This is a genomic window from Stenotrophomonas sp. YJH_SMC_73 (genome assembly GCF_059370155.1).
Map to the genome: position 1 here is coordinate 281542 of NZ_JCAFTJ010000002.1, position 163844 is coordinate 445385.

The following is a 163844-nucleotide window of genomic DNA, read 5'->3' on the forward strand; positions in this document are numbered from 1 at the left end:
CACGCCGATCACCACCAGCAGGCCCAGCATCAGCAGCAGCCAGCCCAGGTGGCGGCTGCCGACCTGCTGCAGGCGCTCGCCGAGCGTGGCATTGGCTGCCTGTTCGCGCTGCTGCACCTCGTCCAGCGCCATGCCGACGCGGACGCCGCCGATGCGCTGGTTGCCGACCATGATCGGCATGGTGTTGTCGAGCACCTTGGGCGATTCCTGCACCACCAGCGCCTGCGCCACCGCGGCCTTGGGAGCGAGCGGGTCGGCCATCGGCTGGCCGAAGCCGGACACCTCGATCGAGCCGTCATGCACCAGCCGGCCACGGTCGTCGAACACCAGCACATAGCGCACGACCGGCTGCCGTGCGGTGCTGCGCACCAGCGCACCGACCTGGTCCAGGTCGCGGTAGTACAACGGGTTGGCCAGCGCGTCGGACAGCTCGCGCGCCATCGCTTCGCCGCGGCTGCGCACGCTGCGGTCGAACAGTTCATGGATGACGCCACCACTGAGGTTGCGCACCTCGCCCTGCATCGCCGCCTGCCGCCCCAGCAACACTGCCAGGATCGCCACCACCACGACCATCGCCCCGCCCATCGCGAGCAGGAACCGGGCCTGCATTCCCGAGCCGAGCCACTTCATTCCACTTCCATCCGCACGCGCGTCAATCCTTGTTTCAATTCATCCAGCCGCTGTTGCGCATGCGCATCGACGCGGTGGAAACCGGAAGTACCGAAAAACCGATGCAACGCCCCCTGCGCCTGCGGGTCACTGGCCGCCTGCAGCAGGACGTCCTGCAGCCGGTCACGCACCCGCGGGTCGAGGTCGGCGCGCACCATCTCCACCGCCCGCGGGTAGGGCCTGGTGCGCAGCAGCTCGCGGAAGTCGCGCCGGAATGCCGCCGGCATCCGTCGCTCGTCGTTCCAGTCCACGCTGCTCACCGCCCCCACGTCAACCACGCCCTTGTGCACGAACGTAGCGATGTTCAACTCGCTGCGCGCGAACACATACCCCACACTGTCCCGGCCCGGCATGTCCCATACGCCGGCCAGGATCTGCGGCGCCAGCCCCTCCTGCAGCAGCGTCATCACCGGCACCAGGTAGGCACTGGTGGACGCCGTGTTCTGCAACGCCAGGCGATGCCCACGCATATCCTGGATGCGCTGGACCGGACTGTCGCGGCGCACGAAGAACACGGTCTGGTACTCACGCACACCATTGCGCTCGGTCAGCAACAACGGCCGCGCGCCACTGCGCTGGCCGAGTGCCACCGCCGTACCCGACGTTTCCGTGACCCAGTCGACCCGCCCCCGCCGCAGATAGCTGGCCATCTGCTGCGGGTCGCGCGCCATCAGGATCCGCCCCTCCTTGATGCCGACGTCATGCATGCGTGCCACCACATAGTCCAGCAACGGCTGCAGCTGCTCGTAATGGGCCTTGGGATCATCGCTGATCCGGCCCAGCACCAGCACCGGGTCCGGTGCTGCATGCACCGTCCCGGCCAGCAGGATCATGACCAGGCTCAGCAGTCCCCTCTGCACTGCCCTTCGCAGACCCGACACAGGCTTCATCCCCCCTGGGTATCCGGACAGACTACCCGAAAAAATGAGAACGTCGTCAGCTGTCCTTGTTGCCCGCTTGTGCCAGTCGCGCCATGCGCTGGGTGTCGGCCAGGATGCCGCGCAACAGGCGCACTTCCTGCTCGCTCGGCTCGCTGCGCAGGAACAGGCGGCGCAGCTTGCGCATCGCTGATTCCGGTGCGCGGCCCTTGTGGAAATCGATCTCGTCCAAGGTGTCGCCGAGCTGGGCGAAGAAGCTCTCCATCTGCTCATGGCTGGCGGCCTGTTCGCGGAAACCCGGCTCGGCGTCGGCGGCCGGCTGCGCGCCCAGCAGCTGCATGCGCGTTTCATAGGCCAGCACCTGCACCGCGGCTGCCAGGTTGAGCGAGCTGAACGCCGGGTCGGATGGAATATGCACCGCCGCATGGCAGAGCTGCAGTTCCTCGTTGGTCAGCCCGGTGCGCTCGCGACCGAACACCAGCGCCACCTCGGCGCCCTCGCCCGCCTTGGCCACCGCACGGGCGGCGGCATCGGCCGGCAGGTACTCCTCCAGCTGGACGCGGCGGGCACGGGCGGTGCAGCCCAGCACCAGTCGGCAATCGGCCACGGCCTCGGCCAGGGTGGCCACCACCGGGGCGTCCCCCAGCACGTCTTCGGCACCGGCCGAGCGGCGGAAAGCCTCCTCGTCCAGCGGTTTTTCGGGGGCGACCAGCACCAGGCGGGCCAGGCCCATGGTCTTCAGGGCACGGGCGGCAGCGCCCATGTTGCCGGGGTGCTGGGTACCGACCAGGACGAATCGGAGGCGGGTGGCGGCGGGAAACTGGGACATGAACAGGGAAAAGGTCGAGCTGGACGATGACCAATGGTAAACTGTGCGGCCGGCCACTGCGCCGGACCCGCTCTTTTCCCCCGCCAGTCCATCTCTTCTGCCTTTCCGGGAGCCCACGCCATGCAGAAACCCGCCGTCACCGTCATGGTCAAGGCCGCCCGCCTCGCCGGCAACGTCCTGTTGCGCAACATCAACAAGCTCGAGGCACTGAACGTGGTGCAGAAGGGCCGGATGGACTACGCCAGCGAAGTGGATGCGGACGCGGAAAAGGTCATCGTCAAGGAACTCAAGCGCGCTTACCCGGACTACGGCATCTTCGGCGAAGAAGGTGGCGTACAGGGCGAGCGCCGCCAGATGTGGGTCATCGACCCGCTGGACGGCACCAGCAATTACCTGCGCGGCGTGCCGCACTACTGCGTGTCGATCGCCCTGGTCGAGAATGGCGAACCGACCGATGCGGTCATCTTCGACCCGCTGCGCAATGAACTGTTCACCGCAAGCCGTGGCGCTGGCGCCGTGCTGAACGACCGCCGCATCCGCGTGGCCGATCGCAAGGACCTGGAAGGCACGATGATCCACACCGGCTTCGCACCGCGCGAGCGCAGCCGTGCCAGCGCCCAGCTGAAGGCGGTTGACGCCCTGCTGGTGCACGGCGAGGACATCCGCCGCACCGGCTCGGCCGCACTGGACCTGGCCTACGTGGCCTGCGGCCGCGCCGACGCCTACTTCGAAGCCGGCGTGAAGGCGTGGGACATCGCCGCCGGCCTGCTGCTGGTCCGCGAGGCGGGTGGCAAGGTCTGCGACTTCAAGGGCGCGACCCTGGGCCGCATGGACAACCGTGGCCCGGAGACCCACCAGATCGTGGCCGGCAACCTGAAGGTGGCCGAGTCGCTGCAGAAGGTGCTGGTCAACACCGGCTATGCGGCGGAGTTCGACGCGAAGTTCTGAGGTTTCGCGTAATGCGGTTCATGGAGACGGCACCTGCGAGGGTGCCGTTTTCGTTTGCGCGCACGGAGAGTCGTTTCCGCGACCGCGGAGGGGTGTCACTTTCTTTGCGCGCAAAGAAAGTAACCAAAGAAACGCTCCGCCGGCCGCGAGCCGTCGCTACGCGACGGTTCCCTGCGCTTCTCGGAGAATCAGGGGACGGCGCCGAACTCGCTGCGCTCAGACACCGGCGCCTCTTCGCCCCTGATTCCCCTGCGATGCTCGGCTCGCTCAAGGCGGACTGGAAGGTCAAGATCAAGAACAACAGCATCCACGCGTCGCGAAGATGTACTGGGTGCAGCTGTGGCATTTGACCTTGGGTCCGCCTTGAGCGAGCCGCGCACCGCAGGTCCGGCGAGGGCGAAGAGGTGCGGGTGTCTGAGCGCAGCGAGTTCCCGCACCGTCCCTCGACGGGCCGAGGAGCGCAGGGTACCGGCGTGCGCAGCACGTCGGCTCGCGCCCCGGCGGCGTGTTTCTTTGGTTACTTTCTTTGCACGAGCAAAGAAAGTGACACCTCCCCGCAGGCGCGGAAACGATCCGCCGGGCACGATCCGGCATCAGCAATGCATCGCGCAAACAAAAACGCCCGGCGCGGGGCCAGGCGTTCCTGCACTACCGTGGAGCGGTGGCTTACGCCGCCGTCGACGCCCGCAGCGCGGCGATGCGCTCTTCCAGCGGCGGATGGCTCATGAACAGCTTCTTGGCCGTCGAACCGGAAATGCCGAAGGCGGCAATCTGGGTCGGCAGCGTGCTCTGGCCGTGGTTGAGCTGCAGGCGCTCCAGCGCGGCGATCATCTTCTGGCGGCCCGCCAGCGAGGCACCACCCGCATCGGCACGGAACTCGCGATGGCGCGAGAACCACATCGAGATCATCGTGGCGAACAGGCCGAACACCATCTCCAGCACGAACACGATGATGTAGTAGGCGAAGCCGCGGCCGCCGCCTTCGCGGTTGCCCGACAGCGCGCTGTCGATGATGCCGCCGACCACGCGGGCCAGCACGATCACGAAGGTGTTCAACACGCCCTGCAACAGTGCCATGGTGATCATGTCACCGTTGGCGACGTGGGCGATCTCGTGGCCCAGCACCGCTTCGGCCTCGTCTTCACTCATGTTGTGCAGCAGGCCGGTGGACACCGCCACCAGCGCGTTGTTGCGGTTGGCACCGGTGGCGAAGGCATTGATCTCCGGGCCGTCATAGACCGCCACCTCGGGCATGCCGATGCCGGCCGCCTTGGCCTGCCGCTCGACGGTGGCCAGCAGCCAGCGCTCAGTCTGGTTGCGCGGCTCGGTGATCACCACCGCACCGGTGGAGCGCTTGGCCATCCACTTGGACAGCAGCAGCGAGATGAAGGAGCCACCGAAGCCGAAGATCGCGGCCATGACCAGCAGGCCACTCATCTGGCTCGGATTGACCCCCAGCAACGACATCACGATGCTGGCGAGGATCAGGACCGCGAAGTTGGTCGCCAGGAACAGGGCAATGCGGGTAAACATGGGAAAATCCGGCTCGGAAGGGGTCGATACCAGTCAATTTGCGGTGTGGTCAGCTTGAATTCAAGCGCCAACCTGACCGACGATTCAGCCAGCATGACCTCCCCCATTTCCTGCGGCCGCTTCGCGCCCTCGCCGACCGGCCTGCTCCACCCCGGATCCCTGCTTGCCGCCTTCGGCAGCTGGCTGCTCGCCCGCCATCACGGCGGCCTGTGGCGGCTGCGCATTGAAGACGTCGATCCGCCGCGCACGGTGCCTGGCGCCGCGGAGGCACAACTGCAGGCGCTGGCCGCCTTCGGCCTCACCCATGACGGCCCGGTCCTGTGGCAGAGCGCGCGCGGGGAGGCCTACCAGGCCGCGCTCGACGTGCTGCTGGCCAGCGATCTGGCCTTTGTCTGCCACTGCAGCCGCAGCGAACTGGCCGCCAGCGGCGGCATCCACCACCGCTGCGTTGCGCGACAGCCACGACCGGACCCTGCCGTCCGCTTCCGCGTGCCACGCGGCAGCGTCGTGCACTTCGATGATGGCCTGCGCGGCCCGCAGCGACAGGACGTGCATGCCGAGGTTGGCGACTTCGTGCTGCGCCGTGCAGATGGCTGCTGGGCCTACCAGTTGGCCGTGGTGGTCGATGACGCCGAACAGGACGTGACCGAAGTGGTGCGCGGCGCCGACCTGCTCGATTCCACCGCGCGGCAGATCCTGCTGCAGCAGGCGCTGGGCCTGGCCGTGCCACGCTACTGGCACCTGCCGCTGCTGCTCGATGCACCGGGGCACAAACTGTCCAAGTCGCTGGCGTCGCTGCCGGTGGACAGCACGCGGCCGGTGCCGGTATTGCGCGCGCTCTGGCAGCTGCTGGGCCAGGCGCCTGCCGCACTGGACGGCGCCGATGACCGGGATGCGCTGCTGGAGGCTGCGCAACGGGCGTTCGACCCGGCGCGGCTGCCGCGGACCGACATCCTGTTGCCGGCCGGCGCACTTTCCGCGCCGATGTTGCAGAATCCCCCTTCCCCCACCTGATACCCGGACAGCACTCCATGACATCTCGCGTCGCACTGGTCACCGGCGGAACCGGCGGCATCGGTACCGCCATCTGCCAACGCCTGGCCGACCAGGGCCACCGGGTCGCCACCAACTACCGCGACGAGGCCAAGGCCCGCGCTTGGCAGCAGGCGATGACCGAGCGCGGCTACCACGTGGCGATCTTCCCGGGCGATGTCTCCGATCCGGACAGCGCCGAAGCACTCGTGCGCGCCGTCGAGGCCGAGCTGGGCCCGGTCGAGATCCTGGTCAACAACGCCGGCATCACCCGTGACACCACCTTCCACCGCATGCGCGCGGACCAGTGGCACGATGTGATCAACACCAATCTCAACTCGGTGTTCAACGTCACCCGGCCGGTCATCGAGGGCATGCGCCGCCGCGGCTGGGGCCGGGTCATCCAGATCAGCTCGATCAACGGCCTGAAGGGCCAGTACGGCCAGGCCAACTACGCTGCGGCCAAGGCCGGCATGCACGGCTTCACCATCTCGCTGGCCCGCGAGAACGCCGGCTTCGGCATCACTGTCAACACCATTTCGCCCGGCTACGTCGCCACCGACATGGTGATGGCGGTTCCGGAGGACGTGCGCGCCAAGATCATCGCCGACATCCCGACCGGACGCCTCGGCAAGCCGGAAGAAATCGCCTATGGCGTGTCCTTCCTGGTGGCCGAGGAAGCCTCGTGGATCACCGGCAGCAACCTGGACATCAACGGCGGCCACCACATGGGCTGGTGAGCCGCGCAGGGGGGCGCCGCGGCATGCACCGGCGGCCCCTGCCGATGGTCATGCTGCGCAGCACGCAAACCCTTGTTGCGCAACATGATCGCCCCTGAAAGCCAAGCCTGGCGGGGGCTGGAGCGGTTGCAACCGCTGCTGCACTGCGCCATGCTGCGCGTCTACTGTGACGAGTACCGCTTCATGGCTGCGACCCGCATCATCAAGAAGTATCCGAACCGCCGTCTCTACGACACCGAGATCTCCAGCTACATCACCATCGAGGACGTGCGCCAGCTGATCCTGGACGGTGAAGACTTCGAAGTCCGCGACGCCAAGAGCGGCGACGACCTCACTCGATCGGTCCTGCTGCAGATCATCGCCGACCAGGAACAGGACGGCGAACCGATGCTGTCCACCCAGCTGCTGAGCCAGCTGATCCGCTTCTACGGCGATTCCCTGCAGGGCTTCATGGGCAACTATCTGGAGCGCAGCATGCAGGTCTTCCTCGACCAGCAGCAGCAGTTCCGCCAGCAGATGGGCAACCTGCTGGGCCAGACCCCGTGGGCGATGATGAATCAGCTGACCGAGCGCAACCTGGAGTTGTGGCAGGAATTCCAGCGCAGCATGGGCAGCGGTTTCGGTGGCCCGCGCCCCGGCGGTACCGGAACGGGAACCGGCACCGGCAACAAGCCCGGCGAACCGGGCACCGGCACCGGCGGCAAGACCCGCCGCTGAACGGCAGCTACGGCTGATACGAAAACGGCGCGCCCCTGGCGCGCCGTTCTGTTTGGCATCGCGCCAACGATGCGTCAGCGTTTCGCCTTGCACCCCGTGCACACGCGCTCGATCTTGTAGCCCTTGGCCTTCAGCTTCTCGACCACGCCATCACTGCCCAGCAGGTGCAGCGTGCCGACCACCACCAGCGTACCGCCCTGCCCGGCCTGCAGGTACGGCTGCAGCTTCGGCACCCAGGCATCGTTGCGCCCGGTGTTGATGCGCTGGTACAGCTGCGGATACTGCTGGCGCATCTCCGCCGCCATCTTGGTCCACAGCAGGCGCTCGTCGCCGCGACGCCATGCATCATGCAGCAGCCGCGCCTGCTCATCGGCCTTGCCGGCCTGGTCCAGCGCTTCGGCCAGCATCTGCCGCTGCTCCTGCACCGTCATCCCGTCAAGCATGCCGATCTGGGTATCGATGTCCTCCAGGCCCGCCGTCTTGCGGCCGGTCTTCTGCGCACGCTCCATGAAGTGGCGGTCCAAGCCCAGCGCCGGGTCCAGGCCCAGTTTCTGCATCTGCCCGACCGAAATGCTCAGGCCGACAAACCAGGCCTTCATGCCCTGCATCTGCGCCAGCGGCAGCTGGTTCTGGGCAGCAAAGGCCTGCAGCTTCTGCCAGGTCGGCGCATCCAGATCACGCTTCAGCTCGCTGCCATCGGTGCGGGTCGCGGCCTGCACCATGCGGCTGGCCAGCTGCGGCGACTGCATGTCTTCCGGCGACAGCTCGAACACCACCCGCTGCGAGGCCTCGAACGCCTGCTCGACATCGGGCGACAGCGGGTAGTCCTGCGGCTTCAGCAGGTGGAACGACCCCAGCAGGTAGACGCGTGCATCGCCCGGGCCGGTGACTTTCCACAACAGCGGTACGGGCGGCTTGGCCGCCGCGGCGGTCGCGGCCGCAGCCGTGGTGCCCGGCGCATCGCGGGCAGTGGCCAGGGGTGCCATCGCGCACGCCGCCATCAGCAGCGCGGCACGGAACAGGTGTTTGATCGGCATGGTCAGCCTTCTCCTTCAGGCAGGTGGTACGCCTTCTCGCCCGCTTCCACGCGCAGGTCCAGCCGGTTTTCCGGTGGCGCCAGCGGACAGGTGGCGTAGGCGGTGAACGCGCACGGCGGGTTGTAGGCATGGTTGAAATCGATGCGCACGGTGCCGTCTGCGGCGGGCGCATCGGTATCCAGGTAGCGACCGGCCGGATAGCTGCCGCGGCCGCTGGTGCGGTCGGCGAAGATCAGGAACAGCGGCTGCCCGGGCGCACCGATCGCTTCCAGCCGCCAGCTGCGGCCATCGCGTTCGAACTCGACCGCGCCGGCATTGGGCATCTCGGTGGTCAGGCCGGTGATGTCGACGATCGGCAGGGTCTTGCCCGGCGGGTGCGCGATGAAGCGCGCCTGCACCTGCCAGTCCACGCCGCCCGGCCAGTACTGCAGGCCGGCAAAGTCACGCCGCGCAGGCGCATCGGCATGCTTGACCCGCAGCGCGTCCCGCGGCCCCCGGCGGATGATGCTGAGCTGGCCCTTGCCGCCATCGAAGGCCAGCAGCGTCGGTTGCGCGTCCTTGTCGGTATCAACGCGGATGCGGCCGCGCACCGGCAGGCCATCATGACTGACATCGACACCGGCTTCAGGCGTGAACCACCACTGCGTCCCTTCGCGACGCAGCAGGCCCAGCTTGTCCGGGCCAACCGTCAGGCGGATGCCGTTGGTAGCGCCGCTGCCAACGAAATGCGATTTGTTCTGCAGCCAGTGCAGGCCCACCAGCGCCGTCCAGCCATCGGGCCGGGTCAGGTCCTGGTAGCGCGCTACACGCCATTGCTGCTGCGCGGCCGCGTAGGCCGGATCTTCAGCGGCCGTCGGCACCGGCGGTGTTGCCGGGCTGCAGGCGGCCAACACCACGGCGGCCAGCAGGCCCGCCATTCCCCGATAACGCATCGATGCTCCCCTCAACGTCCGCGCAGGAACCAGCGGTCGATCTCCGCCAGCGAAAAACGGGCCCAGGTCGGTCGGCCGTGGTTGCACTGGCCGGACCGTTCGGTGATTTCCATGTCGCGCAGCAGCGCGTTCATTTCCGGCAGGGTCAAGCGCCGGTTGGCACGCACCGCGCCGTGGCAGGCCATGGTCGACAGCAGTTCGTCGCGTGCACTGGCCACGCGGCGGCTCTGGCCATGCTCGCGCAGGTCGGTCAGCACGTCGCGCAGCAGCCCTTCCGGTTCGGCATGCGCCAACAATGCCGGAATACTCCGCACGTGCAGCGAACCGGGGCCGGCACGGGTCACCTCGAAGCCGAGCACCGCCAAGGTTTCAGCTTCGCTCTCGGCGGTGTCGGCCTCGCGCTCGCCCACTGCCAGCGTGATCGGCACCAGCAACGGCTGCGACTGCAGGCCGATGCCATCGTGCGCGTTCTTCAGGCGCTCGTAGCCGATGCGTTCGTGGGCCGCATGCATGTCGACCACGATCAGGCCTTCGGCGTTCTCGGCCAGGATGTAGATGCCATGCAGCTGCGCGATCGCATAGCCCAGCGGCGGCACGCCTGCGTCGGCACTGGTGACCGGCAGTCCGTTCTCGGTCGGCATCGGCGGCAGCGCAGCACCGCGCTCGGCGCCGGCCGGTGCGGCATACAGCGCGGCATAGGCAGCCGGTGCATCGGCCACCTGCAGGCCCAGCGGCTGCTGCGGGCGCCATCCGGAGAATCCGCCACCACCACCTCCCGAGCCGGCACCCGGCGCGGGCCCACGCACCAGCCCGAATCCCGACGCGCCTGCGCTCGATGCCATCGGCATGGCCGTGGCATCCACCGGCTGCGCAGCACCGGCACCGATCTCCTGCGCCGACATGCCGGCGCGGGTATCGGCCAGCGCATCCTTCAGCGTGCGGTAGACGAAATCATGGACCAGCCGCGAATCACGGAAGCGCACTTCGTGCTTGGCAGGGTGCACGTTGACGTCGACGCGGGTCGGATCCAGTTCCAGGAACAGCACATAGGCCGGCTGGCGGCCGTGGTACAGCACATCGCCGTAGGCCATCTTCACTGCGTGGGCGACGCTGCGGTCACGCACCGAGCGACCGTTGACGTACAGGTACTGCTGGTCGGCGCTCGCGCGCGAATAATGCGGCTGCGCGATCCAGCCATGCAGGCGCAGTCCGGCACCGCTGTGGTCCACGCGCACGGCCTGGTTGGCGAAATCCTCGCCCAGCGTTTCGGCAAGGCGTGTATCGGAATACAGATCGCCCGGCTTGTAACGACGCGAGGCCTTGCCGTTGTGCGACACGCGCAGCTCGACATCCGGCCGTGCCAGCGCCAGCGAACGCAGCCACTCTTCGATATGGCCCAGTTCGGTGCGCTCGGCGCGCAGGAACTTGCGCCGCGCCGGCACGTTGTAGAACAGCTCGCGCACTTCCACCGTGGTGCCCGGCGCGTGCGCGCGCGGGGTCACCTCGCCGATCTTGCCGCCTTCGATCTGCAACGCCGAACCGTGCTCGTCATGCGCGCGGCGCGAGGCCAGGGTGAAGCGGCTGACCGAGGCGATCGAAGGCAGCGCTTCACCGCGGAACCCCAGCGTTGCCACCGATTCCAGATCGTCCAGGTCGGCGATCTTGCTGGTGGCGTGGCGCGATACCGCCAGCGGCAGCTGCTCCGGTGCGATGCCGCTGCCATTGTCACGGATGCGGATCAGGCGCACACCGCCCTCTTCCAGATCGATGTCGACACGGTTGGCGCCGGCATCGATCGCGTTCTCGACCAGTTCCTTGACCACCGACGCGGGCCGTTCGACCACTTCGCCAGCGGCGATCTGGTTGATGAGGATCTCCGGCAACGGCCGGATCGGGCGCGGACCGGGCGCGCTCATGGGAGGTGATGGGCAGCAGACTTCATGGGTCGATGATAGCGGAGCTGCCGAGGATAGAGTCGAGCCATGCTCGACTGCGGGCTACCGACAAGGCCCAGTCGAGCGCGGCTCGACTCTACGGAAAGCAGTAACCCGCCTTCGGCGGCTTACTTGCTGCCGCCGGCCATGGTGCCGGCCGCGTCGATCTCGGCCTGGGCGCGGGCCGCATACAACGTCCCCGGCGGCGGCTGGCGGCTGAAGAAGGTGTGCACGCCATCCAGCACGGCGCCAGCGATCTTGCGCTGGTACGCCGGGTCCATCAGGCGGCGCTCTTCATCCGGATTGGAGATGAACGCGGTTTCCACCAGCATCGCCGGCATGTCCGAGGTGCGCAGCACCGCGAAGTTGGCGCGCTCGATGTTCGGCTTGTGGTTGTTGCCGATCCGCTTCAGGCCGCCCAGCACGTGGCCGGCCGCGTCTTCGGACGCCTTCATGTAGCCGCTCTGCGCCAGGTCCAGCAGCACGTTGGCCAGGGTGCCTTCGGTCTGCTGCAGGCGCACGCCACCGACCAGGTCGGCCGCGTTTTCCTTGTCCGCCAGCCAGCGGGCGCGCTGCGAAGAGGCGCCCTTGGTCGACAGCACGTAGACCGATGAGCCCGTGGCCGAGCGGTTTTCGGCCGCGTCGGCATGGATCGAGATGAAGATGTCCGCCTTGTTCGCGCGCGCCTTCTGCGCACGCATCGGCAGCGGAATGAACACGTCGCTGTCGCGCGTCAGGTAGGCCTTCAGGCCTGGCGTGGCGTTGACCTGGCGGGCCAGCTCGCGCGCCACTGCCAGAGTGACATCCTTCTCGCGCTTGCCGGTCGGGCCGATCGCACCCGGGTCCTGGCCGCCGTGTCCGGGATCGATCGCCACCACCAGGTGGCGCATGCCGGCCTGCATGCGGATACGCGACGCATCGCTGGGCATGACAGGACGCGGCGGTTCCACCGGCGTCGGTGCCGGTGTAGGCACGGTGGCCGGCGGCGTGTTCACCACCGCTGCGGTGCGCTGGCCGGCGAGGATCGCGGCCGGCGAGGACGACGGCGTGCTGCTGGCGGTGACACCGGCCGCAGCAACCTGGGCCGGCGCGGTGGTTGGTGCCGGGGTCGGCGTGGCCGGTGCGGCGGCAGTGGCGCTGGCCTGCTGCTGTACCTGTGCGGTCAGCAGGGCCGTGGCACGCGCGGCATCGGTGCGCGACTGCGCGCTCTCGGCCGGAGTCGGTACAGGTGCAGCTCCCGCCGCGGGCGCCTGCGGCTGCACGGCTGGCGTCGCCGCCGGGCGGCTGCTGGCCACGGCCGGGCCATCGCCCGGCCATTCGATCACCAGCTTGGATTCATTGCCCTCGCGCTGCATCTGCGGGCGGAACGGCGCCACCGATTCGGCGAGGTCGAAAACGACGCGGAACGTGCCCGGGACCGGCTGTCCGGTACGCACCGCCGTGACCACGCCCTGCGCGGCCGGCATCTTCAGGTTGCGTATGGCGCTGGAGTCGGGGAAATCGACCACCAGGCGGTTCGGGCCGGCCAGCGACAGGGTCTTGTAGCCGCCACTGCCGACCAGCGAGATCTCGGCACGGGTGCCGGTAGCGCCGGTGTTCAGCAGGACCTGTCGGACTTCACCCGCCCACGCACTGACGCTCGCCAGACCCAGTCCGACGGCGGCACAGATGGCGATGAGACGGTTCCCCGGGCGCATGGCTCAGGATTCAATCACCGCGCTGAACGGAATGCAACACCTTTTTCCTTAATAATCCGTAACCTGCCGGTCTTTGTTCTCGTCAGCCGACAGAAATGGCCTGCAAGTCGCCCCCTTGCGGCAGCCGTTCCAGCCATTCATGTCCTACGTCGCTGGCCCCAGTGAGACGGACGCGTCGTCCCTGCCCCTCGATCTCCAGCGCCACCACCAGGTCGGTCGGCGGCAGCGCGCCGGCGCCCCGTTCCGGCCATTCGACCAGCCACAGCACCGCGCTGCCCTCGTCCAGGCCGAGGAAATCCAGCTCACCGGCCTGGCCGATGCGATACAGGTCCAGGTGCCACGCCTCACCGCCACTGGCCAGCGGATAGCGCTCGACCAGGGTGTAGGTGGGGCTGCGGATCGCGCCCTGCACGCCCAGCGCGCGCAGCAGCGCGCGGGCGGTGGTGGACTTGCCGGCACCCAGGTCGCCGCGCAGTTCGATCAGCGCCTGCGGCGGCCGGGTGGCCGCCAGCCACTGCCCGAGCAGTTCGGTGGCGTCGCTGTCGGCAAGGAAGAATTCGGTCATGGGGAGAGGTCCGGGTTGGCCAGTCGCCGCAGCGGCGCCAGCAGATCAGTAGGAAGCAGGCCGCGCGCGCCATCGGCGGCAGCTGCATCGCCCGCCAGCGCATGCAGCAGCGCGCCCGCGGCCGCGGCATCGAAGGCCGCAAGGCCCTGCGCGCGCAGGCTGGCGATGATGCCGGTGAGCAGGTCGCCCATGCCTCCCACGGCCATCCCTGGGTTACCGGCAGCGATCAACCGGGGCGTTTGCCCAGGCGCTGCCACGATGCTGCCAGCGCCCTTCAGCACCACCACGGCATGGAAGCGCTCGGCCAGCATGTGCGCACAGGTGTAGCGGTCGGCCTGGATTTCAGCCGTGCTGCAGCCGAGCAGGCGCGCGGCCTCGCCCGGGTGCGGTGTGAGAATGGCATCGGGCAACGCGCGCGGATCCTGCGCCAGCAGGTTCAGGGCATCGGCATCGACCACCAATGGCTTGTTGCTGGCCAGCACCCGCGCAAACAAGGCGCGTGCCCATTCGTCCTGGCCCAGACCGGGCCCGATCGCCACCACCTTCGCCTTGTCCAGCAGCACCGGCAGCACATCGCCATCTTCCAGTGCATGGGTCATGGCCTCGGGCAACCGGGCCAGCAGTGGACCGACGTGGTCGCGGCGGGTGCCCAGGCTCAACAGCCCCGCACCCGCGCGCAAGGCGGCTTCGGCCGCCATCGCGATGGCACCGCCGCTGCCATGGTTGCCGCCGACGCACAGCACGTGCCCGGATTCGCCCTTGTGGGTATTGGCGCGGCGCGGTGGCAACAGGGCCCGCAACCTCACCTGCGTCCAGTGCTCCGCAGCGGGTACCACGCCTTGCCAGGCCGCCGCGGGCAACGGCAGGGGCGCCAGGACCTTCTGCCCGCAATGATCCAGCGCATCGCCGGAATACAGCCCGCGATGCGCCACGATGAACTGCAGGGTCAGTGCAGCGCGCACTGCTACGCCCGGCACCGCCCCACGGTCGGCATCGACGCCACTGGGAACATCCAGCGCCAGCACCGGCGCAGTCTGCGCGTTGAGCGCGGTAATCAACGCCTGCGCCGTACCCTCCGGCGCGCGATCAAAGCCCAGCCCGAACAGGGCATCGACCCAGACGTCGGCCTCGGGCAGCATGCCGTCGAAATCGGTGATGGTGCCGCCGCCGGACCTGAATTCAGATGCTGCACGCTGTGCCAGCGCGGTCGAGGGCGGCCTGCCCGGCAGGGTGATCACTGTCACCTCGCGCCCGGCCTGCAGCGCGTGACGGGCCAGCACATGGCCATCGCCCCCATTGTTGCCAGCGCCGACCACCACGCCGATCCGCCGCGCCTGCGGCCAATGCTGCAGCAGGCACTGCCAGGCGGCCTGGCCGGCCTGCGCCATCAGGCCCCAGCCGCCGTCGGCGGCCAACGCCGAGGCCTGCGCATCAAGCGCACGCGCGGCAGCGGAATCGAACAGATCGGCAAGGTTGGCCATGCAGGGATTTTATACTGGTGCACATGTCCCCCGCCCCCACCCCTGTCGATCCGGTCCAGGCCGTGCAGCGCATCCGCGAACTGGCGCGTGCGCATGGCTTCCAGCGCTGCGGCATCGCTGGTATCGAACTGGGCGAGGATGAAGCGCACCTGGCCGACTGGCTGGGCCAGGGCCTGTACGGCACGATGGACTGGATGGCGCGCCACGGCACCTTGCGCGCGCGACCGGCCGAGCTGCTGCCCGGCACCGTGCGCGTGATTTCAGTGGGCATGGACTACAGCCACAAGGACGACACCGAAGCCTGGGCGACCCTGGCCGACCCGGGCCGCGCCTACGTGGCGCGCTACGCGCTGGGCCGCGACTATCACAAGCTGATGCGCAACCGCCTGCAGAAGCTGGCGACGCAGATCAACGATGAAGTAGCGCCACTGGGCTACCGCGTGTTCGTCGATTCCGCCCCCGTGCTGGAACGCGCACTGGCGCGCAACGCCGGCCTCGGCTGGATCGGCAAGCACACCTGCCTGATCGACCGCCATGGCGGTTCATGGTTCTTCATCGGCGAGATCTACATCGACATCCCGTTGCCGATCGACACGCCGGCCACGGCGCACTGCGGCACCTGCACGCGTTGCATCGATGTCTGCCCGACCCAGGCCATCACCGGCCCGCAGCGGCTGGACGCGCGGCGCTGCATTTCCTACCTGACCATCGAGCACGACGGCGCCATTCCCGAAGACATGCGTCCGTTGATCGGCAACCGCATCTACGGCTGCGACGACTGCCAGCTGGTCTGCCCCTGGAACAAGTTCGCCAAGCGCACCGACGAAGCCGATTTCCGCGCGCGCAACAACCTCGATACCGCGCGCCTGGACCAGCTGTTCGCCTGGGACGAGGCCGAGTTCCTGCGCCGCACCGAGGGCAGCCCGATCCGCCGCAGCGGGCACGAGCGCTGGCTGCGCAACATCGCCGTGGCACTGGGCAACGCACCGTCCTCGGCCGAAGCATTGGCCGCGTTGCAGACCCGCGTCGATGATCCCTCGCCGCTGGTGCGTGAACACGTGCAGTGGGCGCTGGGCCAGCACACGGCGCGCTGACGTGCGATCCTGAGCCCCCGCTCCACCCGCAGCACGCCGTTCCCATGCAGCCACGCAACAACGACATTTTCACCCCCAGCCAGCTCAACACCCTGGCCCGCGACCTGCTGGAAGGCAGTTTCCCGGCGATCTGGGTCGAGGCCGAACTGGGCAGCGTGGCGCGTCCTGCCTCCGGTCACCTGTATTTCACCCTGAAGGACGCGCGTGCGCAGCTGCGTGCCGCAATGTTCCGGATGAAGGCGCAGTACCTGAAGTTCGTGCCGCGCGAAGGCATGCGCGTGCTGGTGCGCGGCAAGGTGACCCTGTACGACGCCCGTGGCGAGTACCAGATGGTGCTGGACCACATGGAAGAGGCGGGCGAAGGCGCACTGCGCCGCGCCTTCGAGGAACTGAAGGCACGGCTGGAGGCCGAGGGCCTGTTCGACCCGGCGCGCAAACGGCCACTGCCGGCGCATGTACAACGTCTGGCAGTGATCACCTCGCCGACCGGCGCCGCCGTGCGCGATGTGCTGAGCGTGCTCGGCCGCCGTTTCCCGCTGCTGGAAGTCGACCTGCTGCCGACCCTGGTGCAGGGCAGCAGCGCCGCCGCGCAGATCACCCGCCTGCTGCAGGCGGCCGATGCCAGTGGTCGCTACGACGTGATCCTGCTGACCCGCGGCGGCGGTTCGCTGGAAGACCTGTGGGCCTTCAATGACGAAGCCCTGGCCCGTGCGATCGCCGCCAGCCACACCCCAGTGGTTTCGGCGGTCGGCCACGAAACCGACTTCAGCCTCAGCGACTTCGCCGCCGACCTGCGTGCGCCGACGCCTTCGGTGGCAGCTGAACTGCTGGTACCCGACCAGCGCGAACTGGCCCTGCGCCTGCGCCGCACGGCCGCGCGCATGGTGCAGCTGCAACGGCATGCGATGCAGCAGGCGATGCAGCGCGCCGACCGCGCCCTGCTGCGCCTGAACGCCCAGAGCCCGCAGGCGCGGCTGGACTTGTTGCGCCGACGCCAGCTGGATCTGGGCCGGCGCCTGCATGCGGCGTTCAACCAGCAGCAGGAGCGCCGCGCCGCGCGCCTGCGTCATGCGGCGGCAGTGCTGCGCGGGCACCATCCGCAGCGCCAGCTCCATGCGATGCAGCGCCGTCTGGCTGCCCTGCGCGGGCGGCCGCAGGCCGCGATGCAGCGCCTGCTGGAGCGCGATGCACTGCGACTGCGCGGACTGGCGCGTTCACTTGAAGCAGTCAGCCCGCTGGCGACCGTGGCGCGTGGCTACAGCATCCTGACCCGCAGCGATGACGGTACGCTGGTGCGGCACATCGACCAGGTGCAGCCTGGTGACGCCCTGCAGGCCCGCGTTGGCGACGGCGTGATCGACGTACAGGTCAAGTAAGGGGTGTTCGGCAGGGCTGCGCCCTGCACCTGCGGTAGTGCCGGCCGCTGGCCGGCAACCTCAACAGCAACAGCAACAGCAACAGCAAAAGCGGCTCTGGATTGCTGATGGTTTGGCGGGGCGGTGTGGCTGTGCAGGACACGCCGTAAACCCCGCTGCGCGGTCCGGCCCAGCCGCCGGCGGCTGTGCGTTCGGGCGCTTGCGAAGCAGTGCTTCGCAAGCAAAGCGCCCTCACCCTTGGGGGCTCGATGGCGCCAACGGTCCTGCACAGCCACACCGCCCCACCTCTGACAGATTCCGATGACTGTTGGTAGGTGTCGAGCTTGGTCGACACGGTAGATCCTGTCAGATATCGAATCAATTCGGGGTCAGATCCGTTTTCCTACGGAAAACGGATCTGACCCCAAGAGCATTTCCCACAGACCGCAGCAAACTGTCGAAGGCGGGGTGGGTCCGGTGGCGGGAGTGTCCGCGGCATGGATGCCGCGGCCAAGCCCCCATGGACGGGTTTACGGCGTCTCCCGCAACCGGACCCACCCCGCCTACCCTCAGGAAACCCGCTTCTGCTGTTGCAGGTGCCGGCCAGCGGCCGGCACTACCTACCGCGGGTGCAGGGCTGCAAGCCCTGCCGCCCCTCCCCCTACTTTGCCTGCTCGCAGAACTTCTGCCGGTACTCGAGCGCCTTCGGCATCAGCGCCTGCAGGTTCTGGATGCGGGTACCCGGGTTCGGGTGGGTGGAGGCGAACTCCGGCGGCGCCTGGCCGCCACTGGCCTGGCCCATGCGCTGCCACAGCGGCACCGCCTCGCGGGGATCGAAGCAGGCCGCTGCGGCCAGCATCAGCCCCACTTCATCGGCCTGCGTCTCGTGGCTGCGCGCATAGGGCAGCAGGTAGCCGTAGCCCATCGCCGACATCATCATCTGTTGCTGCTGCGCATCCATGCCGCTGGCGGCACCAGCCATCTGCCCGATCTGGGTCAGCTTCTGCTGCGCCATCCGCTGTGCACCATGGCGTAGAAGCGCATGGGCGATCTCATGGCCCATCACCACCGCCATCGCGTCATGCGTACGCGCCACCGGCACCAGGCCGGTGTAGACCGCCATCTTGCCACCCGGCAGGCAGAACGCATTGGCCTGCTCGGACGGGATCACATTCACTTCCCACTGGAAATCCCGCGCGAAATGCGCCGGCTGCACGCCGTGCTCCTGTGCCAGCGCGGTCTCCACCACGTCCACCTTGGCGATCAGGCGCTGGGCGATGTCGCGCACATCACGCGCGATCGGCGCATTCGGATCCATCGGCCGTTCCTGCGACAGGATCTGCTGGTAGGCCTGCAGCCCGAGCGCGGTCTCCTGGCGCGCATCCAGGCTGCTGTCGATCATCACCTTCTCGCCGGTATAGGGATCGACCGTGCGATTGGAGAACCAGTAGAACACCGCATAGCCCGCTGCCAGCAGCAGCACCCACCAGCGGATGTTGCCGAACAGGCCGCGCCGCTGCGGGCCTTGCGGCGAGCGGGAAAAGGGATCGTTGCGCATCGGTGTCTTCCAGCAGGCCCCGCCGGCCGGCGGGCACGGCGCAATCTTAGTGCGCGGACGCCAGCAGCGGGTGAAGCCCGATGCTCAGATGCCCCGCACCAGACGGAAGCCGATGCGCGCGTTGGTGGTGTCCGAGTCCTGCGATTGCCGCCAGGCCGCACGGGTCTGCTCGGGCGCATTGGCCCAGTTGCCGCCCCGGATCACCCGCGACCGGCAGCCCGGGTTGAACCAGGCGACACCATCGGACGGCGCACGCCGGTAGCTGGCATGCCAGCAGTCGGCCACCCACTCGCTGAGATTGCCAGCCATGTCGTGCAGGCCGAAGGCATTGGCCTGGAAACTGGCCACCGGCGCGGGCCCCCACCAGCCATCGCCATAGCCGACGAAGGCGTTGTGCCAGTGCCGCCCCGAGGGCGAGACATCCTTGCTGCCGGTGAAGTTGCCAGCGCCGGGCGGCGGCGTGCCGGCGTCGCCCCACGGATAACGGCCACTGCTGCCGGCACGCAGCGCGTACTCGAATTCGGCCTCGCTCGGCAGCCGGTAGCTGCGTCCTGTCTGCTCGGACAGCCACGCCGCGTAGTTTTCGGCATCACGCACGCTCACATGCATCACCGGCGAATTGCCCAGTGCGCGCGCGCCATCGTAATCGGAACGCCAGTCCACACCGCTGCGGCGGATGAAATTGCCGCTGCGCTCGTCATAGACCACCGAGTGGCCGCGCCGGGTCGCACGCGGCCGCGCATTGGTCGACTTCACATAGCGCTCGAAATCACTGACCGTGATCTCGGTGATCGCCATCGCAAACCCGCGGTCGAAGCGCACATAATGCGAGGGCCGCTCGGCATCGCTGGCACCGGGCTCGGCATCACCCGCGCCCATCTGGAAGCCACCATGCGGCACCACGATCATCTGCGGGCCGCGCCCGCCATCGCGCATGGCGTCGCTGAACACCTGCCCGGGACGGAAGCTGCCGTAATGGGTGGCCAGGTCGATGCGTTCGCGCAACTGGGCCACCACCGCATCCCCTGGCAAGGCGATGCGCAGGGCCTCGGCCAGCTTCTCGCGCGCCGGCTTCAGGCCCTGTGGCGTCGCCAGTTCGCGAAGGCCATCATCGCGCAGCTGCAGCAGTGCCGCCGCGCGTATCTGTTCGATACGTTCGAAGGCATCGGCAATGGCCGGTGATGAGTCACGGACCTTGCTGGCTTCGGCCAGCCAGGTGCCGGCGCTGGCAAAGTCACGCACCCGCGCCGCGTCCTCGGCACGGCGGATCAGGCCACTCTCGGCCGCCGCCAGGCCCTGCCGTGCCCGGCTGTTGTGTTCATCCAGGGCCAGCGCTTCACGGAAGTTGCCGATCGCGCCGTCACCGTCCTCACCGATCCGCCCCGAACGCAGGTCTTCCTCGCCGGCACGGTTGTAGGCCACCACGCGCTGGGCGAGCTCCACCCGTCCCTGCAGCGCGCGAACCTTCTCATCCTTCGGCGCCAGGGTCAGCAGCACCAGTGCCTGGCGGCTGGCCTCGGCCAGCGCCTCGCGCTGCTGCAGCGGCCGGACCAGCAGGGCATCGGCCTGCTGCTGAAGGCGCTGGCGGGCGCGCTGCAGGCCGTTGCGGGCCTGGCGGTCATCCGGGTCTTCTTCCTGCACCGCCAGCCACAGCGGAACCGCCGCGTCGGCGTCCTCGTACAGGCGCCCTTCGGCGAACGCCTTCTCGGCCGCGCGACGCAGCTGGGCCAGGCTGCGCCCCTGCCGATCGACCCGCGGTGGCGTCCACCGCTGCACATCCTCGGCGGCATCCTCACCGGCGATGGTGACGCTGCCCTGCGCCGCCTCCGGCGTCGCGTCCGCCTGCATGCCTTGCTGCGGCCGTGCGTCTTCGCCAGCAGCCGGTCCCGGCTCCGGTGTCGCCGAGGGCGACGGCGTGCAGCCGGCCAGGGCCAGGGCGGTGCACAGCACGGACGACAGCGGAAAACGCAAGCAGGATCTCCTTCGGCACGGATGCGGACCGACGTTAGGCTATTCTCCCCTGCCTGAGCAAACCCGAGTAGTAGGCCCTGACCCGTGGCAATCTGGATCACCACCCCCGCCGAGCTGGATCCGTACTTCCAGCAGCGTCCGGCCCGCATCGGCCTGGACACCGAATTCATCCGTGAACGCACCTTCTGGCCGCAGTTGGCCTTGGTGCAGATGGCGGTCGGGCAGGACATCCTGCTGATCGACCCCCTGATTCCCGGCATGACGGAGGCGCTGGCGCCGTGGCTGGCCGATGAATCGATCGTCAAGGTGATGCACAGCGCCAGCGAAGACCTGGTCGCCTTCAAGTGGGCCTGCGGCGTGTTGCCACGTCCGCTGTTCGACACCCAGATCGGCGCCTCGCTGGCCGGCATCGGTGGCGGTATGGGCTACCAGAAGCTGGTCGCGGAAATCACCGGCGTGGCGCTGGCCAAGGGCGAAACCCGTTCGGACTGGATGCGCCGCCCGTTGTCCGACTCGCAGCTGCAGTACGCCGCCGACGATGTCGAGCACCTGTTCGCGCTGCATGACGCCATCGATGCCAGGTTGCAGGCGCTGGGCCGCCAGCAGTGGCTGCACGACGACGGCGAGCGCCTGCTGGCCAGCGTCGCCAATGACGAAGACCGTTGGCCGCACCTGGCGATGCGCTCGGCGCAGTTCCTCGACACGGCCGCACAGCATCGGCTGCTGCGTCTGCTGCGCTGGCGCGATGTGCAGGCACGCAGCAGCGACCGCCCGCGCAGCTGGATCCTGGACAACGAACTGGCCGCCACGCTGGCACGCACGCCACCGGCCGATGCCGCCGCACTGGGCAAGCTGTTCGAACAGTTCCCGAAGGCACCGCGCAAGCTCGCGGGCGCTGTGTGGCAGGCGCTGGATACGCCGCTGGCCGATGAGGCCGAAGCACCGCTGGCGCTGCCGGCCAACGACAGCAACAAGCAGGCACTGAAGAAGCTGCAGGACGCGGTTGCCGAGCGCAGCCGCGAACTGGGCCTGCCGGATGGCGTATTGGCCTCACGCAAGCACCTGGAAAGCTATCTGGAACGCCGCCAGTGGCCGGCCGCACTGGCCGGCTGGCGCCAGCAGGAACTGGAATCGCAGCTCCAGGCGCTGCTGCCGGCACGCTGAAGCACCGGGCGCGGCGCCGGATTGCATTCCCGCCGCCGTCGAACGCAACAAGAAGGGCGACCCGGATCACCGGGCCGCCCTGCGCACTCCAGCAGTGCGAGGGTGGGACCGCCCACCCTCGCGGCAATGCCTTACCAGTTCATGTTCAACGAGACACCGACGGTGCGCGGTTCGTTGTAGACCGCGGCCATGTAGTTCTCGATCACACCCTTGAGGTTCTTCTCGTTGGTGATGTTGCGCGCGAACAGCGCCACTTCATAGGCACCGTAGTTGCCCGAGTAGCCGATCTTCAGGCCGCCCTCGAAATCACCCTTGGAGTTGAACTCCTTGCTGTCGTACAGCACGAAGCTGGTGTAGCCCTGCTTGTTCCAGTCGGTGGACACGAACATGGTGCCCGCGTCGCTGACCGGGAAGTCGTAGCGGGCGGCCAGGTTGACGTTGTACTTCGGCGCGTTCGGCAGCGGGTTGCCGTCGATCTGCGCGAAGGTATTGGCACCGACCTTGATGGTCGGGTCATTCACCGTGCACACCACCTTGCCGTTGAGGCCGCAGACCTGCGCGTAGACGCGCTTGTCCTTGATCTCGCTGTGCAGCAGGCTGACGCCGGCGCTCAGGGTCAGGTTCGGGATCGGGCGCAGCTCCATGTCCGCTTCGAAACCGTAGGCCTTGGCCTTGTCGGCATTGAACAGCACGCCGTTGCCGTCCGAATCGTTGCCGTTGAGCTGGATGTCATTGACGGTGTAGGTGAACGCGGTGGCGTTCAGGCGCAGGCGGTTGTCCCACAGGCTGCTCTTCACGCCGGCTTCCCAGGACAGGATGGTCTCGGAATCGGCGGTGGTGAAGTCGGCATTGAACACCGCCGAACGGCCCTGGATGGTCGGGCCGCGGAAGCCGCGTGCGACCTTCGCATAGACGCTCACGTCCGGCGTGATCTGGTACATCGCGCTCAGATCCCAGCTCGGGGTGGTGTCGGACATCTTGACGTCGGTGCGGCCCTTGTAGGTCACCACGCCGGCGGCGGTGTCAGCGGTCTTCAGCAGGCGGGTGTGCTTCTCGTCCTTGGTCTGGCGCAGGCCGGCCGTGACGGTGAACTTGTCGGTGAAGGCGTAGCTCAGCTGGCCGAAACCGGCCCACGAGGTGTTCTTGTTGCGCAGGCGCACCCAGTTGTTCGGGTTGCGGGCCGCACCCTGCAGGAACCACGCACGCTGGTAGAAGTCGGTGGTGTCGCTGCCGTTGAAGTAGAACGCACCGGCCTGCCACTGCAGGGCGCTGTCGTCATGGCTGGCCAGGCGGAATTCCTGGGTCCACTGGTCCAGATCACGGATGCGGCCCATCGACTGGCCGTAGCCGTTCGGCACGCCGTTCACCGGGAAGTTCACCGCCGCGCCGCCGTCGGTGTCGCCACGGCTGTAGCCGGAGGTGGTTTCGTAGGCGGTGATCGAGGTGAAGTCGATCGCGCCGAAGTCGTAACGCGCCTTCACCGAGCCACCGTAGGTCTTGTAGGCCTGCGGGTTGTTGTCGGCTTCGTCGTAGGCGACCTGGTCGCGCGGCACGTCGGTCTTGTTCGAGCCCTTGGTCAGCGCACCACGCAGGAACAGGGTCGAGGTGCCTTCGTAATCACGGGCGTGGGCCGAGGCCAGGATCGAGAACTGGTCGCTCGGGGTCAGCAGCAGCTGCGCGCGCACGTTGCGGTCATCGAAGCCGCCCATGGCGTTCTTCTTCGGGCTGACCGTGCCGTCAGCGCTCGGGCCCTTGTAGGTGTTGTCGACGTAGTCGTCGCGGTGCTGGTACAGCGCCGACACGCGGAACGAGGCGATGTCGTTGATCGGGCCGCCAAAGCCGCCGTCGATCGACACGCTGTTGTAGGTCGCATAGCTGGCGCTGACGCGGCCGGTGTAGTCCTGGGTCGGCTTCAGCGTGTCGAACTTGATGATGCCGGCGGTGGTGTTGCGGCCGAACAGCGAGCCCTGCGGGCCGCGCAGCACTTCCACCTGGTCCACGTCATAGACCGGGTTGGACTTCAGCACCACGTGCTCCAGCACCACGTCGTCCTGGATGATCGACACCGGCTGCGAGGCACCCAGGTAGAAGTCGATGTTGCCCAGGCCGCGGATATAGAAGCGCGGGAAGATGCGGCCGGTGGTGGTTTCCGCATACAGGCTCGGCACGCGGCCGGACAGCGCCAGCAGGGTGTCGTCGCCGCCGGCGGTGAAGTCGCGCATGCGCTCGCCCTGCACCACGCCCACCGAGACCGGCACTTCCTGCAGGTTCTGCTCGCGGTGCTCGGCGGTCACGGTGATCGTGTCCAGGCCCGTCGGGGTCGGCGCGCTGTCCTGCGCGGCGGCACCAAAGCTGCCGACCAGGGCCAGGCCGGCACAGGCCAGGGCCAGCGGATGGCGGCGGAAGGAAACGAAGGAAGACGACATACCCGACAGGCGGCGGGAATCGGAATGGGAGGGCATGGAATGCTCTGAGGAGGCGTCCGTGCGGCCTGCGCGAGCCGGGCGGCAAAAAGGAGGAGAACTGCGCAAGCCGCCATTATCCCCCAAATTGTTACGATTTCGTTGCGCGGCATCCGGGCCCGACAAACCGGACGGTTTCGGCACAGTGCACGCCTTCATGCCACGCCGTCCGGCACATCCCGGATCGGCTTGGCAAGGCGCAGCCAGTTGGATACACTGAAGCCCTGCCGTGGGGCCATAGCTCAGCTGGGAGAGCGCGTCGTTCGCAATGACGAGGTCAGGAGTTCGATCCTCCTTGGCTCCACCACTCATTAAGAAGACCCGCCGATCGTCGCGATCTGCGGGTTTTTTCTTGCATCGATCACGAGTCAGGCAGGTTCCTGATCCCCGTCCTTGCGGCGTGGACCACGCGAATGCGTATCACGCACCTGCTGATCGCGCTGCCCCGGCCGCTGCTTTGCCACGTCCTCCTGCGCCCTGTCCTGACGGCTTTCCTGTACGCCCTGTTTCGGATCGCCAGGGTCTTTGTCGCGCTCGCTCATCGAAGTCTCCTGTGCCGGCGAAGGCCGATCAGGACTTCACGCTAGAGGCTGCGCAGTGATCCGCAGGTCAGGCCCGCGCGAACAGCGTGTGCAGTTCCGCTTGCCGCCGCAGCTCACGGCTCTGCAGAATCCGGACCAACATGCCCAGCCAGTCCGCGATGTCACCTCCCGCCCAGCACGCCGCGCGTACGCTGCCAATGCGCCTCGATCCAGCGGACGGCAGCATCCAGCTCGGCCACCTGACGACGTTGATCTGCCCCACCCTTTCACTGGAGGAGGCGCGCATCGCCTTCGCCACGCTGATGCATGGCGAGCGCGATGCCGGCACCGGCTATCACTGGCTCAGCCTGCACCGGCTCAGTCTGGGCGGTGCGCCCGCCGGCATCAGCCTGTGCTTCCACGGGCAACAGCTCGACATGGTGACGATCGGCGTCGATCTGCCGGGTGCGACACTGGAAGACGGCTGGCCGACCCAGGTCGCGATCGATGCCGAAGTCGCTTTCATGCGTCGCACCTTGGCCACGGCTCTGGGGCGCAAACTGGCAGGTGGCCGCGCCCGATTCGAGTGGGGCGAGGCATGGGCCCGGTTCGACCCGAAAGGCTTCATGGCCAGCAGCGGTATCCGCTACACGCCGCGCTCATGACGCCGCTCAGGTACGGGTGATCGACACTCCACCTTCAACACGCATCGCGGTACCGGTAACGAAACTGCTTTCATCGCTGGCCAGGAACAGCGCCGCGTTGGCGATCTCCTCCGGCTCGGCCATGCGCTTGAGTGCGTGCAGCGAGCGCACGAAGTCGCGGGCATCGCCGGTGGGTGCGGCCTGCCGGCCCATCTCGGTATCGGTACCGCCAGGCAGCAGCACGTTGCTGCGTACGCCACGCGCGCCGTACTCGGCGGCGATCACCTGGCTCAGGCCGATCAGTCCGGCCTTGCTCGACGCGTAGGCGGCCATACCCGGGAAGCCCACGGTATGGCCGACAAAGGTACCGACAAACACCAGCGAGCCACCCCCGCGTGCCAGCAATGCCGGCAACTGCGCGCGTGCGGCATGGAAAGCGGCATCGAGATTGGTGGCCATCACCTCGCGCCACGCATCCGCCGGGAACTCTGCTGCCGGCACGCCGGGGCCGAGCATCCCGGCATTGTTGAGCGCGATGTCCAGGCCTCCGAATGACTGCTGGGCCAGATCGACCAACGCCTGTGCCGTGCCCGGCTCGGCCACGTCGGCGGCATGCACCACCACCTCGCCGCCGCCGGCACGGATCTGCTCGGCCAGTGCGTGCAGCGGTTGCGGCCGACGCGCATTGAGCACCAGCTTTGCCCCTTCGGCGGCGAAGCGCAGCGCACTGGCGCGGCCAATGCCGGCGCTGGCACCGGTGATGAGAGCGATCTTGTTGTTCAGGCGCATGAGAGTGGTACCGGTTGTGGAGTGGCCGCGATGCCGCGCCTCCGGCCCACCAACACTCCGTTTCCGGGCCTCGCGGCCAGGTGCAGGAAACGGAGTTTCCGCAGAACCGGCACGTGCCAGAATCCGCCCATGGACAGCACCGCCACCACCGCCCTCGACGCCCGCGTCGAACGGGTCTGCCGTCATCTGCAGGCCAGCCTCGACGAGCCCTCGCTGCAGGAGCTGGCCGACATCGCCGGCTGCAGCCCGACGCGCCTGCATCGCCTGTTCAAACAGGCCACCGGGCTGACCCCCAAGCAGTACGCTGCCGCGCTGCGCGCCGACCGCCTGCGCACCGGGCTGGAACAGCAGGAGCGCATCACCGATGCCTTCCACGATGCTGGCTTCGGTTCCAGCGGGCGCTTCTACGAGAACGCACCGAAGTTGCTGGGCATGACTCCCAAGCAATGGCGCGCAGGTGGTCGCGGCGAAGTCATCCACTTCGCGCTTGCCGAAAGCTCACTGGGCAGCGTGCTGGTGGCCAGCAGCGGGACCGGCGTGGTCGCGATCCTGCTCGGCGACGATCCGGAGGCGCTGCTGCAGTCACTGCAGCAACGCTTCCGCCAGGCCGAACTGGTCGGTGCCGACCACGGCTATGAGCAACTGGTGGCACAGGTGGTGGGCCTGGTCGAGGATCCCTCGCGAGGCGCCACACTGCCGCTGGATATCCGCGGCACCGCCTTCCAGCAGCGGGTATGGCAGGCACTGCAGCAGATTCCGCGCGGCCAGACCGCGTCGTATGCGGATATTGCCGCGCATATCGGTGCACCACGCTCGAGTCGTGCGGTGGCACGTGCCTGCGCGAGCAATCCATTAGCGGTAGCCGTGCCCTGCCACCGCGTGGTGCGCCGCGACGGTGACCTGTCCGGCTATGCCTGGGGCGTTGCGCGCAAGCGCGAACTGCTGCGCCGGGAAAAGGTCGCCAACGGCTGACGCCACCCGATAGCCGCCGACCTTGGTCGGCACACCCAGCTTCCGGTAGTGGCCGACCTTGGTCGGCACACCCACCAAGCACTCAATCCAGCTTCACCACCAGCTTGCCGAAGTTGCGCCCCTGCAACAGCCCGAAGAACGCCTCCGGCGCCTTCTCCAGACCTTCCACCACATCCTCGCGGTACTGGATGCGACCCTCGCGCAGCCAGTGCGGCATCTCGCGTTCGAAGTCCGGCCACAGGTGGTTGAAGTCGTGCACGATGAAACCACGCACGGTCAGGCGCTGGCGCAGGATCTGGCTGAACAGTGACGGCAGCCGATCCGGGCCAGGCTGCTCGACGCCCCGCTCGTTGTAGGTAGCGATGGTGCCGCAGACCGGAATGCGGGCGAAGTCGTTGAGCAGCGGCAGCACCGCATCCAGCACATGGCCGCCGACATTCTCGAAGTACACGTCGATGCCCGCAGGCACTGCCGCGCGCAGCTGGTCCGCAAAATCAGCCACGCGATGATCCAGCGCCACGTCCACGCCCAGCGTCTGCAGATAGGCACGCTTGGCCTCGCCACCGGCGATGGCGACCACGCGCGCGCCCTGCAGCTTGGCCAGCTGCGCCACGGTCGCGCCCACCGGCCCGGTCGCGGCGGCTACCACCAACGTCTCGCCCGGCTTCAGACGGGCGATTTCATGCAGGCTGGAATAGGCGGTGAAGCCGGGCATGCCATATACCCCCAGCGCCGTACTGAGCGGCAGCCCGGCCGGATCCAGACGACGCCCCAGCGCCTTGGCCGGCAGCACCGCGTGGGTCTGCCAGCCCCCCGGCGCCAGCACCAGCTCGCCTGCGGTTACGCCCTCGGCCTTGGATTGCAGCACCTCGGCCACAGTCTGGCCTTCCATCACCGCCCCTACCGCCACCGGCGCGGCATACGACGGGCCCTCGTCCATGCGTCCTCGCATGTACGGGTCCAACGAAAGGTAGCGGTTGCGCAGCAGCACTTCGCCATCGGCCAGGGCCGGCAGCGCAACCTGTTCCAGGCGGAAATTGGCTGCACTTGGCGCCCCCTGCGGACGCGAGGCAAGCACGATGCGGGACGCGGTGGAGCAATCGGACATGGCCAGGTCTCTGCTGTTGCCAGCATCGGGAAAGGACTGCCGACACTACGCTGCGGCGATCCCCGATGGCGGCCACGAAAACAGCGTTCCATTGCCCGGACCCGCGCGGGTCCGGCGCACCCCTTGCCCTTGCAGCTTTGGCGAACGCGGCGACCTGCTGATTTCCACCGCAGACGACAATCGATGGGGCACGCCCGCCCCACAACGGAGGATCAAGCACTTGCGAGCGCGCAGAGGGCAATGTGAAGAAATCTTGGCAAAACGCTTGCCGAAGGCAGCCGACCTCCGTAATATACGCGTCCTTGGCAGCGACCTCGCTGCAACGAAACATGTGGCCGAGTAGCTCAGTTGGTAGAGCAGGGGATTGAAAATCCCCGTGTCGGCGGTTCGATTCCGTCTTCGGCCACCACTTTCGAAGGCCTGCAGAAATGCGGGTCTTTTTTTTCCGGAAACCGCATTCACCGCGGTAGCCGCACAATTTGGCCGAGTAGCTCAGTTGGTAGAGCAGGGGATTGAAAATCCCCGTGTCGGCGGTTCGATTCCGTCTTCGGCCACCATCTTCAGAGACCTGCAGAAATGCAGGTCTTTTTTTTATTCGCGCTTCGCGCAAGCGGCGACCACCGTGGCCCGGTTGACGAAACATTTACACCGGCACGGGCCGCGGCACCTACGCTCCAGACTCCTGCCTGGAGCCTGCCGATGCATCTGCGCCCCGCCCTGCTCGCCTGCCTGCTGCTGGCCGCCTTCCCGGTGATCGCCACTGAACCGGTGCGCGCGGTCGAGCACCTGGACATTGATCGCTACGCGGGCCAATGGCACGAGATCGCGCATCTTCCAGTCTCGTTCCAGAAGCAGTGCGTAGGCGACATCACCGCCAACTATGGCCTGCGCCGCGACGGCCGCATCAGCGTCACCAATGCCTGCCGCAAGGGTGACGGCGAGCGCGTGGTCGCCGAAGGCGTGGCACGCCCGGTGGCCGGCCATCCCGGGCAACTGCAGGTGCGCTTCGTCCCCGACTGGCTGAGCTGGGCGCCCCTGGTCTGGGCCGACTACTGGGTGCTGGCGCTGGACCCGGACTATCAATGGGCCCTGGTCGGCGAACCCGGCCGCAAGTATCTGTGGATCCTCTCGCGCCTGCCGGAGATGGAGCGCGATCGGTTCGAACAGTTGAAAGCCAAGGCCGAGTCGATGGGGTACGACCTCGGGCCACTGCGCCTGATGGCCCCGCTGCGCGATCCCGCGGCCGACTGAACCGCTTCGCATCCGGCGCATCGTGCGCGCGCCATCCGGCGTTGTGCATGCCCGACCACCATCTTCACGCGCTACCCTCTGCGGACGGGTCGCCCCGGGCGATCCATAAAACCATACGCCGTAGTATGCTTACCCCAACGCACCCCCTCCAGAGGACTTGCGCCCATGCTCCACCGCTTCCGTACCGCCTTGATCGTCCTGTGCACCCTCGCCCTTGTTGCCTGCGGCAACGGCATCGTCAAGCGTGTTTCGGAACCGGCGGCCAGCCTGCAGCAGCTGACCGTGCGTGCCGACGGCAACTGGACCGTGGCCCTGCGCCTGCAGAACTTCAGCTCGATGCCGATGACCTTCGATGATGTCTCACTGGCGCTGACCGTCGGCGACAGCGATGCCGGCACCCTGCAGGTCAAGCCCGGCATCTCCATCGGCGGCACCTCCGCCGACGTCATCAATGTCGACCTCGTGCCCAGCTCGACCGCGCGCCTGGTGGTGGCCGACGCGCTGGCCAGCAACCGCACCCTGGCCTACGCCCTGAAGGGAACGGTGGCGGCCACGCCGCAGGAAAAGAAGCAGCGCAGCTTCGACATCAGCAGCCGCAGCACCCTCAACCAGGCCCCCGGCCTGCCCGGCGTGCTGCGCTGAACCCGCCTTTCGTCGCGGCGCCCGGCGCCGCTCCCCTCTGCCCCGATCAAATCGAGACGTACCGATGAGCAGCTACACCGCCCCGCTTTCCGACCTCCGTTTCGCCCTGCACGACGTGCTCAAGGTCGAACCCCTGTTCGCCCGCCTGGGCTTCAGCGACGCCACCGCCGACGTGGTCGATGCCGTTCTGGAGGAAGCCGGCCGCTTCAGCGCCACCGTGCTGGCCCCGCTCAACAGCGTCGGCGACGAGATCGGCTGCGTACTCGACCAGGCCACCGGTGAAGTGACCACCCCGCCCGGCTTCAAGCAGGCCTACGACCAGTTCGTCGATGGCGGCTGGACCGGCCTGACCGCCTCGCCGGAGCTGGGCGGCCAGGGCCTGCCGCACACCCTGGGGGTGCCGCTCAACGAAATGATCAACGCCGCCAACCTGGCGTGGGGCAACTTCCCGCTGCTCTCGCACGGCGCCATTGAAGCGCTGAAGCAGCACGGCGAGGCGTGGCAGCACGACGCCTTCCTCAAGCCGCTGATCGAAGGCCGCTGGACCGGCACGATGTGCCTGACCGAGCCGCACTGCGGCACCGACCTGGGCCTGCTCAAGACCAAGGCCGAGCCGAACGCCGACGGCAGCTACTCGATCACCGGCACCAAGATCTTCATCACCGCCGGCGAGCACGACCTGACCGAGAACATCGTGCACCTGGTGCTGGCCAAGCTGCCCGACGCCCCTCCGGGCGCCAAGGGCATCTCGCTGTTCGTCACCCCGAAGTTCAAGGTCGACCGCGATGGCAACGTCGGCGAGCGCAATGCACTGCGCTGTGGCTCGATCGAACACAAGATGGGCATCAAGGGGTCGGTCACCTGCGTGATGAACTTCGATGGTGCGCAGGGTTACCTGGTCGGCCAGCCGCACAAGGGCCTGCAGGCCATGTTCACCATGATGAACACCGCGCGCCTGGGTGTCGGCCTGCAGGGCATCGGCCTGTCCGAGCGCGCCTACCAGAACGCACTGAAGTACAGCCGTGAGCGCCTGCAGTCGCGCGCCCTGAGCGGCGCCAGGTTCCCGGACAAGCCGGCCGACCCGATCCTGGTCCACCCGGACGTGCGTCGCATGCTGCTGACCGTGAAGTCGCTGGTCGAAGGCAGCCGCCTGCTGGCACTGCACGCCGCCACCCTGATCGACATCGCCCACCACGCCGAGGATGCCGCCGAGCGCGAGCGCGCCGACACCCTGGTGAGCTTCCTGACCCCGATCTCCAAGGCCTGCCAGACCGAATGGGGCATCGAGAACACCTACAACGCCCTGCAGTGCTTCGGTGGCCACGGCTACATCCGCGAGCACGGCATGGAGCAGCTGGCCCGCGATGCACGCATCACCACGCTGTATGAAGGCACCACCGGCATCCAGGCGCTGGACCTGATCGGCCGCAAGACCGCATCCAGCCAGGGCGCCGGCCTGAAGCTGATGCTGGCCGAGATCGAAGCCTTCGCCAAGGAACACGAGGGCAACGAAGCGCTGGCCGAGTTCATCGGCCCGCTGCGCGCCAAGGCCGCCGAATGGGGCAAGCTGACGATGGACGTGCTGCAGCGCGCGGCCGCCAATCCCGACGAACTGGGCGCGGCCAGCTACGACTACCTGTTCTATTCGGGTTACGTGGTGCTGGCCTACTGGTGGGCCCGCAGCGTGGCCGCCGCCGATGCCAGCGCGCACGGCGCCGCCTTCGCCCAGGGCAAGCGCGAGACCGCACGGTTCTACTTCGCCCGCGTGCTGCCGCGCACCCTCAGCCACGCCGCCGCGATCCAGGCCGGCGCCGCGCCGCTGATGGCCATGGACGACGAGCGCTTCGGCGCCTGAGCCGGGCTTCGCCCGGCACCCGCGGTAGTGCCGGCCGCTGGCCGGCAACCGCAACAGCCGGCTTCCTGCGGGATGGCGAGGTGGGTCCAATTGCGGGGGACGGCGCACGCCACCGGACCCACCCCGCCTTCGACAGATTTCCGCTGCTGTAGATCCACGCCACGCGTGGATGAGAACCCCTGAAATCCTTCTGGAGAAGAGCCCCCTTTTGTTAAAGGGGGCGCGCCGACAGGCGCGGGGATTAGGAAGAATGCGCGGGCAACCCAGCGCGCCGACGGCGGGCTGGGTTGCTAAAGGGGGCGCACCGAAAGGTGCGGGGGATAGGAGGAATGCGCGGACCTGAATCATTGCGATTTGGGTTTCGCCCTCCGGGCGATACCCAAATCGCAATGATTCAGGTATAAGCTGTTCTCCCGATGGAGACAGACACTACACGCTTGGGTCTGATCGAAGCCGGAGCTCCGTTTTCTGCTCCGGGCGCCGAAGCATCGCCCAACGCCACGACGCTGCATCGCCCCGGTTCGGTCCGGCTGCTCTCGCTTGATGCCCACGGACGCGTACTGGACTGGATCACCTGGCAGGATGCGGCTTGCCTCTACGCCCGCGAGGCGGTGGCCTGGACGCTCGGCGACCCCTGCCTGCACATCCACGGCGGCACCAACCGTTTCAGCGGCCTGCAGAGCGGCATGGACCTGCACCCGATCATCGCCGCCCGCGGCCACGCCCGCTCCCGTGCGATCGACCCGACGCCGAACCTGACCAACCAGGCCCTTTTCGCCCGCGACGCCCAGCTGTGCATGTACTGCGGCCAGCAGTTCAGCCGCCCCACGCTCACCCGCGACCACGTCATGCCGCTGTCCAAGGGCGGCCTGGACTGCTGGGAAAACGTGGTCACCGCCTGCTTCCACTGCAATTCGCGCAAGAGCGACCGCACCCCGCAGCAGGCCGGCATGCCCCTGCTGGCAGTGCCCTACCGGCCCAGCTGGATCGAGCACCTGATCCTGTCCAACCGCAACATCCTGGCCGACCAGATGGCCTTCCTGAAGGCGCAATTGCCCAAGCGCTCGAAACTGAGCACCTGAACGCCTGAAAATGCAACCCTCACCGTCCTGTCACGGACGGCGGCGTTTGCTTGCCCCACCCCCGTTTGAGGGCGAAAATGGGCGTTCAGAAAAAGTGCGAACATGATGATCGACTCTGCCCGCTATCCCCGCCTCGCGCGCATCCAGACGCCGGATGACCTGCGCACGTTCGACGAATCCGAATTGAGGGCGGTTGCCGACGAACTGCGCGCCTACCTCATTGAATCGGTGGGCAAGAGTGGCGGCCACTTCGCCGCCGGCCTGGGCGTGATCGAGCTCACCGTGGCCCTGCACTACCTGTACCAGACACCGCACGACCAGCTGGTCTGGGACGTCGGCCATCAGACTTACCCGCACAAGATCCTGACCGGCCGCCGCGACGAGATCCACACCGTCAAGCAGAAGGACGGCATCGCGCCGTTCCCGAAGCGCGAGGAAAGCGAGTACGACACTTTTGGTGTCGGCCACTCCTCGACCTCGATCTCGGCCGCACTGGGCATGGCCATCGCCCGCCAGTCCGAAGGCGACGACCGCAAGATCGTGGCGGTGATCGGTGACGGCGCGATGACCGCCGGCATGGCGTTCGAAGCGCTGATGCACGCTGGCGGCATGGAGCCGGAGCCAAACCTGCTGGTGATCCTCAACGACAACAACATGTCGATCTCCGAGGCCGTGGGCGGCCTGACCAAGATGCTGGGCCGCGCCACCGGCAGCCGCACGCTCAACGCGCTGCGCGAAGGCGGCAAGAAGATTCTCGGTGACAAGAAGAACAATCCGGCACGCTTCGTGAAACGCTGGGAAGAACACTGGAAGGGCATGTTCGTGCCTTCCACGATGTTTGAGGAAATGGGCTTCCACTACACCGGCCCGATCGACGGCCACGACATGCCCGCCCTGCTGTCCACGCTGAAGACGCTGCGCGCCTCCAAGGGCCCGAAGCTGCTGCATGTGATGACCACCAAGGGCAAGGGTTACGAGCCGGCCGAGGGCGACCAGATCGGTTACCACGCCGTGGGCCCGTTCGATCCGGACAAGGGCCTGGTGGCCAAGGCCGGGGCCAAGAAGCCGACCTACACCGATGTATTCAGCGACTGGCTGTGCGATGCCGCCGCCGCCGAGCCGCGCCTGTACGGCATCACCCCGGCGATGCGCGAAGGCTCCGGCCTGGTGCGTTTCAGCAAGGAATACCCGCAGCGCTATTTCGACGTGGCGATTGCCGAACAGCATGCGGTCACCCTCGCCGCCGGCATGGCCACACAGGGTGGCAAGCCGGTGGTGGCGATCTACTCGACCTTCCTGCAGCGCGCGTACGACCAGCTGGTACATGACGTGGCCATCCAGGACCTGGACGTGCTGTTCGCGATTGACCGCGCCGGCGTGGTCGGCCCGGACGGTGCGACCCACGCCGGCAACCTCGACCTGAGCTTCCTGCGCTGCGTGCCGAACCTGGTGGTGATGGCACCGTCCCACGAAGCCGAGTGCCGGCAGATGCTCAGCACCGGCCTGCAGCACCCGGGCCCGGCCGCCGTGCGCTACCCGCGCGGCACCGGCACTGGCGTTGCAGCCGGCACCGACCTGTCGACCCTGCCGATCGGCAAGGGCGAACTGCGCCTGCAGGGCAGCCGCATTGCCCTGCTCGCCTTCGGCAGCACCGTGGCCGCCGCCGAGCAGGTCGGTCGCGAACTGGGCCTGAGCGTGGTCAACATGCGTTTCATCAAGCCGCTAGACCGCGAGCTGGTGCTGGCTGTCGCCGCCCAGCATGAGGGCCTGGTGACGATCGAAGACAACGTGGTGGCCGGTGGTGCCGGCTCCGGTGTTGGTGAACTGCTCAATGCCGAAGGCGTGCTGCGTCCGATCCTGCACCTGGGGCTGCCCGACAGCTACCAGCACCATGCCAGCCGCGAAGACCTGCTGGCCGAAGCCGGCATCGACGCCGCCGGCATCCGCGCTGCTGTGCTCAAGCGCTGGCCGCAGCTCGCCGCAGGTACCCCGCCGCTCAGCGCGGCAGGCTGAGGCCGATCACCACCCGGTAGATCCACACAGGGCGCAATGGGCGCGGACAGCGTCCGCACCCTCCAGGCTCGAAACCCGTAGATCCACGCCATGCGTGGATGATGGAATTCCGGGTGCCTGCCTTGGCAGGCACCCGCGCTCAGCCGTAACTGACCGCTTCGACGAATGCGCCGCTGGCTTCCACGCGCACGGCCGCACGCTGACCGGTGTCGACAAAGTGCAGGCGGGCCAGGGTCTCGGCGAAGTCGTAGGCGCGGGCGCCATCGCGGAACTCGATCGGCTCCGGCCGGTCCGGATGCAGCACGCGCCACTGGCGCTGTTCGCATTGCAGGCGGATCAACATGCAGCTCACTCCTTGAGACAGCGTATCGACGGCGGCGGGATGCCCATGCCGGTTATGGCACACGGCACCGCTGGAATTCAGGGCACGCAACGTGCCCTGATCGCAGACAATACGGCGTTCAAAATGTGAGCTGTATCAGATTATTCTGATTTTCATGGGCTGAACCCGTAAAGGTCAGTTCACCTGGAACTGCGCCCGGCAGCCATCACTCACCCAGATGCCGCGGCGATCCCAGCCCCAGCTCTGGCCTTCGATGCAGGCGCTGCGTGAGTCCTGGCGGATCAGCCGCACACCCCGGCGGATGCGCGCATCGCAGTACTCCTGCCGATGTCCATTGGAATGGCAGGTGACCACATCGCCGCCGCCCCATCCGTTGCCATTGCCATTGCCCCAGCCGCCACCATTGCCACCCCAGCCGCCACCGCGGCGGTATTCACCGACGAATTCGGCACGGCACCCCTGCGTGACCCAGACGCCGTTGCGCGACTGGCCCCAGGTCTCACCTTCCACACAGGGCGAACCGGACAACTGGCGGATCAACCGCGCGCGGCCGTCCAGGCGGCACTCATTGCTGCGATTCTTGACCGACTCGCAGCGCACGATGCCACTGCCATCGCGGCCACCATAGCGGTCGTCGTCATAGCCGTAGCCATAGCTCTGCGCCTGGGCGCCGCCGGCCGCCGCCAGCATCGGCAACAGGGTGCAGGCCAGGGTGCGCCAAGTGAGTGCCTTGCCCATCGAGATCTCCAGATGAATACGATGGCGCAAGCATCCGGGATTCACGGCCCGGCGCACAGAGGGGAGCGCAACGGCAGTTTTTCCCCATTCAAACAACGCAACCGGACCTGACTGCGTCACGGTTGCTGGCGTCACTCTCCGACGTGAAGCGCGTCTACCGTGTTGCCAAGCGCCTCGACCCGCACCGTGCTGCGCTGGCCGGTGCGGCGGTGATGCTCCAGGGCCAGCGCGGCGGCGGCGTCAAAGGCGTCGGCGCCACGTGCGTAGCGGGTGGCCTCGCGTGCCTGCGGGTGCAGTACGGACCAGCGCTGGGCAGTGCATTGGACGGTGATGACCATGGGGAGGCTCCTGCGGATAAAGGGTGCGGTGGCAGGCAGACGTGCCGCTCGCCGTTACACCATCAGGCTAGCGACCGCCTCCGGGATGGCCTATCAGATTTGTACGAAAATGCCGCGCCTTTGGGTCGGAACTTCGCCTCATCACATCCCTGAGTCCGTTTAGCTCGTTCATTCCGTGATCCTTGTCACGGAGTCAGCTGGGCTTCACACTACCATCATCAACAGGGGCCCCTTCCACATGCGCACCTTCTTCTCGCACCAGCGTTCGACGTTGCTGAAGTTCTATTTCGTGGCCAGCTATCTGATTCTGATCGAAGAGTTGGTCCGCGCCGCCGTGCATTGAGCGCTTGCTGACGGGCTATTTGCGACAGAAAATGTTGCTTTACGCACGGAGCTCGCGCATGAAGGTGCTTCTTCTGATTCCAGCGCTGCTGGTTCTGGCCGCATGCGCGAGCCCGGACAATGCAGCCCCGCGTGCCGACGGCAAGCCTTCGACAACCATGCCCAAGGTAGGCGGCGATCGCGACGCGCACGGCTGCATCGGCTCGGCCGGCTACCAGTGGTGCGAACACAGCCAGCGCTGCGAGCGGCCCTGGGAGCTGGCACAGGCACACGGCCTGGCCAACAGCGCCGAGGCCATCGACGCGTACTGCGCCACGCCCGCCAGCCCGGCGCGCAAGTGAGCACGACCCGTCATGGCTGAGCTGAGTCCCCTGCCCGACCTCGCCCGTGGCCGGTATCGCCACTTCAAGGGCGGCGAATACGAAGTGATCGACATCGTCCGCAGCAGCGAGACGCTGGAACCATTGGTGCTGTACCGCGCACTCTACGGCGAAGGTGGCCTGTGGGTACGCCCCTACCCGATGTTCGTCGAGCAGGTCCCAGGCAAACACGGCCCGCAGGCGCGTTTCGCACGCATCGACGATTGATCCGGCTCCCACCGGGCGGTGGCCGATGGTCGCGCCGGTGACGCGATCCGGCTGCGCTACAATCATACCGTCCAGTCGGTTTCTTCCCATCATGTCCCCGCCCACTCCCCGCTCGCGGCGCAAAGCGCCCGACAGCGTGCGCCAGTCATTGCTGCACGCCACCATCGCCGTGATTGGCCAGAACGGGCTGGCGGCACTGACCGTGCAGGATGTCGCGCGCGTGGCCGGGGTCAGCAAGGGCGCGTTGTTCCACCATTTCAGCAGCAAGCAGGCGCTGGTCGATGAAGCCATCGGCGCACTCATCGGCGAATTCGAGGCGCGTGTGCGCACGCTCCTGCAGGACGGCACGCCCGGCCACGGCTGCTTCAGCCGCGCCTATGTGCGGGCCAACTTCGAGCACCTGCTGCAGCAGGAACAGGACAACGACATCGGCCTGACCCTGGGCAACCTGATGGAGCCGGCCCTGCTGGCGCACTGGCGCGACTGGAAGCGCGCGATGCTGGCCGAGTTCCCCGGCGAAGCCGACGATCCGCGCCTGTACGCGGCACGCTGCGCGGCCGATGGCTATTGGGCCACCGCCTATGGTCGGCCGCTGGACGAAGCAGAGCGCCTCAATGCGCTGGCGATGGCCGAGCAGGCCCTCAAGCTGTGCGACCCGCAGTGACCCGGAGCCCGCGATGAACCCCTATATCTACCTGGCCGCCGCCATCGTGCTGGAAGTGATTGCCACGTCGCTGCTGAAGGCCTCGGACGGCATGAGCCGGCTGTGGCCGACACTGGGCGCGCTGGTCGGCTACGGGCTGTGCTTCTACCTGCTGTCGGTCACCATGAAGTCGGTGCCGACCGGCATCGCCTATGCGATCTGGTCCGGCGTCGGCATCGTGCTGATCTCGCTGATCGGCCTGGTGGTGTTCAAGCAGCGGCTGGATGCAGCTGCGCTGGCCGGCATCGCGCTGATCTGCGCCGGCGTGCTGGTGATCAACCTGTTCTCGCGCAGCAGCGCGCACTGAACACGCTGCTGCGCGACAGGTGCTAGCTGACCTTCTTCGCCACGCTCATGCCGATCAGGAACAGCACCACGGCAATGATGATGCCGGCCCAGAACAGGAACTTGGCGATGCCCACAGCGGCACCGGCGATGCCGCCGAAGCCCAGCACGCCGGCGATGATGCCGATGATGGCGAAAATGATGGCCCACTTGATCATGTCAGTCCTTACCCCGCAGGGAACGCAAACGGTGTGATCAGGCTAGGCCGCAGCCGATGCGGCAGTCGTGAAAAGGCCGCGTGTGCGGCGTGAATCAGCGCGGCCGGAAGCGCAGCAGCGCCACCGCGAAGGCCAGGAACACGCTTCCCACCAGCCGCTCGAACCAGCGCCGTGCGAATGGCTTTGCAAGCCAACGACGCAGGCCGTGGCCACCGGCGGCGTACATCACGTACCAGAACAGTTCGCAGGCCGCGAAGGTCGCCACCAGCACGCTGTACTGCACGGCCTGGCTACGCGACGGATCAACGAACTGCGGCAGGAACGCCGCGGCGAACAACAACAGCTTGGGGTTGCTCAAGCCAACCCACAGGCCGCCACGGAATACCGTCGCTGCGCCATGTACCGGCGCCAGTGTGACCTCGGCAGCATCGGCCACCGCGGGTGCCGGGCGGCAACTGTCACGCCACGCCTTGATGCCAAGCCAGGCCAGGTAGGCCACACCGAGATAACGCAGCACTTCGAACAGCATCGGCGAGGAGTGCAGCAACGCGCTCAGGCCCGCAGCGGATGCGGCCAGCACCAGCAGCATCGCCAGCAGGCAGCCGGCCATGGCCGGCACGCTGCCACGGAACCCCAGCCCGACGCTGCGCCCGAGGATGTGCAGCATGTTCGGCCCGGGCGTCCCGCACAGCACGAAGACCGTGGCCAGGAACCACCACCAGGTATGCAGGGCCATTGCCGGTTTCCACTTCAGAAGACGGCACCAGCATAGGGCACCCATGCAGGACGCGGCACATACAGCGGGCGGTGGATGCGACGGTTACAGATGCCGGCGCCCGTGCACGGCAGCGCCACTGCCATCTGTGCTGCAATGGCCGTCTCTGGCTTGGAGCAGTGCATGAAGACCCTTGGCCTGATCGGCGGCATGAGCTGGGAAAGCTCGGCGCAGTACTACCGGCTCATCAACGAGGCGGTGCGGCATCGCCTCGGTGGCGCGCATTCGGCGCAACTGCTGCTGTGGTCGGTGGATTTCGCCGGCATCAAGCAGCTGCAGCACGACGGCCAATGGGATCTGCTGGGCAACCACATGCTCGATGCTGCACGGCGGCTGCAGGCCGGTGGCGCCGAGCTGCTGGTGATCTGCACCAACACCATGCACACGCTGGCCGGCCGGATCGAAGCCGGATGCCCGCTGCCCCTGCTGCATATCGCCGACCCGACCGCCGCGGCGATCCTGCAGGCCGGCATCCGCAAGGTGGGACTGCTCGGCACCGCCTTCACCATGGAGCAGGCGTTCTACCGCGACCGGCTGCAGGACCGCTTCGGGCTGGAGGTACTGGTTCCGGAGGCCGATGATCGCCGCAGCGTGCACGACATCATCTACCAGGAGCTGATCTGCGGCGTGGTCAGCGAGCATTCGCGGCAGGCGTACGCCGGCGTGATCGCGCGCCTGGTTGCACGCGGCGCCGAAGCGATCATCCTCGGCTGTACCGAAATCATGCTGCTGGTCCGCGCCGAGGACAGCCCGGTGCCGCTGTTCGACACCACCACCCTGCACTCCCTGGCGGCGGTGGATGCGGCACTGGCCTGACCCTGCGCGCTGTCAGTCTTCGCCCTGCACTTCCAGTGCGGTGATCAACCAGTCGACCACGGCCTGCGAATCACACAGGAAGAAGATGGCATCGCCCGAACGCGCCTCAGTCAGCAGCCGATAGACGGTAATCGCCACTGCCGACTGGTTGGCGATGAACACCTCCGGGCTGCGCGGTCCCTCGCTGTGGCCGGCCACGGCATGCAGCGCCTTGCGCGCAGCCACGGTGGCGGGCGGGTCCGCGCTGCGGGCCAGTTCCGGCCCGCGCAGGCCCCACGCAATGAACACATGCTTGCCCTTGAACGTGGTGTCCAGGACACGCACCTGCCCGGCCTCTGCGCCAGCCGAGCGATGAATGACGGTACTGCTGATCAACGCAACCCCCTGTGGTCGTCGTGGTCCGCGCATCCTCCTCCACACGCCGGCTGCACGCCAGTGACGGCAGCCACAGGCTGGGCCGGCAAGCGTGGGAGAGATGTAAGAAGGTGTAAGCCGATGCGATCGGATGTGCCGCGATGATAAGGGATGTAAGGCTCTGCATGGGCCGGTGCACACTACTAAATCCCCACTGAGCCAACGCCGGAACGATCCGTTCCGATGGCCCCGGGCTGGTCCATTCTTGCGGCCCATTCCCCTGCCGAGGCCCCCCATGACCCATCGCCTGCTGCTGCCGATTGCCCTCCCCACCCTGGCCCTGCTGCTGGCCGCCACCACGGTGGCCGCCCAGGATTACGACAGCGATCCCATTGCGCCGCTGCGCTGCGAATCGCAGTTCAACAAGACCCAGCAGTGCCCGATCGAAGGCCGCATGCGCCTGGCCAGGCAGCTGTCGGTCACCCGCTGCGTAGAGGACCAGAACTGGGGCCAGAGCCGCCGCATGCTCTGGGTCACCGACGGCTGTCGCGCCGAGTTCGTGGCCGACGGACAGGGACGCGGCCGCTGGCCGGGGCGCGGCCGGGACCGTGACCGTGACCGCGATGACGATGGCGAGCGCCTGGTCTGCGAGTCCTACGAGCAGAAGGACAAGGAATGCCGCATCCGTGTGCGCCACGAGGTACGCCTGGTCAAGCAGAAGTCGGTGACACCGTGCGTCGAGGATCGCAACTGGGGCTGGGACCGCCGCGGCGTGTGGGTCAGCGACGGCTGCCGTGCCGAGTTCCGTGTGTATTGACTGCCGACCACACGCTGGCTGTGGCGGATGCGCAGACACGGCCGACGCGCTCGATAGACTGGGCGCACCCAGCCCAGGAGCCTTCGATGGTGCCGCCCGATCCCTCCTCGACGATGTTGCACATCCGCGAGGCAATGCCCGCCGACGTTTCCGCGTTGATCGCGCTCGACAGCGTTGCGGTCCACGATCCGCAACGCGCACGGCAGATCAGCGACTGGCAGGCCCGTGGTGGCATGCACCGGCCGAATGGGCCGGTCAGCTGGCCGGTTACCTGGTCATCCACCATCACTTCTTCGGCGAAGCCTTCGTCGAGATGCTGATGGTGGCGCGCGAACAACGCAGCCAGGGCGTCGGCGCCGCCCTGCTGCGCCATGCCATCGCGCTGCACGGCCACGGCAGGCTGTTCACTTCGACCAATGCTTCCAATACCGGCATGCAACGCCTGCTCGCCGCTTCGGGTTTCATCGACAGCGGCATCGTGCACGGATTGGACGAAGGCGATCCGGAGCTGCTCTACCGCTTTGCCGGCAGCTGATCGAGATACGTGGTCACCTTTGCATCCAGCAGGTCCATCAACAGCGGATCCATGCAGCGATAGTCGTCGGGGATATCCAGGCAATGCAGGCGCTTGTATTCCAGCAGGCGCGCATAGGCGGCCTGCAGGCGATGCTGGTGCTTGGCCTCCATCACGAAGATGACATCGGCCCAGCGGATATCCGCCGGGCCGATGGGGCGTCGTGCATGCGGACTGGTGCCGGCCGACAGCGCAGCGAAGCCGGGTCGCCGTCGCCACATGGCTTCGGCGGTCGGGCTGCGCAGCTGGTTGCGGCTGCAGACGAACAGCAGCTTGATCATTCCTGTTCCTGCAGTTGGCGGGCGCTGAGGACCGGATAGGTGAAGCCCAGCTGGCGTGCGCGCGCGAGCTTGGCATCGCGCGTATACAGCAGCTTCCAGTTCTTCTCGGGCTTGTAGCTGTAGGCGGTCGTGGCGCGGTCGCCACCACGGTTGCGAGCCTGGCTGCGACGCCAGGCACGGTTTCTTGCAGAATCCATGATGTGTTCTCGTGAGTACCGGGTTCAGCAGCCGCGGTAGTACGAGTGGCGCGCAGCATACACCGCACGCACAAAAAAGCCCACGCATCGCTGCGCGGGCTTCTTGATTCATCACAGTGGTCGGGACGGCCGGATTCGAACCGACGACCCTCTGCCCCCCAGGCAGATGCGCTACCAGGCTGCGCTACGCCCCGACTGATGCTGCGATGTGCCCGCCACTGCGGCGGGCCGTGAAGTATAGCGGATTACGATGGAAATGGGATCAGCGGCGCAGCAACTGCAGCACTTCTTCCAGCTCCATGCGCACCTGCTTGATGATCTGGTTGCTCAGCGCCGATTCCTCGCGGGCATCGGGGCCGTCCAGACGCAGGCGTGCACCACCGATCGTGTAGCCCTGTTCGTACAGCAGGCTGCGGATCTGCCGCACCATCAGCACGTCGTGGCGCTGGTAGTAGCGGCGGTTGCCTCGGCGCTTGGCCGGCTCAAGGCTGGGAAACTCGGTTTCCCAGTAGCGCAGGACATGCGGCTTGACGTCGCACAGCTCACTGACTTCACCAATGGTGAAGTAGCGCTTGGCCGGGATCGGCGGTAGTTCGCGGTTACTGCCCGGATCCAGCATAAGCTTCCACCCTCTCCTTGAGCTTCTGGCCCGGACGGAAGGTGACCACCGTACGGGCGGAAATCGGAATTTCCTCGCCGGTCTTGGGGTTGCGACCCGGGCGCTGGTTCTTGCGCCGCAGATCGAAATTACCGAAGCCCGACAGCTTCACCTGACGTCCCTGTTCCAATGCTTCACGCAGCACATCGAAAAACGCGTCGACGAATTCCTTGGCTTCCCGCTTGTTCAGACCGACTTCGTCGAACAGCTTTTCCGCCATCTCCGCCTTGGTCAATGCCATTGCCTGCTACCCCCGAGTGCTGCCCGCTCAGCCGCGGATCCGGGCGTGGTGTTCACGCTCGATGGCAGTGACCGCCTCGGCCACCACCGCATCCACGTCGCGGTCCGTCAGAGTGCGCGACTTGTCCTGCAAAATCAAGCCCATAGCGAGACTCTTGAATCCCGGCTCGACGCCCTGGCCGACGTAACGGTCGAACAGGTTCAGGTCGCGCAGCAGCGGGCCGGCGGCCTGGCGGACGGTGGCCGCCAGATCGGCCCAGGCCACCTGTTCAGGCACCAGGAATGCCAGGTCGCGACGCACCGCCGGGAAGCGCGACAGTTCGCCGGCGCGCGGCAGTCGGCGGGCGGTCAGCGGCTCCAGGTCCAGCTCGAAGGCGTAGACGTCGGCTTCGATATCCATCGCCCGGGTCAGGCGCGGGTGGATCTGGCCGATCCAGCCGATCGCCACGCCATCACGGAACACCTCGGCCGAACGCGCCGGGTGGCCGTAGGCGCGGACGGACGGGCGGAACTCCAGTTGCGCGCCACTGGCGGCCGCCAGCGATTCCAGGTCGCCCTTCAGGTCATGGAAGTCGACCTTGCGGGTCGGCAGGCCCCACTGCACCGCCTGCGCCTCACCGCAGACCGCAGCGGCCACGCGCGGGGTTTCCAGCGGTGCCGGCTGGCCGTCTCCGGCCTGCTGGGCGAACACGCGGCCGAGCTCGAACAGACGCACGCGGCCCAACTGGCGGGCGGCGTTGCGGCCCAACGTGGCGACCAGGCCCGGCAGCAGCGACGGGCGCATCACCGCCAGTTCGGCCGACAGCGGGTTGGCCAGCGGCACCAGGCCGTCGCGCAGCTGCCACTGGGTCAGCAGCGCGTCGTCGACGAAGGCGAAATTGACGGTTTCCTGCTGGTCACGGGCGATCAGCTGGCGGCGCACGCTCAGCGCGTCCAGCTGGGTCTCGCTCGGCATCGCCACGCGCGAGGCACCGCCCGGCAGCGTGGTCGGGATCTGCTCGTAACCGTGGATGCGGGCCAGCTCTTCGATCAGGTCTTCTTCGATGGCGATGTCGAAGCGGCGGCTCGGCGCGACCACCTGCCAGCCGTCGGCGGCGGCGACCACGTCCATGCCCAGCGCGCGCAGGATGCGCTCGACTTCCGCATCGTCGATGGTGATGCCGAGCACGCGGGTGATGCGGGCGCGGCGCAGCACGATGGTCGCTGGCTGCGGCAGATCGGCTTCACGCACGGCCTCGGTGACCGGTGCCGGGGTACCGCCGGCCAGGTCCAGCACCAGGCGGGTGGCGTACTCGATCGCGGTGCGCGGCAGCGCCGGATCGACGCCGCGCTCGAAGCGATGGCCGGCATCGGTGTGCAGGCCAAGCTTGCGGCCACGACCCATGATCGCGGCCGGCGCGAAGTGCGCGGCTTCCAGGAACACGGCGGTGGTCGCGTCGGTGACGCGGGTGTCGAAGCCGCCCATCAGGCCGGCCAGGCCGACCGCGCGGTCAGCGTCGGTGACCACCAGGAAGCTGTCGTCCAGCGCAGCATCGCGGCCGTCCAGCAGCTTCAGCGTCTCGCCCGCGCGCGAACGCCGCACGGCGATGCCGCCCTGCAGGGTGCCCAGGTCGTAGGCGTGCATCGGCTGGCCCAGCTCCAGCATCACATACTGGGTGATGTCGACCAGCAGCGAGACCGGACGCACGCCACTGCGGCGCAGGCGCTCGGCCATCCACAACGGGGTCTTGGCGGCGGCATTGACGCCTTCGATGACACGGCCCAGGTAACGCGGCGCTTCGGCGCCGGCGTCGAGCTGGATGCCCAGCTCACGGCTGCCGACTGCCGGAATGGCGTCGGCAGCGAAGTCCAGCACTTCACTGCGGGTGGCGGCGGCGACGTCGTAGGCGATGCCGCGCAGGCTGAAGCAGTCGGCGCGGTTCGGGGTCAGCTTGATCTCGATGCTGGCATCCGGCAGGCCCAGGTACTCGACCAGGGTCTGGCCGACCGGTGCGTCGTCGGGCAGTTCCAGCAGGCCGGAAGCATCGTTGTCCAGGCCCAGTTCCTTGGCCGAGCACAGCATGCCGTTGGACTCGACGCCACGCAGCTTGGCCGGCTTGATCTTCAGCTCGCCGATCTGCGCACCGACCATCGCCAGCGGCGCGACCAGGCCCGGGCGCGCGTTCGGGGCGCCGCACACGATCTGCAGCAGTTCGCCCTGCCCGGCATCAACCCTGCACACCTGCAGGCGATCCGCTTCCGGATGGCGCACCGCATCGACGATGCGTGCCACGACCACGTGGTCGAGGCCTTCGCCCAGCGCGGTCACGTCTTCCACTTCCAGGCCGATGGCGGTCAGCACTGCACTCAGTTCATCGCGCGAAGCGCCGGTCGGGACGTGGCTGCGCAGCCAGTTTTCGGAGAATTTCATGGTGTCATCCTGGTGGGCCCGGCGCATGCGCCTGGGCCTGCGAATTTGGGAGCAGCCGAGCATGGCTCGGCCCTACACGGTTGCGGCTTACGCGAACTGTTTCAGGAACCGCACGTCGTTCTCGAAGAACGCACGCAGGTCGTTGACGCCGTAGCGCAGCATTGCAAAGCGCTCCACGCCCATGCCGAAGGCGAAGCCGGTGTAGCGCTCCGGATCGATGCCGACGTTGCGCAGCACGTTCGGATGGACCATGCCGCAGCCCAGCACTTCCAGCCAGCGGGTGCTGCCATCGGGCTGCTGCCAGGCGATGTCCACTTCCGCGCCCGGCTCAACGAACGGGAAATAGCTGGGGCGGAAGCGCATTTCGAAATCGCGCTCGAAGAAGGCGCGCACGAACTCGGCCAGCGTGCCCTTCAGGTCGGCGAAGGTCGAATGCTCGTCCACCAGCAGACCTTCCACCTGATGGAACATCGGCGAATGGGTCTGGTCGCTGTCGCTGCGGTACACCTTGCCGGCGGCGATCATGCGCAGCGGCGGCGCGTGGTCACCCATGTAGCGCACCTGCACGCCGGAGGTGTGCGTGCGCAGCAGGCGGCCGTCGCCGAAGTAGAAGGTGTCGTGCATGGCGCGCGCCGGATGGTGCGGCGGGAAGTTCAGCGCCTCGAAGTTGTGCCAGTCGTCCTCGATCTCCGGCCCTTCCGACAGCTCGTAGCCCAGCCGGCCGAAGATGCCGGTGATGCGCTCCAGGGTGCGGGTGATCGGATGCAGGCCGGCGCGGTCGCCGTTGCGACCCGGCAGGGTGATGTCGATGGCTTCGGCGGCCAGGCGTGCATCCAGTGCCGCGTCTTCCAGTAGCGCCTTGCGCTCGCCGAGCGCGCGGGTCAGCGCGTCGCGGGCCTGGTTGATCGCTTCACCGGCGGCCTTGCGCTCGTCGGCCGGCAGGGCGCCGAGCTGCTTGAGCTGCGAGGTGATGCTGCCACTCTTGCCAAGCAGGGCCACGCGCAGCTGTTCCAGCACGTCGGGGCTCTGTGCGGCGGCCACATCGGCCAGCGCCTGGGTGGTGAGGGATTGGATGTCGCTCATGGGGGGCCGGAACTCCAGTCGATCTGCCATCGCGATGCGCGAAGGGCCGACCCCTGTCGCCACCGCCGTCCCCGCGCTGCCGCCATGGCCTCGCCGGGACCCAAAAAAGAATGGGGAAGGACTTGCGCCCTTCCCCATGCATTGCCTTGACCTGACACCGTTCCGAATGAACGGTTACGGCATCGGGAAGGACTTATGCCGCCAGCGCGCCCTTGGCCTTTTCGGCCAGCGCAGCAAAACCGGCTGCGTCGTGCACGGCGATGTCAGCCAGGACCTTGCGGTCCAGGGTGATGCCGGCCTTCAGCAGACCGTTCATGAAGCGGCTGTAGCTCAGGCCGTTGATGCGGGCAGCCGCATTGATACGGGTGATCCACAGCGAACGGAAGTTGCGCTTCTTCTGCTTACGGCCGATGTAGGCGTACTGCTGTGCCTTGATGACCGCCTGCTTGGCGACGCGGAAGACCTTGCGGCGGGCGTTGTAATAGCCCTTGGCGAGATCCAGAATCTTCTTGTGGCGGCGACGCGCCTGTACGCCACGCTTAACTCGTGCCATTTTTCAGTTCCTCAGAGGTAAGGGAGCATGCGGTCCAGACGGCCTGCGTCTTCTGCACGGACATGGCCCGTCTGACGCAGATTACGCTTACGCTTGGTCGCTTTCTTCGTGAGGATGTGGCTACGGTTGGCGTGGCCGCACTTGTACTTGCCCGAGGCGGTCTTGCGGAAACGCTTGGCCGCTGCCCGGTTGGTCTTGATCTTGGGCATTGCAATGTCCTTGATGGGATTTGACCCTGGTTTCTGACTGATCTGGCGGCGGCCTGGGCCGCTCTTTCCGTCCTGCCATGATCGGCGTACGACCCGTCCTGGGTGGGTCGAGCCGGGCATGATACAGGCAAAACCGCCCTGCCACCAGCCCCAGCACCTCTTGCGCCGGCATTTCAACCGGCATCCTGCAAAAGCAAAGGGACGCCAGTGGCGTCCCCTTACCCTGAACCATTCAGCCAGGCGCCCCGGAAGGCGGCCCGTCAGGCCTCAGGTCTTCTTCTTCGGCGCGATCATCATGACCATCTGACGCCCTTCCAGGCGCGGACGGGATTCAATGACGATGTCCTCGCCCAGATCGGTCTCGATCCGGTTGGCCATTTCGCGACCCAGTTCCTGGTGGCTCATTTCACGGCCACGGAAACGGATGTTGACCTTGATCTTGTCGCCTTCTTCAAGGAACCCGCGCATCTTGCGCAGCTTGATCTGGTAGTCGCCCTCGTCCGTGACCGGACGGAACTTCACTTCCTTGATCTCGACCTGCTTGGTCTTCTTCTTGGCCTCGCTGGCCTTCTTCTGCGCTTCGAACTTGAACTTGCCGAAGTCCATGATCTTGCAGACCGGCGGATCGGCCTGCGGCTGGATTTCGACCAGGTCCAGGCCTTCATCTTCGGCCATGGACAGCGCTTCGTCGCGCGACAACACGCCGATCATTTCTCCGTCACTGCCGATCACGCGGACGCGCGGCACACGGATTTCCTGATTCTTGCGGTTCTGTTTGTTGTCAGGGGTGCTGATATTACGTTCTCCCAAGGGTATCGAACCGGTCCGGGTGCCTGTGCCCCCGGACCGGACCTTTGCTTACGCGCCCTCGGCCTGGAGCCGCTCGATGAAGGCCTGCAGGCTCATGCTGCCCAGGTCTTCGCCAGAACGCGTACGCACCGCCACAGCCCCATTTTCCTTCTCGCGGTCACCAATGACCAGCAGGTAGGGCACGCGCTGCAACGTATGCTCGCGGATTTTATAGCCGATCTTCTCGTTACGCAAATCCGAGCTGACGCGGAAGCCTTGCTCCGCAAGGGTTTTGGTCACGCCCGAGACGTAGTCGGCCTGGGCGTCGGTGATGTTGGCCACCACCACCTGGGTCGGCGCCAGCCAGGCCGGGAACTGGCCGGCGTGGTGCTCGATCAGGATGCCCAGGAAGCGCTCCATCGAGCCGACGATGGCGCGGTGCAGCATGACCGGATGCTTCTTCTGGCTGTTCTCATCCACGTACTCGGCGCCCAGGCGGCCCGGCATCATGAAGTCGACCTGCATGGTGCCCAGCTGCCAGGTACGGCCGATGGCATCCTTCAGGTGGTACTCGATCTTCGGGCCGTAGAAGGCGCCCTCGCCCGGCAGCTCCTGCCATTCCACGCCACAGGCGGACAGCGCCGAACGCAGTGCGCCCTCGGCCTTGTCCCAGGTGGCGTCGTCGCCCAGGCGCGATTCCGGACGCAGCGCGATCTTGATCTGGATCTCGTCGAAGCCGAAGTGCTGGTAGACCGCCAGCGCCTGCTGGTGGAACGCGGTCACTTCCGATTCGATCTGGCTCTCGGTGCAGAACACGTGGCCGTCGTCCTGGGTGAAACCACGCACGCGCAGGATGCCGTGCAGCGCGCCGGACGGCTCGTTGCGGTGGCAGGAACCGAACTCACCGTAGCGGATCGGCAGGTCGCGGTAGCTGTGCAGGCCCTGGTTGAACACCTGGATGTGGCCCGGGCAGTTCATCGGCTTGACCGCGTAGGTGCGCTTCTCCGACTCGGTGAAGAACATGTTGTCCTGGTAGTTGTCCCAGTGGCCGGACTTCTTCCACAGGCTCACGTCCAGGATCTGCGGGCAGCGCACTTCGCCGTAGCCGCTGCTGCGGTAGACCTTGCGCATGTACTGCTCGACCACCTGCCACAACGCCCAGCCCTTCGGGTGCCAGAACACCAGGCCCGGCGCCTCTTCCTGCAGGTGGAACAGGTCCTGCTGCTTGCCGATGCGGCGGTGGTCGCGCATCTCGGCTTCCTCGATGCGCTTGATGTACGCCTCGAGCTGCTTCTTGTCGGCCCAGGCGGTGCCGTAGATGCGCTGCAGCTGTTCGTTCTGCGCATCGCCGCGCCAGTAGGCGCCGGAGATGCGGGTCAGCTTGAAGGCCTTCAGGAAGCGCGTGTTCGGCACGTGCGGGCCGCGGCACATGTCCACGTATTCCTGGTGGTAGTACATGCCCATCGCCTGGATGTCGTCGGACATGTCCTCGATCAGGCGCAGCTTGTAGTCCTCGCCACGGGCCTTGAAGATCTCGATCACTTCGGCGCGCGGCGTCATCTTCTTGATGACGTCGTAATCCTGGGCGATCAGCTCACCCATGCGCTTCTCGATCGCGGCCATGTCGTCCGGGGTGAACGGGCGCTCGGAATAGATGTCGTAATAGAAGCCCTCGGCGATCACCGGGCCGATCACCATCTTCACGTCCGGGTACAGCTGCTTGACGGCGTGGCCGACCAGATGGGCGCAGGAGTGGCGGATGATCTCCACGCCCTCCTCGTCCTTGGCGGTGATGATGCGCAGGCTGGCATCGTGGTCGATGACGTCACTGGCATCGACCAGCACGCCATCGACCGAGCCGGCGATGGTGGCCTTGGCCAGGCCGGCACCGATCGACTGGGCGACGTCCATGACGCTGACGGGGTTTTCGAACTCGCGGCGGCTGCCGTCGGGAAGGGTAATGTTGATCATCGCATTGGCTTCGTGCGGGGCCCGCTGGGCGGGCTGGAAAGCGTTCCCGGGCCATTGCCCGGGCAATAAAAAAGCGCCGCGAGGGCGCCTGGAACACAGGGCCTTCGGGGGCAGGTCAACAGTGGGCGGTGGTAGTGCTCATGTCGCACGCTCGGCCGGCGCTGGGCGCGGGCCACCTTGTTCCAGTCAGGGTTCTGCGACGATCTTAAACCAGCACACCGGAAAGCCCAAGGCCTACCGTACGGTCCGCTGAATGGTCCTCGCTGGCGGCGTGAAAACGCAATGATTACCATGTCCGCGCAGCCCGCCCCGTGCCAGCCTGCCCGCTTCCCCCCAGGACCTCGTGATGCGCCACCCGCTCCGACCGGCTCCCGCCGGCCCCGCCCGTGCCCCGCGTTCGCTGGCCCGCTGCCATGGCGGCCGCCCGCAATGATCACCGTCGGCCTTTCCACGCTGGGCTTCTGCAGCCTGGGCATGCTGGCAGCGATGTTCTCGGCACTGGCCTTCTATGCCGCCTCGCCGCACTGCCGCTGGCCCCGCCTGCGCCGCGCCGGCCGCCTCGGCCGCCAGATCGGCCTGGTCGCCGCGGCTGCCGCATTGTGGCTGTGGATGGCCGAACTCGGCTTTGCCGCTGGCCTGGTGGCGATGCTGTGCACCTGGATGCTGGCCGCGATGCTGCTGCCGGCACTGGCCGCCTGGCATCGCCCGGGCACGGAGTCGCCCTGATGTGGCCGCGCGCCTTCGCCGGCATCGTGGCCGGCTTCTTGCTGGCCGCCGCCGCGACCGGGCTGGTGACGTGGTTGCCGCCGGGCCCCTGGCAGAACGCGCTGGTGCCCAGCCTGGTCACGTTCATCCCGCTGTGGATGCTGGCTGCCCTGTGGGCGTTCAGCTTCCGCAGCGCGCTGCGCGCCTGGGTGACACTGGCCGGCAGCGCTGCGGCCGGCTTCGCCGTGCTGACGCTGCTGCGCCTGACCGGCGCGGTGCAATGAGACTCCCCCCATGAAGTTCAGCTCGCAGACCCTGCGTACGTTCACCACCCTGCACACCTGGGTCGGCCTGGTTGCCGGCTTCGGCCTGTTCGTGGCCTTCTACGCGGGTGCGCTGACCCTGTTCCACCACGACCTGCCGCTGTGGCAGACGCCCGGTGCAGCCATTGCGTTGCCGGCGGGCCTGGACGATGCGCAGTACCTGCTGGAAGACGTGCTGGCGGCACACCCGGAAGCCCGCCGCCACGTCGGCATGACGTTCCCCGGCGCCGAACATCCGCAACCCCTGGCCTACTGGCAGGCCGACGACGGCAGCTGGCGCTATGCCTGGCCGGGCCAGATCGCCGGCAGCCCGACGCCGCCACAGGCCGGGCTGGCCGAACTGGTCAACGAACTGCATTACAGCCTCGGACTGCCGGTGGCCGGCATCTACGTGATGGGCATCGTCAGCCTGCTGTATGGCATGGCGCTGCTGAGCGGCCTGGTGATCCACCTGCCGAAGCTGTTCGGCGACCTGTTCGCGCTGCGTCCGGGCCGCAACCTGAAGCAGCTGTGGCAGGACGCGCACAACGTGATCGGCGTGCTCAGCCTGCCCTTCCACCTGATGTTCGCGGTCACGGGCGCCCTGCTGTGCCTGGTGTTCGTGCAGATGGCCCTGCTCAATCCACTGATCTACGACGGCAAGGCCCTGCAGGCGGTACCGACTGCAATGGACACCGCGCCGGTGCGCGACGCCAGTGGCATCCCGGCACCGCCGGGCAGCCTGCGCCTGCTGCATGCGCGCGCGCTTGAAGTAGCCCGCGCACAGGGCGTGGCCAACTTCGAGCCGGCCTACCTGAAGCTGGCCAACGCCGGCGATGCCAACGCCACGATCGAGATCACGGGCGAATCCACCGGCACACTCGGGCCGCTCGGTTCGGTGGCCCTGGACGTGGCCACCGGCAACGTCCTGGCCTCCCAGCTGCCGGGCCAGCGCGATGCCAACCACGCCACGCTCAGCGCCGCCTATGCCCTGCACTTCGGCGAGTTCGGCAACGGCGTGGTGGTCTGGCTGTACTTCCTGCTCGGCCTCGGCGGTGCGTTCCTGTTCTACTCCGGCAACCTGTTGTGGATCGAGTCGCGGCGCAAGCGTCGCCAGCCGCAACAGCCGCGTGCCGGGGTGAACATGGCACGGGCCACGGTTGGCGTGTGCATCGGCCTGTGCGTGGCGATCTCGGTCGCTTTCATCACCGCGCTGGTGCTGGAGCGGTTGGCACCGTCGGCGGTCGACCATGGCATCCGCTGGGCCTGCTTCGGCAGCTGGGCAGCCTGTGCGCTGTGGGCTGCACTGCGCCGCCCCGCGCAGGCGGCGCGCGAGCTGCTGTGGGCCGCAGCGCTCAGCACTGCACTGGTGCCGGTCCTGCACGGCGCACTCAATGGTGACTGGCTGTGGCGCGCCGCCGCGCGTGGCCATTGGCCGCTGTTCTGGGTCGATGCCATCGCGCTGGCCATGGCCTTCGGCTTCGCTCGCCTGGCCGTCGCCAGCCAGCGCCGCGCCCGCAACGGCGACCCCAACAGCGTCTGGGCCAACTAAGCCTTCACCGGGCATGGCCCGGCGCTACCGCTGCGGGTGTTCTTCGCCCGAGTAACGACTCACTTCGATCAGGTTGCCATCCGGGTCGCGGAAGTACACCGATTCGATCGGTCCCAGCGCACCGGTACGTGTGGCCGGCCCCTCCTCCACCGCGATGGCCTGCGCCTGCAGGTGCGCCAGCACATCGACCATTGCCGTATGCGTGACCAGGCACAGATCGGCACTGCCCGGCGTGGGTCGCAGCGCATGCGGCTGCAGTGGCGCGCTGGCCGGATGCAGGTTGATCTTCTGCTGGCCGAACTGCAGCGCGGTACGGCCAGCGCCGAAGCGCACGACCTGCATGCCGAGCACGCGCTGGTAGAAGTCACAGCTGCGTTCGATGTCGGCGACGGTGAGGACCAGGTGGTCCAGGCGTTCGAGATGGATCATGCCCAAAGCGTAGCGCCGCCGGCGTCGTCGCAATGTGCGGTGTCGGGTCGATGGCGTTGCCGCCTGGCGCCGGGCATGGCCCGGCGCCACCAGTGACTCAATCGCCGATGCGCGCCTTCTGCCACGGGCCGAGCATCGCGTTGAGCAGGCTGGCCTGCTCGTCGTCGCCGGTCAGCTCCCACATGAACACCCCGGCCAGGCCCTGCTCGCGGGCGAACCGGGCACGCAGGCCGATCGAGCGCGGGTCTTCATAGCTGATGAAGATCTTCTGCACGGCGTTGTACAGCCACGGGCTCTGCGCCTGCGGCTGCCAGTGCTTCACCCAACCCGGCTGGTCGAGATAGCGCGCCTTGATCACCCGCCAGTCGCCGGCGTCGGCCGGTGCGCTGTAGGGCTGATACAGGCCATCCGGCGCATCGCCGGTGACCTTGAAGCCGCGCCCATAGAACGGCACGCCCAGCACCAGCTTGTCGGCCGGCACACCGTGCTCGCGGTAGTACTGCACCGCGCCGGCCACGTTGTTCCAGCGCCGCAGCTCCGGCGCCAGCGGATCGGCCGGCACTTCATGCAGGGGCGCATTGAAGGTCGACACCGATGAGAAGCCGGTGCCCATGTCATAGCTCATCAGGTTGATGAAATCGAACACCTTGGCCAGCGCCGGCAGGTCGTAGCTCGCCGCCGGATCATAGGGGCCATCGGTCTGCAGGCGACCGGCGGCCAGCGCGGCGCTCAACAGCATTGGCTGCCCCACCTTGCGCCCGTGCGCGTCGAGTGCCACGCGGAACGCCTGCGCGAGCCTGGTCAGGTTGGCGCGATCCTGCGGGCGATGCGCCAGCTCCTTCGGCCCGCCACTGACCGGGAACTCCCAGTCGATATCCACGCCATCGAAGCTGCCGGCATGGTGATCGAAGAACAGTGCCATGCATGAGTTCACCAGGCGCTTGCGGCTGGCCTCGGTCAACGCTGCATCGGAGAACCCACCCGCACCCCAGCCACCGATCGAAATCAGCGTGCGCAGGTGCGGATGCGCCTTTTTGAGCTCGGCCAGCGCGGCGAAGTTCTTCGGCGCTTCCGCGCCGACCGCGCAGCGGCCGTCATCGATGGTGGAGAACGCATAGAACAGATGGGTCAGGCGCTCGGCGGGAATGCTCGACACCGGATAGCGCTCGGCCGAGCCGCCGGGGTAGTAGGCACCGAAGATCGGCGGCGGCGCCGGCGCGGCGCGCGCAGCGATGGGCACGGCACCGGCAATCAGCACGGCAAGGACGGCCACGGTCTGGCGGAACATGGGATCTCCCGGTTCGAAGGCGCCGCCACGTTAGCAAACCGATGTGGCTGCGGGACGGTTGTCGCGGCATGTCGTCCCGTGGACAGGCGTGATCCGCGCAACCGTGACAGAACGATGGCCACGTGGCGGCGCTCACGCACTGCAGCAGGACATGCAGCGACCTGGATGAGCGGCACTGCATGACATCAAGGCAAAGAAAAAGCGGGCCGAAGCCCGCTTTTTCATTTGCGGAAGCGTGAGGACCGACGGTCCTCACCCACCGCACAATCAGCAGTACCGATTACTCGGCGCTGACGGCGTCGCCTTCTTCCACGGCCTTCATCGACAGGCGGATACGGCCCTGCTTGTCGACTTCCAGCACCTTGACCTTGACCACATCGCCTTCCTTCAGCACGTCGCCGACCTTCTCGACGCGATCGCTGGAGATCTGCGACACGTGGACCAGACCGTCCTTGCCCGGCAGGATCGTGACGAACGCACCGAAGTCCATGATCTTGGCGACCTTGCCTTCGTAGATGCGGCCCGGCTCGACGTCCGAGGTGATCTGCTCGATGCGGGCCTTGGCGGCCTGGGCAGCGATGGCATTGACCGAAGCGATGACGATGGTGCCGTCATCCTGGATGTCGATCTGGGTGCCGGTTTCCTTGGTGATGGCCTGGATGGTCGAGCCACCCTTGCCGATCACTTCGCGGATCTTGTCCGGGTGGATCTTGATGGTCAGCAGGCGCGGCGCGTAGTCCGACAGCTCTTCACGCGGAGCGGTCAGGCCGTGGGCCATTTCGCCCAGGATGTGCAGACGACCAGCCTTGGCCTGCTGCAGAGCCTGCTTCATGATCTCTTCGGTGATGCCTTCGATCTTGATGTCCATCTGCAGGGCGGAAATGCCCTCAGCGGTACCGGCCACCTTGAAGTCCATGTCGCCCAGGTGATCTTCGTCACCCAGGATGTCGGACAGGACGACGAAGCGCTCGCCTTCCTTGACCAGGCCCATGGCGATACCGGCCACCGGCGCCTTCACCGGCACGCCGGCGTCCATCAGGGCCAGCGACGAGCCGCAGACCGATGCCATCGACGAGGAACCGTTCGACTCGGTGATTTCCGAGACGACGCGGATGGTGTACGGGAAGGATTCCAGCGACGGCATGACAGCCAGCACGCCGCGCTTGGCCAGGCGACCGTGGCCGATTTCGCGGCGCTTCGGGCCCATCATGCGGCCGCACTCACCCACCGAGAACGGAGGGAAGTTGTAGTGGAACAGGAAGTTTTCCTTGTACTCACCGGCAACGGCGTCAATGACCTGGCCGTCACGGGCGGTGCCCAGGGTGATGGTCACGATGGCCTGGGTTTCGCCACGGGTGAACAGCGAGGAACCGTGGGTACGCGGCAGCACGCCGGTCTTCACCGTGATCGGGCGGACGGTGTCCAGCGCACGGCCGTCGATACGGACCTTGGTGTCCAGCACCGAGTCACGCATGGTGCGGTACTCCAGTTCACCGAATTCCTTCGACAGCTCGGCCGGGTTCCAGCCTTCAGCGGCCACGCGACCAGCCAGGGCTTCGAACACGTCCTTCTTGATCGCCGAGATGGCGTCGCGGCGCTGCAGCTTGTCACGCACCTGGAAGGCTTCGCCCAGGCGCGGGCCGATGGCTTCCTTCAGGGCGGAGATCAGCGCTTCGTTCTTGGCCGGGGCTTCCCAGGTCGACGGCTTGGTGCCGGCTTCGACGGTCAGCTCGTTGATCGCGTTGATGACCTTCTGCATTTCGCGGTGACCGAAGGTCACGGCGCCCAGCATCACTTCTTCGGACAGCAGCGCGGCTTCGGATTCAACCATCAGCACGGCGTTGGAGGTACCGGCGACGACCAGCTCCAGCTGCGAGTCAGCCAGTTCGCTGACGGTCGGGTTCAGGATGTACTCGCCGTTCTTGTAACCGACCTTGGCCGCACCGATCGGACCCATGAACGGGGTGCCAGCCAGGGCCAGGGCAGCCGAAGCACCGATCAGGGCCGGGATGTCACCGTCCACGTCCGGGTTCAGCGACATCACCGTGGCGATGATCTGCACTTCGTTCTTGTAGTCTTCCGGGAACAGCGGGCGGATCGGACGGTCGATCAGACGCGAGATCAGGGTTTCCTTCTCGGTCGCACGGCCTTCGCGCTTGAAGAAACCACCCGGGATACGGCCGCCGGCGTAGAACTTTTCCTGATAATCGACGGTCAGCGGGAAGAAGTCCTGGCCTTCGCGCGCGCTCTTGGCGGCGACGGCGGTGACCAGCAGTACGGTGTCGTCCATCTTGACGATGACGGCGCCGCTGGCCTGACGGGCGACTTCGCCGGTCTCAAGCGTGACGGTGTGCTTGCCGTACTGGAAGGTTTTGGTGATTTTTGCCACGGAGGGTGTCCTTGGGGATGCTGTCTGCGAATTTGGACCGTCGGCGACCCTTGCCGCCAGCGGGTGGCCGGATCGTTCCGGCCTGAATCGGGGATTGCGGTACTACAAAACAAAACCGCGGCGCATCGCTGCGCCGCGGGGGATTCGTTGCTTAGCGACGCAGGCCAAGCTTCTCGATCAGGGCCTTGTAGCGCTCGACGTCCTTCTTCTTCAGGTAGTCGAGCAGGCTGCGACGGCGGTTGACCATCTGCAGCAGGCCGCGGCGGCTGTGGTGGTCCTTCTTGTGGGTCTTGAAGTGGCCGGTCAGCAGTTCGATGCGGGCGGTCAGCAGTGCAACCTGGACTTCCGGGGAGCCGGTGTCAGCCGCGCTGCGCTTGTTGTCTTCAATGACCTTCTGGGTGTCGATCGACATTTCTTTTTTCTCTGTGATGCGTGGCCGGCAGGAACGCGCTTCGCGCACCGCCAGGCTCGCCGTGGACTACGAGGATGAAACCTGCGCGAGGCAGGTTGCCGGAAAACGGCCGCGAAATTGTAACGGCCGGGGGCGTCCGGGACAAGGACCGGGGCTGAACCGGCAGGCCCCGGTCAGAGGTTGAAACGGCGCTGCGGGGCCAGCAGGCCACTCTCGTCGACCTGGCCCAGGCCCTGGACAGCATCGTCCGGACCGAACACGGCCACCAGGCCGCGCGGCCAGGACAGGTCGCGCTGGCGCTGGCCCACGCAGAACCGGTGGGCCTGGTCGGCGTCCAGGTCGACCCTCGGGTATTCAGCAAGGCCGGCCGCCAGCGGCAGCAGCAACGCGTCCATGCCAGCCTCGTCACCGGCCTCGACCATCGCCCGCAGCTGGTCCAGGGTGACCATGGCAGGCTCGCGGAACGGCTCGACCCAGAGCCGGCGCAGCGCGCTGATGTGGGCGCCACAGCCCAGGCGTTCGCCGAGGTCGCGGGCCAGGCTGCGGATATAGGTGCCGGAACCACAGGTCACGCGCAGCCGCAGCCGTTCCGGCTGCTGCTCCAGCACCTCGATGGCGTGTACCTGCACCTCGCGTTCGGGCGCTTCGATGACGTCACCGCGGCGGGCCTTCACATACAGCGGTTCACCGCCCTGCTTCAGCGCCGAATAGATCGGGGCACGCTGGCGGATGGTGCCGGTCAGCGGCGCCAGCGCAGCCTGCAGGGCCTGGGCACTGATCGCCGGCACCGGGCGCTGCAGCAGTACCTGGCCTTCGGCATCGTCGGTATCGGTGGTCTGGCCGAGCACGATCTCGGCGTCGTAGGCCTTGGCCGAACCCAGCAGCAGGCCGGCGATCTTGGTCGCCTCGCCGAAACACAGCGGCAGCAGGCCGGTGGCCAGCGGGTCGAGGCTGCCGGTATGGCCGCCCTTCTCGGCGCGGAACAGGCGGCGCGCCACCTGCAGGGCGGCGTTGGAGCTCATGCCGGTCGACTTGTCGAGCAGCAGGATGCCATCCAGGCGACGGAACTGAATTCGGGTCATGACAGGAAAGTGTTGGGACGGGCCATGCTCGGCTGCCGCAGCGCGGCCTGCATCAGACATCGCGCAGCCGGAATGCAGCAACGCCGGGCATGCCCGGCGTCGCGCGGTTATTCTTCGTCGCTCTCGCGACGCTTCTCGGCGGCCAGCGTATCGGGCAGGTCGCGCAGGATGTTGTCGATGTGCTCACCACGGTCGACCGAGTCATCGTAGTGGAAATGCAGCTCCGGCACGTGGCGCAGCTTCATCGCGCGGGCCAGGTCCATGCGCAGGCGGTAGCCCAGTTCCTTCAGGCCGGCCACGGCTTCAGCCGAACGTTCCGGCATCAGCGCGGTGACGAACACCTTGGCATGGGCCATGTCGCGGGTGATTTCCACGTCGGACACGCTCACCGAGGGCAACCCGTGCTCGCGCACGGCGTTGTGCACCAGGGTGCCGAGTTCACGGCGCAGCTGGGCGGAGACACGGTCGGTTCGATGGAAAGTCTTGGGCACGAGGAGCTCTTGGTTCAGTTGTCGCCCGACCAACGGTCGGGCACTACCTTTGATTCGATTGTCGCCCGACCAACGGTCGGGCGCTACAGGTACATGGTGGGGCCCGACCGTTGGCCGGGCCACCTTGCAGCATTACAGGGTGCGCGGCACTTCGATACGTTCGAAGCACTCGATCTGGTCACCCGGCTTGACGTCGTTGTAGGCCTTCACCGCGATACCGCATTCGGTACCGTTGCGGACTTCCTCGACGTTCTCCTTGAAGCGACGCAGCGATTCCAGCTCGCCCTCGAAGATCACCACGCTGTCGCGCAGGACGCGGATCGGCTTGTTGCGCTTGACCACACCCTCGATGACCATGCAGCCGGCGACGGCACCCAGCTTCGAGCTGCGGAAGACGTCGCGGACCTCGGCGATACCGATGATCTCTTCGCGGATCTCCACGCCCAGCAGACCGGAGGCCACCTGCTTCACCTGGTCGATCACGTCATAGATGATCGAGAAGTAACGCAGGTCGACACCATTGGATTCGATGATGCGACGGGCCGAAGCGTCCGCACGCACGTTGAAGCCGATGACGGTGGCCTTCGAAGCGGCGGCCGAGTTGGCGTCCGACTCGGTGATGCCACCCACGCCGGAGTGGATCACGTTGATGCGGATGTCTTCGTTGGACAGCGCGACCAGTGCCTGGCTCAGCGCCTGCACCGAACCCTGCACGTCGGCCTTGATCACCAGGTTGAGGACCTGCTGGCCCTCGCCCTTGCCCAGGGTCGCCATGATGTCTTCCATGCGGCTGCCAGCGGTGGCCACCAGGCGCGATTCACGGCGCTTGGTCTCGCGCTGCTGGGCAACGTCCTTGGCCAGGCGCTCGTCCTCGACGACCACGAAGTCGTCACCAGCTTCCGGCACGCCGGACAGGCCCAGGACCTGCACCGGGATGGACGGGCCGGCGAACTCCGGCTGCTTGCCGGTTTCGTCGAACAGCGCACGCACGCGGCCGTACTGGATGCCGCACACCAGGTAGTCGCCCTTCTTCAGGCGGCCCTGCTGCACCAGCACCGTCGCGACCGGGCCGCGGCCCTTGTCCAGCGACGATTCGATCACCACGCCCGAGGCGCGGCCTTCATCGACCGCCTTCAGTTCCAGCAGTTCGGCCTGGATCGAGATGGCGTCCAGCAGGTCGTCGATGCCCAGGCCGGTCTTGGCCGAGATCTCCACCATCTGGGTGTCACCACCGAAGTCTTCGGCCACGACCTGCTCGGACAGCAGTTCGTTCTTGACCCGCATCGGATCCGCGTCGGACTTGTCGATCTTGTTGATCGCCACGATCAGCGGCACACCCGCCGAACGGGCGTGCTGGATCGCTTCCTTGGTCTGCGGCATGACGCCGTCATCGGCGGCCACGACCAGCACCACGATGTCGGTCAGCTTGGCGCCGCGCGCACGCATCGAGGTGAAGGCGGCGTGGCCCGGGGTGTCCAGGAAGCTGATCACGCCCTTCGGCGTATCGACGTGGTAAGCGCCGATGTGCTGGGTGATGCCACCCGCTTCGCCGGTGGCGACCTTGGTGCGGCGGATGTAATCCAGCAGCGAGGTCTTGCCGTGGTCGACGTGGCCCATGATGGTGACCACCGGCGGACGCTGGGTGGCTTCGCCCTGGTTTTCACCGGTCGAGGCCAGCAGTGCGTCTTCGGCGTCGTTGTCGTTGGCGCGGATCGCCTTGTGGCCGAGTTCTTCGGTCACCAGCGCGGCGGTGTCGTGGTCGATGGACTGGGTGATGGTCGCCATCACGCCCATCTTGAACAGCGCCTTGACCACCTCGCCGCCCTTCAGCGCCAGCTTCTGCGCCAGGTCGGCCACGGTGATGGTGTCGCCGATCGCCACTTCACGCACCACCGGTGCAGTCGGACGCTCGAAGGCGTGCGGGCCGGCATTGTTGCCACCGCGCGACATGTCGCGACGGCCACCGGCCTGGTTGCGCCCGCCCGGACGACCCCGGGTGTTGCTGTTGTTGCTGTTGCCACGACGCGCACGGTCGGCGGCCGACAGGTGCATCTGGCCAGCGAAACGGTCACCCGGGCCACGCTCGTTGCGCGGCGCGCTGCGGTTGTTGCGGTCGTCGTTGCGCGGCGGCGGCGGTGCACCACGCGGCGCAGCCGGGGCTGCGGCCGGGGTGCGCGGCGGGCGCGGCGCGGTTTCGTCGATCGGAGCACGCTTGGGCTTGCTGGCAGCCAGCGTCTCGGCCGCCTTGGCGGCAGCCGCAGCTTCCTCGGCAGCCTTCTTCTCGGCCTCGGCGCGTTCCTTGGCGGCGGCCTCTTCCTCACGGGCACGGACGATGGCTTCGTCGCGCAGACGATCCTTCTCGGCCAGGGCCTGCTGTTCGGCAAGGTTGCGGGCGCGCGACTCTTCCAGCTTGCGCAGGATGTCGGCGCGCTCTTCGTCCGGGGTCATGGCGCGAGCACCATCCTTGACGTAGGTACGCTTCTGGCGCACCTCGACATTCACGGTCGTCTTGCTGCGACCGGAATTGACCGTCACTTCCTGCTGCTTCCGGCGGTTGAGCGTGATCTTCTTCGCAGACTGATCGGTCTCTTCCGGGGCCTGCTCGGGCTTGCCGTGCGAACGACGAAGGAAGCCCAGGAGCTTCACCTTCTCGGAGCTGGTCACGACCTGGTCGGGACCGCTGAACTTCATGCCGGCACCGGCCAGCTGTTCCAGCAGTTTTTCGACCGGCGTGTTGACCAGTTCGGCAAGCTTGCGGATGGTGGTTTGCTGCGACATTCGGATCCTATGATCTTGTGGGCGCCCCCCCGCATGTGGAGGTGGCGCGGATTCTACGCCCTGAGCGGCTCAGGGCCCTGTTCATTGCCGGCTCATTCGCCGCGTTCCAGTCGGGCGATCTCCTCGGCACGGGCGGCCAGGATCAGCGCAGCGGCGCGCGCCTGATCCAGTCCTTCGATGCCGAAGTCCATGACCTCGTCGGCGGCCAGGTCGGACAGATCCTCGCTGGTACGCACGCCGTGGCCGGCCAGCGCGTACGCGGTGGCTTCGTCCATGCCCTTCAGGGACAGCAGGTCCTGCGCCGGCTGGCCGTCTTCAAGGCCTTCCTCGACTGCCAGGGCCTCATTGAGCAGCGCATCGCGGGCACGAGCGCGCAGCTCTTCGACGATGTCCTCGTCGAAACCTTCCACGGCCAGCAGTTCGCCGACCGGGACATATGCGATTTCCTCGACGGTGCCGAAGCCTTCGCTGACCAGGATGCCGGCGATTTCCTCGTCCACTTCCAGCTTGTCCATGAACAGCTGGCGGGCCGCAGCCTGCTCGGCTTCCGACTTGGCGGTGACCTGGTCCTGGGTCATCACGTTGAGCTGCCAGCCGGTCAGGCGGCTGGCCAGGCGCACGTTCTGGCCGCCCTTGCCGATCGCCTGGGCCAGGCGGTCTTCGGCAACGGCCAGGTCCATCGAGTGCTTGTCTTCATCGACGATGATCGACTGCACTTCGGCCGGCGCCATCGCGTTGATGACGAAGTTGGCCGGGTTGTCGTTCCACAGCACGATGTCCACGCGCTCGCCATTGAGCTCGTTGGACACGGCCTGCACGCGCGAACCGCGCATGCCGATGCAGGCGCCGATCGGATCGGTGCGCTGGTCGTGGGCCAGCACGGCGATCTTGGCGCGGTCGCCCGGGTCACGTGCACAGGCCTTGATTTCCACCAGGCCCTGGCCGACTTCCGGCACTTCCAGCTTGAACAGCTCGATCATGAATTCCGGGGCGGCACGGCTGATGAACAGCTGCGGGCCACGCGGCTCCGAGCGCACTTCGGCCAGGTAGCCGCGCACGCGGTCACCGGCGCGCAGCACGTCGCGCGGGATGCCCTTGTCCTTCGGGATGAAGCCTTCGGCGTTGCCGCCGAGGTCGACATAGATGTTGCCGCGCTCGGCGCGCTTGACCACGCCGGTGATCAGCTCACCCACGCGATCCTTCCACGCATCCACGACCTGCTGGCGCTCGGCTTCGCGCACGCGCTGGACGATGACCTGCTTGGCGGCCTGGGCAGCGATGCGGCCGAAATCCGGGTTCTCGATCTGCTCTTCGATGTAGTCGCCGACCTCGACGCCTTCGGCTTCATCGACGGCATCCATCAGGCGAATCTGGCGGTCCGGCGATTCCATGACCACGTCATCGGCCACCACTTCCCAGCGGCGGAAGGTTTCGTAGCTGCCGTCCTTGTGGTCGATGACCACGCGGGTCAGCACTTCCTCGTCGGGATAGCGCTTCTTCGCTGCCGAGGCCAGGGCGGCCTCGATGGCATCGAAGATCACTTCACGCGGCACGCCCTTCTCGTTGGCGACTGCGTCGACTACCAGCAACAGTTCCTTGCTCATTGGCTCACTCCGCGCGCGGCTTCTTTGCCGCCGGCTCGTTGGAAGAAGAATTCGTGTTCGGCTTCGGACGCTTCGGTGCCGGACCGGTCGGCTTGCTCGGGGCCAGCCCCAGCGCCACCCAGTCGGGCATGATCCGTGCCTTGTCGATGTTGTCGGCCGACACGACCACTTCGGCCTTGTCGACGATGAAAGTGATGGTCCCCGCCGCCTCGTCGGTCGCCTCGATACGACCCTGCAGGCGACGACGGTTGTCCTGCGGCAGCTTCAGCGTGACCTTGGCCGATTCGCCGAGGTGACGGCCGAACTGCTCCAGGCTGAACAGCGGACGGTCGACGCCCGGCGAGGACACTTCCAGCGTGTAATTGCCGCTGATCGGGTCCTCGACGTCCAGCTGCGCCGACACTTCGCGGCTGACCCGCTCGCAGTCGTCGACATTGATGATGCGCTCGGGCTGTTCAGCCAGCGGCACGTCGATGTAAAGGCGCAGGGTCGCACCGCCGGGGGCCGGCAGATACTCAACGCCCAGCAGCTCCAGGCCCAGCGACACAACGGTCGGGGCGAGCAGATTCGCGATGTCGGTTGCCTTGTCGCTCACAGCCTGCCTTGATCTCTATGGTTGGGTGCCGGCCTTGGCCGGCGTGGAAACGTGACGCCCCGGAAACGACAAAGGGCCCGTTGGGCCCCTTTTCCGGAAAGACTCCGGTGACTGGATTCCGGTTGCAACCTGCATTGCCTGCCGGTTGCGGCCCTCCTTCCGGGTCCGGACTCCCGCTGGGAGGCCGCCTTCAGGGGTACTGCTAGGCCGCTGATGATAGCGACTGCACCGCGCTGGTGCAAGGTGCGGACCCGGGTCAGATCCCTTTTCCCGTGGATAAGGGATCTGACCCCGATCACGCAGAAACAACGCAGACCCCAAAGAAAAACGCCCTCGAAGCAGGACTTCGAAGGCGATCTCTTTACTTGGTAGCGGGGGCAGGATTTGAACCTGCGACCTTCGGGTTATGAGCCCGACGAGCTGCCAGACTGCTCCACCCCGCATCAGAAGCGGAATCATGAGGCATTGCTGCGACAAATGCAAGCTTCCCCTCATTCATCGAACCGGTTGGCGCCGATCCGACGTTGGTAGCGGGGGCAGGATTTGAACCTGCGACCTTCGGGTTATGAGCCCGACGAGCTGCCAGACTGCTCCACCCCGCACCGGAAGTGTTTGAACTGCTGCCCTGCTCTTTCGAGGAGGGCTACCGCAACGATGTTCTGGCTGAACCGCTGCAGTGACAACTCAGGCTGCGCATATTACACGAATCGCGCAGCTTTGTGTCAACTTTTATGCAAGATGCGCAAATGCCTGCTGGCACCAGACCATGATCGGGTTCCAGGCCAGGCCCAGCGCGAGCAGCGCCAGGGCATTCACGCCCAGCACCACGCCCAGCACGCGGTCGTTGCTGCGCGGCATGGCCTCGCCCACCGGCTCATCGAAGTACATGACCTTGATGACGCGCAGGTAGTAGAAGCAGCCGACCACGGCGCACAGCACGCCGAGGATGGCCAGCCACAGCAGGCCGCCGTTGACGGCCGCGCCCAGCACCGCCAGCTTGGTCCAGAAGCCCAGGAACGGCGGGATGCCGGCCAGCGACGCCATGATGCACAGCACCAGGCCGGCCATCCACGGGTTGCGGGCGTTCAGGCCCTTGAAGTCCTCGATGTTCTCGGCTTCAAAGCCGGCACGCGACAGCGCGATGATCGCGCCGAAGGCGGCGGTGGACATGATCGCGTAAGCCAGTGCGTAGAACAGCGCGGCGGCGTAGCCCTGCGAACCGCCACCGGCGATGCCCATCAGCAGGAAGCCGATGTGCGAGACGGTGGAGAACGCCAGCATGCGCTTGAGGTTGCTCTGCGCGATGGCCATCAGGTTGCCGATGACCAGCGATACCGCGGCCAGGCCGGCAATCAGCAGCTGCAGTTCGGTCGACAGCGGGCCCACGCCCATTTCCAGCAGGCGGTAGGCCATGCCGAACGCGGCCAGCTTCGGCGCCGAGCTGATGAACAGTGCGATCGGTGCCGGGGCACCCTGGTACACGTCCGGCAGCCACATGTGGAACGGCGCGGCACCCAGCTTGAAGGCGACGCCGGCGATCATGAACACCGCACCGGTGATCAGCAGCACGCGCTCTTCCGAGTGCGGGATGGCCTCGCGGATCACATCCAGGTGCAGGCTGCCGGTGGCGCCGTAGATCAGCGACATGCCGTAGAGCAGCAGGCCCGAGGCCAGCGAACCCAGCACGATGTACTTCATCGCCGCTTCCGAGGCCAGGCCGCTTTCGCGGTTGCTGGCGACCAGGGCGTAGGAGCACAGCGCCAGCAGTTCCAGGCCCAGGTAGACCATCAGCAGGCTGCCGGCCGAGACCAGGATCATCATGCCGGCGGTGCCGAACAGGATCAGCACCGGGATCTCGCCCTGGAACAGGTCGCGATCACGCAGGTAGCGCCAGCCGTAGACCAGGGTCAGGCCGCTGAGCAGCACGATCCCGGTCTTCATCACGTCCGCGGCGGTATCGCGCACGAACATGCCATGGAAGACCTCCCCCTGCCCGCCCACGCCGGTGGCCAGCATGAACAGCACCACGGCCAGCGCAGCGAGCGAGAACAGGTGGGTGACGATCTTGTTCCGGTTGCTGACGAACAGGTCGAGGATCATCAGGGCGAAGGCGCTGCCGATCAGCACCAGCTCGGGAGCGAGCGGTGGCAGGTCAGCGGCGGTCAATGGCAGCAGCGGCGAGGTGGTCATCATCAAATCCTGGAATTACAGCAGCTTGCTGGATGCGATCTGCATCGCCAGCTTCGCGATCGAGGGCTCCATCAGGTCGGTCAGCGGCTTGGGGTAGATGCCCAGGGCCAGCACGCCGATGGCGAACACGCCCAGCACCAGCCATTCGCGGCCGTTGATGTCCTTCAGTTCGGCAACATGGCTGTTGGCCACATCACCGAAGAAGATGCGCTTGTACAGCCACAGGGTGTAGGCGGCGCCGATGATCAGGGTGGTGGCCGCGCCCAGGGCGATCCACGGATTACGCTGGAAGGCCGAGAGGATGACCATGAACTCGCCAACGAAACCGCTGGTACCCGGCAGGCCCGCGTTGGCCATGAAGAACAGCATCGCGAAGGTGGCGAACCACGGCATCACGTTGACCACGCCGCCGTAATCGGCGATGCGGCGGCTGTGCATGCGGTCGTACAGCACGCCGACGCAGGAGAACATCGCGCCGGACACGAAGCCGTGCGAGATCATCTGCACCATGGCGCCCTGCAGGCCCAGGCGCGCGGCGTCGGCGTTGCCGGCTTCGCGCACCAGCCACAGGGCGATGAAGGTGCCCAGGGTGACAAAGCCCATGTGCGCGATCGACGAATAGGCGATCAGCTTCTTCATGTCGTCCTGCACCAGGGCGACCAGGCCGACGTAGATCACCGCGATCAGCGACAGCGCGATCACCAGCCAGGCCCATTCCTGCGACGCGTCCGGGACGATCGGCAGGTTGAAGCGCAGGAAGCCGTAGCCACCGATCTTCAGGGCGATCGCGGCCAGGATCACCGAACCGGCGGTCGGCGCTTCCACGTGGGCGTCCGGCAGCCAGGTGTGGACCGGGAACATCGGCACCTTGACCGCGAAGGCGATCAGGAAGGCGAAGAAGATCCAGGTCTGCTCCTTGGCCGACAGCGGCAGCGCGTACAGGTCGGCCAGCTGGAAGCTGCCGCCCTTCATGTACAGGTAGATCAGCGCCACCAGCATCAGCACCGAGCCGAGGAAGGTGTACAGGAAGAACTTCAGCGCGGCGTAGATGCGGCGCGGACCGCCCCAGACACCGATGATCAGGAACATCGGGATCAGCATCGCTTCGAAGAACACGTAGAACAGCATCGCGTCCGTCGCGGCGAAGATGCCGACGGTGACACCTTCCAGGATCAGGAAGGCCGCCACGTACTGGTTCACGCGCTTGTCGATGGCGCTCCAGGCGCCGATCAGGGCAAGCACGCTGACCAGGGTGGTCAGCAGGATCAGCGCCACGGCAATGCCGTCCACGCCCAGGTTGTAGCCGATCTTGTACGCCGGGATCCAGGCATGGGTCTCGACGAACTGCAGACCATCGACGCCTGCGTTGTAGCCGCTCAGCAGCGAGAGGCTCGCCACGAAGGTCAGCACCGCTACGCCCAGCGACGCCCAGCGGGCGGTCTGCGCATCACGGATCGCAAGGATCAGGGCACCACCGATGATCGGCAGCCAGATGAGGACACTGAGTAGAGGCCAGTTCGACACGTCTTCTTATTCCGTACAGGTCATCAACGCAGGTAATGCATCAGCACGCCCAGCAGGGCAATCAGGCCGATGATCATCGCGAAGGCGTAGTGATAGAGGAAACCGGATTGGGTACGACGCAGCACGCCGGCTGCGACGTCCACAACACGTGCCGAGAGATTGACCACGCCGTCGACGATGTTGCTGTCGATCCAGCGCGAGACCCTGCCCAGCTTGACGCTGCCACCGGCAAAGCCATCGATCCACAGCTTGTCGAAGCCGTACTTGTTTTCAAGCACCGACACCAGCGGAGCAAAGGTCTTGCGGGCCTTGCCCGACAGGTCCGGCTTCCACAGGTAGAACAGTGCGGCCAGCAGGAAGCCCGCAACGGTCAGCATGAACGCCGGAGCCATCATGCCATGCAGCGCGAAGGCGACCGGGCCATGGAACTCCTCACCCAGGAAGCCGATGGTGTTCTTGGCCGGATCGTAGAAGTCGACGATGCCGGTGAAGAACGTGTGCGCCTGGCCCTTGATGGCATCGTGCGCGTGGTTGCCGGCCCAGTCGGTGCCGTACAGCATCGGGCCGATGCTGAAGAAACCGATGGCGATCGACGGGATGGCCAGCAGGATCAGCGGCAGGGTCACCACCCACGGGGTTTCGTGCGGCTCGTGCGGACCGTGGCCATGGCCGTGGTCGTCGTGGCCATCACCATGGTGTGCATCGCCGTGGTGGGCGTCGGCGGCGTGGTGATCGTCATGGCCGTGGCCGTGATCGTCATGCGCGTCGCGGAAACGCTCCTTGCCGTGGAAGGTCAGGAACAGCAGGCGGAAGCTGTAGAAGCTGGTGACGATCACGCCACCCAGCACCGCCCAGTAGCCATAGGTGGCCACCCAGCTGTTGGACAGGTGCGCGTGCAGCTCGGCCGCCTCGATGATGGTGTCCTTCGAGTAGAAGCCGGAGAAGAACGGCGTGCCGACCAGCGCCAGGGTACCGATCCACATGGTGATGAAGGTGATCGGCATGTACTTGCGCAGGCCGCCCATCTTGCGCATGTCCTGCTCGTGGTGCATCGCGATGATGACCGAGCCGGCGCCCAGGAACAGCAGGGCCTTGAAGAAGGCGTGGGTCATCAGGTGGAACACGGCAGCCGAATAGGCCGACACGCCCAGTGCAACCGTCATGTAGCCCAGCTGCGACAGGGTCGAGTACGCGACCACGCGCTTGATGTCGTTCTGCACGATGCCGATCAGGCCAGTGAAGAACGCGGTGGTGGCGCCGATGAACAGCACGAAGTTCAGCGCGGTCTGCGACAGCTCGAACAGCGGCGACATGCGGGTGACCATGAAGATACCGGCGGTCACCATCGTCGCGGCGTGGATCAGTGCCGAGATCGGGGTCGGGCCTTCCATCGAGTCCGGCAGCCACACGTGCAGCGGGACCTGGGCCGACTTGCCCATGGCACCGATGAACAGGCAGATGCAGATGACGGTGGCGATCGACCAGATCACCGGCTCGTTCAGCAGCTGCATGCCCAGCAGCGTGCCGTCCCAGATCTGCAGCTGGGCGCGCGGGTCGGCCAGCATGCCGGCCTGCGAGAACACCTGCGAGTAGTCCAGGGTGCCGAACACCCACAGCACGCCGGCGATGCCCAGCAGGAAGCCGAAGTCACCGACGCGATTGACCAGGAACGCCTTCATGTTGGCGAAGATCGCGGTCGGGCGCTTGAACCAGAAGCCGATCAGCAGGTACGACACCAGGCCCACCGCTTCCCAGCCGAAGAACAGCTGCAGGAAGTTGTTGCTCATCACCAGGGTGAGCATCGAGAAGGTGAACAGCGAGATGTAGCTGAAGAACCGCTGGTAGCCCGGATCGTCCTGCATGTAGCCGATCGTGTAGATGTGGACCAGCAGCGACACGAAGGTCACCACCACCATCATCATCGCGGTCAGCTTGTCGACCATGAAGCCGACGTGGGCCGAGTACTGGCCGACTTCGAAGAACGTGTAGATGTTCTGGTTGAACGGCTGCGCCCCACCCCACAGCAGCTGGTAGAGCGTATACATCGACAGGCCGCAGGCCACCGCGACGCCGAGGATGGTGATGGTCTGCGCGCCAAAGCGCTTGACCTGGCGACCGAACAGGCCGGCGATGATGCTGCCGAACAGCGGTGCGAGCACCACTGCGATCAACAGACTCTTGGAGAGAGTGATTTCCATCTGTGGATCAGCCCTTCAACGAATCGACTTCGCCGACATTGATCGTGCGGCGTGTACGGAACAGGGTCACCAGGATCGCCAGGCCGATGGCGGCTTCCGCGGCGGCGACGGTCAGGATGAAGAACACGAACAGCTGGCCGGACGGATCGCCCAGCTGACGCGAGAAGCCGACGAAGTTGATGTTCACCGACAGCAGCATCAGCTCGATCGACATCAGCAGGACGATGACGTTCTTCCGGTTGAGGAAGATACCGGCCAGGCTGATGGCGAACAGCACCGCGCCCAGCGCGAGGATATGGCCAAGGGTGATCACGGCTGGGTCTCCTCGCCGGCGACCGGCTTGCTGTTGCTGTGCACGACCGGTGCTTCGGCACCCATCTTGACCATGCGCAGGCGCTGGCCGGCCTTGACCATGGTCTGCTGGCCCGGGTTCTGGCTCTTCACGCCGGTACGGCGACGCAGGGTCAGCATCACGGCGGCAACCACGGCCACGGTCAGGATGACAGCGGCGAACTCGAACGGCAGCAGGTACTCGGTGAACAGCGTGCGTGCCAGCCAGGTGATGTTGGAGCTGTCGGCGGCGACCGCAGCGGCGTTGTCGGCCGGGAACGGCGTGACCGAACGCGCCTTGACCCCGATCAGGATCAGCATCTGCGCCAGCATCGCGACCGCGACAATCAGGCCGACCGGCAGGTAGCGCACCCAGCCCTCACGCAGCTTGGTGGGGTCGATGTCCAGCATCATCACCACGAACAGGAACAGCACCATCACCGCACCGACGTAGACCAGCACCAGCGCCACACCGAGGAACTCGGCGCCCACCAGCAGCCACACGCAGGCGATGGAGAAGAAGGTCAGCACCAGGCAGAGCACGGCGTGAACCGGGTTGCGCACGCTGATCACCGCACCGGCCGAAACCGTTGCCGCGATGGCGAACACCCAGAAAGCGATATTTACCCAATCCATCTCTCGACCTCAGCGGTAAGCGGCATCGGCGGCGCGACGCTCGGCGATCTCGTTTTCGAGACGGTCGCCCAGGGCCAGCAGCTGCGGCTTGGTAACGATGTTTTCGCCACGATTCTCGAAGTGGTACTCGAGGATGTGGGTTTCGACGATCGAGTCCACCGGGCAGCTTTCCTCACAGAAGCCACAGAAGATGCACTTGAACAGGTCGATGTCATAACGCGTGGTGCGGCGGGTGCCGTCCTCGCGCTTGGCCGAGTCGATGGTGATGGCCAGCGCCGGGCACACCGCTTCGCACAGCTTGCAGGCGATGCAGCGCTCTTCGCCGTTGGGATAACGGCGCAGCGCATGCAGGCCACGGAAGCGCGGCGACTGCGGGAACTTCTCCATCGGGTACATCATCGTGTACTTCGGCTTGAAGCTGTACTTCAGCGTCAGCCAGAGGCCCGCCAGCAGTTCGAGCAGCAGCAGGCTCTTGAAGTAATGGGTAATCCTGTTCATCACTTTAGACGCCCTTTTGAATCACGCCGAAGAACACCATGACGGCGGTAACCGCGATCCACAGAATGGCCAGCGGGATGAAGACCTTCCAGCCCAGGCGCATGATCTGGTCGTAGCGGAAGCGCGGGAAGCTGGCACGGAACCAGATGTAGGCACTGGCGAAGAAGAACACCTTGACGAACAGCCACGGCGCGCCCCCCTTCCAGATCCAGTCGACCAGCGGCGAGACATCGCCGAAGTTGACCCAGCCCTGGACCGGGCTCAGCCAGCCGCCGAGGAAGAAGATCGAGATCAGGAAGCTGATCAGGATCATGTTCGCGTATTCGGCCAGGAAGAACAGGGCGAAGGCACCGCCGGAGTATTCGACCATGTGGCCGGCGACGATTTCCGATTCGCCTTCCACCACGTCGAACGGCGCGCGGTTGGTTTCAGCCACGCCCGAGACCCAGTAGATGACGAACAGCGGGAACAGCGGCAGCAGGAACCAGTCGAAGAAGCCGGAACTGCCGGCCTGCGCCATCACGATGTTGCTCAGGTTCAGGCTGCCCGAGGCGATCATCACGCCGACCAGGGCGAAGCCCATGGCGATTTCATAGCTGATCATCTGCGCCGAGGCGCGCATCGCCCCCAGGAACGCATACTTCGAGTTGGATGCCCAACCGGCCAGGATGATGCCGTAGATGCCCAGCGAGGTCATCGCCAGCAGGTACAGCAGGCCGGCGTTGGCGTTGGACAGCACGATCTGCGAATCGAAGGGCACCACCGACCAGGCCGCGAAGGCCGGGGCCAGGGTGATCAGCGGGGCCAGCAGATAGATCGCCTTGTTGGCGCTGCTCGGCTGGACCACTTCCTTGAACAGCAGCTTGAAGACGTCGGCGAAGGCCTGGAAGATGCCCATGCCCACGTACATCGGGCCGTGGCGGACGTGCATCCAGCCGATCAGCTTGCGTTCCCAGACCACGTAGAAGGCCACCGAGATGATCACCGGAACGGCGATCACCAGGATCTTCAGGATGATCCAGATCAGCGCGCCGATGTCACCGAGGCCCAGCAGCCACTGGTGCAGCGGGTCGACCGCGTTCAACAGCAATTCGTTCATGCAGCCACCACCGATACGCGAGCGGCACCCAGCGGCGCGGTCGCGCCGTGGCCCGATTCAATCCAGACCGAACCCGCAGCGACGCGGGCGTCGACCACCACCGGCAGGGTGGCCTTGCCGGCATCGGTGCCGACCTTGGCCATCTGCCCTTCCTGCAGCTGCAGGCGAGCGGCATCTTCAGCGTTCAGCACGATGCGCGGGGCGTTGTTGAGCGGATGCGACTGCAGCGCCGGGGCGCGACGGACCACCGCATCGGTGCGGTAGATCGCGGCGGTCGAAGCCACTTCCAGGCCTTCGCCGGCAACCACCGGCTGCGCCGAAGCGGCAACGGTGACCGGTACCGGGGCCAGGCTGGCGCGCAGGCCGGCCAGGTCGGTGAAGTCGAAACCGGCCACGGCCAGCTCGCCGCCCAGGGCGCGCAGCACGCGCCAGCCTTCACGGGCCTCGCCCGGCAGCTTGCCGCCGGCACGGGCCGACTGCTCGCGACCATCAAGGTTGGTCAGGGTGGCGTCGATTTCCGGCAGCGCACCGATCGGCAGGATCACGTCGGCGACGTCGCGGGTCGAGGCACAGGCGAACTGGCTGAAAGCCACCACCTGGGCACCGGCCAGCGCCTTGCGCGCGGCAGGTGCATCGGCGAAGTCCAGGCCCGGCTCCAGGCCGTACACCACATAGGCCTGGCGCGGCTGCGCCAGCATCGCGGCGACGTCCTTGCCAGCCGGCAGCACACCGGCGCGGGTCAGGCCAACGGCGTTGGCGCCCTGCGGGATGCGGCACAGCTTGGCACCGGTGGCGGCGGCGAACTCACGCGCAGCAGCGCGGATCGCGGCAGCCTGCGGGTGGTTTTCGGCGATGCCACCGACGATCAGCACGGTGTTGTTGCCGCCCTGCACTGCCGATTGCAGCTCGGCGTTGGCCAGCGCGTCGACGAACTTCGACGGTGCGACGATCTGCTTGCCGGCGATGCTGAAGGCGAAGTCGAAGTCCACCGGGTTGACGACATGGATCTTCGCGCCCTTGGTGGTCTGCGCCTTGCGCAGGCGGGCGTGCAGCAGCGGCAGTTCGTGGCGGATGTTGCTGCCCAGAACGACGATGCGGTCAGCGCCTTCGATTTCGGCCAGCGGCAGGCCGAACACTTCGGCGGTTGCGGCGTCGGAGAAATCGCGGTTGTTGATGCGGTGGTCGATGTTGCCCGTGCCCAGGCCCTTGGCCAGGCGGGCCAGCAACGCGCCTTCCTCGTTGGAGGTGGACGGGTGCACCAGCACGCCCAGGTTGTCGCCCTGGTTGGCCTTGAGGATCTCGGCGGCCGCGGCCAGGCCTTCGGCCCAGCTCACTTCCTTCCATTCGCCATTGACCTTGCGCAGCGGCTTGACCGCACGGTCTTCGCTGTACAGGCCCTGGTGCGAGTAGCGGTCACGGTCGGACAGCCAGCACTCGTTCACCGCTTCGTTGTCGCGCGGCACGGTGCGCAGCACTTCACCGCGACGCACGTGCAGGAACAGGTTCGAACCCATCGCGTCGTGGTAGCCCAGCGATTCGCGCGCGGTCAGTTCCCACGGACGGGCGCGGAACTGGAACACCTTGTTGGTCAGCGCGCCGACCGGGCAGACGTCGACGACGTTGCCGGACAGCTCGGTGGTCAGCGGCTTGCCGTCAAAGGTACCGATCTGCAGGTTCTCACCGCGGTACATGCCACCCAGTTCGTAGGTACCGGCAACGTCGGCGGTGAAGCGGACGCAGCGGGTGCACTGGATGCAGCGGGTCATCTCGGTAGCGACCAGCGGGCCCATGTCCTCGTCCGGCACCACGCGCTTGCGCTCGTTGAAGCGGCTGACCGAACGGCCATAGCCCAGCGACACGTCCTGCAGCTCGCACTCGCCGCCCTGATCGCAGATCGGGCAGTCCAGCGGGTGGTTGATGAGCAGGAACTCCATCACCGAGCGCTGGAACTTCAGTGCCTTCTCGCTGCGGGTGGCGACCTTCATGCCGTCCATCACCGGGGTGGCGCAGGCCGGCGCCGGCTTCGGCGACTTCTCCACGTCCACCAGGCACATGCGGCAGTTGGCGGCGATCGGCAGCTTCTCGTGGTAGCAGAAGCGCGGAATCGGAATACCGGCCTTGTCGGCCGCCTGGATGATCATCGAACCCTTGGGCACGACCAGCGACTTGCCATCGATCTCGATGGTCACGTGATCCGGTGGCACGTTCGGGTTTACGGGTTGCGCGCTCATGCGGCGGCTGCCTCCACCTTCTTGCCGTCAACCATCGAATGACCGTTGACGATGTAGTACTCGAATTCGTCCCAGAACTGGCGCAGGAAGCCCTGGATGGGCCATGCAGCCGCTTCACCGAACGCACAGATGGTGTGGCCTTCGATCTGCCCGGCCACCGCCTTCAGCTGGTGCAGGTCTTCCATCGTGGCCTTGCCGGCGACGATGCGCTCCAGCACGCGGTGCATCCAGCCAGTACCTTCACGGCACGGGGTGCACTGGCCGCAGGATTCCTTGTGGAAGAACTGGCTGATGCGGCAGGCGAACTTTACGCAGCAGACGCTGTCGTCGAGCACCACGATCGCGCCCGAACCCAGGCCGGAGCCCAGTGCACGGATGGTGTCGTAGTCCATCGGCAGGTCCTCCAGCTCGGCCGCGGTCAGCACCGGCATCGACACGCCGCCCGGGATCGCGCCCTTCAGCGTGCGGCCCGGACGCAGGCCACCGGCCATTTCCAGCAGGTCGTGGAATTTGGTGCCGAGCGGCACTTCGAAGTTGCCGCCATTCTGCACGCAGCCGGACACCGAGAAGCACTTCGGACCGCCGTTGGCGGTCAGGCTCAGGCCCTTGAACCACTCCGGACCGTTGCGGATGATCGCCGGCACCGAACCGTAGGTTTCGGTGTTGTTGATCGTCGACGGCTTGCCATACAGGCCGAAATTGGCCGGGAACGGCGGCTTGTAGCGCGGCTGGCCCTTCTTGCCTTCCAGCGATTCCATCAGCGCGGTTTCTTCGCCGCAGATGTAGGCGCCGGCGCCCAGCGCACCGTAGATGTCGATGTCTACGCCGCTGCCGAGGATGTTCTTGCCCAGCCAGCCGTTCGCATAGGCGTCGGCCAGGGCCTGCTCGAAGTGCTCGAACGGCTCGTGGTGGAACTCACCGCGCAGGTAGTTGTAACCCACGGTCGAACCGGTGGCGTAGCAGGCGATCGCCATGCCTTCCACCACCGAATGCGGGTTGTAACGCAGGATGTCGCGGTCCTTGCAGGTGCCCGGCTCGGATTCGTCCGAGTTGCAGAGGATGTACTTCTGCATGTTGCCCTTGGGCATGAAGGACCACTTCAGGCCGGTCGGGAAGCCTGCGCCACCGCGGCCGCGCAGGCCCGAGGCCTTGACCATCTCGATGACCTGCTCCGGCGGGATCTTCTCTTCGAGGATCTTGCGCAGGGCGGCGTAGCCACCGGTCTTCAGGTAGCTTTCGTACGACCACGGGGTGTCGTAATGCAGGGTGGTGTAGACCACCTGGTGCGGCAGCGGCGCGGGGCCGACCGGACCCTTGGATTCGTGGTGATGTGCCATGCCCTTACTCCAGCCCGTCCAGCAGCTCGTCGACCTTTTCCAGGGTCAGACGCTCATGGTAGTGACCGTTGATGACCATCATCGGCGCGCCGCCACAACCGGCCAGGCACTCTTCCTCGCGCTTGAGGTAGACGCGGCCGTCCGGGGTCGATTCACCGTGCTTGATGCCCAGCTTCTTCTCGCAATGGCGGACGATGTCCTCGGCGCCATTGAGCCAGCAGCTGATGTTGGTGCAGATGGCCACGTTGTTGCGACCCACCTTCTCGGTCTCGAACATCGAGTAGAAGCTGGCGACCTCGTAGGCCCACACCGGCGGCAGGTCGAGGTACTTGGCGACGGCGGCGATCAGCTCGTCGGTCAGCCAGCCCTGGTTCTGCTCCTGGGCCGCATGCAGGCCCTGCAGCACGGCAGAGCGCTTGCGGTCCGGCGGGAACTTGGACAGCCAGTGATCGATGTGAGCGCGGGTCTTGTCGCTCAGCACCACCATCGGGTCGACGTCGCGCGCCGCCTCGAAATTACCTGTCGCCTTCATCGGCCGACCTCAGCGAAATGCATAACGTGAAATTCCAGAAACTGCGGCGCCGGCTTGCGCCGGCTGCCTGCAGCGGGCGTTGGCGTGGCGGACGGCATTACCGGTCAACCTCGCCGAACACCAGGTCATAGGTACCGATCATCGCCACCACGTCGGCCAGCATGTGGCCGCGCACGATCGAATCGATCGAGGACAGGTGGGCGAAGCCCGGTGCGCGCAGGTGCACGCGGAAGGGCTTGTTGGCGCCATCGGAGACCAGGTAGCAGCCGAATTCGCCCTTGGGCGCTTCCACGGCCGCATAGGTTTCACCCGCCGGTACGCAATAGCCTTCGCTGAACAGCTTGAAGTGGTGGATCAGCGCTTCCATGTCGTCCTTCATGTCCTCGCGCTTGGGCGGAGCGACCTTGAAGTTCTTGACCATGACCGGGCCGGGGTTGGCCTTCAGCCACGCCACGCACTGCTTGATGATGCGGTTGGATTCGCGCATTTCGGCGACGCGGACCAGGTAGCGGTCGTAGCAGTCGCCTTCCTTGCCCAGCGGGATGTCGAAATCGACAGCATCGTACTTGGCGTACGGGCGCTTCTTGCGCAGGTCCCAGGCCACGCCCGAGCCACGCAGCATCACGCCGGTCATGCCCCACTGGTGCGCCAGTTCCGGAGTGACCACGCCGATGCCGACGGTACGCTGCTTCCAGATGCGGTTGTCGGTCAGCAGGGTTTCGTATTCGTCGACGCGCTTGGGGAACTCGACGGTGAAGTTCTCCAGGAAGTCCAGCAGCGAGCCTTCGCGTGAAGCATTGAGCTGCTTCAGCGCCTTGCCCTTGTGCCAGCGCGATTCCTTGTACTTCGGCATGTGGTCCGGCAGGTCGCGGTAGACACCGCCCGGGCGGTAGTACGCCGCGTGCATGCGCGCGCCGGAGACCGCTTCATAGCAGTCCATCAGCTCTTCGCGCTCACGGAAGGCATACAGCATCACGGCCATCGCACCCAGGTCGAGCGCGTTGGAGCCCAGCCACATCAGGTGGTTGAGGATGCGGGTGATCTCGTCGTACATGGTGCGGATGTACTGCGCACGCTCCGGCGCCTCGATGCCCATCAGGGTCTCGATCGCGCGCACGTAGGCGTGCTCGTTGCACATCATCGACACGTAGTCGAGGCGATCCATGTAGCCGATCGACTGGTTGAACGGCTTGGACTCGGCCAGCTTCTCGGTGCCACGGTGCAGCAGACCCACGTGCGGGTCGGCACGCATGATGGTTTCGCCGTCCATTTCCAGGATCAGGCGCAGCACACCATGAGCGGCCGGATGCTGCGGGCCGAAGTTCATGGTGTAGTTGCGGATTTCCTGCCGGCTTTCGGCGGCGTTGCTGGCGAACGCTTCGCCGGCCTGGTGTACGTGGCTCACTTCACTGCCTCCTGCGCGCGCTCACCGGCTGCGGTCTGCAGACGGGCGTCGTCACGGATCACGCGCGGCACGCCGACACGCGGCTCCACCGAGGTGACCGGTTCGTAGATCACGCGCTTCTTTTCTTCGTCGTAGCGGACTTCGACATTGCCGATCAGCGGGAAGTCCTTGCGGAACGGATGGCCGACGAAACCGTAGTCGGTCAGGATCCGGCGCAGGTCCGGGTGGCCTTCGAAGATCACGCCGTACAGGTCGAACGCTTCGCGCTCGAACCAGTTCAGGCCCGGCCACACGCTGGTCAGCGAGGACACCACCGGCAGCGCTTCGTCAGGGGCGAAGCAGCGCAGGTGCATCATCAGGTTGTGCTGGTACGAGCGCAGCTGGGCGACCACGGCGAAACGCTGGGTCGGCATGTGCTGCGGGCGGGCACCGTCGGCACCGTTTTCCTCGGTGGGGAACTCGCCCCACGCGAAGCGGCCCTGGGCCTTGCCTTCGACGCCACGGCTGAAGCCCTGCGAGGACACGTCGGCGGTGTCCCATTCGTCGGAGCCATAACCGAGGTAGTCGACGCCGCACAGATCCACGGCCTGCTCGAAACCAAACTCGTCACGCAGCGCCAGGGCGGTGGCGTGCCACTCGGCGGCAGGCACTTCCAGCGTCACTTCGCCGCGGGGTTCGACCACGATGACCTTCGCACCAGCGAAACGTGCGGAGAGTCGGTCGATGAAGGATGCTTGCTCTGCCATGGGGGCTTGGCGCGCTCTTGTCAGGTGAAGGGGTCAGCGGGCGATGGTCTGTGTACGCCAGATCTTCTTCTGCAGCTGCAGGATCCCGTACACCAGCGCCTCGGCGGTCGGCGGGCAGCCCGGGACGTAGACGTCCACCGGCACCACGCGATCACAGCCGCGCACGACAGAATAGGAGTAGTGGTAATAGCCACCGCCGTTGGCGCAGCTACCCATCGAGATGACCCACTTCGGGTCCGGCATCTGGTCGTAGACCTTGCGCAGCGCCGGGGCCATCTTGTTGACCAGGGTACCGGCCACGATCATCACGTCGGACTGACGCGGCGACGGGCGGAACACCACGCCGTAACGGTCAAGGTCCAGGCGCGCGGCGCCGGCGTGCATCATCTCGACCGCGCAGCAGGCCAGGCCGAAGGTCATCGGCCACATCGAGCCGGTGCGCGCCCAGTTCAGCAGTGCGTCGACGCTGGTGGTGACGAAGCCCTTTTCCAGCAGCGGGTTGTCGCCTTCCGGCCGCAGGATGTCATCAACCCGGCCTTCCGGCGACGGGTTGTTCATGAGGCCATCGAGAGTCTGAATCACTCCCATTCCAGCGCTCCCTTCTTCCAGACGTAAATGAAACCGAGGAACAGCATGCCGACGAACAGGCCCATGGTGATGAGCGAACGGGCGCCCAGCTCCATGAAGACCTGGGTCCACGGCACGATGAAGATGATTTCCAGGTCGAAGACAATGAACTGGATCGCGATCAGGTAGTAGCGCACGTCGAACTTCATGCGCGCGTCTTCGAAGGCCTCGAAGCCGCACTCGTACGGCGACAGCTTTTCCAGATCGGGGCGGCGGGGACCGAGGAATCGACCAACCAGCATCAGCGTAATGCCGATACCGGTGGCAACGATCAGAAACAGCAGAGAAGGCAAATATTCGGCCAGCACAGCGATTCTCTCTTGCCTCTGCCGCCGCGCCTGCAGGCGCTTTGGCATGGGGGAGTGGACGGGAACCTGCCTGGCGCCTTGCGCGCCAGACGAACCCGCTTTACTTACAAATGGTGCCCAAGAGGGGACTCGAACCCCTACGACTTGCGTCGCTACCACCTCAAGGTAGTGCGTCTACCAATTCCGCCACCTGGGCAAACGATCACATCAGACTATCTTCCCGATGCGCCGCGTATTGTAACCGGCTTCAGTGTTTCTGGGAGCCTTCCGAAGGCTTTTCTTCACCAGAAACCGAAGATTCCGCCTGAGCCGGCACATTCGCCGCCGGAACCGGGGCGGCCGGGACCGGATCGGCCTTCGGAACGGCCGGCAGTTCGCCCGCCGGAGCCGCCGGCGCGCTGGCCGCCGGGGCGGACATCAGGCCCAGGTCCTGGTCGGCCGCCGGACGGGTGCCGTGACCGGCATACCAGGCCATGAAAAGACTGATGCCGAAGAACACGACGGCCAGCCACTTGGTCGACTTGGACAGGAAGTTCGAGGCGCCACGCGCACCGAACACCGTGCCCGAGGCGCCGGCGCCAAAGCCCGAACCCGCCGCCGCACCCGAGCCACGCTGCATCAGGATCAGCGCGATCATGGCCACAGCGACCAGCACGTAGACGACATTGAGGATCAACATCAGCATTGGAAACCGCCCTCGGACAATACTTCTAGGATTAGTTCGCGGCCGCCGCCCGTGCGATGGCCAGGAAGTCCGCGGCCACCAGGGAGGCGCCGCCGACCAGCCCACCATCGACATCCGGCTGCGCGAACAGTTCCCCGGCATTGTCGGGCTTCACGCTACCGCCGTAAACAATGGGCAGTGAATCAGCAATTCTAGCATCGAAGCGCGCAACTTCGCCACGGATGAACGCGTGCACCTGCTGTGCCTGCTCCTTTGTAGCGGTACGGCCGGTACCGATGGCCCAGACCGGCTCGTAGGCGACCACGGCCTTGGCAAAGCCGGCCGCGCCGACCAGTTCCAGCACCGGCGCCAGCTGGCTGGCGATGACCGCTTCGGTCTGTCCGGCCTCGCGCTGCTCCAGGGTCTCGCCCACGCACAGCACCGGCACCAGGCCGGCATGCTGGGCGGCGGCGAACTTGCGCGCGACCAGCTCGCTGCTTTCATGGTGATACTGGCGGCGCTCGGAATGGCCGACCAGGCCATAGCGGGCCCCGACCTCGACCAGCATGGCCGCGCAGACCTCGCCGGTATAGGCGCCCTTCTCGTTGCTGCTCACGTCCTGCGCGCCGAAGGCCAGGCTGGTCTCGCCGAAGTCCTCGACCAGCTCGCCCAGGTACGGCAGCGGCGGCAGGATCACCACGTCCACCCCCTCCAGCGGCAGCCCGGCGGCCACCTGCCCCAGCAGTTCATTGGCGAATTGACGGCTGCCATGCAGCTTCCAGTTTCCGGCGACGATCTTGCGGCGCATGAGCGGGTGGCTCCTGTGTGAAGTCAGCCGGTCATGATACCCGTTGCGGCAAAAATCCGTTTCCTTGTAAGCGGTTACATGGATTTTCAGCCAACGGCGCAGCCCCTCGTGGCGGAGGGGGGGGCGGGGTTTGGTTGGTCGCGGAGAGCCCGGCTCGATCTGGGGCTTGGCCGGGCGGGTGGGACTGCGCAGGGGGCGCTGCAAGCACGTCCATGTAAGCTCGATCGCCGCTTGCTCGTGTGCGCTGTCCTGCGCACACGGCAAGACCGGGATTGGGCGTCCTGCCCAACCCGCCCGAGGCATGCCTCGGGCCCATGCGGCTCACGCCCCTGCGCAGCCCCACCCGCCCGGCCTCTGACACAGTCCGGCGGTTCCGCCCGCCACGGGAAGAAAAAAGAAGAGCAAGAGCAAAGACAAAAGCTGCATTCCGGGTTGATGCTGGCTGGACCAACCCCCTACCCCACTTCGATCCGAGAGATCTCATCCACGCATGGCGTGGATCTACCGTGTCGAGCAAGGTCGACACCCACCAACCGTCACCGGGAAACTGTCGGAGGCGGGGAGGTGTCGGATGGCGGGGTGTCCGCGGCGTGGATGCCGTGGCCAAGCCCCCAGGGATGGGTTTACGGCGTCCCCGCCATCCGACACCTCCCCGCCTCCCCACGGAACACCCCAGAGCCGCTTTGGCTTTGGACTTGCCGGCCAGCGGCCGGCACTACCGCGGGTGCAGGGTGCAACCCTGCAAAGAAAAAGGCCGCCTTTCGGCGGCCTCACTTTTCTTTACTTCAGCTTGATCTCGCGCAGGCGTTCCTCGAGGAAGCCGTGGGCGGTGATCGCCTCCGGATACCGGCTCGGGTTCTCCGGGGTGATGCACGAGGGCAGCACGTCGATCAGGAAGTCCGGGTTCGGGTGGAGGAAGAACGGCACCGAGTAGCGCGGCTGGCGCGCCAGGTCACCCGGGGGGTTGACCACGCGGTGGATGGTCGACGGATACACGTGGTTGGTCAGGCGCTGCAGCATGTCGCCGATGTTGACCACGATCGTGTCCGCATCTGACGTAAATGGCACCCACTCGCCGTCATGCGACTGCACTTCCAGGCCTGCGGCACTGGCGCCGACCAGCAGGGTGATGAAGTTGATGTCGCCATGGGCACCGGCACGCACGTTCGGGATGTCGTCAGTGGTGATCGGCGGGTAGTGGATCGGGCGCAGGATCGAGTTGCCGAAGTTGGTCTTGTCGGCGAAGAAGTCTTCCGGCAGGCCAATGTGCAGGGCCAACGCGGACAACACGCGCGACCCCAGGTTGTCCAGCGCCTGATACAGGCCGTAACCGCGCTCACGGAAACCTTCGACCTCGGCCGGCCACAGGTTCGGCGCCATCACGTCCCGGTACTTGGAATCGTCGGCGATCTCGCGGCCGATGTGCCAGAACTCCTTCAGGTCGAAATGCTTGGAGCCCTTGGCGGTTTCCACGCCGAACGGGGTGTAGCCGCGGGCGCCACCGCTGCCGGCCACGTGGTACTTGCGCTTGACCTCTTCCGGCAGGGCGAAGAAAGCCTTGAAGGCATCGTAGGCCGCGTCGATGTCGGCCTGCGGGATGCCGTGGTTACGGATGCCCGCGAATCCCCATTGGCGGTAGGCCGCGCCCAGCTCGGCCACGAAGGCCTCGCGGTCGCTGTCGAAACGGGTGATGTCGAGGGTGGGGATCTGGCTCACAGCGGTTCCTGGCTTGTCGTTGGGTCTGAGGGGGCCAACGCATTCATGGCCCGCCTGAACATTGTGACAGATCGCCCGGGGGACGCCACTCGATACACGGAAACAAACCGATACAATGCGCGACCCGCGCGCGGAGCAACGCTTCCGTCACGTTGGCCCCGCCCCTCCCCTGCACCCCCTGAACCTGCCCCACCATGCCCGCAGCTGCCCCTGCCGCCCCTGCCATTGAAGGTTCCGCCCGGCGCTGGCGGCGGCTGGCCTGGTGGTCGCTGTTCATCGTCGGCAATGCGGTACTGGCCGCGGCGATTGCGCTGGGCAATGTACCGCTGCGTGACAATCCGGGCGGCGGCGCCGGCCTGGCCTATCTGGCGGTCGCCCTGCCCGGCCACCTGCTCGCGTTCGGTGCGCTGGCCGGCCTGCTGCCGCTGCTGCTGGGCCTGTGGCCACGCAGCGCGCGTACGCTGAGCATCAGCGCGGCCGTGCTGCAGGGCCTGTGGCTGTGCCTGCTGCTGGTCGACGCCAAGGTCTTCACCCTGTACCGCTTCCACCTCAATGCCATGGTCGTGAACATGGTGTTCGGCGGCGCCCTGCAGGACCAGGTTGCCCTGTCCTGGAAGACCTGGCTGCAGGTCGGCCTGCTGGTTGCCGCGGTCTTCACCGCCGAGGGCCTGCTGGCCTGGGCGTGCTGGAAACTGCTGCCGGCCGCGCCGCGCCGTCGACGGGTGCTGCAGGCCTGGGCGGTGGTCGCGCTGCTGATGGCCGGCGGCCAGGTCGCCACGGCCTACTACGACGCCCGCGGCGACCGTGATGTGATCGCGCAGTGGAACTACCTGCCGTGGGCGCAGCCGATCACGGCCAAGAGCTTCATGCGGCGCCTGGGCGTGGTCAGCCAACAGCACGCCGGCCTGCCTGACCCGCGCCATGCGCAGCTGCTGTACCCGCTGCATCCGCTGCGCTGCCAGAGCCCACATCGTCCCAACGTACTGATGGTGGTACTGGAGTCGCTGCGCCACGATGTGCTGACACCGCAGCTGATGCCCAACACGTCGACGCTGGCGCAGGATGCGCGCGTCTTCGACCACCATTTCAGCACCGGCAATGCCACCCGCTACGGCCTGTTCGGGCTGCTCTACGGCCTGCCCGGCGGCTATTGGCCGAGCATGCTTGACGAGCAGCGTGGCTCGCAGCTGTTCCAGGTGCTGGGCCAGCAGGGCTACGACCTGCACCTGTACGGCAGTGCGCCGTTGTACAGCCCGGAGTTCGATCGCACGGTGTTCGCCGATGTCCGCGACCAGCTGCACCAGGGGCCGGCAGCGCTGAAGTCAGACGGCCGCGACCGCGCGATCATCAGTGCGCTGCAGCAGGACATCCGCGCCAGCCAGGCCGCGCAGCGCCCGTGGTTCGGCTTCGTGTTCCTCGACTCCACCCATGCGCCCTACCACATGCCCGAGGGCTATCCGGCGGTGGCCACACCGATGGCCGCCGATATCGATTTCCTCAAATTCGGCCCGGAGCATGACCCGACGCCGGAACTCAACCGCTACCGCACCGCCGTGCACTATGCCGACAGCCTGATCGGCTCGCTGCTGGACGACCTGCGCGCACAGGGCCTGGCCGAGGACACCATCGTGCTGGTCACCGGTGACCATGCCGAAGAGTTCAACGACCTCAAGCTGAACTACTGGGGCCACAACGGCAACTTCTCCGACTATCAGCTGCAGGTCCCGTTCGTGCTGCATTGGCCGGGCAAGGCCGCTGGCCACGACGCACGCACCAGCTCGCACGAAGACTGGGTGCCGACACTGATGCGCCACGCACTGGGTTGCGAGAACGCACTGGCCGATTACAGCACCGGCCAGGACCTGCTGGCCGGGCCGCAGGGCACGCGTGCGCTGGTGGTCGAAAGCTGGTCGCAGCGCGCGGTGCGCCATGGCGATGCCATCTATGTGTTCGACAAGTTCGGCAACGCCACCGCCCTGGACCTGCGCTACCGGCCGCTGCCACAGCAGGCGCCCGATGCGGCCGCCGTACGCACTGCATGGGAAGCGCTGACCCGCTTCCGCAACCGCTGACCCTCAAGGACCGATCCTGCATGAACCGTCCGCTGCGCATCCTGCACACTGAAGCCGCCAAGGGAATGGGCGGGCAGGAGATCTACATCTTCCGCCACATGCAGGTGATGCGCGCGCGTGGCCACGAGGTGGCGCTGCTGTGCCAGCCCGAAGCGCGACTGGCCCAGCTGGCACGCGATGATGGTTTCACCGTGCATACCCTGCGCATGGGTGGCCTGCTGCGCCTGCTGCGCGGCATCTGGTCGGTCTCGCGCCTGGTGCGCCGCGAACGCTATGACGTGGTCAACACCACCAGCCGCCGTGACGCACTGATCGCCGCCGCCGGTGCACGCCTGGGCGGCACGCCGCTGGTGGTGCGCTCGCGCCACCTGATGAGCCCGGTCAACTCGCTGCTGACCTATACCGGCCTGCCGCACCGGGTGCTGACCGTCAGCAGCTTCGTCAAGCAGTTGCTGGCCGCGCGCGGCATTCCGGCCAAACACATCGGTATCGTGCCGCCCATCGCGGTCCCGCCGCGCTGGAGCGAAATCCGCAAGGACGACCCCTGGCAATGCCTGCAGGAGGTACGCGCGGACGTGCGCGCCGAACTCGGCTTCGGCGAACAGGACATCGTGGTCGGTTGCGTGGCGGTGCTGCGCGAACCCAAGGGTCATGCCGACCTGCTGCAGGCGATGGTACCGCTGTGCAAGACGCACCCGAACCTGCACCTGGTGGTGGTCGGCGATGGCCAGCCGGTCATGGACCGGCTGCAGGCGCTGCGCGACGAGCACGGGCTGCAGCAGCAGGTCCATCTGCTCGGCTATCGCGATGGCGCATGCCGGCTGATGGCTGGCTTCGACATCTTCGCGCTGGCATCGCACAAGGAAGCGGCCGGTACCGTCTTCCTGGAGGCCGCCTATGTCGGGGTGCCGATCGTGGCCACGCGGGTGGGTGGCGTGCCGGAGATGGTGGTGGATGGCAGCAATGCGATCCTCACCCGGCTGGGCGACAATGCAGCCCTGACAGGCGCCCTGCGCCTGCTGGTGGACGATCCGGAACGGCGGCGGCAGATGGGCCGCGCCGGGTGGGACTGGATGCGCAGCGCGCACCGGTTCACTCCCGACGGCCACGGTGAGACCACCGAACACTATTACCACCAGTGGCTGAAGGAGCTGGGACATGGCTGATGCCCGAACCGTACCGGTGCTGATGCACCACCACGTCAGTCCGTCGCCGGGCATGATCACCGTGTCACCGGAGAATTTCGAAAGCCAGATCGCGTGGCTGGCCGGCAACGGCTGGACGTCGCTGACACTGGACCAGTACGCCGGCTTCCTGGCCGGCAAGCCGGTGCCGCGCAAGTCGATCGTGATCACCTTCGACGATGGCTACCTGGACAACTGGGTGTATGCGCACCCGATCCTGCAGAAGTACGGCTTGCACGCGGTGGTGTTCGTGGTCACCGGCTGGATGGGCGAAGGCCCGGAGCGGCCCCACGCCGGGCTTGCCGGGGCAACGTTGCCTGCCACGCCGGACCATCGCGGCTGCGAAGCGGCGATCTACGAGCAGAACCGCAGCGACGACGTGATGATGCGCTGGAGCGAAGCGCGCGCGGCCATCGCCGCCGGCACCTTCGAAGTGCATTGCCACACCCATACCCACACCCGCTGGCTGCGCCGCGACGACCTGGACCGCGCACAGCGCCGTGCCGGCCTGAGCCACGACCTGGCAGTCTCGCGCGACGTCCTGCAGGACAAGCTTGGCGAGGTGTCCGATACGCTGTGCTGGCCCTACGGCGATTTCGACCAGGACCACATCGAGGTGGCGCGCGAGCACGGCTTCCGCTACCTGCATACCACCCACCCGTTCGGACGCAATGTGGTGGGCGGCGACCCGGAGCGCATCTATCGTTTCGCGATCCGCAACCGCCCGGCCAGCTGGCTGCGAAAACGCATCGCACAGAGCTACAACCCGCTGATCGCACCGCTGTTCAATGGCTTCAAGGCACGCCAGAAGAAGATGGTGCCGGGGCCGTAGGCAACCCACCGCCCTGCCCCTTCAACGAAAACGCCCCGGCATTCCGGGGCGTTTTCGTTGGGGGGATGTGCAGCGGCCTCAGGCGGCGGCTTCACGTACCGCCGCGGACAGTCGATCCAGCGTGTCCTGCATCAGCGTCGCATCATCGGCCTCGACCGTGACCCGCACCACCGGCTCGGTACCGGACGGGCGCAGGAACGCACGGCCACGGCCGGCCACCGACTGCTGCGCGACAGCCAGCGCGGCCTGCACGCTGCCGGCCTGCACCGTGGCCTTGGCCGAGACATTGCCCAGCCGCACGTTGACCGTCTTCTGCGGCACCCGCACCAGTCCTTCCAGCGCCTGGCGCAGGGTCTGCCCGCTGTTGCGCAATGCCACCAGCACCTGCAGCGCGCTGACGATGCCGTCGCCGGTGGTGGCCCGATCCAGGCACAGCAGGTGGCCGGAGGCTTCACCGCCGAGCACGCCGCCGCCTTCCATCAGCGCCTGGTGCACGTAGCGATCGCCGACATTGCTGCGCACGAACGGAATCTGCAGGTCGGCAAATGCCTTCTCGATGCCGTAGTTGCTCATCAGCGTACCGACCACCGGGCCGCGCAGGCGGCCTTCGGCTTTCCATGCACGGGCCAGGATATACAGCAGGTCATCGCCGTCGACCGGGTTGCCCTGGTCGTCGGCCATCAGCACGCGGTCGCCATCCCCATCGAAGGCGATGCCGAGATCGGCGCGGGTTTCGCGGACCTTGGCCGCCAGGTTGTCGATGTGGGTGGAACCCACGCCGGCGTTGATGTTGACGCCGTTGGGCTCGGCACCAATGCCGATCACCTCGGCGCCCAGTTCACGGAACAGCAGCGGCGCGATCTGGTAGGTGGCGCCGTGCGCGCAGTCCAGCACCAGGCGCACGCCACGCAGGTCGAACGCGCGCGGCACGCTGGCCTTGCAGAACTCGATGTAGCGGCCGACCGCTTCGCGCGCACGCGACGCCTTGCCCAGCTTTTCCGATTCGGCGGTGGTGAACGGGATGTCCAGCGCCGCTTCCAGGGCCAGCTCGGTGGCATCGTCGAGCTTCTCGCCCTGGGCGGAGAAGAACTTGATGCCGTTGTCGTAGTGCGGGTTGTGCGAGGCGCTGATGACGATGCCAGCGTCCACGCCAAGCGTACGGGTCAGGAACGCCACCGCCGGGGTCGGCATCGGCCCCAGCAACTGCACGTCCGCACCGGCGGCGACCAGGCCGGCTTCCAGTGCCGCTTCGAACATGTAACCGGAGATGCGGGTGTCCTTGCCGATCACCACGATCGGCCGGCGCCCGTCCTGGCCGCGCTGGTCGACCAGGACACGGCCCAGGGCGTTGCCCAGGCGCAGCACGAAGTCGGCCGAGATCACGCCCTGGCCGACCCGTCCACGGATGCCATCAGTACCGAAGTACTTGCGGCCTCCCATCAAGCCACCTCCGGCGCCGGCTGACGGCCCAGCATTGCCAGCAGATCGGACAGGCGGTCGCGCATTTCGCGACGGTCGCAGATCTGGTCGATGGCGCCGTGCTCCAGCAGGAATTCCGAGCGCTGGAAGCCTTCCGGCAGCTTCTCGCGCACGGTCTGCTCGATCACGCGCGGGCCGGCGAAGCCGATCAGCGCCTGCGGCTCGGCGATGTTGATGTCACCCAGCATCGCGAAGGAAGCCGACACGCCGCCGGTGGTCGGATGGGTCAGCACCGAGATGTACGGCAGGCCGGCTTCACGCAGCTTGCCCAGCGCGGCCGAGGTCTTGGCCATCTGCATCAGCGAGAACAGGCCTTCCTGCATGCGGGCGCCACCGCTCTGCGAGAAGCACACGTAGGGCGCACCGATCTCGACCGCGGTTTCCGCGGCCAGTGCGAAACGCTCGCCGACCACCGAGCCCATCGAGCCGCCCATGAAGGCGAAGTCGAACGACGATGCCACCAGCGCACGGCCCTTGAGCAGGCCGCGCATGGCGATCAGCGCGTCGTACTCGCCGGTGTTCTTCTGCGCGATCTTGATGCGCTCGCTGTACTTCTTCTGGTCCTTGAACTTGAGCAGGTCGGTCGGCCCCAGGCGCGCACCGATCTCGGTGGTGCTGTCGGCATCGAACAGGGCGGCCAGGCGCGCACGCGCACGGATCGCCATGTGATGGCCGCACTTCGGGCAGACTTCCAGGTTCTCTTCCAGTTCCGGACGGTACAACGCGCTGCCGCAGTTGCTGCACTTTTCCCACAGGCCCTCGGGGACACTGCGCTTCTTGCTGGGGGTGTTGTCGGTGCGGATGCCGGACGGCATCAACTTGCTGAGCCAACTCATGCGGGAGGACACTTCCGTTCAGGGCGGCCCGGGGGCCGCAAAGGCGGACAGTCTAGCTCCGCTTTCCCCGCCCGTGCACCCCCTTGCCAGCCACGGGGCAGCCGGAAAAAACCATGCTGGGACGTACGTTTAGGTGCTGGGGCGGTGCCCGCCGCTGGCCGGCAGCCCTTGCGTGCAGACCGATGGGTAGTGCCGGCCGCTGGCCGGCAGCCCTTGCACGCGAGCCCTCAGGAGGATGCCGGCCAGCGGCCGGCACTACCGTTACGCGTCCAGCGCCTGCCGCAGCGGGGCGAGGAAGGTCCGGGCGTGCTGCGCGGCCTCTTCCGCCGAGCCCGCTTCGGCCAGCGCCGCCACCAGCGCGCTGCCCACCACCACGCCGTCGGCCTGCCGGGCCATGGCCGCGGCACTGGCGGCATCCTTGATGCCGAAGCCCGCCACCACCGGCACCGACGCACGCGCGCGCAACGCCTGCAGGCGGGCACTGGCGGCATCGCTGTCCAGGCGCTCGGACGCGCCGGTGACACCGGCAAAGCTGACGTAGTAGAGATAGCCACGGGCCAGCGCCAGCAGCTTGTCGGCTCGCGCCTCGCTGGTGGTCGGCGACGCCAGCAGTACCAGCGCAAGGCCGGCTGCGTCGAACGCCTGCTGGGCGTCGCCCGCTTCTTCCGGCGGCAGGTCGACCAGCAGCACGCCGTCCACGCCGGCGTCGACGGCGGCCTTGGCGAAGGCCGCGTAACCGTGGATCTCCACCGGGTTCAGGTAGCCCATCAGCACCACGGGGGTCTGCGCATCGCGCTCGCGGAACTGCGCCACGGCCTGCAGGACGTAGCGGCTGCCGGCGCCGCGCGCCAGCGCGCGCTCGGAGCTGCGCTGGATGGTCGGGCCATCGGCCATCGGGTCGGAGAACGGCACGCCCAGTTCAATCACGTCGGCGCCGGCGTCGACCAGTGCGTGCATGACCGGCACGGTGGCCTCCAGCGAGGGATCACCGGCCGTGACGAAGGGGATCAGCGCCTTGCGCTGCTGTTCGCGCAGACGCTGGAAACAGGCATCGAGTCGGGATACGGACATTTCAGGCACATCCTTCAATCAGTTCAATCGCATCGCTGGTTCCCCAGTACATCTGGGTGACCCGCCCTTCAAACAGTTCCACGCGGATACCCAGGTCCGAACCCGGGTCCTGCCAGGTGAGGTACTCGCCCTGGTCACCGTCGTAGGCATGCGGGCTGGATACCGGCGGCTTCGGGAACTGGGCCATGGCCTGGGCGCGGGTCATGCCGACACGCAGGCCGAACGGACCGGGCTGCTGGGTCGGCGCCCCGCTGTCCGGATCCAGGCCGAGATCGAAACGGACGACGCGATCTTCATCGGTCATCATCGACACGCCGGGCGGCAGCCCCTTGCCGTCGTAGTACTCGCAACTGCCGCCGATGGCTTCGACCGCCCCTTGCGCGGTCCACGGCCCGAGTGCCTTCAGATCGCTCATGTGCTGGCCGATCAGCACCTCGCCGGCATGGTCCAGCGCCACCGAGACCACCGCAGGCGCGCCATCGCTGTCCATATCTTCCGTGGACGGCGGATCGACGATCGGCGCACGTGCCATCGGGTCGAGGTCATCATTCGCGGCCGCCTGCTGTGCCGGCTGCGTGGTGGCCTTGGCGGCCGGTGCCAGCAGCGGCGGCTCCGGCGGCTGGCACGCGGCCAACCCCAGCGCCAGCAGCAGCACGCCACTGTTGCGCAGCAGCGCGCTCACAGCACCAGCCCTTCGCGCGCGGCGATGGTATGCACATCCTTGTCGCCACGGCCGGACAGATTGCACAGCACGATCTGGTCACGCGGACGCTCACGCGCCAGCTTGATCGCCTGCGCCAGCGCATGGCTGGACTCCAGCGCCGGCAGGATGCCCTCGGTATGCGCCAGCAGGTGGAAGGCCTGCAGTGCTTCGTCATCGGTGATGCCGAGGTAGCGCGCGCGGCCGGTATCGGCCAGGAATGCGTGTTCGGGGCCGACGCCCGGATAGTCCAGGCCGGCCGACACCGAATGGGTCTCGATGATCTGGCCGTCGTCGTCGCACAGTACATAGGTGCGGTTGCCATGCAGCACGCCCGGGCGACCGGCGGCGATCGATGCAGCATGGCGACCGGTGCTGATGCCATCACCTGCGGCCTCGGCGCCGACGATCTCGACCTGGCGGTCGTTGAGGAAGGCATGGAACAGGCCGATGGCATTGCTGCCGCCGCCGACGCAGGCAGTGATCGCATCGGGCAGGCGGCCGTACTCGGCCAGCATCTGCTCGCGTGCCTCGCGGCCGACGATGGCGTTGAAGTCGCGCACCATGCGCGGGTAGGGATCCGGACCGGCGACCGTACCGATGATGTAGAAGGTGTCCTGCACATTGGTCACCCAGTCGCGCATCGCTTCGTTGAGCGCGTCCTTCAAGGTGGCCGAACCGGAGGTGACCGGCACCACCGTCGCGCCGAGCAGCTTCATGCGGTAGACGTTGATCTTCTGCCGCTCGATGTCGGTGGCGCCCATGTACACCACGCATTCCAGGCCCAACCGCGCGGCAACCGTGGCGCTGGCCACGCCGTGCTGGCCGGCACCGGTCTCGGCGATGATGCGCTTCTTGCCCATCCGCGCCGCCAGCAGCGCCTGGCCGATGGTGTTGTTGATCTTGTGCGCGCCGGTGTGGTTCAGGTCTTCGCGCTTGAGCAGGATCTGCGCGCCGCCGACATGGTCGCTCAGCCGCTGGGCGTGGTAGATCGGGCTCGGCCGGCCCACGTAGTGGGCCAGGTCGCGGTCGTAGGCGGCCTGGAAGGCCGGATCCTGGCGGGCCTGGTCATAGGCCTGGGCGAGTTCCTGCAGCGGGCCGACCAGGGTTTCGGCAACGAAGCTGCCGCCGTAGCGGCCGAAATGGCCCTGGGCATCCGGGAAGGCGTGGTAGTCGGCAATGGGGGAGGCAGACATGGAAGCGACCGCTGGTTCGAGACAGGTGGATACTCTAGCGCACGGGTCGTGACCGGAAAATGGATATTATCTGGCATATACCGTCAGGAAATCTCACATGAGCCGTTCGCTGTTGCCACCGCTCAATGCGCTGCGCGCGTTCGAGGCCACCGCCCGCCTGGGCGGGGTTGGCCGCGCCGCGCAGGACCTGCACGTGACCCACGGCGCGGTCAGCCGCCAGCTGAAGCTGCTGGAAGACCACCTCGGCCTGGCGCTGTTCCAGCGGGCCGGTCGCGGCCTGCGCCTGACCGCTGCGGGCACGCGCCTGCAGGCAGCGTGCAGCGAGGCCTTCAGCGGCATCGAAGACTGCGTGCGCGAACTGCGCCGGCCGACGGCGGCCCCGGCGCTGGTGCTGGGCTGCAGCGGCAGCGTGCTGGCGCGCTGGATGATTCCGCGCCTGCCCGCACTGCAGGCCGCCCTGCCCGGCGTACGCCTGCAGTGGTCGGCGCTGGATGGCAGCTTCACCGAGGCGCAGGCCGCACTGGACGCGGTGCTGCTGCTGGCGCAGGGGCCGTGGCCCCGGGGCTGGCAGGTGCGTGAGCTGGCGCCGGAACGGGTCGGCGTGGTGGTGGCCCCCTCGCATCCGGCCGCGCAGCGACTGCGGCATGTGCCGCCTTCGGCGCTGCTGCAGGAGACGCTGCTGCACACCAGCTCACGGCCGCAGGCATGGCCGGCGTGGGCGCAAGCGCACGATCTGGACACCTCGAAGCTGCAGCTGGGTACTGCCTTCGAACACCTGTACTACCTGCTGGAGGCAGCGGTGGCCGGGCTGGGCCCGGCGATCGCACCCGAGCCACTGGTGGCCGAGGACCTGGCCGCCGGGCGACTGGTCGCGCCGTGGGGGTTTGCCGCCACCGGTGGCTTCTGGGTGCTGGCGCGACCGGATGGACCGGCAGATGGGCGCGTGGATGCGCTGGCCGACTGGCTGGGCCAGCAACTGCGCTGACAACAAAAAGGGGACGGAGGGAATTAAGTCGCAAGTGGCACAGACAACAAAAAGGGGACGGAGGGGATTAAGTCGCAAGTGGCACAAACGACTTAATCCCCTCCGTCCCCTTTTTTCAGCTGGCAGTCGGGGTGGCCAGTCGCTGCTGCAGGTCTTCGCGCAGGCGCGACAGCTCGACTTCGGCCTGCTGCCGCTGCTGCATTCCTTCGCGATGGATGCTGCGCACTTCCTCGACCGTGGCGATCAACTGGTCGTGCACGTGGCGCAGCGTGGCCACGTCGATCACGCCGCGCTGGTTGCTGCGCGCGGTATCCACCGAGGCCTGGCGCAGCAGGTCGGCGTTGCGGCGCATCAGCTCGTTGGTGGCATCGTCGATGGCGGTGGACAGCTCGACCGCGGCCTTCTGCTCACCCAGCGAAAGCTGGATGGCGAACTGGCGCTTCCACGACGGGATGGTGATCTCGCGCACCGTGTTGAACTTCTCGATCAGCTGCAGCGCGTTGGCCTGGATCAGGCGGATCATCGGCAGCGACTGGTCGGCCGCATGCTGCATCAGCTGCAGGTCGGACACGCGCTTTTCGAGGAGGCGGATCGCGTTGTCGACTTCGCTCTGGCGGATGCGCTGCTGCGGATCCTCACTGCCCTGCCCGGCCTGCTGCTCGGCCTGCAGTTCGGCCAGGCGCTGCTTGCCGGCCGCAGCATACAGGCCCAGCGCATGGCGTTCTTCGCGGACGATGTCATGCATGCGGTCGAACTCGCCCACGCGCTTGCCCATCAACGCCTGCTGCACACCGACATCACCCAGCAGCTGCTCGATCTGCGCATTGGTGTCGCTGAACTTCTGCACCAGCTCGCCCTTGGATACGCGCAGGCGGTCGATCAGGCCACCGATCACCGGCACCTTCGACCGCTGCGCGAAGCCGTCCAGCTTCAGGCTGCGTGCGATGCGCACCACTTCGCCCAGTTTCTCGCCGCTGGCATCGAGGTCACGATTGCGCACCTGGTCCAGCAACTGGCTGGAAAACGCAGCGGTGCGCGTGGCCGCTTCGCGACCGAAGACCTGCAGGTTGCCCGGGCGCAGGTCATCCAGCTCCAGACGGATCTCGGCGATGCGCGGCAGATCCTCGCGGACCAGGCCAAGCGCCTGCAATGCGCCTTCATCGAGCGGAACGGCGGTAGTCGTGCCGGGCACGAGGGCACCGGGGGTCTGGCTGTCCTGGGTCATCGGGCAGTCTCCTTGCAGTTGGGTAAGCGGCAGCGGCGGCCGGCTCAAGGCAGTCTAGCCTGAGCCGCCGCGACCTCGTCATCGATCTGTGCGTGCAGCGTGGCGGCCTTCGCCGCCAATGTGGCGCCGGCCGCGGCCTGGCCCGCCGCGGCGGCCTGCCGCCAGGCTGGCAACAGGACGTCATGGATGCGCGCGAAGCGTTGCAGCAGCACGTTGTCCTGGTCCTGCAGGAGCTGCCACTGGCCGGCCTCGAGACGGCGCAGCGTGGCCAGCCGGCGCAGGTGATCGAGCCGTTGCGACAGCGCGGCCTGGCCGGCGGTATCCAGCGACGCCAGCCGCACCGCTGCCAGCTCGACCCAGGCGTCCAGCGCTGCGGCCGCCGCTGAATGTCCGGCGATGGCCATGGCCCGCAGCTGCAGCTGCTGCTGCAGCTGCTGGGCCTGCTCGCGCGCCTGCAGGGCCAGCACGCCCAGCTGCGACTGCAGCGCACGTCCTTCCGCCTCGCGATCGACATCGCGCCCCAGCAGGCGGCCCCACCAGCCCGCCTGCTGCCGGATCTGCGCCGGGTTATCGGCCTGCAGGGCCAGCGCGATGCGTGCCAGTGCGGCCACCAGCCCTGCGCCCGCGCCCGGCGGCAACGGTGTTTCGCGCCGCGCCAGCGCCTGCAGCAACGGCGCACCATAGTCGGCCAGCGCGGCGACATCGGCCGTGTCCGGCAAGCTCGGTGGCGGCAGTGGCGCCTGCATGGTCACGGCAGCGGCGGCGGCTTCGGTGTCGTCGCTGGAATCTCCTCACCGTCGTCCGGCGGCAACGACTCGCCGTAGAAGTGACGCATCAGCGCCTCATCCAGCGCGCGCTCCTCCGGCGTCGTGGCACGGCGCACACGCGCACGCTGCGCCACCGCACTGTTCGGCACCCCACGCTCGACCTGCTGCCGCGCCCAGCCGGCGAACGCGGCCAGGGTCTGCGACACCTGTGCCTGCTGCGCCTGCGATGCCGCCAACAGTTCCACCAACGGTGCCAGGCCAGCCTGCAGGTCGTCGGCCAGGACCGTCGTCGGCACACTGGCGGCTGCCGCGACCGGCACCGGCGCGGCGGCCGGACGTGTTTCAGAAAGACGATGCAGGGCCTCCAGCAACGCCGGCCACGGTGCCGGGTCGGCAACGGCAATCGCTTCCGGCGCCGGCGGCGGAAGCTGCAGGGCGGTGGCGATGTCGGCCAGCTGCGCGACCACGCGCCCGCCGACATCGCTGTCGTCGGCCCCCATGGCCTTGTTGCGCAGGAAGTCGCGCTTGATCTGCGTCCAGCGTTGCGCCTGCGTGTCGTCCAGCACGCCGCGCAGCTCGGCCAGCTTCAACAGGTTTTCTTCGGCGCCGGTGGTCAGCAGCTGTGCCTCGCCCAGGTAGTGGTCGGAGATCAACTGCTCCAGCTCGTCCTCGTTCATCACCGGCGAGATCTTCTCGGCGAGCTTGTTCATGTTGCGGTAGCTACCCTGCAGCCGGAACGGCGGCTCGGTGCGGTAGCGGTCGTCCTGCGCGGCACTGGCGATGTACTGCTGGTTGACGCGGTAGACCACGTCGCGCACGCGCAGCATGCGCTGCAGGGTGGCGGTGATTTCGTTGATCTCCGCGCTGCTGTAGGCGTGGCTCAGGCCGTTGGTCGAGACCTCCTTGCCCATCGCCCGGTCGACCAGCGTGTACAGGTCAGCCATGTCGCGCGTAGCCAGCGGCGCCAGCACCGGGTTGGAAGTCAGGCTGTTCTCGATGTAGCTGAGGGTAAAGGCCGCCTCCATGCCACCGAGCACATCACCCAGGTTGTAGATGTCGGCACGGTTGGCCAGCATGTCCGGAATCTTGAACACCTCGCCGGACTCGGTATACGGGTTGCCGGCCATCACCACGCAGAATTTCTTGCCGCGCATGTCGTAGGTGCGGGTGCGACCGCGCCACACACCTTCGATACGGCGGGTGCCATCGCACAGCGAGATGAACTTCTGCAGGAACTCCGGATGGGTGTGCTGGATGTCGTCCACATACAGCATGGTGTTGTTGCCCATTTCCAGCGCCAGGTTGAGCTTCTCCAGCTCCTGCCGCGAGGTCGCGTCCGGTGCCTGGGCCGGGTCCAGCGACCGCACCTCGTGACCCAGCGCCGGGCCGTTGATCTTCATGAAGACCAGGCCCAGGCGGTGCGCCACGTATTCCATCAGCGTGGTCTTGCCGTAGCCGGGCGGCGAAATCATCATCAGCAGGCCCATCAGGTCGCTGCGCTTGTTCTCGCCGACCGTGCCCATCTGCTTGGCCAGGTTGTCACCGATCACGCCCAGGTAGACATCATTGATCAGCTTGTTGCGTACGAACGAGGACAGCGGCCGCGCCTTGAACTCGGAAAGCCGCAGGGTCTCGCGCTCGCGGCCGATGATGCCCTGGCGCAGCGCCTGGTAGGCATGGAACGCTGGCACGAAATGACGCAGGTGCTGCTTCAGGCGCGCCAGGAAATCATCCAGCGATACCACCAGCGTGCCGTTGCTGATGCGGGCGTGTTCACCCAGCAGGCCACTGACCTCCGCCTGCAGCGCGGCGTCGCTGGCACGGGTACGCAGCTGGCGCTGCACCAGCAGCAGTGCTGCAGCCTCGTCGACGTAGCCGGCATGCGGGGCATGCGCCGGCATCCGCGCCAGCGCCCGCAGCCACTGACCGGCCAGCGCCCAGCGCGTGGCCAGCGGATCCTGGCTGCGCTGCAGGGCGCGTTCGACCGCCTCGCGTTGCCCGGCCTGTTCCAGCTGCCGAGCCAGTGCCTCCAGCAGCGCTACCGCATGGCGGCTGCTGCTGAACACCGGTTCGCCGGCCGCCAGTTCCTCGCCCAGATAAGCGGCCGCGGCCTCTGCGGCATCGGCATCGAACGGCAACGCGTGGGATTGCGCATACGCCAGCAGTGCCTCGGCCATTTCCGCACGCAACGCCAGGCGCCCTTCGTCGGACCCCAGCAGGCGTGCCAGCGCTTCAGCACCCATCTGGCGGGCCGGCCACTGCGCCACCGCTTCGCGCCGCTGCTCGGCAGCCCAGAACAGCACCGCCAGCGCACGCACCCGCGGTGCATGGCGCAGGCTGCCGGCCGCCTGCTGCAAGGGCAGCAACGCACGCAGGATCAGCGCGGCATCATGGTCATGGATGCCCCGCTCGTAGCCTTCGCGGTAGCGCGGTGCGGCAAACGCACGCACGCGCTGGTCCAGTGCTTCGGGCGTGGCGACGTCGTGCTGCAGCGTGGCCAGGTCAAGCCCGTCGCTCCCCTCCTGCGCGGCCATCAACAGGCTGCCGGCAAGATACTCGCCGCGATACAGTGCAGGTGATTCGGAGTCCAGGGTGACCGGCCAGAACGGCTTCAGCGCATCCAGCTCCGGATCGTGCAGGGTCTCCAGGAAGTCGGTGCCGGTCAGATGGATCGCCAGCGTGTCACCACGCGGCAGCAGGGTCAGGTCCAGCGCCTGGGTGTTGACGCTGAAGCGATGGCGCGGCCCCAGCCGCACCACGTTGCCGCCCGCCTCGTACAGATCACTGCGGTCACGCAGCTGGCGCACCGCCTGGTCACGCACGCCCTTCAGGCGCGCTTCGATGTCGTCGGCCTTGACGTTGTCATGCAACGCGCGCAGGCGTTCGGCCAGCTCACGCAGCTTGAGGATCAGCGGATCGCCGGCAAAGAACGCATTGAGCTCATCGGCGGTGGCGAAGCGCTCGGTGCGCTTGGCCAGGCCATCGAGGATGCGGCTGGCCGCATCCAGCACCGAACGTGCCTTGCGCTGGCGGTCATCCAGCAGCGCCTGCTTGTGCGTTTCGAAGGCTTCAACCAGCTCTTCGCGCTTGCTCAGGATGTCGCCGAGGAACTGCTCGTGTTCGCCGAACTGGCTCTCCAGCTCCTCCAGCTGCACCAGCAGGCGCGACAGCTGCTCGTCGGCACGCTCCGGGTCCGTGGCCAGCGCCAGCGCGCTGGTGATCGACTGCGAGAACAGCGCGAACTGCGCGGCGAACTGCGCCACGGCCTCGGCTGAGCCGAGCGACCTGCGGCGCTGATCGGCACGCGCGCGGGCCTGGTTGAGGCGGCCGTACAGCACCGAAATGGACTCGACCACGCGGGTGCGGGCGGTGGCATCGTCCACCTTCAGGCCGGCCATCAGTTCAGACAGCATATCCAGATCGGCCGCCATCCCGCGCAGCCCCTCCAGCTGCTCATCCAGCTGGCGGGCACTCTGCGCCTGCTGCGCAGCTTCATCCAGCGCCTGCAGGCGCGTGGTCAGCGGCACCAGCGCGGCATCGCCGGCGAGGAAGTCACCCGTGGCGGCGCCGACATGATCCTGCGCCTCCACCAGCTCGGCCGTCATCGTCTCGATGCGCGCGGTGTCGATGTAGCGCAGCTCGCGGATGGTCAGCAGCCGTCCGCGCAATGCGGTGATCGCATTGAGGGCCTCGACGAAGGCCTGCACCTCGCTCCAGTTCTGCGGCTGCAGCCGGCCCAGCAGCGCCTTGTGCGCGGCCTCTGCCTCGACCATCGCCTGCGCCGACTGCTGGCGGATCGACTGCACCTTCTCGTACTCGTCCAGCACCGATTCGCCGGTGGCGCTGATCTGCCGCAGCAGCGCCTCGGCGCCATCGCAGGCCGCGTCGCCCAGCCAGTGGTGGGCATCGAACAGGCGCCGGGTGTCGGCCACCAGGCGCTGGTAGCGCTGCACCGACACGTCCTGGCCATCGATCTCGCGCGCCAGGTTGAACAGGTTGGAGATGCCCCGCACCAGTTCGGCGTTGCCGATGCGTCCCATGAAGGTGTTGCCGGGTGGCCGGCTTGCAGCAAACTCGTCACTGCTGAACGGGGTCTGCCAGACCTGCATCGGATGGATGCGGGTCGGTTCGCTGCCTTCGGCATGGAACAGCACCATGCGCCCGTCCTGCATCAAGGCGTAGCCATGGCCGAACACCGGGTTCTGCAGCACGCGCTGGATGGTGTTGTAGACGAACAGCGCCGAGCGCCCGCCTTCGCGTTCGTAGAAGATGTACAGCACGTCCTCGCCGTTGGGCGAACGGATGCTGCGCTTGAACTGCATGCCGGCCATCGAGGCGTCGAACGCCTTATGCTCGCCGCCCTGCAGGTAATAGCCACCCGGGAAGATCACGCCGTGGTCTTCGGGCAGCTGCACGCAGGCCTGCACGATCGCATCGTTGCGCACGATGCCGCCGGTCAGCGTGTTGTAGATCAGCCCGCGCCACTCCGTCTCGCGGTACGGCAGCACCTTCAGCAGCACCAGCGAGCCGACCCGGGCGAATTCGAACTGGGCGTCGTCCAGCGACTGCGTGCTGTCCTCCACCGGTTCGCTGTAGATGCCCTGCCCGGTCTCGGTGTTGTTCTCGACCTTGATCGTGAGGTCGCCGCCGGTGGTCTCCACGAACAGGGTATCGAGGATGTTCAGGTGCGAATGGCGGCCATTGACCGCCAGGTCGCGGGTCGCCCGGGTCCATTCGAAGTCGAATGGCGGCGGCAGTGCGATATCGCGCTCACCGCGCGCATCCAGATAGGTCAGTTCCCCATCGCGCGACAGCGCCCAGCGGAACACGCGCACGTCGCTGCTGCGCTCACCGATCTGGAACGACGCCAGCAGCTTGTCCCCCACCACGATCAGCTGCAGCAGGCGCGCGTGCTTGTAGTAGGCGTACAGCTCGTTGAAGTCGTGCACGAAGCCGGGCTGGTCGAGGAAGCTGCCCTTCAGCTCCAGCGCCGCCACATCGTAGCCGTCGCTGCCCTGCACCAGCCGGTACAGGCCGAACACGTCCTCGATGCGGGTCTGGGTCTTCAGCCCGATGAACACGTTGTAGCCGAACAGCAGGCGGTCCGGCCCGACCTGCACGATGTCACGGCCGACGCAGTTGTTTTCGCTGCGGATGCGGAAGCGCCCGACCACCTCCAGGCGGCTGTCGCCGAACTCGGCCAGGCGCTGGCGGTTGAGCGTTTCGGCCAGGCCCTGCAGGCGCTGGCCCTGCTCGGCCAGGCGGCGGCGCAGGACTTCATAGGCACCGCCCTGGGCAACGGCCTGGTCGACGGTAGTGCCGCCGGCCTCCGGTGCAGTGGATTCGGCGGACGGATGGGTATCAGACATCAGCAGGCTTCCGGCTCACGGGCGGACGGCCGCGGTTGCGGCCGGCGCGGGCGGGCGATGGCCGCAGCAGCCATCGCCCGATGCATCAACGGGCGCTGTCGACCACGGTGGCCGACACGGTCGGCACCGCTTCGGCATCCTCGGCGATCTGGCGCGGCGCCGGTTCGGCCACGGCCACGCCCAGGTAGCGCTGCATCAGCTCCTGCACGATCGGGCTCTTGCCGGCAAAGCCTTCGATCGACTTGCCCAGCGACACTGCCTTGACCAGGTTCTCGAACATGCCGCCGTCGCCACCGACCAGATCGATATCGGCGTTGCGCAGCGCGCTGGCGATGACGTTGGCGTTCTCGCGCGAGACTTCCTTGCCGGCTTCGATCGAGGCCAGCGCCTGCTTCAGGCTGTTGTCCAGCATCATGCGGAACTCTTCGTGGCCACGTGCCTGGTCGCTCAGCGAAGCGATCGCTTCGAACTTGCGCACCAGGCCTTCGGCCTCGGCCAGCAGCTTCTTCTGCACCACGCCGGCTTCGGCGTTGCCCAGCGATTCGGTGGCGGTGGCACGGGCCAGGCCCATCTTCTCTTCACCCTGCGCCTGCGCCTGCAGGGTCTCGGCCAGCACGCGGGCTTCGTTGCTGCCCTGCTTCAGGCTGGCTTCGGCCTTGGCTTCGATCACGCGGGCCTCGGCGATGCCGACCTTCTCGATGGCCAGTGCCGAAGCTTCACGCACCTGCGCTTCGGCCAGGCCCGGTGCGGCCTGCTCGGCGCGCAGCGCGTCGGCCAGCAGGCGCTTGGCTTCGGCCTGCTTGCCGGCTGCTTCGTGTTCGGCCTGTGCCAGCGTGGTCAGTTCCACTGCGCGGTGCTTGGAAGCGGTCTCGCGTGCCTGCGCTTCCTTTACCTCGCGCACCAGCGATTCCTGTGCCTTGGCCTCGGCTTCCAGGATCAGCACCTGCTTCTGGCGGTCGGCCTCGGAGACCTCGCGCACTTCCTTGATGCGCTCTTCCTCCTGCGCCACGGTCTTGTCGATGGAGATGCGTTCGCGGGTGATGTTGGCCACGTCCATCTTGCCCTGCTCGACCACCTTGTCGCGCTCCACGCCCTGCAGCTGCACTTCGCGGTCGGTGGTGACCTGCTCAAGCTGGCGTGCGCGCTCGACGCGCTCGGCCTCGATGGCCACGGCGCGCTGGCGGTTCTGCTCGGCCACTTCCACTTCGCGCAGGCGGTTCTGGTCGCGGATCTCGATCAGCTGCTGTGCTTCGATGCGGGCGTTCTCGGACAGCTGGCGCTGCTCTTCCTGCACCTTGGCGGTCTCGGCCTCCTCGCGCGCGCGGATGGTCTCGATCTCGCGCTTCTGGCGTGCTTCGGCTTCGGCCTGCTGGCGTTCCAGCGCCAGCAGCGCTTCACGCGCTTCCACGTTCTTCTTGGTGATGGCGAGCTTCTCGTTCTGCTCCAGCTCGTTGGTCACCACGTTCTGCGCGGCGGTCAGCTCGGTGATCTTGCGGATGCCCTGCGCGTCAAGGATGTTGAACTGGTCCAGCAGCGCCTTCGGGGTCTGCTCCAGGTAATCGATCGCCACGTCTTCCAGCACATAGCCGTTGAGGTCGTTGCCGATCACCGCGATGATCTCGTCGCGGAACTCCTGGCGCTTCTCGAACAGTTCGGTGAAGTCGAACTTCTTGCCGACCGTCTTCAACGCTTCGGAGAACTTGGCGTTGAACAGCTCATCGACGGCATGCTTGTCCGACGCACGGTCGGCACCGATGGCCTTGGCCACGCGCAGCACGTCGGCCTGGGTCTCGTTCACCCGCAGGTAGAAGGCCACGGCGATGTCGGCACGCATGTTGTCGCGGCAGATCAGGCCTTCCTTGCCACGGCGGTCGATCTGCAGGGTGATCAGGCTGATCCGCATCAGCTCGGCGCGGTACAGCACCGGGATGATCAGCGCACCGGTGAAGTGCACCTTGGGCGTGGAGCTCATGTCGTTGACGATCAGGGCCACGCCCTGGTCGACCTTGCGGTAGAAGGCCTTGAACAGCCCGGCCACGCCCAGCAGCAGGACGAGCAGGCCGCCGGCGACGGCCAGGAACGGTAAGAGGGATGCCAACGTCATTGATGAGTCTCCTTGTTGCCCGGAAGCAGGTTGTCCTGGAAATCGAGGGCGATCGCATCGGCGCGGACCACCCGGTAATAGTGTCGTTCGGCCATGTGCTCGACCAGCACGATGCGCTCGCCACGCTGCAGTTCGATGTCGCTGCGGATCTGCAGCACCAGCCCGGCGCCGCCATCATCGACCGTGGCATGACCGCTGCGTGCGTCCACTTTCGGCGATGCGACCACGCCGGCCCGGCCGAGCAGCGATGCCTGCGGCACCGGCCGCAGGCGCAGCAGGAAGCGCCGGACCGGGCGCAGGATCAGCGCGATGAGCGGTACCGCTGGCAGCGGTGCCAGCACCGCCACGAGCGTACCCAGGCCCCAGCGCAGCAGGTCCGGCAGCGGCAGCAGTACGAACAGATGGATGAAATAGGTGATGAGCCAGCCGAACAGGCTCAGCAGGGTGACCACCACCATGATCGGGACGCCACCCAGGCCCCAGCGCGCCAGCATGGCCGACAGGCCACTGAGGTCGGTCCCCGCCTCGAGCGCGCCATCGGCGCCGAGATTGCCAAAACCGTCATCGACCAGGCCGAACGCCGCAACCGCCCAATACATCACCGACACCAACAGCAGAATGCTGTACGGCAGCGTCGGGTAACCGAGTACGACGGTGAGAAACTCCTGCATCGCTTGCCTTCCTGGGCTGTGGGCGGCGGCCGCCCGTTCGGGGCGCGCCGCGCGCGTCCCGTCGATCCCCGCGCCAGCCCTCATGGCAGGCGCGCTTGGGACCATCCTATGTGAAGAATGCGTGCAGGCTCAAATCCAGGTCCAAATCACGGCAAATAATGACGCCAATCACTCGAGAACCGTGCAATCGGCGCGGCGCACTTCCTCGACGAAGGTGCGCATCTTGTAGCCGTCCTTGATGCCCGGCTCCAGTTCGATGCCACTGGAGACATCCACGCCCCACGGCAGGGTACCCAGCACCGCGTCGTAGACGTTTTCCGGGTTCAGGCCGCCGGCCAGCAGGAACGGGCGATGCAGGCCGGTCGGGATCCGGCCCCAGTCAAAGGCCACGCCGGTGCCGCCACCGCCGCCCGGCGCGTGGCTGTCGAACAGGAAACCGGCGGCGCTGGGATAGCGCAGCTGCAGGGTGCGGGCGTTGATCTCTTCACGGCCGCCCATGGCGATCGCCTTCAGGTACGGCATGTTGAAGCTGCGGCAGAAGCTCTCGTCTTCCTCGCCGTGGAACTGCAGCAGGGTCGGTCGTACCGTGCGCAGCACCTCGCGCACTTCTTCCTTGCTGTTGTTGCGGAACAGCGCCACCACGTCGACCATGGGCGCGATCGCCTGGCGCATCGCGCGTGCCTCGGCTGGAGCGACCCGGCGGCTGCTTTCACGGGCGAAGATGAAACCCACCGCGTCCACGCCCAGCTCACCGGCCAGGCGGACGTCGCCGGCCCGGGTCATGCCACAGAACTTGATGCGCGTGCGGTAGTAGGAGCGGCTCATAGCGTGACCTCGGCGGGCAGATGCCAGTTGTCGGGGTACAGGGGCCCGAGGAACACCAGGCCCTGCGGCGGTGCGGTGGGACCGGCTACGGTGCGATCGCGCCCGGCCAGCAGTTCGGCGATCCATTCCACCGGCTTCTCGCCACTGCCCACCAGGATCAGCGATCCGACGATATTGCGGACCATGTGATGAAGGAATGCATTGCCCTGCACGGCGACCTCGATCACCTCGCCCTGGCGGCTGACCTGCAGCGACTGCAGTTCACGCCGTGCATGCAGCGCCTGGCACTGCACCGAGCGGAACGCGCTGAAGTCGTTCTCGCCTAGCAGGGCCTGGCCGGCGGCATGCATCAGGCCCGCGTCCAGCGCACGGCGCTCCCAGCTGAGGGTCTGCCGCTGCAGCGCCGGCCGCACTTCGCGGTTGAGCAGGCGGTAACGGTAACGGCGTGCCCGCGCCGAGAAGCGGGCGTGGAAATCATCGGCCACGGGCACGCACCAGCGCACCGCGATCGAGCGCGGCAGGCGGGTGGTGGTGCCCAGCATCCAGGCGCGCGGATCGCGCACCACGTCGGTGTCGAAATGCACGACCTGGCACTGGCCGTGCACGCCGGCATCGGTGCGGCCGGCACAGACCACCTGCAGCGGCGCATCGGCCACCGACGACAGGGCCTGCTCAAGGCTGGCCTGCACGCTGGGACCACCCTCGCCCAGGTTCTGCCAGCCCCTGAAATCGCTGCCGTCGTACTCGACGCCAAGCGCGTAACGCATGTGCTACCTCGATGTTGCGGGAGGGGCGGCGCTCAGGCCGGATCGCGTTCGGACCAGACCGCCAGTTCGTTGCCACCGGGCTCGACGAACTGGAAGCGGCTGCCACCGGGGAAAGAAAACACCGGCCGTACGATCTCACCGCCAGCGTCGCGCACCGCCGCCTCGATGGGCGCCAGCTGGTCGGCATACAGCACCAGCAGCGGCGCGCCGCTGTCACCGGCCCGTTGCGGCTGGCCGCGGAAGAAGCCGCCCTGCAGGCGGCCATCGTCGAAGGCGGTGTAGTCGCTGCCATAGTCGACGAACGACCATCCGAACACCTTTTCGAAGAAGGCGCGGCTGTCGGCCGGGTCACTGGAGGCGAATTCAACGTAGTCGATACGGCGCTCGCGGCTCATGGCACGGTCCTTGTCGGCGGGTTCGGTCACGGCAGGCGGGCCAGCAGTTCGCGAGCCTGGGCCTGGCAGTGCAGGTCGCCGCCCTCGGCCACTTCCAGCAGCAACGTCCGTGCGGTCTGCGCATCGCCCAGGTCGAGGTAGGCGATGGCCAGTTCCAGGCGTTCCTGCCCGGCGCGCGGCGCCCAGCCGGCATCGCTGGCCGGCGCGGCAGCACCGTCTTCATGCGCGGCCGCGGCCAGCGCGTCGTGCGGCGCCGCGCTCGAATCCCCGCCGTCATGATGCTCGGCCGGCAGGTCGAACACGCCGCGGAACTGCGGCTGCTGTTCGGCGTGCAGCGCGTAGTCCGGCACTGCGATCTCGTCAGGGACCGCCTGCGCGGGCGGCTCATCCTGCACGGGGATGTCCTGCATGGCCACCGGCTCGTCCCAGCGCGGCAGGTCGGTCACGGCCCCGGGCAGCTCCACTACTTCGTCATCGCGCAGCGTCTGCGCCTGCCAGTCAGTCTGGGCGGCGACGTCGGCGACCGCTTCGGCAGCCACGTCATCCTGCACCTCGGCTTCGGTCGCCCAGGCAGGCATCGCCGGTTCCTGGCGGCCACTGTCGGACACCGCCGTCGACCACGAAGACTGCTCGGCCAGCGTATCCAGCGCCGCGCCGGCCGGTACCGCAGCGGCCAGGCCGGCGGCGTCGCCTTCCTCGCGCAGCGGCGGCAGTGGCGACGGCTTGCGACGACGCAGCAGCCAGGCCGCGCCGGCCGCCAGCAACAGCACCGGCAGACCCAGCCAGTACCACGGCGTTGCCGCATCGCGGGCATCCGGTGCCTGCGCCAGGCGCTGCTGCGCCGCGGCCAGGTCGTTGTCCTTCATCGCGATCAGCGACTGCTGCTGTTCCTTGAGTTTTTCCAGGTCGGCCACCCGCTGCTTCAGCTCGCCGATCTCGGCATCGCGGGTCGCGATGTCCTCGCGTGCCTGGCGCAGTTGTTCGTTGCCCAGCATGTCACCCTCGCTGCCGGCTGCAGTGCCGGTGGTTGTGCCCGCGTGCGCGGCGTCGGAGGCCAGCGCCGGAGCGATTTCAAGTCGTGCCCCAGTGGCCGCAGCCGGGGAAGAAGCGTTCGTGGTTCCCGCCGTGGCGACCGGGGCGACAGTACCCGCCGGTTGCGGCACGGTGCGCGCCTGACGCCACTGTGCGGCATGCTCGCGCACCAGCGCGGCGGCCTCGGCGGCATCGACCGCCGCCAGTGCATCGCTGCCGGGCATGCGCAGCACGGCGCCCTGCTTGAGCAGGTTGACGTTGCCACGGATGAAGGCCTCCGGGTTGGCCCGCAGCAGCGCAATCATTGCGCGGTCGCGGCTGACCTGGTTGCCGCGGGCCACCACGCTGGCGATCTGCGACAAGGTCTGCCCACGCTGGACGGTAACGCTGCCATCGGCTGCCGGTGCGGCAGCGGGTGCAGCCACTGCACGCGGGCGAGCCGGTGCGGGTGCCGGCGTGGTGGCGGTGGACGGCGCAGGCGCGCTCACGCTCTCCGCGGCGGCGGGCGCCGGGGCGGCCTCACGGGCGATGGTGTTGGAGAGCGTACCTGCGGGTGCAACGATTTCCGGCTCGGCCACGGCCAGTGCGCTGGACGGTGCATCGACCAGCGCCGAGTACTCGCGCACCAGGCGGCCCTGGCCCCAGTCCGCCTCGATCAGGAAGCTCAGCGACGGGGTCTCGACCGGCGTCTGCGAGGTCACACGCACCACTGCCCTGCCCTGCGCATTGCGGGTCAGTTCGAACTGCAGTTCGCCCACCAGCCCGGTCGGCCGCTGCAGGCCGACGCGCTCGAAGGTGACCGGTGAGGCCAACGCGACACGCAGGTTCTCCAGCTCGGACGGATCGGCCGAGACCACCGGGATTTCGGCCAGCAGGGGCTGGCCCGGCTTGGACAGGACACGGATGTCGCCCAAGCCCAGGGCAAGCGCCGAACTGCTGGCCAGGGCCAGCAGCGCGGTGGAAAGATAGAGGAGGGGGCGCTTTGCGCCCCTGGCCCGTTTATTCATGGCGACACTATAAAGCGTGCGGACCGCGGTCCGCACCCACCGATGGGGACCTTTGGTAGTGCCGGCCGCTGGCCGGCAGACACGCACGTGCCATCACGGCAATGCCGGCCAGCGGCCGGCACTACCGGTGAGGCAACCGCTGTGATCAGCGCTGCTCGGCGGCGACCAGCTCGGCCAGCTGCACGGCATTCAGGGCGGCGCCCTTGCGCACGTTGTCCGATACGATCCACAGGTTCAGGCCGCGCGGGTGCGACAGGTCCTCACGGATGCGGCCGACGTACACCGCGTCGGTGCCCGAGGCGTGGGTGACCGGGGTCGGGTAGCCACCGGCCTCGTGACGGTCCACCACTTCGATGCCCGGCGACTGCTCCAGCAGCGCACGTGCTTCGGCCACGGTGACCTTGTCGCGGGTTTCGATCGCCACCGACTCGGAATGGCCGTAGAACACCGGCACGCGCACTGCGGTCGGGTTCACCAGGATGCTGTCGTCGCCGAGGATCTTGCGGGTCTCCCAGATCAGCTTCATTTCTTCCTTGGTGAAGCCGTTGTCCTGGAAATCGTCGATGTGCGGGATCAGGTTGAAGGCGATCTGCACCGGGAAGCGCTGCGGATCGATCTCCTGGAAGCTCAGCAGCTGGCCGGTCTGCTTGCCCAGCTCCTCGGTGGCCGAACGACCACCGCCGGACACCGACTGGTAGGTGGAGACGTTGATGCGCTCGATGCCGTACTTGCGGTGCAGCGGCGCCAGCGCCACCAGCATCTGCATGGTCGAGCAGTTCGGATTGGCGATGATGCCGCGCGGACGGTTGGCGACCTGTTCCGGGTTGACTTCGGACACCACCAGCGGCACGTCATCGTCGTAACGGAAGGCCGAGGAGTTGTCGATCACCACCGCACCTGCGGCGGCGAACTTCGGTGCGTATTCCTTGGACACGCTGCCACCGGCCGAGAACAGCGCGATCTCGACACCGGCCGGATCGAAGGTGGCCAGGTCCTGGACCGTGACCTTCTGGCCGTTGAACTCGATCTCGCCACCGGCCGAACGCTCGGAGGCCAGGACGCTCAGGGTACCGACCGGGAAATCACGCTCGGCCAGGATCGACAACATGGTCTCGCCGACGGCGCCGGTGGCACCGACGACGGCGACGTGGAAACTGCGCTGTGCATTGCTCATGGGGGAACTCTCACGAAAACGGGAATGGGGAAAAACACGCACGACAGCTGGGTTCGGGGAACCTCCTCAAGCGGGGCGCGCGGAGGTTCCCTATCGTTTCCCGGTTTTTTTGCCCAGCGTCACGCGCGCGGCCATCGCCGCGTCAGCGTTGATCGCGCTCGGCATCCGCGACGGGCCGCCGTCCAGGCCGAGCCCGGCAAGCAGATTATCCACGGCCAGCTGTACCATCGCCGTGCGCGTGGCCAGCGAGGCGCTGCCGATATGCGGAGTGAGCACGACGTTGCGCAGCGCCAGCAGTTCCGGGCGTACCGTTGGCTCGCCTTCGTACACATCCAGACCCGCCGCAGCCAGGCGACCGTTGGCCAGCGCATCGGCCAGCGCGATCTCATCGACCAGGCCACCGCGGGCGATATTCACCAGCGTCGCCGACGGCTTCATCTTCGCCAGTGCGGCGGCATCGATCAGATGATGCGAGGCCGGCGTGTAGGGCAGCACCAGCAGCAGGTGGTCGGACTGTGCCAGCAGCGTATCCAGGTCCACATAGGTCGCGCCCACTTCCGCCTCGGTCGCCGCCGGCAGCTGCGACCGGTTGTGGTACAGCACCTTCATGCCGAAACCGTGCGCGCCGCGACGGGCGATGCCCTGGCCGATGCGGCCCATGCCAAGGATGCCCAGCGTGCTGCCGTGGATATCGGCACCGAGCATGGTCTGGAACGACCACTGCTGCCACTGCCCTTCGCGCAGCCAGCGCTCGGACTCGGTGATGCGGCGCGCGGTGGCCATCAGCAGGGCGAAACCGAGATCGGCGGTGGTTTCGGTCAGGACGTCCGGTGTGTTGCTGGCCAGGATGCCGGCCGCGCTGAGCGCGTCGACGTCCAGGTTGTTGTAGCCCACCCCGACATTGGCGATCACCCGCAGCTGCGCGGCGCCGGCCACCTGGGCCGCGCCGATGCGCTCGTTGAGCGTGATGATCGCGCCGTCGGCGCTGGCCAGTTGTCCGGCGATCTGGTCCGGGGCCCAGGCGGTGACGGTGTCGGTGCTGCGCAGCTGCACGCGATCGCGCAGCGGCGCGATGGCCGCGTCGATCAGCGGCTGGCTCACCCACACGGTCGGCCGCGTGTCAGCCATCGATCTGCCCGGGAATGCGCGGGGTGATCGTGCCCACATCGCCGCACTGCGCGCGGTGACGCAGCGCCTGGTCCATCAGCACCATCGCTACCATCGCCTCGGCGATCGGGGTGGCGCGGATGCCGACGCAGGGGTCGTGGCGGCCGGTGGTGACCACCTCGACCACGTTGCCGGACGTATCCAGCGACGGGCCCGGCAGGCGCAGGCTGGAGGTCGGCTTCAACGCGATCGAGGCGACCACCGGCTGGCCGGTGGAAATGCCACCGAGGATGCCACCCGCATGATTGCTGGCGAAGCCCTGCGGGGTCAGCAGGTCGCGGTGTTCGGTGCCCTTCTGCGCGGCGCTGGCGAAACCGTCGCCGATCTCCACGCCCTTCACCGCGTTGATGCTCATCAGCGCGGCAGCCAGTTCACCGTCGAGTTTGCCGTAGATCGGCTCACCCCAGCCCGGCGGCACATTGTCGGCGACCACGTCCACGCGCGCACCGACCGAATCTCCGGACTTGCGCAGCGCGTCCATGTACGCCTCCAGTTCGGGCACCTGTGCAGCATGCGGCCAGAAGAACGGGTTGTCTTCCACCGCCGACCAGTCGAAACCGGCCGGGGTGATGTCGCCCAGCTGCGACAGGTAGCCACGCACGGTGACGCCGAAGCGCTCGGCCAGCCACTTCTTGGCGACCACGCCAGCGGCCACGCGCATGGTGGTCTCGCGTGCCGAGGAACGGCCGCCACCGCGCGGGTCGCGGATGCCGTACTTGTGCCAGTAGCTGTAGTCGGCATGGCCCGGCCGGAACTGCTGGCCGATGTTGGCGTAATCCTTGCTGCGCTGGTCGGTGTTGCGGATCAGCAGCGCGATCGGGGTGCCGGTGGTCAGGCCCTCGTACACGCCGGACAGGATCTCGACCTCGTCGGCCTCGCGCCGCGCCGAAGTATGCCGGCTCTTGCCAGTGGCGCGGCGCTGCAGGTCGTGGGCGAATTCGGCCGCGTCCAGCGCCAGCCCCGGCGGGCAGCCATCGATCACGCAGCCGATGGCCGGCCCGTGCGACTCGCCGAACGTGGTGACGGTGAACAGCTTGCCGAACGAATTGGAGCTCACGGGCGCTGCGCCGCCAGTTCGGTGATGCGTGCGCTGTGGGCGATCAGCTCGCGGCATTCAACCGCGAAGATACCCATCTGGCCGACCTTGAATTCGATCCAGGCGAAATCGACTTCCGGCAGCAGCTTGACCAGATGCTGCTCGGATTCGCCCACTTCACAGATCAGCAGGCCGTCCTCGCTCAGGTGCAGCGGGGCATCGCGCAGGATCTTCAGCACCAGGTCCAGGCCGTCGTCGCCGGCACGCAGGCCCATCTCCGGCTCGTAGGAGTATTCCTGCGGCAGGGCATCGGTCTCGTCGTTGGTGACGTATGGCGGATTGGTGACGATCAGGTCGTAGTGGCGGCCGGACAGGCCGTTGAACAGGTCCGACTTGATCAGGGTGACGTTGTGCGCCTGCAGGCGCTCCTTGTTTTCTTCGGCCAGCGACAGTGCATCGTCGCTCAGGTCGACGCCGTCCACCTGCCAGTTCGGGTAGTAGTGGCCCATGGCGATGGCGATGCAGCCCGAACCGGTGCACAGATCCAGTGCACGGTACACGTCGCGGCCGGCCAGCCACGGCTCGAAGCCGCATTCGATCAGTTCGGCGATCGGCGAGCGCGGTACCAGGGCGCGCTTGTCGCTCTTGAAGCTCAATCCTGCAAACCAGGCCTCACCGGTCAGGTAGGCGGCCGGGATGCGTTCATCGATGCGGCGCTGGAACAGCTCCAGCACGCGCAGCTTTTCGGCCTGCAGCAGGCGCGCCTGGCCGTAGGCCGGGCCGAGGTCGTGCGGCAGGTGCAGGCTGTGCAGCACCAGCTGGGTGGCCTCGTCCAGCGCGTTGTCGTAGCTGTGCCCGAAGGTCAGCCCGGCTTCGTTGAAACGGCTGGTGCCGTAGCGGATCAGATCGATGATCGTGTGGAGTTCGGCGGCCGTTTCAGCGGTCATGGCGGTACTGCGGGCAAAGTGGCCCCCGATTATAGGGGCTGGCGCCCGTGGCGGCATCCGTTGCGGCGGAAACGATTCGGGCCACAGCCGGTATGATGGGGCCCACTTCGCGCGGGAGCCCCCATGTTCAATCGCAACGCCGGCATCATCCTGCTGATCGCCCTGGCGGCGGGTCTCGGCCTGCTGGCCGCCCAGCAGGTGTTCGCGCCGAAGCCGCCGGCCAATGCCCCGGCCACCGAAGCGATCACGCTGTACCCGCAGCCGCGCGAACTGCCTGACTTCAACCTGGCCCAGTCCGACGGCACCCGCCTGATCCCGGGCGAACTGAAGGGCCACTGGACCCTGGTGTTCCTGGGCTTCACCTTCTGCCCGGACGTCTGCCCGACCACGCTGGCCGCGCTGGCCGGCGCGCAGAACCAGTGGGAAGCCCTGCCCGACAGCCTGCGCCCACGCGTGCTGTTCATCTCGGTCGACCCCGACCGCGACAGCGCCACCCGCCTGGGCGAGTACGTGCACGGCTTCCACAAGGACACCCTGGCCGCCACCGCTGACGTTCCCTCGCTGGAGCGCTTCGCCACCTCGTTGGGCTTCGTGTTCCAGAAGGTGCCGGGCAAGCATTTCGACGAGAACCCCGAGGATTACACCGTCGAGCATTCGGCCAGCCTGGCCGTGCTCGACCCGCAGGGCCGCCTCGCCGGCCTGGTACGCCCCCCGTTCAACGCGCCGGCGATCGCCCGCGACCTGCAGAAGCTGACCGAGAAAACCGCCCCATGAGCCTCACCACCGCCCTGACGTATGCCCTGCCCCACCGCCTGCTGTCCTCGATGGCGCGTTCGCTGGCGTACTCGGACGATCCGCGCGTGTCGCGCTGGCTGATCGACACGGTCACCCGCAAGTTCAACGTCAACCTGGACGAAGCGGCCAACCCGGACCCGCGCAGCTATGCGACCTTCAACCAGTTCTTCACCCGTGCGCTGAAGCCGGGCGCACGCGTGGCCGATGCCGATCCGCGCAGCTTGGTGATGCCGGCCGACGGCCGCATCAGCCAGCTCGGCAGGATCGAGGCCGGCCGCATTTTCCAGGCCAAGGGCCAGTCGTTCACCGCCGCCGAACTGCTGGGCGGCGCCGAGGATGCCAAGCCGTACAACGACGGCCTGTACGCCACCGTGTACCTGTCCCCGCGCGACTACCACCGCGTACACATGCCCTGGACCGGCACCCTGCGTGAAACCGTGCACGTGCCAGGGCGCCTGTTCAGTGTCGGCCCGGCGGCCGTCAACGGCGTACCGCGCCTGTTCGCACGCAACGAACGCCTGGTCTGCCATTTCGATACCAGCTTCGGCCCGATGGTCAGCGTGATGGTCGGTGCACTGCTGGTGTCCGGCGTGGAAACCGTGTGGAGCGGCGAGGAGATTCCGCACTACGGCGACCGCATCACCCGCAAGGACTACCGCGGCCAGGGCATCAGGCTGGAGCGTTTCGCCGAGATGGCACGCTTCAACTACGGCTCGACCGTGATCGTGCTGCTGCCGCCGGGCGTGGCCGAATTCGCCCCGCAGCTGGGCGCCGAAAGCCCGGTACAGCTGGGCCAGGCCCTGGCGAAGCTGCGCTGATAAAAAGGGGACGGAGGGGATTAAGTCGTTTATGCATAAACGACTTAATCCCCTCCGTCCCCTTTTCCACAACGGGATGCCGGCCAGCGGCCGGCACTACCGGTACGCGCGTTACTGCAGGGCCGGGGCCGGGCCGACGTCCATGCCGTCGTAGTCTTCCACGCCCTTCTCCGCGGCCAGCGCTGCGAATTCCTGGTTGCGACGGTCCAGCGAGGCTTCGTCGTGGATCTCCACGCGCTCCACATGCAGCACGTGGAACGGCGCGTCACCCTCTTCCGGATCTTGTTCGAACAATTCCACGAAGGTGTAGCCCTGCGCCTGCAGGTGCTCTGCCAGTGCCTGCAACGGCTCAGCAGTGGAGTGCACGAAGAAGTACCCCCACAGCAGCGGGCCGTTGATGTCCCAGTCGGTGTTTTCGCGGAGGTTGGCGAACAGGTTGCGGGTGTCTTCGAGATCCATGCGGGTTCCAGGGGTCGGGGGAATTACTTGTCGCAGCCCTGCAGCTTCAGCGTCTGGCCGTGGCGCAGGCTGTAGGCCGGGGCCTTCAGGCCGTTGGCGCGGGCCAGGGTCGGCACGTCGCACTGGAACTTCGCCGCGATGGCGCCCAGGGTCTCGCCCTTGCCCACCTTGTGGCTGCGCACCGGCTTCGGGCGCGCGGCCGGCGCCGGGCGAGGCGTCGCCACCGCCGCCACCGTGGTCGGCACACTGGTGGAGGCCGCAGCGTCGGCCACCGGCACCACGCCGCCCACGGCGACGCTGCCGGTGTAGCTGGCCGCGGTCGGGCGCTTGATCGCCGCGTTCAGATCGGCGGTGATCAGGGTGCGGGCCAGGTCGGCACGCGGGCCACTGACGCAGTTGCGCTGGTACAGCCCGGCGATGCGGGTGGTGGCGTTGATCAGGGTGCCGGCCGGAATCCAGCCATCGGCTTCATAGCGCGGGTTGAGGTTGCGCAGCGCGCGCATGTAGCCATCACGGGTGCCGTGGCTGCCCAGGCAGATGGTCAGTTCATAGATGGTGGTGGACTTGGCCAGGCGCAGCGTGGCCGGCTGCGCGCTGATCTTCGGGAACTCCACGCCATACTGCTGCGGGTGCAGGAAGATCCAGGCCGCGGCAATCACCATCGGCACATAGTCCTTGGTCTCGCCCGGGAACTGGTTGTAGACACTGTCGGTCCAGAAGCTCTGGCCGGCGCTCTGCTTGAACACGCGTGCGGCACGGCCTTCGCCACCGTTGTAGGCGGCCACCGACATTTCCACGTTGTTGTTCAGTTCGCGCAGGCGTTCGTTGAGGTAGCTGGCGCTGGCCTCGGCGGCGCTGCGCGCATCGAAGCGCGTGTCGAAGCCGGTGCCATCCGGGCCGAGGCCGAAGCGACGGCCAGTGGCCGGCATGAACTGCATCAGGCCGGCGGCGCCGGCACGCGAGGAGGCGTGCACGCGGCCGTTGGATTCCTTGGCCATGATGCCGAACAGCAGCGCCTCGGGCAGGCCACGCTTCTCCCACTCCGGCCACATCACCGCGCGCAGGTTCTGGTAGTTCTCGTAGCTGGTCAGCAGCGCAGGACGCATGTCGGTCAGCCAGCGACGGATGCCGGCCTGCACCGCCGGGTTGTACTCGACCATGCTGTCGAAGGCGTGCCGCTTGTCGTTCAGCAGCGCGGCAGCGCGCGCGGCCTCGGGCACATCCGCGGTCAGCGGGCCGATGTGATCCGGGTCGGCTTCCAGGCGGTCACCCCCCTCGTCGGCCACGTCATCGCTGGCAGCCGCATCGGCGTCGTGCTTGAGCAGGCGCTTGTAGCTGGCCAGCAGGGTGCCCATCTGGCAGCCCTTCTGCTTCACGCAGTCGTTGAGGACATCTTCCATGTCCTCCAGCGCGGCGTCGGCCTCGTTGCTGCCCTTGGGGTCGGCATTGGCGACCAGCAGCAGGGCGTCGCTGTAGCGCTTTTCGGCGACGGTCATGCGCTGCTGCAGCGCATCCACCTTCACCTTGTCCCGGGCCGAAACCCGCTGCGCATGGGCGTCGGGCGCCAGGGAAACCAGGCCGGCCAGGGCCAGCAGCGGCCAACCGCGGGAAATCAGGACAGGAACGGGCATTGATGGCACTGTGTGCGAAACAGGCAGGCAGAGTAGCGGCGCCGCCAAGGTCCGGGCAAGCCGACCTTCGGACCGTCACTGCCGGCGGTTAACATTGGGCTATTCATCACAAGGGCTGGACCATGGATCCGATTCTGCTCGGCAAAGGCATTACCGACGATATTGCCGTCACCCTGCTGCCGAAACTCGGCAACCGCCACGGCCTGGTGGCCGGCGCCACCGGTACCGGCAAGACCGTGACCCTGATGACGCTGGCCGAGGGCTTCTCGCGACTGGGCGTGCCGGTGTTCCTGGCCGATGTGAAGGGCGATGTCTCCGGCCTGGCCGTGCCCGGCAGCGGCGCCGAGAACCTGCTCCAGCGTGCCGCCGAGATCGGCGTGGCCGACTATGCGCCGGCCGCCAGCCCCACCCTCTTCTGGGACCTGTACGGCAAGCTGGGCCACCCGGTGCGCACCACCGTCAGCGAAATGGGCCCGACCCTGCTGGCGCGCATCCTCGAGTTGAACGACACCCAGTCCGGCGTGCTCGACATCGTGTTCAAGCTGGCCGACGACCGCGGCCTGCTGCTGCTGGACATGGACGACCTGCGCGCCCTGCTCGGCCTCGTCGCCGAGGAGCGCAAGGACATCTCCACCGAGTACGGCCTGGTCAGCGCGCAGTCGATCGCCGCGATCCAGCGTTCGGTGCTGCGCCTGGCGCAGGACGGTGGCGAGCACTTCTTCGGCGAACCTGCGCTGGAGCTGGCCGACATCATGCGCGTCAACCACGACGGCCGCGGCATGATCGGCATCCTCGCCGCCGACCAGCTGGTACTCAAGCCCAAGCTGTACTCCACCTTCCTGCTGTGGCTGCTGTCGGAGCTGTTCGAGCAGCTGCCGGAAGTGGGCGACCTGGACAAGCCGAAGCTGGTCTTCATCTTCGACGAGGCACACCTGCTGTTCGACGATGCGCCGCCATCGCTGGTGCAGCGCATCGAGCAGGTGGTGCGCCTGATCCGCTCCAAGGGCGTGGGCGTGTATTTCTGCTCGCAGTTCCCCGACGACGTGCCAGGCAACATCCTCGGCCAGCTCGGCAACCGCGTGCAGCACGCACTGCGCGCGTTCACCCCGCGCGACCAGAAGGCGGTGAAGACCGCGGCCGAAACCTTCGTGCCGAACCCGAAGCTGGACGTGGCCAAGGTACTGAGCCAGCTCGGGACTGGTGAGGCCCTGGTCTCCACGCTGCAGGACAAGGGCATCCCGATGCCGGTGCAGCAGACCATGATCGCGCCGCCACGCTGCCGGATGGGGCCGATCACCGAAGCCGAGCGCGCCCAGGTGCGTGCCGGCAGCCCGGTCGGCAGTCGCTACGACACCGCGATCAACCGCGAATCGGCCGCCGAACTGCTGGCCCAGCGTGCACAGAAGACTGTCGAACAGGCGCAGGCGCCGGCCGCGCGCAGCCGCGAACAGGACGAAGCGCAGGAAGGCGGTTTCGGCCAGGCGATCAAGGATGCGATCTTCGGCACCAAGCGCCGCCAGGGCATGATCGAGACGATGGCCAAGCAGACCACGCGCACCGTCGGCACCAAGCTGGGCAACCAGATCGTGCGCGGCATCCTGGGTGGCATCTTCGGCGGAAAGCGTTGATCTGCCACGGCCGGGGTCAGAGCCCTTTCCGCTGGAAAGGGATCTGACCCCAGGGTCGGATCCCCCCGCCAGGGAGGGCTCCGACCCCACTCCCCGTTCGTCATCCAGAAAAGAAGTCGTATTGCATGTCGCGTTGGCGCCCCCCCGCAGAAAAAAGCACGGCACTGATCACCGCCTCCGGGCATGCCCGGCTGAAGGCCGAACTGGATGAGCTGTGGCGCGTGCGCCGCCCGGAGGTGGTGAAGGCACTGGCCGCGGCCGCCGCGGAAGGTGACCGCTCCGAGAACGCTGAATACACCTATCGCAAGAAGCAGCTGGGCGAGATCGACCGTCGCGTGCGCTACCTGACCAAGCGGCTGGAATCACTGCGCGTGGTCGACACCACGCCGACCGACCCGCTGGCGGTGTTCTTCGGCGCATGGGTGGAACTGGAGAATGTGGACAGTGGCGAGACCAGCCGCTATCGCATTGTCGGGCCGGATGAGACCGATGCCGGGCTGGGCTGGATCAGCATCGATTCGCCGTTGGCGCGGGCGCTGCTGAAGAAGCGACTGGATGATGAATTCTCGGTGGAGCTGCCCGGCGGGCAATTTACCTTTACGGTGATCGGGGTGGAGTACGCGCCGTTGTAGAGTCGAGTCATGCCCGACCTCGCTGCCGTTGTAGAGCCGAGCCCATGCTCGGCTGATGGGCAAACGCAGCCGAGCATGGACTCGGCTCTACAACGGCGGCGGATATGTGCGCCCTGCGCGCAACGGGCGGAAATACCCGGCATTGCGATAGAAGGCGGAATCCTGCACGCCGTGCCAGCCAGGAATACCGGCCAACGGCAGGGGCCGCAGCTGTAGCGGATCGGTCACTGCCCTGCCTTCGGCAATGGCCGCAGTCACCGCGTCAACGCAGGCAGCATCGGCATCACCCTGCACCACCACGCACTTGCCCACCAGCAATCGCCCCGGCAGCAGTGCCTGTTCCATCAACGCGTGCCCGAATACCGTGGCAATGGCGATGTCACCGCTCTGCCAGCGCGTTGGCTCGAACAACGCAGGCCAGTCATGCCCATCCCACGCGCGCAGCAACGTGACATCCCCCACACGCACGATCACGCCGGTTTCGTCGAACTGGGTCAAGGCGGCCTGCGCGCGGTTGCGCTGGCCGGGTGGCATGGCTTCGATATGCCGGCACTGCTGCACGTTGAGTGCCCGCTTGAGCTGCGGGTGGGAGGCCCACACCAGCGCGTTGAACAGGTCGTGCCAGTTGTCGGCACGGGTGGCGATGCGCCCCTGCGCGATGCGGGCCTCGTAGTGCAGGCCATCGGCCAGCAACGCGGCATCCTGTTCGACCAGCTGCCAACCCGGCAGGGACAGGCGTGCGTCAAGCGCCGCGATGGACGGCCAGTGGGGGCCATCCAGCAGATCACGGAAATCCTGCAGCCCGGCAAACAGCGGCTGCGCGAACACCTGCGGATCGATCGCCGCACGTGGCGGCGGTACGAAGCGCCGGACGCCGCCCCCGTCACTGGCGGCGGTCGTCGCTGCGGTCACAGCATCTTGAGGTCGAATGCCGGGCGGGGAGCGGCGGGCAGCGCGTCACCGTACAGGTCGTGCTCGTCGCTCTCGGTGATTTCCACGTCGACGAAGTCGCCCACGCGCAGCGGCACCTGGTCGGCGTTCTGGATGTGCACCAGTCCGTCGATCTCCGGCGCATCGGCCCTGGAACGGGCCACGGCGATATCGCCTTCGATGGCGTCGACCAGGCACTGCTGCACGGTGCCGATCTTGGCCTCCAGGCGTGCGGCGGAGATCTGCGCCTGCTTCTCCATGAAGCGGGCCAGACGCTCCTGCTTCACTTCCTCCGGCACAGCATCGGGCAGATCGTTGGCGGTGGCCCCCTCGACCGGCGAATAGGCGAACGCGCCCACGCGATCCAGCTGCGCTTCGTCGAGGAACGCCAGCAGTTCTTCGAACTCGGACTCGGTCTCGCCCGGGAAGCCGACGATGAAGGTCGAACGCACGGTGATGTCCGGCGCGATACGGCGCCAGTTCTGCACGCGCTCCAGGGTCTTCTCGACCGCACCGGGGCGCTTCATCAGGCGCAGGATGCGCGGACTCGCATGCTGGAAAGGGATGTCCAGGTACGGCAGGATGCGGTTCTCGGCCATCAGCGGCACCACTTCGTCCACGTGCGGATACGGGTAGACGTAGTGCATGCGCACCCACGCATCCAGCTCGGACAGGCCTTCGCACAGCGCCTTCAGGCGGGTCTGGTAGGCCTTGTTGCGCCACATCTTCTCGGCGTATTTCACGTCCACGCCGTAGGCCGAGGTGTCCTGCGACACCACCAGCAGTTCGCGCACGCCACCACGCACCAGGCGCTCGGCTTCGCGCAGCACCTCATCCACCGGGCGCGAGACCAGCTTGCCGCGCATCGACGGAATGATGCAGAAGCTGCACGTGTGGTTGCAGCCTTCGGAAATCTTCAGGTAGGCGTAATGGCGCGGGGTCAGCTTGATGCCGTAGTCGGGCACCAGATCCACGAACGGATCGTGCTTGGGCGGCAGTGCTTCATGCACCGCTTCCATCACGCTCTGGTAATCCTGCGGGCCGGACACCGCCAGCACGTTGGGGTACGCCTCGCGGATCTGCTCAGGGCGCTTGCCCAGGCAGCCGGTGACGATGACCTTGCCGTTCTGGTTCATCGCCTCGCCAATGGCATCCAGCGACTCGGTCACCGCCGAATCGATGAAGCCACAGGTGTTGACCACCACCACGTCGGCCGAATCGTAGGACGGGACGATGTCGTAGCCTTCCGAGCGGAGCTGGGTGAGGATGCGCTCGGAATCGACGAGGGCCTTCGGGCAGCCAAGGCTGACGAAGCCGACTTTGGGGTTCAGCTGGGACATGGAATCGCGGGACTCTGGGGGCCTGGGCCCCTGCCGGCATGGCAGGGGTACCTGGGGGCCGGGGCCTGAAAGGGCGCCAGTATACCGGGCTTCGGGCCAGCGCCCTGAATCGCCGCTGCCGCCTGCGGCGCCTAGCCCGTGAAGGGTCAGTACCCGGTCATATCCAGCACCACTGCAACCGCCCGGTCTCAGCCAGCGGCTGCTTCAATGGGCAGCGCTTCTTCCACCTCGATCGCCTCGAACCGGTACAGTGCCCCGAACTTCAAGGCATACGCATCCAGCGGCGATACCGGGATCACCATCTGCGGAAGAAGGTTCTCGCCCTCCGGCCGGAAATGCAGATTGACCACCCCCGACTGCTCCACTGCGCGGGTCAGCAGGACAAGACGTGCGTTGAACTTCATGTTGGATCTCCAAAAAAAGGGCCGCATCCACCGGCGGCCCGAACGGTTTTCATGCAGGGCACCCACCGCGGCGGGCAGGTGCACGGGTCACCACACGCCCATGCGCACGCGCAGGCGTCCGGCTTCGTCATAGACCCGCCAGTTGCCATCGCTGTACTCGGTACGACGCCCGCCACCGGGGGCACTGACACTGAACGCGTCGGCCACCACATCGAAACGCGAGACCTGGCCGCTGGACGCCAGTTGCACGCCCCCTACCCGGCCATCTGCACGGACGTTGACCGACCACTGCGCGGAAGACTCGGTGCCTCCGGCCGACCAGGTGGGCGGGGCGGTTGCTGCCGCGTCCACCTGGCTGAGCATCGGGCGGAACATCCAGAAATAGGGCGTGTTTCCACCGGTGCCGATCACGATCACGCGAAAGCGAGCGAAGGTCGCCGTGGCGGGCGCCTTGGTGATCAGGAACGTGCGCGTCAAGCGGTCGAGCGTGATCGGGGTTCCGGTATCGCTCCTCACGCCCGGGCTGTGCACCAGCCCCAGGTGATTGCCGGCCGCATCGAAGAACGTCATCTCCAGCTTGGCTTCCACGCGATGGGTATTGATCCAGGCGGACGCGCAATAGGTCTTGCCGCCTTCGATGGCGATGTCGTACTCGGTTCCCCACCATGCCATTTCGCCTGCTGCGACGACGCCGGGCGTCACCGCGCCCAGCCCGAAGATCCCCTGCGGATGCCAGTTGTCATCGCCGGTGGGGTTGCCCAGTTCGGTCCACCGCCCGTTCGGATTACTGCCCCAGCCCCACCCCGAGCGCTGCCAGAAGGGGAACGTGGTGTTCATCAGCAGGTTGCCACCGGCGCCCAGATTCTTGACCTGCGCCTGCATGCTGGTGACCACGGCTGCATCCGCCTTGCCACCCAGTGAGGCCTGCACGCCATCGATCCGCCCGGACAGCGCGGTCAGTTGCGTACCCTGCTGGCTGACCTGGCTGTTCAGCTGCGAGAAGCCGCTGGCCGATACATCGCCCACCTGGGTCTTGAGCTGGGTCAGGTCACGCGCGGTTGTGTCCAGCTTGGTGCCCTGCTGGCTTACCGAGGTGCTCAGCCCCGTGATGGCCGAGGCATTGGCATCGTTGGCCACCTGGTCGGTGATGTCATAGACCTGGACGCTGTCCACCCGCACCTGACCGTTGTCGGGATGAACATAGAGGTTCAAGCGCCAGGCATCGATGCCGCTGTTGAAGGCATCGAAGTCGAACGATCGGGTCTCGAACGCCTCCACCGCGAACACGGCACGCAGATCCTGGTAGGACTGCTGGCCTGCCGCATTCTTGCGATACATCCGCACCAGCAGATTGTTGGCGCCGCCAGCACCGCAGGCGCGGACGATCACCCGCAGGCGGCGCGCGCCGTTGATCGGCACCCATTTGCCACCGTTGGCCTGCAGGGTCGGATTCACGTTCGTGTAGCGGTTGAGCAGCACACCTGGGCGTCCGTCGCCGTTGACCGTACTCCACACCGCCCCATTGGCCGCCGCCGATGCCGTCCACCCCCCCAGCCCTTCGGCGAAGTCGGGATTGGGCAGCAGGCCGCTTCCGGTGTTGAGCACGCCCTTCAGCCCGCTGGACAGGTCGGTGAGCTGCTGCGCCTGCGCGTCGACCTTCGTGCCCTGCCGATCGACTTTGGTGGTCAGCGCGGTCACCGCGGTGGCCGTGGCAGCGGCGCTCTGCTGCGCGGCGTAGGCGTCGGTGACATCGATCATGCGGATGTCGTCCACCTGCACGCGCACGCCCACTTCGCGCGCACCACTTCCTCCCGGAATGCTGACCAGCATCCGCCACTTCGCCGCAGACGCGGCGGTGTCCAGGTAACCGCTGACCTTGGTCCAGCCATCCCTGCGCAGCGAGGCCAGTGCGTAAGCCTGCAAGGGCCACGAATTCTCCGCGTTGGCTTCGTTGGTGGTCTGCCAGCCCACCCGGATGGAACCACCAGTCGGCTGGATACTGTCCGGATGCAGGCGGGCGTAGTACTCCACATAGATGCGGCGATTGCCGGTGATGGGGGTCCACTGCCCGAAGTACAGGTCCGCATTGGTGTTCGGGCTGGTGTTGGCCGCAACGTTCACGTCCAGACCGCGCTCACCGGTCCGGCGAGCATCGGCGCGGACGGTGTAGATCGTGCCCGCCGCACTGCCCAGCAGCTGGCCATCCTGGAACGTTTCGAACGCACCCAGCGGGAACAGGCTGTCGCTGCCATTGAGGACCGACTGCACGTCCGACTGCAGCTTGAGCACACTGGACGCACTGCTGGTGACACGATCGCCCAGCTGCACCACGTCGCTGCGCAGGTTGGCGATGGCCGTCGCGTTGCCGGCGATGTCCTGCGCATCGGTGATGTCGTAGAACTCGATCCGGTCGAACAGCACCTTGCCGCCGGCGTTGGTCAGATGCACCTGCGGCATGATCTCGTTGCGATCCTGCGCAGCAGACCATTCGGCCGTGTAGGTTTTCCAGGACGCATCGGACAGGTTCAGCGTCACGTCGGCGTGGCTTTCGCCTGTACCCGTGGTTCGCACGCGCAACCGGCAGACCAGGGTCGCCGTCGCATCGTCGAAGGCGCGGGCGACCATCACCAGGCGGTACCGCCGCGACCTGCCGGCAACAACGGGCAGCCACCGCGCGTCATTGGCCGTGATGGCCGGATTCTGCCCGGCCTGCGGCCCATGCGTCATCAGCAACGCATCACCACTCTGGCCCGATGCCTTCACCCACTCCACGGTGTTGGCCGACACGGTACGGGTCAGCGTCCACCAGGCGGCACTGCCAGCAAAGTTACTGTTGCGCAGCACGTTGTCGCTGCTGGTCACCGAGGTGTCGACCCGCGCGGCCAGGCTGGTCAGGCTGTCGGCGGCGGACACCAGGTCGGTACCGAGCTTGCTGACGTCGGTGCGCAGCCCGGTCAATGCGTCCGCATTGCTCCGCGCCGTACGATCGAGCATCGACGAATCCTGCGATCCGGTCGGCACGCCATTGAGCACGGTGACGGTCATTTCCACCCACATGCCAGTACGGCCGGTCTCCGGCAAGGGCGACAGGATCTGCCTGCCACCGCCGGCACCACTCCTGCGCCGCCCGATCATCACCAGCATCCGCGACCCCGACAGGGCCGCCAGGTTTTCCTGTGACAGGCCCGCGTCCAGCAGGCGGGTGCGCAGGCCACTGGTGTCGCTGTTGCTGGCACTACTGATCGCCCCCACTGCATCGGACGTATAGGCAATGAAGTACTGGTTGTCCTTCAGCGTCTGGTCGTACCAGGTGTTGAAGCGGGCCGACTCGCTCTGCAGATTGCCATGGGTATCGAACACCGCCGTATCGGTGATGCTGTTGTCCGCATTGATGATGCCCACCCGCAGCCCCCGGTTGGCGCCCATGCCTGGCACGATGCTGCCATTGGCACGGTACACACCCGATGCACGGGGGCCACCGGTGGGCCAGGCGAGGATATGTGCGTTGGCGATGATGTTGTAGGCCACCATGTTGCCGATGCCCGAGGCCAGCCGGGTGACGTCCTCGGCGGCACTGCTCAGCTTGCCATCGATCTGTTCCACCCTGGTCGACAGGCCACTGACCGCCGCAGCGTTCGCGTCGACATCGGTCACATCCTCCACCCACAAATCGTCCAGCCACAACGTGCCGGCCGTGCCATTGCGATTGATCGTGACCTTGATGCCCTGCACCGTGCCGGTAGGCGGCAACGTCACGACGGTCTCGGTCTTGACCCAGTCCGCCGATTTCGGGAACGACTGCGTGGCGCCGCCCATCAGGTTGCCGTTGTGGTCGGCGACGCGCAGCTTGGTATTGTCGGCGGTGCCGTCGAAGTCCTCGCTGGTCCGCGTCCAGCACGACACTCGATAGCGACGGCCGGCGGTCAGGGTGATGACGCGCCCCTCATTGACCGCGGCGCTGACCACCGTATTGCTTCCGCCCGCATAGGGCTCCGCCTTCCAGCACAGGCTGTTGCCGCGGCCCTCGCGCACCACCGATGCTGCGGTGGTGTTGAAGAACGTCCAGCCGGTGCCAGCGCCCAGGTTGAAGTCGCCATTGAGCGCGAGGTTGCTGCCCGCGCCCATCACCGCTTCCATGCGACTCTTCAGCTGCACCAGGTCCTGGCTGCTGCTGGTAACCCGGCCATCGAGCTGCCCGACTTCGGTCTTCAACGCATTGAAGGCGCTGGATCCGATCTTGTCCCCCATCGTGGCATCGAGGCTGTCCACGCGCCGCCCCAGCGCGGTGTCAGCGGTCACCATCGCCTGCTGCAGGCTGCTGACACTGGCACCGGTGGCCAGCGCGCCGGTGCCTGCCGGCATCCGTGCCTGGAGTGCCTGGATCGACTGCGCGTTGACCTGGTCGCCACTCAGCCGTGCGGTCTTCTCGGCCGCGATCAGGCCCTGGCTGACCCCTGCCAGGTCACCGCCCTCGTAGCTGCCGCGCAACTGCACGGCCAGCGACTCGCGCCGGCCCGCTTCGCTGCTGTCTGCTGCGACGCGTGCAGTGGCTTCGTCCTGCAGCATGGCCACCGACGCACCCGGCGTCGGGCGACCGATCGCCACCCAGTCCAGCAGGAAGTAGTCGGCATCGGTCTGCGCCTTGGACAGATCCAGGCGGATCTGGTCGACGATGGTCCCGTTCCATGGAATGTTGTCCACGTCCAGCGTCGCGATGCCGTTGCTGTCATAGCTTGGCTCCGCGAACTGCACCATGCGTGCGTTGTCCCACGACTGGCCGGGACCATTCCACAGCAGGCGCCCGTCCCAGGCAGGACTGCCCACCTTGCGGATGCGCAGCTTGACGAAGCGGTGCGCCGCGCCCTGGACATCCTGGCCGCGCGGGCTCGTCACGAAGGCGTCGCTGGCATGGTTGGCCGGGCGCAGCCAGCCCTCCACCAGCGTTGGACTGCCGCCATTCGCGCCCCAACCTTCCACGCTGCTGTCGAAGTACCAGATGCGCTTGCTGTCGAACTGCACGCCACTGCCTGCCGACAGCTGGCTCACCATGCGGGTCAGGTTCTCCACATCCGACCGGCGCTCGCTGGTTTCGCGGGTCACCGCCGTGGTCAGCTCGGTGCGGGTATTCAGATCGCCGGCAGCACGGTCCAGCACTTCGCGCGCCAGGCCATCGGTGTTCGCCTTGAGCGCCTGCGCCTGCTGGTCCAGCCGTTCGGCCTGGCCGGCAAGTCGTTGGGCGCTGGCGGTGATCTGGTCCTGCAGGCGCAGCGATTCGCTACGCAGCGCCTCGGCTGCACGGGTGGCGGCGGCCAGGTCGCTGTCGATGCGGGCGTTGATTTCCTTGCCCAGGTCCTGCTTGACCGATTCGACCACACCGCCGATTCCCTCCAGCGTCTGCCCGGTATTGCGCCCCAGCGAGCGTCGCAGGTAGCGGGCACCGACGGACAGCACGCCAGCGGTGTTGCGACTGCGGCACGCAAACGTCCAGCTGCCCGCCTCTGGCAATACGGCTTCGATTGCGGAGGTGAAGAAGCCACCGGCATCGCCCAGCGGGGTCATGTGCTCCCACAGCGGGTTGTCGATACTGCCGGCGGTATAGCGGATTTCCACGCCGGCGAAATCAGCCGACTGCACGGTGTCGCCGGAGAAGCCCCACACATACCGGCGCACGCCACCGCTGAGCTCTTCGATGTCGAACAGATCGACCAGGACCGGCGGCGCATCGGCACCCAGCGTGGTGTACTGGGTAGACACGGCAACGCCGGCACGGCCATCGGGGCTGTACGGACGAACGACCACCGGATAGGTACCCGCTCCGGGAATCGCCCAGCTCGCTGATCGCGTGGTGGTGCGTGCCACTTCCTCCAGCGCGGCATTGCCGTCTGGATCGGACAGGACCCGCGTTTCGCCGGTGGGTCCACTGATATCGAAGCTGGCCTGCAGTTCGGTATGCACGCTGCCACCCCGGCTGACCTGGCGCTCGACCACCTTCAGATTGCTGGCCACCGGCCGGGTCTGCAGCGAGGATTCATTCGACGGCGGCACATACTGCCCGGTCCGCACGTAGTGCCAGAACTCGGGCCCCTCCTGCACCACCTCCACAGCGGCGCCCTTCAGGTCACCTTCCGGGCGGATGCCGGTCACGCGCACGCGGGTACCCGGCGTCTGCTTGAAGTCGTAGATCCAGATCGTGTCGTGTGCAGGATTGCCGTCGTTGTGGCCCGGCAGCGGTGCATCTGCCGGCCACGGATCGGCCAGCACCAGCCTGTCACTTGGCTCAGCGCCCGGAACCACGCGCAGTACGCGGTAGACACGCTCGCCTGGAATACGCAGGCCGATGAACGCACTGCCCAGCGAAGGTGCCGGGACCGTCTCGTCCAGTTGCAGCGTGGCAACGCCTGCAGCGTCGACGGCGGCATCGATCAGGCGGCCACCGAAGCCCCACTGGGTAAGGTCGTGCTGCAACGCCAGCACCGACAACCGCGAGTAGGCCAGGTGTTCGATGTCGGTGCTGTAGCTGATCGACTTGTATTGATAGACGCTCTGCGCCAGATGCCAACGCGCCAGCATCGCGGCATGGGCTTCGGAGCTGACGCCCTCACCGGTGATCTTGGCCGGATTGAGCATCACCTCCACGCCCGGCGCCGGCACGCGCAGCGTCGCCGCCTTCCAGGTGCGGCGGTCCAGGTAGCTGTACTCGATGCCGTCGGCAGCGTTGGCCAGGGTGTAATCGACCTGGAACTGGCCCTTCTTGATCGTGGCCATGTTGACCACGCCGGACAGGGGCTGCTCATCGGCCGCCCAGGCCACGCCCAGCCGGCCCTTCGCCCAGGTCACCTGGCCGAAGCCGGCCAGCGCGATGGCGTCGAGCACTGCCTGGTGGCTGCGCACCTCGGTCAGCCAGTAGTCGTAGCCCAGCGCGTTGTCCGCGCAGTGCAGCATGAAGGCTTTCAGGCTTTCGATATCGATGCGCCGGTCGGCCATGCCCAGGCCGGCGATGCGCTTGCCGTTCTCATCATGGATGCCACGCGCGTAGGCCAGGATCTGTGCGCCCGGGTTGCTGGTTTCCTCGGTCACCCAGCCGGCCGCTTCCCCCTTCCACACCGGAATCGGTCGCGCGTGGGCCACGCAGCGGATCTCATCCGGGGTGCCATTGAGCTGGCCGGACGCCTTCATCTGCAGGCCGATGGCAGGAATTCCGGCATGGCTGGCGTCGTCGCGCTGCACGCTGACCAGCGTGGTCCAGGTGAAATTCGCCTGCGCGCCACTGCCATCGGTGTTCTGCCCGGCCACGCGTACGCGCACGTCGTACTGGCCCAGCTCCACGTCGCGGCCGTAGCTGACGCGGCGCGCCTTCTGCGTGCGTCCCACGACGCTGTAATTGCCGAACGACTGCCAGGCATCGGAGCCGACCGGCCGGTACTGGATCTGGATCTGCTCGCGGTTGTCCTTGTCCTTGCCCTTGGACGTGGTATCCCACAGCCGGAACTCGATGTTCACCTGCAGGCGCAGAGAGTCAGCGGAGCTGGTGCGTTCCACCCACGGGCTGGCCACGTGCTTGGCATCGCTGCCGGTATCGAGCAGCTGCGCGCCTTCAATCACATCCGCGTTGCTGTACAGCGGAATCGCTTCGTCGGGCATCTGCGGGAAGCCGCGGAACCAGGTGCGCACGCCTTCGTAGCTGGACAGCGCCGAATCACCGTTCTGCAGGGCCTCCACCCGGCCAACGTTGATGCCCGGGCTGAGGGTCAGGCCGACGTACTGCTCATCGCCCTCGAACCAGGTATATGGGCGGCTGATCAGGTCCGGAGCGAGGCGCGTGGAACCGAACAGCAGGCCCAGCGGTTCATAGGCGCGCACACGGTTGCGCGGCGCTGCCAGGGAATACGCCGTGTCGGCGACACCGCCACCGCCACCTGCACGGGGAGGCTTCGGGCCCAGCACCTTGTTGATCAGCACGCTGCCGGCAACATAGACCGCCGACGCCAGCGCGGTGCCGTAGGTGGCGCTGAGCCCCGCAACGGCGCCTGCGCCCCACGCGGAACCGGCCACCAGCGTGCCGATGCCGAAGGTGAAATAGGTCAGCGCGATCATCGCCACCAGCGGAATCACCGCCTTGCCCACCACGCTGCGCACTTCGATCAACTGGCCATGGCGCGGTCGCGTGTGCATCCACTGCTCGCGCGGCACCTCCAGCCCGTCAACGCAGACCTGCCATGCGCGGCCATCGAGCCCGTCTACATGGCGCATGAGGAATGCGTACAGGCTTTCACCCGGGCGCAGTTCGACCGGCACGTTGCGCTGGCCATCCAGCAGCACCGGGTGCGGGGTGATGATGAGGCGGCCGTCGACCGCCGGTTGTGGTGTCAGTTCCATGCGTAGTATCCCTCGATCCTCAGCCCAAATCCGGGCAGGTCACGAACGCGGTGCAGCACGCTGCAGCCGTTCGTTTCGTTGCTGTGCAAGACCCAGCCCTCATGAGCCAGGAAAAAGAAAACCCCGGCGTGGCCGGGGTTGTGTTGTCCGCGTTCGATCATCAGTACCAGGTCGCCGTCCTGTGGAGGGCCCTCGCGAGGTACCGCCTGCGCGCGCGACAATGCGCCCAGCTCGGCCGAGCCGCGCCGCCCGCGCGGCCGGCGTCCGGGCAGTGCCACTTCACGGGCGAACAGCGCCCGCTGCACCTGCATCACCAGGTCGGCGCAGTCGCACGCTGCTTCGTCATAGGGGATGCCCACCCATCGCTCGACGTCGACCAGGCGCATCAGAAGATCCCCGGCAGCGTGAACGGATTGGCATGCAGCAGCACGGCCTGCTGGCGCATCAGGAAGTCGACACCACACTGGGCACTGACCGTGCGCGTGTTGACCGACACCTGGGTCATCGGCAGGTCGTACTCGGCCTCGATGGCATCCGGATCGGCGCGATCGGTCAGCATCAACCGAGCGGTCACCATCTCTCCGGGGGCAAGCCCTTCCAGGTCCTCGGTGAGTGCGCGGCCGATGTTGTCGATCACCAGCTGCGCGCGCGGTGCCTGTCCACTGACATCGTCGGGAAGCTGGAAGCCGAACGGTGCGGCAATGAACTCCTTGCCGTTGCTGGTCCAGTTGACGTTGTCGTTGACGATCCGCAACACCTCCGGCATCGACGGCGCCGACACTTCCAACAGCATCAGCGGTCCCTGGGTGTCGGCCAGGCGCTGGCGGCGCTCATGGAAGGAACTCATCGCATGTACTCCAGTACAAGATCGCGCTTGGAGAAGCGGAACCGGGTGTTCAGTGGCACCAGGCGGCCGATGCCCTGCGGGAAGCGGGCGCTGATCGGCTGCCCGGTCCGCGGGTGCTCCATCGTGAACCAGCCGACGCGACCGACATCGTGCAGGTACCACGCTTCGAATGCCTCGGCGTCAGCCGCGGTGCGGAACTGCACCGAGGCGTACACGTTCTTCATCACCCGGCTGTTGAGCGCGCGCATCTTGCTGGGGCCGCGCTCCATCTCGGTCCGCTCTTCCGAAGCGACGATCTCCTCGCCGTAATCCGCAAAGCGGATTTCTGCATATTCTGGCCAACTGCTCATCCCACTGCCTCCGTCCATCCGTATCGGGCCCGTCCAATGGCGCCCAGCTCACCACCGTTGAGGCTGTCGCCCACGATGTCGATCACCAGCCGCCGTACTTCGCTGCCATCGGGCATGCGCTGCCGCTCTTCCCGGGTGTTGACCCGGCTTTCGCCGTAGTTGTTGATTTCCACATTCATCCCACCCTCGCCGGCACGGGCGATCGGTACCTGCACATAACCCCCGCTATCACCACCGGACAGGCCATTGCCGGTTCGCAGCGAAGTGCGCAGGGCGAAGAATGCCGATGGGCCGCCGAGCGCAGCCATGTCTTCCTGGCTGAGCACGCCCTCGCCCTTGTGGACGATGCCGGCCGGCTCGTACTTGCCCCCTGGGCCTGTATAGCCGCCGATGGAAAAACCGGTGATCTTCGGTCCGAACATCTGCCCGATCGAACTGATCAGCCCACTGACCATCTGTTTGGCTGCCACGCGCGCCAGATCGGCGATGATCGAGTCGGCGAGGTCGGAGAAGGACAGCTTTCCGGTCTGGGCAAACTTGACCAGACTGTCTTCCAACCCGCCCAATGCATTACTGAAGACGCCGTGGCTCAACTCGGCGGCATTGGCCGCGGCATCGGCATAGTCCTCGAACGCCCGCATTGCGCCGTTCTTCCAATCGGACTGGTATGCCTTCTTGTTCTCCTGGAACTCTGCCTCGCGTTGCAGTGACTGTTCATGGAATGCATCGAGCTCGGCCAGCCGGGCTCTGTAGCGCTCCGACTCGATGACCTTGCCGTCCTCACCACGCGACTCGTCGTCCAGCGCGCGCTTTCGATTGTCCCGATCCTCATCCAGAGCGGAACGGCGTTGCATGCGATCCACGCTCGCTGCGCCATGGCCGATGCCGAACAGCGCCTGGTCGTTGCCGCGCTGCTGTGCATGCGCCGCCTGCTGGAGTTCCCGCTGCAGCTTCAGCAGATCCTGCTGGGCCTTCTTCGACGCTTCAGCGGCTGCCGCTTCCTTGGCCAGGGCCACCGCGGCGTCCAGCGAGGCCTTCACCCGCAGTTGCTTCTGCTCGCTGAGCTTCTTCTCGGCATGCTCCATCTCGTCAAGGAGGGTGACCTGCAGCTTTTCCGCCTCTGTCATCCCCTCCTTCAGCTTCTGCCGCACCCGGTCCTGGGCGATCTGCTTCTCGATGCGATCCATCAGCCCGGCGTACGCATCAGCCTGCTCGTGCACGCCCCTGACCGACTGCTGGGCGGCCTGCTGCTGTTCGCGGAACTGGGCCTTGCGTTCGATGTCGGCCTTCTTGCGCGCGGCATCCCTGTTGAACTCTGCGCGCTGGGCCGGGTCCATCTTGTCCGGGCCGCCCCTTGCGTTGATCTCCGCGCCGCGTTCAGCCATCCAGGCCGCGTACTCGCCACGGGTCAGCCGGATCCACTCGACCTCGTCCCGCCACGCCTCTCCGCGCATGGCGCCCAGCATGCCGTTGAAGGCATCGGTCGCCTTCAATGCGTTCCATTGCGTCGCACCCAGAGACGCGATGAGCTGGTCAAGCGTCTGGTTGTCCACGTTCTGGATGGCCGCGGCAATCGCATTGAACAGCTTCTCGTCGAGGGCGCCCCTGATCGTTTCTTTCAGGCCCCGGAACTTCTCCTGGACCGGCGCGACCTCCGCCTGGAACGCTTCCAGGTTCGCCCTGGCCTTCTCCAGCTCGGCGTAGTCCGAGGCTGCACTCAGGCCCGCCCCTTCCCGTCCCGATCGCTGGCCATGACTCACTCGGCCTTCCCAATGGACGACCGAGCCCTGCAGCGCCTTCTCGCGTGCCTCCAGCTCGCGCAGCGCCCTGGCCTGCTCATGCAGCGTGGCGACCGCCTGCTCCAGGGGCAGCGTGCCCGCGCCCATGCCCAGGCCGGCCTGGTCCATCGAGAACGACATCTGCTGCAGCGACTGCATCTGCTCCTTGTACTCGCTGCGCGCACGTTCGGACGCCTTGACCATGTCCAGGTACGCTTCGCCCAGCTTCTGCACCGACGCGATGGCGATGCCCCATGGGCCACCGGCGGCCGTCAGCAGGCCGCTACCAAGCTCCTTCAAGCCGCTGCCGAGCACATCGCCGCCGACGTTGGCCTTTGCCTTTGTCGCGGCCTTGCCCGTTGCGCCCTCCGGTGCCGCATGCACGCGCGCCAGCGCGGCGGCCGTCCGCTCGGCCTCCGCGCGCAGTGTCTTGAGATTCTGCGTTGCCAGGCGGCTGGCCTCCGCCATTGCGGTACGGAAGCCCGTCGTGTTGACCCGCAGTACTACGTCTAGATTCTGGTTAGTGGACGCCATACGCGTTCCTCCAAGAATGATGAGGGGCCCCGCAGGGCCCCAGGTTCGATTGCATGCCACGCATCGGAGAAGCAATGCCCTGCCCCGCCCGGAATCACGCCGCAGCGTTGCGCCGCGATGCGCTGCCGAACAGTTCCAGCAGCTGCTGCGAGCGCTCCTTTGCCGCCCTCTCCGGCGACGCACGCGGTCGCACCAGCAGGAAGTCGTCGGCAGTGGTCGTATTGCCGTGCACCTGCGCCAGCACACTGGTCAGCTGGGCGAGCATCCCCTGCAGGGGCTGGTCCAACGGCTCCAGGCGTGCGAACGCATACATCTCCGAGAGCTGGCGGGAGGTCACTCCCGCCAGCAGGTGGTCCGGATGCGGGAGGCCCAGCCTCCACGCGATCCGGAACTGAAGCCGGCGCTCAGGCCGGCGGATCAGTTTTTTTCCAGCTCTCCCACGGCCGCATCGCCGAGCGCATTGAGCGTCTGCGCGACACGGAACACGCGATCCAGCGCCGCGGCCGATTTCGTGCCCAGCTGGGCCACCTCGTGGTCGGAGAACAGGCGCTCGCCCATTTCATCGACCAGGCACAGGCCGACGAATCGCGCGCGGAAGTCATCCACCTTGGGCGTGTCACCGCCATAGGTCTCCTGCTCCCAGCGATCACGGTCACGCGCCGACATCATCGCCACGCGCACGCTGCCGCCCCATTCGGGTACGGCGACGTCCTCGTGCCGGCGATCCTGCGCGTCCAGGATCTGCTGCTTGCCCAGCAGCATCACGGGGTGCCGCCAGCGGCCACGGTTACCAGCGCGAACTCACGCGGCAGCAGGTCCGCAGTGAACGTCAGCACCTGGTTGGTGCCCGGGGCCACGTTGAAGGCGGCGACCTTGGCGACGAAGGTAGCGGCATCGCCGGTGGGCAGCACCATCAGGAAGTGCAGGTCGGCATCCGGATCGGCGTCGCGCAGGATCTCCTGGCCTGCCGAGCTGCCGACCGGCCAGCGGTGGCCGGACACCTGCACGGCCTGGCCGCCGGACAGACCCGCGATGTTCTCCATCTGCTTGGAACGCAGGTTGGTGGCATCAAGGGTGTTGGCCTGGCCGCGGCCGAACGGGAAGGCGGTCAGGCCGTCGATTTCGGTATAGCCGGCCGGATTGTTCGGCGCGGTCGGGGCGGTACCGGCCTTCACGTACAGCGCGGAGTCCTGGGCGGAAATGGCTTGATTGATGGACATGGTGTTGAATCTCCTGGAAATGAAAAAGCCGCCTTGCGGCGGCTGGGGTTCGGGGTGATCAGGCTCGGGGCTGCCTGCAGTGGGTCATCGTGGCTGGCCCGTCACAGCCACCGGTTGCGCGTTGCGACCCGCAACACGCGGACAACAAAAAAGCCCCCGGCTCGCGCCGGAGGCTTGTATGTCATCGTGGCTGAAAGCTTAGGCTGCGGGTGTGCACCGGTCAATGCAGAAACAGCCCTCTGCACCGCCTTGGGAACGCACTGCCGCAAACCCGCAGCCGCCCGATCCGGCACAGCCGCTGACGCCGCGCTAACCGGCGCAGCGCCGACAATGCAGCTCTGTTCCCAGCAACGAGGAAGATGACGATGGCCGAGTGGATCACCCTGGATACGCATCACGGCCCGGTACGGGCCTGGCAGGCCCTGCCGGACGGCACCGCGCGCGGCGGACTGGTGGTGGTGCAGGAAATCTTCGGCGCCAACCCGCACATCCGCAGCGTGGCCGAGCGCTTCGCAGCCGAAGGCTATGCGGTGCTGGCGCCCTCGTTCTTCGACCTGGTCGACGGCCCCGACGCCGACCCGGATGCGTTGCCCTACGACGCCGAGGGCGTGAAGCAGGGCCTGGAACGGGTCGGCGCGCTGGGCATGGAACGGGCGCTGGAGGTCGTGCGCGCGGCGGCCACCCGGCTGGCGCCCTACGGCAAGGTCGGCACCGTCGGCTACTGCTGGGGCGGCACGGTGGCGATGCTGTCCGCACTGCGTCTGGGGCTGCCGTCGGTCAGCTACTACGGTGCGCGCAACGTGCAGTTCCTCGACGAGGCGCCCAAGGCCCCGGTGATCTTCCACTTCGGCGCCCAGGACCGCAGCATCCCGCCGGAAGCGGTCCAGGCCCACCGCGAGAAGCTGCCGCAGATGGCCACCTACGTCTATCCGGCCGATCACGCCTTCAACCGGGAGGTCGGACATGCGTATGATCCAGACAGCGCCGCCCTGGCGCTGCAACGCACCCTGGACTTCTTCTCGGAGCATCTTGGATGAGCGAATTCGAACTCGATTCACGCCTGGCCACCGATAGCGTGCTGGTGGCGGAAGGACCGTTGTCGCAAGTGCGGCTGATGAACGACGAACGATTCCCCTGGCTGGTGCTGGTACCGCGCCTGGCCGGGGTGACCGAGTGGATCGAGCTGGACGGCGAGCAGCAGGACAAGCTGCGCACCGAGCTCAACCGCGCCTGCAAGGCCCTGAAGGGTGCCGACGGGGTGGAGAAGATCAACATCGGGGCGCTGGGCAACATCGTGCGCCAGCTGCACTTCCATGTCATCGGCCGCCATGACGGTGATCCGGCCTGGCCGGGCCCGGTCTGGGGCAGTGGCCCGGCGCACCGCTACGAGCCGGCGGCGCTGGACCAGCATGTCGCCTACTGGAAGGAACGGCTAGGATATCCGGCCCAGTCCTGAGCCTTCGCCGACCCGATGCGATTCAACCTCGTTGCCGCCGTCCTGCTGATCCTGATCGGCCTGTTCATGCTCGCCAGCAATCTCGGCTGGACGCACCTGAACCTGTCCAAGCTGCTGTTGACCTGGTGGCCGGTGGCCCTGGTTGGTGTCGGCATCGCGATGCTGTTCGGTCGCGGCAAATAAGGAAGGCGGCGCATTGCGCCGCCTTCCATCATGTAGAGCCGAGCCATGCTCGGCTTCAATGCAGGGCAGCCGAGCATGGCTCGGCTCTACAAATCGCCTGCAATCGTCAGGTCCGCGGCAGGGTCACGCCGGTCTGGCCCTGGTACTTGCCGCCACGGTCGCGGTAGGACGTCTCGCAGACGTCATCGGCGGCCGCCTGGAAGAACAGCATCTGTGCCACGCCTTCGTTGGCGTAGATGCGCGCCGGCAGCGGCGTGGTGTTGCTGAATTCCAGGGTGACGTGGCCTTCCCATTCCGGCTCCAGCGGCGTCACGTTGACGATGATGCCGCAGCGCGCGTAGGTGCTCTTGCCCAGGCACACCACCAGGGTATCGCGCGGGATGCGGAAGTACTCGACGGTACGCGCCAGCGCGAAGCTGTTCGGCGGGATGATGCATTCGTCGGCGGTGATGTCGACGAAGCTGCCCGAGTCGAAGTGCTTGGGATCGACGATCGTCGAGTTGATGTTGGTGAACACCTTGAACTCGCGCGAGCAGCGCACGTCGTAGCCATAGCTGGACGTGCCATAGCTGACGATGCGCTGGCCGTTGGCCTGCTTCACCTGCCCGGCCTCGAACGGCTCGATCATGCCGTGCTGCTCGGACATGCGGCGGATCCAACGGTCACTCTTGATGCTCATGCTTTGTCCTGGGGGTACGAGGGGGCGCGAGGATTCTAGCAGGGGCCCGGCCTCGGCCGGCGGCCCCTGCCCCGGCCCTTACAGCAGCGACGACAGGATCGGGATCGAAGCCCGCGGGCGCCTGCCCACTTCCTCGATCAGGCGCTGTGCGGCATGGCGGTAGGCCTGGGCCGGCGCCGAATCCGGCTGGGCGACGGTGATCGGGGTGCCTGCATCGCCCTGTTCACGGATGCCGATCTGCAGGGGCAGAGAGCCCAGCAGCGGCACGCCGTACTGCGCGGCCATGCGCTCGCCGCCGCCCTCGCCGAACAGGTGCTCGATGTGCCCGCAACTGCTGCAGGTGTGCACCGCCATGTTCTCGACGATGCCCAGCACCGGCACCTCGACCTTCTCGAACATCTTCAGCGCTTTCTTCGCGTCCAGCGTGGCGATGTCCTGCGGCGTGGTGACGATCACCGCACCGGCCAGCGGAATCTTCTGGGTCAGGGTCAGCTGGATGTCACCGGTGCCCGGCGGCAGGTCGATCAGCAGGAAATCCAGGTCGTCCCACAGGGTGTCGTTGAACAGCTGGGTCATCGCCGAGGTGGCCATCGGGCCCCGCCAGATCATCGGCGTGTCCTCTTCGATCAGGTAGCCGATCGACATGGTGTCCACGCCAAAGGCACGCAACGGCTCGATGCTCTTGTTGTCCGGGCTTTCCGGGCGACCGGACAGGCCCAGCATGGCCGGCACGCTCGGCCCGTAGATGTCCGCATCGAGCACGCCCACGCGCGCACCGAGCTGCTGCAGCGCGACGGCCAGGTTCACCGAGGTGGTGGACTTGCCGACGCCGCCCTTGCCCGAACCGACCGCGATCACGTTGCGGATGCGGGCATGCGGCGTAAGTCCCTTCTGGACCTGGCTGACATGGGGACGGCGGGGAGAACTGTTCACAACGGGCACCGGCGGGGTCAGGGGGATAACCCGACATCATACAAGCTGGATGCAAGCTGACTGAAATTCAGGAATGCGACAGATTCGTGCACAGATTGTTAAGTTCATGTTACGTTCGATGAGCACTGTTTTGAGCTGCGGAGCCGGATATTCCAGCCCGCGCGATGGCGCATGCGCAGTGCCGTTTTTGTTTTTGCTCTCCAATGGAATTACATGAAACACGTCAGCAATACCGCACGTCGCAACACGCTCGCCGTCGCCCTGATGTCCGCTCTGATGGCCGCCGCCCCGGCAATGGCCCAGGACAAGGCGACCAACCTGGACAAGATCACCGTCACCGGTTCGCTGATCCCGCAGACCCAGGTCGAAACCCAGACCCCGGTGATGTCCATCACCGCCGAAGACATCCAGACCCGCGGCTTCAGCAGCGTTGCTGAAGTTCTGCAGCAGTCGTCGCTGACCACCGGCGGCCTGCAGGGTGGACAGACCTCGGGTGCGTTCACCCAGGGCGCCGAAGCCGCCGGCATGTTCGGCCTGAACCCGGGCTACACCAAGTACCTGATCAACGGCCGCCCGATGCTCTCGTATCCGGCGCTGTACAACGGCAGCGAGTCGTTCAACAACATCAGCGGCATTCCGATCGACATCGTCGAGCGCATCGAGGTCCTGCCGGGCGGCCAGTCGTCGCTGTACGGCTCGGACGCGATCGCCGGCGTGGTCAACATCATCCTGAAGGAACGCATGGACGGCGGCACGATGTCGATCCGTGGCGGCACCTACACCGAAGGTGGTGGCAGCAACATCCGCTTCAGCGCCGCCAAGGGCTTCAACGCATTCGACGACCGCTTCCACGCGCTGGTCAACGTGCAGATCGAAAACGGCAGCCCGATCTGGGGCTACCAGCGTGACATCACCAAGCAGAACAACCCGGTCGGTTACACCGCACAGCTGCCGTCGAACGACTTTGCCGTCATCGGCAACGCCGACAACAAGCTGTACATGATGGACCCGACCCGCTGCGCCAACGTCGCAGGCCTGTACGACGGCACCACCACCGTCGGCAAGCGTGCATCGGGCGAATCGTGCGGCTCGGTGTACAGCGCCGGCTACAAGACCCTGAAGAACGGCAAGAACAGCGGCCAGTTCTACTCGTCGATGACCTTCGACGTGAACGACAACTTCCAGCTGTTCGCCGATGTGCTGTACAGCAAGGAGAAGACCGAGTTCACCTCCGGCTCCAGCGCCCTGTGGTGGGGCACCAAGTCGGTGATGGGCGGTTTCTACGACCAGGGCCTGGGCAAGGTCGTGAACCTGCAGCGCGCCTTCGCACCGGAAGAAATCGGCCCGGGCCACTACAACAACATCCTGAACTCCGATGAGAGCCGTTCCTACCAGGTCACCCTGGGTGGCAAGGGCATGGTCGGCGACTGGGACTACAGCGCCAGCTTCACCCGCGGCGAATACCGCCTGGACCAGAACCGCTTCGCGCGCTGGAAGGACAAGATCGAAGGCTTCTTCGGCGACACCGTGCTGGGCCCGCGCCTGGGTACCACCGCTGATGGCTTCGGCATCTACAACCCGGACTACGCTGCGTTCTACTCGCCGATCACCCCGGACCAGTTCGCCAGCTTCACCGGCTATGGCACCCACCGCAGCAAGACCTGGCAGAACCTGGGTCGCGTGCAGGTGACCAACGGGTCGCTGTTCTCCCTACCGGGCGGCGACGCCGGCCTGGCCGTGGTGCTGGAAGGTGGCAGCGAAGGTTGGGATTACTCGCCCGACCAGGCCTTCGTCGATGGCAACGCCTGGGGCGCCACCGCCGTGGCCGGTGCCGGCCACCGCAGCAACTACGCGGTGACCAGCGAACTGCGCATGCCGGTGTTCGAGTCGCTGACCATCAGCGCCTCGGGCCGCTACGACGCCTTCAAGATCGCCGACAAGACCGTTGACAAGGCCACCTACAGCATCGGCCTGGAATACCGCCCGGTTGAGAGCCTGCTGCTGCGCGGCAAGTACGGCACCGCATTCCGTGCGCCGACCCTGTCCGATGCCTTCCAGGGCATGAGCGGCTCGTTCGCCTCCGGCCAGAACGACTACTACCGCTGCAGCCAGATGGGCTACGCGCTGCGTGACGAAGCCTGCTCGTTCTACAAGACCACCTCGGTGTACAGCGAAAAGTCCGGCAACCCGGACCTGAAGCCGATCACCGCCGACGTGTGGAGCGCGGGCGTGGTGTGGGCCCCGGTGAGCAACTTCTCGCTGTCGGTCGACTACTACAACTGGAAGATCAAGAACGAGGTCAAGACCCTGAGCACCGACCAGCTGCTGCTGGCCGAGTACCAGTGCCGCAACGGCCTGCCGAACAACACCTCGGCCAGCTGCCAGAACGTGACCGACTGGGTGTCCCGCGACGCCGGTGGCAACCTGGCCCGCGTGTACACCCCGAAGCTCAACGTGGCCAGCCAGAACCTGGAAGCGGTGACCGTCGGCGCCAAGTACCAGCAGGACCTGGGCCGCTTCGGTTCGCTGATGTTCTCGGGCAACTACACCAACATGCTGAAGCGTGAAGTGGTGCCGCTGCCGGGCGCACAGAAGCTGGATCTGCTGAGCGATCCGTACAACATGTGGTACTACGACAACTTCGCCAAGGTGCGCGGCGATGTGTCGGTGGGCTGGGCCATCTCCAAGTTCACCACCACCCTGTACGCCAACTACGTCGGCAGCACACCGAACTACCTGGCCTACACCGGCCGCAGCTATGACTACGTCCACTCCTCCGGCGCCAAGGCCGGCAAGTGGGGCTCGTACACCACCTACAACATGAGCCTGAACTACCAGGCGCAGGACGATCTGACCCTGTCGCTGATGGTCAACAACGTGTTCAACAAGCTGCCGGAAGGCCAGCGCTACAACTACCCGGGCAACGAATCGACCCCGTTCAACGACGGCTTCTACAGCGTCTACGGCCGTCAGATCTCGGCCCAGGTCAAGTACGACTTCTGATCCCGTCGTATTCCGGACTGCGTGTCTGGACCAGGCCCCGCTTCGGCGGGGCCTTTTTTTGTCCGTCGCACAGCACGGCCACATCCCGTTCACGGTTCAGACACGTTTGACATGAACCGAAACAAATCAATACATATCAATGAGATGAAGGAGAAATGGGCGCTCCTGTCACTGCAAGGTGCGCACATCACCCACAGCTTCATGACTCCCTCGTGAACGTTTGACAGGCTCGGTTAATGTCGTGTTAATCTCGGGTCATCGGCACGTGAAGCCGGTACCAGCGCCGGGTGGCAGCACGCTGCCGACCCCGGGCAAGGGGCACACGGAGACGCCGACAAGGACCTGTCCCGGTGTACGACGCAATCATTCGATTCAAGGGGATTTCAGATGATCAATCGCAAGTCGCTCAGCAAGCATCCGCTGAGCTTCGCCCTCGCCTCCGCCGTGCTGCTCGCTGCGGCCGCCCCGGCGATCGCACAGGACGCCTCGGGCTCGACGCAGACCACCGAAGAGGCATCCAAGTCCAAGGCCACCAATCTGGATACGGTGACCGTCACCGGCTCGCGCATCAGCCGCGACGTGTTCAACTCGGTCTCGCCGGTGCAGGTCGTCACCCGTGAAGAAACCACCCTGGCCGGCTTCAACTCGACCACGGCGGCCCTGCAGAGCACCGCGGTCACCGCCGGTGCGGCGCAGATCAACAACGCCTATGGCGGCTACGTCACCGACGGTGGCCCGGGCGCCAACACCCTGGGCCTGCGCGGCCTCGGCCCGACCCGCACCCTGATCCTGCTCAATGGCCGCCGCGTGTCGCCGGCCGGTACCCGCGGCTCGGTGGGCTCGACCGACCTGAACGTGCTGCCGAACTCGATCGTCGACCGCGTCGAAATCCTGAAGGACGGTGCGTCCTCGATCTACGGCTCCGACGCCGTTGCCGGCGTAATCAACATCATCACCAAGAAGAAGGTCGATGGCGTCAGCTTCGAAGCACAGCACAACGCCACCGATGGCGGCGGCGGTGAAGAGCGCCGTTACTCCATCATGTTCGGTGCCACCGGCGAGCGCTCGCACTTCTCCGGCTCCTATGAGTACTACACCCGCAACGAGCTGACCCTGGCCGACCGCAGCTGGGCCGGTGGCTGCCCGACCGACATGTACCGCGACATCGACGCGGGCGACTATTGGGGCAGCGGCGACTTCATCGACCCGCTGACCGGCAAGCCGAAGTGCTGGTCGCTCGATGCCGGCGGCACCACGCTGAACACCATCGGCACCAACACCCGTACCGGTGTTGCGGCCCCGGGCGGCGCCGGCACCCGCTTCAACCGCTGGCGCCCGAATGCGGCCATCACCACCGGCCTGGTGGGCTACGAAGGCGTGGACCTGAACACCCGCGACACCTTCGATCCGGCCATGCGCAACCAGTCGCTGATCTCGCCGACCAAGACCCACACCCTGTACCTGCAGGGTGGCTTCGACCTCAACGCACTGGGCGATGCCGAGCTGTACTACGAGTTCCTGGGCAACAAGCGCAAGTCGACCCAGACCGGCTATCGCCAGCTGACTCTGGACTATGCCGTGGGCAGCCCGCTGATCCCGGCCAACCTGCGTGACAGCGTTGCCGGTGCTCCGACCGACCAGACCAGCGGCAAGAACCTGGGCGTGCGTGCGTTCATCGGTTTCGGCAACGACACCAACAAGCAGAACGTCGACTTCCTGCGCTTCAATGCCGGCCTGCGTGGCCACCTGAGCTCGGAGTGGAACTATGACTTCAACGTCATGCACTCGCGCAGCGACGCCGACTACACCTTCGAGAGCTTCCTGACCAGCCGCCTGCGCCAGAGCCTGGACGTGGTCTCCAACGGTGCCGGTGGCTATGTCTGCCGGGACGGTTCCAACGGCTGCATCGCCGCGCCGGCGCTGAACACCAACACCATCGGTGGCAAGCTGCCGCAGGACTGGAAGGACTGGGTGTTCGTGCCGGTCACCGGCAACACGCTGTACAAGGAAACGACGGTCAACTTCAACGTCAACGGCCCGCTGTTCGACATGCCGTACGGTTCGGCCGGTGGTGCATTCGGCGTCGAGTACCGCAAGGCACGCATCGACGACACCCCGTCGCCGTACTCGATCAATGCCGACCTGTACAACCTGACCAACGCCACTCCGACCCGCGGTTCGGACTCGGTGTTCGAAGCCTACGGCGAACTGGAACTGCCGCTGCTGTCCGGCGTCACCGCTGCCGAGGAACTGACGGTCAACCTGTCCGGCCGCTACACCGACTACAAGTCCTACGGCTCGGATGAGACCTACAAGATCGGCGCGCTGTGGACCCCGGTGAAGTGGCTGTCGTTCCGTGCGTCGTACGGCACCTCCTACCGCGCACCGGCGCTGTTCGAACAGTTCCTGGGCGGCACCACCGGCTTCCTGAGCAGCAGTGCCGACCCCTGCAACGAGTATGGTGATCGCAACCCGAGCTCGCCGCGTTACCAGAACTGCGCATCGCTGGGCCTGGCACCGGACTACCTGGCCACCCAGGGCGTGACCGTGGTCACCCAGGGTGGTGCCGAGGCCGGCCTGGAAGCCGAAACCTCCAAGGCCAAGACCCTGGGCGTGGTGATCCAGCCGGAATTCGGCAGCGGCTTCGGTGACCTGTCCTTCGCCGCCGACTACTTCGACATCGAAGTGAAGAACGGCGTCGACAGCGCGGGCGGCGCGAACATCCTGTCGCGCTGCTACGACAGCGGCAGTGCCGACTTCTCCTCCGGTTCGGGTCTGTGCCGCCTGGTGGCCCGCAACCCGGTCAACAACCAACTGGTGGTGACCAACGGCTTCATCAACCTGTCCACCGACAAGGTCCGTGGCCTGGACTTCACCACCCGCTATGTCCGCGAAATCGGCCCGGGCACCCTGCGCACCACGCTGCAGTTCACCCACTACCTGGAACAGGCCAGCAAGGTCTTCTCCGACGATCCGCTGGTGGACTACAACGGCATGCTGTCGCGTCCGGAAAACACCGCCTCGCTGGACCTGAGCTACAAGTGGAAGAACTGGCAGGTGCGTTACGGCCTGGACTGGATCGACAAGATGGACAGCTACGCGTACTACGAGGAGCGCAACCCGGGTGACTTCGATCCGGCCACCTCGGCGTACAAGCTGTACACCCCGAACTACTTCCTGCAGGCCATCTCGGTGAAGTATGAAGCGGACAAGTGGTCGGTCACCGGTGGCGTGCGCAACTTCGCCGACCGCAAGCCGCCGACCATCTCGCAGGGTGTCTACAGCACCGTCGGCAACGCGCTGCTGTACAGCGGCTTCGACTACTTCGGTCGCAGCTACTTCCTGAACATCACGCGTTCGTTCTGATCCTGCTCCCTGCAACCGCCGCCCTTCGGGGCGGCGGTTCCATTTCAGGCACCGGATTCTCCGCAAGCCGGTGCCAACGCATTCCGAGGTTGCAATGAAGCGAGCCCTGCTGCTGGCGGCCCTGGCCAGCTTTTCACCGTTGCTGCACGCCAAGCCTGTGGCGCCCACCATCGAACAGATGGCCGCCTTCCCGGCCATCTCCAGCCTGTCGTTGTCACCAGACGGAAAACACATCGCCGGCCTTCGCGCCGATGGCGAGGAGCGCGTGATCGTGGTTTGGCGGACCGATGCACTGGACAAGCCACCCACGGTGATCGGCGCCAACCGCATGAAGTTCCAGAGCGTGTCGTTCATCAAGAACGGGCAGCTGGCCGTCGTGCTGTGGCAACCCTACGACCTGCGCGCCGACCGGGTGACCAAGACCTTCGTCAGCAAGTTCTTCATCACCGACATCGAAGGCAAGCAGTGGAAGGAGCCGATCACGCCGCCGCGCGCCTCCAGTCGCAATGAAGAGCTCGAGCAGGCACTGGCCAACGCCACGGTGCTCGACACCCTGCCCAACGATCCCGACCACATCCTGGTGGTCAACGGTTCGGGCAGCAGTTCCGGTGACGTCTACAAGGTCGACCTGCGCAACTTCACCTCCCAGCGCATCCAGAAGACCGAAGAGCGCGTGGCGGGCTATATCACCGACCTGGACAGTGAACTGCGGGCACGCCTGCGGCAGGACGTCGACGGTACCGGCGCCTACGTCGCCACCGAGTTCCGCTCGCCTGCCAACGGTGCCTGGGAGGAGCATTTCCGCTCCTACGTGAAGAACCGCGACGTCAACCAGGTGATCGGCTTTGCCGATGATCCGAACATCGCGTTCGTACTCAGCAATGTCGGCCGCGACAAATCAATCGTCTACGAGTACGACATCACGGCCCGCAAGCAGAAGGAAGTGCTGTTCGAGCACAAACTGTTCAACGCCGGCTCGATGCTGATCAACCGCCACCGGAGCGGTGCGGTACCCTTCGGCGAGATCATGGGAATCGGCTACGCCGGTCCGCGCGGCGACGACATCCAGTGGACCTCTCCGCGCATGAAGGCCCTGGACCAGGGGCTGCGCCAGGCGCTTGGCATCCGCCAGGAGCCGCTGGCGATGGTCGATACCGCGAACGGCCAGCGCTACACCGCCAACTACGATACAGGCCTGAGCTACCGCATCGTCGACTACACCGCCGATCTTTCCAATGTGCTGGTGGCTACCTCCGGCCCTTCCAACCCGCCCGAGTATCACCTGCTGCACGACGGCAAGCTGACCCTGCTGGCCAAGACCTATCCGCAGATCCAGCCAGCCGCGCTGGGCACCACCCGGCTGGTCTACTACAAGGCACGCGACGGGCTGGACATTCCGGCATTCCTGACCACGCCCAGCACCGAGCTGTGCGGTGCCGGCCCGTGGAAAGCCGTGGTGCATCCGCACGGCGGCCCGTGGGCACGCGATGGCATGGACTTCGACGGCTCGATGTGGGTACCGCTGATGGCATCACGCTGCATGGCGGTCCTGCGCCCGCAGTTCCGCGGCTCGGCCGACTGGGGCCGCAAGCTGTGGATGGCCGGTGATGCCGAATGGGGCCAGAAGATGCAGGACGACAAGGACGATGGCGCGCAGTGGATGATCGACCAGAAGATCGCCCAGCCCGGCCACATCGCCATGTTCGGCTTCTCCTATGGCGGCTACTCGGCGTTCGCGGCTTCGGTGCGTCCCAATGGCCTGTACAAGTGTGCCATCGCCGGTGCCGGCGTTTCGGACATCAAGAAGATCTGGTCGCGCTTCTATACCAACCCGTTCTTCCGCCAGGCCCAGGCGCCGACCGTGGCCGGCCTCAACCCGGTCGACAAGGCCGGTGAAATGAAGATTCCATTGATGGTCTACCACGGTGACCGCGACCGCACGGTGCCGATCGAGCAGTCGGAGTGGTTCGTGAACAAGGCCAGGGGTTCGGGGCAGCCGGTCGAGTTCCACGCCATCGCCGACTACGCGCATGGTCCCGCCTGGACCCGCGCGATCATGGGTGACCAGCTCAGGCTGATCGACGACTACCTGGGCAAGGGCTGCGGCGGCGGCGGCCTGTAAGCCGCACCGCTTCCTGCGAGGGCGCCCACGGGGCGCCCTTGCACGTTCTGGCCCTTGCGCCCGGACATGACCTTCGACACCCTTGCAGGCCAGGCCGGCGGCGTATCGTTCGGCCCACGGCCGTACCTGCGGCTTCTCCCTGACTCACTCGGCCTGGAGGCCAAGAATAGTGATGACGCGCACTCCCAAGATCGTCCTGCTCAGCCTGGCCGTGTCGGCCGTGCTGGCCGGCTGCGGCAAGAACGAAACCCCGGCCAAGGATGCCGCGACCCCCGCCCCGGCCACCGCCGAAGCCACCACCTACAAGCTGGACGACAGCAAGCTGCCGGCCTACAACGCCTTCCAGCCGAGCGACCTGGACACCACCAAGGACGCGTGCACCGCCTTCGGCGACTACGTCAACAGCAAGTGGCTGGCCGCCAATGAAATCCCGGGCGACCGCACCAGCTGGGGCGCGTTCACCATCCTCGACGAGCGTTCGGTGGCCGTGCAGCACCAGCTGGCCGAACAGGTTGCGCAGGTCAAGAACCCGAACCACATCGAGAAGATCGTCGGCGACCTGTGGGCCACCGGCATGGACGAAGCCAAGATCAACGCCCAGGGCATCGAGCCGCTGAAGGCCGACCTGGCTGCGATCGACGGCCTGCAGGACAAGGCGGCCATCGCCAACTACCTGCGCACCAGCGCCGCCAAGGGTGACAACCTCCTGTTCGGCTTCGGCGCTGAAGCCGACTTCAAGAACTCCGGGGTGAACATGGCCTATGCCAGCCAGGGCGGCCTGGGCCTGCCGGATACCACCTACTACACCGATGCCAAGAACGCCGACAAGCTGAAGGCCTATCAGGCGCATGTCGCCAAGGTGCTGGAGCTGTCCGGCGTGGCCGCGGCCGATGCAGCCAAGCAGGCCGAGGACGTGGTCAAGTTCGAAACCCGCCTGGCCAAGGCCTCCAAGTCGCGCGTGGAGCTGTCGCGCAACGTCGAGCTGTACTACAACCCGGTCACCCTGGCCGACGCCGACAAGCTGACCCCGAACTTCAGCTGGACCGAGTTCTTCAAGTCGCAGGGCGTGGCCGCGCCGGAGAAGTTCTCGCTGGCCATGCCGGCCTTCCATGAGGAAGTGAGCAAGTCGCTGGCCGACACCGATCCGTCGGTGTGGCGCGCCTACCTGCGCTTCCACACCGTGGACAGCGCCTCGCCGTACCTGGCCGATGCCTTCGTGCAGGAGAACTACGAGTTCTACGGCAAGACCCTCAACGGCCAGAAGGAGCAGAAGCCGCGCTGGAAGCGTGTGCTGGGCACCATCGAAAACGATGCCGGTGAAGCCTTCGGCCAGCTGTACGTGAAGGTTGCCTTCTCGCCGGAAGCCAAGGCGAAGATGGAAGAACTGGTGAAGAACCTGGCCGCCTCGCTGAAGGACCGCATCCAGGGCCTGAGCTGGATGAGCGAGGAAACCAAGGCCAAGGCCATCGCCAAGTGGGAAACCTTCACCCCGAAGATCGGTTACCCGGACAAGTGGCGCGACTGGTCGGGCCTGCAGACCCAGCGCGACAGCTACCTGGGCAACGTGCGCGCGGCCAACGAGTTCAACTACAAGTTCAACCTGTCCAAGATCGGCAAGCCAGTGGACAAGACCGAGTGGGGCATGACCCCGCAGACCGTCAACGCCTACTACAACCCGCTGCAGAACGAGATCGTGTTCCCGGCCGCCATCCTGCAGCCGCCGTTCTTCGATCCGAAGGCCGACGACGCGCTGAATTACGGCGGCATCGGTGCGGTGATCGGCCATGAGATGACCCACGGTTACGACGACCAGGGCGCACGCTTCGGGCCGACCGGCAACATGGAAGACTGGTGGACCCCGGCCGACAAGAAGAACTTCGAAGGCCTCACCGGCAAGCTGGTCAAGCAGTTCGACCAGTACAAGGTCGACGGCCAGGCAGTGAACGGCCACCTGACCCTGGGCGAGAACATCGCCGACCTGGGCGGCCTGGCCACCGCCTACGACGCCCTGCAGAAGGCGACCGCCGGCAAGGAAGATGCGAAGGTCGACGGCTTCACCCGCGACCAGCGCTTCTTCTTCAACTGGGCCACCGTGTGGCGCACCAAGTACACCCCGGAAAACGCCAAGGTCCGCCTGGCCACCGACCCGCACGCCCCGGCGCAGTTCCGTGCCATGGGTGCGCCGTCGAACCTGCCGACCTTCGCTGCCGCGTTCCAGTGCAAGGCCGGTTCGCCGATGGCCCGCACCGGCGAGCAGCAGGTGGTGATCTGGTAAGCCACGGCTGACGCTGCGGCAGACCTGCAAAGGCCCGGGAATCCCGGGCCTTTGTTTTTCACAGCGCCCGTCATCCACGCATGGCTCAGGCCGTTGGTAGATGCCGACCCTGGTCGGCGCACGGCCCAGCGGCGCCACCGTGACGCGTGCATGCCGCGCCCATGCACGGCTTGCTATAGTGCGCGCGCCCTCAATCCATCACGGATTCGTTCCACATGCCCAATTTCCGTCCGCTTGCCATCGCCCTGGGCATCAGCCTGGCGACGCTGGTCCCGACCCACGATGCGTTCGCCGCCAAGAAGAAGGCCGCGCGCGCCCCGGCCGTCAGCGCCCAGTGCAGCGACTTCTACGACGCCACCAACGCAGGCTGGCTGAAGGCCAACCCGGTGCCGCAGACCGGTGCCACCACCGCGCTCGGCCAGCTGGTCGAGCGCAGCCGCCAGCAGCAGCGTGAACTGCTCGACGCCGCGATGAAGTCGCCGCAGGGCAACGTGCAGAAGCTGCTGGGCGACTTCTGGGCCAGCGGCCTGGACGAAGCCGCCGTGGAAGCGGACGGCTCCAACCCGATCGCGCCGCTGCTGACCCGCATCAACGCCATCAAGAAGGCCAAGGATGTGCCGGCCTCGATCGCCGCGCTGCACCAGGTGGGCATCCCGGTGGCCTTCAACTTCGGCCCGGACGTCGACCTGAAGGCACTGGACCGCCACATCGGTTACTTCATGCAGGGCGGCATGGGCCTGCCGGACCCGGCGTTCTATACCCGCACCGACGCCGATACCGTGGCGCTGATGGCGCGCTACCGCAACTACGTCAAGCAGATCCTGGCGCTGACCGGCACCCCGGCGGCCAGGCTCGATGCCGAATCGCAGGCGGTGATCGCGCTGGAGACCGAGCTGGCGCGCAATGCGCAGTCGCTGGCCGGCATCAACAACCCGTTCAACAACTACGCGCCGATCTCCACCAAGGAGCTCAACAGCCGTTACCGCAACCTGCAGCTGGACGCGTTCCTGAAGGCACAGGGCGTGGACGACGACCTGGTCTCGCTGGCCGACCCGGGCCTGTTCAAGCAGCTCGATGGCATGGTCACCAAGCTCAAGCCGGACCAGTGGAAGGCCTACCTGCGCTGGCGCGTGGGCGACTCGATGGCACCGTACCTGTCCAAGGCCTACCGCGACGCGGAGTTTGAATTCCGTGGCCGCGTGCTGCGTGGCGAAACGCTGCCGCCGCAGCGCTGGGAAGACGTGCTGGAGGCGATCAACGTGGCCGCCGGCCCGATGGTCGGCCGCGAATATGCGGCCCGTTACCTGTCGGCCGAAGACCGTCGCCAGGCGGCGTGGATCGTCGACAAGCTGCGCGAAGTGCAGATCGAGGCGGTCAAGAACAACAGCTGGATGAGCGCCGAAGCCAAGACCGAAGCGCAGGCCAAGCTGGCTGCGCTGAAGATCGAGATCGGCACCCCGTTGCGCGACCTCGACTACAGCGTGCAGCCGATGGGCCGCGGTTCGTTCGGCGGCAACATGCTGATCGCGTCGACCTGGCGCCACCGCGAGGAAATGAAGCGCATCGGCAAGGGCAACGCCGACCGCCGCTGGGACGTGCTGCCGCAGCAGCCGTCGCTGGCCTACGACCTGGCACAGAACCGCCTGATCGTTACCGCGGCGATCCTGCAGGGCCCGGTGTTCAATGCCAAGGCCGACGCCGCCGACAAGTTCGGCAGCTTCGGTGGCCTGGTCGGCCATGAGCTGACCCGTGCGATCGACGCCAAGGGTGCACTGGTCGACGCCAAGGGCGAACTGCGCAGCTGGTGGACCCCGGCCGACAAGACCGCCTGGACCCTGCTTGGCAACCGCGTGGCCGCGCAGTACAGCGCCTACGATTTCCCGGGCGTGAAGGGTGCCAAGGTCAACGGCACGCTCACCCAGGAAGAGAACCTGGCCGACATCGCCGGTCTGGAACTGGCCTGGGCGGCCTATACCGCGCAGGAGCCGAAGGCCAAGCCGGCACAGCAGCAGGGCTTCTTCCGCGCCTGGTCGGCGTTGTGGGCACAGCAGCTGTCGCCGAACGAGGCCGTGCGCCGCCTGACCGCCGACATCCGCGCGCCGGGCCTGTGGCGCAGCAACGGCACGCTGGCCAACCTGCCGGCATTCGGTGCCACCTTCAGCTGCAAGGCCGGCCAGCCGATGCAGCGCAGCGAAGCCGACCAGATCAAGGTCTGGCGCTGAGCCACGCGCACTACCCGTAGTACAGGGGGCGCCTTCGGGCGCCCTTTTTTGCGGGTGCAGCACGATCCCGGGTTAACACCGCGCGTGCTATCGCTGCGGATTCGTCCATCGCGGAGCCCCGACATGGCACACAAGAACACGATCTGCCTCTGGTACGACAACGGCGCGCTCGAGGCCGCCACCTTCTACGCCAGCATCCTGCCCGACAGCGCGGTGATCGCCGTGCATCACGCCCCCGGCGACTTTCCGGATGGCAAGGAAGGCAACGTGCTGACGGTCGAGTTCACGGTCTGCGGCATTCCCTGCGTCGGCCTCAACGGCGGCACCGCGTTCAAGCACAGCGAAGCGTTTTCCTTCCAGATCCAGACCGAGGACCAGGCCGAGACCGACCGCCTGTGGGATGCGATCGTCGGCAACGGTGGACAGGAGAGCCAATGCGGCTGGTGCAAGGATCGCTGGGGCATCTCCTGGCAGATCAGCCCGCGCATGTTGATCGAAGCCGTGACCAGCAAGGACAAGGCATTGGCCAAGCGCGCCTTCAACGCGATGATGCCGATGAAGAAGATCGACATCGCCACCATCGAAGCGGCAATCAAAAAAGGGGACGGAGGGGATTAAGTCGTTTCTCCCCATGCCCCGTGTGCAGATGCAGATTGCGACTTAATCCCCTCCGTCCCCTTTTTGCGAGGTGTTGATGTCCTGGGATGCGATCGTCGTTGGTGGCGGCCACAACGGCCTGGTCTGCGCGGCCTATCTGGCGCGCGCTGGAAAGAAGGTGCTGGTGCTGGAACGTCGTGGCGTTCTCGGCGGTGCCGCAGTCACCGAGGAATTCCATCCCGGCTTCCGCAACTCGGTGGCGTCGTACACGGTGTCCCTGCTGCAGCCGAAGGTGATCGACGACCTGCAACTGCATGCGCATGGGCTGCGCATCATCAATCGCCCGGTCAACAACTTCCTGCCGATGGAGGATGGTCGTTATCTGCTGTCGGCACCGGGCCGCACCCAGGCAGAGGTCGCGAAGTTCTCCGAGCGGGATGCGCAGCGGCTACCCGAATACGAAGCGCGCCTGGAGATCTTCGCCGATGTGCTGCGCGCGTGGGCCCTGCGCGCGCCACCGGATGCCGGCGTTGCCGGTGGTTGGCGCGCGTTGCCTGCGCTGTGGCAGATGGGCCGTCTTGGTCGTGAACTGGCCACGCTGGATGCCTCGCTGCGGCAGGAGCTGCTGGACCTGTTCACGCTGTCGGCAGCCGAGTATCTGGATCGCTGGTTCGAAAGCGAACCGATCAAGGCGCTGTTCGGCTTCGATGGCATCGTCGGCAACTACGCAAGCCCCTATACACCGGGCAGTGCCTACGTACTGCTGCACCACGTATTCGGCCAGTGCAATGGCGTGAAGGGTGCGTGGGGCCATGCGATCGGCGGCATGGGCGCGATCAGCCAGGCGATTGCAGCCTCGGCACGCGAGGCCGGGGCGGAACTGCGCGTGGAGGCCGGCGTGCAGCGCGTGCGAATCGAACAGGGCCGCGCGGTGGGCGTCGAACTGGCCAACGGCGAGATCCTGCGCGCACGCACGGTGGTCGCCAACGTCAATCCGAAACTGCTGTACGAACAATTGCTGGAACCGGCACAGGTACCCAACGCGACACGCGAACGCATGGCGAACTGGCGCTGCGGTTCCGGCACGTTCCGGATGAACGTGGCGCTGTCGCGGCTGCCGGAGTTCCGCGCCCTGCCCGGGCCCGGCGATCACCTCAGCGCCGGCATCATCATGGCACCCAGCCTGGATTACATGGACCGCGCCTGGCTGGATGCGCGCCGCGACGGTTGGGCGCGCGAACCGATCGTGGAAATGCTGATTCCGAGCACGCTGGACGATTCGCTGGCGCCGCCCGGGCAGCACGTGGCCAGCCTGTTCTGCCAGCATGTGGCGCCGGTGTTGCCTGAAGGCCGGCATTGGGACGATCACCGGGAGACCGTGGCCGACCTGATGATCGCCACCGTCGAACGGCATGCGCCCGGCTTCACCGCCAGCGTGCTCGGTCGGCAGGTGCTGTCGCCGCTGGATCTGGAACGCACCTTCGGCCTGGTCGGCGGCGACATCTTCCACGGCGCACTGAGCGCCAACCAGCTGTTCTCGGCACGGCCGATGGTCGGCCAGGCCGGCTATCGTGGTGCCCTGCCCGGGCTGTACCTGTGCGGTTCGGGCACACACCCCGGCGGTGGCGTCACCGGTGCACCGGGGCACAACGCGGCGCAGGTGGTGTTGCAGGATCTGTAGAGGCGTGCCCACCAACGGTCGGCACCTGCAGCGTCAAATGATCCTTCGGATCATTTGACGCTGCGCAGATGGTTCGGGCGCTTCGGTGGGCCGGGCGGGCGGCGCTTGAACGGCGGCTGCCCGCGCCAGTAGCGGATCAGCAACCAGCCGAACAGCATGCCGCCGAGGTGCGCGAAGTGGGCCACGCCCGGCTGCCAGCCGGTCATGCCCAGCACCAGCTCGCCCACACCGAACAGGATCACGAAAGTGCGCGCCTTCATCGGGATCGGCGGGAACAGCAGCATCACCCGCTGGTTCGGGAACAGCATGCCGTAGGCCAGCAGCAGGCCGAACACGCCGCCGGAGGCGCCCAGCACCGTGGCAGGGTTTTCCAGCAGCGTACCCACCAGCAGCTGGCAGACACCGGCACCGGCCACGCACACCAGGTAGTACAGCAGGAAGCGCTTCTCGCCCCAGGTCTGCTCCAGCGGCGCGCCGAACATGAAGACCGCCAGCATGTTGAAGAACAGATGGCCGAAGCTGCCATGCAGGAAACCGTAGGTCAGCAGCTGCCAAGGCTGGAAGTTGCCACCCGGCGAGAACGCGTCGAAGCCCTGCTGCAACGGTTGCAGCATGAACGGCTCGAAGGTCTGCATGCCGAGCAGGAACGGCTGCTGCAGCAGGAACAGGATCGCGTTGGCGATCAGCAGGGCCTTGGTGACGGTTGGCAGTCGCGGGAACATGGGAGCACCGGCATGGAACGGCCTCCATCATAGCCGCAGCATCGTGTCTTGTTGGCGACCCGCAGGTCCGGCCTGTTCAGTCGCCAGCGGTGCTCAGCCCGGGCCCCACACCGCTGCGTCCAGCGCCGCCGCCGGATCGGTCGCCGGCATCCGCACCCGGCCGTTCTCCACCCGCACACCCTCGGCGCGCAACCGTTGTGACTGCTCGCGCCAGCCGGCCGACCCTTCTTCCATGGCAATGCGCCCGTCCGAGCGCAGCACGCGGTGCCAGGGCAGGTCCGGGTCGTCGTTCTGGCCCAGGATGCGTGCGGTCAGGCGTGCACGCCCAGGCAGGCCCGCGCGCATCGCCACCTGGCCGTAGCCCATCACCTGCCCCGCCGGGATTGCGCGGATCACCGCCAGGATGCGCGCACGCGCCTGCTCCGGCGTCAGCGCCGCAGGCGGGTCACCAGCAGAACGCCGATCAGCACCAGCACGGTGCCGGCGATCTGCGCCGGCCCCATCGGTTCGTCGAGCAGCCATAGGCTCATCACGATGGTGGAAACAGGGCCCAGCATACCGACCTGCGCGGCCAGCGACGAACCCACGCGCTGCACCGCCAGCATGATCGCCAGCACCGGCAGCACCGTGCACACGGTGGCATTGACCAACGACAGCCACTGCACCGGCGCCGGTGCCTGCCACAGCAGCGGCAGCGGATGGGTCACCGCGAAATGCAGCAGCACCAGCACGCTGGCCACGCAGCTGGCATAGGCGGTCAGCCGCACCGCACCGATGCGCGCGACCACCTGCCCACTGCCGAACAGGTACAGCGCATAGCTGAGGGCACTGCCCAGCACCAGCAGGCTGCCGACGATGATCTGCCCACCCTCGCGCTGCAGATCGTGGCCGAAGGCCAGCAGCACGCCGAGGTAGCTCAGCACCAGCGCACCGATCTGCCAGCGGCCCGGCCGCTGGCGCGCCAGCAGCACGTTGATCAGCAGTACCAAGGTCGGGTTCAAGTACAGGATCAGCCGCTCCAGGGTCACGCTGATGTACTGCAGTCCCTGGAAGTCGAGCAGGCTGGACAGGTAGTAGCCGGTGAAGCCCAGCCACAGCACGCGGGCACGGTCGGCCCAGGACAACGGCTCGGCCCGGCGCGCGGCCCACGCTGCCATCAACGCGAACAGGGGCAGCGCCATCAGCATGCGCAGGGCGAGCAGCGTGGTGGCATCGACGCCGTGGCGCAGGCCGAGCTTGACGATGATCGCCTTGCCCGACGCGGCGATGGCGCCGATCGCGGCCAGGCCGATGCCGCCCAGCGCAATGCGTGGGGAAGCAGTGGCGATGCGGGAAGCGGGAGTGGACATCAGGACGACGGCGGGCCGCGCAGAGCGGCCCGGTAAGGCGTGGGGGACGCTCATTGTCGCATGGGGGCGCCCGCTGCCCTGTAGAGCCGAGCCTGCGCTCGGCGTCGCCAGGCCGGGGCGAAAGGCTGCCGAGCAGGGCTCGGCCCCACAACATCCCGGCTCAGCGCATCAGCACCACTTCTTCGGCCGAGGTCGGGTGGATCGCCACGGTGTCGTCGAACTGGGCCTTGGTCGCGCCCATCTTCACCGCCACCGCAAAGCCCTGCAGGATCTCGTCGGCCGCTTCGCCCAGCAGGTGGATGCCTACCACGCGTTCTTCCGGACCGGCACAGACCATCTTGAACAGGCTGCGCTGGGTACCATTGGCCAGCGCCTGCAGCATCGGGCGGAAGCGGCTGTGGTAGACGCTCACCTGGTCGAAACGCCGGCGCGCTTCTTCCTCGCTCATGCCCACCGCGCCCAGCGGCGGATGCGAGAACACCACGCTGGCCACGTTCTCGTAATCCATTTTGGACTGCGGGCGCCCCCCGAACAGGCGGTCCATCAGCCGCCGCGAAGCGGCCACCGCCACCGGGGTCAGGCCGACCTTGCCGGCGATGTCACCGACCGCGTGCACGCTCGGCACGCGGGTGGTCTGCCACTCGTCCACCTGCACCTGCTCGTGCTCGCCGATGTCGATGCCGAGCGCTTCCAGACCCAGGCCACGGCTGTTGCCGCGGCGGCCGGCAGCGAAGAACACCGCATCGAACACACTGTCGATCGGGCCGTCATGGCCGAACGCCCGCACGCGCTCGCCATCGCGCTGCAGTTCGCGCAGGCGATAGTCGAAATGGATCCGCACGCCCTGCTGTTTCAGGTTCTCGGCCAGCTGATCGGTCAGCTCGTAATCGAAGCGCTCCAGCAGGCGCTTGCCGCGCACCAGCAGGCTCACGCGGCTGCCGAGCGCCTGCAGCAGGCCAGCCAGCTCCACCGCGATGTAACCACCACCGATGATCGCCACCTCGGCCGGCGCCGCACGCAGGTCGAAGAAATCGTCGGAGACCAGGCCCAGCTCCGCGCCGGGAATATCCGGACGCAGTGGATGCGCGCCAGTGGCGATCAGGATGTGTTCGGCGCTGTAGTGCACGCCATCACTGCAGGCCACGGTGTGCGCATCAAGCAGATGGCCACGTGCCGGAATGCGCACCACGCCGGTTTCGTCCAGGCGCTTGTGGTAGCTGGTGTGGATGTTGCTGATGTAGGCCTGGCGATGGATCACCAGTTCCTTCCACGACAGCGCCGGGCGTGCCTCGACATCGAAGCCCATCGCATTGGCCAGGCCGATGCGCTCGTGCAGGTCGGCCGCTAGCCACATCGCCTTCTTCGGCACGCAGCCGACATTGACACAGGTTCCGCCCAGTTCGCCGGGTTCCAGCATTGCCACGCGCTTGCCATGCTGCGCGGCGCGGATCGCACCGGCCAGGCCGGCGGAGCCGCCGCCAAGGACGATCAGGTCGTAATCATAGGATGCAGTGCTCATCGGAATCGCTCGGGTCGGTAAGGGGCAGGATCGATCGCTGGCGTGTGGCCGCAGACGAGATCGGCGATCCGCTGGCCGATGCCGGCGCTCATGCTGACGCCGAGCATGCCATGCCCCGCTGCAGGCCAGACGTGAGGATGCGCGGGCGCGCGGCCGATCGGCACAGCGCGTGCGCGCTCATCGCTCACCCCTGCTTCGTCCTGCGCCGCATCGGTGGCCACTGCCGGTAGGTCATTGCACGCCACAGCCATTCCATCGGACCAAAGCGGAAGCGCGCCAGCCACGCGTGCGAAACAGCCACCTGCACGGCAAACAACAGCAGCGCGAACAGCAGCTGCACGCTGCGCGGCATCATCTCGAACCTGCCCAGGCCGTAGTGGTAGAAGGTCCAGGTACACAGCAGCGACTGGCCAAGATAGTGGGTCAACGCCATGCGCCCCACCGGCGCCAGCCACGCCAGCCGCGTGCGCCAGTGCACGATCCACGCCAGGTAGCCCAGGCACATCGGCAGCCCGCCAACCGTGACCAGGGCCATCGCCGCGGTCACCGGCAGGTTGTAGGCGCCGGGTGCAAGGTAGGGTTTCCAGGCAACCCCCAGCAGCGTGACCAGCAGCCCCAGCGGCAGTGCGATCCAGCGCAGCGACGCGTACAGCCGCGGGAAGCGCTCCGGCGTCGCCAGCGCGCCACTGCCGGCGAACCAGCTGCCGAGCAGGAACATGCCCAGCACTTCCGGGCCGCTGATCAGCAACGCGCCCATCGAGGTGCCGAACTCGCTCAGGCGCTGCACAGTGGCCTGCGCCCAGCTGCCCTGCCCGTACACCTGCCGCTGCAGGTCGATGCTCTGCTGCGCCTCGGCAAGCATGCCCTGCACCTCTTCGGCCGAAGCCATCGACACCATCGCACCCACCAGCAGCATCATCGCTACACCGCCGAGGTAGACGATCACGCCCATCCACGGCAGCCAGCTGCGCGGCGCCTCGCGGCAGGCCAGCAAGGGCAACGAGACCAGCGCATACATCACCAGGATGTCGCCGGACCAGACCAGCAGTGCATGGCACAGGCCGATCAGCAGCAGGCCGGCGCTGCGGCGCAGGTAGAACGGGGTGAAGTCGCGCCCGGCCACCTCGGCGCGTTGTGCCATCACCGCAAAGCCGGCACCGAACAGCAGCGAGAACAGGGTGAAGAACTTGCCCTGCACGAACACATAGACGAAGGCGTCGGCCCAGTAATCGATGCCCCGCCAGTGCACGTCAATGCCGGTGAAGGCCAGGTCCAGCGGGCCGCTGAAAGCCTCGATGTTCATCAGCAGGATGCCCAGCAGCGCAGCACCACGCAGCACGTCCAGCACGGCGATGCGTTCGCCGGAAGCCACCGGCTGCAGGGAAGGAGAAGCGGCGTTCACGGGGCGTCCGTCAGGCAGGTCCGCCATTATGCCGCCGGCCCGTGCACCATGGATGGCCGCGGCGTGTTCCAGAAACGCAACGGCCCGCCGAAGCGGGCCATTGCTGCCATCACGATCGCGCTGCGATCAGTGCTGGTGACCGCCGTCGCCGTGGACGTGGCCGTGGTCCAGCTCTTCCTTGCCGGCTTCGCGCACGTCGACGATTTCGACGTCGAAGTGCAGGTCCTTGCCAGCCATCGGATGGTTCAGGTCAACGTCGACGACGCTCATGCCGACCTTCTGCACGGTCACCGCACGCGGGCCGAAGTTGGTCTGCAGCACGACCTGCTGGCCCGGCGCCAGCTTGGTATTGCCGAAGTGCTTCTTCGGCACGCGCTGGGACAGGCCCTCACGACGCTCGCCGTAGGCATCGGCCGCCTTGACGTCGACGTTGAAGGTCGCGCCGGCTTCCTTGTCCATCATGGCGTTTTCCAGGCCCGGGATGATGTTGCCGTGACCGATCAGGATCGCCAGCGGCTCGCCGCGGTCCTTGGACGATTCGATCGGCTCCTGGCCGACTTCGGAAACGGTGTAGTGGAAGCGGACAACGCGGTCTTTTTCGATCTTCATGCGCAACTCTGTCTGGATCTGCCGGAGGCAGGCGGGTTGGGGCGGGTTGTCGCCCGGCGGGGACGCCGCCATCATGACGGCCAATCCAAGGTGGCGCATTATCCGGAGATCATGCACATCACGCCAGTTTCGTCCGGCCAGCGCCGGTTTCTCGCCCCGGCCCTGCTGCTGGCCCTGCCCCTGTTGATGACCGCCTGTGGCGGTGGCAAGGCCACCCGCCCGGCCCCGCCCCCGCCCACGGCGAACTGGCCAAAGACCGTGCCGGACAACCCCGAGGCTGCCAACTCGGTGCTGATGCGCGCCATCAGCCTGGTCGGCACGCCCTACCGCTATGGCGGCAACACCCCGGATTCGGGCTTCGACTGCAGCGGCCTGGTCGCTTATGTCTATCGCGAGATGCTGGACCTGCGGCTGCCGCGCACCTCCCGCGACCTGGCGGCGGTGCAGGGCCCGAAGATCGACCCGCAGCGCCTGGCCACCGGCGACCTGGTGTTCTTCGGCAGCCGCGGCAGCGTCACCCACGTCGGTATTTATGTAGGTGAAGGGCGTTTCGTGCATGCGCCGAGCACCGGCGGCACCGTGCGCCTGGACTCGCTCAGCGGTCCCTACTGGAAGGACCACTACACAGGGGCGAAACGCGTCCTTCGCTAAAATGAACAGGCGATATATTCAAAACTGTGACGGACATCACTGTGCAACTAACGAATTACTAACGGAATTTTTAACTTATCCGCGCTTTTACAGGGCATGATGCCCCATCGTTTTTTTCCTGTGACCGACGCGTGACGACTGACGACCTGAAAAGCGAAGGCCAGACTTCCGTATCTTCACGTAGTGCCCGCCCGCTGTTGCTTGGCCTGGCACTGTGTCTGACCAGCCTTCCGGCCTGGTCGCAGACTGCTCCGAACCGTTCCGATGTGACCCCGGCCCCGGTGGCCGAGAGCACCGCCCGACCGGCCGCCAAGGCCGAGGCTGCCGCTCCGCAGCGCAGCCGCGTCGATGCCGCCGCCAGTGCCACGCTGGCCGCCCTGCTGCCGCACCTGGCCGCCAACGACACCATTCCGCTGATGGACCGCTCGGCCGTGGTGGCCGGCGACCTCAGCCGCCTGCTCGCCAACTACGACACCAGCAGCGCCGCCAATGGCAGCGTCGTCGGCACCGCCGCCGACAACGGCAAGGTGCAGTCGCTGCTGCGCCGCGCGATGACCCTGCTGGGCACCCCGTACCGTTGGGGTGGCAGCAACCCGGACAGCGGTTTCGACTGCAGCGGCCTGGTCGGTTATGTGTTCCGTTCGGCCCTGGGCATCGAACTTCCGCGCGTCTCGCGCGAGATGGCCCACGATGACAATGCCGAACTGATCAACGACCGCACCGCGCTGGCCGCGGGTGATCTGGTGTTCTTCGGCCGCAAGGGCCGCGTCGACCACGTCGGCATCTACGTCGGCGATGGCCGTTTCCTGCATGCGCCGAGCTCGGGCAAGGACGTCCGCGTGGACACCCTGCTCAGTGGCTACTGGGGCAACAAGTTCATGCAGGCCCGCCGGGTCGACCTCTGACCGGCTGGCGTCACAGCGCCGCCTGATACGCAAAGCAAAGCCGCTGCCCTGCAGCGGCTTTTTTGTTGGGCCCGCGTAATGGTGGGTAGCTGCCGACCTTGGTCGGCACCGCCTCCATCCACGCATGGCGTGGATCTACCACGGTCGGCAGCGCGTCAGCCATCTCCCAAACGAAAGGCCCGCCGGTCAGGGCGGGCCTTTCATCTCCACGCAACCTCAGCTGCGTGGCGGTGTCGGGTCAGGATCGTCCACGCCCACATTGCTGGACGGATTGTCATACACCGCCTGGTCCAGCAGCCCGGTTTCCTTGGCCACGATCACCGGCACCAGCATCTGGCCGGTCACATTCGTCATCGTGCGCATCATGTCGAGGATGCGGTCGATGGCATACAGATAGCCGATGGTCTCCAGCGGCAGGTTGGCTGCGCTCAGCACCACCGTGGCCATGATCACCGCGGTACCCGGCACGCCGGCCGTACCGAAGCTGCCCAGCACCGAGGCGATCAGCACCACCACGTACTGCTCCGGGGTCAGCGGCACACCGCTGTACTGCGCGATGAACACCGCGCACAGCGCCGGATAGATCGCGCCGCAGCCATCCATCTTGATGCTGGCGCCCAGCGGCACCGCGAATGAACCGTAGTCCTTGTTCACGCCCAGGTTGTGGGTGATCGAACGCAGCGCCACCGGCATCGCGGCGAAGCTGGACGAGCTGACGAAGGCCACCTGCATGCCCGGCGCCGCGCCGCGGAAGAACTTCAGCGGGTTCAGGCCGTGCGCCAGCAGCAGCGCGCTGTAGACCACCACGATGTGCAGGGCGCAGGCCACGTACAGGGCCAGCACGAAATGGCCCAGCGGCAGCAGCTTTTCGAAGCCATAACTGCCGACCAGGCCGGCGATCAGGCCGAAGGTACCGATCGGGGTGACTTCCAGCACGAAGCGGGTCACCTGGATCATGATGTCGCTCATCTGGCCGACCAGCTTGCGCGCCTCGGTCACCTTCTCGCCCAGCTTGACGATGGCAAAGCCCACCAGGCCGGCGAAGAAGATCACCGGCAGGATCGAGCCGCGACCGGCCGCCAGCACGGTCTCACCGGCCGCATTGACCTTGGTACCGATGCCGGACAGCGCGTAGAAGACATTGGCCGGCACCACGTCCAGCAGCACCTGCACCACACTGGGCACTTCGCGCGGCACGTAGTTGCTGGCCATTGTCAGCTGCAGCCCGCCGGCACCGGGCTGCAGCACGGTCCCCACGCCCAGCCCAACGCATACCGCCAGCGCCGCGGTTATCACGAACCACAGGAAGGTGCGGCCACTGAGCGCGGCGACCGACTTCTGCCCGTGCAGCGACGAGATCGCGTTGATGACCGCGAAGAACACCAGCGGCACGGCGATCATCTTGATCAGGGTGACGTACAGCTCACCGAGCGGGCCGAACCACGTTTCCGCGGCCGGGCCAAGCGCCCAGCCGGCCAGCGCGCCGAGCACGAAGCCACCGACCACGCGCTGCCAGAATGGAATCCGCAGCCAGGCAGAGACCAGCTTCATAGGCAATCCAGAGGGGAAGGAAGGGATGCTGGCACGATAGCCCAAGGCGGCCCGCAGAACGACCGCCCGGCCGGCAAATCAGTGTGTCATCGGCGTGCCTTGCAGGGGCGGGCATAATGAACGTCCCGTTACAGTTTGTGAGATCCCAGCGTCCATGCGCCGTTCCGTCTCAATGTTGGCCGCCTGCGCCACCACCCTGCTGCTGGGCGCCTGCGCCAGCACCACCCCCGCCTCTGTCCCGGCCGGCCTGAAGGTCGCCGTCGACCCGGTCGCCCATCCTGCCGGCGAGACCCCGCAATGGTGGTACCGCAGTGGCGCCGCCCAGGCCGCCGCCAACGGCGCGATGTCCGGCAAGGCGAAGAACGTCATCCTGTTCCTCGGCGACGGCATGAGCCTGACCACCGTGGCCGCCTCGCGCATCTACGAAGGCCAGCAGAAGGGTGGCTCGGGCGAGGAGAACCTGCTGTCCTGGGAGCGCTTCCCGGCCACGGCGTTCAGCAAGACCTACAACACCGATTCGCAGACGCCGGATTCGGCCGGCACCATGACTGCCATCACCACCGGCGTGAAGACCCACATGGGCGCGATCGGTGTCAGCGCCGGCAGCCGCACCGACTGCGCCGACAGCCTGTCCAAGGGCCTGCTGACCTGGCTGCAGCTGGCCGACAGCGCCGGCCTGGCCACTGGCGTGGTGTCCACCGCGCGCCTGACCCATGCCACCCCCGCCGCCACCTACGCGCACTCGCCCGAGCGCAACTGGGAAAACGACACCGACCTGACTGAAGCGGCCAAGGCTGCAGGCTGCAAGGACATCGCACAGCAGCTGCTGTCGACCTCGCGTTATGGGCGCGGCCCGCTGGTCGCTCTCGGCGGCGGTCGCGGTGAATTCACCACCGTGGAAGAGCGCGATCCGGAATACGACGACAAGGTCGGCCAGCGCCTGGATGGCCGCAGCCTGGTGCAGGAATGGCAGCAGGCGCACCCGCAGGGTGCCTACGTGTGGAACAGCAAGCAGCTGGCGGCGGCCGCCAATGCGCCGGCCATCCTCGGCCTGTTCGAACCGGACCACATGCGCTACGAATACGAGCGCCCGCAGGATCCGGGCGGTGAGCCGAGCCTGGCCGAACTGACGGCTGCAGCGATCAGGAATCTGGCCAGGCACCAGGAAGGCTACGTGCTGATGATCGAAGGCGCGCGCATCGACCACGCCAACCACAGCGGCAACGCCTTCCGTGCACTGACCGAGACCGTGGCGCTGTCCGACGCGGTGCGCGTGGCCAACGAGCTGACCTCGGCCGACGACACCCTGATCATCGTCACCGCCGACCACTCGCATACGCTGAACTTCGTCGGCTACCCGGCACGTGGCAATCCGATCCTGGGCAAGGTGAAGGACAAGGGCGGCGAAGATGGTGCCGGCAAGCTGGACTACGCGCTGGACGGCACCGGCCAGCCGTACACCACGCTGAGCTATGCCAACGGCCCGGGCCATACCGGCAGCAGCAACCAGCAGCCGGCCGGCCCGAAGCGTTACCCGCACAACCCGAGCAGCTTCGAACCGGCCAACGGCCGCCCGAACCTGCGCGAGGTCGACACCGAGCATCCGGACTACATGCAGGAAGCACTGGTGCCGATGAAGTCTGAATCGCACGGTGGTGAGGATGTCGGCATCTGGGCGCGTGGCCCGGGCAGCAAGGCGATCCGCGGCACGCTGGAACAGAACGCGATCTACCACATGATCGTGCAGGCCACCCCGGCCCTGCGCGAGCGCCTGTGCCAGGCCGGCACCTGCGATGACAAGGGCGTGCCGGTGCAGCTGCCGGCACCGACGGCCTTCGAGCGCAAGGCCGAGGCCAAGTGATCGTGCGGCAGGCCCGCCTCGACCGCGGCCGCTTCGCGCGGTCGCTGGTCCTGCTCGGCGTACTGGCCGGTTCCAGCGCGCTGGCGCAGGCGCCGACCTGCCAGCTGCTGACCGACGAACACGGGTTGTGGCCGCTGCCCAACTGCGAGGTGGTCGATCACCGGCCGAAGATCAGCGCCGATGCGCTGAAGAACCTGAACTACGACGACCACGGCCTGGCCGTGGTGTATGCCGACCAGGGCTTCCACTACGTCGACCGCAAGGGCCGCAGCCTGCCTGTGCTGACCTGGGACAACGGCCCGGAAACACCGCAGGAAGGCCTGCTGCGCGGCCGCGTCGGCAACCGCGTCGGCTACTTCGACCTGACGTTCCGCCAGGTGGTGCCCGGCACCTTCGATTTCGGGTGGCCGTTCCAGGATGGCGTGGCCGAGGTCTGCAACGGCTGTCGGCGCGGCACGCCGGATGCCGATGGCCACACGCCGATGGAAGGCGGAGAGTGGTTCCGCATCGACCGCGCGGGCCGTCGGGTGAAGTAGGTTTTTCGGCAGGGCTGCGCCCTGCACCTGCCGATGCAACGGCAACGGCCGAAGCAACAGCAACAGCAACAGCGTGCATTCCGTGGGATGGCGGGGCGGCCGGCAACCACGGCGGTTGCTGTTGCTCCTGGTAGGTGTCGAGCTTGGTCGACACGATTTTTCTCTCAGATATCGAATTGAATCCGGGGTCAGATCCGTTTTCCGCAGGAAAACGGATCTGACCCCAAGAGCCATTCCGACAGTTCGCAGGAAACTGTCAAAGGCGGGATGGGTCCGGTTGCGGGAGTGTCCGCGGCATGGATGCCGCGGCCAAGCCCCCATGGGTGAGGGCGCTTTGCTTGCGAAGCACTGCTTCGCAAGCGCCCGAACGCACAGCCGCCAGCGGCTGGGCCGGCCTGGGGGTTTACGG

Annotated in this window: 144 protein-coding genes, 7 tRNA genes and 2 pseudogenes (1 of these 153 running past the window's edge); 49 read left to right on the forward strand and 104 right to left on the reverse strand. The window is 66.8% G+C overall.

What is annotated here, in order from left to right:
* From AC5P8R_RS04525 to AC5P8R_RS04535, 3 genes are all read right to left on the reverse strand, one after another.
* Positions 1-630 carry the beginning of a putative bifunctional diguanylate cyclase/phosphodiesterase gene (locus AC5P8R_RS04525; protein WP_014647803.1) on the reverse strand. The gene continues 1497 nt to the left of window position 1, outside the view, so only the first 630 of its 2127 coding nucleotides appear in the window; the start codon lies at positions 628-630; the stop codon falls past the left edge of the window.
* Positions 627-1502 (reverse strand): phosphate/phosphite/phosphonate ABC transporter substrate-binding protein, encoded by an 876-nt coding sequence (locus AC5P8R_RS04530; RefSeq protein ID WP_227864238.1) that lies wholly within the window; start codon positions 1500-1502, stop codon positions 627-629. Before AC5P8R_RS04530 ends, AC5P8R_RS04525 begins: the two co-directional genes overlap by 4 nt.
* Positions 1503-1605: 103 nt before the next feature.
* The gene (locus AC5P8R_RS04535) at positions 1606-2376 is read right to left on the reverse strand and encodes an RNA methyltransferase (protein ID WP_032956141.1); all 771 of its coding nucleotides are present in this window, start codon (positions 2374-2376) and stop codon (positions 1606-1608) included.
* 120 nt (positions 2377-2496) lie between these two features.
* Here AC5P8R_RS04535 and AC5P8R_RS04540 point away from each other — a divergent pair, with 120 nt between their 5' ends.
* Positions 2497-3324: an inositol monophosphatase family protein gene (locus AC5P8R_RS04540; RefSeq protein WP_005417749.1), complete on the forward strand. Its 828-nt coding sequence runs from the start codon at positions 2497-2499 to the stop codon at positions 3322-3324.
* A gap of 666 nt (positions 3325-3990) precedes the next feature.
* Here AC5P8R_RS04540 and htpX read toward each other — a convergent pair.
* Positions 3991-4857: a protease HtpX gene (gene htpX / locus AC5P8R_RS04545; RefSeq protein ID WP_014647806.1), complete on the reverse strand. Its 867-nt coding sequence runs from the start codon at positions 4855-4857 to the stop codon at positions 3991-3993.
* A gap of 93 nt (positions 4858-4950) precedes the next feature.
* Here htpX and gluQRS point away from each other — a divergent pair, with 93 nt between their 5' ends.
* The 3 genes from gluQRS to phaR all read left to right on the forward strand — a co-directional run bounded on the left by gluQRS (position 4951) and on the right by phaR (position 7346).
* A complete protein-coding gene (gene gluQRS / locus AC5P8R_RS04550) occupies positions 4951-5871 on the forward strand; it encodes a tRNA glutamyl-Q(34) synthetase GluQRS (protein WP_495223035.1) in 921 nt (306 codons plus the stop codon).
* 17 nt (positions 5872-5888) lie between these two features.
* Positions 5889-6629 (forward strand): beta-ketoacyl-ACP reductase, encoded by a 741-nt coding sequence (locus AC5P8R_RS04555; RefSeq protein ID WP_014647808.1) that lies wholly within the window; start codon positions 5889-5891, stop codon positions 6627-6629.
* Positions 6630-6812: 183 nt separating this feature from the next.
* The gene (gene phaR, locus AC5P8R_RS04560; RefSeq protein WP_041864232.1) at positions 6813-7346 is read left to right on the forward strand and encodes a polyhydroxyalkanoate synthesis repressor PhaR; all 534 of its coding nucleotides are present in this window, start codon (positions 6813-6815) and stop codon (positions 7344-7346) included.
* Positions 7347-7420: 74 nt separating this feature from the next.
* On the opposite strand, the gene AC5P8R_RS04565 is transcribed toward phaR, so the two are convergent.
* The 6 genes from AC5P8R_RS04565 to AC5P8R_RS04590 all read right to left on the reverse strand — a co-directional run bounded on the left by AC5P8R_RS04565 (position 7421) and on the right by AC5P8R_RS04590 (position 14992).
* A complete protein-coding gene (locus AC5P8R_RS04565) occupies positions 7421-8383 on the reverse strand; it encodes a TraB/GumN family protein (RefSeq protein ID WP_495223036.1) in 963 nt (320 codons plus the stop codon).
* Positions 8384-8385: 2 nt separating this feature from the next.
* Positions 8386-9315 carry a DUF1684 domain-containing protein gene (locus AC5P8R_RS04570; protein WP_014647811.1) on the reverse strand — a complete coding sequence of 310 codons (930 nt, stop codon included), beginning with the start codon at positions 9313-9315 and terminating at the stop codon, positions 8386-8388.
* Positions 9316-9326: 11 nt separating this feature from the next.
* Positions 9327-11231: a DNA mismatch repair endonuclease MutL gene (gene mutL, locus AC5P8R_RS04575; protein ID WP_046431747.1), complete on the reverse strand. Its 1905-nt coding sequence runs from the start codon at positions 11229-11231 to the stop codon at positions 9327-9329.
* 146 nt (positions 11232-11377) lie between these two features.
* Positions 11378-12946 carry an N-acetylmuramoyl-L-alanine amidase gene (locus AC5P8R_RS04580; RefSeq protein ID WP_495223037.1) on the reverse strand — a complete coding sequence of 523 codons (1569 nt, stop codon included), beginning with the start codon at positions 12944-12946 and terminating at the stop codon, positions 11378-11380.
* 82 nt (positions 12947-13028) lie between these two features.
* Positions 13029-13511: a tRNA (adenosine(37)-N6)-threonylcarbamoyltransferase complex ATPase subunit type 1 TsaE gene (gene tsaE / locus AC5P8R_RS04585; RefSeq protein ID WP_049405932.1), complete on the reverse strand. Its 483-nt coding sequence runs from the start codon at positions 13509-13511 to the stop codon at positions 13029-13031.
* Positions 13508-14992, reverse strand: a complete 1485-nt coding sequence (locus AC5P8R_RS04590) for an NAD(P)H-hydrate dehydratase (protein WP_495223038.1) — start codon at positions 14990-14992, stop codon at positions 13508-13510. The genes tsaE and AC5P8R_RS04590 overlap by 4 nt, the downstream gene beginning before the upstream one ends.
* 23 nt (positions 14993-15015) lie before the next feature.
* Between AC5P8R_RS04590 and queG the strand changes: the two genes are divergently transcribed.
* Both queG and xseA read left to right on the forward strand, forming a co-directional pair.
* Positions 15016-16086, forward strand: a complete 1071-nt coding sequence (gene queG, locus AC5P8R_RS04595) for a tRNA epoxyqueuosine(34) reductase QueG (protein ID WP_032956157.1) — start codon at positions 15016-15018, stop codon at positions 16084-16086.
* A 44-nt stretch (positions 16087-16130) separates the two neighbouring features.
* A complete protein-coding gene (xseA, locus tag AC5P8R_RS04600) occupies positions 16131-17462 on the forward strand; it encodes an exodeoxyribonuclease VII large subunit (protein WP_495223039.1) in 1332 nt (443 codons plus the stop codon).
* A gap of 640 nt (positions 17463-18102) precedes the next feature.
* Here the strand turns inward: xseA and AC5P8R_RS04605 are convergent.
* On the reverse strand, positions 18103-18999 hold the full coding sequence (locus AC5P8R_RS04605) for a M48 family metallopeptidase (RefSeq protein WP_495223040.1): 897 nt from the start codon (positions 18997-18999) through the stop codon (positions 18103-18105).
* Between the two features lie 84 nt (positions 19000-19083).
* On the reverse strand, positions 19084-20970 hold the full coding sequence (locus AC5P8R_RS04610) for a formylglycine-generating enzyme family protein (protein WP_014647818.1): 1887 nt from the start codon (positions 20968-20970) through the stop codon (positions 19084-19086).
* Positions 20971-21054: 84 nt separating this feature from the next.
* Here AC5P8R_RS04610 and rnd point away from each other — a divergent pair, with 84 nt between their 5' ends.
* Positions 21055-22134, forward strand: coding sequence for a ribonuclease D (gene rnd, locus AC5P8R_RS04615; RefSeq protein WP_046431761.1), 1080 nt, complete (start codon positions 21055-21057; stop codon positions 22132-22134).
* A gap of 131 nt (positions 22135-22265) precedes the next feature.
* On the opposite strand, the gene AC5P8R_RS04620 is transcribed toward rnd, so the two are convergent.
* Positions 22266-24596, reverse strand: a complete 2331-nt coding sequence (locus AC5P8R_RS04620; protein ID WP_046431763.1) for a TonB-dependent receptor — start codon at positions 24594-24596, stop codon at positions 22266-22268.
* Positions 24597-24827: 231 nt separating this feature from the next.
* Between AC5P8R_RS04620 and AC5P8R_RS04625 the strand changes: the two genes are divergently transcribed.
* Positions 24828-24903, forward strand: a tRNA-Ala gene (locus AC5P8R_RS04625).
* Positions 24904-24964: 61 nt separating this feature from the next.
* Here AC5P8R_RS04625 and AC5P8R_RS04630 read toward each other — a convergent pair.
* Positions 24965-25138 (reverse strand): hypothetical protein, encoded by a 174-nt coding sequence (locus AC5P8R_RS04630; protein WP_006457496.1) that lies wholly within the window; start codon positions 25136-25138, stop codon positions 24965-24967.
* 158 nt (positions 25139-25296) lie between these two features.
* Between AC5P8R_RS04630 and AC5P8R_RS04635 the strand changes: the two genes are divergently transcribed.
* The gene (locus AC5P8R_RS04635) at positions 25297-25782 is read left to right on the forward strand and encodes a hypothetical protein (protein WP_495223057.1); all 486 of its coding nucleotides are present in this window, start codon (positions 25297-25299) and stop codon (positions 25780-25782) included.
* Between the two features lie 6 nt (positions 25783-25788).
* Here AC5P8R_RS04635 and AC5P8R_RS04640 read toward each other — a convergent pair whose 3' ends face one another.
* Complete coding sequence (locus tag AC5P8R_RS04640; protein WP_049442395.1) at positions 25789-26550, reverse strand: SDR family oxidoreductase; 762 nt, start codon at positions 26548-26550, stop codon at positions 25789-25791.
* Between the two features lie 129 nt (positions 26551-26679).
* Here AC5P8R_RS04640 and AC5P8R_RS04645 point away from each other — a divergent pair, with 129 nt between their 5' ends.
* The gene (locus tag AC5P8R_RS04645; protein WP_049408320.1) at positions 26680-27522 is read left to right on the forward strand and encodes a bifunctional transcriptional activator/DNA repair enzyme AdaA; all 843 of its coding nucleotides are present in this window, start codon (positions 26680-26682) and stop codon (positions 27520-27522) included.
* 82 nt (positions 27523-27604) lie between these two features.
* Here AC5P8R_RS04645 and curA read toward each other — a convergent pair whose 3' ends face one another.
* Positions 27605-28630, reverse strand: coding sequence for an NADPH-dependent curcumin/dihydrocurcumin reductase (gene curA, locus AC5P8R_RS04650; RefSeq protein ID WP_495223041.1), 1026 nt, complete (start codon positions 28628-28630; stop codon positions 27605-27607).
* Between the two features lie 333 nt (positions 28631-28963).
* Between curA and AC5P8R_RS04655 the strand changes: the two genes are divergently transcribed.
* The 7 genes from AC5P8R_RS04655 to dxs all read left to right on the forward strand — a co-directional run bounded on the left by AC5P8R_RS04655 (position 28964) and on the right by dxs (position 35473).
* Positions 28964-29039: transfer RNA gene (locus tag AC5P8R_RS04655), tRNA-Phe, on the forward strand.
* Between the two features lie 72 nt (positions 29040-29111).
* A tRNA-Phe gene (locus AC5P8R_RS04660) sits at positions 29112-29187 on the forward strand.
* Between the two features lie 142 nt (positions 29188-29329).
* Complete coding sequence (locus tag AC5P8R_RS04665) at positions 29330-29881, forward strand: lipocalin family protein (RefSeq protein WP_049405026.1); 552 nt, start codon at positions 29330-29332, stop codon at positions 29879-29881.
* Between the two features lie 165 nt (positions 29882-30046).
* Complete coding sequence (locus AC5P8R_RS04670; RefSeq protein WP_075076313.1) at positions 30047-30523, forward strand: LEA/WHy family protein; 477 nt, start codon at positions 30047-30049, stop codon at positions 30521-30523.
* 64 nt (positions 30524-30587) lie between these two features.
* Positions 30588-32378, forward strand: coding sequence for an acyl-CoA dehydrogenase C-terminal domain-containing protein (locus AC5P8R_RS04675; protein WP_169410967.1), 1791 nt, complete (start codon positions 30588-30590; stop codon positions 32376-32378).
* 416 nt (positions 32379-32794) lie between these two features.
* Positions 32795-33460: an HNH endonuclease gene (locus AC5P8R_RS04680; RefSeq protein ID WP_111206890.1), complete on the forward strand. Its 666-nt coding sequence runs from the start codon at positions 32795-32797 to the stop codon at positions 33458-33460.
* Positions 33461-33565: 105 nt separating this feature from the next.
* Positions 33566-35473, forward strand: coding sequence for a 1-deoxy-D-xylulose-5-phosphate synthase (dxs, locus tag AC5P8R_RS04685; RefSeq protein ID WP_495223042.1), 1908 nt, complete (start codon positions 33566-33568; stop codon positions 35471-35473).
* A gap of 139 nt (positions 35474-35612) precedes the next feature.
* Here dxs and AC5P8R_RS04690 read toward each other — a convergent pair whose 3' ends face one another.
* The 3 genes from AC5P8R_RS04690 to AC5P8R_RS04700 form a co-directional block, all read right to left on the reverse strand.
* Complete coding sequence (locus tag AC5P8R_RS04690) at positions 35613-35816, reverse strand: hypothetical protein (protein ID WP_005417823.1); 204 nt, start codon at positions 35814-35816, stop codon at positions 35613-35615.
* A gap of 174 nt (positions 35817-35990) precedes the next feature.
* Positions 35991-36554, reverse strand: coding sequence for a DUF3011 domain-containing protein (locus AC5P8R_RS04695; protein WP_032956176.1), 564 nt, complete (start codon positions 36552-36554; stop codon positions 35991-35993).
* A 131-nt stretch (positions 36555-36685) separates the two neighbouring features.
* Positions 36686-36892: a hypothetical protein gene (locus tag AC5P8R_RS04700; protein WP_046431774.1), complete on the reverse strand. Its 207-nt coding sequence runs from the start codon at positions 36890-36892 to the stop codon at positions 36686-36688.
* A 401-nt stretch (positions 36893-37293) separates the two neighbouring features.
* Here AC5P8R_RS04700 and AC5P8R_RS04705 point away from each other — a divergent pair, with 401 nt between their 5' ends.
* The 4 genes from AC5P8R_RS04705 to AC5P8R_RS04720 all read left to right on the forward strand — a co-directional run bounded on the left by AC5P8R_RS04705 (position 37294) and on the right by AC5P8R_RS04720 (position 38831).
* On the forward strand, positions 37294-37575 hold the full coding sequence (locus AC5P8R_RS04705; RefSeq protein ID WP_014647838.1) for a hypothetical protein: 282 nt from the start codon (positions 37294-37296) through the stop codon (positions 37573-37575).
* Between the two features lie 12 nt (positions 37576-37587).
* Positions 37588-37821 (forward strand): DUF1653 domain-containing protein, encoded by a 234-nt coding sequence (locus AC5P8R_RS04710; protein WP_014647839.1) that lies wholly within the window; start codon positions 37588-37590, stop codon positions 37819-37821.
* 91 nt (positions 37822-37912) lie between these two features.
* Positions 37913-38485 (forward strand): TetR/AcrR family transcriptional regulator, encoded by a 573-nt coding sequence (locus AC5P8R_RS04715; protein WP_041863653.1) that lies wholly within the window; start codon positions 37913-37915, stop codon positions 38483-38485.
* Between the two features lie 13 nt (positions 38486-38498).
* Entirely contained in the window at positions 38499-38831 is a 333-nt protein-coding gene (locus tag AC5P8R_RS04720) for an SMR family transporter (RefSeq protein ID WP_014647841.1), read from the forward strand.
* A gap of 22 nt (positions 38832-38853) precedes the next feature.
* Here the strand turns inward: AC5P8R_RS04720 and AC5P8R_RS04725 are convergent, their stop codons facing one another.
* A complete protein-coding gene (locus tag AC5P8R_RS04725; protein WP_005417836.1) occupies positions 38854-39027 on the reverse strand; it encodes a DUF1328 domain-containing protein in 174 nt (57 codons plus the stop codon).
* Positions 39028-39121: 94 nt separating this feature from the next.
* On the reverse strand, positions 39122-39763 hold the full coding sequence (locus AC5P8R_RS04730) for a LysE family translocator (protein ID WP_014647842.1): 642 nt from the start codon (positions 39761-39763) through the stop codon (positions 39122-39124).
* A 162-nt stretch (positions 39764-39925) separates the two neighbouring features.
* Between AC5P8R_RS04730 and AC5P8R_RS04735 the strand changes: the two genes are divergently transcribed.
* Positions 39926-40618 carry an aspartate/glutamate racemase family protein gene (locus AC5P8R_RS04735; RefSeq protein ID WP_495223043.1) on the forward strand — a complete coding sequence of 231 codons (693 nt, stop codon included), beginning with the start codon at positions 39926-39928 and terminating at the stop codon, positions 40616-40618.
* A gap of 12 nt (positions 40619-40630) precedes the next feature.
* On the opposite strand, the gene AC5P8R_RS04740 is transcribed toward AC5P8R_RS04735, so the two are convergent.
* Entirely contained in the window at positions 40631-41026 is a 396-nt protein-coding gene (locus tag AC5P8R_RS04740) for a hypothetical protein (protein ID WP_032956187.1), read from the reverse strand.
* Positions 41027-41267: 241 nt separating this feature from the next.
* On the opposite strand from AC5P8R_RS04740, the gene AC5P8R_RS04745 reads away from it, so the two are divergent.
* Together AC5P8R_RS04745 and AC5P8R_RS04750 are read left to right on the forward strand one after the other, a co-directional pair.
* The gene (locus tag AC5P8R_RS04745) at positions 41268-41789 is read left to right on the forward strand and encodes a DUF3011 domain-containing protein (RefSeq protein WP_014647845.1); all 522 of its coding nucleotides are present in this window, start codon (positions 41268-41270) and stop codon (positions 41787-41789) included.
* A gap of 86 nt (positions 41790-41875) precedes the next feature.
* Positions 41876-42324, forward strand: a pseudogene (locus AC5P8R_RS04750) (GNAT family N-acetyltransferase).
* Here AC5P8R_RS04750 and AC5P8R_RS04755 read toward each other — a convergent pair.
* The 11 genes from AC5P8R_RS04755 to thrS form a co-directional block, all read right to left on the reverse strand.
* A complete protein-coding gene (locus tag AC5P8R_RS04755) occupies positions 42303-42644 on the reverse strand; it encodes a low molecular weight protein tyrosine phosphatase family protein (protein WP_046431784.1) in 342 nt (113 codons plus the stop codon). The pseudogene AC5P8R_RS04750 and the gene AC5P8R_RS04755 overlap by 22 nt on opposite strands.
* Entirely contained in the window at positions 42641-42841 is a 201-nt protein-coding gene (locus AC5P8R_RS04760) for a hypothetical protein (RefSeq protein ID WP_014647847.1), read from the reverse strand. The genes AC5P8R_RS04755 and AC5P8R_RS04760 overlap by 4 nt, the downstream gene beginning before the upstream one ends.
* Before the next feature lie 117 nt (positions 42842-42958).
* Positions 42959-43035 (reverse strand) — tRNA-Pro (locus AC5P8R_RS04765).
* A 68-nt stretch (positions 43036-43103) separates the two neighbouring features.
* On the reverse strand, positions 43104-43460 hold the full coding sequence (locus tag AC5P8R_RS04770) for a MerR family transcriptional regulator (RefSeq protein ID WP_005410431.1): 357 nt from the start codon (positions 43458-43460) through the stop codon (positions 43104-43106).
* Positions 43441-43740 carry an integration host factor subunit alpha gene (locus AC5P8R_RS04775; protein ID WP_005410432.1) on the reverse strand — a complete coding sequence of 100 codons (300 nt, stop codon included), beginning with the start codon at positions 43738-43740 and terminating at the stop codon, positions 43441-43443. Before AC5P8R_RS04775 ends, AC5P8R_RS04770 begins: the two co-directional genes overlap by 20 nt.
* A gap of 27 nt (positions 43741-43767) precedes the next feature.
* Positions 43768-46149: a phenylalanine--tRNA ligase subunit beta gene (gene pheT, locus AC5P8R_RS04780; protein ID WP_180834952.1), complete on the reverse strand. Its 2382-nt coding sequence runs from the start codon at positions 46147-46149 to the stop codon at positions 43768-43770.
* Positions 46150-46236: 87 nt separating this feature from the next.
* Positions 46237-47232 (reverse strand): phenylalanine--tRNA ligase subunit alpha, encoded by a 996-nt coding sequence (locus AC5P8R_RS04785; protein WP_005417865.1) that lies wholly within the window; start codon positions 47230-47232, stop codon positions 46237-46239.
* 193 nt (positions 47233-47425) lie between these two features.
* A complete protein-coding gene (gene rplT / locus AC5P8R_RS04790; RefSeq protein ID WP_005410435.1) occupies positions 47426-47785 on the reverse strand; it encodes a 50S ribosomal protein L20 in 360 nt (119 codons plus the stop codon).
* An 11-nt stretch (positions 47786-47796) separates the two neighbouring features.
* Entirely contained in the window at positions 47797-47994 is a 198-nt protein-coding gene (gene rpmI / locus AC5P8R_RS04795) for a 50S ribosomal protein L35 (protein ID WP_005410436.1), read from the reverse strand.
* A 267-nt stretch (positions 47995-48261) separates the two neighbouring features.
* On the reverse strand, positions 48262-48804 hold the full coding sequence (gene infC / locus AC5P8R_RS04800) for a translation initiation factor IF-3 (protein ID WP_079222586.1): 543 nt from the start codon (positions 48802-48804) through the stop codon (positions 48262-48264).
* A 48-nt stretch (positions 48805-48852) separates the two neighbouring features.
* Positions 48853-50754: a threonine--tRNA ligase gene (thrS, locus tag AC5P8R_RS04805; protein ID WP_032957627.1), complete on the reverse strand. Its 1902-nt coding sequence runs from the start codon at positions 50752-50754 to the stop codon at positions 48853-48855.
* Positions 50755-51183: 429 nt separating this feature from the next.
* Between thrS and AC5P8R_RS04810 the strand changes: the two genes are divergently transcribed.
* The 3 genes from AC5P8R_RS04810 to AC5P8R_RS04820 are packed head-to-tail and all read left to right on the forward strand — an operon-like array spanning position 51184 to position 53313.
* On the forward strand, positions 51184-51480 hold the full coding sequence (locus tag AC5P8R_RS04810) for a hypothetical protein (RefSeq protein WP_005410439.1): 297 nt from the start codon (positions 51184-51186) through the stop codon (positions 51478-51480).
* Positions 51480-51743 (forward strand): hypothetical protein, encoded by a 264-nt coding sequence (locus AC5P8R_RS04815; RefSeq protein ID WP_014647851.1) that lies wholly within the window; start codon positions 51480-51482, stop codon positions 51741-51743. Before AC5P8R_RS04810 ends, AC5P8R_RS04815 begins: the two co-directional genes overlap by 1 nt.
* Positions 51744-51753: 10 nt before the next feature.
* Positions 51754-53313: a PepSY-associated TM helix domain-containing protein gene (locus AC5P8R_RS04820; RefSeq protein ID WP_495223044.1), complete on the forward strand. Its 1560-nt coding sequence runs from the start codon at positions 51754-51756 to the stop codon at positions 53311-53313.
* 24 nt (positions 53314-53337) lie between these two features.
* On the opposite strand, the gene AC5P8R_RS04825 is transcribed toward AC5P8R_RS04820, so the two are convergent.
* The 29 genes from AC5P8R_RS04825 to AC5P8R_RS04965 all read right to left on the reverse strand — a co-directional run bounded on the left by AC5P8R_RS04825 (position 53338) and on the right by AC5P8R_RS04965 (position 83230).
* A complete protein-coding gene (locus tag AC5P8R_RS04825; RefSeq protein WP_495223045.1) occupies positions 53338-53742 on the reverse strand; it encodes a VOC family protein in 405 nt (134 codons plus the stop codon).
* A 97-nt stretch (positions 53743-53839) separates the two neighbouring features.
* Complete coding sequence (locus AC5P8R_RS04830) at positions 53840-55030, reverse strand: glycoside hydrolase family 18 protein (RefSeq protein ID WP_197621855.1); 1191 nt, start codon at positions 55028-55030, stop codon at positions 53840-53842.
* A 280-nt stretch (positions 55031-55310) separates the two neighbouring features.
* Positions 55311-57419, reverse strand: coding sequence for a polyribonucleotide nucleotidyltransferase (gene pnp, locus AC5P8R_RS04835; RefSeq protein WP_046431803.1), 2109 nt, complete (start codon positions 57417-57419; stop codon positions 55311-55313).
* Positions 57420-57570: 151 nt separating this feature from the next.
* Complete coding sequence (gene rpsO, locus AC5P8R_RS04840; RefSeq protein WP_005417886.1) at positions 57571-57831, reverse strand: 30S ribosomal protein S15; 261 nt, start codon at positions 57829-57831, stop codon at positions 57571-57573.
* 173 nt (positions 57832-58004) lie between these two features.
* Positions 58005-58913 (reverse strand): tRNA pseudouridine(55) synthase TruB, encoded by a 909-nt coding sequence (truB, locus tag AC5P8R_RS04845; protein WP_014647857.1) that lies wholly within the window; start codon positions 58911-58913, stop codon positions 58005-58007.
* A gap of 107 nt (positions 58914-59020) precedes the next feature.
* Entirely contained in the window at positions 59021-59404 is a 384-nt protein-coding gene (gene rbfA / locus AC5P8R_RS04850; protein ID WP_005410447.1) for a 30S ribosome-binding factor RbfA, read from the reverse strand.
* Positions 59405-59536: 132 nt separating this feature from the next.
* Positions 59537-62182, reverse strand: a complete 2646-nt coding sequence (infB, locus tag AC5P8R_RS04855; protein ID WP_014647858.1) for a translation initiation factor IF-2 — start codon at positions 62180-62182, stop codon at positions 59537-59539.
* Between the two features lie 92 nt (positions 62183-62274).
* Positions 62275-63786, reverse strand: coding sequence for a transcription termination factor NusA (gene nusA / locus AC5P8R_RS04860; protein WP_014647859.1), 1512 nt, complete (start codon positions 63784-63786; stop codon positions 62275-62277).
* A 4-nt stretch (positions 63787-63790) separates the two neighbouring features.
* On the reverse strand, positions 63791-64381 hold the full coding sequence (gene rimP, locus AC5P8R_RS04865; protein ID WP_014647860.1) for a ribosome maturation factor RimP: 591 nt from the start codon (positions 64379-64381) through the stop codon (positions 63791-63793).
* Positions 64382-64747: 366 nt separating this feature from the next.
* A tRNA-Met gene (locus AC5P8R_RS04870) sits at positions 64748-64824 on the reverse strand.
* An 82-nt stretch (positions 64825-64906) separates the two neighbouring features.
* Positions 64907-64983: transfer RNA gene (locus AC5P8R_RS04875), tRNA-Met, on the reverse strand.
* A 127-nt stretch (positions 64984-65110) separates the two neighbouring features.
* On the reverse strand, positions 65111-66571 hold the full coding sequence (nuoN, locus tag AC5P8R_RS04880) for an NADH-quinone oxidoreductase subunit NuoN (protein ID WP_032957446.1): 1461 nt from the start codon (positions 66569-66571) through the stop codon (positions 65111-65113).
* 15 nt (positions 66572-66586) lie between these two features.
* Positions 66587-68095 carry an NADH-quinone oxidoreductase subunit M gene (locus AC5P8R_RS04885; protein ID WP_014647862.1) on the reverse strand — a complete coding sequence of 503 codons (1509 nt, stop codon included), beginning with the start codon at positions 68093-68095 and terminating at the stop codon, positions 66587-66589.
* 23 nt (positions 68096-68118) lie between these two features.
* A complete protein-coding gene (gene nuoL / locus AC5P8R_RS04890; protein WP_014647863.1) occupies positions 68119-70293 on the reverse strand; it encodes an NADH-quinone oxidoreductase subunit L in 2175 nt (724 codons plus the stop codon).
* Between the two features lie 7 nt (positions 70294-70300).
* Positions 70301-70606: an NADH-quinone oxidoreductase subunit NuoK gene (gene nuoK, locus AC5P8R_RS04895; RefSeq protein WP_005417921.1), complete on the reverse strand. Its 306-nt coding sequence runs from the start codon at positions 70604-70606 to the stop codon at positions 70301-70303.
* Positions 70603-71259, reverse strand: a complete 657-nt coding sequence (locus AC5P8R_RS04900; RefSeq protein WP_014647864.1) for an NADH-quinone oxidoreductase subunit J — start codon at positions 71257-71259, stop codon at positions 70603-70605. The genes nuoK and AC5P8R_RS04900 overlap by 4 nt, the downstream gene beginning before the upstream one ends.
* 9 nt (positions 71260-71268) lie before the next feature.
* A complete protein-coding gene (gene nuoI, locus AC5P8R_RS04905) occupies positions 71269-71757 on the reverse strand; it encodes an NADH-quinone oxidoreductase subunit NuoI (protein ID WP_005410456.1) in 489 nt (162 codons plus the stop codon).
* Positions 71758-71761: 4 nt separating this feature from the next.
* Complete coding sequence (gene nuoH, locus AC5P8R_RS04910; protein ID WP_014037948.1) at positions 71762-72856, reverse strand: NADH-quinone oxidoreductase subunit NuoH; 1095 nt, start codon at positions 72854-72856, stop codon at positions 71762-71764.
* Positions 72853-75087 carry an NADH-quinone oxidoreductase subunit NuoG gene (gene nuoG, locus AC5P8R_RS04915; protein WP_495223046.1) on the reverse strand — a complete coding sequence of 745 codons (2235 nt, stop codon included), beginning with the start codon at positions 75085-75087 and terminating at the stop codon, positions 72853-72855. Before nuoG ends, nuoH begins: the two co-directional genes overlap by 4 nt.
* On the reverse strand, positions 75084-76424 hold the full coding sequence (nuoF, locus tag AC5P8R_RS04920; protein WP_014647866.1) for an NADH-quinone oxidoreductase subunit NuoF: 1341 nt from the start codon (positions 76422-76424) through the stop codon (positions 75084-75086). The genes nuoG and nuoF overlap by 4 nt, the downstream gene beginning before the upstream one ends.
* A 4-nt stretch (positions 76425-76428) precedes the next feature.
* Entirely contained in the window at positions 76429-76956 is a 528-nt protein-coding gene (gene nuoE, locus AC5P8R_RS04925) for an NADH-quinone oxidoreductase subunit NuoE (protein ID WP_014647867.1), read from the reverse strand.
* A 97-nt stretch (positions 76957-77053) separates the two neighbouring features.
* Entirely contained in the window at positions 77054-78361 is a 1308-nt protein-coding gene (locus AC5P8R_RS04930) for an NADH-quinone oxidoreductase subunit D (RefSeq protein WP_014647868.1), read from the reverse strand.
* Positions 78358-79107, reverse strand: a complete 750-nt coding sequence (locus AC5P8R_RS04935; protein ID WP_014647869.1) for an NADH-quinone oxidoreductase subunit C — start codon at positions 79105-79107, stop codon at positions 78358-78360. Before AC5P8R_RS04935 ends, AC5P8R_RS04930 begins: the two co-directional genes overlap by 4 nt.
* A gap of 33 nt (positions 79108-79140) precedes the next feature.
* Positions 79141-79695, reverse strand: a complete 555-nt coding sequence (locus AC5P8R_RS04940) for a NuoB/complex I 20 kDa subunit family protein (RefSeq protein WP_005417936.1) — start codon at positions 79693-79695, stop codon at positions 79141-79143.
* On the reverse strand, positions 79686-80042 hold the full coding sequence (locus AC5P8R_RS04945; protein ID WP_008265012.1) for an NADH-quinone oxidoreductase subunit A: 357 nt from the start codon (positions 80040-80042) through the stop codon (positions 79686-79688). The genes AC5P8R_RS04940 and AC5P8R_RS04945 overlap by 10 nt, the downstream gene beginning before the upstream one ends.
* Positions 80043-80153: 111 nt before the next feature.
* Positions 80154-80238, reverse strand: a tRNA-Leu gene (locus tag AC5P8R_RS04950).
* A 51-nt stretch (positions 80239-80289) separates the two neighbouring features.
* Positions 80290-80727, reverse strand: a complete 438-nt coding sequence (gene secG / locus AC5P8R_RS04955) for a preprotein translocase subunit SecG (protein ID WP_014647871.1) — start codon at positions 80725-80727, stop codon at positions 80290-80292.
* A gap of 31 nt (positions 80728-80758) precedes the next feature.
* A complete protein-coding gene (gene tpiA / locus AC5P8R_RS04960; protein WP_014647872.1) occupies positions 80759-81514 on the reverse strand; it encodes a triose-phosphate isomerase in 756 nt (251 codons plus the stop codon).
* Between the two features lie 780 nt (positions 81515-82294).
* Complete coding sequence (locus AC5P8R_RS04965; RefSeq protein ID WP_032956201.1) at positions 82295-83230, reverse strand: isopenicillin N synthase family dioxygenase; 936 nt, start codon at positions 83228-83230, stop codon at positions 82295-82297.
* A 194-nt stretch (positions 83231-83424) separates the two neighbouring features.
* Here AC5P8R_RS04965 and AC5P8R_RS04970 point away from each other — a divergent pair, with 194 nt between their 5' ends.
* Genes AC5P8R_RS04970 through AC5P8R_RS04980 form a run of 3 tightly spaced genes read left to right on the forward strand, consistent with a single transcriptional unit; the run spans position 83425 to position 87318 of the window.
* On the forward strand, positions 83425-85302 hold the full coding sequence (locus AC5P8R_RS04970; protein ID WP_495223047.1) for a DUF3413 domain-containing protein: 1878 nt from the start codon (positions 83425-83427) through the stop codon (positions 85300-85302).
* A 20-nt stretch (positions 85303-85322) separates the two neighbouring features.
* A complete protein-coding gene (locus tag AC5P8R_RS04975) occupies positions 85323-86468 on the forward strand; it encodes a glycosyltransferase family 4 protein (RefSeq protein ID WP_495223048.1) in 1146 nt (381 codons plus the stop codon).
* The gene (locus tag AC5P8R_RS04980) at positions 86461-87318 is read left to right on the forward strand and encodes a polysaccharide deacetylase family protein (protein WP_046431824.1); all 858 of its coding nucleotides are present in this window, start codon (positions 86461-86463) and stop codon (positions 87316-87318) included. Before AC5P8R_RS04975 ends, AC5P8R_RS04980 begins: the two co-directional genes overlap by 8 nt.
* A gap of 78 nt (positions 87319-87396) precedes the next feature.
* Here the strand turns inward: AC5P8R_RS04980 and glmM are convergent, their stop codons facing one another.
* From glmM to trpB, 5 genes are all read right to left on the reverse strand, one after another.
* Positions 87397-88758, reverse strand: a complete 1362-nt coding sequence (gene glmM, locus AC5P8R_RS04985) for a phosphoglucosamine mutase (protein ID WP_046431825.1) — start codon at positions 88756-88758, stop codon at positions 87397-87399.
* Positions 88758-89633, reverse strand: a complete 876-nt coding sequence (gene accD, locus AC5P8R_RS04990) for an acetyl-CoA carboxylase, carboxyltransferase subunit beta (RefSeq protein ID WP_005410473.1) — start codon at positions 89631-89633, stop codon at positions 88758-88760. Before accD ends, glmM begins: the two co-directional genes overlap by 1 nt.
* 261 nt (positions 89634-89894) lie before the next feature.
* Complete coding sequence (gene trpA, locus AC5P8R_RS04995) at positions 89895-90704, reverse strand: tryptophan synthase subunit alpha (protein ID WP_046431828.1); 810 nt, start codon at positions 90702-90704, stop codon at positions 89895-89897.
* A 1-nt stretch (position 90705) separates the two neighbouring features.
* Positions 90706-91386 carry a hypothetical protein gene (locus AC5P8R_RS05000; RefSeq protein WP_014647879.1) on the reverse strand — a complete coding sequence of 227 codons (681 nt, stop codon included), beginning with the start codon at positions 91384-91386 and terminating at the stop codon, positions 90706-90708.
* Positions 91383-92600: a tryptophan synthase subunit beta gene (gene trpB, locus AC5P8R_RS05005; RefSeq protein ID WP_032957499.1), complete on the reverse strand. Its 1218-nt coding sequence runs from the start codon at positions 92598-92600 to the stop codon at positions 91383-91385. Before trpB ends, AC5P8R_RS05000 begins: the two co-directional genes overlap by 4 nt.
* Positions 92601-92697: 97 nt before the next feature.
* Here trpB and AC5P8R_RS05010 point away from each other — a divergent pair, with 97 nt between their 5' ends.
* Entirely contained in the window at positions 92698-93585 is an 888-nt protein-coding gene (locus AC5P8R_RS05010; RefSeq protein WP_032957497.1) for a LysR family transcriptional regulator, read from the forward strand.
* A 115-nt stretch (positions 93586-93700) separates the two neighbouring features.
* Here the strand turns inward: AC5P8R_RS05010 and AC5P8R_RS05015 are convergent, their stop codons facing one another.
* From AC5P8R_RS05015 to prmB, 13 genes are all read right to left on the reverse strand, one after another.
* Positions 93701-94810: a toxic anion resistance protein gene (locus AC5P8R_RS05015; protein WP_014647882.1), complete on the reverse strand. Its 1110-nt coding sequence runs from the start codon at positions 94808-94810 to the stop codon at positions 93701-93703.
* 44 nt (positions 94811-94854) lie between these two features.
* On the reverse strand, positions 94855-95556 hold the full coding sequence (locus AC5P8R_RS05020) for a hypothetical protein (protein ID WP_014647883.1): 702 nt from the start codon (positions 95554-95556) through the stop codon (positions 94855-94857).
* Between the two features lie 2 nt (positions 95557-95558).
* Positions 95559-100946: a DNA repair ATPase gene (locus AC5P8R_RS05025; protein ID WP_495223049.1), complete on the reverse strand. Its 5388-nt coding sequence runs from the start codon at positions 100944-100946 to the stop codon at positions 95559-95561.
* Between the two features lie 85 nt (positions 100947-101031).
* A complete protein-coding gene (locus AC5P8R_RS05030) occupies positions 101032-103050 on the reverse strand; it encodes a hypothetical protein (protein ID WP_014647885.1) in 2019 nt (672 codons plus the stop codon).
* Positions 103047-103721 carry a hypothetical protein gene (locus tag AC5P8R_RS05035; RefSeq protein WP_495223050.1) on the reverse strand — a complete coding sequence of 225 codons (675 nt, stop codon included), beginning with the start codon at positions 103719-103721 and terminating at the stop codon, positions 103047-103049. Before AC5P8R_RS05035 ends, AC5P8R_RS05030 begins: the two co-directional genes overlap by 4 nt.
* A 168-nt stretch (positions 103722-103889) precedes the next feature.
* Positions 103890-104546 (reverse strand): phosphoribosylanthranilate isomerase, encoded by a 657-nt coding sequence (locus AC5P8R_RS05040; protein WP_014647887.1) that lies wholly within the window; start codon positions 104544-104546, stop codon positions 103890-103892.
* Positions 104543-105313 carry a tRNA pseudouridine(38-40) synthase TruA gene (gene truA, locus AC5P8R_RS05045; protein ID WP_014647888.1) on the reverse strand — a complete coding sequence of 257 codons (771 nt, stop codon included), beginning with the start codon at positions 105311-105313 and terminating at the stop codon, positions 104543-104545. The genes AC5P8R_RS05040 and truA overlap by 4 nt, the downstream gene beginning before the upstream one ends.
* A 32-nt stretch (positions 105314-105345) precedes the next feature.
* Entirely contained in the window at positions 105346-105708 is a 363-nt protein-coding gene (locus AC5P8R_RS05050; protein ID WP_069116918.1) for a VOC family protein, read from the reverse strand.
* Positions 105709-105734: 26 nt separating this feature from the next.
* Positions 105735-107747, reverse strand: a complete 2013-nt coding sequence (locus AC5P8R_RS05055; RefSeq protein WP_495223051.1) for a FimV/HubP family polar landmark protein — start codon at positions 107745-107747, stop codon at positions 105735-105737.
* A 145-nt stretch (positions 107748-107892) separates the two neighbouring features.
* Positions 107893-108921, reverse strand: coding sequence for an aspartate-semialdehyde dehydrogenase (locus tag AC5P8R_RS05060; RefSeq protein ID WP_014647891.1), 1029 nt, complete (start codon positions 108919-108921; stop codon positions 107893-107895).
* Between the two features lie 90 nt (positions 108922-109011).
* Positions 109012-110049, reverse strand: a complete 1038-nt coding sequence (locus AC5P8R_RS05065; protein ID WP_041863663.1) for a 2-hydroxyacid dehydrogenase — start codon at positions 110047-110049, stop codon at positions 109012-109014.
* A complete protein-coding gene (gene aroC, locus AC5P8R_RS05070) occupies positions 110042-111145 on the reverse strand; it encodes a chorismate synthase (protein WP_014647893.1) in 1104 nt (367 codons plus the stop codon). Before aroC ends, AC5P8R_RS05065 begins: the two co-directional genes overlap by 8 nt.
* Complete coding sequence (gene prmB, locus AC5P8R_RS05075) at positions 111142-112071, reverse strand: 50S ribosomal protein L3 N(5)-glutamine methyltransferase (protein ID WP_014647894.1); 930 nt, start codon at positions 112069-112071, stop codon at positions 111142-111144. Before prmB ends, aroC begins: the two co-directional genes overlap by 4 nt.
* 123 nt (positions 112072-112194) lie before the next feature.
* Between prmB and AC5P8R_RS05080 the strand changes: the two genes are divergently transcribed.
* A complete protein-coding gene (locus AC5P8R_RS05080) occupies positions 112195-112845 on the forward strand; it encodes an SCO family protein (protein ID WP_014647895.1) in 651 nt (216 codons plus the stop codon).
* Positions 112842-113684, forward strand: coding sequence for an archaetidylserine decarboxylase (asd, locus tag AC5P8R_RS05085; protein WP_169411778.1), 843 nt, complete (start codon positions 112842-112844; stop codon positions 113682-113684). The genes AC5P8R_RS05080 and asd overlap by 4 nt, the downstream gene beginning before the upstream one ends.
* A 111-nt stretch (positions 113685-113795) precedes the next feature.
* On the opposite strand, the gene AC5P8R_RS05090 is transcribed toward asd, so the two are convergent.
* Together AC5P8R_RS05090 and AC5P8R_RS05095 are read right to left on the reverse strand one after the other, a co-directional pair.
* On the reverse strand, positions 113796-114143 hold the full coding sequence (locus AC5P8R_RS05090) for a ribonuclease E inhibitor RraB (protein WP_046431838.1): 348 nt from the start codon (positions 114141-114143) through the stop codon (positions 113796-113798).
* Between the two features lie 23 nt (positions 114144-114166).
* Positions 114167-115774 (reverse strand): transglycosylase SLT domain-containing protein, encoded by a 1608-nt coding sequence (locus AC5P8R_RS05095; RefSeq protein WP_495223052.1) that lies wholly within the window; start codon positions 115772-115774, stop codon positions 114167-114169.
* Positions 115775-115896: 122 nt separating this feature from the next.
* Between AC5P8R_RS05095 and AC5P8R_RS05100 the strand changes: the two genes are divergently transcribed.
* Positions 115897-117402, forward strand: a complete 1506-nt coding sequence (locus AC5P8R_RS05100; RefSeq protein ID WP_046431840.1) for a helicase HerA-like domain-containing protein — start codon at positions 115897-115899, stop codon at positions 117400-117402.
* A 125-nt stretch (positions 117403-117527) separates the two neighbouring features.
* Positions 117528-118034, forward strand: coding sequence for a transcription elongation factor GreB (gene greB / locus AC5P8R_RS05105; RefSeq protein WP_100450414.1), 507 nt, complete (start codon positions 117528-117530; stop codon positions 118032-118034).
* A gap of 87 nt (positions 118035-118121) precedes the next feature.
* Here the strand turns inward: greB and AC5P8R_RS05110 are convergent, their stop codons facing one another.
* The 11 genes from AC5P8R_RS05110 to AC5P8R_RS05160 all read right to left on the reverse strand — a co-directional run bounded on the left by AC5P8R_RS05110 (position 118122) and on the right by AC5P8R_RS05160 (position 133813).
* A complete protein-coding gene (locus AC5P8R_RS05110) occupies positions 118122-118946 on the reverse strand; it encodes a DUF3025 domain-containing protein (RefSeq protein ID WP_197621656.1) in 825 nt (274 codons plus the stop codon).
* Positions 118943-120304, reverse strand: coding sequence for a 30S ribosomal protein S12 methylthiotransferase RimO (rimO, locus tag AC5P8R_RS05115; RefSeq protein ID WP_329890522.1), 1362 nt, complete (start codon positions 120302-120304; stop codon positions 118943-118945). The genes AC5P8R_RS05110 and rimO overlap by 4 nt, the downstream gene beginning before the upstream one ends.
* Positions 120305-120492: 188 nt before the next feature.
* Entirely contained in the window at positions 120493-120708 is a 216-nt protein-coding gene (locus AC5P8R_RS05120) for a hypothetical protein (RefSeq protein ID WP_041863666.1), read from the reverse strand.
* 87 nt (positions 120709-120795) lie between these two features.
* Positions 120796-129084 carry a host specificity factor TipJ family phage tail protein gene (locus tag AC5P8R_RS05125; RefSeq protein ID WP_495223053.1) on the reverse strand — a complete coding sequence of 2763 codons (8289 nt, stop codon included), beginning with the start codon at positions 129082-129084 and terminating at the stop codon, positions 120796-120798.
* The gene (locus AC5P8R_RS05130; protein WP_014647904.1) at positions 129075-129470 is read right to left on the reverse strand and encodes a hypothetical protein; all 396 of its coding nucleotides are present in this window, start codon (positions 129468-129470) and stop codon (positions 129075-129077) included. The genes AC5P8R_RS05125 and AC5P8R_RS05130 overlap by 10 nt, the downstream gene beginning before the upstream one ends.
* A complete protein-coding gene (locus AC5P8R_RS05135; protein ID WP_014647905.1) occupies positions 129470-129931 on the reverse strand; it encodes a DUF1833 family protein in 462 nt (153 codons plus the stop codon). The genes AC5P8R_RS05130 and AC5P8R_RS05135 overlap by 1 nt, the downstream gene beginning before the upstream one ends.
* Entirely contained in the window at positions 129928-130281 is a 354-nt protein-coding gene (locus AC5P8R_RS05140; protein ID WP_014647906.1) for a hypothetical protein, read from the reverse strand. Before AC5P8R_RS05140 ends, AC5P8R_RS05135 begins: the two co-directional genes overlap by 4 nt.
* Positions 130278-132593: a phage tail tape measure protein gene (locus AC5P8R_RS05145; RefSeq protein ID WP_069116152.1), complete on the reverse strand. Its 2316-nt coding sequence runs from the start codon at positions 132591-132593 to the stop codon at positions 130278-130280. The genes AC5P8R_RS05140 and AC5P8R_RS05145 overlap by 4 nt, the downstream gene beginning before the upstream one ends.
* A gap of 94 nt (positions 132594-132687) precedes the next feature.
* Positions 132688-132930: a phage tail assembly protein T gene (locus tag AC5P8R_RS05150; protein WP_227864145.1), complete on the reverse strand. Its 243-nt coding sequence runs from the start codon at positions 132928-132930 to the stop codon at positions 132688-132690.
* Between the two features lie 80 nt (positions 132931-133010).
* Complete coding sequence (locus AC5P8R_RS05155) at positions 133011-133355, reverse strand: hypothetical protein (RefSeq protein WP_014647908.1); 345 nt, start codon at positions 133353-133355, stop codon at positions 133011-133013.
* Entirely contained in the window at positions 133355-133813 is a 459-nt protein-coding gene (locus tag AC5P8R_RS05160; protein ID WP_014037992.1) for a hypothetical protein, read from the reverse strand. The genes AC5P8R_RS05155 and AC5P8R_RS05160 overlap by 1 nt, the downstream gene beginning before the upstream one ends.
* 365 nt (positions 133814-134178) lie before the next feature.
* On the opposite strand from AC5P8R_RS05160, the gene AC5P8R_RS05165 reads away from it, so the two are divergent.
* The 3 genes from AC5P8R_RS05165 to AC5P8R_RS05175 are packed head-to-tail and all read left to right on the forward strand — an operon-like array spanning position 134179 to position 135452.
* Positions 134179-134850 (forward strand): dienelactone hydrolase family protein, encoded by a 672-nt coding sequence (locus AC5P8R_RS05165; protein WP_032957503.1) that lies wholly within the window; start codon positions 134179-134181, stop codon positions 134848-134850.
* Positions 134847-135269: an HIT domain-containing protein gene (locus AC5P8R_RS05170; protein WP_014647910.1), complete on the forward strand. Its 423-nt coding sequence runs from the start codon at positions 134847-134849 to the stop codon at positions 135267-135269. Before AC5P8R_RS05165 ends, AC5P8R_RS05170 begins: the two co-directional genes overlap by 4 nt.
* Positions 135270-135284: 15 nt before the next feature.
* Positions 135285-135452, forward strand: a complete 168-nt coding sequence (locus tag AC5P8R_RS05175; RefSeq protein WP_005418011.1) for a LiaI-LiaF-like domain-containing protein — start codon at positions 135285-135287, stop codon at positions 135450-135452.
* A 106-nt stretch (positions 135453-135558) separates the two neighbouring features.
* Here the strand turns inward: AC5P8R_RS05175 and dcd are convergent, their stop codons facing one another.
* Both dcd and apbC read right to left on the reverse strand, forming a co-directional pair.
* A complete protein-coding gene (gene dcd / locus AC5P8R_RS05180; RefSeq protein WP_014037995.1) occupies positions 135559-136131 on the reverse strand; it encodes a dCTP deaminase in 573 nt (190 codons plus the stop codon).
* Positions 136132-136209: 78 nt separating this feature from the next.
* On the reverse strand, positions 136210-137064 hold the full coding sequence (gene apbC, locus AC5P8R_RS05185; protein ID WP_014647911.1) for an iron-sulfur cluster carrier protein ApbC: 855 nt from the start codon (positions 137062-137064) through the stop codon (positions 136210-136212).
* A 213-nt stretch (positions 137065-137277) separates the two neighbouring features.
* Between apbC and AC5P8R_RS05190 the strand changes: the two genes are divergently transcribed.
* The 7 genes from AC5P8R_RS05190 to AC5P8R_RS05220 all read left to right on the forward strand — a co-directional run bounded on the left by AC5P8R_RS05190 (position 137278) and on the right by AC5P8R_RS05220 (position 152330).
* Positions 137278-140067 carry a TonB-dependent receptor plug domain-containing protein gene (locus tag AC5P8R_RS05190; protein WP_014647912.1) on the forward strand — a complete coding sequence of 930 codons (2790 nt, stop codon included), beginning with the start codon at positions 137278-137280 and terminating at the stop codon, positions 140065-140067.
* 387 nt (positions 140068-140454) lie between these two features.
* Entirely contained in the window at positions 140455-143433 is a 2979-nt protein-coding gene (locus tag AC5P8R_RS05195; RefSeq protein ID WP_014647913.1) for a TonB-dependent receptor plug domain-containing protein, read from the forward strand.
* A 94-nt stretch (positions 143434-143527) separates the two neighbouring features.
* Complete coding sequence (locus AC5P8R_RS05200; protein WP_495223054.1) at positions 143528-145555, forward strand: alpha/beta hydrolase family protein; 2028 nt, start codon at positions 143528-143530, stop codon at positions 145553-145555.
* Positions 145556-145727: 172 nt separating this feature from the next.
* Positions 145728-147830, forward strand: a complete 2103-nt coding sequence (locus tag AC5P8R_RS05205) for a M13 family metallopeptidase (protein WP_032957470.1) — start codon at positions 145728-145730, stop codon at positions 147828-147830.
* Positions 147831-148045: 215 nt separating this feature from the next.
* Complete coding sequence (locus AC5P8R_RS05210) at positions 148046-150052, forward strand: M13-type metalloendopeptidase (protein ID WP_164077431.1); 2007 nt, start codon at positions 148046-148048, stop codon at positions 150050-150052.
* Positions 150053-150175: 123 nt separating this feature from the next.
* Positions 150176-150670, forward strand: a complete 495-nt coding sequence (locus tag AC5P8R_RS05215) for a VOC family protein (protein WP_014647917.1) — start codon at positions 150176-150178, stop codon at positions 150668-150670.
* Between the two features lie 76 nt (positions 150671-150746).
* Complete coding sequence (locus AC5P8R_RS05220) at positions 150747-152330, forward strand: phytoene desaturase family protein (RefSeq protein ID WP_014647918.1); 1584 nt, start codon at positions 150747-150749, stop codon at positions 152328-152330.
* A gap of 50 nt (positions 152331-152380) precedes the next feature.
* Here AC5P8R_RS05220 and AC5P8R_RS05225 read toward each other — a convergent pair whose 3' ends face one another.
* The 7 genes and pseudogenes from AC5P8R_RS05225 to AC5P8R_RS05255 form a co-directional block, all read right to left on the reverse strand.
* On the reverse strand, positions 152381-153052 hold the full coding sequence (locus AC5P8R_RS05225) for a rhomboid family intramembrane serine protease (protein ID WP_014647919.1): 672 nt from the start codon (positions 153050-153052) through the stop codon (positions 152381-152383).
* A gap of 93 nt (positions 153053-153145) precedes the next feature.
* Positions 153146-153574 carry an MGMT family protein gene (locus AC5P8R_RS05230; protein WP_401730001.1) on the reverse strand — a complete coding sequence of 143 codons (429 nt, stop codon included), beginning with the start codon at positions 153572-153574 and terminating at the stop codon, positions 153146-153148.
* A complete protein-coding gene (locus AC5P8R_RS05235; RefSeq protein ID WP_014647921.1) occupies positions 153481-154401 on the reverse strand; it encodes a DMT family transporter in 921 nt (306 codons plus the stop codon). The genes AC5P8R_RS05230 and AC5P8R_RS05235 overlap by 94 nt, the downstream gene beginning before the upstream one ends.
* A 160-nt stretch (positions 154402-154561) precedes the next feature.
* Entirely contained in the window at positions 154562-155920 is a 1359-nt protein-coding gene (gene gorA / locus AC5P8R_RS05240; RefSeq protein ID WP_014647922.1) for a glutathione-disulfide reductase, read from the reverse strand.
* Positions 155917-156078 (reverse strand): annotated as a pseudogene (locus AC5P8R_RS05245) (amino acid dehydrogenase); the annotation flags it as partial. The gene gorA and the pseudogene AC5P8R_RS05245, both read right to left, overlap by 4 nt.
* Positions 156079-156104: 26 nt before the next feature.
* Positions 156105-157349, reverse strand: a complete 1245-nt coding sequence (locus tag AC5P8R_RS05250; RefSeq protein ID WP_041863671.1) for a DUF418 domain-containing protein — start codon at positions 157347-157349, stop codon at positions 156105-156107.
* A 99-nt stretch (positions 157350-157448) separates the two neighbouring features.
* Positions 157449-157931 carry an FKBP-type peptidyl-prolyl cis-trans isomerase gene (locus tag AC5P8R_RS05255; RefSeq protein ID WP_014647924.1) on the reverse strand — a complete coding sequence of 161 codons (483 nt, stop codon included), beginning with the start codon at positions 157929-157931 and terminating at the stop codon, positions 157449-157451.
* 111 nt (positions 157932-158042) lie between these two features.
* Here AC5P8R_RS05255 and AC5P8R_RS05260 point away from each other — a divergent pair, with 111 nt between their 5' ends.
* Both AC5P8R_RS05260 and AC5P8R_RS05265 read left to right on the forward strand, forming a co-directional pair.
* Positions 158043-158582 carry a C40 family peptidase gene (locus AC5P8R_RS05260; RefSeq protein WP_026347086.1) on the forward strand — a complete coding sequence of 180 codons (540 nt, stop codon included), beginning with the start codon at positions 158043-158045 and terminating at the stop codon, positions 158580-158582.
* Between the two features lie 131 nt (positions 158583-158713).
* Positions 158714-159487 (forward strand): C40 family peptidase, encoded by a 774-nt coding sequence (locus AC5P8R_RS05265; RefSeq protein WP_005414115.1) that lies wholly within the window; start codon positions 158714-158716, stop codon positions 159485-159487.
* A 10-nt stretch (positions 159488-159497) separates the two neighbouring features.
* Here AC5P8R_RS05265 and AC5P8R_RS05270 read toward each other — a convergent pair whose 3' ends face one another.
* A complete protein-coding gene (locus AC5P8R_RS05270; protein WP_153643432.1) occupies positions 159498-159650 on the reverse strand; it encodes a hypothetical protein in 153 nt (50 codons plus the stop codon).
* 53 nt (positions 159651-159703) lie between these two features.
* Positions 159704-161038, reverse strand: a complete 1335-nt coding sequence (locus AC5P8R_RS05275) for a dicarboxylate/amino acid:cation symporter (protein WP_014647927.1) — start codon at positions 161036-161038, stop codon at positions 159704-159706.
* Positions 161039-161192: 154 nt separating this feature from the next.
* On the opposite strand from AC5P8R_RS05275, the gene AC5P8R_RS05280 reads away from it, so the two are divergent.
* Positions 161193-162899 (forward strand): alkaline phosphatase, encoded by a 1707-nt coding sequence (locus tag AC5P8R_RS05280; RefSeq protein ID WP_495223055.1) that lies wholly within the window; start codon positions 161193-161195, stop codon positions 162897-162899.
* On the forward strand, positions 162896-163435 hold the full coding sequence (locus AC5P8R_RS05285; protein WP_414611897.1) for a WG repeat-containing protein: 540 nt from the start codon (positions 162896-162898) through the stop codon (positions 163433-163435). Before AC5P8R_RS05280 ends, AC5P8R_RS05285 begins: the two co-directional genes overlap by 4 nt.
* The last annotated feature ends 409 nt before the right edge of the window (positions 163436-163844 follow it).

What these genes read in the sequence shown, in the direction of transcription:
- AC5P8R_RS04530 (WP_227864238.1), bottom strand. Translation starts at nt 1,502, where the DNA reads ATGATCCTGCTGGCCGGGACGGTGCATGCAGCACCGGACCCGGTGCTG.
- AC5P8R_RS04535 (WP_032956141.1), bottom strand. Translation starts at nt 2,376, where the DNA reads ATGTCCCAGTTTCCCGCCGCCACCCGCCTCCGATTCGTCCTGGTCGGT.
- AC5P8R_RS04540 (WP_005417749.1), top strand. Translation starts at nt 2,497, where the DNA reads ATGCAGAAACCCGCCGTCACCGTCATGGTCAAGGCCGCCCGCCTCGCC.
- htpX (WP_014647806.1), bottom strand. Translation starts at nt 4,857, where the DNA reads ATGTTTACCCGCATTGCCCTGTTCCTGGCGACCAACTTCGCGGTCCTG.
- gluQRS (WP_495223035.1), top strand. Translation starts at nt 4,951, where the DNA reads ATGACCTCCCCCATTTCCTGCGGCCGCTTCGCGCCCTCGCCGACCGGC.
- AC5P8R_RS04555 (WP_014647808.1), top strand. Translation starts at nt 5,889, where the DNA reads ATGACATCTCGCGTCGCACTGGTCACCGGCGGAACCGGCGGCATCGGT.
- phaR (WP_041864232.1), top strand. Translation starts at nt 6,813, where the DNA reads ATGGCTGCGACCCGCATCATCAAGAAGTATCCGAACCGCCGTCTCTAC.
- AC5P8R_RS04565 (WP_495223036.1), bottom strand. Translation starts at nt 8,383, where the DNA reads ATGCCGATCAAACACCTGTTCCGTGCCGCGCTGCTGATGGCGGCGTGC.
- AC5P8R_RS04570 (WP_014647811.1), bottom strand. Translation starts at nt 9,315, where the DNA reads ATGCGTTATCGGGGAATGGCGGGCCTGCTGGCCGCCGTGGTGTTGGCC.
- mutL (WP_046431747.1), bottom strand. Translation starts at nt 11,231, where the DNA reads ATGAGCGCGCCCGGTCCGCGCCCGATCCGGCCGTTGCCGGAGATCCTC.
- AC5P8R_RS04580 (WP_495223037.1), bottom strand. Translation starts at nt 12,946, where the DNA reads ATGCGCCCGGGGAACCGTCTCATCGCCATCTGTGCCGCCGTCGGACTG.
- tsaE (WP_049405932.1), bottom strand. Translation starts at nt 13,511, where the DNA reads ATGACCGAATTCTTCCTTGCCGACAGCGACGCCACCGAACTGCTCGGG.
- AC5P8R_RS04590 (WP_495223038.1), bottom strand. Translation starts at nt 14,992, where the DNA reads ATGGCCAACCTTGCCGATCTGTTCGATTCCGCTGCCGCGCGTGCGCTT.
- queG (WP_032956157.1), top strand. Translation starts at nt 15,016, where the DNA reads ATGTCCCCCGCCCCCACCCCTGTCGATCCGGTCCAGGCCGTGCAGCGC.
- xseA (WP_495223039.1), top strand. Translation starts at nt 16,131, where the DNA reads ATGCAGCCACGCAACAACGACATTTTCACCCCCAGCCAGCTCAACACC.
- AC5P8R_RS04605 (WP_495223040.1), bottom strand. Translation starts at nt 18,999, where the DNA reads ATGCGCAACGATCCCTTTTCCCGCTCGCCGCAAGGCCCGCAGCGGCGC.
- AC5P8R_RS04620 (WP_046431763.1), bottom strand. Translation starts at nt 24,596, where the DNA reads ATGCCCTCCCATTCCGATTCCCGCCGCCTGTCGGGTATGTCGTCTTCC.
- AC5P8R_RS04630 (WP_006457496.1), bottom strand. Translation starts at nt 25,138, where the DNA reads ATGAGCGAGCGCGACAAAGACCCTGGCGATCCGAAACAGGGCGTACAG.
- AC5P8R_RS04635 (WP_495223057.1), top strand. Translation starts at nt 25,297, where the DNA reads ATGTCACCTCCCGCCCAGCACGCCGCGCGTACGCTGCCAATGCGCCTC.
- AC5P8R_RS04640 (WP_049442395.1), bottom strand. Translation starts at nt 26,550, where the DNA reads ATGCGCCTGAACAACAAGATCGCTCTCATCACCGGTGCCAGCGCCGGC.
- AC5P8R_RS04645 (WP_049408320.1), top strand. Translation starts at nt 26,680, where the DNA reads ATGGACAGCACCGCCACCACCGCCCTCGACGCCCGCGTCGAACGGGTC.
- curA (WP_495223041.1), bottom strand. Translation starts at nt 28,630, where the DNA reads ATGTCCGATTGCTCCACCGCGTCCCGCATCGTGCTTGCCTCGCGTCCG.
- AC5P8R_RS04665 (WP_049405026.1), top strand. Translation starts at nt 29,330, where the DNA reads ATGCATCTGCGCCCCGCCCTGCTCGCCTGCCTGCTGCTGGCCGCCTTC.
- AC5P8R_RS04670 (WP_075076313.1), top strand. Translation starts at nt 30,047, where the DNA reads ATGCTCCACCGCTTCCGTACCGCCTTGATCGTCCTGTGCACCCTCGCC.
- AC5P8R_RS04675 (WP_169410967.1), top strand. Translation starts at nt 30,588, where the DNA reads ATGAGCAGCTACACCGCCCCGCTTTCCGACCTCCGTTTCGCCCTGCAC.
- AC5P8R_RS04680 (WP_111206890.1), top strand. Translation starts at nt 32,795, where the DNA reads ATGGAGACAGACACTACACGCTTGGGTCTGATCGAAGCCGGAGCTCCG.
- dxs (WP_495223042.1), top strand. Translation starts at nt 33,566, where the DNA reads ATGATCGACTCTGCCCGCTATCCCCGCCTCGCGCGCATCCAGACGCCG.
- AC5P8R_RS04690 (WP_005417823.1), bottom strand. Translation starts at nt 35,816, where the DNA reads ATGTTGATCCGCCTGCAATGCGAACAGCGCCAGTGGCGCGTGCTGCAT.
- AC5P8R_RS04695 (WP_032956176.1), bottom strand. Translation starts at nt 36,554, where the DNA reads ATGGGCAAGGCACTCACTTGGCGCACCCTGGCCTGCACCCTGTTGCCG.
- AC5P8R_RS04700 (WP_046431774.1), bottom strand. Translation starts at nt 36,892, where the DNA reads ATGGTCATCACCGTCCAATGCACTGCCCAGCGCTGGTCCGTACTGCAC.
- AC5P8R_RS04705 (WP_014647838.1), top strand. Translation starts at nt 37,294, where the DNA reads ATGAAGGTGCTTCTTCTGATTCCAGCGCTGCTGGTTCTGGCCGCATGC.
- AC5P8R_RS04710 (WP_014647839.1), top strand. Translation starts at nt 37,588, where the DNA reads ATGGCTGAGCTGAGTCCCCTGCCCGACCTCGCCCGTGGCCGGTATCGC.
- AC5P8R_RS04715 (WP_041863653.1), top strand. Translation starts at nt 37,913, where the DNA reads ATGTCCCCGCCCACTCCCCGCTCGCGGCGCAAAGCGCCCGACAGCGTG.
- AC5P8R_RS04720 (WP_014647841.1), top strand. Translation starts at nt 38,499, where the DNA reads ATGAACCCCTATATCTACCTGGCCGCCGCCATCGTGCTGGAAGTGATT.
- AC5P8R_RS04725 (WP_005417836.1), bottom strand. Translation starts at nt 39,027, where the DNA reads ATGATCAAGTGGGCCATCATTTTCGCCATCATCGGCATCATCGCCGGC.
- AC5P8R_RS04730 (WP_014647842.1), bottom strand. Translation starts at nt 39,763, where the DNA reads ATGGCCCTGCATACCTGGTGGTGGTTCCTGGCCACGGTCTTCGTGCTG.
- AC5P8R_RS04735 (WP_495223043.1), top strand. Translation starts at nt 39,926, where the DNA reads ATGAAGACCCTTGGCCTGATCGGCGGCATGAGCTGGGAAAGCTCGGCG.
- AC5P8R_RS04740 (WP_032956187.1), bottom strand. Translation starts at nt 41,026, where the DNA reads ATGCGCGGACCACGACGACCACAGGGGGTTGCGTTGATCAGCAGTACC.
- AC5P8R_RS04745 (WP_014647845.1), top strand. Translation starts at nt 41,268, where the DNA reads ATGACCCATCGCCTGCTGCTGCCGATTGCCCTCCCCACCCTGGCCCTG.
- AC5P8R_RS04755 (WP_046431784.1), bottom strand. Translation starts at nt 42,644, where the DNA reads ATGATCAAGCTGCTGTTCGTCTGCAGCCGCAACCAGCTGCGCAGCCCG.
- AC5P8R_RS04760 (WP_014647847.1), bottom strand. Translation starts at nt 42,841, where the DNA reads ATGGATTCTGCAAGAAACCGTGCCTGGCGTCGCAGCCAGGCTCGCAAC.
- AC5P8R_RS04770 (WP_005410431.1), bottom strand. Translation starts at nt 43,460, where the DNA reads ATGCTGGATCCGGGCAGTAACCGCGAACTACCGCCGATCCCGGCCAAG.
- AC5P8R_RS04775 (WP_005410432.1), bottom strand. Translation starts at nt 43,740, where the DNA reads ATGGCATTGACCAAGGCGGAGATGGCGGAAAAGCTGTTCGACGAAGTC.
- pheT (WP_180834952.1), bottom strand. Translation starts at nt 46,149, where the DNA reads ATGAAATTCTCCGAAAACTGGCTGCGCAGCCACGTCCCGACCGGCGCT.
- AC5P8R_RS04785 (WP_005417865.1), bottom strand. Translation starts at nt 47,232, where the DNA reads ATGAGCGACATCCAATCCCTCACCACCCAGGCGCTGGCCGATGTGGCC.
- rplT (WP_005410435.1), bottom strand. Translation starts at nt 47,785, where the DNA reads ATGGCACGAGTTAAGCGTGGCGTACAGGCGCGTCGCCGCCACAAGAAG.
- rpmI (WP_005410436.1), bottom strand. Translation starts at nt 47,994, where the DNA reads ATGCCCAAGATCAAGACCAACCGGGCAGCGGCCAAGCGTTTCCGCAAG.
- thrS (WP_032957627.1), bottom strand. Translation starts at nt 50,754, where the DNA reads ATGATCAACATTACCCTTCCCGACGGCAGCCGCCGCGAGTTCGAAAAC.
- AC5P8R_RS04810 (WP_005410439.1), top strand. Translation starts at nt 51,184, where the DNA reads ATGATCACCGTCGGCCTTTCCACGCTGGGCTTCTGCAGCCTGGGCATG.
- AC5P8R_RS04815 (WP_014647851.1), top strand. Translation starts at nt 51,480, where the DNA reads ATGTGGCCGCGCGCCTTCGCCGGCATCGTGGCCGGCTTCTTGCTGGCC.
- AC5P8R_RS04820 (WP_495223044.1), top strand. Translation starts at nt 51,754, where the DNA reads ATGAAGTTCAGCTCGCAGACCCTGCGTACGTTCACCACCCTGCACACC.
- AC5P8R_RS04825 (WP_495223045.1), bottom strand. Translation starts at nt 53,742, where the DNA reads ATGATCCATCTCGAACGCCTGGACCACCTGGTCCTCACCGTCGCCGAC.
- AC5P8R_RS04830 (WP_197621855.1), bottom strand. Translation starts at nt 55,030, where the DNA reads ATGTTCCGCCAGACCGTGGCCGTCCTTGCCGTGCTGATTGCCGGTGCC.
- rpsO (WP_005417886.1), bottom strand. Translation starts at nt 57,831, where the DNA reads ATGTCGATCGACACCCAGAAGGTCATTGAAGACAACAAGCGCAGCGCG.
- truB (WP_014647857.1), bottom strand. Translation starts at nt 58,913, where the DNA reads ATGACCCGAATTCAGTTCCGTCGCCTGGATGGCATCCTGCTGCTCGAC.
- infB (WP_014647858.1), bottom strand. Translation starts at nt 62,182, where the DNA reads ATGTCGCAGCAAACCACCATCCGCAAGCTTGCCGAACTGGTCAACACG.
- nusA (WP_014647859.1), bottom strand. Translation starts at nt 63,786, where the DNA reads ATGAGCAAGGAACTGTTGCTGGTAGTCGACGCAGTCGCCAACGAGAAG.
- nuoN (WP_032957446.1), bottom strand. Translation starts at nt 66,571, where the DNA reads ATGACCACCTCGCCGCTGCTGCCATTGACCGCCGCTGACCTGCCACCG.
- nuoL (WP_014647863.1), bottom strand. Translation starts at nt 70,293, where the DNA reads ATGGAAATCACTCTCTCCAAGAGTCTGTTGATCGCAGTGGTGCTCGCA.
- AC5P8R_RS04900 (WP_014647864.1), bottom strand. Translation starts at nt 71,259, where the DNA reads ATGGATTGGGTAAATATCGCTTTCTGGGTGTTCGCCATCGCGGCAACG.
- nuoI (WP_005410456.1), bottom strand. Translation starts at nt 71,757, where the DNA reads ATGAACAGGATTACCCATTACTTCAAGAGCCTGCTGCTGCTCGAACTG.
- nuoH (WP_014037948.1), bottom strand. Translation starts at nt 72,856, where the DNA reads ATGAACGAATTGCTGTTGAACGCGGTCGACCCGCTGCACCAGTGGCTG.
- nuoG (WP_495223046.1), bottom strand. Translation starts at nt 75,087, where the DNA reads ATGAGCGCGCAACCCGTAAACCCGAACGTGCCACCGGATCACGTGACC.
- nuoF (WP_014647866.1), bottom strand. Translation starts at nt 76,424, where the DNA reads ATGGCACATCACCACGAATCCAAGGGTCCGGTCGGCCCCGCGCCGCTG.
- nuoE (WP_014647867.1), bottom strand. Translation starts at nt 76,956, where the DNA reads ATGAAGGCGACAGGTAATTTCGAGGCGGCGCGCGACGTCGACCCGATG.
- AC5P8R_RS04935 (WP_014647869.1), bottom strand. Translation starts at nt 79,107, where the DNA reads ATGGCAGAGCAAGCATCCTTCATCGACCGACTCTCCGCACGTTTCGCT.
- AC5P8R_RS04940 (WP_005417936.1), bottom strand. Translation starts at nt 79,695, where the DNA reads ATGGGAGTGATTCAGACTCTCGATGGCCTCATGAACAACCCGTCGCCG.
- secG (WP_014647871.1), bottom strand. Translation starts at nt 80,727, where the DNA reads ATGCTGATGTTGATCCTCAATGTCGTCTACGTGCTGGTCGCTGTGGCC.
- tpiA (WP_014647872.1), bottom strand. Translation starts at nt 81,514, where the DNA reads ATGCGCCGCAAGATCGTCGCCGGAAACTGGAAGCTGCATGGCAGCCGT.
- AC5P8R_RS04970 (WP_495223047.1), top strand. Translation starts at nt 83,425, where the DNA reads ATGCCCGCAGCTGCCCCTGCCGCCCCTGCCATTGAAGGTTCCGCCCGG.
- AC5P8R_RS04975 (WP_495223048.1), top strand. Translation starts at nt 85,323, where the DNA reads ATGAACCGTCCGCTGCGCATCCTGCACACTGAAGCCGCCAAGGGAATG.
- AC5P8R_RS04980 (WP_046431824.1), top strand. Translation starts at nt 86,461, where the DNA reads ATGGCTGATGCCCGAACCGTACCGGTGCTGATGCACCACCACGTCAGT.
- glmM (WP_046431825.1), bottom strand. Translation starts at nt 88,758, where the DNA reads ATGGGAGGCCGCAAGTACTTCGGTACTGATGGCATCCGTGGACGGGTC.
- accD (WP_005410473.1), bottom strand. Translation starts at nt 89,633, where the DNA reads ATGAGTTGGCTCAGCAAGTTGATGCCGTCCGGCATCCGCACCGACAAC.
- trpA (WP_046431828.1), bottom strand. Translation starts at nt 90,704, where the DNA reads ATGTCCGTATCCCGACTCGATGCCTGTTTCCAGCGTCTGCGCGAACAG.
- trpB (WP_032957499.1), bottom strand. Translation starts at nt 92,600, where the DNA reads ATGTCTGCCTCCCCCATTGCCGACTACCACGCCTTCCCGGATGCCCAG.
- AC5P8R_RS05010 (WP_032957497.1), top strand. Translation starts at nt 92,698, where the DNA reads ATGAGCCGTTCGCTGTTGCCACCGCTCAATGCGCTGCGCGCGTTCGAG.
- AC5P8R_RS05015 (WP_014647882.1), bottom strand. Translation starts at nt 94,810, where the DNA reads ATGACCCAGGACAGCCAGACCCCCGGTGCCCTCGTGCCCGGCACGACT.
- AC5P8R_RS05020 (WP_014647883.1), bottom strand. Translation starts at nt 95,556, where the DNA reads ATGCAGGCGCCACTGCCGCCACCGAGCTTGCCGGACACGGCCGATGTC.
- AC5P8R_RS05025 (WP_495223049.1), bottom strand. Translation starts at nt 100,946, where the DNA reads ATGTCTGATACCCATCCGTCCGCCGAATCCACTGCACCGGAGGCCGGC.
- AC5P8R_RS05030 (WP_014647885.1), bottom strand. Translation starts at nt 103,050, where the DNA reads ATGACGTTGGCATCCCTCTTACCGTTCCTGGCCGTCGCCGGCGGCCTG.
- AC5P8R_RS05035 (WP_495223050.1), bottom strand. Translation starts at nt 103,721, where the DNA reads ATGCAGGAGTTTCTCACCGTCGTACTCGGTTACCCGACGCTGCCGTAC.
- AC5P8R_RS05040 (WP_014647887.1), bottom strand. Translation starts at nt 104,546, where the DNA reads ATGAGCCGCTCCTACTACCGCACGCGCATCAAGTTCTGTGGCATGACC.
- truA (WP_014647888.1), bottom strand. Translation starts at nt 105,313, where the DNA reads ATGCGTTACGCGCTTGGCGTCGAGTACGACGGCAGCGATTTCAGGGGC.
- AC5P8R_RS05050 (WP_069116918.1), bottom strand. Translation starts at nt 105,708, where the DNA reads ATGAGCCGCGAGCGCCGTATCGACTACGTTGAATTCGCCTCCAGTGAC.
- AC5P8R_RS05055 (WP_495223051.1), bottom strand. Translation starts at nt 107,747, where the DNA reads ATGAATAAACGGGCCAGGGGCGCAAAGCGCCCCCTCCTCTATCTTTCC.
- AC5P8R_RS05060 (WP_014647891.1), bottom strand. Translation starts at nt 108,921, where the DNA reads ATGAGCAATGCACAGCGCAGTTTCCACGTCGCCGTCGTCGGTGCCACC.
- AC5P8R_RS05065 (WP_041863663.1), bottom strand. Translation starts at nt 110,049, where the DNA reads ATGGCTGACACGCGGCCGACCGTGTGGGTGAGCCAGCCGCTGATCGAC.
- prmB (WP_014647894.1), bottom strand. Translation starts at nt 112,071, where the DNA reads ATGACCGCTGAAACGGCCGCCGAACTCCACACGATCATCGATCTGATC.
- AC5P8R_RS05080 (WP_014647895.1), top strand. Translation starts at nt 112,195, where the DNA reads ATGTTCAATCGCAACGCCGGCATCATCCTGCTGATCGCCCTGGCGGCG.
- asd (WP_169411778.1), top strand. Translation starts at nt 112,842, where the DNA reads ATGAGCCTCACCACCGCCCTGACGTATGCCCTGCCCCACCGCCTGCTG.
- AC5P8R_RS05090 (WP_046431838.1), bottom strand. Translation starts at nt 114,143, where the DNA reads ATGGATCTCGAAGACACCCGCAACCTGTTCGCCAACCTCCGCGAAAAC.
- AC5P8R_RS05095 (WP_495223052.1), bottom strand. Translation starts at nt 115,774, where the DNA reads ATGCCCGTTCCTGTCCTGATTTCCCGCGGTTGGCCGCTGCTGGCCCTG.
- AC5P8R_RS05100 (WP_046431840.1), top strand. Translation starts at nt 115,897, where the DNA reads ATGGATCCGATTCTGCTCGGCAAAGGCATTACCGACGATATTGCCGTC.
- greB (WP_100450414.1), top strand. Translation starts at nt 117,528, where the DNA reads ATGTCGCGTTGGCGCCCCCCCGCAGAAAAAAGCACGGCACTGATCACC.
- rimO (WP_329890522.1), bottom strand. Translation starts at nt 120,304, where the DNA reads ATGTCCCAGCTGAACCCCAAAGTCGGCTTCGTCAGCCTTGGCTGCCCG.
- AC5P8R_RS05120 (WP_041863666.1), bottom strand. Translation starts at nt 120,708, where the DNA reads ATGAAGTTCAACGCACGTCTTGTCCTGCTGACCCGCGCAGTGGAGCAG.
- AC5P8R_RS05125 (WP_495223053.1), bottom strand. Translation starts at nt 129,084, where the DNA reads ATGGAACTGACACCACAACCGGCGGTCGACGGCCGCCTCATCATCACC.
- AC5P8R_RS05130 (WP_014647904.1), bottom strand. Translation starts at nt 129,470, where the DNA reads ATGCGCCTGGTCGACGTCGAGCGATGGGTGGGCATCCCCTATGACGAA.
- AC5P8R_RS05135 (WP_014647905.1), bottom strand. Translation starts at nt 129,931, where the DNA reads ATGAGTTCCTTCCATGAGCGCCGCCAGCGCCTGGCCGACACCCAGGGA.
- AC5P8R_RS05140 (WP_014647906.1), bottom strand. Translation starts at nt 130,281, where the DNA reads ATGAGCAGTTGGCCAGAATATGCAGAAATCCGCTTTGCGGATTACGGC.
- AC5P8R_RS05145 (WP_069116152.1), bottom strand. Translation starts at nt 132,593, where the DNA reads ATGGCGTCCACTAACCAGAATCTAGACGTAGTACTGCGGGTCAACACG.
- AC5P8R_RS05155 (WP_014647908.1), bottom strand. Translation starts at nt 133,355, where the DNA reads ATGCTGCTGGGCAAGCAGCAGATCCTGGACGCGCAGGATCGCCGGCAC.
- AC5P8R_RS05160 (WP_014037992.1), bottom strand. Translation starts at nt 133,813, where the DNA reads ATGTCCATCAATCAAGCCATTTCCGCCCAGGACTCCGCGCTGTACGTG.
- AC5P8R_RS05165 (WP_032957503.1), top strand. Translation starts at nt 134,179, where the DNA reads ATGGCCGAGTGGATCACCCTGGATACGCATCACGGCCCGGTACGGGCC.
- AC5P8R_RS05170 (WP_014647910.1), top strand. Translation starts at nt 134,847, where the DNA reads ATGAGCGAATTCGAACTCGATTCACGCCTGGCCACCGATAGCGTGCTG.
- AC5P8R_RS05175 (WP_005418011.1), top strand. Translation starts at nt 135,285, where the DNA reads ATGCGATTCAACCTCGTTGCCGCCGTCCTGCTGATCCTGATCGGCCTG.
- dcd (WP_014037995.1), bottom strand. Translation starts at nt 136,131, where the DNA reads ATGAGCATCAAGAGTGACCGTTGGATCCGCCGCATGTCCGAGCAGCAC.
- AC5P8R_RS05190 (WP_014647912.1), top strand. Translation starts at nt 137,278, where the DNA reads ATGAAACACGTCAGCAATACCGCACGTCGCAACACGCTCGCCGTCGCC.
- AC5P8R_RS05195 (WP_014647913.1), top strand. Translation starts at nt 140,455, where the DNA reads ATGATCAATCGCAAGTCGCTCAGCAAGCATCCGCTGAGCTTCGCCCTC.
- AC5P8R_RS05200 (WP_495223054.1), top strand. Translation starts at nt 143,528, where the DNA reads ATGAAGCGAGCCCTGCTGCTGGCGGCCCTGGCCAGCTTTTCACCGTTG.
- AC5P8R_RS05205 (WP_032957470.1), top strand. Translation starts at nt 145,728, where the DNA reads ATGACGCGCACTCCCAAGATCGTCCTGCTCAGCCTGGCCGTGTCGGCC.
- AC5P8R_RS05210 (WP_164077431.1), top strand. Translation starts at nt 148,046, where the DNA reads ATGCCCAATTTCCGTCCGCTTGCCATCGCCCTGGGCATCAGCCTGGCG.
- AC5P8R_RS05215 (WP_014647917.1), top strand. Translation starts at nt 150,176, where the DNA reads ATGGCACACAAGAACACGATCTGCCTCTGGTACGACAACGGCGCGCTC.
- AC5P8R_RS05220 (WP_014647918.1), top strand. Translation starts at nt 150,747, where the DNA reads ATGTCCTGGGATGCGATCGTCGTTGGTGGCGGCCACAACGGCCTGGTC.
- AC5P8R_RS05225 (WP_014647919.1), bottom strand. Translation starts at nt 153,052, where the DNA reads ATGTTCCCGCGACTGCCAACCGTCACCAAGGCCCTGCTGATCGCCAAC.
- AC5P8R_RS05230 (WP_401730001.1), bottom strand. Translation starts at nt 153,574, where the DNA reads ATGGCTGCTCGACGAACCGATGGGGCCGGCGCAGATCGCCGGCACCGT.
- AC5P8R_RS05235 (WP_014647921.1), bottom strand. Translation starts at nt 154,401, where the DNA reads ATGTCCACTCCCGCTTCCCGCATCGCCACTGCTTCCCCACGCATTGCG.
- gorA (WP_014647922.1), bottom strand. Translation starts at nt 155,920, where the DNA reads ATGAGCACTGCATCCTATGATTACGACCTGATCGTCCTTGGCGGCGGC.
- AC5P8R_RS05250 (WP_041863671.1), bottom strand. Translation starts at nt 157,349, where the DNA reads ATGGCGGACCTGCCTGACGGACGCCCCGTGAACGCCGCTTCTCCTTCC.
- AC5P8R_RS05255 (WP_014647924.1), bottom strand. Translation starts at nt 157,931, where the DNA reads ATGAAGATCGAAAAAGACCGCGTTGTCCGCTTCCACTACACCGTTTCC.
- AC5P8R_RS05260 (WP_026347086.1), top strand. Translation starts at nt 158,043, where the DNA reads ATGCACATCACGCCAGTTTCGTCCGGCCAGCGCCGGTTTCTCGCCCCG.
- AC5P8R_RS05270 (WP_153643432.1), bottom strand. Translation starts at nt 159,650, where the DNA reads ATGGCTGACGCGCTGCCGACCGTGGTAGATCCACGCCATGCGTGGATG.
- AC5P8R_RS05275 (WP_014647927.1), bottom strand. Translation starts at nt 161,038, where the DNA reads ATGAAGCTGGTCTCTGCCTGGCTGCGGATTCCATTCTGGCAGCGCGTG.
- AC5P8R_RS05280 (WP_495223055.1), top strand. Translation starts at nt 161,193, where the DNA reads ATGCGCCGTTCCGTCTCAATGTTGGCCGCCTGCGCCACCACCCTGCTG.